Source organism: Mesorhizobium sp. RCAM 05104, assembly GCF_059683645.1.
Window position 1 is genome coordinate 6510949 of record NZ_CM185033.1, and the last position, 228191, is coordinate 6739139.

The 228191-nt window shown below is 63.0% G+C and carries 207 protein-coding genes, 6 tRNA genes, 4 pseudogenes and 1 riboswitch (2 of these 218 only partly in view); of the genes and pseudogenes, 115 read left to right on the top strand and 102 right to left on the bottom strand.

Going from position 1 to position 228191, the window contains the following annotated elements; translation table 11 throughout:
• The 3 genes from AC56QP_RS31840 to AC56QP_RS31850 form a co-directional block, all read left to right on the top strand.
• A protein-coding gene (locus AC56QP_RS31840; protein WP_489861917.1) for a vWA domain-containing protein crosses the window boundary here: on the top strand, window positions 1-189 show its 3' portion. It extends 1926 nt beyond the left edge of the window; only the last 189 of its 2115 coding nucleotides appear in the window; the start codon falls outside the window, past its left edge; it ends in the stop codon at window positions 187-189.
• A gap of 166 nt (window positions 190-355) precedes the next feature.
• Window positions 356-1051 (top strand): glutamine amidotransferase-related protein, encoded by a 696-nt coding sequence (locus tag AC56QP_RS31845; protein ID WP_489861916.1) that lies wholly within the window; start codon window positions 356-358, stop codon window positions 1049-1051.
• A 272-nt stretch (window positions 1052-1323) separates the two neighbouring features.
• A complete protein-coding gene (locus AC56QP_RS31850) occupies window positions 1324-1602 on the top strand; it encodes a hypothetical protein (RefSeq protein ID WP_489861915.1) in 279 nt (92 codons plus the stop codon).
• Window positions 1603-1620: 18 nt separating this feature from the next.
• Here the strand turns inward: AC56QP_RS31850 and bmt are convergent, their stop codons facing one another.
• Window positions 1621-2643 carry a betaine--homocysteine S-methyltransferase gene (bmt, locus tag AC56QP_RS31855; protein WP_489863467.1) on the bottom strand — a complete coding sequence of 341 codons (1023 nt, stop codon included), beginning with the start codon at window positions 2641-2643 and terminating at the stop codon, window positions 1621-1623.
• 110 nt (window positions 2644-2753) lie between these two features.
• Window positions 2754-3611, bottom strand: a complete 858-nt coding sequence (locus tag AC56QP_RS31860; RefSeq protein WP_489861914.1) for a helix-turn-helix domain-containing protein — start codon at window positions 3609-3611, stop codon at window positions 2754-2756.
• A gap of 228 nt (window positions 3612-3839) precedes the next feature.
• Here AC56QP_RS31860 and AC56QP_RS31865 point away from each other — a divergent pair, with 228 nt between their 5' ends.
• Both AC56QP_RS31865 and AC56QP_RS31870 read left to right on the top strand, forming a co-directional pair.
• A complete protein-coding gene (locus AC56QP_RS31865; protein WP_489861913.1) occupies window positions 3840-4850 on the top strand; it encodes a fatty acid desaturase in 1011 nt (336 codons plus the stop codon).
• 91 nt (window positions 4851-4941) lie between these two features.
• Complete coding sequence (locus AC56QP_RS31870; protein WP_489861912.1) at window positions 4942-5769, top strand: phosphate/phosphite/phosphonate ABC transporter substrate-binding protein; 828 nt, start codon at window positions 4942-4944, stop codon at window positions 5767-5769.
• Here AC56QP_RS31870 and AC56QP_RS31875 read toward each other — a convergent pair.
• The 4 genes from AC56QP_RS31875 to AC56QP_RS31890 all read right to left on the bottom strand — a co-directional run bounded on the left by AC56QP_RS31875 (window position 5734) and on the right by AC56QP_RS31890 (window position 11894).
• On the bottom strand, window positions 5734-7089 hold the full coding sequence (locus AC56QP_RS31875; RefSeq protein WP_489861911.1) for a M24 family metallopeptidase: 1356 nt from the start codon (window positions 7087-7089) through the stop codon (window positions 5734-5736). The genes AC56QP_RS31870 and AC56QP_RS31875 overlap by 36 nt on opposite strands.
• A 9-nt stretch (window positions 7090-7098) precedes the next feature.
• Entirely contained in the window at window positions 7099-9669 is a 2571-nt protein-coding gene (locus AC56QP_RS31880) for a GcvT family protein (RefSeq protein ID WP_497103827.1), read from the bottom strand.
• Window positions 9669-10151: an endonuclease domain-containing protein gene (locus AC56QP_RS31885; protein WP_489863466.1), complete on the bottom strand. Its 483-nt coding sequence runs from the start codon at window positions 10149-10151 to the stop codon at window positions 9669-9671. The genes AC56QP_RS31880 and AC56QP_RS31885 overlap by 1 nt, the downstream gene beginning before the upstream one ends.
• A gap of 165 nt (window positions 10152-10316) precedes the next feature.
• Window positions 10317-11894, bottom strand: a complete 1578-nt coding sequence (locus AC56QP_RS31890; protein ID WP_489861909.1) for a trimethylamine methyltransferase family protein — start codon at window positions 11892-11894, stop codon at window positions 10317-10319.
• A 260-nt stretch (window positions 11895-12154) separates the two neighbouring features.
• Here AC56QP_RS31890 and AC56QP_RS31895 point away from each other — a divergent pair, with 260 nt between their 5' ends.
• From AC56QP_RS31895 to AC56QP_RS31925, 7 genes are all read left to right on the top strand, one after another.
• Window positions 12155-14062, top strand: coding sequence for a phospholipase D-like domain-containing protein (locus AC56QP_RS31895; protein ID WP_489861908.1), 1908 nt, complete (start codon window positions 12155-12157; stop codon window positions 14060-14062).
• A 173-nt stretch (window positions 14063-14235) separates the two neighbouring features.
• Window positions 14236-15411, top strand: coding sequence for an MFS transporter (locus tag AC56QP_RS31900; RefSeq protein WP_489861907.1), 1176 nt, complete (start codon window positions 14236-14238; stop codon window positions 15409-15411).
• A gap of 92 nt (window positions 15412-15503) precedes the next feature.
• Window positions 15504-16664, top strand: coding sequence for an MFS transporter (locus tag AC56QP_RS31905; RefSeq protein WP_489861906.1), 1161 nt, complete (start codon window positions 15504-15506; stop codon window positions 16662-16664).
• Between the two features lie 85 nt (window positions 16665-16749).
• Window positions 16750-18813 carry a prolyl oligopeptidase family serine peptidase gene (locus tag AC56QP_RS31910; protein WP_489861905.1) on the top strand — a complete coding sequence of 688 codons (2064 nt, stop codon included), beginning with the start codon at window positions 16750-16752 and terminating at the stop codon, window positions 18811-18813.
• Between the two features lie 245 nt (window positions 18814-19058).
• Window positions 19059-20438, top strand: coding sequence for an aspartate aminotransferase family protein (locus AC56QP_RS31915; protein ID WP_489861904.1), 1380 nt, complete (start codon window positions 19059-19061; stop codon window positions 20436-20438).
• Between the two features lie 136 nt (window positions 20439-20574).
• Window positions 20575-20940 (top strand): hypothetical protein, encoded by a 366-nt coding sequence (locus AC56QP_RS31920; protein ID WP_489861903.1) that lies wholly within the window; start codon window positions 20575-20577, stop codon window positions 20938-20940.
• Between the two features lie 163 nt (window positions 20941-21103).
• A complete protein-coding gene (locus AC56QP_RS31925; protein ID WP_256750658.1) occupies window positions 21104-21748 on the top strand; it encodes a cytochrome c oxidase assembly factor Coa1 family protein in 645 nt (214 codons plus the stop codon).
• Between the two features lie 281 nt (window positions 21749-22029).
• Here AC56QP_RS31925 and mmsB read toward each other — a convergent pair whose 3' ends face one another.
• Together mmsB and AC56QP_RS31935 are read right to left on the bottom strand one after the other, a co-directional pair.
• Window positions 22030-22914: a 3-hydroxyisobutyrate dehydrogenase gene (gene mmsB, locus AC56QP_RS31930; RefSeq protein ID WP_497100926.1), complete on the bottom strand. Its 885-nt coding sequence runs from the start codon at window positions 22912-22914 to the stop codon at window positions 22030-22032.
• 26 nt (window positions 22915-22940) lie between these two features.
• Window positions 22941-24107 (bottom strand): isobutyryl-CoA dehydrogenase, encoded by a 1167-nt coding sequence (locus AC56QP_RS31935; protein WP_489861902.1) that lies wholly within the window; start codon window positions 24105-24107, stop codon window positions 22941-22943.
• Window positions 24108-24251: 144 nt separating this feature from the next.
• Here AC56QP_RS31935 and AC56QP_RS31940 point away from each other — a divergent pair, with 144 nt between their 5' ends.
• Together AC56QP_RS31940 and AC56QP_RS31945 are read left to right on the top strand one after the other, a co-directional pair.
• Window positions 24252-24866, top strand: a complete 615-nt coding sequence (locus tag AC56QP_RS31940) for a dimethylsulfonioproprionate lyase family protein (RefSeq protein WP_489861901.1) — start codon at window positions 24252-24254, stop codon at window positions 24864-24866.
• Window positions 24866-26341: a cobyric acid synthase gene (locus tag AC56QP_RS31945; RefSeq protein ID WP_489861900.1), complete on the top strand. Its 1476-nt coding sequence runs from the start codon at window positions 24866-24868 to the stop codon at window positions 26339-26341. Before AC56QP_RS31940 ends, AC56QP_RS31945 begins: the two co-directional genes overlap by 1 nt.
• Before the next feature lie 8 nt (window positions 26342-26349).
• Here AC56QP_RS31945 and AC56QP_RS31950 read toward each other — a convergent pair whose 3' ends face one another.
• The 4 genes from AC56QP_RS31950 to AC56QP_RS31965 form a co-directional block, all read right to left on the bottom strand.
• A complete protein-coding gene (locus AC56QP_RS31950) occupies window positions 26350-26769 on the bottom strand; it encodes a VOC family protein (protein WP_489861899.1) in 420 nt (139 codons plus the stop codon).
• Between the two features lie 72 nt (window positions 26770-26841).
• On the bottom strand, window positions 26842-27672 hold the full coding sequence (locus tag AC56QP_RS31955; RefSeq protein ID WP_489861898.1) for a helix-turn-helix domain-containing protein: 831 nt from the start codon (window positions 27670-27672) through the stop codon (window positions 26842-26844).
• 101 nt (window positions 27673-27773) lie between these two features.
• Window positions 27774-27944, bottom strand: a complete 171-nt coding sequence (locus tag AC56QP_RS31960) for a hypothetical protein (RefSeq protein ID WP_080511798.1) — start codon at window positions 27942-27944, stop codon at window positions 27774-27776.
• A gap of 53 nt (window positions 27945-27997) precedes the next feature.
• The gene (locus AC56QP_RS31965) at window positions 27998-28783 is read right to left on the bottom strand and encodes a TSUP family transporter (RefSeq protein WP_489861897.1); all 786 of its coding nucleotides are present in this window, start codon (window positions 28781-28783) and stop codon (window positions 27998-28000) included.
• Between the two features lie 217 nt (window positions 28784-29000).
• On the opposite strand from AC56QP_RS31965, the gene AC56QP_RS31970 reads away from it, so the two are divergent.
• Window positions 29001-29432, top strand: a complete 432-nt coding sequence (locus tag AC56QP_RS31970; protein WP_489863465.1) for a TerB family tellurite resistance protein — start codon at window positions 29001-29003, stop codon at window positions 29430-29432.
• A 35-nt stretch (window positions 29433-29467) separates the two neighbouring features.
• On the opposite strand, the gene AC56QP_RS31975 is transcribed toward AC56QP_RS31970, so the two are convergent.
• The 5 genes from AC56QP_RS31975 to AC56QP_RS31995 form a co-directional block, all read right to left on the bottom strand.
• Window positions 29468-31090, bottom strand: coding sequence for an ABC transporter ATP-binding protein (locus tag AC56QP_RS31975; RefSeq protein ID WP_489861896.1), 1623 nt, complete (start codon window positions 31088-31090; stop codon window positions 29468-29470).
• Window positions 31087-31956: an ABC transporter permease gene (locus AC56QP_RS31980; RefSeq protein ID WP_489861895.1), complete on the bottom strand. Its 870-nt coding sequence runs from the start codon at window positions 31954-31956 to the stop codon at window positions 31087-31089. The genes AC56QP_RS31975 and AC56QP_RS31980 overlap by 4 nt, the downstream gene beginning before the upstream one ends.
• Window positions 31953-32900, bottom strand: coding sequence for an ABC transporter permease (locus tag AC56QP_RS31985; protein ID WP_489861894.1), 948 nt, complete (start codon window positions 32898-32900; stop codon window positions 31953-31955). The genes AC56QP_RS31980 and AC56QP_RS31985 overlap by 4 nt, the downstream gene beginning before the upstream one ends.
• A gap of 253 nt (window positions 32901-33153) precedes the next feature.
• Window positions 33154-34632 (bottom strand): ABC transporter substrate-binding protein, encoded by a 1479-nt coding sequence (locus AC56QP_RS31990; protein WP_489861893.1) that lies wholly within the window; start codon window positions 34630-34632, stop codon window positions 33154-33156.
• A gap of 161 nt (window positions 34633-34793) precedes the next feature.
• Entirely contained in the window at window positions 34794-36074 is a 1281-nt protein-coding gene (locus AC56QP_RS31995; RefSeq protein WP_489861892.1) for an acetylornithine deacetylase/succinyl-diaminopimelate desuccinylase family protein, read from the bottom strand.
• Window positions 36075-36364: 290 nt separating this feature from the next.
• On the opposite strand from AC56QP_RS31995, the gene AC56QP_RS32000 reads away from it, so the two are divergent.
• The 3 genes from AC56QP_RS32000 (at window position 36365) to AC56QP_RS32010 (ending at window position 39564) form a co-directional block, all read left to right on the top strand.
• Window positions 36365-36793 (top strand): L,D-transpeptidase, encoded by a 429-nt coding sequence (locus AC56QP_RS32000; protein WP_091575413.1) that lies wholly within the window; start codon window positions 36365-36367, stop codon window positions 36791-36793.
• A gap of 165 nt (window positions 36794-36958) precedes the next feature.
• Window positions 36959-38167, top strand: a complete 1209-nt coding sequence (locus AC56QP_RS32005; RefSeq protein WP_489861891.1) for a carboxylate--amine ligase — start codon at window positions 36959-36961, stop codon at window positions 38165-38167.
• Between the two features lie 161 nt (window positions 38168-38328).
• Window positions 38329-39564 carry an NAD(P)-binding domain-containing protein gene (locus AC56QP_RS32010; protein ID WP_489861890.1) on the top strand — a complete coding sequence of 412 codons (1236 nt, stop codon included), beginning with the start codon at window positions 38329-38331 and terminating at the stop codon, window positions 39562-39564.
• On the opposite strand, the gene AC56QP_RS32015 is transcribed toward AC56QP_RS32010, so the two are convergent.
• The 11 genes from AC56QP_RS32015 to AC56QP_RS32065 all read right to left on the bottom strand — a co-directional run bounded on the left by AC56QP_RS32015 (window position 39531) and on the right by AC56QP_RS32065 (window position 51182).
• Window positions 39531-40364 carry a class I SAM-dependent methyltransferase gene (locus AC56QP_RS32015; protein ID WP_489861889.1) on the bottom strand — a complete coding sequence of 278 codons (834 nt, stop codon included), beginning with the start codon at window positions 40362-40364 and terminating at the stop codon, window positions 39531-39533. The two genes, AC56QP_RS32010 and AC56QP_RS32015, sit on opposite strands and share 34 nt — an antisense overlap.
• 142 nt (window positions 40365-40506) lie before the next feature.
• Window positions 40507-41493, bottom strand: a complete 987-nt coding sequence (locus AC56QP_RS32020) for a lipid A biosynthesis lauroyl acyltransferase (RefSeq protein ID WP_489863464.1) — start codon at window positions 41491-41493, stop codon at window positions 40507-40509.
• Between the two features lie 13 nt (window positions 41494-41506).
• Complete coding sequence (locus AC56QP_RS32025; RefSeq protein WP_489861888.1) at window positions 41507-42535, bottom strand: zinc-binding dehydrogenase; 1029 nt, start codon at window positions 42533-42535, stop codon at window positions 41507-41509.
• A 36-nt stretch (window positions 42536-42571) separates the two neighbouring features.
• A complete protein-coding gene (locus AC56QP_RS32030; protein ID WP_489861887.1) occupies window positions 42572-43849 on the bottom strand; it encodes a beta-ketoacyl-ACP synthase in 1278 nt (425 codons plus the stop codon).
• A gap of 50 nt (window positions 43850-43899) precedes the next feature.
• Entirely contained in the window at window positions 43900-45090 is a 1191-nt protein-coding gene (locus AC56QP_RS32035) for a beta-ketoacyl-ACP synthase (protein WP_489861886.1), read from the bottom strand.
• Window positions 45091-45144: 54 nt separating this feature from the next.
• Window positions 45145-45426 (bottom strand): acyl carrier protein, encoded by a 282-nt coding sequence (locus AC56QP_RS32040; RefSeq protein ID WP_006335407.1) that lies wholly within the window; start codon window positions 45424-45426, stop codon window positions 45145-45147.
• A 232-nt stretch (window positions 45427-45658) separates the two neighbouring features.
• Window positions 45659-46801: a slipin family protein gene (locus AC56QP_RS32045; protein WP_489861885.1), complete on the bottom strand. Its 1143-nt coding sequence runs from the start codon at window positions 46799-46801 to the stop codon at window positions 45659-45661.
• A 359-nt stretch (window positions 46802-47160) separates the two neighbouring features.
• Window positions 47161-47228 (bottom strand) — tRNA-Asn (locus tag AC56QP_RS32050).
• 2 nt (window positions 47229-47230) lie between these two features.
• Window positions 47231-47304, bottom strand: a tRNA-Lys gene (locus AC56QP_RS32055).
• A gap of 211 nt (window positions 47305-47515) precedes the next feature.
• Window positions 47516-48064 (bottom strand): histidine phosphatase family protein, encoded by a 549-nt coding sequence (locus tag AC56QP_RS32060; protein ID WP_489861884.1) that lies wholly within the window; start codon window positions 48062-48064, stop codon window positions 47516-47518.
• 97 nt (window positions 48065-48161) lie between these two features.
• Window positions 48162-51182, bottom strand: a complete 3021-nt coding sequence (locus AC56QP_RS32065) for a caspase family protein (protein WP_489861883.1) — start codon at window positions 51180-51182, stop codon at window positions 48162-48164.
• Window positions 51183-51327: 145 nt separating this feature from the next.
• Here AC56QP_RS32065 and AC56QP_RS32070 point away from each other — a divergent pair, with 145 nt between their 5' ends.
• The 3 genes from AC56QP_RS32070 (at window position 51328) to AC56QP_RS32080 (ending at window position 55180) form a co-directional block, all read left to right on the top strand.
• Window positions 51328-52278 (top strand): AEC family transporter, encoded by a 951-nt coding sequence (locus tag AC56QP_RS32070; RefSeq protein ID WP_256750635.1) that lies wholly within the window; start codon window positions 51328-51330, stop codon window positions 52276-52278.
• A gap of 329 nt (window positions 52279-52607) precedes the next feature.
• Complete coding sequence (locus tag AC56QP_RS32075) at window positions 52608-54065, top strand: NAD-dependent succinate-semialdehyde dehydrogenase (RefSeq protein ID WP_489861882.1); 1458 nt, start codon at window positions 52608-52610, stop codon at window positions 54063-54065.
• A gap of 92 nt (window positions 54066-54157) precedes the next feature.
• Window positions 54158-55180, top strand: coding sequence for an aldose epimerase family protein (locus AC56QP_RS32080; protein WP_489861881.1), 1023 nt, complete (start codon window positions 54158-54160; stop codon window positions 55178-55180).
• A 2-nt stretch (window positions 55181-55182) separates the two neighbouring features.
• Here the strand turns inward: AC56QP_RS32080 and AC56QP_RS32085 are convergent, their stop codons facing one another.
• The gene (locus AC56QP_RS32085; RefSeq protein ID WP_489861880.1) at window positions 55183-56103 is read right to left on the bottom strand and encodes a sugar kinase; all 921 of its coding nucleotides are present in this window, start codon (window positions 56101-56103) and stop codon (window positions 55183-55185) included.
• A gap of 151 nt (window positions 56104-56254) precedes the next feature.
• Between AC56QP_RS32085 and AC56QP_RS32090 the strand changes: the two genes are divergently transcribed.
• Both AC56QP_RS32090 and AC56QP_RS32095 read left to right on the top strand, forming a co-directional pair.
• Window positions 56255-56704: a FixH family protein gene (locus tag AC56QP_RS32090; RefSeq protein ID WP_489861879.1), complete on the top strand. Its 450-nt coding sequence runs from the start codon at window positions 56255-56257 to the stop codon at window positions 56702-56704.
• Window positions 56705-56711: 7 nt separating this feature from the next.
• Complete coding sequence (locus AC56QP_RS32095) at window positions 56712-57911, top strand: cytochrome-c peroxidase (protein ID WP_497100923.1); 1200 nt, start codon at window positions 56712-56714, stop codon at window positions 57909-57911.
• 102 nt (window positions 57912-58013) lie between these two features.
• Here the strand turns inward: AC56QP_RS32095 and AC56QP_RS32100 are convergent, their stop codons facing one another.
• A complete protein-coding gene (locus tag AC56QP_RS32100; RefSeq protein ID WP_091575388.1) occupies window positions 58014-58466 on the bottom strand; it encodes an Lrp/AsnC family transcriptional regulator in 453 nt (150 codons plus the stop codon).
• A 163-nt stretch (window positions 58467-58629) separates the two neighbouring features.
• Between AC56QP_RS32100 and putA the strand changes: the two genes are divergently transcribed.
• Window positions 58630-62241: a bifunctional proline dehydrogenase/L-glutamate gamma-semialdehyde dehydrogenase PutA gene (gene putA, locus AC56QP_RS32105; protein ID WP_489861878.1), complete on the top strand. Its 3612-nt coding sequence runs from the start codon at window positions 58630-58632 to the stop codon at window positions 62239-62241.
• 7 nt (window positions 62242-62248) lie between these two features.
• Here putA and hmuQ read toward each other — a convergent pair whose 3' ends face one another.
• The 4 genes from hmuQ to AC56QP_RS32125 form a co-directional block, all read right to left on the bottom strand.
• Window positions 62249-62563, bottom strand: coding sequence for a heme-degrading protein HmuQ (hmuQ, locus tag AC56QP_RS32110; RefSeq protein WP_091575385.1), 315 nt, complete (start codon window positions 62561-62563; stop codon window positions 62249-62251).
• Between the two features lie 67 nt (window positions 62564-62630).
• Window positions 62631-63644 (bottom strand): energy transducer TonB family protein, encoded by a 1014-nt coding sequence (locus AC56QP_RS32115; RefSeq protein ID WP_489861877.1) that lies wholly within the window; start codon window positions 63642-63644, stop codon window positions 62631-62633.
• A gap of 94 nt (window positions 63645-63738) precedes the next feature.
• The gene (locus tag AC56QP_RS32120) at window positions 63739-64182 is read right to left on the bottom strand and encodes a hypothetical protein (protein ID WP_489861876.1); all 444 of its coding nucleotides are present in this window, start codon (window positions 64180-64182) and stop codon (window positions 63739-63741) included.
• Between the two features lie 5 nt (window positions 64183-64187).
• A complete protein-coding gene (locus AC56QP_RS32125; protein ID WP_489861875.1) occupies window positions 64188-66407 on the bottom strand; it encodes a TonB-dependent hemoglobin/transferrin/lactoferrin family receptor in 2220 nt (739 codons plus the stop codon).
• 200 nt (window positions 66408-66607) lie between these two features.
• On the opposite strand from AC56QP_RS32125, the gene hemP reads away from it, so the two are divergent.
• The 5 genes from hemP to AC56QP_RS32150 are packed head-to-tail and all read left to right on the top strand — an operon-like array spanning window position 66608 to window position 70720.
• The gene (hemP, locus tag AC56QP_RS32130) at window positions 66608-66814 is read left to right on the top strand and encodes a hemin uptake protein HemP (RefSeq protein ID WP_023757683.1); all 207 of its coding nucleotides are present in this window, start codon (window positions 66608-66610) and stop codon (window positions 66812-66814) included.
• Window positions 66815-66836: 22 nt separating this feature from the next.
• A complete protein-coding gene (locus tag AC56QP_RS32135) occupies window positions 66837-67898 on the top strand; it encodes a hemin-degrading factor (protein WP_489861874.1) in 1062 nt (353 codons plus the stop codon).
• Window positions 67899-67909: 11 nt separating this feature from the next.
• Window positions 67910-68800 (top strand): heme/hemin ABC transporter substrate-binding protein, encoded by an 891-nt coding sequence (locus AC56QP_RS32140; protein ID WP_489861873.1) that lies wholly within the window; start codon window positions 67910-67912, stop codon window positions 68798-68800.
• Window positions 68801-68811: 11 nt separating this feature from the next.
• Window positions 68812-69915 (top strand): FecCD family ABC transporter permease, encoded by a 1104-nt coding sequence (locus AC56QP_RS32145; protein ID WP_489861872.1) that lies wholly within the window; start codon window positions 68812-68814, stop codon window positions 69913-69915.
• A 16-nt stretch (window positions 69916-69931) separates the two neighbouring features.
• On the top strand, window positions 69932-70720 hold the full coding sequence (locus AC56QP_RS32150) for a heme ABC transporter ATP-binding protein (protein ID WP_489861871.1): 789 nt from the start codon (window positions 69932-69934) through the stop codon (window positions 70718-70720).
• A 36-nt stretch (window positions 70721-70756) separates the two neighbouring features.
• On the opposite strand, the gene rirA is transcribed toward AC56QP_RS32150, so the two are convergent.
• Window positions 70757-71221, bottom strand: a complete 465-nt coding sequence (rirA, locus tag AC56QP_RS32155; RefSeq protein WP_091575374.1) for an iron-responsive transcriptional regulator RirA — start codon at window positions 71219-71221, stop codon at window positions 70757-70759.
• Window positions 71222-71498: 277 nt separating this feature from the next.
• Here rirA and AC56QP_RS32160 point away from each other — a divergent pair, with 277 nt between their 5' ends.
• Complete coding sequence (locus AC56QP_RS32160) at window positions 71499-72794, top strand: DUF445 domain-containing protein (RefSeq protein ID WP_489861870.1); 1296 nt, start codon at window positions 71499-71501, stop codon at window positions 72792-72794.
• A 57-nt stretch (window positions 72795-72851) separates the two neighbouring features.
• Here AC56QP_RS32160 and AC56QP_RS32165 read toward each other — a convergent pair whose 3' ends face one another.
• Window positions 72852-73292 (bottom strand): DUF4826 family protein, encoded by a 441-nt coding sequence (locus AC56QP_RS32165; RefSeq protein ID WP_489861869.1) that lies wholly within the window; start codon window positions 73290-73292, stop codon window positions 72852-72854.
• A 141-nt stretch (window positions 73293-73433) separates the two neighbouring features.
• On the opposite strand from AC56QP_RS32165, the gene AC56QP_RS32170 reads away from it, so the two are divergent.
• Entirely contained in the window at window positions 73434-73862 is a 429-nt protein-coding gene (locus AC56QP_RS32170; RefSeq protein WP_489861868.1) for a phasin family protein, read from the top strand.
• A 169-nt stretch (window positions 73863-74031) separates the two neighbouring features.
• A complete protein-coding gene (locus AC56QP_RS32175) occupies window positions 74032-74529 on the top strand; it encodes a MaoC family dehydratase (protein WP_489861867.1) in 498 nt (165 codons plus the stop codon).
• 49 nt (window positions 74530-74578) lie between these two features.
• Here the strand turns inward: AC56QP_RS32175 and AC56QP_RS32180 are convergent, their stop codons facing one another.
• The gene (locus AC56QP_RS32180; RefSeq protein ID WP_489861866.1) at window positions 74579-76039 is read right to left on the bottom strand and encodes an MFS transporter; all 1461 of its coding nucleotides are present in this window, start codon (window positions 76037-76039) and stop codon (window positions 74579-74581) included.
• 140 nt (window positions 76040-76179) lie between these two features.
• Here AC56QP_RS32180 and AC56QP_RS32185 point away from each other — a divergent pair, with 140 nt between their 5' ends.
• The gene (locus AC56QP_RS32185) at window positions 76180-77073 is read left to right on the top strand and encodes a LysR family transcriptional regulator (RefSeq protein ID WP_489861865.1); all 894 of its coding nucleotides are present in this window, start codon (window positions 76180-76182) and stop codon (window positions 77071-77073) included.
• 17 nt (window positions 77074-77090) lie between these two features.
• Here AC56QP_RS32185 and AC56QP_RS32190 read toward each other — a convergent pair whose 3' ends face one another.
• Window positions 77091-78494 carry an aminotransferase-like domain-containing protein gene (locus tag AC56QP_RS32190; protein WP_489861864.1) on the bottom strand — a complete coding sequence of 468 codons (1404 nt, stop codon included), beginning with the start codon at window positions 78492-78494 and terminating at the stop codon, window positions 77091-77093.
• Window positions 78495-78600: 106 nt separating this feature from the next.
• Here AC56QP_RS32190 and AC56QP_RS32195 point away from each other — a divergent pair, with 106 nt between their 5' ends.
• The gene (locus AC56QP_RS32195) at window positions 78601-79464 is read left to right on the top strand and encodes a DMT family transporter (protein ID WP_497100922.1); all 864 of its coding nucleotides are present in this window, start codon (window positions 78601-78603) and stop codon (window positions 79462-79464) included.
• Window positions 79465-79489: 25 nt separating this feature from the next.
• On the opposite strand, the gene AC56QP_RS32200 is transcribed toward AC56QP_RS32195, so the two are convergent.
• The 3 genes from AC56QP_RS32200 to AC56QP_RS32210 all read right to left on the bottom strand — a co-directional run bounded on the left by AC56QP_RS32200 (window position 79490) and on the right by AC56QP_RS32210 (window position 82007).
• A complete protein-coding gene (locus tag AC56QP_RS32200; protein ID WP_489861863.1) occupies window positions 79490-80533 on the bottom strand; it encodes a zinc-dependent alcohol dehydrogenase family protein in 1044 nt (347 codons plus the stop codon).
• Between the two features lie 123 nt (window positions 80534-80656).
• A complete protein-coding gene (gene maiA, locus AC56QP_RS32205; protein ID WP_489861862.1) occupies window positions 80657-81307 on the bottom strand; it encodes a maleylacetoacetate isomerase in 651 nt (216 codons plus the stop codon).
• 4 nt (window positions 81308-81311) lie between these two features.
• Window positions 81312-82007, bottom strand: coding sequence for a fumarylacetoacetate hydrolase family protein (locus AC56QP_RS32210; RefSeq protein WP_489861861.1), 696 nt, complete (start codon window positions 82005-82007; stop codon window positions 81312-81314).
• A gap of 174 nt (window positions 82008-82181) precedes the next feature.
• Here AC56QP_RS32210 and AC56QP_RS32215 point away from each other — a divergent pair, with 174 nt between their 5' ends.
• Window positions 82182-82865 (top strand): response regulator, encoded by a 684-nt coding sequence (locus AC56QP_RS32215; RefSeq protein WP_167364913.1) that lies wholly within the window; start codon window positions 82182-82184, stop codon window positions 82863-82865.
• Between the two features lie 47 nt (window positions 82866-82912).
• On the opposite strand, the gene AC56QP_RS32220 is transcribed toward AC56QP_RS32215, so the two are convergent.
• The gene (locus AC56QP_RS32220; RefSeq protein WP_269907957.1) at window positions 82913-84253 is read right to left on the bottom strand and encodes a hybrid sensor histidine kinase/response regulator; all 1341 of its coding nucleotides are present in this window, start codon (window positions 84251-84253) and stop codon (window positions 82913-82915) included.
• 1 nt (window position 84254) lies between these two features.
• Window positions 84255-85439 (bottom strand): FIST N-terminal domain-containing protein, encoded by a 1185-nt coding sequence (locus AC56QP_RS32225; RefSeq protein ID WP_497109005.1) that lies wholly within the window; start codon window positions 85437-85439, stop codon window positions 84255-84257.
• A 246-nt stretch (window positions 85440-85685) separates the two neighbouring features.
• Between AC56QP_RS32225 and AC56QP_RS32230 the strand changes: the two genes are divergently transcribed.
• From AC56QP_RS32230 to AC56QP_RS32245, 4 genes are all read left to right on the top strand, one after another.
• Window positions 85686-86186 carry a (2Fe-2S)-binding protein gene (locus AC56QP_RS32230; protein ID WP_489861859.1) on the top strand — a complete coding sequence of 167 codons (501 nt, stop codon included), beginning with the start codon at window positions 85686-85688 and terminating at the stop codon, window positions 86184-86186.
• A gap of 135 nt (window positions 86187-86321) precedes the next feature.
• A complete protein-coding gene (locus AC56QP_RS32235) occupies window positions 86322-88673 on the top strand; it encodes a xanthine dehydrogenase family protein molybdopterin-binding subunit (protein WP_489861858.1) in 2352 nt (783 codons plus the stop codon).
• A 12-nt stretch (window positions 88674-88685) separates the two neighbouring features.
• Window positions 88686-89483, top strand: coding sequence for an FAD binding domain-containing protein (locus AC56QP_RS32240; protein WP_489861857.1), 798 nt, complete (start codon window positions 88686-88688; stop codon window positions 89481-89483).
• 399 nt (window positions 89484-89882) lie between these two features.
• Window positions 89883-90905, top strand: a complete 1023-nt coding sequence (locus tag AC56QP_RS32245; protein WP_489861856.1) for an acyltransferase family protein — start codon at window positions 89883-89885, stop codon at window positions 90903-90905.
• A gap of 15 nt (window positions 90906-90920) precedes the next feature.
• Here AC56QP_RS32245 and AC56QP_RS32250 read toward each other — a convergent pair whose 3' ends face one another.
• The 3 genes from AC56QP_RS32250 to AC56QP_RS32260 all read right to left on the bottom strand — a co-directional run bounded on the left by AC56QP_RS32250 (window position 90921) and on the right by AC56QP_RS32260 (window position 92731).
• On the bottom strand, window positions 90921-91409 hold the full coding sequence (locus tag AC56QP_RS32250; RefSeq protein ID WP_489861855.1) for an SRPBCC family protein: 489 nt from the start codon (window positions 91407-91409) through the stop codon (window positions 90921-90923).
• A 69-nt stretch (window positions 91410-91478) separates the two neighbouring features.
• Entirely contained in the window at window positions 91479-91976 is a 498-nt protein-coding gene (locus AC56QP_RS32255) for a GNAT family N-acetyltransferase (RefSeq protein ID WP_489861854.1), read from the bottom strand.
• A complete protein-coding gene (locus AC56QP_RS32260) occupies window positions 91973-92731 on the bottom strand; it encodes a copper homeostasis protein CutC (protein ID WP_489861853.1) in 759 nt (252 codons plus the stop codon). The genes AC56QP_RS32255 and AC56QP_RS32260 overlap by 4 nt, the downstream gene beginning before the upstream one ends.
• Before the next feature lie 205 nt (window positions 92732-92936).
• Here AC56QP_RS32260 and AC56QP_RS32265 point away from each other — a divergent pair, with 205 nt between their 5' ends.
• Together AC56QP_RS32265 and AC56QP_RS32270 are read left to right on the top strand one after the other, a co-directional pair.
• Window positions 92937-93365, top strand: coding sequence for an SRPBCC family protein (locus AC56QP_RS32265; protein ID WP_489861852.1), 429 nt, complete (start codon window positions 92937-92939; stop codon window positions 93363-93365).
• A gap of 124 nt (window positions 93366-93489) precedes the next feature.
• Window positions 93490-93937 (top strand): annotated as a pseudogene (locus AC56QP_RS32270) (carboxymuconolactone decarboxylase family protein).
• 90 nt (window positions 93938-94027) lie between these two features.
• Here AC56QP_RS32270 and AC56QP_RS32275 read toward each other — a convergent pair.
• The 4 genes from AC56QP_RS32275 to AC56QP_RS32290 all read right to left on the bottom strand — a co-directional run bounded on the left by AC56QP_RS32275 (window position 94028) and on the right by AC56QP_RS32290 (window position 98002).
• Window positions 94028-94459, bottom strand: a complete 432-nt coding sequence (locus tag AC56QP_RS32275) for a cupin domain-containing protein (RefSeq protein WP_489861851.1) — start codon at window positions 94457-94459, stop codon at window positions 94028-94030.
• Between the two features lie 1331 nt (window positions 94460-95790).
• Window positions 95791-95985: a hypothetical protein gene (locus AC56QP_RS32280; protein WP_489861850.1), complete on the bottom strand. Its 195-nt coding sequence runs from the start codon at window positions 95983-95985 to the stop codon at window positions 95791-95793.
• Window positions 95986-97060: 1075 nt separating this feature from the next.
• On the bottom strand, window positions 97061-97339 hold the full coding sequence (locus tag AC56QP_RS32285) for a hypothetical protein (RefSeq protein WP_497100921.1): 279 nt from the start codon (window positions 97337-97339) through the stop codon (window positions 97061-97063).
• Window positions 97340-97927: 588 nt separating this feature from the next.
• Window positions 97928-98002, bottom strand: a tRNA-Asn gene (locus AC56QP_RS32290).
• 223 nt (window positions 98003-98225) lie between these two features.
• On the opposite strand from AC56QP_RS32290, the gene AC56QP_RS32295 reads away from it, so the two are divergent.
• The 10 genes and pseudogenes from AC56QP_RS32295 to AC56QP_RS32340 all read left to right on the top strand — a co-directional run bounded on the left by AC56QP_RS32295 (window position 98226) and on the right by AC56QP_RS32340 (window position 109791).
• Window positions 98226-98483, top strand: a complete 258-nt coding sequence (locus tag AC56QP_RS32295; protein WP_256750595.1) for a PGPGW domain-containing protein — start codon at window positions 98226-98228, stop codon at window positions 98481-98483.
• Between the two features lie 458 nt (window positions 98484-98941).
• A tRNA-Cys gene (locus AC56QP_RS32300) sits at window positions 98942-99015 on the top strand.
• Window positions 99016-99105: 90 nt separating this feature from the next.
• A pseudogene (locus tag AC56QP_RS32305) lies at window positions 99106-99773 on the top strand (protein-L-isoaspartate O-methyltransferase family protein).
• 183 nt (window positions 99774-99956) lie between these two features.
• Window positions 99957-101342 carry a TolC family outer membrane protein gene (locus tag AC56QP_RS32310; protein ID WP_489863463.1) on the top strand — a complete coding sequence of 462 codons (1386 nt, stop codon included), beginning with the start codon at window positions 99957-99959 and terminating at the stop codon, window positions 101340-101342.
• Between the two features lie 199 nt (window positions 101343-101541).
• Entirely contained in the window at window positions 101542-102396 is an 855-nt protein-coding gene (locus tag AC56QP_RS32315) for a PopZ family protein (RefSeq protein WP_489861847.1), read from the top strand.
• Window positions 102397-102601: 205 nt separating this feature from the next.
• Window positions 102602-105385 (top strand): valine--tRNA ligase, encoded by a 2784-nt coding sequence (locus tag AC56QP_RS32320; RefSeq protein ID WP_489861846.1) that lies wholly within the window; start codon window positions 102602-102604, stop codon window positions 105383-105385.
• Between the two features lie 126 nt (window positions 105386-105511).
• Complete coding sequence (locus AC56QP_RS32325) at window positions 105512-105676, top strand: hypothetical protein (protein WP_489861845.1); 165 nt, start codon at window positions 105512-105514, stop codon at window positions 105674-105676.
• A 68-nt stretch (window positions 105677-105744) separates the two neighbouring features.
• On the top strand, window positions 105745-106968 hold the full coding sequence (locus tag AC56QP_RS32330) for an outer membrane protein transport protein (RefSeq protein ID WP_497100920.1): 1224 nt from the start codon (window positions 105745-105747) through the stop codon (window positions 106966-106968).
• Window positions 106969-107252: 284 nt separating this feature from the next.
• Window positions 107253-108977, top strand: a complete 1725-nt coding sequence (ilvD, locus tag AC56QP_RS32335; RefSeq protein ID WP_256750589.1) for a dihydroxy-acid dehydratase — start codon at window positions 107253-107255, stop codon at window positions 108975-108977.
• A complete protein-coding gene (locus tag AC56QP_RS32340) occupies window positions 108964-109791 on the top strand; it encodes a tetratricopeptide repeat protein (protein ID WP_091575314.1) in 828 nt (275 codons plus the stop codon). Before ilvD ends, AC56QP_RS32340 begins: the two co-directional genes overlap by 14 nt.
• A gap of 52 nt (window positions 109792-109843) precedes the next feature.
• On the opposite strand, the gene AC56QP_RS32345 is transcribed toward AC56QP_RS32340, so the two are convergent.
• The 4 genes from AC56QP_RS32345 to erpA all read right to left on the bottom strand — a co-directional run bounded on the left by AC56QP_RS32345 (window position 109844) and on the right by erpA (window position 111831).
• A complete protein-coding gene (locus AC56QP_RS32345) occupies window positions 109844-110143 on the bottom strand; it encodes a hypothetical protein (protein WP_489861843.1) in 300 nt (99 codons plus the stop codon).
• 119 nt (window positions 110144-110262) lie between these two features.
• Entirely contained in the window at window positions 110263-111057 is a 795-nt protein-coding gene (xth, locus tag AC56QP_RS32350) for an exodeoxyribonuclease III (protein WP_489861842.1), read from the bottom strand.
• Window positions 111054-111473, bottom strand: a complete 420-nt coding sequence (locus AC56QP_RS32355; protein ID WP_489861841.1) for a VOC family protein — start codon at window positions 111471-111473, stop codon at window positions 111054-111056. The genes xth and AC56QP_RS32355 overlap by 4 nt, the downstream gene beginning before the upstream one ends.
• A gap of 10 nt (window positions 111474-111483) precedes the next feature.
• Complete coding sequence (gene erpA / locus AC56QP_RS32360) at window positions 111484-111831, bottom strand: iron-sulfur cluster insertion protein ErpA (RefSeq protein WP_111547384.1); 348 nt, start codon at window positions 111829-111831, stop codon at window positions 111484-111486.
• Window positions 111832-111907: 76 nt separating this feature from the next.
• On the opposite strand from erpA, the gene AC56QP_RS32365 reads away from it, so the two are divergent.
• From AC56QP_RS32365 to AC56QP_RS32425, 13 genes are all read left to right on the top strand, one after another.
• A complete protein-coding gene (locus tag AC56QP_RS32365) occupies window positions 111908-113122 on the top strand; it encodes a deoxyguanosinetriphosphate triphosphohydrolase (RefSeq protein WP_497100919.1) in 1215 nt (404 codons plus the stop codon).
• Window positions 113123-113197: 75 nt separating this feature from the next.
• Window positions 113198-114955 carry an arginine--tRNA ligase gene (argS, locus tag AC56QP_RS32370; protein ID WP_489861840.1) on the top strand — a complete coding sequence of 586 codons (1758 nt, stop codon included), beginning with the start codon at window positions 113198-113200 and terminating at the stop codon, window positions 114953-114955.
• A 103-nt stretch (window positions 114956-115058) separates the two neighbouring features.
• Window positions 115059-118376, top strand: coding sequence for an SPOR domain-containing protein (locus tag AC56QP_RS32375; RefSeq protein ID WP_489861839.1), 3318 nt, complete (start codon window positions 115059-115061; stop codon window positions 118374-118376).
• A 170-nt stretch (window positions 118377-118546) separates the two neighbouring features.
• Window positions 118547-119566, top strand: coding sequence for a beta-N-acetylhexosaminidase (gene nagZ, locus AC56QP_RS32380; RefSeq protein ID WP_489861838.1), 1020 nt, complete (start codon window positions 118547-118549; stop codon window positions 119564-119566).
• Window positions 119567-119626: 60 nt separating this feature from the next.
• Entirely contained in the window at window positions 119627-120427 is an 801-nt protein-coding gene (locus tag AC56QP_RS32385; protein WP_489863462.1) for a segregation and condensation protein A, read from the top strand.
• The gene (scpB, locus tag AC56QP_RS32390; protein ID WP_489861837.1) at window positions 120424-121188 is read left to right on the top strand and encodes an SMC-Scp complex subunit ScpB; all 765 of its coding nucleotides are present in this window, start codon (window positions 120424-120426) and stop codon (window positions 121186-121188) included. The genes AC56QP_RS32385 and scpB overlap by 4 nt, the downstream gene beginning before the upstream one ends.
• Before the next feature lie 169 nt (window positions 121189-121357).
• Window positions 121358-121579, top strand: a complete 222-nt coding sequence (locus AC56QP_RS32395) for a twin-arginine translocase TatA/TatE family subunit (protein WP_013895102.1) — start codon at window positions 121358-121360, stop codon at window positions 121577-121579.
• Between the two features lie 29 nt (window positions 121580-121608).
• Window positions 121609-122337 (top strand): Sec-independent protein translocase protein TatB, encoded by a 729-nt coding sequence (tatB, locus tag AC56QP_RS32400; protein ID WP_489861836.1) that lies wholly within the window; start codon window positions 121609-121611, stop codon window positions 122335-122337.
• The gene (tatC, locus tag AC56QP_RS32405; protein ID WP_489861835.1) at window positions 122334-123209 is read left to right on the top strand and encodes a twin-arginine translocase subunit TatC; all 876 of its coding nucleotides are present in this window, start codon (window positions 122334-122336) and stop codon (window positions 123207-123209) included. The genes tatB and tatC overlap by 4 nt, the downstream gene beginning before the upstream one ends.
• A 112-nt stretch (window positions 123210-123321) precedes the next feature.
• Window positions 123322-124626 carry a serine--tRNA ligase gene (serS, locus tag AC56QP_RS32410; protein ID WP_497103832.1) on the top strand — a complete coding sequence of 435 codons (1305 nt, stop codon included), beginning with the start codon at window positions 123322-123324 and terminating at the stop codon, window positions 124624-124626.
• Entirely contained in the window at window positions 124626-125384 is a 759-nt protein-coding gene (gene surE / locus AC56QP_RS32415; RefSeq protein ID WP_489863461.1) for a 5'/3'-nucleotidase SurE, read from the top strand. The genes serS and surE overlap by 1 nt, the downstream gene beginning before the upstream one ends.
• Window positions 125381-126040, top strand: coding sequence for a protein-L-isoaspartate(D-aspartate) O-methyltransferase (locus AC56QP_RS32420; protein ID WP_256750576.1), 660 nt, complete (start codon window positions 125381-125383; stop codon window positions 126038-126040). Before surE ends, AC56QP_RS32420 begins: the two co-directional genes overlap by 4 nt.
• A 244-nt stretch (window positions 126041-126284) precedes the next feature.
• Window positions 126285-127814 carry a peptidoglycan DD-metalloendopeptidase family protein gene (locus AC56QP_RS32425; protein ID WP_489861834.1) on the top strand — a complete coding sequence of 510 codons (1530 nt, stop codon included), beginning with the start codon at window positions 126285-126287 and terminating at the stop codon, window positions 127812-127814.
• 98 nt (window positions 127815-127912) lie between these two features.
• Here the strand turns inward: AC56QP_RS32425 and AC56QP_RS32430 are convergent, their stop codons facing one another.
• The gene (locus AC56QP_RS32430) at window positions 127913-128788 is read right to left on the bottom strand and encodes an ATP-binding protein (RefSeq protein WP_489861833.1); all 876 of its coding nucleotides are present in this window, start codon (window positions 128786-128788) and stop codon (window positions 127913-127915) included.
• Window positions 128789-129081: 293 nt separating this feature from the next.
• Here AC56QP_RS32430 and yajC point away from each other — a divergent pair, with 293 nt between their 5' ends.
• The 6 genes and pseudogenes from yajC (at window position 129082) to AC56QP_RS32460 (ending at window position 134767) form a co-directional block, all read left to right on the top strand.
• On the top strand, window positions 129082-129423 hold the full coding sequence (gene yajC / locus AC56QP_RS32435; protein ID WP_010909882.1) for a preprotein translocase subunit YajC: 342 nt from the start codon (window positions 129082-129084) through the stop codon (window positions 129421-129423).
• 51 nt (window positions 129424-129474) lie between these two features.
• Window positions 129475-132028: pseudogene (secDF, locus tag AC56QP_RS32440) on the top strand (protein translocase subunit SecDF).
• A 28-nt stretch (window positions 132029-132056) separates the two neighbouring features.
• The gene (locus AC56QP_RS32445; protein ID WP_489861831.1) at window positions 132057-132449 is read left to right on the top strand and encodes an Mth938-like domain-containing protein; all 393 of its coding nucleotides are present in this window, start codon (window positions 132057-132059) and stop codon (window positions 132447-132449) included.
• Between the two features lies 1 nt (window position 132450).
• Complete coding sequence (locus AC56QP_RS32450; protein ID WP_489861830.1) at window positions 132451-133299, top strand: phytoene/squalene synthase family protein; 849 nt, start codon at window positions 132451-132453, stop codon at window positions 133297-133299.
• Window positions 133300-133382: 83 nt separating this feature from the next.
• Window positions 133383-133817, top strand: a complete 435-nt coding sequence (locus AC56QP_RS32455; RefSeq protein WP_489861829.1) for a hypothetical protein — start codon at window positions 133383-133385, stop codon at window positions 133815-133817.
• Complete coding sequence (locus AC56QP_RS32460; RefSeq protein ID WP_489861828.1) at window positions 133817-134767, top strand: sterol desaturase family protein; 951 nt, start codon at window positions 133817-133819, stop codon at window positions 134765-134767. Before AC56QP_RS32455 ends, AC56QP_RS32460 begins: the two co-directional genes overlap by 1 nt.
• A gap of 6 nt (window positions 134768-134773) precedes the next feature.
• Here AC56QP_RS32460 and trmFO read toward each other — a convergent pair whose 3' ends face one another.
• The 3 genes from trmFO to AC56QP_RS32475 form a co-directional block, all read right to left on the bottom strand.
• On the bottom strand, window positions 134774-136186 hold the full coding sequence (gene trmFO / locus AC56QP_RS32465) for a methylenetetrahydrofolate--tRNA-(uracil(54)-C(5))-methyltransferase (FADH(2)-oxidizing) TrmFO (protein ID WP_489861827.1): 1413 nt from the start codon (window positions 136184-136186) through the stop codon (window positions 134774-134776).
• Window positions 136187-136561: 375 nt separating this feature from the next.
• Window positions 136562-136702, bottom strand: coding sequence for a DUF1127 domain-containing protein (locus tag AC56QP_RS32470; RefSeq protein ID WP_256750565.1), 141 nt, complete (start codon window positions 136700-136702; stop codon window positions 136562-136564).
• A gap of 50 nt (window positions 136703-136752) precedes the next feature.
• Window positions 136753-136893, bottom strand: a complete 141-nt coding sequence (locus tag AC56QP_RS32475) for a DUF1127 domain-containing protein (RefSeq protein WP_013531315.1) — start codon at window positions 136891-136893, stop codon at window positions 136753-136755.
• 237 nt (window positions 136894-137130) lie between these two features.
• Here AC56QP_RS32475 and AC56QP_RS32480 point away from each other — a divergent pair, with 237 nt between their 5' ends.
• From AC56QP_RS32480 to AC56QP_RS32490, 3 genes are read left to right on the top strand one after another with little or no spacing between them, the layout of a single operon-like run.
• Window positions 137131-138249 carry a DUF2157 domain-containing protein gene (locus AC56QP_RS32480; RefSeq protein WP_489861826.1) on the top strand — a complete coding sequence of 373 codons (1119 nt, stop codon included), beginning with the start codon at window positions 137131-137133 and terminating at the stop codon, window positions 138247-138249.
• Window positions 138246-138830, top strand: coding sequence for a GDYXXLXY domain-containing protein (locus AC56QP_RS32485; protein WP_489861825.1), 585 nt, complete (start codon window positions 138246-138248; stop codon window positions 138828-138830). The genes AC56QP_RS32480 and AC56QP_RS32485 overlap by 4 nt, the downstream gene beginning before the upstream one ends.
• A gap of 28 nt (window positions 138831-138858) precedes the next feature.
• On the top strand, window positions 138859-140307 hold the full coding sequence (locus AC56QP_RS32490; RefSeq protein WP_489861824.1) for an aromatic amino acid lyase: 1449 nt from the start codon (window positions 138859-138861) through the stop codon (window positions 140305-140307).
• Window positions 140308-140335: 28 nt separating this feature from the next.
• Here the strand turns inward: AC56QP_RS32490 and AC56QP_RS32495 are convergent.
• A tRNA-Leu gene (locus AC56QP_RS32495) sits at window positions 140336-140420 on the bottom strand.
• A 342-nt stretch (window positions 140421-140762) separates the two neighbouring features.
• Here AC56QP_RS32495 and tig point away from each other — a divergent pair.
• Together tig and AC56QP_RS32505 are read left to right on the top strand one after the other, a co-directional pair.
• Complete coding sequence (tig, locus tag AC56QP_RS32500) at window positions 140763-142238, top strand: trigger factor (protein ID WP_489861823.1); 1476 nt, start codon at window positions 140763-140765, stop codon at window positions 142236-142238.
• A gap of 163 nt (window positions 142239-142401) precedes the next feature.
• Window positions 142402-142926 (top strand): hypothetical protein, encoded by a 525-nt coding sequence (locus AC56QP_RS32505; protein ID WP_489861822.1) that lies wholly within the window; start codon window positions 142402-142404, stop codon window positions 142924-142926.
• A gap of 94 nt (window positions 142927-143020) precedes the next feature.
• On the opposite strand, the gene AC56QP_RS32510 is transcribed toward AC56QP_RS32505, so the two are convergent.
• The 7 genes from AC56QP_RS32510 to AC56QP_RS32540 all read right to left on the bottom strand — a co-directional run bounded on the left by AC56QP_RS32510 (window position 143021) and on the right by AC56QP_RS32540 (window position 150209).
• A complete protein-coding gene (locus AC56QP_RS32510; protein ID WP_489861821.1) occupies window positions 143021-144337 on the bottom strand; it encodes a M20 family metallopeptidase in 1317 nt (438 codons plus the stop codon).
• On the bottom strand, window positions 144337-145296 hold the full coding sequence (locus tag AC56QP_RS32515) for an ABC transporter permease (RefSeq protein ID WP_489861820.1): 960 nt from the start codon (window positions 145294-145296) through the stop codon (window positions 144337-144339). The genes AC56QP_RS32510 and AC56QP_RS32515 overlap by 1 nt, the downstream gene beginning before the upstream one ends.
• Window positions 145293-146279, bottom strand: a complete 987-nt coding sequence (locus AC56QP_RS32520; protein WP_497100918.1) for an ABC transporter permease — start codon at window positions 146277-146279, stop codon at window positions 145293-145295. Before AC56QP_RS32520 ends, AC56QP_RS32515 begins: the two co-directional genes overlap by 4 nt.
• Before the next feature lie 8 nt (window positions 146280-146287).
• Entirely contained in the window at window positions 146288-147274 is a 987-nt protein-coding gene (locus tag AC56QP_RS32525; RefSeq protein ID WP_489861818.1) for an autoinducer 2 ABC transporter substrate-binding protein, read from the bottom strand.
• Between the two features lie 34 nt (window positions 147275-147308).
• Window positions 147309-148079, bottom strand: coding sequence for an ATP-binding cassette domain-containing protein (locus AC56QP_RS32530; RefSeq protein WP_489861817.1), 771 nt, complete (start codon window positions 148077-148079; stop codon window positions 147309-147311).
• A 93-nt stretch (window positions 148080-148172) separates the two neighbouring features.
• Complete coding sequence (locus AC56QP_RS32535) at window positions 148173-148949, bottom strand: glutamine amidotransferase (RefSeq protein WP_489861816.1); 777 nt, start codon at window positions 148947-148949, stop codon at window positions 148173-148175.
• 72 nt (window positions 148950-149021) lie between these two features.
• Window positions 149022-150209: a carbohydrate kinase family protein gene (locus AC56QP_RS32540; protein WP_489861815.1), complete on the bottom strand. Its 1188-nt coding sequence runs from the start codon at window positions 150207-150209 to the stop codon at window positions 149022-149024.
• On the opposite strand from AC56QP_RS32540, the gene AC56QP_RS32545 reads away from it, so the two are divergent.
• Entirely contained in the window at window positions 150208-150429 is a 222-nt protein-coding gene (locus AC56QP_RS32545; RefSeq protein ID WP_489861814.1) for a hypothetical protein, read from the top strand. The two genes, AC56QP_RS32540 and AC56QP_RS32545, sit on opposite strands and share 2 nt — an antisense overlap.
• A gap of 389 nt (window positions 150430-150818) precedes the next feature.
• Here the strand turns inward: AC56QP_RS32545 and AC56QP_RS32550 are convergent, their stop codons facing one another.
• The 6 genes from AC56QP_RS32550 to AC56QP_RS32575 form a co-directional block, all read right to left on the bottom strand.
• Window positions 150819-151574, bottom strand: coding sequence for a hypothetical protein (locus tag AC56QP_RS32550; protein ID WP_489863460.1), 756 nt, complete (start codon window positions 151572-151574; stop codon window positions 150819-150821).
• A gap of 318 nt (window positions 151575-151892) precedes the next feature.
• The gene (locus tag AC56QP_RS32555) at window positions 151893-152900 is read right to left on the bottom strand and encodes an OmpA family protein (protein ID WP_489861813.1); all 1008 of its coding nucleotides are present in this window, start codon (window positions 152898-152900) and stop codon (window positions 151893-151895) included.
• A 116-nt stretch (window positions 152901-153016) separates the two neighbouring features.
• Window positions 153017-153868, bottom strand: a complete 852-nt coding sequence (locus tag AC56QP_RS32560; protein ID WP_497109006.1) for a dienelactone hydrolase family protein — start codon at window positions 153866-153868, stop codon at window positions 153017-153019.
• A gap of 128 nt (window positions 153869-153996) precedes the next feature.
• Window positions 153997-154575, bottom strand: a complete 579-nt coding sequence (locus AC56QP_RS32565) for a hypothetical protein (RefSeq protein WP_489861811.1) — start codon at window positions 154573-154575, stop codon at window positions 153997-153999.
• A gap of 68 nt (window positions 154576-154643) precedes the next feature.
• Window positions 154644-155063, bottom strand: a complete 420-nt coding sequence (locus AC56QP_RS32570; protein ID WP_497100917.1) for a hypothetical protein — start codon at window positions 155061-155063, stop codon at window positions 154644-154646.
• Window positions 155064-155105: 42 nt separating this feature from the next.
• The gene (locus AC56QP_RS32575) at window positions 155106-155915 is read right to left on the bottom strand and encodes a class I SAM-dependent methyltransferase (protein WP_497100916.1); all 810 of its coding nucleotides are present in this window, start codon (window positions 155913-155915) and stop codon (window positions 155106-155108) included.
• 147 nt (window positions 155916-156062) lie between these two features.
• Between AC56QP_RS32575 and AC56QP_RS32580 the strand changes: the two genes are divergently transcribed.
• Window positions 156063-156728, top strand: a complete 666-nt coding sequence (locus AC56QP_RS32580) for a TetR/AcrR family transcriptional regulator (RefSeq protein ID WP_489861808.1) — start codon at window positions 156063-156065, stop codon at window positions 156726-156728.
• A gap of 56 nt (window positions 156729-156784) precedes the next feature.
• On the opposite strand, the gene radC is transcribed toward AC56QP_RS32580, so the two are convergent.
• Window positions 156785-157543, bottom strand: coding sequence for a RadC family protein (gene radC, locus AC56QP_RS32585; protein ID WP_489861807.1), 759 nt, complete (start codon window positions 157541-157543; stop codon window positions 156785-156787).
• 46 nt (window positions 157544-157589) lie between these two features.
• Window positions 157590-158417, bottom strand: a complete 828-nt coding sequence (map, locus tag AC56QP_RS32590; protein ID WP_489861806.1) for a type I methionyl aminopeptidase — start codon at window positions 158415-158417, stop codon at window positions 157590-157592.
• Window positions 158418-158642: 225 nt separating this feature from the next.
• Here map and AC56QP_RS32595 point away from each other — a divergent pair, with 225 nt between their 5' ends.
• From AC56QP_RS32595 to AC56QP_RS32615, 5 genes are all read left to right on the top strand, one after another.
• Window positions 158643-159041, top strand: a complete 399-nt coding sequence (locus AC56QP_RS32595) for a hypothetical protein (protein ID WP_489861805.1) — start codon at window positions 158643-158645, stop codon at window positions 159039-159041.
• Window positions 159042-159152: 111 nt separating this feature from the next.
• The gene (locus tag AC56QP_RS32600; RefSeq protein WP_489861804.1) at window positions 159153-159389 is read left to right on the top strand and encodes a hypothetical protein; all 237 of its coding nucleotides are present in this window, start codon (window positions 159153-159155) and stop codon (window positions 159387-159389) included.
• Window positions 159390-159530: 141 nt separating this feature from the next.
• A complete protein-coding gene (locus AC56QP_RS32605; RefSeq protein WP_489861803.1) occupies window positions 159531-159827 on the top strand; it encodes a DUF982 domain-containing protein in 297 nt (98 codons plus the stop codon).
• 162 nt (window positions 159828-159989) lie between these two features.
• Complete coding sequence (locus AC56QP_RS32610) at window positions 159990-160286, top strand: DUF6074 family protein (RefSeq protein WP_269905353.1); 297 nt, start codon at window positions 159990-159992, stop codon at window positions 160284-160286.
• 523 nt (window positions 160287-160809) lie between these two features.
• Window positions 160810-161163, top strand: coding sequence for a hypothetical protein (locus AC56QP_RS32615; RefSeq protein ID WP_489861801.1), 354 nt, complete (start codon window positions 160810-160812; stop codon window positions 161161-161163).
• A gap of 310 nt (window positions 161164-161473) precedes the next feature.
• On the opposite strand, the gene AC56QP_RS32620 is transcribed toward AC56QP_RS32615, so the two are convergent.
• From AC56QP_RS32620 to AC56QP_RS32630, 3 genes are all read right to left on the bottom strand, one after another.
• Window positions 161474-161548: transfer RNA gene (locus AC56QP_RS32620), tRNA-Glu, on the bottom strand.
• A 240-nt stretch (window positions 161549-161788) separates the two neighbouring features.
• Complete coding sequence (locus tag AC56QP_RS32625) at window positions 161789-163039, bottom strand: D-Ala-D-Ala carboxypeptidase family metallohydrolase (RefSeq protein ID WP_489861800.1); 1251 nt, start codon at window positions 163037-163039, stop codon at window positions 161789-161791.
• Between the two features lie 214 nt (window positions 163040-163253).
• A complete protein-coding gene (locus tag AC56QP_RS32630; RefSeq protein ID WP_489861799.1) occupies window positions 163254-165089 on the bottom strand; it encodes a PHA/PHB synthase family protein in 1836 nt (611 codons plus the stop codon).
• A 98-nt stretch (window positions 165090-165187) separates the two neighbouring features.
• On the opposite strand from AC56QP_RS32630, the gene AC56QP_RS32635 reads away from it, so the two are divergent.
• From AC56QP_RS32635 to recJ, 8 genes are all read left to right on the top strand, one after another.
• Window positions 165188-165574, top strand: coding sequence for a hypothetical protein (locus AC56QP_RS32635; RefSeq protein ID WP_489861798.1), 387 nt, complete (start codon window positions 165188-165190; stop codon window positions 165572-165574).
• A 58-nt stretch (window positions 165575-165632) separates the two neighbouring features.
• Entirely contained in the window at window positions 165633-166850 is a 1218-nt protein-coding gene (locus AC56QP_RS32640; protein WP_489861797.1) for an LL-diaminopimelate aminotransferase, read from the top strand.
• A 46-nt stretch (window positions 166851-166896) separates the two neighbouring features.
• Window positions 166897-168210 carry a homoserine dehydrogenase gene (locus AC56QP_RS32645; RefSeq protein ID WP_489861796.1) on the top strand — a complete coding sequence of 438 codons (1314 nt, stop codon included), beginning with the start codon at window positions 166897-166899 and terminating at the stop codon, window positions 168208-168210.
• Between the two features lie 133 nt (window positions 168211-168343).
• Window positions 168344-168700, top strand: coding sequence for a hypothetical protein (locus AC56QP_RS32650; RefSeq protein WP_489861795.1), 357 nt, complete (start codon window positions 168344-168346; stop codon window positions 168698-168700).
• A gap of 71 nt (window positions 168701-168771) precedes the next feature.
• Window positions 168772-168939, top strand: coding sequence for a Thivi_2564 family membrane protein (locus tag AC56QP_RS32655; protein WP_081293949.1), 168 nt, complete (start codon window positions 168772-168774; stop codon window positions 168937-168939).
• Window positions 168940-169194: 255 nt separating this feature from the next.
• A complete protein-coding gene (glpX, locus tag AC56QP_RS32660) occupies window positions 169195-170178 on the top strand; it encodes a class II fructose-bisphosphatase (protein ID WP_489861794.1) in 984 nt (327 codons plus the stop codon).
• Between the two features lie 72 nt (window positions 170179-170250).
• Complete coding sequence (locus tag AC56QP_RS32665; RefSeq protein ID WP_489861793.1) at window positions 170251-170475, top strand: DUF6434 domain-containing protein; 225 nt, start codon at window positions 170251-170253, stop codon at window positions 170473-170475.
• Window positions 170476-170562: 87 nt separating this feature from the next.
• A complete protein-coding gene (gene recJ, locus AC56QP_RS32670) occupies window positions 170563-172347 on the top strand; it encodes a single-stranded-DNA-specific exonuclease RecJ (RefSeq protein WP_489861792.1) in 1785 nt (594 codons plus the stop codon).
• A 6-nt stretch (window positions 172348-172353) separates the two neighbouring features.
• Here the strand turns inward: recJ and AC56QP_RS32675 are convergent, their stop codons facing one another.
• The 3 genes from AC56QP_RS32675 to folE form a co-directional block, all read right to left on the bottom strand.
• A complete protein-coding gene (locus AC56QP_RS32675) occupies window positions 172354-173325 on the bottom strand; it encodes a patatin family protein (protein WP_489861791.1) in 972 nt (323 codons plus the stop codon).
• 84 nt (window positions 173326-173409) lie between these two features.
• Window positions 173410-173868 (bottom strand): phosphoribosyl-AMP cyclohydrolase, encoded by a 459-nt coding sequence (gene hisI, locus AC56QP_RS32680; protein WP_489863459.1) that lies wholly within the window; start codon window positions 173866-173868, stop codon window positions 173410-173412.
• A gap of 93 nt (window positions 173869-173961) precedes the next feature.
• Window positions 173962-174597, bottom strand: coding sequence for a GTP cyclohydrolase I FolE (gene folE, locus AC56QP_RS32685; protein WP_489861790.1), 636 nt, complete (start codon window positions 174595-174597; stop codon window positions 173962-173964).
• A 241-nt stretch (window positions 174598-174838) separates the two neighbouring features.
• On the opposite strand from folE, the gene AC56QP_RS32690 reads away from it, so the two are divergent.
• Window positions 174839-175285: an iron-sulfur cluster assembly scaffold protein gene (locus tag AC56QP_RS32690; RefSeq protein WP_489861789.1), complete on the top strand. Its 447-nt coding sequence runs from the start codon at window positions 174839-174841 to the stop codon at window positions 175283-175285.
• Here the strand turns inward: AC56QP_RS32690 and AC56QP_RS32695 are convergent.
• Entirely contained in the window at window positions 175282-176205 is a 924-nt protein-coding gene (locus AC56QP_RS32695) for a LysR substrate-binding domain-containing protein (protein WP_489861788.1), read from the bottom strand. The genes AC56QP_RS32690 and AC56QP_RS32695 overlap by 4 nt on opposite strands.
• A gap of 340 nt (window positions 176206-176545) precedes the next feature.
• Here AC56QP_RS32695 and yidD point away from each other — a divergent pair, with 340 nt between their 5' ends.
• Both yidD and AC56QP_RS32705 read left to right on the top strand, forming a co-directional pair.
• Window positions 176546-176920, top strand: coding sequence for a membrane protein insertion efficiency factor YidD (gene yidD / locus AC56QP_RS32700; RefSeq protein WP_489861787.1), 375 nt, complete (start codon window positions 176546-176548; stop codon window positions 176918-176920).
• A 148-nt stretch (window positions 176921-177068) separates the two neighbouring features.
• Window positions 177069-177242 (top strand): annotated as a pseudogene (locus tag AC56QP_RS32705) (class D beta-lactamase); the annotation flags it as partial.
• Here AC56QP_RS32705 and AC56QP_RS32710 read toward each other — a convergent pair.
• Entirely contained in the window at window positions 177239-178072 is an 834-nt protein-coding gene (locus tag AC56QP_RS32710; protein ID WP_489861786.1) for an SAM-dependent methyltransferase, read from the bottom strand. The pseudogene AC56QP_RS32705 and the gene AC56QP_RS32710 sit on opposite strands and share 4 nt — an antisense overlap.
• Before the next feature lie 205 nt (window positions 178073-178277).
• Here AC56QP_RS32710 and thrS point away from each other — a divergent pair, with 205 nt between their 5' ends.
• Window positions 178278-180254 carry a threonine--tRNA ligase gene (gene thrS, locus AC56QP_RS32715; protein ID WP_489861785.1) on the top strand — a complete coding sequence of 659 codons (1977 nt, stop codon included), beginning with the start codon at window positions 178278-178280 and terminating at the stop codon, window positions 180252-180254.
• A gap of 84 nt (window positions 180255-180338) precedes the next feature.
• Complete coding sequence (locus AC56QP_RS32720; RefSeq protein ID WP_489861784.1) at window positions 180339-181277, top strand: lysophospholipid acyltransferase family protein; 939 nt, start codon at window positions 180339-180341, stop codon at window positions 181275-181277.
• 71 nt (window positions 181278-181348) lie between these two features.
• Here AC56QP_RS32720 and AC56QP_RS32725 read toward each other — a convergent pair whose 3' ends face one another.
• Complete coding sequence (locus AC56QP_RS32725; protein WP_489861783.1) at window positions 181349-182311, bottom strand: RgsD C-terminal domain-containing protein; 963 nt, start codon at window positions 182309-182311, stop codon at window positions 181349-181351.
• 157 nt (window positions 182312-182468) lie between these two features.
• Here AC56QP_RS32725 and AC56QP_RS32730 point away from each other — a divergent pair, with 157 nt between their 5' ends.
• The 3 genes from AC56QP_RS32730 to AC56QP_RS32740 all read left to right on the top strand — a co-directional run bounded on the left by AC56QP_RS32730 (window position 182469) and on the right by AC56QP_RS32740 (window position 185751).
• Window positions 182469-183053 (top strand): nitroreductase family protein, encoded by a 585-nt coding sequence (locus tag AC56QP_RS32730; RefSeq protein ID WP_489861782.1) that lies wholly within the window; start codon window positions 182469-182471, stop codon window positions 183051-183053.
• A complete protein-coding gene (locus AC56QP_RS32735) occupies window positions 183054-183662 on the top strand; it encodes a flavin reductase family protein (RefSeq protein WP_489861781.1) in 609 nt (202 codons plus the stop codon).
• Window positions 183663-183849: 187 nt separating this feature from the next.
• Entirely contained in the window at window positions 183850-185751 is a 1902-nt protein-coding gene (locus AC56QP_RS32740) for a CASTOR/POLLUX-related putative ion channel (RefSeq protein WP_497100915.1), read from the top strand.
• A 2-nt stretch (window positions 185752-185753) separates the two neighbouring features.
• Here AC56QP_RS32740 and AC56QP_RS32745 read toward each other — a convergent pair whose 3' ends face one another.
• Window positions 185754-186635, bottom strand: a complete 882-nt coding sequence (locus AC56QP_RS32745; protein ID WP_489861779.1) for an HpcH/HpaI aldolase/citrate lyase family protein — start codon at window positions 186633-186635, stop codon at window positions 185754-185756.
• Window positions 186635-187087, bottom strand: a complete 453-nt coding sequence (locus AC56QP_RS32750) for a MaoC family dehydratase (protein ID WP_489861778.1) — start codon at window positions 187085-187087, stop codon at window positions 186635-186637. The genes AC56QP_RS32745 and AC56QP_RS32750 overlap by 1 nt, the downstream gene beginning before the upstream one ends.
• A 151-nt stretch (window positions 187088-187238) precedes the next feature.
• On the opposite strand from AC56QP_RS32750, the gene AC56QP_RS32755 reads away from it, so the two are divergent.
• Window positions 187239-188360: a DUF2336 domain-containing protein gene (locus AC56QP_RS32755; RefSeq protein WP_489861777.1), complete on the top strand. Its 1122-nt coding sequence runs from the start codon at window positions 187239-187241 to the stop codon at window positions 188358-188360.
• Here AC56QP_RS32755 and AC56QP_RS32760 read toward each other — a convergent pair.
• Both AC56QP_RS32760 and parE read right to left on the bottom strand, forming a co-directional pair.
• On the bottom strand, window positions 188357-190423 hold the full coding sequence (locus AC56QP_RS32760; protein ID WP_489861776.1) for an FUSC family protein: 2067 nt from the start codon (window positions 190421-190423) through the stop codon (window positions 188357-188359). The two genes, AC56QP_RS32755 and AC56QP_RS32760, sit on opposite strands and share 4 nt — an antisense overlap.
• A gap of 172 nt (window positions 190424-190595) precedes the next feature.
• Window positions 190596-192650: a DNA topoisomerase IV subunit B gene (gene parE, locus AC56QP_RS32765; protein ID WP_256750471.1), complete on the bottom strand. Its 2055-nt coding sequence runs from the start codon at window positions 192648-192650 to the stop codon at window positions 190596-190598.
• 235 nt (window positions 192651-192885) lie between these two features.
• Between parE and cpaB the strand changes: the two genes are divergently transcribed.
• The 9 genes from cpaB to AC56QP_RS32810 all read left to right on the top strand — a co-directional run bounded on the left by cpaB (window position 192886) and on the right by AC56QP_RS32810 (window position 202301).
• Window positions 192886-193812 carry a Flp pilus assembly protein CpaB gene (gene cpaB, locus AC56QP_RS32770; RefSeq protein WP_489861775.1) on the top strand — a complete coding sequence of 309 codons (927 nt, stop codon included), beginning with the start codon at window positions 192886-192888 and terminating at the stop codon, window positions 193810-193812.
• 59 nt (window positions 193813-193871) lie between these two features.
• Window positions 193872-195290 carry a type II and III secretion system protein family protein gene (locus tag AC56QP_RS32775; RefSeq protein ID WP_489863457.1) on the top strand — a complete coding sequence of 473 codons (1419 nt, stop codon included), beginning with the start codon at window positions 193872-193874 and terminating at the stop codon, window positions 195288-195290.
• A 4-nt stretch (window positions 195291-195294) separates the two neighbouring features.
• Window positions 195295-195564 (top strand): hypothetical protein, encoded by a 270-nt coding sequence (locus AC56QP_RS32780; protein ID WP_489861774.1) that lies wholly within the window; start codon window positions 195295-195297, stop codon window positions 195562-195564.
• Between the two features lie 34 nt (window positions 195565-195598).
• A complete protein-coding gene (locus AC56QP_RS32785; RefSeq protein WP_489861773.1) occupies window positions 195599-196813 on the top strand; it encodes a CpaE/TadZ family protein in 1215 nt (404 codons plus the stop codon).
• A complete protein-coding gene (locus AC56QP_RS32790) occupies window positions 196810-198231 on the top strand; it encodes a TadA family conjugal transfer-associated ATPase (RefSeq protein ID WP_489861772.1) in 1422 nt (473 codons plus the stop codon). The genes AC56QP_RS32785 and AC56QP_RS32790 overlap by 4 nt, the downstream gene beginning before the upstream one ends.
• Window positions 198232-198235: 4 nt before the next feature.
• Window positions 198236-199201, top strand: coding sequence for a type II secretion system F family protein (locus tag AC56QP_RS32795; protein ID WP_489861771.1), 966 nt, complete (start codon window positions 198236-198238; stop codon window positions 199199-199201).
• 1 nt (window position 199202) lies between these two features.
• The gene (locus AC56QP_RS32800) at window positions 199203-200165 is read left to right on the top strand and encodes a type II secretion system F family protein (RefSeq protein ID WP_489861770.1); all 963 of its coding nucleotides are present in this window, start codon (window positions 199203-199205) and stop codon (window positions 200163-200165) included.
• Between the two features lie 323 nt (window positions 200166-200488).
• Entirely contained in the window at window positions 200489-200959 is a 471-nt protein-coding gene (locus AC56QP_RS32805) for a tetratricopeptide repeat protein (RefSeq protein WP_489861769.1), read from the top strand.
• A gap of 166 nt (window positions 200960-201125) precedes the next feature.
• Window positions 201126-202301, top strand: coding sequence for a GGDEF domain-containing protein (locus AC56QP_RS32810; RefSeq protein WP_489861768.1), 1176 nt, complete (start codon window positions 201126-201128; stop codon window positions 202299-202301).
• Between the two features lies 1 nt (window position 202302).
• On the opposite strand, the gene gcvP is transcribed toward AC56QP_RS32810, so the two are convergent.
• The 3 genes from gcvP to gcvT are packed head-to-tail and all read right to left on the bottom strand — an operon-like array spanning window position 202303 to window position 206606.
• On the bottom strand, window positions 202303-205113 hold the full coding sequence (gene gcvP, locus AC56QP_RS32815; RefSeq protein WP_489861767.1) for an aminomethyl-transferring glycine dehydrogenase: 2811 nt from the start codon (window positions 205111-205113) through the stop codon (window positions 202303-202305).
• An 18-nt stretch (window positions 205114-205131) separates the two neighbouring features.
• Window positions 205132-205500 carry a glycine cleavage system protein GcvH gene (gene gcvH, locus AC56QP_RS32820; protein ID WP_489861766.1) on the bottom strand — a complete coding sequence of 123 codons (369 nt, stop codon included), beginning with the start codon at window positions 205498-205500 and terminating at the stop codon, window positions 205132-205134.
• Window positions 205501-205505: 5 nt separating this feature from the next.
• Window positions 205506-206606: a glycine cleavage system aminomethyltransferase GcvT gene (gene gcvT, locus AC56QP_RS32825; protein WP_489861765.1), complete on the bottom strand. Its 1101-nt coding sequence runs from the start codon at window positions 206604-206606 to the stop codon at window positions 205506-205508.
• 149 nt (window positions 206607-206755) lie between these two features.
• Window positions 206756-206842: riboswitch (glycine riboswitch) on the bottom strand.
• A gap of 279 nt (window positions 206843-207121) precedes the next feature.
• Here gcvT and AC56QP_RS32830 point away from each other — a divergent pair.
• On the top strand, window positions 207122-208123 hold the full coding sequence (locus tag AC56QP_RS32830) for a hypothetical protein (RefSeq protein WP_489861764.1): 1002 nt from the start codon (window positions 207122-207124) through the stop codon (window positions 208121-208123).
• 57 nt (window positions 208124-208180) lie between these two features.
• On the opposite strand, the gene AC56QP_RS32835 is transcribed toward AC56QP_RS32830, so the two are convergent.
• On the bottom strand, window positions 208181-208909 hold the full coding sequence (locus tag AC56QP_RS32835) for a GntR family transcriptional regulator (RefSeq protein WP_489861763.1): 729 nt from the start codon (window positions 208907-208909) through the stop codon (window positions 208181-208183).
• Between the two features lie 8 nt (window positions 208910-208917).
• Window positions 208918-210198: a D-amino acid dehydrogenase gene (locus tag AC56QP_RS32840; RefSeq protein ID WP_489861762.1), complete on the bottom strand. Its 1281-nt coding sequence runs from the start codon at window positions 210196-210198 to the stop codon at window positions 208918-208920.
• Between the two features lie 220 nt (window positions 210199-210418).
• Between AC56QP_RS32840 and AC56QP_RS32845 the strand changes: the two genes are divergently transcribed.
• Window positions 210419-211213, top strand: a complete 795-nt coding sequence (locus AC56QP_RS32845; protein WP_489861761.1) for a maleate cis-trans isomerase family protein — start codon at window positions 210419-210421, stop codon at window positions 211211-211213.
• A gap of 31 nt (window positions 211214-211244) precedes the next feature.
• On the opposite strand, the gene AC56QP_RS32850 is transcribed toward AC56QP_RS32845, so the two are convergent.
• Window positions 211245-212702 (bottom strand): helix-turn-helix transcriptional regulator, encoded by a 1458-nt coding sequence (locus AC56QP_RS32850; RefSeq protein WP_489861760.1) that lies wholly within the window; start codon window positions 212700-212702, stop codon window positions 211245-211247.
• On the opposite strand from AC56QP_RS32850, the gene AC56QP_RS32855 reads away from it, so the two are divergent.
• Window positions 212645-213073 carry a hypothetical protein gene (locus AC56QP_RS32855; protein ID WP_489861759.1) on the top strand — a complete coding sequence of 143 codons (429 nt, stop codon included), beginning with the start codon at window positions 212645-212647 and terminating at the stop codon, window positions 213071-213073. The two genes, AC56QP_RS32850 and AC56QP_RS32855, sit on opposite strands and share 58 nt — an antisense overlap.
• A gap of 83 nt (window positions 213074-213156) precedes the next feature.
• Here AC56QP_RS32855 and AC56QP_RS32860 read toward each other — a convergent pair whose 3' ends face one another.
• The 7 genes from AC56QP_RS32860 to AC56QP_RS32890 all read right to left on the bottom strand — a co-directional run bounded on the left by AC56QP_RS32860 (window position 213157) and on the right by AC56QP_RS32890 (window position 218743).
• Window positions 213157-213948: a molybdopterin-binding protein gene (locus AC56QP_RS32860; RefSeq protein ID WP_489861758.1), complete on the bottom strand. Its 792-nt coding sequence runs from the start codon at window positions 213946-213948 to the stop codon at window positions 213157-213159.
• Between the two features lies 1 nt (window position 213949).
• Window positions 213950-214831: a cytochrome b/b6 domain-containing protein gene (locus AC56QP_RS32865; protein ID WP_489861757.1), complete on the bottom strand. Its 882-nt coding sequence runs from the start codon at window positions 214829-214831 to the stop codon at window positions 213950-213952.
• A gap of 98 nt (window positions 214832-214929) precedes the next feature.
• Window positions 214930-215610 carry a DUF1345 domain-containing protein gene (locus AC56QP_RS32870; RefSeq protein ID WP_489861756.1) on the bottom strand — a complete coding sequence of 227 codons (681 nt, stop codon included), beginning with the start codon at window positions 215608-215610 and terminating at the stop codon, window positions 214930-214932.
• A 3-nt stretch (window positions 215611-215613) separates the two neighbouring features.
• Window positions 215614-216084 carry a YaiI/YqxD family protein gene (locus AC56QP_RS32875; RefSeq protein ID WP_256750448.1) on the bottom strand — a complete coding sequence of 157 codons (471 nt, stop codon included), beginning with the start codon at window positions 216082-216084 and terminating at the stop codon, window positions 215614-215616.
• Window positions 216081-216842, bottom strand: a complete 762-nt coding sequence (locus AC56QP_RS32880; protein WP_489861755.1) for a hypothetical protein — start codon at window positions 216840-216842, stop codon at window positions 216081-216083. Before AC56QP_RS32880 ends, AC56QP_RS32875 begins: the two co-directional genes overlap by 4 nt.
• 136 nt (window positions 216843-216978) lie before the next feature.
• The gene (gfa, locus tag AC56QP_RS32885) at window positions 216979-217548 is read right to left on the bottom strand and encodes an S-(hydroxymethyl)glutathione synthase (protein ID WP_489861754.1); all 570 of its coding nucleotides are present in this window, start codon (window positions 217546-217548) and stop codon (window positions 216979-216981) included.
• Between the two features lie 67 nt (window positions 217549-217615).
• A complete protein-coding gene (locus AC56QP_RS32890) occupies window positions 217616-218743 on the bottom strand; it encodes an S-(hydroxymethyl)glutathione dehydrogenase/class III alcohol dehydrogenase (protein WP_489861753.1) in 1128 nt (375 codons plus the stop codon).
• A 198-nt stretch (window positions 218744-218941) separates the two neighbouring features.
• On the opposite strand from AC56QP_RS32890, the gene AC56QP_RS32895 reads away from it, so the two are divergent.
• From AC56QP_RS32895 to AC56QP_RS32905, 3 genes are all read left to right on the top strand, one after another.
• Window positions 218942-220954 (top strand): acetyl-CoA carboxylase biotin carboxylase subunit, encoded by a 2013-nt coding sequence (locus AC56QP_RS32895; protein WP_489861752.1) that lies wholly within the window; start codon window positions 218942-218944, stop codon window positions 220952-220954.
• 120 nt (window positions 220955-221074) lie between these two features.
• On the top strand, window positions 221075-224602 hold the full coding sequence (gene dnaE / locus AC56QP_RS32900; RefSeq protein WP_489861751.1) for a DNA polymerase III subunit alpha: 3528 nt from the start codon (window positions 221075-221077) through the stop codon (window positions 224600-224602).
• A gap of 55 nt (window positions 224603-224657) precedes the next feature.
• Window positions 224658-225449, top strand: coding sequence for an ion channel (locus tag AC56QP_RS32905; RefSeq protein ID WP_489861750.1), 792 nt, complete (start codon window positions 224658-224660; stop codon window positions 225447-225449).
• A gap of 17 nt (window positions 225450-225466) precedes the next feature.
• Here the strand turns inward: AC56QP_RS32905 and AC56QP_RS32910 are convergent, their stop codons facing one another.
• Window positions 225467-226348: a DMT family transporter gene (locus AC56QP_RS32910; protein WP_489861749.1), complete on the bottom strand. Its 882-nt coding sequence runs from the start codon at window positions 226346-226348 to the stop codon at window positions 225467-225469.
• A gap of 183 nt (window positions 226349-226531) precedes the next feature.
• On the opposite strand from AC56QP_RS32910, the gene AC56QP_RS32915 reads away from it, so the two are divergent.
• Window positions 226532-227038 (top strand): hypothetical protein, encoded by a 507-nt coding sequence (locus AC56QP_RS32915; protein WP_489861748.1) that lies wholly within the window; start codon window positions 226532-226534, stop codon window positions 227036-227038.
• Window positions 227039-227044: 6 nt separating this feature from the next.
• On the opposite strand, the gene AC56QP_RS32920 is transcribed toward AC56QP_RS32915, so the two are convergent.
• Window positions 227045-228191, bottom strand: the 3' portion of a protein-coding gene (locus AC56QP_RS32920) for a DNA polymerase IV (protein ID WP_489861747.1). 182 nt of this gene lie beyond the right edge of the window; only the last 1147 of its 1329 coding nucleotides appear in the window; its start codon lies off the right edge, out of view; the stop codon is at window positions 227045-227047.

The window sequence follows — 228191 nt, forward strand, 5'->3', positions numbered from 1 at the left end:
GACCAGCGGTTCTCGGTTGCTGTCGCGGCCTTCGGCCAGAAGCTGCGCGACGAGGATGCGACCGCGAAGTTCGGTTACGACAAGATCATGGAGATCGCCACTGCCGCTCGAGGAGCCGACCCGTTTGGGTACAGGTCCGAGTTCCTCTCGCTTGTGCGCCTTGCCTCGGCGCTGGGCGGTAACCGGTAGTGGTGATGACGGCCGGTTTCTTTCAGATGGGATCGTTCTGATAGGGGAAACCGACCCACGGGCGGGTGAGGCAGGCCGGCGAGGGATTCATTCCCTTGCCGGCCTTTTTTTTCGTTGCAACGCGGCCTGCCGTCACTCATTCGTCGGCGAGATGAAAGGCAGAGCCATGACGAGACGTGTTATTCTGGTGCGGCACAGCGACGAGCCGGCGGACGACCGTGTTTTCGCCTATCTCCGGCAAAACGGCTATGAGCCGGTCTTGCGTCGGGCCTATGCCGGAGAGGCGCTGGATGCGGACGACGCTGTCGCGGGCGGCGTGGTCTATGGCGGCATGTACAATGTCTACGATACAGCGCTGCATCCATTCTTGCTGGACGAGTACCGGTTTATCGACTTCTGCATGAATTCCGATATTCCGTTGCTCGGTATCTGCCAAGGTGCGCAGCAGATTGCGTGGCATCGCGGTGCGCATGTTGGCCCGCCAGCGACCGGCATGCATGAATTCGGCTATTATCCACTCTATCCGGCCGCGGGCGCCGAAGATTTCCTGCCTGCGCCGATCCATGTGACCCAATCCCATTGGCATGGCTTTGAACTGCCGGAGGGCGCCGAGCACCTCGCATCGAGCGCCCTGTTCCCCAATCAGGCTTTCCGCATCGGCGACAAGATCTACGGACTGCAATTCCATGCGGAGGTCACGCCGACCGGTTTTGGGCGCGTGCAAAATCGTCCGGGCGCGAACTATGGCAAGCCGGGTGCACAGACGCGTGAGGAACAGGATCGGCTCATGAGCCTGCACGACGCCGCGCAAGCTGCCTGGTTCCACGGGTTCTTGCGGAAGCTTTTTCCACCGTTGATTTAGCCGTATCCATGCCGTTGCTCGCGGCGGATTGGCTGGTTTCGCTCGACGATCGCAGCCAGGGGTGGTGCATACGCCGAGTGTGCGCATCAAACGCCTTGCGCGACCGTTTTCCGAATCGAGGTCAGAAAAAATCGTTGCCGACGTTCGCTGACGCGGCCCCGTGGGTTCGGGGTTATGCGTGGGATCGTTAAATTGCACGGTTTTTCCGGAACTGGATCGCAATTCCTGCTTGCTATGCAGTAGCTCATGGTTTGGGCTTGAGGGGGCCGGAATTGCTGATCAGGAATGTTGCGAGCCCGGCGCCGAATACAAGGGGCATATCGGCTGCCTCGTCCGCGCCGTCCGAGGAAACCAGGCGTATCAGCGACGATGTCGCCGCTGCCCGTAACACCGCCATATCGGCACTGAACAACGACCGCTTTCGCGTCATGCTGGAGCAGATCACCGATCCGAGCGCTTCTGGCGCGCTGATGACGATGCGCAGCGATGCGGTCGGTGCGGGCACCGACTTCAAGTCGGCGCAGTCGAGCTACGCCGACAACAGCGAATAATCGAAGAGACGAATCGCGTCAGGCCCGGCCGCGGCGACGCTCGCGACGGGCCTCGCTGGTCTCGGCGGTGTTTTCCGTCGCCACCTTGTTGCGCATCGGACCGATGCGCTCGACAATCGCGGCGACAGTCGGGCGATCCGCCTTGGTGTGCGCGTCGAGCGCCTTGCGCATGGCGGCAAGGTGCTGGAACGAGGTGCCGCAGCAGCCGCCGACGATTTTCGCGCCGGCATCGACGGCAAGGCGCACATAGTCGGCCATCAGTTCCGGCGTGCCGGAATAATGGATCTCGGTGCCACGAAATTCGGGGATGCCGCAATTTCCCTTGACGATCACGGTCGCCTGCGGCCTCGCCTCGGTCATGTCGAGCAGCGAAGCGAGGATGTCGGACGCGCCGACACCGCAATTGGCGCCGACGCCAAGCGGCGCTTCGGAAAGGCCATCAACGACTCCGTGGATGTCCTTCGGCAACAGCCCCATCATGGTGCGGCCGGCGGTGTCGAAGGACCCGGTGTAGGTGTAGGGCAGGCCGACGCGTATGGCGGCTTCGGCGGCGGCACGGATCTCGTCGGGAGCCGACATGGTCTCGATCCAGGCGACTTCGGCGCCGCCGGCCTTGAGACCCTCGATCTGTTCGGCGAAGGCGTCGACCGCCTCGTCATAGGTCATGGCACCAAGCGGCACCAGCAACTCGCCGGTCGGGCCGACCGAGCCGGCGACGATCACCTTGCGGCCAGCCTTGTCGGCAACGGCGCGGGCGATTTCGGCGGCGCGCTTGTTGAGCGCGTGCACGCGATCCTGCGCATGATGCAGCTTCAGCCGGTGACGAGTGCCGCCGAAGGAATTGGTGAGGATGATGTCGGCGCCGGCATCGACGAAATTCTGATGCAGGCTGGTGATGGTGTCGGGCGCCGTCTCGTTCAGCAACTCGGGGGCCTCGCCGGCCTCCAGCCCCATGGCGAACAGGTTGGTGCCGGTGGCGCCATCGGCCAGCAGCACGCCCTTTTCAGCCAGCAGCGCATCGATCGGGTTGGTCGTCGTCATCGGATTGGCTTTCATGTTTCGAAGTCGGATAAGGATATAAAGAAGTCTTTATGTGTAGTCAATGAAATAGCGGGCGCGGCATTGCCGATGCGGACGCCCTCGCACCGAGCTCAGGCGGTGCCTGACGGGAACGACATGCCGGCTAGCCTCTGCGCGAAGCCGGCTGCCTCATGCGCGTTGATGTCGGCGGCGCGGATCAGATTGTCGAAGTGGCGGATCAGCGTCTGGATCGGCTGGGTGGCGTTGAGCACCAGATACATGTCGCCGACATAGATGGCGGCGCGATAGGGCCCGAATATGGTGTAGGGGATCGAATAGCGCATGCGTCCGTCGTAGAGGAACAGGCGGAAGGTCGGGTAGAGGTCGTCGAGCAGCGTGGCCATGTGCAGAAGCTGGGCGCGGCGGTCGGCTTCCGGAAAACGGTCCCACACACCCAGCCCGCGCGCGAAGATCTCCAGCGTGTGGCGCGGCATGCAGACTTCCATGTCGGTTTCCGGCCGCCGGTTGTAGTCGATGCGGTATTGCGTTTCGCCGGCCTGCGCCAGGCGGCTCTTGTTGGTGATGCCCGCCTCGTAGTCGACCAGTGCCTCGGTGCGCAGAAGATCCGGAATGCCGGCCGGCACGTAACGGATCTTGGTGCCGGCCGCCTCGGCGTGCCATTTGGCAAGCAACGTGCGGTCGAAGCCGTCGGGCGCCTCCTCGATCTCCAGGCTTTCGCGGATTTCGCCGGTCAGGCCCTCGTCCTGGCTGAGGCCGAGAAGCCAGTCGAGCGACACCTTGAACTCGGCGGCGATGTTGAGCAGCGTCTCGGCGCGGGGCAGGCGGGTCGAGGCGCCCGACAGCAGCTGCGAGAGCGCCGAGCGGTCGATGCCGACCGCGGTCGCGAAGGCCGACTGGTTGAGGTCGGACCGTGTCAAGAGCATTTTCAGGCGTTCGCGGAAGATGGTCGACAGGTCGCGCTTGTCCATCTCGGTGCTCCAGTCCGATTGAGGAAAAATTTGCGCCGAAGCCCCTCTGGAGCTGCCTCAGGCGTAAATGAATCCCTAAGTATGTTTACAATGTATAACATGTGCGGCTGAAAATGCGCAATCGCAACAGTTTGTGCGCGTTGTCGCGTTGCTGCAACCCAACACTCCTGACACAATGCTGTCAGGAATCACAGGGATTCCGGCGACTGAGGGGCGGTGGTCGATAGCATGACGAGCAAGAGCATCAGGCGGCGGAGCGTACCGGCCATCGAGTGGCCGACCGTGGTTCTCGCTTTCTTCTGTTACGGAACATGGCTCGCCACCGGCTTTCTGCTTTGGCCCTCTCATCCGATCCTGGCGCTCGCCATCCTGGCGGTTACCGCCGCGCTGCAATCCTCGCTCATGCACGAAGTGCTGCATGGCCATCCGACGCGCAACGCGCTGGCCAACGAAGCCTTTGTCTTCCTGCCGATCGGTCTCGTCTGGCCGTTCCGCCGCTTCAAGACCATTCATCTGCGCCACCATGCCGACGAGCGGCTGACCGATCCGCTGGACGATCCGGAAAGCTACTACCAGGCGCTCTGGCTGCATGAGGAACTGCCGCCGCTGATGAAATTCCTGCTCAAGATCAACAACACCATGGCTGGCCGTCTGGTGCTCGGCCCCTGGCTTTCCTGCATCGGCTTCTTCATCGACGACGCCAGGCAGGTGATGGCCGGGGACAAGGCGATCCGCAAGGCGTGGCTGCTGCACGCGATCGGGCTCGCCATCGTGGTGCCGATCGTTCAATTCGGCTTCGGCATCCCGCTGTGGCTCTATATCCTGGTCCCGGTCTGGCTCGGCCAGTCGCTGATTTCAATCCGCACCTTCGCGGAGCATCAATGGTCCGAGCATCCGGAGGGCCGCACGGTGATCGTCGAGCGCTCGCCGCTGTCGTTCCTGTTCCTCAACAACAATCTGCACCTCGTCCACCACAAGAGCCCGACAGTGGCCTGGTACCGGCTGCCAAAACTGTTTCGAGACCGCCGTGATGAATGGCTGCGACTGAACAATGGCTATGCCTATCCGAACTATTTCGCGCTGATCAAAGCCTATGCCTTCAAGGCGAAGGAGCCGGTCGTGCATCCGGTCCTGCGGCGCGCGCCGGAGCCGGGCCGGGCCTTCAAGCCGCGCGTCAGGGCCCGCAGCATCAACGGGCTTGGCAGCGCGCCGGTCCCGGCCGAGCCGCCGAAGGAGTAGTTCCGGCGTATCCGGGATCCGTGTCGGCCAATTCTGATTGGGCGCCGTGTTTTTGAGATCCTTTTTCCAGACATGGTGATTGAGTGTCGGCATGAGCGAATTGGTAGCGGCGTTGCCGATGTATGACTGGCCTGAAGTGCGCGACGAGGTCGACGCCCAATGGGCGCTGCTGCGCGATGCCTTCAGGCAGAAGGGTATCGACGCGCCGCAAACCATCGCACGCCGCAATGCCGACTTGCCGCCGGTTCCGGGCGGCATTCGTGATGCCCAGGGAGCATTGATCGCGCCCGATCCGGTGACATTGCCGCCCGACGAATTCGATTTCCACAGATCGTGGCTGCACCCGGCGTTGCTGTTCGCGCAGACTTGCTGGGGACCAATGGAGCTCGGCCTGTCCAGGCATGTGCAGGTGGTCGCCCAGCCAAGCTACGATGCCTATGAAGGCGGGCAGGGCGAGCTTTATTCGAGTGCGGTGGTGATGCGGACAGGCGAGGGGCCGGAGGCTCGATCGCCTGCGGACGGCGGCGCTCTCATCCCGCTGGATCTGATCCGCGGCAGGCGCTTCACCTTCAACAACCTCGATTCCATGTCGGGCCTCATCGGGCTGACGCGCGACCTGGAAGCCATGGGCGAAAGTCTTGATATCTTTTCGTCGCGCAGCGAAAGCGGCGGTCACCGAAGCTCGATTGTCGCCGTGGCCGAAGGCAAGGCGGATGTCGCGGCGATCGATTGCGAAAGCTGGGCGCTGGCGCAGCGTTTCGAGCCAGCGGCACAGAAGGTAGCAGTGGTCGGCTGGACCAGACGGCGCAAAGGCCTGCCATTCATCACCGCCAGGACAACGCCGGAAAAGACAGTCACGGCGCTCCGCGAGGCCCTTGCCAGGCTAGCCGAGCAGCCTCGCATCCAACGGGTAGGTTGAAAGCTTCTCGTTACCGCTCTCGGTGATGAGGATCTGCTCTTCGATCTTGACCCCCTCGCGGCCGCCAAGCCTGCCGATATAGCTTTCCACGCACAGCACCATGCCAGGTTCGAGCACACCATCGGGCGTGTCGGCGGTCCAGTCGCTGGCATGCGGAAGGGTCGGATATTCGTCGGCCAGACCGACGCCGTGATAGAGCACGCCGTAGCGGGTCGGGAAGCAATCGCCGGGCGGTACCACTGAGCGTTCGACCAGATCGCGGAACGAAATGCCGGGCCGCATCAATTGGGTGTTGTGTTCGATCTGGTCGGCGGCGATGCGGAACACATCACGTTGTGCATTGGTCGGTTTTGCGTCGCCGCACAGCCATGTACGCGACAGGTCGGCGCAGAAGCCGTAAGGGCCGATCAGGTCGGTGTCGAAGGCAACGAGATCGCCGGCCTCGATGATGCGCGACGAGCATTCCTGGAACCATGGATTGGTGCGCGGGCCTGACGCCAGCAGCCGCGTTTCTATCCATTCCCCGCCGCGCACGATGTTGCCGCGATGAAGTTCCGCCCACAATTCGTTCTCGGAAATCCCCGGCTTCAGCGCATGCTCCATTTCGCCCATCGCTGCCTCGCAGGCGACGATGGCGCGGCGCATGGCGAGGATTTCGTCCGGCGATTTGATCAGCCGCGCATTTTCCATCACCGCCTCGCCGTTGCCGATCGAAATACCGAGGCGGGCCAGTTCCTCGACGCCTTCCGGGTTGATGTGGTCAACCGCAATGCGGCCATTGCCGGCGCCATGTTCTTTCACCAGGTCGGCGATGCCGGCCGCCCAGCGGCGGACTTTCTGCTCCGTCAGCTCGCCGCCATAGAGATACATCCACGAGACGGCCGGCCGCACCTCGTCGACGACGCCGGAATGGTCGGACAGATGCTCGCAGGTAAAGTAATCGAACAGCACCACCGGTCCCTCGGTGGCGACGAAACAATGCCGTGTTGGATTGTGCGCCACCCACAGCTGCATGTTGGTGGAATCGGTCGCATAGCGGATGTTGACCGGGTCGTAGAGCAGGGCGCCGGCATAGCCGCGACGCCTCAGCTCGGCGCGGATGCGCTCCAGCCGGTATTTGCGCATCGCCGGAAGATCGGGGGCGGCAATGCCTGCCGCCACCCATTCTGCCTCAGCCTGCGCGCCATAGCCCAGAACATGCTGGTTGAGCGAAGCCGCCTTCCGGCGGGAGGCGTCGCGCAGAGCCTCGATCGAGCCTGGCTCGAACGGCATGATCTTGCGATGGCGGCCAAAGCTGCCCTTTGGCACCGCGCTGTCCATGGTCGTGCCTCAGGTCCGCATTTTCTCACCGCTTGGGTCGAACGGCGCTTCGACGTTGATACGGGCCGGCCGCCGGTGGCCGAGGATCTCGATCTCGAACAGCCCCGCACTTTCGTCCTCGGCAAGGGCCGCCGGTACATAGCCTTGCGCCATCGACTTCCGCACATAGTGGGCATAGCCGCCCGACGTGACCCAGCCGACCACGCGCCATTCGCCGTCGACGATGCCACGCACGGCGGAAGCGCCTTCGGCGGCTTTGGAGCCACGCACTTCCTTGCCCTTATTGTCGAAGCGCGGCGCGCCGTAGCCATGCGGCTTTTCCACCGTGCCGTAGTCCTTGCTGACCTTGGCCCAGATCGGCTCGTCGCCCATCACGTCGGCGTCGGCGGCATCGACGATGAAGGAGACGCGGCGCAGTTTCGGCCCTTCTGCGTGTTCCTTGGCGGCGGCCTCGCGGCCGATGAAGTCGTTCTTCTCAAGCTTGATGAAGCGGTCCATCGAGCCTTCGAACGGCCCGTAGATCGGCCGCAACTCGCGGAACCAGGTCGGGAAGTTCTTTTCCAGCCGCATCGACAGCAAAGCGCGCATGCCGAAATCGACGAGGCCGAACTCCTCGCCGGCATCCTTGATCGCCTTGTACACCAAGCGCTGGTAGGCCGGCGCCATCCAGATCTCGTAGCCGAGGTCGCCGGTGTAGGTAATGCGGTTGACCATGCAGGGCGCGCCGCCGACCGCAATCTCGCGGAAATCCATGAAGCGGAAGGCTTTTGTCGAGATGTCGACGTCGACCAGCTTCTGCAGCAAGTCGCGGGATTTCGGCCCGGCGATCGACAGGCCGACCAGCGTCTGGTCGAAGCGGTGGATGCGCACCGAACCGTCCTTCGGCAAATGCTTCTCGAACCAGCGCATGTGGTATTTCTGCGCGGCCGACGAGCCCCAGATCATGAACCGGTCTTCACCGGCCTTGGCGATGGTGAAATCGCCGATCAGCTTGCCGAATTCGTTGATCATCGGCGTCAGCACGATGCGGCCGGTTTTCGGCATGCGGTTGGTCATCAGCCGGTTGAGGAACTCTTCCGCCCCCGGTCCCGACACTTCGTATTTGGCGAAGTTGGCGATCTCGGTGACGCCGACGCGCTCGCGCGTGGCGCGCACTTCCTCGCCAATCGGACCAAAGTCGTTGGAGCGGTGGAAGGAGACGATGTCCTTTGGCTCCTTGCCCTTTGGAGCGAACCAGAGCGGGGTTTCGAGACCCCACGAGTCGCCCATGACGGCGTTGTTCGCCAGCATCGTGTCGTAGAGCGGCGTCGTCTGCGCCGGGCGTGCCGCCGGCAGTTCCTCGTTGGGGAAGCGGATGGAGAAGCGGCGCGAGTAGTTTTCGCGCACCTTGGCATTGGTGTAGCGCAGGCCGGCCCATTCGCCGAAGCGGGCGACATCCATGCCCCAGACGTCGAAGCCGGGATCGCCATGGACCATCCAGTTCGACAGCGCCAGGCCGACGCCACCGCCCTGGCTGAAGCCGGCCATGACGGCGCAGGCGCACCAGAAATTGGTCAGGCCCTGCACCGGGCCGACCAGCGGGTTGCCGTCGAGCGCGAAGGTGAAGGGGCCGTTGATGATCTGCTTGATGCCGGCCTTCTCGATGCCGGGGAAATGCTTGAAGCCGATCTCCAGCGATGGTGCGATGCGATCGAGGTCGGGCGGCAGCAACTCGTGGCCGAAATCCCACGGCGTGTTGACCGGCGACCACGGCTTGCAGGCTTTTTCATAGGTGCCGAGCAGGATGCCGTTGCGCTCCTGGCGGGTGTAGATCTCGCCCTTGAAGTCGAGCACGCCGATCATCTCGCGGCCGGTCGACTTGTTGAATTCCTCGACCTCCGGCATCGGCTCGGTCAGCAGATACATGTGCTCCATGGCCAGCACCGGCAGTTCGACACCGACCATGCGGCCGATCTCGCGCGCCCACAGGCCGCCGCAGTTGACGACATGCTCGGCCTTCACCGTGCCTTGCTCGGTGACGACGTTCCAGGTGCCGTCGACCTCTTGCGTCAGTTCGACGACACGGTTGCGCAGCACGATCTCGGCGCCCAGCTTCTTCGCCGCCTTGGAATAGGCGATCGTCGTACCGGACGGATCGAGATGGCCTTCGACCGGGTCCCACATGGCGCCGACGAAATTGGTCTCGTCCATCAGCGGGAACATCGCCTTGGCTTCGGACGGCGTGATCAGTTCGGTGTCCATGCCGAGATAGCGGCCCTTGGCGTGGGCGAGACGCAGGAAGTCCATGCGCTCGGGCGTATCGGCCATCATCACGCCGCCGGTCAGGTGCAGCGAGCAGGACTGGCCGGAAATCTCCTCGATCTCCTTGTAGAGCTGCACCGTATAGGCCTGAAGCTTAGCGACGTTGGGGTCGCCGTTCAGCGTGTGGAAGCCGCCGGCCGCATGCCAGGACGAGCCGGAGGTAAGCTCCGAGCGCTCGATCAGCATGATGTCGGTCCAGCCAGCCTTGGCCAGATGATAGAGAACCGAGCAGCCGACGACGCCGCCGCCGATGACAACCGCTTTTACGTGAGATTTCATCAAGATAGGTCCGTTTTTGAAGAGATTGAATCGGGTGAGTGAGGCGTGAAAACAAAGCGGAGGTCGGATACGGCGGTGTTTTCGGCGAGCCTGCTATCAAGCGCGGCAAGGATGGTTTCACAGACGGAAGTACGATGTTTCAGGACGTCGTGGCTCCAAAGACGCAGGATCGAATAGCCGTGAGCGCGCATGAAATCGTCGCGGCGGCGGTCATATGACCTGCCGGCGTGTTGGCGTCCGTCGACTTCAACGACAAGCCATTTCTCGCGGCAGGCGAAATCTGCAAAGAAAGGGCCGAGGGAGAACTGACGAGTAAAGCGATACCCACCGAGCTTGCGCGCCTTCAGTTCAAGCCAAAGCAATGCTTCCGCCTGGTTGCCCGCTTGCCTTAGGCTACGCGCTCGCTGTGTTGTGCCTGTTTTGCGGCGACTGCGGTTTTGACCAGCGGCTTCCCCCACTCCGTCGCTGCTTCGCAGCGCCACCTCTCCCCCTCCGGAGGGAGAGGAAAGGCGCCAACCGGAATCGTTTCGCGCCCTTCCTCTCCCCCGTCGATCGGGGGAGAGGTGTCGAGCGAAGCTCGACGGAGTGGGGGTCGACTGTTCATCAAATCCATACGAATGATCAGTTCATCAAACCAATACGGACGATCAAAAATCGGTCGGCGCGCCACCTTCGGACCGCCGCTTGGCGACGAAGGCATTGAGTTCCTCGCGGATGGCCGGATCCATGTAAGGTTCGTCATAGGAGGCCAGCCGCTCCTTCCACACCTTGTTGGCCTTTTCGAGCGCCGTCGGCGAACCGGCTTCCGCCCAGGTCTCGAAATTGCGCCAGTCGGAAAGGATCGGCGAATAGAAGGCCGTCTTGTAGCGGTCCTGGGTGTGCTGGGTGCCGAAGAAATGACCGCCTGGACCGACGGACTGGATGGCGTCGAAACCGAGCGCCTCTTCGGAGAGGTCGAGCGGGGTCAGGAATTCCGCCACCATCTGCAACAGGTCAATGTCGAGGATGGTCTTCTCGTAGGAGCAGCGCAGGCCGCCCTCGAGCCAGCCGGCCGCATGCATCATCAAATTGCCGCCACCCTGGATCGCGCCCCACAGCGAGAACACGCTCTCGTAGGCCGCCTGCGCGTCGACCGTGTTGGCGGCGCAGGTGTTGGAGGTGCGGTAGGGGATGTTGTAGCGGCGGGCAAGCTGGCCGCCGACGAGCTGCGCCTTCATGTATTCAGGCGTGCCGAAGGCCGGTGAACCGGACTTCATGTCGACATTGGAGGTGAATCCGCCATAGCCGACCGGCGCGCCCTTGCGCACCATCTGGGCAAAGGCGATGCCGGACAGCGCCTCGGCATTCTGCTGCACCAGCGCGCCGGCAATCGTCACCGGCGCCATCGCGCCCGACAGGGTGAAGGGCGTGACAATGACGACCTGGCCCTTGCTCGACATCTGGATGATGCCTTCCATCATCGGCACGTCGAGCTTCAGCGGCGAATTGGTGTTGATGATGGTGAAGACGGACGGTTCTGCGAGCAACTGCTCGTGGCTGATGCCGCGCGCGATGCGAGTGATCTCGATGCCGTCGACGTTGCGTTCCTTGCCGAGCGAATAGATGTGGAACACCTTGTCGGTCAGCGTGGCGAGGTCGCGGACGCACTCCAGATGCCGGACGGACGGGTGGATGTCGGTCGGCTCGACCGGATAGCCGCCCGTGCAGTTCAGGATGTTGTGCATCTGCGCGAGCTTGAGGAAGTTGCGGTAGTCCTGCTGGTTGCCGGGCCGGCGGCCGCGATCGAGGTCGGAACAGTTGGGCGCCGACGCCATCATCGAAAGGATCAGGTTGTTGCCGCCAAACTGCACGTTGTGCGCGGGGTTGCGGGCATGGATGGTGAATTCCGAAGGGCAGTGCGAGACCAGCTCGAGGATCATGTCGCTGTCGAAGCGCACCCGCTCGCTGCCATCGCGCACGTCGGCGCCATGCGCCTTCATGATGCGGCGGGCTTCGTCGTGCAGAACGTCGACGCCGATCTCCCTCAGCACGCGCAGGGAGGCGAGGTGGATCGATTCCAGCTCATCGTCGGAGATCAGCTTGGTCGGCATCATCGGGATTTTCAGCTGACGGAAGGGCGGTTGCTCGAACGCGGCCGAGCCGCCGGCGCGCTTTCCGGCGCGGCCGCCGCGACGGGCACGGTCGTTGGCCAATGCCGGTTCTGCAGGTTGTAGGGCGGCGGTCATGATGGTCCTCGTACGATGCGATAGCGGGCGGCATAATGGACCGGCGGCTGTCCAGCCATTGCGGAGGCGGCGACCACTAGGGCGAGGGAAGCGACATGCCGGGACGGCAGCCGCGCGGCCGCGACATCCCCTTGGCCACATCGGCCCGCCGGCGGGCGCCTGAGCGCGGCCGATCGGACGGATGCCAATGTAAAGCGCGTTACAGTACTGTCTTTTACTTCTGACATATTTGCGCGTTGAACTTTCGTGGAGGGACAGCCATGCCTGACGTCATCAAGGTGCGTGCCGCGACCAACAACGAAGTCGCGTTCCTTTCCTGGGATATTGACGGGATGATCCCGGGCTGCCTCGGTTTCGAGATCGTACGCCTCTACCCCGATACCGGCGAGGAACGCTGCCTGGCCTCCTGGGTGCCGTTCAAGGGGCAGCGCAATCCGAGATGGATTCCGCAGGACACCGGCGTCTGGCCGGTGCAGAAGACATTCTGGCGCGATCTGACCGTGCGGCGCCGGCGCGACAGCCTCGATGTCAGGCCGGAGGGCGAGATGATCGCCTACCGCGTGCGTCCGGTCGGCGACATGAAGCCTGGCCTCGATCAGGTGCCGGTGCGCCCCGATCAGGTCGTTGACGGTAAACCCGCCTATACCGGGCCGGCGCGCCCGCTCGGCTATCTCGGCCAGGGTGCCGTCAGCCCACCGATCTTCCTGGGGCAGATGTTCGGCAAGGCGCGCGTTGCGTTCACCAACGGCGTGCTGTCGACGCAATGGATGTCGCACGCGCTTCAGGAGGCCGGCATCAAGGTCGGCCAACGCGACAAGATCAGGGCGGTGCTGCAGGATCGGACCAGCAAGATACGCGCCTATCTGCATGGCGATGTGCCTGATGTGCTGACCAGCCTCCTGAAACGCGCCAAGACCGAAGGCGGCACCGTCAGGCTTGCCCTCTATGAGCTTGGTGACGACGAATTGTGCGACGCCATCATCGCCGCCAAGGATGTCGTCGAGGTCATCCTTTCCAATTCGGGCAGGGACGACCAGACCAAGGCCTGGGACGCAGGCAATGCACCTTACCGGAAGCGCCTGCACGATGCGGGCGTGGTGGTGACGGACCGCCTGTTCAACAACAACCATATCGGCCACAACAAGTTTGCCATCTACCGCGATGCCCAGGGCAAACCGCAAGCGGTGATGACCGGCAGCACCAACTGGACGTCGACGGGCATTTGCGGTCAGTCCAACAACGCCTTCATCCGCGACGATCCTGATATGGCAGAGGTGTTCGACGCCTATTGGCAGCGCATGAAGGCCGATGTGTTCCCACCGCCGGCTTCGGAGAGCGCTGCCGGTCATGTCGTGCAGACGCAGGGCGTGCCGTTCCGCAAGGAAAACCACCTGCCAAACCCGTTCAACGGCGCCTCGGTGGCGTTGGACGGCATGACGGTGTGGTTTTCGCCGAACGACCCGAACCGCAACAAGAAGGACATCTCGGTGCGTCCGGTCGACCTCGAGGATGTCTTCGCCCGCATCAAGGCGGCCAAGCGGGCGGTGCTGTTCCTGGTGTTCAACCCTTCGCTGCTCGGCGAAAACTCGATCGTCGACCAGGCCGTCGCGGCAGCGAAGGCCGATCCGAAGCTGATCGTGCAAGGCGCGATCAGCGACGAAACCGCGATGCCCAACTATGTCGCGCCGACCAAGGATCCGGTCACCCACAAGTCGAACAAGGACGGCAAGTCGCCCTTTGTCTATCCGGAGAAGGTCTGGGAGGCGCCCAATGTCTCGATCGTGCGGGCCGCAAACCTGACCGGCGCCACGATCGCCCGCGACTTCCAGGCGGAGGTGCTGACGGTCGGCCATGCGATCGTACACGACAAGATCGTCATCATCGATCCGATGGAGGACAACGCCACCGTCATCACCGGCAGCCATAACCTCGGCTACAAGGCTTCCTACGAAAACGACGAGAATCTGGTCATCGTGGAAGGCGACAAGACATTTGCAGCGGCCTATGCCGTGCACATGCTCGACGTCTTCGACCACTACAAGTTCCGCGCCTGGCGCAGGACGATCGGCAAGGGGCCTTCAGACGATGACGGGATTTCCATCGACGACAAGTGGCTGAAGCCCTATGCCGACGGCAAGAAGGGCGCGATCGCCCGCTATTTTCCATAGCGCCGCCGCGTTTTGCATCCGAGATTCGTTCAATCTGGACCGATCGGCTTCGGCCGGCCGGTCGATCCCGTTGGTGCAAACGGATCTCCGATCCGGGCCTTCCTTTCCTCTGGTCGAACCAGTAGCTAGTGAGGCTTGCCGGCCGGATGGCCAGCCCTCACATGGATGACAGCATGGTCGCGACCGGCTCGAGCGAAGGCGAAGCGGGGACGCAGTGGGCAGCGCTCGCCGGCGTTACCGCCGCACTTGCCATGTTCGGCGCGGCGCAAGGGCTGAGCTCGCCGCTGTTCACGCTTTTGATGCAGAAGCAAGGCATGTCACCTGGTTTGATCGGCCTGTCGGCGGCGATGATGCCGCTCGGGCTGATCCTGTCTGCCTCATTCGTGCCGGCGGCGGTGCGGCTGGTCGGTGCGCGAAACCTGGCGGTCGGCTGCTCGCTGATCGGTGCGCTTTGCTTTCTGGGGATCGGCTATCTGCAGAACTGGGTGGCCTGGTACGTCATCCGCTTCATCATCGGCGTGGTCATCAACCCGCTGTATATCCTTGGCGAGGTCTGGGCGTTGTCGCTGGCGCCGCCTTCGCGGCGCGGCCGGGTGATGGGCGTGTTCAACACGCTGATGGGCGCTGGCTACGCAGCGGGGCCCTTCACCCTGACTCTGGTCGGCACATCGGGCTGGGCGCCCTTCAGCGTCGGTGTCGGTGGCTTCATGCTCTGCGCCGTCATTCTGCGCCTTGTCTCCTCAAAGCTCACCGGGTTCGAGGATGACGGCCAGCCCTCCGGCAGCTTTGTCGGTTTCGCCCGGTTGGCGCCGGCGCTGCTGCTGGCCGTGCTGGTCTCGGCCGCGGTCCAGCAAAGCACCTATGCGCTGGTCCCGGTCTTCGGTGCCGGTTATGGCCTGCCGGAAGCCGTGCTCGCCGCGCTGGTGATGGCGCTGTCCCTGGGCAATATCTTGCTGCAGATCCCGCTCGGGCTGCTCGCCGAGCGGTTCGGCGGCCGCCCGATGATCCTGGCCTGCGCGATGGCGACGACCGCCTGCGCGCTTCTGCTGCCGCTGCTGATCTTGACACCACTGATCTGGGGCGTGTTGCTGGTGATGGGCGCGGTCGGCTACGGCGTCTATACGATGGCGCTGGTCGAACTCGGCAGCCGGTTCAAGGGCACGCTGCTCGTCACCGGCAACGCGGCCTTCGCCTTGCTGTGGGGCGTTGGTGGTATCGTCGGCCCGCCGGGCGCCGGCCTGCTCATGCAGGGCATCGGTCCGCTGGGGCTGCCCGTGGTGATCGCCGGTCTCGACGCGGTTCTGATCGCCTTCGCTTTGTACCGCTCCTCGCGACGTCGAGCCTCCTGACATGGATCTGGCTGGAGCAAGCGCTTTCCTCCGGCGGCGCCTACCGCGGTTTGATCAAACCGTTAATCCTGCCGCGCAGCAACGATAGGACCATGGCCGCGACGGATTCGGAAACTGACGAAGGAATACAATGGGCAGCGATCACCGGCGTGATCGCGACCGTGTCGGTGTTCGCCATCGCGCAGGGGCTGTCCTATCCGCTGCTGAGCTTCATCCTGCAGCGCCAGGGCGTCTCGCCGGCGATGATCGGCCTATCGGCGGCGATGACGCCAGTCGGGTTCATCCTGTCGTCGCCGCTGATCCCAGCGCTGGCGCGGCGGTTCGGGGCAGGGCGCACGGCGCTCACCTGTGCGGCTCTTTCGGCTGTTGTGCTGGCGCTAATCGGCTGGACGCAGAATGTCTATCTGTGGTTTCCGCTGCGCTTCCTGATCGGCGTCGTGACCAATCCGCTCTACGTGCTGAGCGAAATCTGGGTGATCGCGCTGGCGCCGCCGGCCCGGCGCGGCCGCGTCATGGGCGTCTATTCGACGATCATCTCGGCCGGCTTCGCGGCCGGGCCGCTCTGCCTGCTTGCCGTCGGCACGGAAGGCTGGCCGCCATTCCTCGTCGGCATTTCCGCCTTCGTGCTGTGCGGCGTCTGCCTGGCTTCCGTGCTGCCGCGCCTGCCGAAGGTGGACGAAGCCGGCCATCGGGTTTCCGTTCTGGGCTTTCTGCCGCTGGCCTGGCTGCTCTTGTTCGCCGTCGTGGTGGCTGCCGGCTTCGAACAAGCAGCACTGGCGCTGCTGCCGGTCTACGGGACCTACCACAGCATCGCTGAAGCCCGCATGTCAGCCCTGCTGTCGGTGATGATCGCCGGCAACATCGCCATGCAAGTGCCGCTGGGCTTGCTGGCGGAAAGGCTGACGGCGCGGTCTGTGCGGCTGGTCTGCATAGCCATCACGATACTTGGATGCATGCTGTTGCCGCTTCTCATCGAAACGTCGCTGATCTGGCCGATGATCTTCGTCTGGGGTGCCGTCTCCTACGGCATCTACACGATGTCGATCATCGAGCTCGGCGAGCGATTCACCGGATCCACCTTGATCGCCGGCAACGCCGCCTTCTCCTTGATGTGGGGCGTCGGCGGTATCTCCATGCCGCCGCTGGCCGGAAGCGCCATGGATGTCCTGGGCGCCGGCGGCCTGCCGATCACGCTCGGTCTGCTGTGCCTGGCGCTGGCGCTCGCCAGTGTCGTTGGTCGCGGGAAAGCCTGAATCCTTGGCCAAGGCGTCGCGGCTATTGAATATCGGACACGGCATGTCGATGTTGCATGCCGAAGCCTTGCCTATCGGAGATTCCATGACCAAGCCCCTCACGAAGCCAGAATCCGGCACCGAAGATCCCTTCCTGTGGCTGGAGGACAGGACAACCACCCAGTCGCTCGACTGGGTGCATCACCAGAACGAGATCACGGTCGGCGAATTGCAGGGCGACCCGTCCTATCAGGCGGCGTTCCAGACCGCGCTCGACCTGATGACGGCCGAGGACAATATCGCGGTCGGCTCCGCGCTCAAAGGCCATGTCTACAATTTCTGGCAGGACAAGACCAATGTGCTCGGCCTTTGGCGCCGCACCACGGTCGCTTCCTACAAGACCGAGAAACCCGACTGGGAAACGATCATCGACTTCGACCAGCTTGCGGCGAAGGAAGGGATCAAATGGGTGTTCAGTGGCGCCAGCCGGCTCTATCCGGACTTCAACCTATGCCTTGTCTCGATGTCGCCGGATGGCGGTGATGCCAGCGAGATGCGCGAATTCGACATAGAGACCAAGTCCTTTGTCGATGGCGGATTTCGTGCTCCCGCCTCGAAATCGGGTTTCGGCTGGCTGGACAAGGACACCGTCATGGTCTCGGCGGCCTTCGAGGAGGCGGACAAGACCGAATCGGGCTATCCGCGCGTGGTCAAGCTGTGGAAGCGCGGCGCCAAGCTGGAAGACGCGACACCGATCTTCGAGGCGCAGAAGGAAGATCTCGCCGTGGGTGCCGCTCTCGAGTTCGATGGCGACAGACGCTATCTGGTCCTGGCCAGGACGCTCGATTTCTTCGCCTCGCACATCTTCCTGCGGCTGCCTTCCGGCGAGAACAAACGCCTGCCGCTGCCTGATGACATGACCGACACCGCAATTTTCAAGGATCAGCTTGTCTTCGGCGTGCGCAGCCCGTGGACGGCGCCCGACGGCACGCTGTGCAAACCCGACGGCCTCTATTCGCTGGATCTGGCGCACTGGGTCGAGAGCGGCGCGCTCGGACCCGTGGAGACCTTGTTCGAGCCGGCGTATCGCGTGTCCATCGCCGGAATTGCCCGCACGCAGAACCGGCTGTTCATCAACCTGATGGACAATGTGCGCGGCAAGGTCGTCGTCTGCGAACGCAAGGAGGGCGGCTGGTCGCTGAAGCCGGTCGCGCTGCCCGAAAACGGCAATGTCGGCATCAGCCATGCCGAGCAGTTCGGATCGAGCGTATCTTTCTCCTTCACCGATTTCCTGACGCCGAGTTCGATCATCTGGTCGGATGACAATGGCGAGACGCTGGCCACCGTGAAGTCGCAGCCGGCGCGTTTCGATGCGTCGCCGCTGATTTCGGAACAGTTCGAGGCGCGCTCGAAGGACGGCACGATGATCCCCTATTTCGTCGTCAGGCGGCGCGACCAGAAGGGCCCGGTGCCGACGCTGCTCTATGGTTATGGCGGCTTCGAAGTGCCGCTGCTGCCGGGCTATGCCGGCGTGCGTGGCAGGCTGTGGCTGGAGAAGGGCAACGCCTATGTGCAAGCCTGCATCCGCGGCGGCGGCGAGTTTGGCCCGGCCTGGCATCAGGCGGCGCTGAAGGGCAACCGCCAGAATGGGTTCGACGACTTCGCCGCGGTCGCCCAGGACGTCGTCAAACGCGGCATCGCAACGGCTTCCTCGCTCGGCATCCAGGGCGGCTCGAATGGCGGCCTGCTGACCGGCGTTTCCTTGACCCAGCACCCCGAGCTGTTTGGCGCGGTCATCATCGAGGTGCCGTTGCTCGACATGCTGCGCTACACCGAATTGCCGCCCGGCGCTTCGTGGATGGCCGAATATGGCGATCCCTCAAAACCGGAAGACGCGGCGTGGCTTTCAGCCTATTCGCCCTACCAGCACGTCGACGCCGGCGCCGCCTATCCGCCGGTGCTGCTGACCACCTCGACGGCGGATGACCGGGTTCATCCCGGTCATGCGCGCAAGATGGCCGCCCGCCTGCAGGAGGCAGGCCATGCAAGGACGCTGTTCTTCGAGGAGACCGAAGGCGGACATGGTGGCCGCGGCGACCGCCGGCCGCAGGCGGCGCAGACGGCGATGAAGTACGTCTTCCTACAAAGGGCGCTGACCGCCAAGGCTTGAACTCATTCCCTGGGCACTCTTGCAAAGGGTGGTTCACCTCGACCGTCCTTTGCTCTAAGGTGCCGGCCATGGCTCACGTCAGGATATCGGCTCGCGCATTCCGGGTCGCGGTGACACCGTCACCGCGCACGTTGCGTGCCGAGCTTTTGCGGCTGTGCGCCCGCATCGGGTATTCGCCACCTGCCTTCCTCTGATGAATTCGCCCCCGGCACGGCCGGATAGAATCCAGAGGAAAGATCAGACCCATGACCTATCAGAACTATTCGCTGAAGCAGCTTCAGCAGATCGACGCCGCGCATCATCTCCACCCGTTCACCGACCACAAGGAACTGCGCGAGGTCGGCTCACGCATCATCACCCACGCCAACGGACCGTTCATCTACGATTCCGAAGGGGCCGAGATCCTCGACGGCATGGCCGGGCTGTGGTGCGTCAACATCGGCTATGGCCGCGACGAACTGGCCGAGGCCGCCTACACCCAGATGAAGGAATTGCCTTACTACAACTCCTTCTTCAAATGCTCGACGCCGACGCCGGTGCTGTTGTCCAGGAAGCTGGCCGAGATCGCGCCGAAGCACGTCAACCAGATTTTCTACGGCTCGTCCGGTTCGGAAGCCAACGACACGGCGCTGCGTCTCGTGCGCCATTACTGGGCGCTGGAAGGCAAGCCGGAGAAGAACCGCATCATCTCGCGCAAGATGGCCTATCACGGCTCGACCGTTGCCGGCACTTCGCTTGGCGGCATGGATGCCATGCACAAGCAACTCGGCGGCGCGGTGCCCAACATCGTCCATGTGATGATGCCTTATGCCTATGAGTTGGCGCTGCCCGGCGAGAGCGATCACGATTTCGGCCTGCGTGCGGCAAAGGCGGTCGAGGATGCGATCCTCGAAGCCGGCGCCGACAAGGTTGCCGCCTTCATTGGCGAGCCAGTGATGGGGGCGGGCGGCGTGAAAATACCTCCGGCCAGCTATTGGCCGGAAGTGCAGCGCATCTGCCGCAAATACGACGTGCTGCTGATGCTCGACGAGGTTATCACCGGCTATGGCCGCACCGGCGAATGGTTCGCCGCGCAGACCTTCGGCATCGAACCGGACACCATCACCACCGCCAAGGCGCTGACCTCAGGCTACCAGCCGCTGTCGGCGCTGCTGGTCGGCGATCGCATCGCGGCGACGCTGGTCGAGAAAGGCGGCGAGTTCTATCACGGCTACACCTATTCCGGTCATCCGGTGGCCTGTGCCGTGGCGCTGAAGAACCTCGAGATCATCGAGAATGAAGGGCTGGTCGATCGCGTCAGGAACGAAACCGGCCCTTATTTCGCCAAGGCCCTGCAGGAACGCATTGCCGGGCATGATCTGGTCGGCGAGGTGCGTTCGATCGGGTTGATGGGCGCGATCGAAATCGTCAAGGACAAGGCGACCAAGGAGCGGTTCCTGCCATCGGGAAGTGCGGCGGTCACCGTCCGCGACCACGCGATCGGGCAAGGCATGATGCTGCGCGCCACGGGCGACACGATGATCCTGTCGCCGCCGCTGATCTGGACCCGCGACACCATCGACATGGCTTGCGAGCGCATAGCCAAGGCGCTGGATCTGGCGCAAGCGGATCTGCGCAAGCGGTAGGTTCGAACCTCGACCGGGCGTTCTTCGACAGGAACGCCCGGTGAGAAACATGCTGTCGCGATGGGGAACGATTCCACCTTCGGCGCGTAGTGTGTCAGGCAGCAACCGATTCGGCTGCGACAAGGGGTTCGTTTTCATGAGAAAAACTGGCAAGAGCCGACGCGTGCAAGAAGCAACGAGCATCGGTGGCGACCTGATGCTGGCGCCGATGGTGGCGATGATGCGTCTGCCCTTGATGGCCATGGATGCCGGGAGCGGCCAGCCATGGAGCACGGAGACGGCCCGCGCGGTGAACGAGAAGACCGTTGCAATGGCCGAAGGCGCTTTTGCGGCGCATATGTCTATCCTGCAGTCGGTATCGCGGTTCTGGCCGGAAGTCTTTTCCGGCCGCACGCCGTCGCTGTTCAACGGCGTCGCGGCGGAACTGTCGATCGGCGCCGCGCTGAAGCCGGCCAGCCGCGCTGTGAAAGCGAACTTTCACCGGCTGTCCAACAAAGCCTGACCGAGGCGATCCATTAGACCCGTTTGACTATCGGCCAAACGAAAACCGATTACGGTTTTTGGGATGATGGTCTAGAACCCGCTGAGGCACATTTGCCTGAAGCGCGTTATGCATGTCCGTATCCCAAGCCGATTCTAGGGTGACATGCATCAAAGGGGGTATGATGGCAGGACAAGCGCTCAACGAGCCCGCTGAAATTCCGGCCGAACTTGATCGCTGGAACTGGGGCGCTTTCTTCCTCAACTGGATCTGGGGTATCGGCAACAGCACCTTCATCGCACTGCTGGCGCTGATCCCGTTCGTCAACATCATCATGATCATCGTGCTTGGCGCGCGCGGCAGCCGCTGGGCCTGGCGGAACCGGGCGTGGCGCGATGCCGAGCAGTTTCGCAAGACCCAGCGCAACTGGGCGATCGCCGGCCTTGTCGTCTGGGTGGTTGGGATCGGCGGCTGTGCGACGATGGTGGGCAGCATTCCCTACCTGCTGAAAGGCAGCGATGCCTATCACATGACCATGGACAAGCTTCGCGCCGACGATCGCGTCAAGGCCGCTCTCGGCGACGTCGTGACCGACAATTTCTGGGTCGGCGGCCATCTCAATGTCGACGCGAATGGATCGGGGGAGGCTCAGTTCAGCATTCCGGTCCATGGCGCCAAGGGCAAGGGCACTGCGTTCTCGACCGCTACCCGAACAGCCGGCACATGGAGCGTGCGTCTGCTGGTCGTCAAGGTGGAAGGGGTCGATGCACCGATCGTGCTGCTCAATGAGGATCATGTGCCAATTCCGAATGCGGCGATCGGAATATAAAGCGGGATCGTGTAGCCAGGTCGGCAAAACGCAAAAACCGCGCTCCATCGGGAACGCGGCTTTGCCAGATACGCATGGCGCTTCGCTACTCAAACACTTGGCGAAACTTACGGGCTCCGGTACGCGAGACCTGATCCGGAGCGCCGGGCGGATGCGATATGTCCGCCTCGCAATCCGTTTTATAGAGACATCGTTACCGCGGAGTTATCGAGAGCTTAAGCAAACCTAAATTTGGCGCGTTTGTCGCGAGGTCCGCGAAAAAATCCAATTATATTAGCGGCTTATGGATTGCTTCCGCGCAGAAAATTAATGATGCCGGAAAAATCGGCGCCGGCGTGCCCCTGGGCGTTGAACAGCGCGTAGAGCTGGGCCGCCTCGGCGCCCAGCGGTGTCACCGCGCCAGACCCAAGTGCTGCTTCCTGCGCCAGCTTCAGGTCCTTCAGCATCAGGGCAGCGGCAAAACCGGGCTTGTAGTCGCGGTTGGCAGGCGAGGTGGGCACCGGGCCGGGCACCGGACAGTAGGTGGTCAGCGCCCAGCACTGGCCGGACGAGGTCGAGGCGACGTCGAACAGCGCCTGATGCGACAGGCCCAGTTTTTCCGCCAGCACGAAGGCTTCGGCGACGCCGATCATCGAAATGCCGAGGATCATGTTGTTACAGATTTTTGCCGCCTGTCCGGCACCGTCGCCTCCGCAATGGACGATGCGGCCAGCCATCGGCTTCAGGATCGGCTCGGCGGCGGCGAAGGCATCGTTGGAGCCGCCGGCCATGAACGTCAGCGTGCCGGCCGCCGCACCGCCGGTGCCGCCCGAGACCGGCGCATCGATCGACAGCAGGCCGTGCTTTGCGGCGACGGCATGCGCCTTGCGCGCCGATTCGACGTCGATGGTCGAGGAATCGATGAACAGCGCGCCTTTCCTGGCCCTGGGGGCGATGTCCTCATAGACCGACAGTACATGCTTGCCGGCCGGCAGCATGGTGATCACCACGTCGGCGTCCTTCACCGCGGCCAGCGCGTTGGCCATGATGACGACGCCGTGGTCGCGGGCGACCGTGAGGTTCTCCGGCATCAGGTCGAAGCCATGTACGGCGTGCCCGGCCTTGACCAGATTGGCGGCCATCGGATTGCCCATGTTGCCGAGGCCGATGAAGGCGATCGTGGTCATTGTCTCTCTCCCGGTTTCTACTGGCTTCAGCGTCCGATCAGGGCGCGCGCGATGATGACGCGCATGATCTCGTTGGTGCCTTCGAGGATCTGGTGCACGCGAAGGTCCCGCACCAGCTTCTCGATGCCGTAGTCGTGCAGGTAGCCGTAACCGCCGAGCAGCTGCAGCGCATCGTTGGCGACGGTGAAGCCGGTGTCGGTGACGAAGCGCTTGGCCATCGCCGACCATTTGCCGGCATCTGGCGCTTTGCGGTCGAGCTTGGAGGCGGCGGCATAGAGGAAGATGCGTGCCGCCTGCAACTCGGTCTCCATATCGGCCAGCCTGAACTGCAGCGCCTGGAACTGGTTGATCTTCGAGCCGAAGGCCTTGCGGTCGGCGGTGTAGGACAGTGCCTTGTCGAGCGCCGACTGCGCGCCGCCCAGCGAGCAGGCGGCGATGTTCAGCCGGCCGCCATCGAGGCCGGCCATGGCGATGCCGAAGCCGGCGCCTTCGCCCGACAAAAGGTTTTCCGCAGGCACCTTGCAATCCTCGAAGATCACCTGGCGGGTCGACTGCATGTGCCAGCCCATCTTGTGCTCGTTGGCGCCGAAGGAAAGGCCGGGCGCATCCTTCGGCACGACGATGGTGGAAATGCCTTTCGGCCCCTCGGCGCCGGTGCGCACCATGACGGCATAGACATCGCTGTCGCCGGCGCCCGAGATGAACTGCTTGGCGCCGTTGAGGACATAGTCGCCGCCGCTCTTCACCGCACGGGTCTTCAGCGCCGCGGCGTCCGATCCCGAACCCGGTTCGGTCAGGCAATAGCTCGCCAGCCATTCCATTGAGGTGAGCTTCGGCAGGAAGCGCTGGCGCTGCTCGTCATTGCCGAAGCGGTCGATCATCGAGGCCACCATGTTGTGGATCGAGATGAACGACGAGAAGGCAGGATCGGCATGCGACAGCGCCTCGAAAATCAGCACCGCGTCGAGCCGGCCGAGCGCCGAACCGCCGACATCGTCGCGGACATAGATGCCGCCGAGGCCAAGCGGCCCGGTCTCGCGAATCACGTCGGCGGGGAAGTGTTTCCTTCGGTCCCAGTCGAGTGCATTCGGCGCGACGCGATCGGCGGCGAACGCCTGCGCCATCTCCTGGATGGCGCGCTGTTCCTCGTTGAGTTCGAACTGGCTGGTGCTCGCATCGACCGCGGCGTCCATGGCGTGCTCCCTATATGCTGGCCAACTAGCCCGCTGGCCTGTCGTTTTTGGCTTTGCGCGCGCACCAATCTAGACCAATGATGCCGCCGCGCAACCCGACCGTCCGCGGAGCGGCTGTGCATCAATGCATGTCCGGAGCGAGATGTGACGACAAAATTCGATGATCTGCTTGGACGGTTCCACGGCTATCTCGCTTCCGTGGATGACGCCCTGGTGCGCGACGCCGTGGCGCGCATAGGCTGGGCAATGCCGGCCCGTGCCCTCGAGCCGCATCCGCTCGGCTGCCTGCGTCATCTTGATCGCGCCGCCGAGCTGGCGCCGGCGGAAGCAAGGCCGCTGGTGCGGATGGTCGCGGACCGGCGCAACGATCTCCGCTGGGGGCAGACCTACAGCGAGGCGGATTTCGGAAAAGAGTTCATCGACAATTACGGCTGGCTCGAGGTGTTCGGGACGCGCGGCCATTTCGTCAACGACGAGGTCGCCGCCGGCCTGCTGATCCTTGGGCCCGATATCGTCTATCCAGACCACCACCACGTCGCCGAGGAAATTTACATTCCGCTGACCGGGGACACCGAGTGGCGGATGGGCGAGGGCGGCTTTCGCATGCGCGCGGCCGGCGAGGTGATCCACCACGCCTCGAATGTCGGCCATGCCATGCGAACGGCCGAGGAGCCTCTCCTGGCGCTCTATATCTGGCGTGGCGGGCCACTGGCGCAGAAATCGAACATCACCGGAACCGTCGCGCGGGGCAGGGACTGATGGCCAGGGCGATCATGCTGCAAGGCACCGGTTCGGATGTCGGCAAGACGGTGCTGGTCGCCGGCCTTTGCCGTGCGGCCAGGAACCGTGGGCTGAAGGTGCGGCCGTTCAAGCCGCAGAACATGTCGAACAATGCCGCCGTCGCCGATATCCCCGGCGACAACAATGCCGGTGGCGGCGAGATCGGCCGCGCGCAATGGCTGCAGGCGATCGCGTGCGGCGTAGCACCGAGCGTCCACATGAACCCGGTGCTGCTCAAGCCGCAGACCGATGTCGGCGCCCAGGTCATCGTGCAGGGCAAGGTGTTTGGCGAAGCGCGGGCGCGCGACTACCAGGCGCTGAAGGGCCGTCTGATGGATGCGGTGCTCGATTCCTGGGCGAAGGTCGGCGAGGGCGCCGACCTCGTCATTGTCGAGGGTGCCGGCTCGCCAGCCGAAATCAACCTGCGCAGCCGCGACATCGCCAATATGGGCTTTGCCACCCGTGCCGACGTGCCGGTGGTGCTGGTTGGCGATATCGATCGCGGCGGCGTCATCGCTTCGGTCGCCGGCACGCATCTGATCCTGCCGGAAGACGACCGGCGCATGATTGTCGGCTACCTCATCAACAAGTTCCGTGGCGACGTCTCGCTGTTCGATGACGGCCTGAAGGCGATCGGGAAATTCACGGGCTGGCGCTGCTTTGGCGTGGTGCCCTGGCTGAAGGCGGCGGCGCGGCTGCCCTCGGAGGATTCGGTGGTGCTGGAGCGGCTGGCATCAGGCGAGGCGCGTGCGCTGAAGGTAGCGGTGCCGATGCTTGGCCGCATCGCCAATTTCGACGATCTCGACCCGCTCAAGGCCGAACCGCAGGTGGAAGTGGTGTTCGTGCCCCCTGGAAAGCCGCTGCCGGCCGATGCCGGGCTGGTGGTCATTCCCGGCTCCAAGTCGACGATCGGCGATCTCCTGAAATTTCGAGAGAATGGCTGGGACCGGGATCTTGCCGCGCACCGCAAGCGCGGCGGCCATGTCGTCGGCATTTGCGGCGGCTTCCAGATGCTCGGCCGCACCGTGCGCGATCCCGACGGCATCGAAGGCAGCGTCACCGAGGCCGAAGGGCTCGGCCTGCTCGATATTGAAACGGTGATGGAGCCAGAGAAGACCGTGCGCAATGTCAGTGCCCGGTCGGTGCAATTCGACCTGCCGCTCGAGGGCTACGAAATCCATCTCGGCCGCACCACCGGGCCAGATACGCTGCGGCCGTCCGCCACCATAAACGGCGCCGATGACGGGGCGGTGTCGGCCGACGGCAAGGTGTTGGGCACCTATATGCATGGTCTGTTTGGCGCCGACGCGTTTCGCGGGAAATTCCTGGAAAGTCTTGGCATCAAGGGCGGTGGCATCGACTATCGCGCCGAGGTCGAGCGGGCGCTTGACGAGGTCGCTGCCGACCTGGAAACCCATCTCGACTGCGATGCGATTTTCGCCTTGGCGCGCTGAAGGCCAGTTCAGGCCTTTTCGCCCGCCTTCGGCCAGTAGGTGCCGAACGACCAGACATTGCCTTCCGGATCGCGGCAGATGAACTCACGGCTGCCATAGTCGCGGTCCGTCAGTTCCTGGATGATCGTCGCACCGGCTTTTTTCGCCTTTGCGTAGGCGGCGTCGGCATCGTCGACTGCGATATAGATCGACTTGCCGCCGCCCGAGCCGGGTTCGCCAACCATCTTGCCGTAGTCGTCGTCGCGCACCGTTCCCAGCATGATCATAGAAGAACCGAAGACCAGTTCGGCATGGTGCACGACATCGCCTTCGCCATAGCGGGCGCTGACGCTGAAGCCGAAGGCTTCGCCCAGCCAGTCGATCATTTTTGCTGCATTCTTGTAGCGCAGGGCTGGGTACAGGCGGGGCGCTTCTGTGGTGGTGGGCATGGGAAACTCCTTCATCCGAGTTGGCCGATGCCCCATCCTGGGCGAAGGCCGTTCCAGCGTCTTGAAGAAATGTTACCTGGCCGAAAGCGCCCCCGGCGTCTCGCCGGCAAGGTCGCGGAATTCGCGCACCAGATGCGCCTGGTCGGCGTAGCCGCAATCGGCGGCGATATCCGCCCAGTCGACGGTCTGCTGCCTCGCCAGGCCGAGCGCCCGGTTGAAGCGTACGATGCGTGACAGCGTCTTGGGACCGATGCCGATGGCGTTGGAGAAGCTGCCGGCGAGATGCTTGCGGCTCCAGCCCAGCCGTTCGGCAAGCGATGAGATGCGGGTCCGGCCACCAGACATGATGATGCGGTCATAGGCCCAGGCGATTTCGAGCGGCGTCTCAGTGGCATTGCTGAGGCGGGCGGCGACGAAGGTCTCGGCCATGTCGAAACGCGCCGTCCAGTCCGGCGCGTTGCCAAGCCTTTCGCGCAGTGCCATGCCTTCTGCGCCGAGCACGTCGTCGAGAACGACCATGCTGTCGGTCAGTTCGCTCATCGGTCGGCGGAAGAAGCGGCGAGCGCCAAGCGGCGTGAAATTGACCTGGATGCAGCAGGCGCAGCCGAAGGATTCGATTATCACTGGCCCGGCAAAGAGGCCGGCGGCGAAGCTGCCGAAGCGGTCATTGTCGCCCGGCGCCTTGCCAAGCCCGATGGCAAGGGGCTCGGCGAAGCTGATGACCAGCGGCACGGTCAGCGACGCATATTCGATGGTGCGGAGATGGCCGGACGCGGTTTCGCGGTAGCCGCAGATGTCGGTGACGATGCTTTCAAGTCCAGGATTGGGAAGGCGCCGCCGCATCTCGAACCGCCCGGCGACCGAGCGATCCTGGTCCTGCTGGCGTTGCATCTCGACTGGCATCGGCCATCCTTCCGCGGGAAAACCTAGCAGACCCTGGCTCAGAATCAAAAGCGCCCGGCTTTTGGCCGGGCGCTCCGTGTCCCCACTTCAAGGGAAACGTATCAGGCGCCGCGCATCAAACAACCGGCGGCAAGCACGATGTAGGCGATAAGCACGATCCACACCGATGCGAGTGGAATGAACGCAAGAACGCCAAGCGCGGCGAGAATGCCGATGATGGCGATAACAAGGGATATGATGAAAACGATCTGGGTAGGTGCGCTGAGATTCATGCGTGGCTCCTCCGACATGATTCTGAACACCGGCATTCTATCAGGACGTGTGATCACACACCAATCATGACCCGCAAGGGGTTCGCCGGGTCGGCCAGCAGCTTCACCGCCAGCGCCACGCAGACAAGCACCAGCAGCGGCTTGATCAGTTTTGCGCCGATGCGCATGGCCAGGTTGGCGCCGAGGCGAGCGCCGAGGAACTGGGCAACGCCCATCATCAGGCCGATCTTCCAGTAGATGACACCGACAGCGGCGAAGACGATGAAGCCGCCGATGTTGGAGGCGAAGTTGAGCAATTTGGTGTGCGCCGTCGCCTTGAGCACGCCGTATCCGGCAAGTGCCACGAAGGCCAGCATGTAGAAGGAGCCGGCGCCCGGTCCGAACAGGCCATCGTAGAAGCCGATTGCCGGCACCAGGGTCAGGCCGAACAGGAACGGCGACAAACGCTCGGCCCGGTCGACGTCGTTCATGTTGGGCTTGAGCGCGAAATAGAACGCAATGGCGATCAAAACCAGGGGCAGGAGGGCGCGCAGGAGATCGCCCGGCACGATCGTGGCCAGCAGCGCGCCGGCAGCGCTTCCCGCAAGTGCCAGCAGCGCCGAGGGCAATTGGCGGCGCAGGTCGACATGACCCTTCGAGGCATAGTGGATGGTCGCCGACCCGGAGCCGAACATGCCCTGCAGCTTGTTGGTTCCAAGCGCCTCGACCGGCGAGAAACCGGCAAGCAGCAGCGCCGGAATCGTGATCAGCCCGCCGCCGCCGGCGATGGAATCGACAAAGCCCGCGGCAAAGCCGGCGAACGCCAGCATGGCGACTGTCTGGATGCTGAGGTCGATCATCGAATGCGTGGAGAAATCCGGTCGGGTAGGATACCGGGCGTTCGACCACGGCCGACCTGTTTGCGCAAGGCCGATTTCGCGCTACCTCTATCCAGGCGCGCCGCGCTTGGACAGAATCACACGACGCGCTTGGTTTTTTTGATGTGCATGTCGTTATGCCAAAACCGCTGCGCAGTTTTGGGCTACATGCACTGGACGAGATCGGAAAGGGACCATGATGGCGTTCGCATTGCTGGACCAGATACGCTCGATCTTCGACGGCGACCCGGGCGTGCGCAAGGTGGCGGACGATCCTGTCCTGTCGGCGGAGCTTCTGATGCTGTTCCGCATGATCCTGGCCGACGGATCGGTCAGCGAGAGCGAGATGGTTGCCTTCCGGCGTATCTGCAAGGAAGCCTTTGGCATTCCGGAAACCAGCATCGACAGCGTCATCGAGTATCTCAACGAGTTCGGCTACGAGACCAACGGCTCGCAGGCCGTTGCGCTGTTTCGCGATCTCGACATCGAGCGGCGCACGCAACTGGCTCGCCATATGGCCGAGATCGCCAAGGCGGATCTGCAACTGGCCGAGAGCGAAGTGCGCCTGTTGCGCCGCACGCTCGACCTGCTCGACATCAGCCCGGTCGATGTGGTGAAGTCGGAAGAATAGGCTCCATCCGAGTTCGACGGCAGCCCGGCTGCTGCTCACCCCTGTTCCTGCATCCGGCGTGCAATCGCCCGATGCAGGTCCGGCGCAGCAGTGACCAGGGCCTGCGCCGCCTCGGACCGAGGATGATCGAACACCTCGTTCGTCTTGCCGCGCTCGACGATCTTGCCGTCCTGCATGACCAACACCTCGTCCGTGATGGCGCGGGCGACGGTCAGATCGTGGGTGATGAAGAGATAGGCGATGCCGAGCTTCTGGTTGAGCTCGGCGAACAGGTCGAGAATCTGCGCACGGATCGAGACGTCGAGCGCCGAGACCGGCTCGTCGGCGACGACCAGCTTGGGGCGGGTGATGATGGCGCGGGCGATCGACAGCCGCTGGCGTTGGCCGCCCGAGAACTCGTGCGGGTATTTGTCCATGTCGCGCTGGTCGAGGCCGACTTCGTGCAGCGCATGCGCCACCATCTCGCGGCGCTCGGCGCGCGTTGGTTTCTTGTCCAGTACATGCAGGGGTTCGGCGACCAGTTTTTCGACCTTCTGGCGCGGATCGAACGAGCCGTAAGGATCCTGAAAGACAACCTGCATGTCGCGCCTGGCAGGCTTCAGTTCGGCTTCGCTCTTGCCGGTGATGGTCTCGCCGCGAAACCGGATCGTGCCAGAGCTCGGCCGGTCCAGCGCCAGGATCATGCGGGCGAGCGTTGACTTGCCGCAGCCGGAGCGGCCGACCAGCGCTATCGACTGGCCCGGCGCTATCGACAGGGAGACATCGTCGACGGCGCGGACATCAGGCGCGCGCCACAACAGCGAGCTGCGGCGGCCGGGATAGTCTCGGGTCACGCTCTCGACCTGAAGCAAGGCTTGGCCCGACGCGGCGCCATGCGGCCTGGCGCGCGCCGGAACATGCATCGAGGCCTGCGCCAACTGACGCGTGTAGGGGTGGGACTGTTCGGACAGTGTGCGCGCCGTATCGCCGGCCTCCATCACCTCGCCGCGTCGCAGGATGGTGATACGATCCGCCATCTCGGTCACCACGGCGAGGTCGTGCGAGATCAACAGCAGTCCCATGCGGCTTTCCGTGACGAGATCGCGCAACAGGTCGAGGATCTGTGCCTGCAGCACGACGTCGAGCGCCGTCGTTGGCTCGTCGGCGATCAGCAGTTTTGGCTTCAATGCGCAGGCGATGGCGATGACGACGCGCTGGCGCTGGCCACCGGACAGTTCGTGCGGATAGCGCGACAGCGGGAATTTTGCCGAGGGAAGGCCGACGCGGTCGAGCATTTTTCGCGCCCGTTCCTCGGCGTCCGCGCGGCTCGCCCTGGTGTGCCAGCGTATGCCTTCGGCCACCTGTTCGCCGATGGTCTTGACCGGGTTGAGCGCCGTCATCGGCTCCTGGAACACCATGCCGATGTCGTCGCCGCGTAGCGCGCACATCTGGTCCTCCGTTGCCGCGAGGATGTCGATGCCGTCGAACGAGACGCGCCCGGTGGCTCGCGCGGCATGCGGCAGAAGCCGCATCACCGTCAGCGCGGTCATCGATTTGCCTGAGCCGGATTCGCCGACCAGCCCCATGACCTCGCCGGGCGCGACGGAAAGCTCCACGTCCTTGAGGATCGGCGTGTCGCCGATGGTCAGAGACAGGTTGTCGATTTCCAGCAGGCTCATCGCTGCCGTCGCGATTTCGGGTCGAGGATGTCGGCGATGCCGTCGCCCAGGAGGTTCAGCCCGAGCACGGTGACGACGATGGCCATGCCGGGAAAGATCGCCATCCACGGCGCCACCACCATACGGGTCTGTGCGTCGAACAGCATGCGGCCCCAGCTCGGCATTGGCGGCTGCGCGCCCAGGCCCAGATAGGAAAGCCCGGCCTCGGCCAGGATACCCAGCGCGAACTGGATGGTGCCTTGCACCAGGAGCAGCGTGGCAATGTTGGGCAACACATGTTCGACGGTGATCTGCGTGCTGCTCTTGCCGGCGGCGCGCGCGGCGAGAATGAACTCGCGCGGCCAGATCGCCAGCGCGCCCGCGCGGGCGACCCGCGCGAACACCGGAATGTTGAAGATGCCGATGGCGATGATGGCGTTGACGGCGCCCGGCCCGAAGATGGCGGTGATCATGATGGCCGACAGCAGCGCAGGGAAGGCGAAGACGAGATCGTTGAGGCGCATCAGCGCTTCGTCGACGAGCCCACCACGCGCCGCGGCAAACGCGCCGAGCGGCACGCCGACACCCATGCCGATGCCGACCGCGACCAGCGCCACGGCAATCGAGTTGCGGGCGCCGACCATGACCATCGACAGGATGTCGCGTCCGAAATGGTCGGTGCCGAACCAATGCGCCAGCGAGGGTGCCTGCGTCTTGTCCGATATGACCAGCCTGGTGACGTCGTAAGGCGTCCAGACGTAGGAGGCGATCGCCATCGCCAGGATCAACAAGGTGATGACGAAACCGGCAACGAAGGCGCTGTTCCTGAACGCCTTGGCCATGATGCCGCTGAACGTCTCCTCGGGGATGTCGATGTGCAGCGTCATTGGCGGCTTCTCAGGCGCGGATCGACAACCGCGTAGGAAAGGTCGACGACGAGGTTGACGGCAATGACGGCGGCGACCAAGAGCATGACGACGCTCTCGACGACGATCAGGTCGCGCTGGGTGATCGCCTGGAACACCAGCCGGCCGAGGCCGGGCAGGTAAAAGACATTCTCGATGATGATGGTGCCGGCAAGCAGGAAGGCGAACTGCAGGCCGAGGATGGTCAGCACCGGGATCATGGCGTTGCGCAGCGCGTGCCGCCACAAGACGGCGCGATAGGGCAGGCCCTTGGCGCGGGCGGTGCGGATATAGTCCTCGTTCAGCACCTCGATCAACGCCGAGCGGGTGACGCGCGCCAGGATCGCCGCCTGCGGCAAGGCAAGCGCCACCGCCGGCAGCAGCAGCGATTTCAGCGCCGGCCAGACGCCGGCGCCCCAGCCGGGAAAGCCACCGGCCGGCACCAGCCGCAGCCAGACGGCGAAGACATAGATCAGCATCAGCGCGAACCAGAAATTGGGCACGGCGACGCCAAGCTGCGCGGCGCCCATCGCCACGGTGTCACCGGCCCGGCCGCGCCGGCTGGCGGAAAACAGGCCGACGGGAATCGCGATGATGGTGGACAGCGCGAGCGCGATCAGCGCCAGCGGCAGCGAGACGGCAAGCCGTTCGCGCACGAGATCGATGACCGGCACCGAATAGGTGTAGGAGCGGCCGAAATCGAGGCTGAGCAAACCACCGGCCCAGCGCAGATAGCGCAAGGCAAGTGGCGCGTTGAGACCCATCTGGTTGCGCAGCAGTTCGACCTGGTCGGCGCTGGCGTTCATGCCCAGCATCAGGCGGGCCGGGTCGCCGGGGAGAACCTCCAGCACGGCGAACACCACCATCGAAGCCAGCACCAGCGTGGCGAGGGCGATGGCCAGGCGCTTGAGCAGATAGGCGGTCATGGAAGCTCGACGCCAGCGTCGTCATCCTGGGGCGAAGCAGGAGCGAAGCGACGTCGCGAAGACCCCAGGATCCATGCCGTGACGGAGTTCGAAGAGCGCGACGGTCCAAAGCTCGCGTCGCCTCTTTCTATCTTCACTGCTGCGTCTCCCAGATTCTGCACCGTAGGGGCGTTCGCAAGTCACGGAATGGATCCCAGGGTCCGCGCTGTTCGCTGCGCTCACAGCTTCGCCCTAGGATGACGAAATCCAGAGTTCAATCCGACCACTTCACCTTGGTCAGGTCATTGGCCTGGATCGGCGCGTTTTCCCACAAGCCCTGCAGCTTGGCGTCCCAGACACCAACCTTGGGCAGTTCGAAGAGGAAGCCGACCACGGCATCGTCGGCCAGGATCTTTTGCGCCTGCCCCAGAAGCTCCTTGCGCTTGGCTTCGTCGGAGGTGAGGTTCAGGTCGGCTATGATCTTGTCGAAAGCCGGATTGTCATAGTTGAAATAGTAGTCCTTGCGCGAATAGATATCGATGTCATTGGGCTCGGTGTGCGAGACGATGGTCAGGTCGTAGTCTTTCTTGGTGAACACCTGGTCCAGCCACTGCGCCCATTCGACCGGAATGATTTCGAGGTCGATGCCCACGTCGCGAAGCTCCGAGGCGATGATCTCGCCGCCGAGCCGCGCATAGGCGGGCGGCGGCAGTTTCAACGTCGCCTTGAAGCCATTTTCCAGCCCGGCTTCCTTCAACAGTTCCTTGGCCTTGGCGACGTCATGCGGGTAGCGGCCGGTGAGGTCGACATAGTCCTTGTTGGCCGGCGACATGTGCGAACCGATCGGCTGGCCGAGGCCCGCCGAGGCGCCGTCGATGATCGCCTTGCGGTCGAGGGCGTAGGAGATCGCTTGCCTGACCTGCAGCTTGTCGAAGGGCGGCTTCCTGTTGTTGATCGACAGGATGGTTTCACCTTCGGTCGAACCAATCACCACCTTGAAACGCGGGTCGTCCTTGACCTGGGCGACGCTGTCGGCATCGAAGAACGGAAAAGCCTGGATGTCGCCGGAGAGCAGCGCCGGCACGTAGGCGGCGGCATCCGGCACGATGCGGAACTCGGCCTTGTCGAGGGACGCCGGCGTGCCCCAGTAATTGTCCGATTTGACCAGGGTGATCGACGATCCCTTGGCCCAGCTCTGGAATTTGAACGGACCGGTGCCGATCGGTTTTTCTTTGTTGGTGTCGGCTGTCTCCGGCGCCACGATCACCGCGTCGCCCCAGCCCATATTGTAGAGGAAGGACCCTTGCGGGTTCTTCAGCGTGACCTTGACCGTCGCCGGATCGATCACATCGACCTTGTCGATGGCGGCGAACAGGCCCTTTTGCGCATTGACCGAATTGTCGGCGCGGGCCCGGTCGAGCGAGAATTTCACGTCGTTGGCGTCGAAGTCGGTGCCGTCATGGAATTTCACCCCGGTGTGCAGCTTGAAGGTGTAGGTCTTGCCGTCGTCGGAGATGGTCCAGCTTTCGGCCAGATCCGGCAGCACCTCGCCCTTTGGCCCGATGCGGGTCAGGCCCTCGAACACATTGGCGTAGAGCACTTCATCGATCGCCGCTGCGGCGCCGGCGGTTGGATCGAGGTGCGGCGGTTCAAGCGGAATGCCGATGACCAGGTCGGTTCGCGCGGCAAATGCAGAGGTGCCAGTGGCCAGTGCCAGGACGGTCGCGGCCAGAATGGTTTTCCACAATTTCATCGTGCAACTCCCCATTTGTTAAACACGTGCTCAAACCCGGGCGATAGAAGCGTGATTTTGCGGTGGAGTAAATTGCGTTTCGTACTGTCCGGCGGCGTGGCTGGAAATGTTTTTGTCCTGACAGCCCGATTGCCAGGTCGAAGTCTTTCGCCATGCAGGGATCATCCCGCGACCGTGCCCCGCAGCAGTACGTTGAGGCCGATCGCCATCACCTTGGCCGATTCCACCATGTCCGATATCCCGACCCATTCGTCCGGTCGGTGGGCGAGGTCGAGAATGCCCGGACCATAGGCGATGCAATCATAGATGTGACCGATGCGGGCTATGTGCTTCTGGTCGTAAGTGCCTGGCGAAATGACATAGTCGGGTTCGCGGTCGAAGATCGCCATGATGCCTTGCGCCACCGCCTTGACCACCGGCGCGTCGCGCTCGGTCATCAGCGGCAGCACTTCCATCAGGTCACGGATCTCATAGTCGAACTTCTTGCGCTCGCGTTTCAGCCGGTCGAGAATGCCTGTCACTTCGCCTTTGACCGTGTCGAGATCCTCCTCGAGCAGGAAGCGGCGATCGATTGTCAGCCGGCAGGAATCGGGCACGTTGGGCGAGGGCAGGCCGGGCCGGAAATCCTCGGTCTGTCCGCCATGGATGGAGTTGATGTTCATGGTCGAGCGCTTGGCGCCTTCCGGCACCACCGGCATGCGCGTCATCTTGCGATCGAGGGCCGGAAACAGCTCGTCCTCGAAAGCCTGCAGCACGGCGCCCATGTGGCGTACCGCATTGTCGCCCAGAAACGGCATCGAGCCGTGCGCGATCTCGCCCTTGGTCTCGATCTCCGCCCACCAGACGCCGCGATGGCCAAGGCAGATACGGTCCTTGTTCAAGGGCTCGGGGATGATGACGTGGTCGACCCTGGGTTTCGAGAAATAGCCGAGGCTGGCCAGATGGGCGACGCCACCGAAGCCGCCGGACTCCTCGTCGACGGTGCCGGATATCTCGATCGCACCGGGAAAGTCGGGAAAGACCTCCATGAAGGCTTCGGCGGCGATGATCGAAGCGGCCAGGCCGCCCTTCATGTCGCAGGCGCCTCGCCCGTAGACCTTGCCGTCCCTGACGACACCAGCGAACGGATCTACGGTCCAGCCGTCGCCAGCTTCGACTACGTCGATATGCGAGTTGAAGTGGACGCAGGCGCCGGGCGACCTTCCGTCGAAACGGGCGACGACGTTGACGCGCGGGTAGCGATCGGTGTCACCGGGGGTGCCCTCGGCGCGGATGAATTCGGTTTCGAAGCCGCGTTTCCTCAGCCGCGCGCCGATGTACTCGGCACAGGGCCGGTAGGCCTCGCCGGGCGGGTTGATGGTCGGAAAACGGATCAGGTCGGCGGTCAGCGCGACAACATCGTCGCGCCGGTCATCGATTGCCTGGAGGAGTCGTTCGTTCATCGGCAGAGTTGAGCAGCGAACGGCGTGGCATTGCAAGCCTGTTTGCGCCACCGCCAGCGTGGCGGGTTTGGAGCCGCTGGCGCCCTGGCAGCTTCAGCGGCCGGCAACGTCAGTCCACATCAAAGTGCGACGTGTCGTTGTGGCAACTATCGCGGGAAATCATTCAAATTCGCTGCTTTGGATTGGCGAATTGGTCAAGGACTGTGTGGTATCTCATTCACCTGCCATTAAAAAGATGAAAAACAACGTGATGGCAGGCAGGCAAGGGGCAATCAAAGGGGTTTGATCGCATGAAAAAGACAGTTCTCATGGCAGCAGTGTTTGTCGCGATGCTGTTCGGTGCTTCGGGGCAGGGCTGGGCAGCCAGTCTCGTTGCAAACATAGACGTGTCGTCGCAGACGATGACGGTAAGATATGGCCTGTCGGTTTACCGGTGGAGCGTGTCCACCGCGCGTCCAGGCTATTTCACACCGCGCGGCACCTATCGGCCGCAGCGCACGGCTCGGATTTGGTATTCGCGCAAATATCATATGTCGCCAATGCCCTATTCGGTTTTCTTCCATGGCGGCTATGCCATCCATGGAACCGGCGCAGTCAGGCAGCTCGGCCGGCCGGCATCGCATGGTTGCGTGCGGCTGCACACCGCCAACGCCGCGACCTTCTATTCGATGGTGCGGGAAGTGGGTTTCGGCAACACGCGGATTGTGGTGACGAACTAGGTCTGTCGCGCATCGTCCAGGCCGCGGCTCAGTCGTGACTTATGCTAGATCGGTTCGGTGTCGATAGGGCCACTGAACCGCTTTGGCTGTTGGTTTTTATGCGCTTGCATTTTCAGGCCAGTCAATCGGTGCGCCGGGAAACTTGCCGTTTGCCGGAATAGACAGATGCTTTCCCAGCCTGAAATCGACGATCGTGTTTCAAGTCGACCCGCCGGAGTGGTCATTCTCGGTGGCGCGCATGGGACGCTGGCGTTGGCCAGGAGCCTTGGCGCACAGAAAGTGCCTGTCTGGTTGGTGAGCGCCGATACACCTTTGCCGCGTTTCTCGCGTTATGCTCATCGACAGATGACGTGGCCCGGCCCCGATGATGGCGGCGCGGTTGCTTTCCTGCTCGATCTGGCCGCGACCCAGGGACTGGACGGCTTTCTCCTGATCCCTGGCGGTGATCCTGAAGTGCGGCTGGTGTCGCAATCCATCGACCAACTGTCTGATGTCTTCGACGTGATGCTGCCGCCATGGGAGCAACTGAAATGGGTTTGTGAAAAACCGCTTCTGTATCGCCGGGCCCAGGAACTGGCAGTCGCCATTCCGTTGACGCACGAGTTCGCTTCGCTTCAGCAGGCAACGGCCGCCGAGCTTCGCTTTCCTGTCGTCCTGAAGCCGAATATGGGCGGGAGCAGCCGTTTTGCGCGCGCGAAAGCCATTCTCGCCAACGACCAGGCGTCGTTTTTGACAGCCTACGGACGGGCTGCCGAAGAGATCGGCATTGAGAATGTTGTCGTTCAGGAAATGATACCGGGGGGAGGAGAAAGTCAGTTCTCCTATGCGGCGCTGTGGAGCCGGGGAGCGCCGGTGGCGGAATTTACCGCCCGCCGGACACGGCAATATCCGGTCGACTTCGGCTATACCAGCACGTTCGTGGAGGTCGTCGACGAACCGCAACTGATCGACGCCGCGCGCCGGCTGCTTGGGTCGATCGCGCATCACGGATTGGTGGAGGTCGAATTCAAACGCGACCCCCGCGATGGCTCGATGAAGGTGCTCGACGTCAATCCGCGGCCCTGGACATGGTTCGGGCTCGCCACCGCCGCCGGCGTCGATCTCGGCGCCATGCTTTGGGCGATCAAGTCGGGCCACAAGATCGAGGCAGCCTCGGCGCGGCCAAATACGTCCTGGATGTATCTGGTTCGGGACATGGTCGCGGCCGGCAAGTTGATCTCACGTGGTCGGCTGACAAGGCGAGCTTATTTGCGCTCATTCGCCTCGGTGCGAGCATGGGCGACATTCGCGGCAAGCGATCCCATGCCCGGCCTTATCGACATACCACTGACTGTCTGGAGAGTGCTGACGAGGCGGATACTTCGTAAGCTGTGAAAACAATTAACTGATAGGGCCAGTTAATCTGCCGGCCCCTGCGGCAGGACCCGTTCTATTTCCGCATTCTTAACCTGGGAATGTTTAGGACGGTGACGCGCCGGAGTGAACTCCCGGTTGAGATCAGGCCACCAGAAAACAGATCCGCGAGACAAACTGACATGACCGCTTCCATGCCCAGGACTGATTGCGAGGTGGCTGTGATCGGCGCTGGACCCTTCGGGCTGTCCGTTGCCGCCGCCCTCAAGGCTGCGCGCGTCGAAACGCTTGCGCTTGGCGGCGCAATGTCCTTCTGGCGCGACCATATGCCAAGGGGCATGAGGCTGCGCTCGCCCTGGCACGCGACCTATATCGGCCACACGAACGGTCCGCTCTCGCTCGACTCCTATGCAGGAATCCTTGGCATCTCGCCGCGCGAACCGCTTTTGCTCGAGAACTTCGTCGACTATGGACTGTGGATACAGGCCCAGACAATTCCGGATCTGGATACGCGGATGGTAAGTCGCGTCGAGGCGGCGAACGGAGGATTTCGTCTCGCCCTGGCCGATGGAGATGCCGTCCACGCGCGTCGCGTCGTCATCGCCACCGGTCTGATGAACCAGCAGATGATACCCGCCGTCTTCAATGGATTGCCCGGCGAACTGGTCAGCCATGCCAGCGAGCATGCCGGCTACGAGGCTTTTCGCGGCAAGCGCGTCGCTGTCGTCGGTCGCGGGCAAAGTGCGTGCGAATCCGCTGTGTTGCTCAAGCGAAGCGGGGCGGATGTCGAACTTGTCTGCCATGGCGACATCCATTGGCTGGGCTATCGAGCGCTGTCGGGAAAGCAAGGATGGAGTTTGCGCGATTTCGCTTCGGAGCGTCTTGCGTCTCCCTCCAGGGTTGGCCCGTTCCCGCTGTCCTGGCTGGTCGAAGTTCCAGGCTTTGTGCACCGCTTTCCGGAGGCAGCCCGGGCCGGGCTCAACAAGCGCAGTCTTGGTGCCGGCGCGTCAGGCTGGCTGAAGCCGGACTTCGACGGAATAAAGGTCAATGCCGGCAGCAGGATTGTCGGCGCCGCCGCCAAGGGGCACGCCATTGAACTGCGGTTCGAGAAGGATGCCGCCACCTTCGATCACGTCCTGCTCGGCACCGGCTACCAGATCGATATTGCCAGGCTCGGTTTGTTCGCGCCCGCTATGCTTGCCACGATTGCGCGCCGGGAAGGGGCTCCCGTGCTCTCGGCAGGGTTCGAGTCGAGCGTTCCGGGCCTGCATTTCGTCGGCGCGAGCGCGGTCGGTAGTTTCGGCCCGCTGATGCGTTTCACCGCCGGTACGCCATACGCGGCCCGGAACGTCACGCGTTTCGTCCGGAAGGCCGGAAGCAGGGGTTATGCCGCGAGCCGAAATCGAAAGACCGCATAGTCGACGGTTCGGATAGCATCGAGGAAGTGAGGCATCGGCGGCACGGGAAGTTCCGCGAAAATGCCGGCCTCGCGGATCGCGGGCCTCGCCCAATCGATGGCGCGGTGGCTTGAGCTTCCGTAGACGATAAAACAGTCCCGCGGCCGCCGTTCGAGCGACGACACGAGATTGTTCAGCACGATGTCGAAAACATCCTTTGAAAAAGGATTGTAGAAATAGACCACCAGGGGTGCCTCGGGAAATTCGTAAGCTGCCGCATCCGCCTGGACGACACTGAGCGCCCGGCATTTCTGCGACGGATCCGTGAAGCGCTCGATGTTGCTTCTGGCGATTTCCACGAGTTCGCGGGCGAACTCGACGCCGATGATGCTCGCGAATGGATATCGCGACGCCAGCAGCAGTGTTCGCGACTTTCCAGAGCCGATGTCGATGAATGTGTGATCCTGGAGATCGCGGGGCAGCGACCGCATGATGAAGTCAAAGGTTCTGGGCGAGGTGCAGACGGCTTCATTGCCCTTGCCGCGATGCGGCCCGACGACATCCAGTGCGCCGAGCTGGATCGAGCCGGCGGTGTCGACGCCGTGCTGGCGATCCCATTTTCGCGCGAGAAGGTCGGCGAGGATATAACGGAGATTTCGCAAGACAAAGCCAACGCTTGCGCCAGCGCCATGCCGGCGGACGAGCCTGATCGGCTCCAGCAAGCCCCGCTGACGGATATAGGACCATGCCCTGCCGAAACGGCCATACGAACGATCTTCGAGGCCATCCCGATCCAGGCGACGCGTCTCGAGATTTGCCATGCAACGGGCTCCATCCCAGCCGATGAACATCGTTCAGGATACTTGCACCGTGGTCCTTTAAGATTCCCTGACCAGTGAAGCTACGAATGTCAGTACCGGATCATCGGGGTGGTGCATGGCTGGCATACCCTGATGATCGATCTCAGGCATCCGCGACCGGCGCTTTTGCCTGCGGGGGACGCTTTCCGCGCCTGCCGCTGATCTCCCACCTCTTGTGGAACCACATCCACTGACCTGGGTCTTCGCGCACCCAGCGTTCGACCACGTCGTTGAGAAGCTGGGTGGTGGCGTGGACGTCGACGCTGCCGTCGGCGGTGCGCGGCAATGCCAGTTTGTCCTCGATCTCCAGCCGGAAGCGGTTGCCTGGCAGCCTGACGCAGCGTGCCGGATAGACGTCGCAGTCGTAGTGACGGGCGAGGGTGCCCAGCACCCGGTTGGTCTGGCAGGGACGGCCGAAGAATGTCGTGTCCAGGCCATTGGAGAATTTTTGGTCGACAAGGACGCCGATATTGCCGCCGTTTTCCAGCACCCCCGCCAACGCAAACGAAGCGCCGGCCATCGACGGCAGCAGCGCTCCCATGGTCGAGCGGCGCGTCGACAGGATATAGTCGGCAAGGTAAGGGTTGTTGGGCGGGCGAAACAGTGCCGTGATGTTCATGCCGAAGGTCGCCGCCGCCACCGGCAGCAGTTCGAAATTGCCGAGATGGCCGGTGAAGACGATATGCGGCTGCTTTTCGGCCGCGATCTCGGTGAAGTGCTCTACTCCCTTGACCTCGACGCGGCCGGGCTTGGTGGCGGCCGGGTCATAGTCGAACAGGGCATCGAGGAAGATATACTCGGCGGCGAGCCGGGCCATGTTGCCCCACATGTCGGAGGCGATGGCCTGGATCTCGTCTTCGCTCTTTTCCGGATAAGCCTTGCGCAGATTGTCGACGGCGACCTGATGACGCCCCACCTTGGGGCCGATAAGGCGCGCCACGCGATCGGCGAAATTCAGCGCACTGTCGGCCGGCAGCAGGCGCAGTATCGAGATGATCAGCATCGCCGCGCGTGCAACCAGCCAGTAATTCAACTGGCGCAACTGCCTGCCGTAACGATATCTCAAGTCCCGGCGAAGCTTCTTGAGCAAAGAGGTCAAGGCTTTAGCCGACGCGCAGGATGATCTTGCCGAACACGTCCCGGCCTTCCATGCGCTTCAGCGCGGCGTCGATGTCGTCGAAGCCGACTTCGGTGTCGATGACCGGTGCGACCTGTCCCGCCGCCATTTTCTGCATGGCGTTGGCCATGTTCTCCATGCGGCAGCCGAAGGATCCGAGCAGCTTCAATTGCTGCTGGAAGAGCTGCATCAGGTTGATCTGCGTCGACACGCCCGAGGTTGAGCCGCAGGTAACCAAGCGGCCACCGCGCTTCAGGCACAGCATCGAGGCGGCAAAGGTGTCGGCGCCGACATGTTCGAAGACGACATCGACACCCTTCTTCTTGGTCAGCTTGCGCACGACGCCTTCGAAACGGTCTTCCCGATAGTTGATCACATGGTCGGCGCCGAGCGCCTTGGCCTTGTCGATCTTGTCGTTCGAGCCGACAGTGGTGATGATGGTGCAGCCCATCCGCTTCGCCAGCTGGATGGCCGCCGAGCCGATGCCGGATCCGCCGGCATGGACAAGGATCGTCTCGCCGGGCTGAAGCCTTGCATTGTCAAACAGCATGTGCTCGACCGTGCCGAAGGTGACGGGCGCCACCGCGGCGCCGATATCGGTCACGCCGGGCGGCGCGGGGACGAGCAGGCGCGCCGGCAGGTTGATCTTTTCCTGCGCGAAGCCGTCGAGATGGAAGCCGTGAACGCCCGAAACATGTTCGCACAGATTGTCGCGGCCTTCGCGACAGGCCCGGCAAAGGCCACAGGTGCGGGCGCCATAGATCGACACCAATTGCCCGGGCAGGAGGCCGGAAACGCCAGGACCGACCGCCTCGACCTCACCGGAGGCCTCGGCGCCGATGACCAGCGGCAGCTTGCGCTTGGCGAAAGCCATGCCGCGCCAGCCCCAGACATCGATGTGGTTCAGCGCCACCGCCTTGATGCGCAGCGTGACTTCGCCGAGTGCGGGCGGTGGCGGGGGCGGCAGGTCCACCGTTTCAAGGCGGCGGTCCTCGATGAGTTGCAGTGCGCGCATGGAGCCCGTCGGTTCTGTTGAGCGGAAAGCGCTCGCTTAGACCGGTTCCCGCGCCATGACAAGGCAAGTGTTCTGGCCGCCAAAGCCGAAGGAGTTCGACAGGACTGTGCGAACCTCGGCGTTGCGCTTCTTGTTCGGCACCACGTCGAGCACGATCGCCGGGTCCGGATTGTCGTAGTTGATGGTCGGCGGAATGACGCTTTCGCGCATGGTCATCAGCGAGAATGCGGCCTCGACAGCTCCGGCCGCCGACAGCGTGTGGCCGATCATCGACTTGTTCGACGACACCGGCATGGAGCTGATGCGCTCGCCGAACACGGTCGACAGCGCCAGATGTTCCATCTTGTCGTTCTCCGGTGTCGACGTGCCGTGGGCGTTGACATAGTCGATCTCGTCTTCACCCAGGCCGGCATCGGCGAGGGCGGCGCGAACCGCGGCGATGGCCGGCGAAGCGTCTGGCTTCGAGCGGGTGCGGTGGAAGTCGTCGGCCTTCTCGCCGCAACCGCCCAGGATGCCGAGGACAGTCGCGCCGCGAGCCAATGCCGCCTCGAGCGATTCCAACACCAGCGCCCCGGATCCCTCGGCCAACACGAAGCCGTCGCGATCCCTGGAGAAAGGCTTCGATGCCTTTTCGGGGATGTCGTTGTGCGTGGACAGCGCCGAAAGCAATGAGAAACGGATCAATGCCTCGGCGGTCGCGGAACCGTCGGCGCCGATCGACAGCGCACGGTCGCATTCGCCGCGTCGGATCGCCTCGACACCGAGCTGGATCGCGGTGGCACCCGAAGCGCAAGCCGTCGACAGCGTGATCGGCAGACCGCGTGTGCCGAGGCGGTCGGCAAGGCGGTCGGCGATCGAACCGAACTGGGTGGTCTCGAAAATATCCAGCTCTTTCAGGCTGCGCGCCACCCGAAGCAGTCTTTCGGCGGCGGTGTCATCCTTGTCCTTGTCGGAATTGTAGAGCGAGAAGCGCTCGGCCCAGTCGAGTTCGACCGGCGGCGATGCGAGGAAGAGCGGCCCGCCGAAATCGCTGGAATCAAGACCGGCTTCGGCCACCGCTTCCAGGCCCGCGAGCTCGGCCAGCTCGTAGGTGAGTGGGCTGGCACCTTTCGAACTCGACGCCAGGAAATCGACCATGCCGGAGATGCGGGTGTTCAGTTGATCGATGGGAAAGCGGGTGATCGGGTGAATGCCCGACTTGCCCGAAGTCAGCGCCGCCCAATTGTCGGTTTTGCCGACACCAAGGGAGGTCACCACGCCGATGCCGGTGACGGCGACGATCGGCCTGCCCATGTGATCGTTCAGTTTGGCCATCCGGTAGCCCTCGAGCGTTATCGTTGCAGCATGGTGCGTGGAGCGCCGCCTTAGGCGGCGGTGACCAGCGCCATGCCCTCGAATTGGTGATAGCCGATCGCCGTTGCAAGGACGGTTGCGGGAATGCCTTCGAACGGCTTCTCGGCAGTGGCATCAAAAACAGGGTAAGCGGCCTTGCGGTCGACAGCCAGTGCAGCCAGCGCCACGGCGAAAGGAAACTGCGCTTCCTTCATATGTCCGGTCAGCGTCGAGAAGCCGCGCACGGCGATCGCCGGATTGGCATCGAGCGCTGTTTTTTCCGCGGTGGTTGCCGCATGAGCGCCCGACGCGCCTGAGATGGCAAGCAGTTTGCCGTTCGGCAATGCCACCTGCTTGAGCAACGCGGCGATCTCGGCGTCAAGTTCTCCCTGCCGCCGTCTGGCGCGGCCGGAGACGATCGGCCCGAGTTCGGCATAGATCTTGCGCCCCCGGCTTGTCGCGTGTTCCCGCTGTTCGAGAACCAGGAAGGCACCGCCCGATCCGGTGACGACGCCGCCACCCTCAGCACCCTGTCTTTGCCATACTGGTTTCCAGGGGCCGCGATGCAGGTAGCCGGCGAGCTCGTAGCCGAGCAGCATGTCGGAATGTTCGGTCTGGAAGGCGCCGCCGACCAGGATGTGCGTCGACTGGCCGGAGCGGATGCGCGCGGCGGCCGTCTCGACGGCGGCAACGCCTGCACCTTCTTCGCCCATGAAGGTCCGCGACGACCCCGTCACCTTGTGGACGATGGAGATATTGCCGGCCAGCAGGTTGGAGAGCTGGGCCAGGAACAGCGTCGGCCGCAGTTCGGTGGTCAGCTTCTCGTTGAGCAGCTCGTCGCGGTCGTTGCGGCTTTCCGAAGCGGCGAGAATGGCGGCATCGACCGCCTCGTCACGCTCGCCACCGCCGGCGGCCACCACCATGTCCATGGTCGCGCAGAGCTCGTCATTGCCCTTGATGCCGGCATCGTCCAGCGCAAGTCCTGCAGCATAGGTGCCGAGCCTCTGCCATGTTTCCATCTGGCGCTGGTCGCCGCGCTTGGCGATCTGCAGGTTCCAGTCGATCTCGGGCAGCGGATGGACGGTGTAGGGAGCGAACCGCGCGGCTTCGAGCACCGGCTCCAGGCCCGATTGCGCGAGCTTGTGCCAGTGCGCATCCGAGCCCTCTCCCAGCGAGGAGACAAGGCCAATGCCTGATATGACGACGTCGTGGGGGCTGCTCATGGGCGGCTTTGTGGGTCAGGCGGTGGAGCGCGTCAAGATCGCGCTCAACTGACGTCAAGCGTTCTTGGCGGCGACCAGCGCGTCGATCTTGGCGCACAGGTTCTTCATGACGAAGTAGTCGTCGGTCGAAGCCTTGCCGTCATTGACCTCCTGCGTCCACTTTTCCAGCGGTACCTTGATGCCGAATTCCTTGTCGATCGCGAAGACGATATCGAGGAAATCGAGGCTATCGATACCGAGATCGTCGATCGTGTGGCTCTCGGGGGTGATGGTGTCGATATCGATCTCGCTGGTGTCGGCAATGATCTTGGCGACTTTGTCGAACGTGGTGGACAAGGGCTTTTCCTTCTTTGCGGGCGGAATCTGTCCGCATCTTGTTTGGGCGCTGTCTAATCGGTTTTTCCCGGCAGGAAAAGGCCTGATGCGCCGGGCGCAGATGAGAAGCCTGCTCTGCCAAGGCAAGAAGGGCCGCCGGCTGATCCGGCGGCCCTTTCGATTGACGTCGCGTCAGTCTTTACTTTGATCATGTCGTTTTCCGAAAACCGGAACCACTTTTGGGCGACATCCATCAGCTGTCGCGGAGCTTGACGAGGTCGTTCAGCAGTCCGCCCGTTCCATTGTGGACGGTCAGCCGCTCGACCTTGCCGGCGATGGTCTCCAGAGCCTCGAGCTCCTTCAGGCGCAGCATCACCGGGTTCTCCGCCATCACCCTGGCCGTGTTGAGCAGGGAACGCGTGGCGTTCGTCTCCTCGCGGCGGCGGATGATGTTGGCCTCGGCCTGCTTTTCGGCCGACACCACCTGGTTGAGGATCTCGCGCATCTCGCCCGGCAGGATGACATCCTTGAGCGCGATATCGCTGACCTCGACCCCGATCTCGGCCATGTCGGAGCGGACCTTGCGCGCGGCCTCCTCGTCGATCGTCACCTTCTTTTCAAGGATCTGGTCGAGCGTCAGCGCGCCCAGCGTCTTGCGAAAGGCGTACTGCAGGGCGCGGTAGAGGGCTTCGGAGAAGTCCTTCACGGCGCTCACCGCCTTGACCGGGTCGACGACCCGGTATTCGGCGGCAATGTTGACACGGATGGTGACGCGATCCTTGGTCAGCACTTCCTGCCCGGCGACGTCGAGCGACTGGCGCTTGAGGTCGACGACCTTGATCTGCACCATGCGTCCGACGTTCCAGAAGCCATGCACGCCCGCGGCAAGCGTCCGCACGAGGACACCGTCGATGAAGAGCAGCCCGGCCTGACCGTCAACGACCGGATGGACGGACATCAACTCCGTCTTCCGGGCCTGGCCGAGCCGACGCATGACCGCCGGATCGATGGCGAGATCGGCCGACGTGTCGACCGTCGTCACTTTCCACGGCCCGGCATCCGTCCACAACACTAGCTTGCGGTCCGGCGCCAGCACGGCATGCAGGTTGCCGTCCCGTTCGACGACGGCGACGTCCGTGCGCCCGGTGCGGACGACGGTGAAATGACGCGCGGCCACATCGGGGAGCTTGTCGAACAACGCCTTCTCGTACGCCGAAACGAATTCCGGGTTCTTCAGATCGTGCCGGGACACTTCAAGGCTCCCGCGCCGGTTGGCGAGCCAATGTTCGCCCGGCATCAGGACGGCCTTGATCTCACCCTTGTAGAGGGTGAGGGCACGTTCGTTTTCCCTTACGAGGACGCGCTCGCGTCCAAGAACCTTATCGAGAACAGTCATTGTCTTACTCCTGTCGGGCATGGCCCCATGCGAGGCGTCAAGTCATGCGTCGATCTTCCCTTTCGTTTCTCGTTCATGTCGTCATGGTCCGGGCACGAATGATCCGGGGACTGGTGGCATCAATCCGTGGCGGACCTTCGGGAGCGGATCACGAGGCAGCGAAGCGGGCGCCGAAGGCCTTGGCCTCCCTTGCCGGCGACTCTGCGCCTTGATCGTCACCGCGGGCCTGGCCGCGAGCCGATGGCGTCAGACTTTCAGGACTGTCCGCGCCCGAGGGCTTGGGCTGTCCGTCAGGTCTTTCGCATTCCAGTCCCCGGACCGTTTTCAGGTAACACCTGGCAGGGTGCTGGCTTATCAGGCCAATGGAGAAGGACTCGAACCTTCGACAGTCAGATTAACAATCTGATGCTCTCCCAACTGAGCTATCCGTGGTGCAGACGACGGGACTCGAACCCACAACCTCCGGATAAAATCCGGTGCTCTCCCAGTTGAGCTACATCCGCGATCCCAATCCCCAAAGCGGCGCCGTATACAGGGCGGCAATGCCGTCTGCACGGGCGGAGACGAAAGCTCCAGCCGTTGTGCTCGCTTCGGTTCTCGTGACCGGGAGCGCGCCTATAGCCCCTGCGACGGGTTGTCGCAAGCGGCATTGTCGTGGCCAAATCTCGGCTTCATTCAGAGGTGGCAATTCGGCAACACTGGCGATGTCGGCCTTCAGAATGTCACGCGGCCGAGTACGCGCAGGCCATCGCCTTGCGGCTCGACGATCACCGCTTCGCCCTCGCGCGGCGCGACGCCGGTCAGCGCCACGATATTTTCGAGATGAGTGACCATGACCAGATTGTCGGAGCCGGAATACCCGCGGATCTCCGTCATGATGGCCGTGATCTGGGCGGCTTTCTCCTTCTCGTCGGTTTTCAGGAGATCAAGCGGCGCGAACGGCTTCGGTTCGGCCTCGAAGGCGATGCGGGCAGTGTCGAGGCACCGGCAATAGCGACTGGACAACACGCGATCGATGGGCGCTGCACGGGCGGCAAACAAGGCGCCGATCTTACTCGCCTGCTGCTTGCCGCGTGCCGACAGGTTGACCTGGGTGGCGCAGCTGCCGATGTCGAAATTGGCCGGATCGGTGGTGCCGGTGACCATGGCGTGGCGAAGCAGCACGACATGGCCGCCGTCACGCAGCAGAGCCCAGCCGGCATCCGTCGCACTGGCTGCCGTGGGCACGGCGAGCAGAAGCAAAGCCAGCACAAATCGAATCATCGGCTATCCTTCTGCGGTTCCCGGCAATGGGTTCCGGTGGCAGGACATATAGGGACGGCAAAGCCGGACGAAAGACAAGGCGCGGTCGGCGGGAGCCCTACTTCTTGGCCATCTGCTTCTTCACCAGATCGATCTTCTGGTCGGTGAGCGGGATGGGAATCGTGTAGCCGGCTTCGGTGAAACCCTGCTTGGCGCTCTCGAAGAACTCGATCGCCTTCTGATATTCGGCCTTGCCGCCGCCATAGCTGGCGCGGTTCCAGTGGATGTCGCCGAGATTGTTCTGTTCGAAGGCCCACTGCATGGGCTGGCTTTCCCTAGTGAAAACCTTCAGCGCCGCCGTGAAGGCGGCCTCGGCATCGCCAAGATATTTGTCGGTCCGTTCGAGATTGCCAAGATTGAGCAGGCTCATGCCGATGCCGTTCTGGGCGTTGGCCCAGTCTATGGGCGCAGCCTCAAGGGTCAGCACTTCAAGCGCCGCCCGACGCGCCGCGACGGAATCGGCCAGGGTCTTGGGATCGGCATTGCTCATGCTCAGCCAGTGCAGCGCGGAGCCGAGGCCCGCCTCGCACAGCGCCCATTGCCGCGGGTTCGTCTCTCGCTTGTATTCACGCAAGGCATCGCGATAGGCGGTGGCCGCCTCGCTGTAACGTTCCGGTTTGTCCGTCAGGCCGCCAAGAAGCTGCAGCGTGTTGCCGAGATTGTAGTGGCTCATTGCCCAGTCGAGGGGGAATGCCCTTCTGGTGTAAACCCGGCGGGCCGCCTGAAATGCGGCTACCGACTCTTCGAGCCTGGCCGGGTCGCGGGTGCGCTGGCCCAGCGTCTGGTAGATCGAACCGAGATTGTTCTGGGCCGACGCCCAGTCCATCGGAAAACGCTGCCGGGTGAACACCGTCAATGCGTCGCCATAGGCAACCGCGGCCTCCTCGAGCGCTCCGGTGCCCATGTCGAAGCGGGCGACACCGCCGAGCGCATTGCCGAGGTTGAGCCGGCTGGTCGCCCACGACACCGGGAAGGTTTCCCTGGTTCGCACCTGAAGCGCGGCGCGGAAGGCGTCGGCCGCCTCGTTGATCTTCGCCTTGTCGTTGAGCTGAATGCCGAGCGACACAAGCGTGTTGCCGAGATTGTTCTCGACCATCGCCCACTCCACCGGCGCCTTTTCGCGCGTGTATTCCTCAAGCGCCAGCCGGTAGGCCGCCTCCGCTTGTGTCAGATGCTCGCCGGCGGGCTCACGCTCGGAAAGCGCGTACAGCGCGATACCGAGATTCATCTGCGATGCCGCCCAGTCGAGTGGCACCTTGTCGCGGGGCCGCTTCTCCAGCGTGGCCCGCATTGCCGTCACCGCTTCATTCAATCGCTTCGGGTCGCTCTGCCGTTCGCCGAGCTTCAACAGCACATTGGCCAGATTGTTCTGTGCGGCGGCCCAGTTGAGGTCGTCCTTCTCGCGCTCGAAGACGACTAGCGAATCTCGAAAGATCCGAGCCGCTTCTTCGAGGTGCGCCGTTTCGGTCTCGCGCTCGCCGATCGTCTGCAGCACCACCGCCATGTTGTTGCGGGTGATCGCCCAGTCGCGGTTCTGTTCGCCATTGGGGATGAAGTTCAGGATGATGCGGTAGGCGTCGATGGAACGCTGCAGCGCATCGAGGTCGCCGGTCGCATAGCCATAAGCGTTCAGCGCCTCGGCTTCCTGGTTCTTGTAGTTCCAGCGCAGCTTGTCATCCCACTTCTCGACCAGCGAAAACGCCTTGGCGTAGTCATTTGCGGCGGCTTGGTAGTCGAAGGCCAGTGCCGAGGCATCCGCCCGCCTGGCGTAGATCGCGGCATCGGCAAGGCGCTTTTGCTTGACCAATTCCTCGGCCTCGTCGACCGCGTTGCCGGTCTGCTCGACCCGGCCGACGGCCTCATCGAGGAATTTGTGCGCCGTCGCGATCGCGCCCTGGCCGATGGCTTTGTCGGCGGAGGCAACCAGGCGCTTGATCTCCGGATCGTCGGTGCGCAGCGCGGCGCGCTCGGACATCATCTTCTTCAAGCGCTCGGCCTGGGCGTCCAGCAGCTTTTGCAGATCGGTCGGATCCTCCGGCATCTTCTCAGTACCGAGCGCCTTGAGCACGCCATAGAGTGCGTCGAGCGGCACGCCGTCCTGCAGCGAGGCCAGCTCCACCTGCGCCCGTTTCGGGCCGGGCAGGTCGGAAATGGTCAACAGCAGCTGCCGCCTTTCGCCGGTGATCAGCCCGTCGTCGCCTGTCGGTTCGGGTGGCGCGATGCCGAAATAGAGCAGCCGGCGCAGGCTCTCATTAACCCAAGGACGCTGCTTTGCCTTGGTGTCGAGATAGACTTCCTCCGTCACCATGCGCATGACCGAGCCGAATTCCGTGCCCTTCATCGCCGCGAGATGGCGCAGCAGCGCCGCCGCGTAGGGGCTGTTCTCGCCGGCGGCGCCATCGAGCGCCGGGCGTCCCGGCTCCGCGGCAAAGCCGACCACGGTGCCAAGGCTTTCGTCCGTCGCCGGCGTGTTGCCGAGGGCCTTGGCGCCGCGCACCGGCTCCAGTCCGCCTGCACCAATGGGCGAAGCCGAAGCGGTCGGTGCGCGCCGTACCTGGGCATCCGGCGGAAACGGATTGGTGCGGCAGGCATCGAGCAGCACGATCGTCACCGGCACGGTCTTTTTCAATGCGTCCATGACGATGGAAATCGGCACCAGCGCCTGGTCGGCGTCCTTCAGCGATGAAACGTCGGCATCGACCGGCACCAGATAGTTCTCGCCGCCGGCCTCGATGCCGTGGCCGGAATAATAGATGAAGGCGACATCGGCGCCTTCGGCATCCTCCGTGAAACGTTCCAGGTCGCGCTTCAGCTTCGCGGCATCTCGATCGGTGACGCTGCGGGCGTCGAAGCCGAGATCGGTCAGCATCTTGGCCATGTCGCGGGCGTCGTTGGCCGGGTTGGGAAGGGCGGCGATGTGTTCGTATTTCGACTGGCCGATGATCAGCGCCACGCCTTTGAGGTTCTTCGTTTCGGCGGCCTGAAGCGTCGTCGCGGCAAGGCAAAACAGCACGGCGACGAAAGCTGTCAGGCACGTCCGTTGGAAAAGATGCTGTTTTGAGGTTTCGACAAAAGTCATTTGTCGTTTCGTGTCCGCCCTGAAGATCGCAAGCCCTCTATAACGCTGCCAGTCTACCATGATCAAATTCGGGCATGATCAAATTCGGGCGCGAACAAATTCGGGCGCGATTGCGCCGCGACCGTGGCTCGCCTATCCCTGAAAAATGTCTCCGCTCACCGAAACCGTCCTCTTTGTCTTCAGCCTTGTGGCGCTCGGCTATCTCGCCGGGTTTACCGGCTATCTGAAGCCGGCGAGCGGCGAGGGGATAGCCGATTTCGCGGTCAGCGTGGCGATGCCGCTGCTCTTGTTCCAGACGATGGTGACGTCCGATTTCCACGGCGTGGCGCCGTGGCCCCTGTGGGGTGCCTATTTCACGGCAGTGGCCATCACCTGGGCCGCCGGCCATTTCGTCACCACGAGGATATTCGGACGGGATGCACGCGCCGGCGTCGTCGGTGGCGTATCGTCGGCCTACTCCAATGTCGTCCTGCTGGGTGCTCCCTTCATTCTTGGCATATTCGGCCCGAGCGGCTTCGAAGTGCTGTCGCTGCTGGTCTCCGTGCACCTGCCGATCATGATGATGGCCTCGATTGTCCTGTTCGAGATGTTCGGCCGGGGCGGTGGCGAACCAGTGCATCCGCTGCGCATCATCCGGAGTTTCCTGAGGCGGCTGTTCATCAATCCGCTGATCATCGGCATTCTGGCGGGGCTCGCATGGCGCCTCGGTGGCGCGCCGCTGCCGGACCTGGTCATGCGGCTCGTCAATGCGCTGGCCGATACAGCCGGGCCGGTGGCGCTGTTCGCCATGGGGCTCAGCCTGCGTCGCTTCGGCGTTTCCGGCAATGTCCGGCCTGCGCTGGCACTTTCGGCGCTGAAGCTGTTCCTGATGCCGGCGCTGGTCCTCGCGCTTGTCTGGTTACTCGGCCTGCCGCCGTTGACGGCCAAGGTGGCCGTCGTGGTTGCAGCACTGCCGTCGGGCGTCAATTCGTATCTCATCGCCGTCCAGTTCAACACCGGGCAGGCGCTGGCGTCGAACCAGATGACCATCGCCACGGCCTGCGCCGTCGTCACCACAGCCTTCTGGCTGACGGTGGTCGTGCACGTCTTCGGCTAGGGTATGTCGATATTCAGGTGATGCCGGCCCGCGAACGGCGGGCGCCTTGCGCTTCCGGAACTCACGTACCCAAAGGTAAGCTCCGTTCCGGTTCTCGGGCCCCACCATTCTCGGCTCGGCCTGACCTGAATCTCAACATACCCTTGAGCGAAGCAGGCAGCCTGCTCTCGTCTCGCGCTGGCCCAACCCCTATATGCCATCTTGCGATTGCTTGCGGGCCTTGCCCTAGGTAAAGAGCAGTGGCTCCAGCGTGCCGGCTTCCATGGCCCAGCGCACGCCCAGCGCAGAATTCACAGACCGGCCCTTCAGCGCCGAACGGAGGATAGACCATGCTTCAGAAAACCAGCCATTTCATGCGGCAGGCCAATCTCATCAACGGCGAATGGGTGCAGGCCGACAGTGGCCAGACGGTCGACGTCAACAACCCGGCCACCGGGCTCAAGATCGGCACCGTGCCGAAGTCGGGCAAGGCCGAGACCCGCCGTGCCATCGAGGCGGCCGAAGCCGCCTTCAAGTCATGGCGCAAGACGACCGCGCTCGAGCGCTCGAAGCTGCTGCGCAAGCTGCATGACGCGATGATGGACAATCAGGACGTGCTGGCAGAACTCTTGACCATCGAGCAGGGCAAGTCGCTGTTCGAATCCAAGGGCGAGATCGGCTCGGCCGCGGCCTACATCCTGTGGTTCGCCGAGGAAGGCCGCCGCACCTACGGTGACGTCGTACCCTCGCCATGGGCGGACCGCCGCATCCTTGTGACCAAGGAGCCGGTCGGCGTCATTGCCGCCATCACGCCGTGGAACTTCCCGTCCTCGATGCTGGCCCGCAAGCTCGGGCCGGCTCTCGCCGCCGGCTGCACCGCCGTGGTCAAGCCGGCCTCGCAGACGCCGTACTCGGGTCTCGCCTGGGGCGCGCTCGCCGAGGAAGTCGGTTTCCCCAAGGGTGTCATCAACATCCTGACCGGTGCCGCCGGCGAGATCGGCGACGAGATCTGCGCCAACCCACTGGTCAAGAAGATCACCTTCACCGGGTCGACCGAGGTCGGCAAGATCCTGATCCAAAAGTCTTCCGTCACCGTCAAGAAGGTCTCGATGGAGCTCGGTGGCAACGCGCCGTTCATCGTCTTCGATGACGCCGACCTCGAGCGCGCCATCGCTGGTGCGATCACCGCCAAATACCGCAACTCAGGCCAGACCTGCGTCTGCACCAACCGCTTCCTGGTTCAGGCCGGCGTCTATGACAAATTCGTCGAAGGGCTCGCAGCGGCCAGCAACGGGCTGAAGGTCGGTTCAGGCCTCGAGGATGGCGTCCAGCAGGGACCGCTGATCGACGTGAAGGCGGTCGAGAAGGTCGAGGAACTGATCGCCGACGCCACCGCCAAGGGCGGCAAGGTCGTCGCCGGCGGCAAGCGCCACGCGCTTGGCGGTTCGTTCTTCCAGCCGACGGTCATCGCCAACGCGACGCCCAAGATGCGCTTCATGAAGGAAGAGATCTTTGGCCCGGTCGCGCCTGTATTCAAGTTCGAGACGGAAGAGGAAGCCATCGCGCTCGCCAACGACACCGAATTCGGCCTCGCCTGTTATTTCTACACTGGCGATCTCGGCCGCGCCTTCCGCGTCATGGAGGGGCTGAAATACGGCATGGTCGGCGTCAATGAAGGCCTCATCACCACGCCCGAAGCGCCGTTCGGCGGCGTCAAGGAATCCGGCCTCGGCAAGGAAGGCGGACATCAGGGCATCGAGGACTACCTCGACACCAAATATGTCTGCATCGGCGGCCTCGGCCTCTGATAGACTATCGCTGAGGCGGGCAGGCCTACGACCTGCCTGCCCAGGATCTGAAAACCAGCCGAAATCCTCTGGATCAACTGACGTTTGCGGGCATGGCGATGAAGGACGGCGAGGTTTTCGGCACGACGCAGGCAGGCGAGCCGGTGCGTCGCTTCACGATCAGGGGCGGCGGTCTCACCGCCAACATCATCGGGCTCGGCGCGATCATCCAGGATCTGCGCCTGACCGGGCACGATGCACCGCTGGTGCTCGGCTATGACCGCCTGGAGGCGTATGAGACGGATACGGCCTTCTTCGGAGCGGTCGTCGGCCGCTATGCCAATCGCATTCGCGACGGCCGCTTCACCATCGCAGGCAAGCGCTACCAGACCGAACGAAATTTCCTCGACAAGCACACGCTGCATGGCGGCTCGCAAGGCTATTTCCACCGGCCGTGGACAGTTTCGCTACATGGCAGGGATTTCGTCACGCTGACCCTGCACGATCCCGACGGCACGATGGGTTTTCCCGCCGCGCTCGACGTCACCTGCACCTACCGGCTGAAGATCCCCGGCACGCTGAGCGTCGAACTGACCGCCACCTGCGAGGAGCCGACGCTGTGCAATCTCACCCAGCATTCCTATTTCAACCTCGATGATGGCGGCGCCGGCGACATTCTCGATCACAGGATGATGCTGAATGCCGGTGCCTATCTGCCGGTTGACGGCGACATGATCCCGACCGGCGTGGTCAAGCCGGTTGACGGCACGCCCTTCGATTTCCGCCAGGCACGGCCGCTGCGCATGGAGACCGAGGGCGAGCAACTGCCTTACGACCAGAATTTCTGCCTTGCCTCGACGCGCGGACCGCTTCGGCAGGCCGCGTGGGTGCAAGCAGCGAACTCCGTTGTCGAGATGGAGGTCTGGACCACGGAGCCCGGCATCCAGCTCTATACCGGCCAGTACGTGACACCGCGCGCGGGGTTGGAAGGGCGGGCCTACAAGGCTTTTTGCGGCTTCTGCCTGGAGCCGCAGGTATGGCCGGATGCACCGAACCGGCCGTATTTTCCGCAGGCGACACTGTGGCCCGGCGAGGCCTATCACCACGTGACCGAATATCGTTTCCGGCTGCCTTGATCTTAGCCCTCGAACGCCGCCCGCAGCGTCTCAAACGGCGCCAGCGCGCCGCGAACCTGCACCACGGCGGCGGCGACGCGATGGGCGCGGCGTGCGGCTTCCAACGGGTCATGGCCGGCAAGACGAGCGGCAAGATAGCCGCCATTGAAAGAATCGCCGGCGCCCGTCGTATCGACGGGAGCGGCGACATGGATTGCGGGGACTTCGCGCAGCGTCCCGTTTGCGGTGATCAGCGCCGGCGCTTCGCCATTCTTGACGACGACTTCACCGACCAGTTTCCCGATCCGGTCAGCGGTCGTCCGCGGCGCCTTGTCATCAAACAGCATCTGCTCGTCGGGAAAGGTCGGCAATGCGATGTCGGTGACGGCAAGCGCTTCGACGATCGCCGCTTGCGCATCCTCGCGCCCGCGCCAGAGCCGTGGCCTATAGTTCGGATCGAAGGCGACAGTCGAGCCCGCCGCCCGCGCCTTGGCCACGGCCGCCAGCAATGCGGCGCGCGCGGCATCGTCCAGAATTGCCAAGGTGATTCCAGAAAAGTAGACAAGCGATTGATTTTCAAGGTTTTTTGATAGTGCTGCCGGATCAGAGGCGAGCTGCCGGGCGGCGGCATCGCCGCGCCAGTAGGTAAAGGAGCGCTCGGCACCGTTCAGCGTGATCGCGTAGAGGCCGGGCCGTGCCCCCGGTATGACCGGGCTGGAGCCGATACCGATGCCGTTTTCGGCGAAGAAGGCGATCTGGCCTTGCGAGAAGGGATCATCGCCGAAGGCCGAGACATAGGTTGCCGGCCGATCGCCACTCAACGCATGCAGCGCCCACAGCGTGTTGAAGGTGTCGCCGGCAAAACCCATGCGCCAGTTCGGGCCCGTCTGACCCGACAGTTCGAGCATGCATTCGCCGATCGAGGCAACGCCGTTTCCCGCCATGCACAGTCCTCCAGTGACTCCGGTGCTGTAGCTTTTTGCCACCGGCAGCGCCATGCTTGGCAAGCGGGCATTTTTCCGCCACAGCGTTTTCCCACAGGCTGGCGGGATGTGATCTGCCTAGCAGAACGTTGTCTGCAGAAGAGGAACCGGTTTGGCATCATTATGGCGTTATCTTCTGGCAGGTCTGGGTCTGGCTGCTTTGCTGGCTTGCATTCTCGCCGTGGTCTACCTGACGGCGCCGCGATCGTCGCGGCCTGCCGGTCCGGATGTCTCGCGGACGAAGCCGACCGACAACGGGCTGTTCGTGGCAAGCTTCGCGCCGGAGCGGGGCGTTGTGCGACTGGGCGAACTGGAATCCTGGCTGCTGACCCTGAAGACAAAGGCCGGAGCGCCGGTGGAAGGCGCGGCGATCGCGATCTCCGGTGGCATGCCGCAGCACAATCACGGCCTGCCCACCAGCCCACAGGCGACCGACTATCTTGGCGACGGGCGCTATCGGATCGAGGGGCTGAAATTCACGATGAGCGGCTGGTGGCAGCTGCACTTCGCCATCTCGGCCACCGCCGGTTCCGACACGGTGCTGTTCAACGTGGTGCTGTGAGCGGCCAATGAAGCGCCTTTCATGTTTTCTGGCGCTGATGGTGGCCGTCATGCTTGCCGGCTGCGGCAAGCCGGATTTTTCCGACGCCGAGAAGCAGACCATCGCCTCGCTGGCGTTGTCGAGGCTGCCGCCGCTCAAACCCGACACCACCAACCGTTTCGCGGATGTGCCGGCGGCCGCGGCACTTGGCTCGACGCTGTTTTTCGACCTGGGGATGAGCCGCGACGGCACCGTGTCGTGCTCGACCTGCCACAAGATCGACCGCCAGTTCCAGGACGACCTGCCGCAAGCGGTGGGCGTCGGCCACACCAACCGGCGCACCATGCCGCTGGCCGGCGTGGCGCGCGATCCGTGGTTCTTCTGGGATGGCCGCCGCGACAGCCTGTGGGCGCAAGCGCTGACGCCACTCGAAAACCCGCTTGAACAGGCCGGAAACCGGGCCGCCTACGCGCACTACATCAAGGCGCGCTTCGGCGAGCGCTATGAGCGCATCTTCGGGCCGCTGCCGGATCTTTCCGGCATGCCATTGAATGCCAGCCCGCTTGGAACCGATGCCGAGAAGGCTACCTGGAACGCGATGAGCGGAGCGCAACGCGACGCGATCAACGGCGTCTATGCCAATATCGGCAAGGCGATCGCCGCTTTCGAACGCTCGATCGAACCGACGCCGACGCGCTTCGACCGCTTTGCGCTGGACCTTGGCACCGGCGCCGAACCGAGAGGCGATGCCGTCTTTTCCAAGGATGAAGTCCTTGGGCTGAAACTGTTCATCGGCAAGGCTAATTGCGTGAGCTGTCACAACGGTCCGCGCTTCACCGACAACGGGTTCCACAACACCGGCGTGCCCCCCGTCGCCAATCTGCCGCCGGATCGCGGACGCATCGATGCGGTACGCCAGGTCGAGGCCGACCCGTTCAACTGCTTCGGCGCCTTTCGTGACGGCGATGTCAGTGCCTGCGGTGAGTTGCGCTTCGTGGTCAAGTCCGCACCGGAGCTCATCCGTGCTTACAAGACGCCCTCGTTGCGCGGCGCCGCAACGCGGCCGCCCTACATGCATGCCGGGCAGTTTTCCTCGCTCGACGAGGTGGTGGCGCACTACGCCAAGGCTGCACCGAGCGTCGAAGGCGTGTCGGAGGTCCATCCGCTGGAGCTTTCAGACCGTGAGCGCGCGGCGCTGGTGGCCTTCCTGAAGACGTTGTCCGAGTAATCCAGAGCCTGATCCATCCCGATGTGTCGGGATGGGGCTCTTTTTCTTTTTGTTTGACCATGGTCTATTCCGAAAACCGGCTTCCGCTTTTCGGGATCATGGTCATCGGTCCTTGACCGTCTCCATCGCCACGAAAGTCGAGGTCTGGGCGACATGGGGCAGGGCAGAGATGCGCTCGCCCAGCACGCGCCGATAGGCGGCGATGTCCCTGGTGCGGACTTTCAGTAGGTAGTCGAAGCTCGATGCCATCATATGGCACTGCTCGATCTCCGGTACGGCCTGCACGGACCGATTGAAGGCGTCGAGCGCTGCGGAACGGGTATCGGACAATTTCACCTGGACGAAGGCGACATGGCCTTCGCCCATGCGCTCACGGTCGATGATCGCCTGGTAGCCCCTGATGAAGCCGTCCTTCTCCAGCCGCTTCACCCGCGCCTGCACCGGCGTCTTCGACAGCCCGACCTTTGCCGACAGTTCGGACATCGAAAGCCGGCCGTCGCTTGCCAATGCCGACAGGATATTCCTGTCGATGCGGTCCAATTGGTCTTCCATCATCGAAATCGCAGTCCATTCTCCGACTTTTGAACGTTATGATAGATAAAATGACCTGCCATGTCGATTTCTTTGGACCGGCTGAAATTTCGGAGCTGTGCTAGCTTGCGCCATTCGGTCCGGCGACCGCCGGCCCGATCCCCTTTGCTCGATCCACGGGACAGCCATGCCAGCGCTCGATGCCATCCGCCAGCAGATCCGCGCCAACTATTTGCCCGACGAAGACGAGGCCGTGAAGCGGCTGGCCGAGGCCACAGAGCTATCGGCGAAGGACCGCAAGGCGATCTCGACCCGTGCCGCCGACCTGGTGCGTGCGGTGCGCGGCTCTTCTGATCCTCGGCTGATGGAAGTGTTCCTATCCGCCTACGGCCTTTCCACCAAGGAAGGCGTGGCGCTGATGTGCCTGGCCGAGGCGCTGTTGCGCGTCCCCGACACTGAGACGATGGACGATCTCATCGCCGACAAGATCGCGCCGCACGACTGGTCGGCGCATTCCGGCGGTTCGAGCTCGATCTTCGTCAACGCCTCGACCTGGGCGCTGATGCTGACCGGGCGTGTCCTGGATGAAGGCGAGGGCGGCATCGAAGGCACGCTGCGTTCGATGGTGCGGCGGTTGGGCGAGCCGGTCATCCGCAAGGCGGTGGCCGCCGCCATGCGCGAGATGGGCGAACAGTTCGTGCTCGGCCGCACCATCGCGGAAGCCGTCAAGCGCGGCCGGCCGATGACGCAGAAGGGTTATCTCTATTCCTTCGACATGCTGGGCGAGGCGGCCCGCACCGAGGCCGACGCGCTTCGCTATCACAAGGCCTATGCCGACGCCATTTCCTCGCTTGATGCCGGCTCCAACGGCCCGGACATCCGCCAGAACCACGGCATCTCGGTCAAGCTTTCCGCGCTGCATCCGCGCTACGAGGTGGCGCAGAAGGAGGAGATGCTGCCGGTCATGGCCGAGCGGCTGCTGTCGCTAGCACTCGCAGCTAGACATTCGCGCATGGGCCTCAATATCGACGCCGAGGAGGCCGACCGCCTCGATCTGTCGCTCGACGTCATCGAGCGGGTGCTGGCCGAGCCGGAACTGGCCGGATGGAATGGTTTTGGTGTTGTCGTTCAGGCCTATGGGCCGCGCGCGGCCTTTGCCATCGACTGGCTCTACGCGCTGGCCAAGAAGTATGACCGCAACATCATGGTGCGGCTGGTCAAGGGCGCCTATTGGGATACCGAGATCAAGCGCGCGCAGACACTTGGGCTCACCGGCTATCCCGTCTTCACCCGCAAGGCCAACACCGACGTTTCCTACATAGCCTGCGCGAAGAAGCTGCTGTCGATGACCGACCGCATCTATCCGCAATTCGCCACCCACAACGCCCACACGGTCGCCGCCATTCTGTCGATGGCCGGTAATCGCGACTCCTTCGAGTTCCAGCGCCTGCATGGCATGGGCGAAGCGCTGCACGAGACGGTGCGGCAGGCAGAAGGCACACGCTGCCGCATCTATGCCCCGGTCGGCGCGCATTCGGACCTGCTTGCCTATCTGGTCCGCCGGCTGCTGGAAAACGGCGCCAATTCCTCCTTCGTGCATCAGCTGACTGACGAAGACGTCGAGCCGGAGGATATCGCCCGCGATCCGCTCGAGACGGTCGAGAGCCAGGGTCCGGCCGCCAATCCGGCGATTGCCCGGCCTTCCCAGATCTTCGGCACCGGCCGTCGCAACTCGAAGGGTTTTGACATCACCGACACGGTGACGCTGGCGGCGATCGACAAGGCCAAGGCGGCGTTCGCTGGCCCCGATCGCTGGCATGCCAAGCCGATCACGCGGGCGGCCGGCTACGGCAAGCAGCGCCCGATCGTCAATCCGGCAAAGCCTGACGAAGTGGTCGGCACGGTCAGCGAGGCCGCCGCCAAGCAGGTGGCGACAGCCGTGCGCTTCGCCGTGGAAGCGCAGCCGGCCTGGGCAAAACGCCCGGTTTCCGAGCGCGCTGCCATCCTCAACCGCGCCGCCGATCTTTATGAGGCGAATGCCGTCGAGTTTTTCGCGCTCGCCACCCGCGAGGCCGGAAAATCGCTGGCCGACGGCGTCGCCGAGGTGCGCGAGGCGGTGGACTTCCTGCGCTACTACGCCACCGAGGCGGCCAATGCCGAGACGGGCACGGAAGCGCGCGGCGCCATCGTCTGCATTTCGCCGTGGAATTTCCCGCTCGCCATCTTCACCGGCCAGGTCGCGGCGGCGCTCGTCACCGGCAATTCGGTCATCGCCAAGCCGGCCGAGCAGACGCCGCTGATTGCCTTCCGCGCCGTCGAACTGCTGCGCGAGGCCGGCGTGCCGGAAGACGTCATCCAGCTTCTGCCCGGCGATGGCCCGTCGGTCGGTGCGCCGCTCACCGCCGATCCGCGCATTGCCGGCGTCTGCTTCACCGGTTCGACTGAGGTCGCCAAGCTGATCGAAAAGCAACTGGCGGAAACCGCTGCGCCCGATGCCATGCTGATCGCCGAGACCGGTGGATTGAATGCGATGATCGTCGATTCCACCGCGCTGCCTGAGCAAGCGGTGCGCGACATCCTCGCCTCGGCCTTCCAGAGCGCCGGCCAGCGCTGCTCGGCGCTACGCGTGCTCTATGTGCAAAAGGATGTCGAGAAGAAGATGCTGGAGATGCTGAAGGGCGCCATGGAAGCGCTCAGCATCGGCGATCCCTGGCATATCTCAACCGATGTCGGCCCGGTCATCGATGACGAGGCGCAAAGCTCGATCCGCGACTACTGCACCAAAATGGGGCTGCAGGGCCGGCTGATCGCCAAGCTGGAAGCACCGAAGGATGGGCGCTTCGTCGCGCCGCATGTCTTCCGGGTCAAGGGCATCGAGGAAATGGAGCGCGAGGTGTTCGGGCCGGTGCTGCATGTCGCGACGTTCGATGCCGACCAGATCGACGCGGTGATCGCCGCCATCAACCGCAAGGGCTATGGCCTGACCTTCGGCCTGCACACCCGCATCGAGGGCCGCGTGCAGCATTTCGTCGACGGCATCCATGCCGGCAACATCTATGTCAACCGCAACCAGATCGGCGCCGTCGTCGGTTCGCAGCCGTTTGGCGGCGAGGGGCTGTCCGGCACCGGGCCGAAGGCCGGTGGCCCGCACTATCTCCGTCGCTTCCGAAAAGGGCCGGAGGCCGGCACGCATCTTGCCGAAGGCCACAAGGTGACGGCGACGGAACTCGCCGACAATCTGCCCGATCCCGCGCTTGGCGGCTGGTCGACGCGGCCCGACCGGGTCGCCATCCTGAGGAAGCATCTGCGTGGCAAGGGTGCGGCGGCCATCGGTGCCGCCGCCGGCATCGATTTCGGCCAGGTCGACCTGCCCGGGCCAACCGGCGAGGCCAACACTTTGTCGCTGTCGCCGCGCGGACGGGTGCTGTGTCTCGGTCCCGATGCCGACACGCTGCTGGCGCAGACCATCCAGGCGCTCGCCGCCGGCAATGCGGTGCTTGCGGTGGCGCCAGGCGCAGCGGCGGCACTCTCCGCATTGACCGGCAAGGGCCTGCCCCTGGCCGCCATCGACGGCCGCCCGGATCCGGTCGAAGCGCGCTCGCTGCGTGTCGATGTTGTTGCTTTCTCGGGCACGCCCGAGGCAGCACGCATCGTGCGCAAGGTGATTGCCGATCGCGCGGGACCGATCGTGCCGCTGGTCAGCGAGGTGCTCAATCCCGCCGCCTATGCGCATGAACGCGCCGTGTGCGTCGACACCACGGCAGCCGGCGGCAATGCGAGCCTGCTGGCGAGCGCTTGACCTTGGTCTAAGCGCCCTCGACGACGGAAAAACCCTCGAACTGCGGGTGGCCGAGATAGTGGACCTTTGTCGTGCCGACATTTCTGTGGGCGGCGCGGAAATTCTCCGACCTGGTCCAGGCGATAAAATCGTCTTGGCTCGCCCACACAGTGTGCGAAGCAAACAGCGTGTAGCCTTCGGCTTCGTTGACCGGACCGCGCAGCAGATGGAATTCCCGGAACCCCTTCATCTCCGAAAGGCTGGAATCACGGTTCTTCCATACGGTCTCGAAATCGGCTTCCGAGCCGTTCTGCACCTTGAAGCGGTTCATGGCGATGTACATTGGGTCCCTTTCAACATTGGTGGATTGCAACGATTGGTGGATGGTTGAGACGGCGAGGCGGAGGCTCTCAAAACGGACCGATTGCCCCGGTGAAGACCAAACTGTTGCCGACTTTCGGCGGGATGGGCGGGAAGGGCGCTGCCTTGCGGATGATGCCGAGCACGACCTTGTCGAAGTTTTCCGATCCGGAGCTTTGCAGGATTCGCAGGTCATCGATGCCGCCACGGCTGCCGATGACGAAGGTCACAACGGCATTGTTGCGGGCGGTCAGTTGCACCGAAGGCGGCACAGCACGATTGACGCGGCTCAGCTTTCTGATGACGTCGCCGCGGTAGCTGTCTTCCGTGGCACTGCCTGCCTCTTTGTGTTTCTTGCCCTTGCTGGCTGCCTGCGCCAGCCGGTCCTGGCCATCCGCCGTGCCCCGCTTTGCATCCGCTGTCTTTGAAGAGGTAGCCGCCGGACTCGGTCTGGCGCTGGGGATCGGCGGTTGTTCTGGAACCGGGGCAGGCGCCTCGGTGTCTTCGGCCTGAACAGTCGGCTGTACCGGTGTCTCGGTCTTGGGAGCCACGCTCTGGTTGTCGGAACGTGGGGCGCCAGCCACCAATATGTCAGGCGTGGCCGTCGGCTGTTTGGCGGGTTCCGGCAAAGGTTTGGGCGGCTGCTTCGTTGCTTCCTGCACGGGCTGTGAAGGTTCTGTTGGCGGCGCCGGCCTGGCAGGCTTTGCTGGCTGTGGTTTGGTTGGTTGCGGGTTCGGCACCAGCGCAACATTTATTGCCGCCGGGTCCTTGTCCAGCGCGCTGCCGACCACATTGGCGCCCGCCTGATCTGTGCCTTCCGACTGCATCGTGTCCCTGGAATCGAATGTCCCTGGAGGCGAGATCAGAAAAGCCGCCGCCACGGCGGCATGGAGCAGGCAGGAGATGACGATCGCCGCCCCCCACTTGCCGTTCCAGGCCGCTGGCCGGGCCTGCGCAAGCGGCTCGGTTGGCTTGATCGCCAGCTCGGCGCTGGCTTCGGGGAGAGGACTGATTACACGCATGTCGCGGGAAAAGACCTGCAGCGAGCCGTGCGGAATTGTCAAATCAAGATCGCTTGGTCGAAACGACAAAGCATGGGAGCCGGCCAGCGGCCATGCCACGGTATTCTGCGCGAATGCCGGGTGCAGTCCCACTGCTTCAGACGCCGAAAGCGATACCGGTCCTGGTATCCGTCTTCAGCTTGCGCATGCAGGCGTTCGGTTCGACGCCGGTGCCGGCGCATTCGGTGGCGCTGTTGATCAGCACGCGGCTGACCTTGGCACAGTCGGCGCCGGCCAGATCGAAGCGCGTCACCTTGGTCTTGCCGACAGGCAGGTCCTTGAAGTCGAGCACGGTCAGCCGGTCGACGACGCCGGCTTCATTGAAAAGTGCGATCTCGAACGCGGCCTTGGAAAGGTCGGCGCCAAGATTGTTGTTGACCACGAAGGTCAGGCGGCAACCCTTTTCGGAAGGTTGTGCGCCATTGAGTTCAAGCGTCAGCGCCGGGACCGGCGCGGACTCTTGTGCCCGCGCCGGAACCATCGCAAGCGACATCGCCAGCGTCGAGGTCAGCAGCCGAAGCGATGCCGTCAAGCCCGTCATGGCCGTCAGCCTCCAAAACGCATGGTCGCCGCCAGCTTCAACGTTATGCCCGGTTCATAGACCGCGACTGTCGTGCTGCCGTTCAAGGGGTTGGCGTATTTGACATCGAACAGATTGTCGGCGCGGAAATCGACCTTCAGATTGTCGGTCGCCTGATAGCTGGCGAAGGCATTGACCAGCGTGTAGTCCCTGGCCACCGCATTGCCCTTCGGTTTGCCGTTGTACTGCACCTCGCCGCCGACGGTCAGCCTGTCTTCGAGGAAGCGCAGTCCGAGCTGCGCCGTAACCTGCGAGGATGGGATGGTGGCGAGGTCTGCTCGAACGCCCTCGTAGGAAATGGTGTGGCCGTTGGTGATCGAGGCCGAGAGGCCGGCATAGCCCCATCCGGCGTCATAAACCCCTTCCAGTTCAAAGCCGTTGATCTTGGCCTTGGCGAAGTTCTGGTATTGGTAGCAGATCGGGATGTATCCTGGGTTGTTCATCAGTTGATCCCAATCGACCGGGCAGGCGCTTGTCGGGTCGCTGAACGAAGCGCCGAAGGATGTACCCTCGATGTAGTCGTCCACATCGTTGTTGAAATAAGCCGCCTTGATGCGGAGCGCATCGCCCGCTTCGAGGATGTCGTTCTGCTTGTAGTTGACACCGAATTCGACTGTCTTGCCGGTCTCGGGCCTCAGGTTGGGATTGGGCAGGAACGGGAAAGTGACGCCGGCCGGATGGTTGCCGCTGATCAGCGTTTCCGTCAGCGAAGGCGAGCGGTAGCCTTCCGCATAGGTGCCATAGAATTGCAGTCCCGACAGGCTTGGGGTGTCGAAAGGCGTGACCCCGACGGTGATCCGTGGCGAAAGCCGGTCACCTGATGTCTCGTGGGTGCTGTCCTTGAGGCTATAGCTGTCATAACGCAGCCCGGCGATGATTTCGAGCCAGTCCCAGGTGAGCTTGTCCTGGACATAGGCGCCGGACACGTTGCGCTTGCCCGAAGGGGTGTAGAAACTGTCGCCGCCCGCGGTGCCGCCAGTCTTGACGTCATCATTCACCCAGTCGCCGCCATAGGTCAGTTCGTGCGCGACGCCGCCAGTTTCGAATCTCGACGTGTTCCAGATATCGATCGCTGCCGTACCGACGTCGAAGGTCGATGTCGAACCCGCCGGGACGACTATGGAATCACCGGTGGTCGGATCGAACCGGTTGAGCGGGACGAGGCTGGTCAGGCCGAGATTGGTCTTGTTGTAGGAGGTGTTGATGTGGAGATCGAGCCAGCTCTTGTCTTCGTCAGTGATGTTGTAGCGGGCGGTGAAGGTGTTCGACTTCAGGTCTGCATCATTGATCGGAACACCACTGCTGATCTCGCTCCAGCCGTCGCTTGAACCGACCCAGCCGAGCTTCAACTCACTGTTGTCGGTCGGGCGGATGGTGGTCTTGAGCAGGCCGCTCAGCACGTCGAAGCCGGTGCCCTTGACCGTGTCGCCACCGCCATCCTTGTAGTCGTTAAAGTCGCGGTAGACGATGTTGCCCAACACATCCCAGTTCTCATTGAAGCGGTAGGCGCCGGATGCGCTGGTGGTCCAGCCCTTGCCGTTGCTTTCGTATCGTCCAGTTACCGAAGCGCCCCATGTTTCTTCCGGCTTCAGGAAGTCCTCGGCGTCCTTTGTATCGAAGAAGACAACGCCGCCGATGGCGCCCGAACCATAGGTGTTGGCGACGGGACCCCGGATCACGTCCACGGATTTGACGAGCTCGGGATCGATATAGAAGGTCGACTGCGTGCCGTGGTCGGAGCGCTGGAAGTCCTGGCGCGCGCCGTCGACGATGACCGCGACGCGACCGAAATCCTGCAAGCCGCGAATGTTGATGCTGGTGCTGACGCGCCTGGCGTCGGCTTGCGCGGCGACACCGGGCACGCCCAGCAGCATCTCATTGGGCGTCGTCGCCATGCGGCGGTCGAGTTGTTCCTGGCCGACATGGCTGGCCGAGGCCAGCGATTCGATCGCCGTTTCGCCGGTACGGCTGAGTACCAGGATCTTGTCGAGCAGGGTGGCTCCGGCAGACGCTGCTTTTTCCTGGTCAGCCTTCTTCGATTGATCCGTCTGCTCGCCCGCCGGCTGCGTTGCCTGTTGGGCGTGGGCTGATGGCGCGGACAAGGCGATCGCCGCCACGCTTGCCAACAAGGCCCCTATACCGTTCGCCGCCGACCGGCCGCGCCATTCCCAATTCGCCAACCCCATGCCCCAACTCCAAAATCCAGGTTCGATGCTGGCTGGCCCGGGGCTGGCTGGCATTTTTCATCGTGTCCGGCGTCTTAAATGTTGACTCATTTGCTCCGGTATTGCACTGACTAGTAAACATGATTATTCGAGTCAAGAAATGAATCGGAATTTATGCAGCGCCTAGCCAGATGCCCGGCACAGGAAAGGGATCGACCCAGATGAACACGCACAATCCCAATGACTTTCGCTATCGCGTCCGCCGTTCCGACGATGCCTCCGCCCGTTTTGATCGGGTTCCGCTGGCGGTGCGAACGCTCTCCAGCAACACCCTGTTCCAGGGCGAGCACGAGATCGGCATCGAACATCACGGCGCGCTCTACCGGCTGAAGATCACCCGCCAGGGCAAGCTCATTCTCAACAAGTAAGGCAAGGCAGTAGGGACGAGACATGGACCAGCGCGCAAAACCCGCCCCGCATGAAATCCGGCGGGCACGGACTGAGAATCCGAAGGCGCGCGAGCGTGACCTGGCAGCGCAACTCGGTATTTCGGAGGCCGAACTGGTCGCCGCGCATTGCGGCGACGGCGTCGTCCGCATCGAGCCGCGTGTCAACGATCTGCTGACCGGCCTCGAGGCGGTCGGCGAGGTCATGGCGCTGACCCGCAACGAAAGCGCGGTGCACGAGAAGATCGGCGTCTACGACAAGGTCGTCACCGGTAACCACAATGCCATGGTGCTTGGCGAGAACATCGACCTGCGCATCTTCCCGAAAGTCTGGGCGCATGGTTTTGCCGTGGAAAAGCGCGATGGCGACGAGATCCGCCGCAGCCTGCAGTTCTTCGACGCGGCCGGCGAGGCCGTGCACAAGGTGCATCTGCGGCCGGCTTCCAGCCTCTATGCCTATCAGAAACTGGTGGCGGCGCTCGAATCGTCGAACCAGGAGCCGGCGGTCGGCATTTCAGGGCCAACCTCCGACGACGAGATCCATGGTGGCGAAACGGCCGCCAATCTCAACGATCTGCGCGATCGCTGGAGCCGGTTGACCGACGTGCACCAGTTCTTCGGCATGCTGAAGACGCTGAAGCTCAGCCGTCGCCAGGCAGTGCGCATGGTCGGCCAGGATTATGCCTGGCTGCTCGACAATGATGCCGTCAGGGCCATGTTCCATCATGCCGCCGGGGCCGAAATGCCGATCATGTGCTTTGTCGGCAATCGCGGCTGCATCCAGATCCATTCCGGCCCGGTCAAATCCATCAAGCCGATGGGGCCATGGATCAACGTGCTGGACGAGACTTTCCACCTGCATCTGCGCACCGACCACATCCAAGAGGTGTGGGCGGTGCGCAAGCCGACCAAGGACGGTCACGTCACTTCGCTCGAAGTCTATGCCGCCGACGGCAAGATGATCATCCAGTTCTTCGGCAAACGTCACGAGGGCGAAAGCGAGCGCGACGACTGGCGGTTCCTGGCGGAGAACCTGCCGCGCATCCCAAGTCCGACCGCGGCCTGAGGAGAACGACAATGGGTTGCTTTTCCAGGATCGTGGTCGGGCCGGCGATCGGCCTTTCCCTGGCTTTTGCCGCGTTGCTGCCATCCAATGCCAGCGAAGGCACGGCCGTGTTTGCAGACCCCGCGAGGATCGCGGCCATCGGCGGCTCGATCACCGAGATCGTCTATGCGCTCGGCGAGGAGAAACATCTGGTGGCTCGCGATTCCACCAGCAATTATCCGAAGGCCGCGCTCGACCTGCCTGACGTCGGCTACATGCGCCAACTGTCGCCGGAGGGTGTCCTGTCGGTCAACCCGACCGGCATCCTGGCGCTGCACGGCAGTGGCCCCAGGGAAGCCGTCGATGTGCTGAAGAAGACGAGCATCCCGTTCATCGAAGTGCCCGAGCACTATAGCCACGAAGGTATCCTCGAGAAGGTCCGCATCGTCGGCAAGGCGCTCGGCGTCGATGCCAAGGCTGAAGTCCTGGCCAAGGCGCTTGATGCCAAGCTCAGCGCCGCCGAACAGAAGACGGCCTCGATCAAGGAGCGCAAGCGCATCCTGTTCGTGCTGTCGATGCAGGGCGGCAAGATCCTGGCCGCCGGCAGGGAGACCGCAGCCGACGGCATCATCAAGCTGGCGGGTGGCGTCAATGCCGTCGAGGGTTTTTCCGGCTACAAGCAGATGTCCGACGAGGCGATCATCACCGCCGGTCCGGACGTAATCCTGATGATGAGCAATGCCGGGCCCCCGGTATCGGACGACGAACTGTTCGCCAATCCGTCCATCGCCTCGACGCCGGCGGGTGCCACACACAAGCTGATCCGCATGGATGGTGCCTATCTGCTCGGCTTCGGGCCGCGCACGGCCGACGCCATCCACGACCTCGCCGTCTCGCTCTATGGCGGGCAGGTCACGGACTGAGCGCGCAGATCATGGCCGATCAATCGATCGCCGACCCGGTGAAGGCGATGACGAGTGCATCCGAAGGCGACCGCTCGGCGCGCGCCCGCATCGTCATCCTGCTTTTGTGGCTGGGGCTCGTCATTGCCGCTTTGCTGTCGCTGACGTCTGGAGCGTCGGACGCGTCGGCGGTCGATGTTATCAGGGACGGGCTGTTCGGCGCGACGCCGGGCGATGCCGCGTTGAGCGCCCGCGACAGCCTGATCGTCTACGACATCCGCCTGCCGCGCGTCATTCTCGGCATGCTGGTCGGGGCAGCGCTTGCGGTTTCCGGCGCCGTCATGCAGGGACTTTTCCGCAATCCGCTCGCCGATCCTGGCCTGGTCGGCGTGTCGGCTGGTTCGAGCCTTGGCGCCGTTGCCGTCATCGTGCTTGGTGGGACAATGCTGGCACCGCTGACGGCCTTGCTCGGAACACTCGCGCTGCCTCTGGCGGCTTTTTGCGGCGGCCTAGCCACGACATTGGTGCTTTATCAGGTTGCCACGCGGCAGGGCCGCACCTCGGTCGCCACCATGCTGCTTGCCGGCATCGCGCTGGCGGCGCTCGCCATGGCGCTGACCGGCATCCTGATCTTCCTGGCGGACGACCGCCAATTGCGCGACCTGACCTTCTGGCAACTTGGATCGCTCAGTGGCGCGACTTGGGCGAAGATCGCTTCGGTCGGACCGGTCATCGTGCTGGCGCTGGCGGCGATGCCATTCCTGGCGCGCGGGCTCAACGCGCTGGCGTTGGGCGAGGCGACCGCCGGTCATCTCGGCATTCCGGTGCAGCGGCTGAAATACACCGCGATCATCGGCGTTTCGGCGGCGGTCGGTGCCTCGGTCGCCGTCAGCGGCGGCATCGGCTTCGTCGGCATCGTGGTGCCGCATCTGCTGCGCCTGCTGATCGGTCCGGACAATCGCTATTTGCTGCCGGCGTCGGCGCTGCTCGGCGCCTCGCTGCTGCTCTTGGCCGATGCCGTCGCCCGCACCATCGTGGCGCCGGCCGAACTGCCGATCGGCATCGTCACCGCGATATCAGGTGCACCGTTCTTCCTGTGGATCCTGCTGCGCAAGCGCGGCGTGGTTGATTTGTGAGACTTGGGAGGACTGGATGATCGAGGCAAGGGATGTTTCGGTGGATATCGCCGGCAAGCGTATCGTTGGCGGTGTCGACTTCGATGCGCGGCCCGGCGAAGTGGCGGCAATCGTCGGCCCCAACGGCTCCGGCAAGACGACCTTCCTCAAGGCGTTGTCCGGCGAACTCGCCTATACAGGGCGCGTCGCCCTCAACGGTCGCGATCTCTCGGCGATGAAGCCGGTCGAGATCGCCGTCCAGCGGGCAGTGCTGCCGCAGGCGACGACGCTGTCGTTCCCGTTCACGGTGCGCGAGGTTGTCAAGCTCGGCCTTGTCGGCGGCCGCTCGGGTGTCTTGCCCGGCGAGGATGCACGGTTGCCGGAGCGGGCGCTGGCTCGCGTCGATCTCGACGGTTTTGCCGGGCGTTTCTACCAGGAGCTTTCGGGTGGCGAGCAACAGCGCGTCCAGCTTGCGCGCGTGCTGTGCCAAGTCTGGGCGCCGCTGCTCGACGGCCAGCCGCGCTATCTGTTCCTCGACGAGCCGGTTTCCAGCCTCGACATCAAGCACCAGCTGATCATCATGAACATCGCCCGTGACTTCGCCAGAAGGGGCGGCGGCGTGGTCGCCATCCTGCACGACCTCAACCTGACGGCCATGTATGCCGACCGGATCTTCGTCATGCATCGCGGCAGGCTGGCCGCCACCGGGTCGCCGCAGGAGGTGCTGAGCGATGATCTGATCGAGAAAGTGTTCGACTGCCGGCTCAAGGTCGGTGTGCTGCCGGCCGGCAATATGCCGTTCGTGCTGCCGCAATCTGTCGCTTAGGCCTCAACAGACCAGCCCACCCATGATGTGGCTGGGTTAGGCGGCCGGGGCGCGGCGCTCCACCAGCATGTCGATGCCGAGCAGGTTGCGCACATTTGGCCGTGCCGCAACGAGATCGGCGATCGTATGGCGCGACAGCACCGCGAAGAATGCGTTCAGCGCCTCGCGCAACGCCGAATTCAGCGCGCAACTGTCGACCAGCGGGCACTCGGCGGCATCGTTCTCGAAGCACTCGGCCATGGCGAAGCTTTCCTCGGTCACGCGCACGACGTCGAACAGGCTGATCGCTTCGGCGGCGCGACCCAGCCTGACGCCGCCATTCCTGCCGCGTACAGTCTCGACCAGGCCGTGCTCGACCAGCGGCTGCAGGATCTTGAACAGGAAAAGCTCCGAAACCGAATAGGCGGCTGCGATCTCCGGAATGCGGCTCAACCGGTCATTGTTGGCCGCACAATACATCAGGATGCGCATGGCATAGTTGGTCTGGCGGGTAAGCCGCATCTTGTCCTCACAAGGCGCTGGTGCGATGCAACAACGCCAGATTTCAAAACTCTGCTGGCGCGGCTTTGATCCGAGATTTTTCGGATTCGCCACGCTGGCCTGGGCGGAATATGGCCTATACCTTGGAACAATTCCAGACTAGCTGGGCATAATAGATGAATATCCTCGTCAACTTTGTGTGCGCGACCGGACAAGATACGGGCGAAGTCCACTGTCGCGCGCATTTCGTCAGGCGAAACACTAAATAGGCCTGAGATCGACGAGGAGCGGCTCATCCATGTCTCAATCGGCCTCTTCCCTGGCGCCCGCGCGTTTCGATGCCGACGCGGATGCCAAACTTTCCGCGCTGCGGTGGACAAAATTCATCGCCACCGCCGCACTGGCGCTTTGCGTGGCGGTGTTTGCGCTCGCCAAGTCGTTCGAGAGCACCTATCCGTGGCTGGGGTTCGTCGCTGCTTTTGCCGAGGCGGCGACCATCGGTGGCCTCGCCGACTGGTACGCGGTGGTGGCATTGTTCAGGCGGCCGCTCGGACTGCCGATCCCGCACACCGCAATCATCCCCGAGAACCAGAACCGCATCGCCGACAATCTCGGTCGGTTCATCGAGGTCAATTTCCTGGCGCCGGAACCGGTGCGCGAAAAGCTTGCCGAGGTCGATTTTGCAGCACTCGTCGCCGACTGGCTGGCCGACGCCGAACGCGCCGCCGGCCTGTCGCGCTTCGTCGTGCGGCTGGTGCCGCAGACCCTTGCCGCCGTCGAGCAATCCGGCCTGCGTGGCTTCGTCACCAACCGTATGCTCGAGCAGATCGAAAAGGTGCCCTTGGCGCCGTTGGCAGCTGAACTCTTGTCGGCACTCACCGATGACCGCCGCCACCAGAAACTTTTCGACGAGTTCATCAAGGTGATCGGCCGGTTCCTCAACGATGAACAGGCCTTGGCGACGATGCGCGAGAAGATTCGCGAGGAGCTGCCGTCGCTGTTCAACCTGTTTCGCGCCGACGCCTATCTGTTGAAGAAGATCGTCGCCTCGGCCGGCTCGCTGCTCGACGAGGTACGGACCGATCCGGACCACCCGATGCGTGCCGAATTCGATCGCTTCGCCGAAAGCTTCGTCGAGCGGCTGCGCACGTCCAAGCAATACGCCAAGCGTGCCGAGAAGATGAAGCGCGACTTTCTCGCCAGACCCGAAGTCAGGGCGCTGGCCGGCGACATGTGGGCAAGCCTCAGCCAGTTCATCGAACAGGACGCCAAGGCGCCGAATTCGGTGATCCGCGCGCATCTTGCCAACATGTTCGTCGAGGTGGGGCGGCATCTCGCAGGCGATGCGCAGATCCGGGCCGACATGAACCAGGGGTTCGTGGTGGCTCTCTCGTCGTTCGTTGAGAGCCAGAAGAGCAGCGTGTCGAAGTTCATCGCCGACCAGGTCAAGCGCTGGGACCTTGCCCAACTGACGCGGCTGATCGAGATGAACATCGGCAGGGACCTGCAATATATCCGCTTCAACGGCATGATCATTGGCGGGCTTGCAGGCGTCGTGCTGTACGTGGCCGAGCGGCTGTTCCTCGCCGGCTGACGAGCAGTATATGATAGCCCCGCCGTTCCAGCGGTATTCGCTAGCAGGTGGAAGCAGTCATAAATCAGCCCAGACGCTTGGATCGTCGGCCCAACCCAGGAGTATTTCTGCCCTTGAAGCGAGGAGAGGAATTAACGCGGGTCGATGCCGAAGATCGCTACCAATAGTAAAGCCTTCAACCTCCCTGCCATGAGACCATTCCGCTGCAACCGTTTGCCAGCGGGTTCCTATGTCTTTCAAGGCTCCACGCGGTGTGCGATCGGTTCCGCAAGGGACATAGTTGGTGGGAAGGTCGCCGGAAATTACCCACCATCCCACCCAATTCGGGCGCGCAATGCTCTCAATTGCCCAAACGGCGACATGCGGATGGACGTGCCAAGCGGGCCATTCTCCAACACGGCCATGCACTAGACCTTCATTCCGCAAATAGTCGATTACTTGATGGCGCTCGCTCAAGCACCACTGGTCTTCTTCAGCTTCTTCATCTGGCTTTTCCATATTACCAATATCTCATGGCAAAAGTCGGACAGCAATGTTCGAGAGGGTTCTTGGCAGACCTGACCGAATGGACTCATGGCACGCGAGTGCTATTCTCCCAATGAGGGTACCCGCATCCGCGGTGACAGGGGAGAAGACATCATGGCAAAACAACCGGAATCCGATTCCTTCATGGACATGTTCGGCAGGTTCGGCCGCGACCTGAAGGTGCCCAATGTCGATATCGAGGCGATCCTTGCCCATCACCGCAAGAACCTCGAAGCGCTGGAGAAATCGGCGCGAGCCAGTGCCGCCGGCGCATCCTCGCTGTTTTCCAGGCAACGCGAAATGCTGCAGGACACGCTGCGTGAGATCGTCGACATGGCGCAGGACTACAAAGTGCCGGGCAATCCGCAGGAACTGATGGCCAAACAGACGGAATTCGCCCGCAAATCCTTCGAGGTTGCGTTGAAGAACGCCGGCGAAGCGGCTGAGCTGGTCAAGAAATCCGGCACCGAATCGGTCGACATCCTGCGCACGCGCATCAAGGAGGCGATGGAGGAAATCCGCGCCGGCTACGAGAAGAAGTAGCGTTCTCTGACAGTCTTGAAAGCCAAGGATTCCCGATTTGACCTGCCGTTGTGCCGGGAGGCATGAGACGGTTGCGGCCGGATTCGGCGGAACGGATTCATGCAGGACGAATTGACAGAGGCCGCCAGTTCGTGGTCCGGAGGCGGGGCAAGCGATCGGGAAAGCAGGAATGACCGAAGTACGGCCTAAAACGCCGCCGACCTACGAACAGTTGAGGACGATGGCCGGGCAGGAGCTAGGCGTATCGGAATGGACGACGGTCGATCAGAACCGTATCGACCAGTTCGCCGAATGCACCGGCGACCACCAATGGATCCATGTCGATCCTGAAAGGGCGCGGCGGCAAAGCCCATTCCGCACGACGATCGCGCATGGCTACCTGACGCTGTCGATCATTGGCGCGCTGGCGCTGGGCATGGGGATCGTGCCGGAGAACACCCAGGCCGCTTTCAACTATGGCTTTGACAAGGTGCGGTTCCTGGCGCCGGTCAAGGTCGGCGCGCGCATCAGGTTGCGCATCACCCTGCTTTCCATGGAGGACAGGGGTCCCGGCCAATATCTGATGAAGGCTGCCAACACGGTGGAGATCGAAGGCGAGGAAAGGCCCGCTCTGATGGCTGAAACGCTGGTCATGCTCTACGAGCGCCGCAAGCGGGCAGGGGCCTGAGCGTTCGACGATATCCGCTTCGATGGCCTGCCGCCAGACAGGTCGCGCGTCACGAAACTCCGGGTTCCAAGATGCTCGCGGCGCGAGCCGAGAGCAGCGCGAGGAACAGCGCGACCAGCGCCAGGGCCGTTGCCGTCTGGAAGGTGACCTGCATCCCATGGGCGGCTGCCCCTGAACTCAGGATATCCTGGCCAATTCCTGGCTGCCCGCCGGCCGATGCGACGGCGAATATGGCGCCCATCAACGACGCGCCGGTGATGAGGCCGAGATTGCGCGAAAGATTGAGCAGGCCGGAGACGACGCCACGCTCGCCGGCGCCGACACCGCTCATGACGGCCGCATTGTTGGACGTCTGGAACAGAGCGTAGCCGAAGCAGGTGACGGTGATCGGGACGACATAGCTGGCAATGCCGAGTTTGGTCATGGCCAGCGACAGCAGGAATGTGCCGGTGGCGAGGCCGAGCAGGCCGATGACCATCGTCCTGTGGGCTCCGAAGCGATCGGCAAGGCGACCGGCCGCCAGCGCCGAGAGGGTAGAAACCAGAGGGCCGGTAGAAAGCAAGAGGCCGACCGTCGCGGCATCCAGACCGAGGCCGCGGGACAGGTAGAACGGGGCAACCACCAGGGTCGCCATCATCACGGTGGCGACGATGAGGCTCATGACCAGGCTGGCGCTCAGCTGGAGGTCACGGAAGCTGGCAAGCTGGATCAACGGGGTTTTCACTTTCGTCTGCACCCTGGCGAACAGAAGAACGCCGACGCCGGCCGCGACCAGCAGGCCGATGTTGAGGGCGCCGAAATTGCCTCTGCCAAGTGTCATGGCCAGCGCATAGGCGGCCAGCGTCAGGGCCAGCAGGGCGGTACCGGTCGCATCGAACTTGCCCCGGTCGGCCTGGGCTTTCTTGCCGCGGGCCAGCAAGGCGCGATAGGCGAGAGCGAAGGTCAGCACGCCCAAAGGGACATTGACGAGGAAAATCGCGCGCCAGCCGAGACCGGCGATCAAAAGACCGCCGAGCGAGGGGCCAAGCGTTGTGCCGATCGCCGACATGGCGCCGAGCAGGCCCATGGCGCTGCCGGTCTTGGCCTTGGTCACGGTTTCGGCCACAAAGGCCAGCGTCAGCGCCATCATCAACGCCGCGCCAAGCCCTTGTATGGCGCGCGCGGCGATCAGCAACCACAGCGTCGGCGCCAGGCCGCAGAGCACCGAAGCCGATGTGAACAGCGCGATGCCGCCAAGCAGCAACGGCCGGCGCCCGAACATATCGGCCAACCGTCCGGCGCTGACGATCAACGTGGTGATGGCGAGCAGATAGGCGAGAACAACCCATTGCACGGACTGGAACGACGCCCCGAATGTCTGCATCAGCGAGGGAAGGCCGACACTGGCAATGCTGGTTCCCAGCGACGACAGCAGCGTGGCGAGCGACAGGCTTGCCAGCGCCCAGCCGGTGGATTGGGTCTGTTGCGGCGCCGATACGCGCCCGTCCAGATTTTGCTCAACGATTGCCACGGCGATCTCCTTTCCATCGGCCCCGGAACCGGAGCTGTCGGAGATCTAGTTCCTTGGCGGATATGGCGGAAGGCGCAGCCTTTGCATCTTATTCATGCATGAAACGCCACATCATGATGGATCCATGCTACGATCCTGTCATGTCTTCACCTGATCTCAATCTGCTAGTCGCCCTGGATGTCCTGCTGACGGAAGGCAGCGTGGCGCGCGCCGCCAATCGCCTTCGCCTCAGCCCATCGGCGATGAGCCGGACGCTTGCACGGCTGCGTGAAACGACTGGCGATCCGCTGCTGGTCCGCGCCGGTCGCGGCCTTGTTCCGACACCGCGCGCACAGGAATTGCGGCAGCAGGCCGGTCGTGTCGTTCAGGATGCGGAAGCACTCCTGCGTCCTGCCAAGCTTCTCAATCTCTCAAGCCTCGACAGGACTTTCACGCTGCGCACCAATGAGAGCTTTGTCGAGGAGTTCGCGCCGCGTCTTGTTGCCCGCATCGAAACCGAGGCGCCTTTCGTGCGGCTGCGTTTCGCGCCGAAGTTCGACAAGGATGTCACGTCGTTGCGCGAGGCGGCGATTGACCTGGAAATCGGCGTCGCCGGTGAAACCGGACCGGAGATGCGCATTCAGGCGCTGTTTCGCGACCGCTTCATCGGTGCCGTTCGATCTGGCCATCCCCTGAGCGAGGGCATTGTGACGCCGGAGCGCTACGCGGCCGGCCGCCACATCAGTGTTTCGCGGCGTGGCCGCGAAAAAGGGCCGATCGATGAAGCCCTGGAGCGGCTTGGACTCCGGCGGACAATCGTGTGCATGGTTTCGGGCTTTTCGGCCACGCTTGCCATGGCGCGCGCATCCGACCTGATCGCCAGCGTGCCCGAGCGGCACACTGAAGGCGCGCGCGCCGGCATGCACAGCTTTCCGCTGCCGGTCGCCACGGTCGAGGTCACCATCTCCATGCTCTGGCACCCACGCCTCGATGCCGATCCGGCGCAACGTTGGCTACGCGACTGCGTGCGGGAGGTTTGTGCGGCTTCTCGCTGACTGACGACCGTACGAAATCAACGCACCATTGCCGCCTCGAGCACCTTGAAAATCCGATCGTCTTCACATTGGGCAACGTTGAAGCGCAGGAAGCGGCTGGCCGTCCGGGACAGGCTGAACGCGTTGCCGGGCGCCAGCACGATGTTGTCGGCGAGAGCGTGGCGGGCCACTTCGGCCGCATCCACGCCATCCGGCAGGCTGCACCACAGGAACAGGCCGGCCGGCTGGTCGATCCAGGGCGTAATGCCGATCGCCTTCAGGCGAGTGCTGGTCTCGCCCATGGCGCGCGAGAGCTTCGCGCGCAGCAAATCCATGTGCTTGCGGTAGCTGCCGTCCTTCAAGAGAGTCAGCACCAGTTCGGCGGCAAGCCGCCCGCCGCCGAACGTCGTGGCAATCTTGAGATCGGTCAGGCGCTCGATCCAGTCGCGCGGTGCGGCGATGAAGCCGCAGCGCACCGACGCCGACAACGTCTTGGAGAAGCTGCCGATGTGAACAACGCGGCTCAGGCCATCGAACGCCGCCAGCCTGGGAGCGGGGACATGTTCGAAATCGGCGAAGATGTCGTCCTCGATGATGGTCAGCTCCGATTGGTCGGCGAGTTTCAGCAGCCGATGCGCGGTGACCGGTGACAGGATCGCGCCGGTCGGATTGTGGATGGCGGAATTGGTGATGTAGAGGCGCGGCCGGTGTTCGGCCAGCGCCTGTGCGAACAGCTCGATATCCGGCCCCGACGGCGTGTAGGGAACGCTGACGACCTTGGCCCGGTGCGCGCGCAACAGAGCGTGGAAGTTGAAATAGCAGGGGTCGTCGACCAGCACCGTATCGCCGGGCTCGATCAGAAACCGGCACAGGAGGTCGATGGCCTGCGTGCCCGATTCCGTCAGTATGATCTGTTCAGGCGAGGCTTCGATGCCACGCCCGGCCATGCGCCGTGCCAGAAGTTGGCGCAGCGGCGGCAGACCAAGCGGCGTGCCGTAGTCCGCCAGGGCCACGTCGTCGGCACGCGCCGCCGTACGCAGCGCCCGGCGGAGTCCTGCCTGCGGCATCCAGGAAGCCGGCAGCCAGCCGCAGCCGGGTTTCAACATATCGTCGCCGGCGTCGAGCGACTGTCGCGAGATCCAGAGCGGATCGACGGCGCGGTCGAGCCGGGGGCCGATCTCGGCCAGCGATAGCGGCGCCAGCGATCCGGCGGCATAAAAGCCCGAGCCGGGCCGGGAGCGGATCGCGCCTTCCGCCGCGAGCCTTTCATAGGCTTCGACCACGGTGGATTTGGACACCTGCATGGATTTGGCGAAGGCTCGGATCGAGGGCAATCGCGCTCCCGGCGTCAGGCTGCGCGCGGCGATCCGCTGACGGATAGTCGCCATCACACCCTCGACAAGGGTTCGCACGCCGTCGGTTTCCAAAGCGAAGTCCGTCATCCGTACTGCTCGATATGCCATTACAGTTTTGTGAAATTGTACCCCATTGTCTCTGGCTAGACCATATGCGCCGGCCCGATAGAGGGCGAAAGAAATGGAGCCTGGAATGGACAAGACCGCGAGCGGCTGGGTGAACGGATTCGTCGGCGTGCTGATCTTCAGCGGCTCGCTGCCGGCGACGCGCGTGGCGGTCATGGATTTCGACCCGACCTTCGTGACATCGGCCCGGGCCGCGATTGCCGGACTGCTTGGCCTGGCAATGCTGCTCCTGTTCCGGCAGAAGCGCCCGGAGCGGGGGGATCTGTTGTCGTTGGTGATCGTGGCGCTGGGCGTGGTGGTCGGCTTTCCCTTGCTGACCGCTCTGGCACTCAAGCACGTCACCTCGGCCCACTCGATCATCTTCATCGGTCTGCTGCCGCTGGCGACCGCGATCTTCGGCGTGCTGCGTGGCGGTGATCGTCCTCGTCCGGCGTTCTGGCTGTTTTCGTGCGTGGGCAGCGCGCTCGTCGCGGGCTTTGCCCTGACGCAGGGCGTCACCGCCTCGCCGGTGGGTGACGGTCTGATGCTTGCGGCCATCGTCGTCTGCGGCCTGGGCTATGCCGAGGGAGCGGCGCTGTCACGTAGGCTCGGCGGCTGGCAGGTGATCTGCTGGGCGCTGGTGCTGTCGCTGCCGGTCATGCTGGTGCTGACATTCGCAACGCTACCGCCGTCCTTCGCCGCCGTCGGCTCCAACGCCTGGATCGGTCTTGCCTATGTCTCGCTGTTCAGCATGCTGATCGGCTTCGTGTTCTGGTATCGCGGCCTGGCGCAGGGCGGCATCGCCGCCGTGGGGCAATTGCAGCTGCTGCAGCCCTTCTTTGGCCTGGCGCTGGCGGCGACGCTGCTGCATGAACAGGTCAGTTCGTTGATGGTTGTCGTCACGCTCGGTGTGGTGCTGTGCGTGTTCGGCGCGAAGAAGTTTGCGAGATAAGTGGCTTCGCGGGAGGGGGCTCCCGCTACTGGAACTTCGTCACCACACCGATGCCGATGCCCTCGAAGCCACCCATCGCCATCAATGCGGCCGGCGCTTCGTCGAGGCTGATCTTCTTGCCGACCAGCAGTTCGGGCTTGAGCTTGCCGTGGCGGATCATTTCCATCATCGCTGGGTAGCGATAGGCCTGAATGCCATGGCTGCCGAGAATCTCGAGTTCGAAGGCGATCACCTTGTCCATCGGCACCTGCGGGCGGGCGTGCTCGCCCAGCATCAGGCCGACCTGCACATGGCGACCGCGCCGGCGCAGGTTCGCAATCGAGTTGAACGAGGTGGTGGGGTGGCCGAGCGCGTCCATCGACATATGCGCGCCGCCATTGGTGATCTGCTTGACCGCCTTGACCACGTTCGGCGTCGTGGACGCATTGATGGTCGCCACCGCACCGATCTTCTTGGCGAACTCCAGCTTCTCGTCGGTGAGGTCGATGGCGATGACATTGGCGCCCATGGCGCTGGCGATCATGATCGCCGACAGGCCGACGCCGCCGCAGCCATGCACCGCCACCCATTCGCCCGGTGTCACCCGGCCCTGGTCGACGATGGCGCGGAAAGAAGTGACGAAGCGGCAGCCGAGGCTGGCGGCGGTGGCGAATTCCATTTCGTCAGGCAAGCGCACGAGATTGGTGTCGGCATGCTCGATGCCGACATATTCGGCGAAGGAGCCCCAGGCGTTGAAGCCGGGCTGGGACTGGTGTTCGCAGACCTGATGGTTGCCCGAGGTGCATTCGAAGCAGCGGCCGCAGCCGACGGCGAAGGGCACGGTGACACGCTCGCCGGCCTTCCAGCGGGTCACTTGCTTGCCTGCGGCAACCACGATGCCGGCCAGTTCATGACCCGGCACGTGCGGCAGCGTGATATCGGCGTCATGACCCATCCAGCCATGCCAGTCGCTGCGGCACAGGCCGGTCGCCTCGACCTTGATGACGACGCCATCGGCAGCCGGCTTCGGATCGGGAACGGTCTGGATCGTCGGCGCTTCGCCGAATTTCTCGAAGACGACGGCTCTCATTGGTCACTCCACCCTTCACGCGGCCCTCAGGAAACGATAGCCGATTCCCTGTCCGGTCAAGCGGAAATCGATTCCGCCAGACATGCTGCTCTGGATGCTGATGCTACGTGGACCAATGAAGTCCTATTCGGCATCGACCTGGTTCTGGGGTGCGGCCTTCTGGAAGGCCGGCAGTGTCATGCAGGCGGCGTTGATGCGGGCGATCGTTGGGTAAGGCGTCATGTCGACGCCGAAGCGGGCGTTGTTGGTGACCTGCGCGGCCAGGCAGATGTCGGCCAGCCCCGGCGTGTCGCCATGGCAGAACTTTCCGGTCTCTTGCGACGACGCGAGGATCTTTTCGAGCGGCTGAAAACCCTCGTTCACCCAGTGACGGAACCAGTTGGTGATGTCCTGGTCGCCGGCACCGAACAGTGTGCGCAGCGAGGTCAGCACGCGCAGATTGTTCACCGGATGGATGTCGCAGGCGATCATCTGCGCCAGCATCCTGACATGGGCCCGGCCGATCGCGTCCTTGGGAAGCAGCGGCGGTTCGGGATTGGTCTCGTCAAGAAATTCGATGATCGCCAGCGACTGGGTCAGCAGCGTGCCGTTGCTCAACACAAGGGCCGGCACCAATCCTTGCGGATTGACGGCGAGATAGGCGGGCTCCAGATGCTCGCCATGCCGCAGATGATGAGGGATGTAGTCGTAGGTCAGATCCTTCATCTCCAGCGCGATCCGCACCCGATAGGAGGTGGAGGAGCGATAGTAGTTGTGGAGGACGATATCGCTCATGCGTTCACTTCGGCTGGCCGACCGTTATTTCGATGGTGCCGATGCCGTCGACGCCGCCGGTCATTGTCCCGCCTGGCCTGACCGCGCCGACGCCGGCCGGCGTGCCGGTGAAAATCAGGTCGCCGGGCTGCAATTCCATGGCCTCGCTGCAGATCGACACGATATCTGATATCGGCCAGATCAGCTCGGTGAGGTCGGCGTCCTGCCTGACCTTGCCGTCGACGGCAAGCCAGATGCGGCCCTTTTGCGGGTGGCCGGATTTTGCCGCGGGGATGAGCGGGCCGCAGGGGGCGGAACGGTCAAAGGCTTTCGACCAGTCCCAGGGTCGCGCCATCTTCTTGGCTTCGTCCTGCAGGTCGCGGCGGGTGAGGTCGATGCCGACGCCGTAACCCCAGACATGATCCAGCGCCTGCTCGCGGGCGATGCGGAAGCCCGGCTTGCCGATCGCGGCAACGAGTTCGATCTCGTGGTGCAAATTGCCGGTCAAGGGCGGGTAGGGGATCGTCGCCCCGGAATCGACCACCGCGTCGGCCGGCTTTGTGAAGAAGAAGGGCGGATCGCGCTCGTCATTGCCGAACTCGCGGGCATGCGCCGCATAGTTGCGGCCGACGCAGAAGATGCGCCGCACCGCGAAACGTTCCGGCGAACCCGCAATGGCCACCGATGCGATTGCTGGCGGGGGAAGGACGAACTCTGTCATGTAGGTCTCTGCTTGGTTGCTGGAACATTCGACCGATTTGGATGGCCGGGCAAGGCGATTGTCATCGGAAACGCCGGGCCCGGCTCTTTCCAAGAGATGGCGATATACTATTTGGCAATAATCTGGCCATGCTGGCGAGATTATTCTAATCGCCTCTGAACTGAAATGAACCCCATGACCGCAGTCCACGATCGCGCCCGGTTCCTGATCATCGACGACCACCCGCTGTTTCGCGAGGCGCTGCACAGCGCGGTGCAGATGGCCTATCCGGAAGTCGACACGGTGGAGGCGCGCTCGATCACCGAGGCGCTTGAGCTTCTGGCCGGCGCCAAGCCGTTCGATCTTGCGCTGCTAGACCTCAGCATGCCCGACGTGCACGGATTTGATGGCCTGCTGCAACTCAGGACCCGTTATCCGCGCCTGCCGGTGGTCATCGTCTCGGGCTATGAGGAGCCGAAGATCATTTCCGAGGCGCTGTCTTACGGCGCGGCCGGCTTCATTCCGAAATCGGCGCGCAAGAGCGACCTGGCTGCCGCCATCCGCTCGGTGATGGAAGGCGCGATCTACGTGCCGGAAACCTATGAAGGCCGTACACCGGACGCCGATAGCGTCGACCGTGCCGACATGGTGCAGCGCCTGTCCACGCTGACGCCGCAACAGTTGCGGGTGCTGCAGATGCTGCGCCAGGGCCTGCTCAACAAGCAGATCGCCTATGAGCTGCAGGTCGGCGAAACCACGGTCAAGGCGCATGTCTCCGAAATCCTGCGCAAGCTCAATGTCTATAGCCGCACCCAGGCTGTCATCGAGGTCTCGAAGCTGGACAATGCGGAGCTGTTTCGGGACCAGGGCGGATTTTGATCTTTTATCCGCCCGACGTTGCGCGCATATCCAACAGGGTGGAAGGTCTAAGCCAGCAGATGCGCCAGCAGCGCGCGCAGTTGCGCCGGCTTCACCGGCTTGCGCATCAGTTCGATGCCACCCGCACGCGCTGCCTTGGCAACCGCTTCGGAACTGTCGGCGGTGACGATCAGCGCCGGCACGGCGCGGCCGAGATAGTCGCGGACCTCGGCGATGGTGGCGGTGCCGAGATCGCCGCCGTCGAGATGCTGGTCGGCAATGACGATGTCGGGCACCCAGTCGGTGTCGCCAAGCAGGTCGAGCGCATCGTCGGTCGAGGTCGCGGCCCTCACCAGGCATTGCCAGCGTTCGAGCAGGAAGGTCATGGCCTGCAGCACCTCGGCATCGTTCTCGACCAGCAGCACCTTGGTGCCGAACAGGCCGTAGCCGCGCGGCCGCTCCATGTCGGCGAGATTGGCGATGGCGTCGGCGGGGGCGCCGATGCCGACCGGAACATCGATGTGGAAGATGGTGCCGCGCCCGACCTTTGATGAAAAGGTCACGGGATGGCCGAGCGCGCTGGCCATGCGGCGCACGATGGCGAGCCCGAGCCCAAGACCACCGCCATCCAGTTCGGCATTGGCCGGCGAGGTGCCGCGGTGGAATTCCTCGAAAACCGCCTCGCGCTGGTCGTCGGGAATTCCGCAACCGGTATCGGCGACGTCGATGCGGATGGTGTCGCCGCGATGCCTGGTGCCGACAAGCACGCCGCCCGAGCGCGTATAGCCCAGCGCGTTGGAAAGAATGTTCTGCAGGATGCGGCGCAGCAACGTCCGGTCGGAGCGGACCACCGCATTGACCGGCCGGAACTTCAGCGACAGCCCCTTCAGTTCCGCGACCGGCTGGAAATCCGAGCGCAGCGACGAGAACAGCGCCTCCAGGCTGACGTCGCCGATGTCGGGTTGCACCACGCCGGCGTCGAGCTTGGAGATGTCGAGCAGTGTGCGCAGCAGGTCCTCCATCGTCTCCAGCGAGCGCTCGACCTGCCGTACCAGCTTCCTGCCCTCGTCACTGGTCTGCACTTCGGCGAGCGCCGAGACGGAGAGGTGGGCGGCGTTCAGCGGCTGCAGCACGTCGTGGCTGGCGGCGGCGAGGAAGCGGGTCTTGGACAGGTTCGCCAGTTCGGCGTTTTCCTTGGCGGCGCTGAGATCGATGTTGGATTGTTCCAGCCTGCGCAGCGTCGAGTGCAACTCCTCGGTGCGCGTACGCACTCGATTTTCCAGCGAAATCGCGGTCTGGAACAGTGAGAAGGCGTTGCCTTGCTGGTCCATCGATCGCTCGACGCGGCTGACCAGCGCCGCGTTGATCTTCTTCAGCCTCTCGAGGTCGTTGATGTCCCTGAGCGGCATCTTATTCCGCCGCCTGGCGTTCGCCAAAGGCGATGCCGGTGAAAGTCTGGTTCAAATGCATGGACCGGTACTGTTCGCCATAGGTGCCGAAGCCGATGACATTATTGACCCGGTAGAGCTCCGAAATGTCTCGGAAGACCTGACGGTTGCGCGCGTCGAGCCGGCGCAGCACGCAGTCGAAGCCGAGGATCATGTCGATGCCGCCAAGCCTCTCCTCGACATCCCGCAGCGCGGCGCGCGTCGATCCGACCATGTCCATCGGCTGGGCGATCGACAGCACGACGCCGTCGTCGATGGCGCAGAAGAACGACAGCGAGCCGTCCGGGTGCATCTTCTGGATGGAGCGGCAATAGTATTCGCCGCCCACCTTCACCACCACTGGATGCGAGGCAAAGCTCAGCGGCGTCAATGTCTGCGGGAGGATACCGACAGAGGCGGCATATTCCTCCGCCGCGTTGGTGGCGTTGAACTCGCGCACGATGCGGTGATCGGGATCGGATGACGTCACCACCAGCTTTTCGTCGGTGGGAACGAAGTTGTCGGTCTTGAAGACATGGAAGGGAATTTCCGTGGCGATCAGCACGATGATGGCGCTGTCGGAGGTGACCCTGCCATTCGAGATCAGCCGTGTCGTCTCGAATTTCAGGTCATCGCCAGCCGAGCCGCCGAGCAGCGGTATGTCGTCGAGACCCCAGTGGATGGCCGAACTAACCGCCTCCTCGGCATAGGAGAGCCCATCGATGAAGCAAAGCGCGAACGTGTTCCTGGTCTGCTCATGGCCGACGCGCCCACGCAACGCGCGCCTCAGCGCCTCGACCTCACCGGTGATCCTGTCCATGCCCGAGGAGGACAGATCGTCGACCATCGTGCTGACCGCGGTGAATGACGCCGAGGGAAGCAGCATGGCGAGCACATGGCCGTCCTCGAGGCCTTGCGGCGTAATCTCGCCGGCGGTCGAGCAACCGGCGTGGTGGAGCGCCGGCGCATGGGTCTTGAGTGCCCGGGAAAGGGCGCTGGCCTCGACCAGGCTTTGGGAGAAGAACAGCAGGGCAAAGCCGGCATCGATGGCGGCGGCCTCAGTGGCCACCGCACGTGCAAAAGCGTTCGGGTCGGGCTCGTCCGAGGTGAGCACCGACAGACCGCATGCATAGCGGGTCCGTGAACTGGCCAGCGGCGTCCTCCGCATTTCCTCCGACGCTGTTTTTATGCGCGTCGGGCGCGCGGGCGTCGCATGGCATTGTTGTCTCCAATCGGCGTTTTGGCAATGGGGAGACCGGATTGTACGTTTTGCCCGGCCATGACCGAAAGTACAATGAGCCGAGTTTTCGACGTGCTGTTTTTTGTACGTTATGCAGTGTACGAATAACGCATGCCCGAAGCGCCAACACCGCGTCGGCAGCGTGATGACCAAGGTTATACCCAGGGAGGATTCATGTCGGACGTTTCGTTGATGGTGAACGGAAAGCGGGTCAGCGGCGTTGCCGAGGACCGAACGCTGCTGGTTCATTTCTTGCGGGAGAATCTCGGCCTTACCGGCACGCATGTCGGTTGTGACACCTCGCAATGCGGTACCTGCGTCGTGCATGTCGACGGCAAGGCGGTCAAGTCGTGCACGATGCTCGCGGTACAGGCTTCCGGCTCGACCATCGTGACGATCGAAGGCCTGGCCAATGGCGCCGACCTGCATCCGGTGCAGGCCGCGTTCAAGGAGCATCATGGGCTCCAGTGCGGCTTCTGCACGCCGGGAATGATCATGACGGCGACCGACATGATCAACCGCCACCCCGAAGGCCTCGACGAGGCGACGGTGCGCGCCGAACTCGAAGGCAATATCTGCCGCTGCACCGGCTACCACAACATCGTGAAGGCGATCCTCGCCGCATCGAAGACGATGTCCAAGGCGTCGAAGGGCAAAGCCAGGCAGGCTGCCTAGGGAAAACGCGAATAGGGAATGGCGAACAGGGATCAGCGCGGTCAGTTCCTCTGACTAGGCGCCAACTCATCCCAACCGCCCCTTGCTATTCGCTACTCACTATTCGCTATTTCGGCAATTCGGGAGGAATTTCTGATGGGTATTGAAGGTGTTGGCGCTCGTGTGGCGCGCAAGGAAGACAAAAGGTTCATCACCGGTGCCGGCCGCTATGTCGACGATATGGTGGTCCCCGGCATGAAGCATGCGGCCTTCGTGCGCAGCCCGCACGCGCATGCGCAGATCAAGAAGATCGACGTCAAAAAGGCTCAAGCCATGCCCGGCGTCATTGGCGTGCTGACCGGCAAGGAGCTCAAGGCCGACGGTATCGGCAACCTCATCTGCGGCTGGATGATCCACTCCAAGGATGGCTCGCCGATGAAGATGGGGGCGTGGTCGCCGCTGGCCTTCGACAAGGTGCGGTATGTCGGCGATGCCGTCGTCATCGTCGTCGCCGAGACCAAGGGGCAGGCGCGTGACGCGGCCGAGGCGGTCGAGATCACCTACAAGGAGCTGAAGGCCGTCGTCGACGCCTCGAAGGCGATGGACAAGGACGCGCCGCAGATCCATCCCGAGGCCGACAACAACCTGATCTTCGACTGGGACATCGGCAACGCCGACGATACGGCGGCGGCCTTCCAGAAGGCGGCCCATGTCGTCAAGATGGACATCATCAACAATCGCCTGGTGCCCAACGCCATGGAGCCGCGCGCCGCCCTTGGTCATTACGACAAGGCGGAGGACCACTACACCTGCTGGACGACGTCGCAGAACCCGCATGTCGCGCGGCTGGTGATGAGCGCCTTCTACAATGTCGCGCCGGAAAACAAGCTGCGCGTCATAGCACCGGATGTCGGCGGCGGCTTCGGCTCGAAGATCTACATCTATCCGGAAGAGATCGTCTGTCTTTGGGCGTCGAAGAAGACCGGCGTGCCGGTCAAATGGGTGGCCGACCGCACCGAGAGCTTCCTCACCGACGCGCATGGCCGCGACCATCACACCCACGCTGAAATGGCTTTCGACAAGGACCACAAGATTCTTGGCCTGAAGGTCGAGACCAAGGCCAATCTCGGCGCCTACATGTCGCTGTTCTCGTCAGCGACGCCGACCTATCTCTACGCGACGCTGCTGTCGGGCCAGTACAACATCCCGGCCATCCACGCCAATGTGAAGGCGATCTACACCAACACCGCGCCGGTCGACGCCTATCGCGGGGCGGGGCGGCCGGAAGCGACCTTCGTTATGGAGCGCATGATGGAGACCGCGGCGCGCCAGTTCGGCGTTTCGCCGGCGGAGCTGCGGCGCAAGAACTTCATCACCTCGTTCCCGCACCAGACGCCGGTCATCATGTGCTATGACGCCGGCGACTATGCGGCCTCTCTCGATGCCGCGATGAAGGCGTCGGACTATGCCGGCTTTGCCAAGCGCAAGGCCGCCGCCGCCAAGAAGGGGCTGCTGCGCGGCATCGGCATGAGCTGCTACATCGAGGCCTGCGGTATCGCGCCGTCGGCGGCGGTCGGCAGCCTCGGGGCCGGTGTCGGCCTTTGGGAAAGTGCCGAGGTTCGCGTCAACGCGGTCGGCACGATCGAGGTTCTGACCGGTTCGCACAGCCACGGCCAGGGCCATGAAACGACCTTCGCGCAGCTGGTCAACGAGCGCTTTGGCGTGCCGCTCGATTCGGTCTCGATCATTCACGGCGACACCGACAAGGTGCAGATGGGCATGGGCACCTATGGGTCACGCTCGGGCGCGGTCGGCATGTCGGCGATCGTCAAGGCGCTCGACAAGGTCGAGGCCAAGGCCAAGAAGATTGCCGCCCACCTGCTCGAGGCCGATGAGGGCGACATCGTCATCGAGAACGGCGCGCTGAAGGTGGCCGGCACCGACAAGAACGTGCCGTGGTTCCAGATGGCGCTCGCCGCCTATACCGCCCACAATCTGCCGGGCGGGATGGAGCCCGGGTTGAAGGAGACGGCGTTCTACGATCCGTCGAACTTCACCTTCCCGGCCGGCTGCTACATTTGCGAGGTCGAGGTCGACCCGGAAACCGGTACCACCGAGATCATCCAGTTCGTCGCAGCCGACGATTTCGGCAACATCATCAACCCGATGATCGTCGAAGGCCAGGTGCATGGCGGACTAGCGCAAGGCATCGGCCAGGCTCTGCTCGAGGGTGCCCACTATGACAATAGCGGCCAGCTTTTGACCGCGAGCTACATGGACTACACCATGCCGCGCGCCGGCGACCTGCCGTCGTTCAAGGTCTCGACCTCGAACACGCCGTGCCCGGGCAATCCGCTCGGCATCAAGGGTTGTGGCGAGGCCGGCGCCATCGGCTCGCCGCCGGCGGTGATCAACGCCATCACCGACGCCATCGGCAGCAACGATCTCGCCATGCCGGCTTCGCCGTCCACCGTGTGGGCAGCGATCCGCGCGACGACGAAACACTGAGGAGGAAGAAGCATGTATTCGGTCAACTATCACCGCGCCGCCTCGGTCACGGATGCCGCTAAGCTCGTCAAGACCGGCGACGCCAAGCTGCTGTCGGGCGGCATGACGCTGATCCCGGCCATGAAGACGCGGCTCGCGGCACCTTCCGATCTTGTCGACCTGTCGCGGATCAAGGACCTGCAAGGCGTCAAGGTGTCGGGCAAGACCGTCACCATCGGCGCCGCCACCACGCACTACGACGTCGCCCGGGACGAGAAGCTGAAGAAGGCGTGTCCGGCGCTTGCCCATCTCGCGTCGCTGATCGGCGATCCGGCGGTGCGCCACCGGGGGACGATCGGGGGCTCGATCGCCAACAACGATCCGGCGGCCGACTATCCGGCGGCGCTGCTGGCGCTGGGCGCCACCATCGTCACCAATAAGCGCCAGATCGCCGCCGACAAGTTCTTCAAGGGCCTGTTCGAGACGTCTTTGAAGGACGGCGAGATCGTCACCGCCATCACCTTCACGGCGCCAGCCAAGGCGGCCTATGAGAAGTTCCGCAACCCGGCATCGCGCTACGCGATCGTCGGCGTGTTCGTGGCCAAGGGCAAGGACGGCGTCAGCGTTGCCGTCACCGGCGCCGGCGATGACGGCGTCTTCCGCTCGAAGGAGATCGAGGCAGCGCTCGCCAAGAATTTCGCGGCCGCCGCGCTCGACGGCGTCAAGGTGCCGGCGAAGAATTTGATGACCGACATCCACGCCTCGGCCGACTACCGCGCAAATCTGATCGCGGTGATGGCCAAGCGCGCGGTGGCGGCAGCCAACGCCTGACGACAAAGCGGTTCATCGTTCACGAAAACGCCGAACCGCTCCCTCTCTTTGTCTTGAGGCAATTCCCAGGGGAAAGCGCTATGCGCTTTTCCCGGGAAAACCGTCTCACACTTTCCCCTGGAATCGCTTGGCAGTTGCCGACATGGAAAGGGGCCTTCGCGGCCCCTTTTTCGTATGTGGCGGGCCGTAGTCGTCCAGTTCCTGAAAGAATCGTTGCCGCACCAACCTCCTTTGCTTCAAGCAGTTCCGGCCGCTTGCTGCCCTGAAACTGCCGTGGCAGCAATCTCGCACTTGCACAAATTGATATTGCACTGCAATATGACCTGGGGCGGGAATGCGAACCGGGTTCGGACAGCGTACCGCCGTACCCTTTCGCATGACCAATGCGAAAGGATCGGAATGTCCGACATTTCCGCAACCCATATGGTTCGGTCTCTAACCGTCACCGACAGATCGGCCAGGACAAGATTGGCCTATCTCGACGGCTGGCGCGGCCTGTCGATAGCCCTGGTGCTGATCGGCCATTTTTTCCCTGTTCCCGGAATCAATCTCGGGGTGCTGGGCGTCGAGTTCTTCTTCGTGCTCAGCGGCCGGCTGATGGCCGAGATCCTTTTCATCGAACGCTACCCGCTGAAGAAATTCTTCAAGCGTCGCTTCTCGCGCATCTATCCGGCTCTGCTGGTGTTCGTCATCGTTGCCATGATTGCGCTCTCCGGCACATTCATCGCCTTCAAATGGAAGGCGGCGCTGACGGCGCTGACATTCACCTACAATTATGCCGGCATTCTCGTTACCCGGGCCGGGGCGCTAGACCATATCTGGTCGCTTTGCGTCGAGGAGCACGCCTATATCATCCTGGCGCTGATCAGCGCGCTCGTCTTCAGCCGCAACCGCGTGATCCCACTGCTGGTGACACTGGCCCTGCTTGCCATGGCGAACGGCGCGATCTCGTACTGGGTGTTCGATCTGGACTACGAGACCACCTACTGGCGCACCGACGTGCACATCGCGTCGATCCTGCTGTCGGCATCGATCTGCCTGCTCAAGGCCGAGGGCAGGCTGCCGGCGGTGTTCAGGGGCACGCACGTGGCGCTGGCGGCAACGGTCGGCGCGATTGTGCTTTTCCTCGATCCGGTGCCGACGCCGATCCACTATCTCGTGGCGGTGCCGCTGCTGGCGCTCGCCGTCAACGCGCTCGATTTCAACACCGGCTATCTGACCGGATTGCTGTCCTCATCGCCGATGACGATGCTGGGGCTGTGGTCGTATTCGCTGTATCTGTGGCAGCAGCCGTTCTACAAATTCGTCTATGAGCAAGGCAGCAACCCATGGCCGATGCTGGCCGGGGTCTTTGCCTGCGCGCTCTGCAGCTACTACGTCGTCGAGCGGCCGGCACGCGAATGGCTCAACCGCAATTGGTGAAGACCGCCGGCATCGTCAGGCCGAGGCGCTGTTTTTCCGCGCCCTAAGATAGCGCCGCAGGCCGGCTTCGCCGCGCGGCGTCGTCCAGCGGTGGTTCCAGGCGAAGGCCGGCCGCAGCAGCGGTGCGAGGAATTTGAGGATGGGTCTCTCGACCGTGACCTGCCAGATCAGCTGGACATGGGTGCCGGTGCCCGACGGCGACAATTCGGCCCGCCACAGCCCGTCGAAATCGCCATGGGTCTTAACCACCACCAGCCGGCCTGGTTCGAGCTCCGCGGCCTCGATGATGAAATTCAGCTCATAGGGCAGGGCGCCGCGAGCCCGCGCCCTTGCGCGCGAACCGATGATCGCCTTGCCTCTCCTGTCCAGCGGCACCACTTCCTTGTAGACGTCACCCCACCAGAGCGGCAGCAGTTCGGCATCCGAGAGCACCTCCCACACTTCCAGTGGCGTGCCCTCGGGGATGTGCCAGCTTTCGTCGAAACGGAAGACATTGCTTGGCATGGCGCTTCCTCCGGTTGGCGGAAACATCCATATTAGCTGCGGCTTTTTTATGTGGCCAGCGCCAGCGGATCAGGCGGGGATCTGCCTGACATAGTAGCGCACCGCCTTCTTGCCGCCATGGATGACGGCGTCGCCGACTTCGGCGAAGCCCAGGGCGGCGTGAAAGGCATCGGAAGCCGGGTTGGGCGGATCGATATTGACCTCGCAGGTGACCAGCGTGTGGCCGGCGGCCGCGACATGATCGAACAGGTCCTGGTAAAGCCGGCGGGCATGGCCGCGGCCGCGCGCTTGCGCCGCGACGACGACACGGTCGACATAGACGAAGCACGGGTAGCGTTCGCAAAACCACAGAAAATTGGGACTGTCGTAACCGGCGTCCTGATCGAAGGTCATGATGAAGGCTTCGAGGTCGCCAATGCGGCGCGCATAGAAGGCCTCGCCGAGCAGGAAGGACAGCCGCTCTGGCTCCAGCCAAGACAGTTCGGCTGCGTGCTCGTTGTTGAGCGCCAGGATCGCCGCTTCGTCTTCGGGCGCTACAGGGCTGATCGCGGCAGGGGTCGCGGTCATGCCTTGGCCGCCGCGATCGTCGCCGCCACCAGCGGTGTGTCGGTCAGAGTGTTGCGATACTCACGGTCGAGGTCGGAGCCGCCCATGCCGACGTGGGGATTGCGGTAATGCATGGCGCTTGGCACCTCTCTGAGGGCGGCGAAATGCATTTCGGCCAGTCCCGTTTTCCTCAGCACTTCGGCGATGTTGCCAAGGTCGAGCCCGCCACAGCCGAGGATAACGATGCGGTCGCCGGCCTGCCGCACCAGATCCGCCAACAGCGAGATGCCTTCGATGGCGGTATCGCGCTGGCCGCTGGTCAGTACGCGGCCGACCTTGCAGCGGATCAGCACTTCCAGCGCCTCGGCCGGATCGCGCGTCATGTCGAAGGCACGGTGGCAGGTGACGTTCAGAGGCCCGGCGGCCTTCGTCAACTCGCTCATGCGCTCTTCGTCGATGGTGCCATCGGCGTTCAGGCAGCCAAATACGACGCCGGGCACGCCGAGGTCGCGCAGCGCGGCGACATCGGCAAGCATCGAGCGATATTCGGCGTCGCTGTAGAGAAAATCGCCGCCGCGCGGCCGCACCATGACGTGAAACGGCACGGTCGCCTGGTCGAGGGCGGCGCGCACCGTGCCGAGGCTCGGCGTGATGCCGCCTTCTACCAAGCTGGCGCACAGTTCGACCCGGTCGGCGCCGGCAGCCTGCGCTGCCAAAAGGCCATCGATGCCCTCGACACAGATTTCGATCAGCGGCAGGCGAGGTTGTTTGGTCAAGGGGCGATCCAGTCGATGATGTCGGCGTCAGCCCTAGCATCGGGCAGCTTGGCGCGAAAGCGCGAACAGCGCGCCGCCACTTGGGCCAGGCTGCATTTCCCGGCTTGACAGTCTTATAACCGTTGAGTTATTGATCAACCTATAGCCAACGGGTTATTGATCGTGTGGGCAGCGCAGCGTCGTTCTCGATCGACAAGGAGTGGACATGACTGAAACCAAATCGATTGTCGTCGAACGTCTGATCCCGCACGCTGCCGAAAAGATATGGCGCGCATTGACCGTGCCTCATCTCGTTGCCGAATGGCTGATGCAGAATGACTTCGTGGCGGAAGAGGGACATCGCTTCACCTTCCGGGCAACGCCGGTGCCAGGCTGGTCCGGCGTGACGAATTGCGTGGTGCTGAGGGTCGATGCGCCGCGCCTGCTTGCCTATAGCTGGGGCGACGGGACGGAATCGGACAGCGGGCTGCAGACCATGGTGACATGGTCGCTCACTCCCGAGGGCGCGGCGACCCGGGTGCGAATGGAGCAGTCGGGATTCCGGCCCGCCGACGAACGCGGATATGCCGGCATGGGGGGCGGGTGGCCGCGTATCCTCGAGCGGCTCGAACAGGTGGCCGCCAGGCAGAGCTGACACCGGGCTTTTTCTCAAACAAACCAGTCGGCGGAACTGGCGATCGCAACAATTCAACCCGGATGCTCGGCTTCCGGGTCTGGCAAAACACGCCCCGACGAAACGCTTCAAGAAGGAGACGGACATGCAAGCGAGGATCAAAAATCCGGTGATGCTCATTCCCGGCGCCCTGCAGGCGCTGCTGGCGCTGGACAAGTCGACCGAGGCGGCCGAGGTGCCTTATGTGACACGCAAGCTCATGCATCTGCGCGCCAGCCAGATCAACAGCTGCAGCGCCTGTGTCGACATGCATGCGCGTGAACTGAAAAAGGCCGGCGAAAAGGACGAGCGCATCTTTGCCCTTGCGGCATGGCGGGAGACGCCTTACTTCACCGATGCCGAACGGGCGGCCCTGGCGCTCGCCGAGGCCGGCACAAGGCTCGCCGACCGGCCGGACGCGGTGCCGGACGATGTCTGGGACGAAGCCGCCGGGCACTAAGGCGCTGGCCGCCCTGGTCATCCAGATCGCGCTGATCAACGCCTTCAACCGGCTGAACGCCACGACACGACAGATGGTCGGCGCCTGGGGCTGAGCCCTCGGGTACAGGGCGGTCGTTCGAGACGATGCGGCTCACTCGCCGCGCATTGCCGCTTGGGTTTGCCCGAGCGGCAGTTGCGTCAGGCTACTGGCGCAACTCCGTATTCTTGGCGCCTTCCTCGACCTGATCGATAACCAGCAGCTTGACCGGTCCGTCGCCTATATTGGTGGCCTGGTGCCACTGTCCAATCACCTCGATGATGAAATCGCCCGTCTTGTAGGTGTTGCTGTTGCCGCTCTCGACATTGGTGACCTTCAGCGTCCCGGCTTCGACATAGGCGTAGCGGGGGAAGGGATGCCTGTGCACCGGCAAGGTCGCGCCCGGCGCGATGTCATAGGTCGAAACCAGGACCTGCACGTTTTTCCGCGGCAGCGTGATCGGCTGGCTGGAAGCGGTTGTCGTGCGTGACGCAAGCGGCGTGACGACGACCGGTGTGCCGCTGCTGTCCAGTGCCCAAACCGGGTTTGCGGAAAAGACCGCCGCGAGCAGCAGCCCAGACATCAGAATTTTTCGCATGATTCGCTCCAGCGCAGTGTCAGCATCGCGCGGCGGCCCTCCGCGTGCAAGGTAGGGTCTTTGGCGAGAAGCCTGCCGGCCCGCGTCCTTCGTCCGGCCGCGCCGGGGGGCCGGGTTGTTCCGTGATTGCCGCTGTCCGATCGTGGGCTATGCCGCGGCACTGAGCCTGGGTTCTGCGAGCGTCCCCAGGCCGGCACATCCAGAACAGGCGAGCGTCTCTCCTGGGCAACCGGTCTGATGGGTGCCTTGCGGGCAGCAATGCCCCTTTGACGCATACCATCTGGAGCAGTCGAAAACCCTGCCGCTGCCATGACAGTGCGGGCATTCCGCATTCACTAAAGCCGTTGCCAATTTTTCTTACCCAAGCCAAACGCACTAACCCCACGCCGCAAGTAACAGAGATCGCTGCGCTTTCAAGCACGGCGCGCTGACTTAAATTGGGTGGGTCGATGACAGGGGTAGGTGGCCGGTGCCGGCCGCGCGACGAACGGAGTGGCGTTTTTTGCCCCGCTGCAGGAAGCCGCGGTAGGCCGGCGCCGCGTCTTGGAGAGACAACGTGACACCGGCCAGACGAACCGTCAGGTCCGCCGCCCCGCACACATGGCCTATTCGGACGGTCGGGGTTATGGCGTGATCGCGGAAGCAGGAGGCTGCTGGAGGCTGCTGGTCGGAACTGTCGCCATCCGTTGGGGCAAAGCAAACCGCGCGCCGCAAGGCATCTCGATCAGAACAGCAGGAGCAAACGAGCTCACTCGAAAGAACATGCCAGGCTAGCCGATTGAGGTATCCGAGCATCGTCACTCTCCTTGTGAAAGGCAGATATAATTCCGGCGTTCCCGACGCCGGATAGGCCGGTTTCGGCGAACAGGAGGGTAAGATGCTACGTGCAATATCTAGGGTTCTGGCTATCGTCGTCCTCTGCTCCACCGCCGTCGGAATCACGACAAGTCTGACCATGGCTGACACGCGCGATGCGGGCCACAAGCCGGGTGATAGGGGACACTAGGTCCACCGCCCAATGCCGACGCGCGATCGGTCAATTTGTCACTGCCGAAGTTGATGGCCCGTTGCTCGCGCAGCGGGCCTATCTTTCGCCCGAGGCAGCAAGACCGCCTGGAAAGTGACAAGTAAGCTTGGGGAACGAACCGACAGTTCGAATCTTGGCAAATCTTGCAAAGGTGGCCGAGGAAACAGCGCTGATTGGAAGGCAGCACCTTGTGTTCTGCCGGATCAATATGCGCCTTAACCAATACAATAACAGGCCCGGTCGGACGGGCGCGGAAAGCATCGCCAAGGCGAGCTTCGCCTCAGCAGGCGCGCTTGAACGAATGTCAGTAGCGACGTCGCCGCAACGAAAGGATCAGCCCGACCACCAAGCCGAGAACGAACCCGAGTGGCCCGGTAATAAAGATGCCGAGCAGCGGTCCCTGGTTGGCCTCGGGCGTGAAGATGAGCGGTCCAACGAACCCGCCGACAAAGCCGATGACGCCCAGGACCACGCCCCAGCGGAACATCGTAGCGATCATGTATCCCCCAAACCTCGTCCCGACTTGCTTACGAATCCGTAAGTCGCGCATCTGAGCCTAGTCCCATAGGCTGACCGGGAGCAGCGAATTCATTCAGCCCTTCGCTGCTCCCTGGGTTCCCACACCCGACAGCCCGCTGCCACCCCCCAAAAGTCCCGGCAGCGGGCTGGTCCCACGCTGGTCCTGAACGCAAGACCACCGACGGATCAAGTCGTCAAGTTGGCGATACGACCCGCTGCCTCGATGTCGGCCTCTTGGCCGGGAACAAAAGGGCTGCGATCCGGTTTCGAGGGATGGGAGGAAATAGATATGCCAAGCCAAGTCAAGGATCCGCCACCGAAGCCCGACCACGAGAAGGCACCCGTCCGTCGTCGTGACAAGGAAGCACCGCCAGAGCCTAAACATGTCGATCCGCCACCGCGAGATGTGCGAGAGGCGCCGGTTCCAAATCCAAACGGCGAGAAGAATCGTTAAGCGCCGGCCGCATGCGGCGCGTCGATGAGTGGCGGGCAGCTGTACGTTTTAGCCAGTGCACCTCCGGCACGATAATTGCTTCCACATCCCTGAGGGGGAAATGGCTGGGCTAATGCATCGAAGTAATGAAGAACTGTGCAATTGGGCGGGCGCAAGGGGGATTACGATCTACCAACGATCAAAGACTGTCTGGATTGCGGCAGGAACGTATCGGGGCCGTGAATATGAGGTGAAGGGTCGTACTCCTGCCCTTGCGCTCGCATTGTGGATGGAGGCCGCACGGTACCGAGGTTCGGGAATATAGGGCTGACCCGCTTCCGCCCAGCAGGGTGCGGCCGACGCCCTCGGGTCAGGGTGGCTCCATCGAGCGCCGGCCTTGGCAGGGTTGGGGTCCTGCCACCGAATAAAATTAGCTGATTCTAAAATATCGAGGAATAGTTCGATTGCGGAAAGGTGCCGCTTCGATCGTCGCCTTCGCCGAACTCGTCTCTGTCGATGGGGCGGGACTCCGCTGCCCCCGTTGTCAATGAAGGGCGAGGCGCTCGGTACGCATTGCAAAATGGCAGGGGAGGCGCGGACGCCTCCCGCGTCTCCCGGCATCTTAGAATCGATCGTTCACCGCCGTGAACCGGTCATGTGTGAATAGGAGCGATGGGTTGCGCTCCAGCCGCACGACCGTCGGGGGCTTGATGTGATTCCTCTGGCTTTCCGCGAATGCCAGGGCGAATGATTTCAGCGCAAAAGCGTAGGTGCGCTCTTCGTCGTGCTCGACAACACGCACGAACCACTCGCCGTCGGCCTCAAACACTTCCACGCGGGTTCCCGAGAGCCCGCCGTAGCTGGTCAGATAACCGTCGATGTCGCGTTGGGGACGAGCCACCGCTTTCCTCCCATGTAGCAAGATATGCAACTACGCTAATGAAGATACCCTGCAACAGACTATGACATAGCTCACATAGCTTTCGGCCACCCGCGCAAGGCCCCATCGTTCTATTTGCAAAAGCGACGCCAAATGCGGCGAGAAGGGATCACGCCGAAGGTGAAGCGCCAAACGTTGCGGTCGGCGCCACGCCTTGGAGAGATAACGAGGCACAGGTCTAGCCAGAGCCGCATCAGGTCCGCCGCGGTCGCACCATGGGCGGGTCGGTAGGGTGCGATCGCGGAAGCTCGCGTGCAGCCGCCCATCGTCACAACTTGTAGCTAACACCAAACTTAATGGCTTGCGCTGTCAGACTGCGGTCGAAGCCAGGGATTTCGCCTGGGCTCCCGACGTATTTCATTGGTTTGGCAGCCAGGTTGATCTGGTTCGAAGCCGTTTCCTTGCGTGTCATTCGCAAGAGTTTGCCGAGGGCGGGGCGCTCGTTGACGATATGTCGAAGCGCGCGGGGTGTAGCCCGCGATATAGCCCGGCGAGATGCCAGCCAACTTGGCGAAGGCTTCGGACGTCAGCTAAACTATTGAAAAGATTTGGCTCCCCGGGCCGGATTCGAACCAGCGACCAACCGGTTAACAGCCGGTTGCTCTACCACTGAGCTACCGGGGAACGGAGGCTCTGATGTGAGTGGCGCAGCCTATAGCTGCCCTTTTCGGCTTTGCAAAGAAGCATTTCGCATTTTTCCGAGGCTTTTTCGCACGATGGTTTCTGGCAATCGTCCATGGAGGCCCTCATATAAGCCGTCATACGAGGGATAGGGAACCAAAAAGCGCGGCGCGGCTTTGGTTCAATGACGCTCCTGAACGGTCAAACGGGTCAATCTTTCGAGACGATGACAGCACAAGACAGCCAGATGCCAGCGCGTAAAATTTCGGTTTTGGGACGCGAGTTCAAAATGCCGCGCTCGCGCGGCCTCAGAATCGCGATCGGCATGCTGCTGACCGTCGGCGGCATCCTCGGTTTTCTGCCGATCCTCGGCTTCTGGATGGTGCCGCTCGGATTGCTGGTGCTGTCTTATGAATTCGCCATGGTTCGCCGCCACCGTCGACGCTTCGTCGTCTGGTGGGAACGGCGCCGCCGACCGGATTAGGTCGATAGGGCAAGATGGCACGCCTCAGCGGCCCTGCGTGCTCCTTCATTGCCTCGCGGATCTGCCTGAGAATCGCCACGGCTAAGGCGAGCTTCGCCCGGTCTAGGCGCGACAGGCTGCTGGCACCGCCGATACACGGGCCGTCAAAGGCGTAGCGCAAGAGCTCTTCGCATCGCGGCAGCGAGAGGCGGCTGGGGCGTTCTTGTCTTTTGCTGCCATTGCCCGGCGCATGACTGGCGCCTCCTGTCCTGCTCAACACCTGGGTGGCGCGTCGGTTTATTCCGGCGGCGGGTCATGCTAAACAAATCGCTAATATATCGCTGCGATTCCCGGAGCTTGAGGATTTGACACATGCTGCCCGGATTGGCGCCGAGGAAACCGTTCGGAATGCACGGTGGCCGCTTGACGGCATTTTCGCCGCAACCTATTGGAACCGGGTGGAACGCCGGGAGCAACGAGGCCTCGTGGCGGAGTGGTTACGCAGAGGACTGCAAATCCTTGCACCCCGGTTCGATTCCGGGCGAGGCCTCCAATGCCCGAGCTCCCGCGCATCCGCGCCGGAGCTTGAAGTTCGGGTCGAAATGAACCGCGCTTCTGGCGCGGCAAGCGGATTGGTTGGGACATGAGCGCTGATTTTTCCGAACGTCGCGTCAAGATGGTCGATGGTCAGGTTCGAACCACCGATGTGACCAGCGCGCCATTGCTGGAAGCAATGCTTGTCGTGCCACGAGAGGTCTTTGTCGGGGCCGGCCAGCGCGATCTCGCCTATATCGACGAGGACATCCGCATTGCCGATGGCGCCGATGGCGCGCGCTACCTCATGGAACCTTCGCCGTTGGCCAAGCTGTTGCAACTGGCTGAAATAAACCCGACCGATTCGGTGCTCGATGTCGGCTGCGGCACCGGCTACGCCGCGGCCATCCTGTCGCGACTGGCCGGATCCGTGGTGGCGCTTGAGAGCGATTCGGCGCTGGCCGAGACCGCCAGATCGACGCTTTCATCGCTTGGCTGCGGCAATGTGACCGTGGTGCAGGGGGCCTTGTCGCAAGGTCATGCCGCCAAGGCGCCTTATGACGTCATTTTCATCGGCGGCAGCGTCGAGGACGTGCCGACACCGCTGCTCGACCAGCTTGCCGAAGGCGGCCGCCTTGTCGCTGTTGAAGGGCAAGGCAATTCAGGTGTGGCCCGTCTTTTTTTCAAAGAAGGGGGGTTGTAACCGGAAGACGCGCGTTTAATGCGGCAATTAAGCCACTACCGGGGTTCGAACGTGCGCATGCCTTCGAATTCTGAGTGATTTTGCCTTGCAGGAGAGGCCTTGTCATGGTCGCTTGTGTTTGAACAATCGTTGCTGATCCGCAAACTGGGGGCGCTTTGGGGCTGAGCAGCAGGGAACACTAAACACGCGGCGCCGGTTGCTCACAAGGAGAGGCTGGCGTGGCGCGGTTCCCATGGAAAACGAATGAGGGATACACCGTGCTGTCTGTACGCAAGAGCCTTTTTGCCGCCGTCCTCGTTTCCGCGACCGCGCTTTCTCCATTCTCGGCCTCTGCGGAAACCATCCTTGGCGCGCTTGCAAAGGCCTATCAGAACAATTCCCAGCTCAATTCCGCCCGCGCAGGCGTCCGTGTCACCGATGAAGGCGTCGCCATTGCCAAGTCAGGCTGGCGGCCGACAGTCACAGGCTCGGCAAATATCGATTACTCCAGCAGTCACCTCAACGGCACGAATCAGAGCGTGCGTCTGACCACCGGCAATTTTGGCGTGCAGATCGATCAGACGCTGTTCGACGGCTTTCAGACCAAGAACAATGTGGCGGCCGCCGAATCGCAGGTCCGCGCGTCGGTTGAAAGCCTGCGCAACACCGAAGAGAACATCCTGTTCAGCGCGGCCCAAGCGTATATGAACGTGATTCGCGACCGGCAGGTGGCCGTGTTGACCGAACAGAACCTGCAATTCCTGACCGAAACGGCGCGTGCGGCGCGTTCGCGCTTCGATGTTGGCGAAGGCACGCGTACCGACGTGGCGCAGGCCGACGCTTCGCGGGCCGCCGCCGTGGCATCGCTGAGCGCCGCCCGGGCGCAGGCGCTGGCAAGTGCCGCGCTCTATCGTCAGATCGTCGGCGACGAGCCGGGCAAACTCAAAGCCGCTTCGCCGGTGGCAAAGCTGTTGCCGTCGAGCCTCGCCGCCGCCGTCGGTGTAGCCTCGAATGAGCACCCGGCCATCCTTGCCACCCAGCATCTGGTCGACGCCGCTGCCTTTTCGGTGAAGTCGGCCGAAGGCGCCCTGCTGCCGCAGCTGTCTGCTTCCGCCGGTGTCTCGAGCGCCTATCGCAATACCTTGCCGGGCGTCTCGGCACAGGATGGCACGACAAATTCGGCCAGCGTCGGGGCCACGCTGACCATCCCGATCTATTCGGGCGGCCGCACGTCAGCGATCGTGCGCCGGGACAAGGAATCGCTCAGCCAGGCCCGCATCGAGGTCGACGTCAGCCGCGACCAGGTGCGCCAGGCCGTCACCGCCGCCTGGACCGAGTACACCGCCGCGCAGCAAAGCCTCGCGGCCAATAGGCAAGTGATCGAGGCCGCGAAGCTGGCGCTCAACGGTGTCATCGAAGAACGCAATGTCGGCCAGCGCACCACGCTCGACGTCCTCAACGCGCAGGCGACGGTCATCACCGCCGAGATCAACCAGGCCGGCTATGAGCACGACGTGGTGGTGGCGAGTTACGCCATCCTGCAGGCGACCGGCCGCCTGTCGGTCGATCGCCTTGGCTTGCAGGTGACGAAATACAGACCCGAAGAGCATTACAACGCGGTCAAGGACAAGTGGTTCGGCCTGCGCACGCCGGATGGCCGCTGAGGGCGTTCGGTTCGGATTCCGCAGTCTTCCTGTTCGGTTCCCGCTTTCTGGAATCATGCTCTAATCTGTTGAAATCCCACAAGTCCCCAGATTGGGGATTCTCGTGCGGCGATCCGTCGGTTACGCTGTCGCCATGATCTCGATCCGGCTTTGCCGGAGCGGAAATCTGCAATGGGTCACAAGGGCGGCGGATGTGACGATGGCAACGGCAAGCAGCGCACAGCGCGAACCTTCGATGGAAGAGATACTGGCTTCCATCAGGAGGATCATCGAAGACAGCGATACCGGCCGCAAGCAGCCGGGCGAGGCCGATGAGCCGCGCCAGGATCTGGAGCCGGCGTCGAGCGCCGATCCAGTCCCCGACGTCGAGGCATTCCGTGCCGACCTGCATGCCGCGCCGGAGGTCAAGCCGGTCAAGCTGACGGAAGTGCAGGCGCTGGTGACGACGGCCGAGCCAGTGATCGGGCGGATGGAAGCACCGGTGCGTTCCGAACCCACCCCGGCAAAGCCATCGATGACACTTGCCGAGGTCAGCGCCCGGGTCGCCGCCGAACCGACCCCGCCGGCCGCTGCCGAGGCGCCGGCGGCGCGTCCTGTCGCCGCCCCCGACGCCACCGTTGCCGATTGGCGGCGCGAGATCGCCACGGTCGGCGAGCAGGCCAAGATGGAGCAGGACAGGGGCGAGGCCCGCAAGCCGGTTGCCGAGCCGGAGGTGGACAACCCCGGGGACGAGCCGACCCCCAGGGACGAGCCGACCATGAACCGGGCCTTCGAGCAGTCTAGTCCGAGTGGAAGCCCGGCGCGGCCGGCGGTGGCCAGCGACGCGCCGTCAGTTCGTCCGGCAATCGTGTCCGAGCACACGGGCCGGCAGGTTGCCGCTGCCTTTGGCGAGCTTTCCGATGCGTTTGCCAGCCGCAGCAAGAAGACATTCGACGAGATGGCCGAGGAGATGCTGAGGCCGATGCTGCAGGATTGGCTGGACAACAATCTGCCGACCCTTGTCGAGCGGCTGGTGCGCGAGGAGATCGAGCGCGTGGCGCGTGGAGCGCAGTAATCGCCATCCAGATCACCGATGAAACGCCGCCCCAGAGGCGGCGTTTCTGTTCGTGCGGTCCGCTGGCGCGATGGCCTTCCTTGACCTGATCCCGGCCGTGTCTATTTGACGTCGAGAGCCCGAGGCTGCCCTTGCGGTTGACTTGGTCAAGACCTTCCGATTTACACCGGGCCAGCAAAAATCCCGATAGCGCGGACCATTTCCCATGCTTGAAAAGACCTACGACGCAAAAACCGTCGAGCCGAAGATCGCCAAAGTCTGGGAAGAGGCCGACGCATTTCGCGCTGGCGCCGGCGCTGACGAGGGGGCCGAGGCCTTCACAATCGTCATTCCGCCGCCGAACGTTACCGGCTCGCTGCATATGGGTCACGCGCTCAACAACACGTTGCAGGACATATTGGTGCGCTTCGAGCGCATGCGCGGCAAGAACGTGTTGTGGCAGCCGGGCATGGACCATGCCGGCATCGCCACGCAGATGGTGGTCGAGCGGCAGCTGATGGAGAAGCAGATCCATCGCCGCGACCTGACGCGCGAGCAGTTCATCGAGAAAGTGTGGGAGTGGAAGGCCGAATCCGGCGGCGCGATCTTTAACCAGCTGAAGCGGCTCGGCGCCTCGGCGGATTGGTCACGCGAACGCTTCACCATGGACGAAGGCCTGTCCAAGGCCGTGCTCGAAGTGTTCGTCACCCTCTACAAGGAAGGGCTGATCTATAAGGACAAGCGCCTTGTGAACTGGGATCCGAAGCTGTTGACCGCGATCTCCGATCTCGAGGTCGAGCAGCAAGAGGTCAACGGCAATCTCTGGCACTTCCGTTATCCCATAGAGGGTGAGGTCTTCGATCCGGAGAATCCAAAGACCTTCATCACGGTGGCGACGACTCGCCCCGAGACCATGCTCGGCGACACGGCAGTCGCCGTGCATCCTGACGACGAACGGTTCCGGCACCTGGTCGGCAAGAACATCGTGCTGCCGATCGTCGGCCGCAAGATACCGGTGGTGGCGGATGAATATTCCGACCCCGAGAAGGGCTCTGGCGCGGTCAAGATCACGCCGGCACACGACTTCAACGACTTCGAGGTCGGCAAGCGCCACAAGCTGCCGGCGATCAACATCCTCACCATCGAGGCCGCGGTCAGTCTGAGGGACAACGAGGATTTTCTCGCTGGGCTCGAGGTGACGCCGGAGCGCCAGGCGGTCTGGGACGAACTCAACGGCCTCGACCGCTTTATCGCGCGCAAGAAAATCGTCGAACTGATGGAAGCCGGCGGCTTCCTCGAAAAGGTCGAACCGCATCGCCATGCCGTTCCGCATGGCGACCGCGGCGGCGTGCCGATCGAGCCGTTCCTGACCGAGCAGTGGTACGCCAATGCCGCCGAACTCGCCAAGCCGGCGATCGCCTCGGTGCGCGAGGGCCGCACCAACTTCGTGCCTAAGAACTGGGAAAAGACCTATTTCGACTGGATGGAAAACATCCAGCCCTGGTGCATATCGCGCCAGCTGTGGTGGGGCCACCAGATACCGGCCTGGTACGGGCCGGATGGGCGCGTCTTCGTCGAGAAGACCGAGGAAGAGGCGCTGGGTGCCGCGATCGAATATTATCTGGCGCTGGAAGGCCCATGGAAGGCCTGGGTCGAGGACAAACTCGAGAACTTCAAGCCGGGCGAGATCCTTACCCGCGACGAGGACGTGCTCGACACCTGGTTCTCATCGGCGCTGTGGCCATTCTCGACGCTCGGCTGGCCGGACCAGACGCCCGAACTGAAGACCTACTACCAGACCGACGTGCTGGTGACTGGCTTCGACATCATCTTCTTCTGGGTTGCCCGCATGATGATGATGGGCCTGCACTTCATGGACGAAGAGCCGTTCCACACCGTCTATGTCCACGCGTTGGTGCGCGACAAGAACGGGCAGAAGATGTCGAAGTCGAAAGGCAACGTCATCGATCCGCTCGATCTCATCGACGAATACGGCGCCGACGCCTTGCGCTTCACCTTGACGGTGATGGCGGCGCAAGGCCGCGACGTGAAGCTCGACCCGGCGCGCATCGCCGGTTATCGCAATTTCGGCACCAAGCTGTGGAACGCGACACGTTTCGCCGAAATGAACGAAGTCGCGCGCAACGACGATTTCTGGCTGAACGATGCCAAGCTGGCGGTCAACCGCTGGATCCTCACCGAACTGACGCGCGCCGCGCGGGAGATAACGGACGGCATCACCTCATACCGCTTCAACGAGGCGGCGGGTGCCGCCTACCGCTTCGTCTGGAACCTGTTCTGCGACTGGTACCTGGAACTGCTGAAGCCGGTGTTCATGGGCACGGACGAGGCGGCCAAGGCCGAAAGCCGCGCCTGCGTCGCCTTCGTGCTCGACGAGATCTACAAGCTGCTCCACCCGATGATGCCGTTCATGACCGAGGAGTTGTGGGCGCAGACAGCCGGCGAGGGCAGGGAACGCGCCTCGCTGCTGTGTCATGCCGCGTGGCCGTCGCCGGATTTCGAAGACGCGGATGCGGCCGCCGACATCAACTGGCTGGTCGACCTCGTCTCCGGTATCCGCTCGGTGCGCTCCGAGATGAACGTGCCGCCGGCAGCCATTGCGCCGCTCGTGGTGGTTGGCGCCAACAACGTAACGCGCGAAAGGCTCGCTCGTGAGGATTCGGCGATCAAGCGACTGGCGCGGGTCGGTGACATCTCGCTGGCCGATACTGCCCCGAAGGGGTCGGCACAGATCGTTCTCAACGAGGCGACGATCTGCCTGCCGCTTGGCAGCCTGATCGATCTCGCCGCTGAGGCCGCGCGGCTGCAGAAGGAACTGGCCAAGTTGACCGAGGAAATCGCCCGCCTGCACAAGAAGTTGTCCAACGACAGGTTCGTCGCCAGTGCGCCGGCCGAGATCGTCGAGGCCGAGCGCGAAAAGCTCGCCGAATACCGCGATGCGCAGGACAAGCTTTCGGTGGCATTGACCAGGGTTCGCGACGCTGGCTGAAGCGCAGATTCGCGATGTTTCGACTTGCCCCGAAAGAGGGTCTTTTTGCCTCGAAAACAGGCATTCCGTTGCGTTAATTTTGACGTAAACGGAAAGTTTTCGCCCCATTGTTGCCATAATGTAACAATGGGAGCAGACACCCCAGAAAACGCTGTTTTGGAGCCTTTCTTAGCTGGATTTTCCAATTTTTTCTGGCCGATGCGTCGCAAATGGCCGTTTTTCAGCCTTGCGGCACTGGCCGGCATTTTGTCGAAAATGCGTTCGGCGGACATGTACATGTACGCCTCTTGAATTCGTTGTTGCAGCGTTAACCTGAATTGGTTCTAGCTTGAGCCACTAGTTATTCGGGGAGGACAGTCATGAACAATTTGCGTCTGAGAGCACTGCTGGGGGCAGGGTGCTTTTCGCTTGCTTTGATCGGGACGGCGATGCATCCGGCGCATGCCGGTGGCCTGGAACGCGGCGGCTACGACATCGACCTCTTATTTGACCCAGCGCCGTTCGCTACGGAAGCGGAATCGACCTTTGTGATGCCGGATCGCAAGTACAAGAATGCGCTCGGACCAGGGGGGGCCAATCTCGGCTTGAGCAGCACCGCCGACGGAGCCGAAGGCTATTGGGTCCCGCGCATTGGAGCCAAGGTCCAGGTTGTGCAAGGCGTGGACTGCATGGTCGACTATTCGCAGCCCTGGGGTGCGCATACCGCGCCGGGTAGTACGTGGAACGGCGCGTTTTCTAACATAGAAACCGATATCAAGAGCAACAATTACGCAGGGACCTGTTCCTATAAGATGGATGCTGGCAAGGGCCAGATCCGCTTTATCGGAGGGTTGTTCTATCAGGATATCTCGGGGTTCAAGGAAAGCTTGGTGAACCTCACTCCGGCATTGTCAGGTCGTGTCGATCTGAAGGCCAGCGGATGGGGCTGGCGCGCCGGCATTGCTTACGAAATCCCTGATATCGCGTTGCGCGCGAGCCTTGTTTACAATTCCAAGGTCAAGCTCGACAATATCGACGGCACGCTGGACTTGACGAGTGTCGGCAAAGGTCTCATCCCGATCTACGGCGCAACGGAGTACATGCCTGACTCTGTGGAACTGAAACTGCAGTCGGGTATCGCTCCCGGCTGGCTCGCTTTCGGTTCTATCAAGTGGGTCAACTGGAGCCTGCTGCAAAGCGTTCCGATCTGTCCCCAGGGTACGCCCTCGTCATTCTGCGTAACGAATGGTCTGGGCCAGGTGACGTCACTGGATCTGATGTATCGTGACGGGTGGACCGTTACTGGTGGCATTGGTCACAAGTTCAACGACGCATGGAGTGCTGCCGGCCAGCTTTCCTGGGACCGTGGCACTTCACACGGCTATGGGGCGCAGTCCGATACGTGGACGCTCGGCGGCGGCGTCGCCTATACACCGAAGCCGAATATCGAAGTTCGCTTGGCCGGTGCGATTGGCGTCATGACCAGTGGTCACTCCGGCACGCTCGCTGGCGAAAACGGTTATGTGGCCGGCGTCGACGCCAGCTACGACTTCGGCAACGATCTCGTGACGGCGATTTCCGGCGGTCTCAAGATAAAGTTCTAAACCGCTGAAATTTTTAGCAAAAAGGCCGGGCGACGCTCGGCCTTTTTTATTTGGGCGGGCGGGGCTCCCGGTATCCAAGCTGCGTTGCATATAAGTCGCACAGCTTTCGCTCGTGCGATTGTTGCGTTTTGGCAACACTTTTTGAACAACCCCTGCGCTAAAAGTCAGGCCGAGGGAATTGCCTATTTCCCGCCATAAACCCGGCGCACCTCGATCTTGCCTCGGGACACGCGCCAAAAGGCTCGGCGATGGGGCAGGCCGCACCGCCCGCGGCAAGGAAGAGTATGGACGCCAGAGTCATTTCCAAGGCCAAGCTGCCCAGCCGCCATGTGACCGTCGGTCCGGCGCGTGCGCCGCACCGTTCCTATCTCTATGCGATGGGGTTGTCGGCGGCGGAGATCGCGCAGCCGCTGGTCGGTGTCGCCTCCTGCTGGAACGAGGCGGCCCCCTGCAACATCTCGCTGATGCGCCAGGCGCAGGTGGTCAAGAAGGGCGTCGCGGCCGCCAGCGGCACGCCGCGTGAATTCTGCACCATCACCGTCACCGACGGCATCGCCATGGGCCACCAGGGCATGAAGTCATCGCTGGTGTCGCGCGAGGTCATCGCCGATTCAGTCGAACTCACCATGCGCGGCCATTGCTACGATGCGCTTGTCGGCCTCGCCGGCTGCGACAAGTCGCTGCCCGGCATGATGATGGCCATGGTGCGTCTCAACGTGCCGTCGATCTTCATCTATGGCGGCTCGATCCTGCCCGGCAGCTATCGCGGCCGCCAGATCACCGTGCAGGATGTGTTCGAGGCGGTCGGCCAGCATTCGGTCGGCACGGTCAGCGATTCCGAGCTGCTTGAAATCGAGCAGGCGGCCTGTCCGTCGGCCGGCTCCTGCGGCGCGCAGTTCACCGCCAACACCATGGCCACGGTCGCCGAGGCGATCGGTCTGGCGCTGCCCTATTCCTGCGGCGCGCCGGCGCCCTACGAGATGCGCGACCGTTTCAATTTCGCCTCGGGCGAAAAGATCATGGAGCTGATCGCGAAAAATATTAGGCCGCGCGACATCGTCACGCTGAAGGCGCTGGAAAATGCCGCGACGGTTGTCTCCGCCACCGGCGGTTCGACCAACGCAGCGTTGCATCTGCCGGCGATCGCACACGAGGCAGGCATCAAGTTCGACCTTTTCGATGTGGCGAAGATCTTCGAGAAGACGCCTTACATCGCCGACCTCAAGCCCGGCGGAAAATACGTCGCCAAGGACATGTTCGAGGCCGGCGGCATTCCGCTGCTGATGAAGACGTTGCTCGACCACGGCTACCTGCATGGCGATTGCCTGACCGTGACTGGCCGCACTTTGGCCGAAAATATGGAGCACGTTGCCTGGAATGAACATCAGGACGTTGTCCGCCCGGCCAACAGACCCATTACTCAAACCGGCGGCGTTGTGGGCTTGAAGGGAAACCTTGCCCCCGAAGGCGCGATCGTCAAGGTCGCGGGCATGTCGGAGTTGAAGTTCTCCGGTCCGGCGCGCTGTTTCGATTCGGAGGAGGAATGTTTCGAGGCGGTGACGCATCGCAACTACAGGGAAGGCGAGGTTCTCGTCATCCGTTACGAAGGGCCGCGCGGCGGCCCCGGCATGCGTGAGATGCTGTCGACGACGGCGGCCCTCTACGGCCAGGGCATGGGCGGCAAGGTGGCGTTGATCACCGATGGGCGCTTCTCGGGCGCGACGCGCGGTTTCTGCATCGGCCATGTCGGGCCGGAAGCGGCCGTCGGCGGCCCGATCGGGCTGCTTAGGGATGGCGACGTGATTTCGATCGATGCGGTGAATGGCACGATCGACGTGGCGTTGTCGGCAACCGAACTGACGGAGAGGGCAAAGACTTGGAAGGCGCGCACGACCGATTATCAATCGGGTGCAATTTGGAAATATGCACAGACGGTAGGGCCGGCGCGTGATGGCGCGGTCACCCATCCGGGTGGTGCGAAAGAAACACACTGCTATGCGGACATCTGAGTTGCTGAGGTCGTCTGTCTTTTCGGCACTGGTCGCTGTCGCGATCTTTGGCGCCGTGGGCCAGGCCATGGCCTTCGACGACAAGGTGTTCGATGACAAGACCGGGGTGAAGCCGCAGTCCAGCCCGTGGGCGGTGTTCCAGTTCGGCTTCTCCGCTTACAAGAACGGCCACAAGGAACAGGCCGCCGAGGCCTACAAATACGCCGCCGAAAACGGCCAGATCGGCGCCACCTGGAAACTTGCGCGCATGTATGCCGAGGGCGACGGCGTGGCGCGCGACGACTATGAGGCATTCAAGTTCTTCTCGGAGATCGTCGACCAGGATGTCGAGCCCGGCTCGCCCGAGGAAAGCTATGTCTCCGACGCGCTGGTGGCGCTTGGCGACTATCTGCGCAAGGGTATTCCCGGCAGCCCGATCACCGAGAACGAGGTGGCGGCCCAGGAATATTACATGCGCGCCGCCGCCAATTATCGCAATCCGAACGCGCAGTTCGAGATGGGGCAAATGTTCCTGAAGGGCGAGGGCGGCGTGAAGGCCAGCGTTAAGCAGGCCGGGCGTTGGTTCCAGCTCGCCGCCGAGAAGGGCCATGCCGGCGCGCAGGCGACATTGGGCCACCTGTTGTTCCAGAGCGGCAAGATCGTTCGCGGCTTGGCGATGATGACCGCGGCGCTCGAACGCGCTTCGCCGGCCGATCAGCCCTGGATCCGCGGCATGCAGGAAGAGGCATTTGCCACCGCCGGCGAAGCCGACCGCCGCACCGCGATCTCGCTGGCGGATGACATCCTCACCAAGGGCGGCAACGCCGACCAGTAGGGACGCGGCCACGCAGGCCTCACCGACCGCGGCACTCAATTCTCGATCTTGATCAGTTCTCGGTCGGTTCCGTCGGCACCATGCTGGGAGCCGGTGTCGAGATCGGCGTGACATGCGGGTGCGGCGCCAGCGTGTTTTCAGGACAGCTGTCCTGAATCTTCGTCCAGGACGTGTTGTTGAGCACCATCTCGCAGCGGGCAAGATGGCTTTTGTCGGCGACCGTCAGGCATACGACCTGGCCAAGTGGGTACGATTTTCCATTGGCCAGGCATTCCTGGGCGGCAAGTGCCGCTGCAGGCGCGACCATGGCAAATGCCAGGCCGATCGGACAAAGAGCAAATCGTATGGTCATGGAAACCCAGCCGCCACGCTGATCCCGAGTCAACGGCGCGATTGTGGCGATATGAGGGTTGCGGCCGGTATCAGCGCACGAGGCGGGCGGTATTTACCACACTCCGCGGTAGAAGGCCGTCAGGCCGGCTGTAGCGCGAGATCGATCGCCACCGGCACGTGATCGGACGGCTTTTCCCAGGCGCGTACATGCTTCTCGATCGAGGCGGATGAAAACCGGTTGGCGGCTTCCGGCGACAGCAGTAAATGGTCGATGCGGATGCCGTTGTTCTTCTGCCAGGCGCCGGCCTGATAGTCCCAGAACGTATAGGTGTCGGGTGCGTCGGTGACGGCGCGCACCGCCTCGGTGAAACCCAGATTGAGCAGCCGGCGGAAGGCCTGTCGTGTCTGCGGCTGGAACAGCGCGTCGCCCAGCCAGTTTTCCGGAAACCGCGCATCGATCGGCTCGGGAATGACGTTGTAGTCGCCGGCAAGCACGAGGGCCTCCTCCAACTTGAGCCGATCCTCGGCCCAGCGTTCCAGGCGTGCCATCCACGACAGCTTGAAGGGGAACTTCTTCTCGTCATCGATCGGGTTGCCGTTCGGCAGATAGAGCGAGACGACGCGCAACGCGCCCTTGTCGGTCGAGAAAACGCCTTCGATGAAACGCGCCTGCTCGTCGGCATCGTCGCCGGGCAGGCCTCTGGTGACTTCGTCGAAGCGCAGCTTCGACAGGATGGCGACACCGTTGAAGCCCTTCTGGCCATGGGTTTCGACATTGTAGCCAAGCGCCTCGATCTCGGCGCGCGGGAACTGCTCGTCGACTGTCTTGATCTCCTGCAGGCAGACGATGTCGGGTGCGCTTTCGGTCAGCCAATGGGTGAGGTTGCCGATGCGCGCGCGGACGCCGTTGATGTTCCAGGTGACGATTTTCATGACGGTCTCATTGTTCTTGCGGCGGATGGTTCTTGCGGCGGATGGCGTTCGACTAAGCCGATCGTATTGCCGGCCGGGTCCTTTAGGAAGGCCATCCATTCGCTTTCCCCTGCCGGACCGAACTGGCCTTCGGTGTCGCGGTGGACGAGCGTCGGCGGCGCGGTGAACGGCACACCCGCGGTTTTCGCCTGGGCATGGAACTCGTCGAGGCCTGATATGTCGAGATAGACGGTGCCAGCCGGTATGCCGTCAGTGAACAGCAAGCGCACATCGCCGGCCATGATGAAGGCAATGCCCGGCGGATCGAAGCGCGCATGCAGGTTCATGCCGAGCACATCGCGCCAGAAGGCCAATGTCGCGTCGAGGTCGCGTCCGGCCGACAGCGCGATCTGACGGACCGCGCCGATGGCAGGCATCGCACTATCGCTAGATGGAGAAGCTGGTGCCGCAGCCGCAGGAGGCGACCGCGTTCGGATTGCGAATCTGGAAGGACTGGCCCATCAGGTCGTCGACGAAGTCGATCACCGAGCCGCCCATATAGACCAGTGACAGGTCGTCGATCAGCACCGTGGCGCCATCCTTCTCGATGGCGACGTCATCGTCGTTGCGGGTGTCGACCAGATCGAACTTGTAGGAGAAGCCGGAGCAACCGCCGCCTTCGACCGAAACGCGCAACGCCGTCTTGCCGGCTTGCCCCGAGACAATCTTGGCGATCCGCTTGGCGGCGGCCTCGGTCATATCGACTTTCATGGCAGTCTTGGCATCCGCGCCCATGGGCGTCACCTTGCTTTCGGTTTCACATGATAGGTATGAAGCGCGACGGGGCAAGTCAACTGCGGCGGCATCAGCCATGACAAATGAGCTTGGCGACATCGGATTCGGCTATCGGCCGCGCGCGGCCTATGCCTGCGACCCGGCAAAGTCGCGCGGACGGCTTTTCGACGAGGTCGAAAGCCCGACCCGCACGCCGTTCCAGCGCGATCGTGACCGCATCATCCATTCAACGGCATTCCGGCGGCTGAAGCACAAGACTCAAGTCTTCATTGCCCATGAAGGCGACCATTATCGCACCCGGCTGACCCATTCGATCGAAGTGGCGCAGATCGCCCGCGCGCTGGCGCGAGCGTTGCGCGGCGACGAGGATCTCGCCGAGGCGGTGGCGCTGGTGCATGATTTCGGCCACACGCCCTTTGGCCACACCGGCGAGGACGCGCTGAACGAGAAAATGGTAGAATGGGGCGGCTTCGACCACAACGCGCAATCGCTGCGCATTGTGACAAGGCTGGAGGCGCGCTACGCCGAATTCGACGGGCTGAACCTGACCTGGGAGACGCTCGAAGGCTTGGTCAAGCACAACGGGCCGATGACGGACGCCAACGGCAAGGGCCTGAAAGGGCCGGTGCCGCAAGCGATCCGTGATTACTCGCAACTGCACGACCTCGAGCTGGACCGGTTTGCCGGCATCGAGGCGCAGTGCGCGGCGATCGCCGACGATATCGCTTACAACACGCACGATATCGACGACGGCCTGAGGGCGGGGCTGCTGACGCTGGACATGCTGGAGACCGTCTCGCTACCGGGAACGATCCTGCGCGGCGTGCGTGCACGCTATCCAGTGCTCGATGCCGTGCGCACTGGCCACGAGCTGATGCGCCGGCAGATCACCGCCATGGTCGAGGATGTGATCAAGTCGACGACCGCCAATCTGGAGCGCATCAGGCCGCAGAGCGCCGACGCGGTGAGGGGGGCAGGCGAGACCATGGTCACCTTCTCGACTGCGATGGCTGCGGCCGAGAAGGAACTGAAGGCTTTTCTCTACAAGCATCTCTATCGGCACCAGGAAGTCATGCGGGTGCGCGCCGACGCCGAGCAGATCGTCAGGGACCTGTTCGACGTCTACTTCGCCGACCCTCGCGCCATGCCGGACGGCTGGCGCGAGGGTCTGGATCGGGCCGACGACCGCATCAAGGCGCGCAGCGTCGCCGATTTCCTGGCCGGCATGACCGACACCTACGCGCTCAAGGAGCACCGGCGTTTGTTTGACCATACGCCGGATTTGAGCTAGGGCGGGCTCGATTTTGCCGGCCAACGAGCCGGATTCCCTGTAAAGCCGCCAGCGCCAGACCCCAGAGTCAGACCAATGAACATTTTCGCCGATTTCACCGCGCGAATCATAAAAGCCGTCGAAGCGCTTGATTTGAAAGACAATGACGGCGTTTCGCCCGACCTGTCGCGCATTGCCGTCGAGCCACCACGCGACGCCAGCCACGGCGACCTGGCGACCAATGCGGCAATGGTGCTGGCCAAGCCGACGGGCCAGAATCCGCGCGTCCTGGCCGAAAGGCTGGCGCAAGCGCTGCGGGACGAAAAGGATGTCGCCGCCGCCGAAGTGGCCGGGCCTGGTTTCGTCAATCTCCGGCTGAAGGACGGTTTCTGGCAGGCGCATCTTACCGCACTGCTTGGCGAAGGCCGCAATTATGGCCGCTCGACTGTCGGTGGTGGCAGGAAAACCAATGTCGAATATGTCTCGGCCAATCCGACGGGTCCGATGCATGTCGGCCATTGCCGGGGCGCCGTGGTTGGCGACGCGCTCGCCAATCTGATGGCCTTCGCCGGCTACGACGTGACCAAAGAATATATCATCAACGATGCCGGCTCGCAGATCGATGTGCTCGGCCGTTCGGTTGTGCTGCGCTACCGCGAGGCACTTGGCGAGGATATCGGTGAGATCCCGGCCGGGCTTTACCCTGGCGATTACCTGTTCCCTGTCGGCCAGGCGCTGGCCAAGGAATTTGGCCACTCCTTGATGCAGATGCCGGATGACGAGGCTCTCGCCATCGTCAAGGATCGCACCATCGATGCGATGATGGCCATGATCCGCGAGGATCTGGCGCTGCTCAACGTGCATCACGACGTGTTCTTTTCCGAGCGCACGCTGCACGCCGACAATGCGAGGAAGATCCGCTCGGCGATCAACGACCTGACGCTGAAAGGCCATATCTACAAGGGCAAGCTGCCGCCACCCAAGGGCGAGAAGCCCGACGATTGGGAGGATCGCGAGCAGACCCTGTTCCGCTCGACGGCCGTCGGCGACGACATGGACCGGGCGCTGGTCAAGTCCGATGGCTCTTTCACCTATTTCGCCGCCGACGTCGCCTATCTCAAGGACAAGGTCGATCGCGGCTTCGTCGACCTGATCTATGTGCTTGGCGCCGACCATGGCGGCTACGTCAAACGTCTCGAAGCCCTGGCGCGGGCGATTGCCGGCGACAAAGTGAAACTCACGGTGCTGCTGTGCCAACTGGTGAAACTGTTTCGCGACGGCGAACCGGTGCGCATGTCGAAGCGCTCCGGCGACTTCGTCACCCTGCGCGAAGTGGTGGAGGAGGTTGGCCGCGACGCGATCCGCTTCATGATGCTCTATCGCAAGAACGATGCGCCGCTCGATTTCGACTTCGCCAAGGTGACCGAGCAGTCCAAGGACAACCCGGTGTTCTACGTGCAGTACGCCTCGGCGCGCTGCCATTCGGTGTTCCGGCAGGCGAGTGAGCAGTTGGGCGAGGCAAACTTCGACCGCGCCAGCCTTGCCGCCGCCGTGACATTGCTGACCGACGAGGGCGAGATCGGCCTGATCCGCAAGCTTGCCGAATATCCACGACTGATCGAGTCCGCGGCACTTGCGCTCGAGCCGCATCGACTGGCATTTTATCTCTACGATCTGGCTTCCAGTTTCCATGGACACTGGAACCGCGGTACCGATAATCCGGACTTACGTTTTGTTAAGGTTAACGACCGACAATTGACGCATGCCAGACTAGGGCTGGTGCAGGCTGTTTCGGACGTTCTGACGTCCGGCCTGACGTTGATCGGAGCCGCCGCGCCCACCGAAATGCGTTAGGTTTGACTAAAAAACCTGTCACCTTTTGCCCACATTGCGCTGGTAAGGGCCAACCCTACGCGACGTCCATGGCGTCCGAATGAGTGCGAGTTCGGGAACAATAATGGCAGACAGAACCCAGCTGAGAGCAGCCGACCACAACGACATCGCCGCCGATGATCCGTTTGCGGAACTGACAAGGATCATGGGATTCGACCCGCGCCAGCCGGTCAGGCCGCAAGCGGCTGCCCAGCCGAGAGCTGCCGTCGCCGATCAGCTGGCGGAAGAGGGCGATTTCGACATCGACCTCGAAAAGGAGTTGATGGGCGAGTTCGGCGCTGATGACAGTGACGCCGCTCCGGTTGTAGAGGCTCCTGAGCCGGCGTTCGAAACGGCTGCCGTCAGTGCGGCGGAAGACGATCTTGCTGTGTCGCTTGACGACGATTTCCATCTGGACATGGCGGATTTCGACGATCATGCGGCCGTCGCCGACCATGCTGATCTCGGCGCTGCCGAAACCGCGCCATCCGTCGAGGCGGCATTCGGTTCCGGTTTCGACTATGCCGTCGCCAGTTCGCTCGAAGACGTTTCGCCCTTCGAAGACGATCAGCCGATGGAAGACGAGCTCGCGGCGTCGCTCGATCAGGATTTCCAGATCGATGACGAAGCCGACGAAGCCCAGCACGTTGTTGCCGCTGCCGACATGCATGCCTCTGTCGAGCCGGCCTACGATCCTGAATTCGACGATGCGGTTGCGAATTCGCTCGAGGACGAGCTGATGCTGGACGACCATTCGTTCGCGGAGCAGTCCTACACGGCGGTGGATGCCGTCGCGTACCCCGTGCCTGCCGAGGCAACCGCGAGTGACACCCAGGCAATCTCCGACGGCGAGTTCGCCGATCACGCGGACGATGCCATGGCCGATGTCGATATGGATTTCGATCTTGCCGCGGATCGACCCGTCGCTTTCGATGCGCCGGAAACGCATGACTTGCTCGCTCATGATTTGCTCCCTGATGAAGTGGGCGCGGAGGGCGAAAGCCAGAGCCCCGAAAAGCCGTCGGACGATGTTTTCGACCTGAACTTCGACGATGCGCTTGTCGACGCGGCCGAAGAGCCGGTTGCCGAGGTTGCTGCCGTTCAGCCGGTAGCGCCGGCGGCCGCTGTGGCCGAGCCGGTGCATGCCCCCATCGCGGATGAACGAAGCCTGGAAGACGAGTTGAACGCGCTGCTGGGCGCCATGACCGCGCGCACGGCGCCGGTGGCGAGCGAGGCCGTCATGGTTCAGCCAGTCGTTGCCGCCCAGCCGGCCGTTACCGCGGCAACAAGCGCTGATGAACCGACTGACCTCGCTGGCGACCTCGACTGGGATCTTGACGAGACCACGCCCGATGAGCCGCAACACCTTGGCGCCGCCCAGGCCGCCAAAGCGGATCTCGACGATCTTCTGCTTGATGAACTTCAAGGCCAGGATCTGGGCTCGAATGTCGCCGGACAAGCTGATGTCGATTTCGACAATGATGCGTTCGACGCGGCGCTGGCCAAAAGCCTCGATCCGCGTGACGTGGCCGCTCCCCGGCAAGATCAGGCTGATTCTCTCGATTGGCTGGCTGAGCGTTCCACACCGGCAGAACCTGCCCGCTCGTGGAGCCGCGTGACACCGGTTCCGCAACAGCCGGCATTTGCCGCTCAACCGACGGCTTCGGTGGCATCCATGGCCGCGACGGCGGCAGTGGCTGCCGTGCCGTCCTACCGTTCGGCCGAGCCGGTTGAGACTGTCGCTCCTGCAGCCCCTGTATCCGTGCCGCAGTCGCGACAGCCCGCGCGGTACGAAGAAATGCCTGATGTCGAGACAGTCGATGTGCCGGAACGTGTCGTGGCGCTGGCGGATGATCTCGACATTCCGGAACTGCACTTCGAGGAAGACGAGCCGGCCGCATCTGGCTATGACGATCTTGATGCCGAGTTCGCCAGTCTTCTCACCGACATGAACACGGTGGATGTCGCTGCCGCTCCGGCGGCCAAAGCACCCAGCGCGTCCTATGACGATGAATCCTACAATGCCGGTTTCAAGCCGGGCTATGATCAAGTCAAGCCGGGCTATGAGGGGCTCAAGCCGGCCTATCAACCGGAAGCGCGGACCTATGTCGCGCGGCCTATGGAAATGCCTGCCCGCGCGGCGGCGTCCATGGGCTATGCGGATGCCGCTGACGGCTTCAATCTCGACAACCTGCCCGGCAGCCAGCCGGTTTCACAGGCGGAAGATTTCACCGTCGACGAGCTCGACTACGATCCCGAACTGGACGAGGCGATGTCTGTTCCGGGGCTCGGCGAGCGGGAGGCCGCAAAATCCTCACGTGGGCGTGGCATGTTCATTGCCGCGATTATCGGTGCCGTGGCGGTCGCTGGCGGCCTCGGTGCCTTTGCGCTGTCATTCGGTGGCAAGGGCGGCAGCGAGGCGCCGGCGATCGTCAAGGCCGACAATACACCGATCAAGGTCAAGCCGGAAAATCCGGGCGGCGCAGTGGTGCCCAACCAGGACAACAAGGTCTACGACGCGGTGGCCAAGGGGGCGAGGCCCGCCGAGCCGGTCCAGGAAAAGCTGGTCACCAACACCGAAGAGCCAGTGGATGTGCAGGCGAAGGACCCGGCTCGTGCCATCGATCTTTCGCCGGGTACGGCCGATGATGCCACCGCCGCCGTTGATGGAGCGGATACGGCCGGCAATGCCGTCGCGGCCGCTCCGGCGCCGAAATCCGAGGATCGCATCGCTCAGGTGCTGCAGGATGCCGACAAGGGCACGAACGCCGATGTCGTCGCGGTTGCGCCACGCAAGGTGAGGACCATGGTGGTCAAATCAGACGGTTCGCTGGTGCCGCGCGAGGACCCGGCGCCCGCCGCACCGCAGGTGGCCGCCACCGAGCCGGTCGATCCGGCGCCGCAGCATGTTGCCCCGTCGGCGCAGGCCGATGTGGACCAGACTGGCACCGTGGCGCCCGCCGCCGCCCAGGCGGATGACGAGCCGGCGCTCAAGCCGGCAGCCAAGCCCAAGGCTGAGGCCAAGGCCCAGTCGGCCAACACGCCGGCCAAGGTTCCGGTCGCACCGCAGCGCCCGTCCGACCAGCCGGTTGATGTCGTCGGCGAGGTCAAGCCCGATCAGGTTGCGTCCATCGATCCGTCGTCAACCGCGACCGGCGGGGGTTCATGGTCGATGCAGATCGCTTCGCAGCCGACGGTCGAAAGCGCCCAGTCCAGCTATCAGGACCTGCAGCGCCGCTACGGTAGCGTGCTTGCCGGCCGCACCGCCAACATCGTCAAGGCCGAGATCGCCGGCAAGGGTACGTTCTACCGTGTCCGCGTGCCCGCGCAGTCGCGCAACGATGCGATCAACCTGTGCACCAGCTACAAGGCTGCCGGCGGCAATTGCTTCGTGTCGCGTTAGGAGCTGACCAACCAATCAAAGCCGGCGTGACCCAAGGGCCACGCCGGCTTTTTCATGTGCCCCGACTTGTTCATGTGCTGCGACCTGTTCATGTGGAGCCAGATCGGACGTTTGACCGCATGTGGTCCGGGACGATTCCCTTTGATCGCGCGAAGCCTTAGACTCCTGATATGACCGAATCAAAATCCATGATCCTCGGCTGTGCCGGGAAATCGCTCACCCGCGAAGAAATCAATTTCTATCGCAATGAATGCCCTTGGGCTTTCATCCTGTTTGCGCGCAACATTGGCGAGACCGAGCAGATCCGCGATCTGGTCGCCGAGATGCGCGACTGCATCGGACGCCCGGACGCGCTGGTGTTCATCGACCAGGAGGGCGGCCGGGTCCAGCGCCTGCGCCCCCCGCTGGCGCCGAACTATCCGGCCGGCGGCGCGCTTGGCGCCTTGTGGCGCAACGATCACGACGCCGGCGCGCGTGCGGCGTGGCTGCTGGCGCGGCTGCATGCTTTCGATCTCTTGCGCTACGGCATCACGGCGGATTGCCTGCCGGTGCTCGACGTGCCGATCGATGGCGCCAGCGACGTCATCGGCGCGCGTGCTTACGGCAAGGAGCCGCGCCCCGTCATCGAACTGGGCCGGGCCGCGGCTGAAGGCCTGATGGCGGGCGGGGTGTTGCCGGTCATGAAGCACATTCCGGGCCACGGCAGGGCTTTTGCCGACACGCATTTCGAATTGCCGATAGTCAATGCCTCGCTGAGCGATCTGCAGCGGCATGATTTTGCGCCGTTCAGGGAGCTCAACCATCTGCCGATGGCGATGACGGCGCATGTCGTCTACAGCGCGATCGATCCCAACAACCCGGCGACCACCTCCGGCAAGGTCATCGATGAGATCATTCGTCGCGAGATCGGTTTCGACGGGCTGCTGATGAGCGACGACACCTCGATGAAGGCACTTTCTGGGGATTTCCCGACAAAGGCGGCCTCGATCCTTGCGGCGGGCTGCGATCTGGTCCTTCACTGTAACGGTGTTTTCGAGGAGATGGCGGGCATCGCATCGCGCACCACAGGGCTTGAAGGCACGTCGCTTGAGCGCGCCAAGCGGGCGCTGACCTATATTAGTAAACACGACGCGGCTGAAGAAGCCGAGATTCGTGCGGAATTTGCCACCTATTTCGACGCGGTGGCCTGACAAAGGAAGCGAGACGAAGTGGCGGAGACATTGGAAAGCAAGGCCGCGAAGGCCGCACCGATGGACCGTCTGTGGGCCGAGAACGACGATTCACGCGTCACTGGCGATCCGTCGCTGGTCGTCGATGTGGCCGGCTTCGAAGGTCCGCTTGATCTGCTCCTGCATCTCGCCCGCACGCAGAAGGTCGATTTGGCGCGGATTTCGATCCTGGCGCTGGTTGAACAATATCTGACCTTCGTCGAGACGGCGAGGGCGCTGCGGCTCGAGCTTGCCGCTGACTATCTGGTGATGGCGGCGTGGCTGGCCTTCCTCAAGTCGAAGCTTCTCATTCCCAAGCAGCCGGGCGACGACGGCGAAAGCGGCGAGGAACTCGCGGCGGTGCTGCAGTTCCGGCTGAAGCGCCTGGAAGCCATGCGCGATGCCTCGGCGCGGCTGGTCAACCGCAACCGGCTCGGCCGCGACGTGTTTGCGCGCGGCATGCCGGAAATGGTCATCGTCGACAGGCGCAACGCCTATTCGGCGTCGCTCTACGATCTCTTGACCGCTTACGCCCAGCAGCGGCAGAAGCAGGCGATCAACAATGTGACGATCGCCAGGCGCGGTGTCTGGTCGCTCAAGGATGCGCGCGATATCCTGACCCGGCTGGTCGGGGCCCTGCATGACTGGGCGACGCTGGAAAGTTTTCTGATCGAGTACATGACCAGCCCCGAGGAGCGGCGCACGGCGATCGCCAGCTCCTTCGCGGCCACGCTGGAACTGGTGCGCGAAGGCAAGATGGATGTGCGGCAGGACGAAGTGTTCGCGCCGATCTATCTGCGCGGCCGTGTGCAGGCAATCAAGGCAGTCGAGGTGGCATCATGAGCGAACGCGCCAACGCTTCGGTTATCCCGTTCAAGGTTGGTGACCAACCGGAAGAGGCGCTGTTTTCCGAGGAGCCGGCCGAGCAGGTACAGAACCCCGCCGAGCGGCTGCATCTGGCGGAAGCCGTGCGCATGGCCGAGGCGATCGTGTTCGCCAGCGCCGAACCGGTCAGCGAAAAGCAGCTTGCGGCGCGCCTGCCTGACGGCATCAATGTCGCCGTTGCCATGGCTGAACTGCAGCAGATCTATGCACGGCGCGGCGTCAATCTGGTGCGCGTCGGCGAGGCCTGGGCATTTCGCACCGCCGGCGATCTGGCCTTCCTGATGAGCCGCGACACGGTGCAACAGCGCAAGCTGTCGCGCGCCGCGCTCGAAGTGCTGGCGATCATCGCCTATCACCAGCCGGTGACGCGCGCCGAGATCGAGGACATCCGTGGTGTCGAAACCTCGAAAGGCACGCTCGACACGCTGCTGGAAACGGAATGGGTGCGCATGCGTGGCCGGCGCCGGACGCCCGGCCGTCCCGTCACCTATGGTACGACCGACACGTTCCTCGACCATTTCGCGCTGGAGGAAATCCGGGATCTTCCGGGCATGGAGGAGCTGAAGGGCGCCGGGCTGCTTTCAGGCCGCATGCCGTCGAATTTCTCCATTCCGCAGCCGCCGGCCGATCCCGACGCGCTGACCGACGACGAGGATGCGCTGACCGACATCGATCTCGAGGAACTCGGCCTGCTGACGCCGCGCGTCACGGAAGATTGACTGGCAATTGCAGCCCATTTGTCGAGGATGCGCGGATTCGTAGCGGGCCATGGCGTCGAAAATGCGTGACATCCGCCACCCTTTCATAAACTCTGTCGCAGTTGTGTTTGAATCCCAACGCGAAAACGCATAGATCATCGCCAGGGAAAACATTCGAGAGAGATTTGCTATGGGTTCATTTTCGATTTGGCATTGGATGATCGTGCTGGTGATCGTGCTTTTGGTGTTCGGCCGCGGCAAGATTCCCGAGTTGATGGGCGACATGGCCAAGGGCATCAAGAGCTTCAAGAAGGGCATGGCCGACGACGACGTTGCCGAAGACAAGCGCACCGTCGAACACCGTGCCGACGAGACCGTCTCGGCCGTGAAGGAAAAAGCCAGCAAGAGCTGAGCCACAGGTTCTAGTCGGAACAGATAGCCATGTTTGAAGTCGGCTGGACCGAAATGCTGGTGATTGCGATCGTCATGATCGTGGTCGTCGGGCCCAAGGATTTGCCCAATATGCTGCGCACCTTCGGCCGCACGACGGCCAAGCTGCGCGCCATGGCGGCCGATTTTCAGAAACAGTTCAACGAAGCGCTGAAGGAAGCCGAGCTCGACGACGTCAAGAAGTCGGTCGACGAGCTCAGGAACCTCAGTCCGGCCGCCGAGATCCGCAAACAGCTCAATCCATTCGAGCAGGCGGCAGCCGATGTGCGTTCGGGCGTCGACGCGGCGATGAAGCCGAAGCCGGCCGCCGATCCGGCGGCGCCTGCCGCTTCGACCCTGCAGGCAGCCGAGCCGCTTAAGAACGGCGCAACGACGATGCCTGGCGTCAACGGACCGGAAGCCGCGCCAGCTGCTCCGATTTTCCCGGCAATGACCGATGAATCGGTGGTGACATCGTCCGCGCCAACCGAACCGGTCGTGACGCCGAAGGCATCCGCGAAGAAAGTGGTCACGGCTCCACCGGCAAAGGCGACGCCGGCTGCAAAAGCGGCGGCCAAGGCACCGGCGAAGGTGGTGACGACGTCAAAGCCTGAAATGCCCAAGACAGCGAAGCCGGCCGCGGCCAAGGCAGTCGTGACCAAAACCGTGGCGAAAGCCGAGCCGAAACCGGTTGCGGCGAAGAAGCCGGTGGCCAAGAAGACGGCTGGAGCCGCCAAGTGAGCGTTTCGGACAAGGAAAAGGACGAGATCGAAAAATCGTCGGCGCCGCTGATGGAGCATCTCATCGAGTTGCGCCGGCGTCTGATCTGGTCGCTCGGTGGCTTCTTCGTCGCCTTCCTGGTCTGCTTCTTCTTCGCCAAGAAGCTGTTCAATCTCTTGGTCGTTCCATTCAAATGGGCGACGAAGTGGGCCGGGCTCGATCCGCACAAGGTCGAGCTGATCTACACCGCGCCTCAGGAATTCTTCTTCACCCAGGTCAAGCTCGCCATGTTCGGCGGCATGGTCATCGCCTTTCCGCTGATCGCCACGCAGATCTACAAATTCATCGCGCCCGGCCTCTACAAGAACGAGCGCAACGCCTTCCTGCCGTTCCTGATCGCGTCGCCTATCCTGTTCCTGATGGGCGCCTCGCTGGTCTATTTCTTTTTCACGCCGATGGTGATGTGGTTCTTCCTCGCCATGCAGCAGGCCGGCACCGACGACCAGGTGCAGATTTCGCTGCTGCCGAAAGTATCGGAATATCTCAGCCTGATCATGACGCTGATCTTCTCCTTCGGCCTGGTGTTCCAGCTGCCGGTGGTGACCAGCCTGATGACGCGCGTCGGCATGCTGTCGTCCAAGGGGCTGGCCGAGAAACGCAAATGGGCGATCGTCATTGCGTTCATCGTCGCGGCGGTGCTGACGCCGCCCGATCCGATGAGCCAGATCGGCCTGGCCCTTCCGACCATCCTGCTCTACGAGGTTTCGATCTGGGCCGCGCGGTGGATCGAGCGCGACCAGGAAAGGCAGCGGATGGCGCGCGAGAAGCAGGACGCCGCGGAAGCCGTGCCGGGCAAAGCGCCGGACGAGCCACCGGCGCCGGCAGCCTCGTAAAGTAACAGGCCCGTACTCGCGGCGGAAAACGACAACCGCCCCCCAGCCTCATCTTGCATCGATCAAGGATGCGGTTTACGCCCCTCTAGCCTAGCTTGAGGACGAGAAAACCATGCTTGATATCAAATGGATTCGCGACAACCCGAAGGCCCTTGTCGAGGCGCTGGTGAAGCGCTCCTGGTCGGCCGATGTCGCGCAATCCACGGTCGATGGGCTGATCGCCTCGGACGAGGCGCGGCGCGAGCACGTCACCGAGTTGCAGATGAAGCAGGAGCGTCGCAACGCCGCCTCGAAGGAGATCGGCAATGCCATGCGCTCCGGCGATGCGGCACTTGCCGAAAAATTGAAAACCGAAGTCGGCGAGATCAAGACCTTCATCCAGAATGGCGAGGCGCGAGAACGCGAACTCGACAAGGCGCTGAACGATGCGCTTGCGGTGCTGCCCAATGTCCCGCTCGACGATGTACCGGTCGGCAAGGACGAGCACGACAATGTGGTCAAGCACATCGTCGGCAAGATACCGACGCGTCCGAACTGGGTGAAGGAGCATTTCGAGGTCGGCGAAGCGCTTGGCATGATGGATTTCGAGCGGGCGGCGAAACTGTCGGGATCGCGCTTCACCGTGCTGAAGAGCGGGTTGGCGCGGATGGAACGCGCGCTTGGCCAGTTCATGCTCGACCTGCACACGACCGAGCATGGCTATGAGGAAGTCATCCCGCCATTGATGGTCAAGGACGACGTTCTTTTCGGCACCAACCAGCTGCCGAAGTTCGAGGAAGATCTGTTTTTCACGTCGCACGGGGAGGGCAGGCTTGGCCTGATCCCGACCGCCGAGGTGCCGCTCACCAATCTGGTGCGCGAGGAGATCACAGCGCATGAAAAACTGCCGCTGCGCTTCACAGCGCTGACACCATGCTTCCGTTCGGAAGCGGGTTCGGCCGGACGCGACACGCGCGGCATGCTTCGCCAGCACCAGTTCTACAAGGTCGAACTGGTGTCGATCACCGACCAGGAATCGTCGCTCGCCGAGCATGAGCGGATGACGCAATGCGCCGAGGAAGTGCTGAAGCGGCTCGGCCTGCCGTTCCGCACCATGACGCTGTGCACCGGCGACATGGGCTTTGGCGCGCGCAAGACCTACGACATCGAGGTCTGGCTACCCGGCCAGAACGCCTATCGCGAAATCTCGTCCTGCTCGGTGTGCGGTGATTTCCAGGCGCGCCGCATGGACGCCCGCTACAAGGACAAGGACGGCAAGGGCAACCGCTTCGTCCATACGCTGAACGGCTCGGGCACCGCGGTTGGCCGCGCGCTCATAGCTGTCATCGAAAACTACCAGAATGAGGATGGCAGCGTAACCATTCCTGAAGTGCTGCGGCCTTACATGGGCGGTCTGGAAAAGATCGAATCGAAATGATGCGTATTCTCCTGACCAATGACGACGGCATTCACGCCGAGGGCTTGGCGTCGCTCGAACGCGTCGCGCGCACCCTGTCCGACGATGTCTGGGTGGTGGCGCCGGAGCAGGACCAGTCCGGCTATGCGCATTCGCTGTCGATCTCGGAGCCGCTGCGGCTGCGCAAGATCGGCGAGAAGCATTTTGCCGTGCGCGGCACGCCGACCGATTGCGTCATCATGGGCGTCAAGAAGATCCTGCCGGGGGCACCGGACCTGATCCTGTCCGGCATCAATTCCGGCGCCAACATCGCCGACGACGTCACCTATTCGGGAACCGTCGCTGGCGCCATGGAAGGCGCGCTGCTCGGCATCCGCTCGATCGCGCTCAGCCAGGGCTACAGCTATGTCGGCGAGGATCGTGTCGTCCCTTACGAGACGACCGAGGCGCTGGCGCCGGCGCTGCTGAAGAAGCTTGTCGCGACGCCGTTGCCGGACGGCGTGCTGCTCAACGTCAATTTTCCAAACTGCCTTCCCGAGGACGTCGCCGGTACGGTGGTCACCTCGCAGGGCAAGCTTGTGCACAGCCTGTGGGTCGACGAGCGCCGCGACGGGCGCGGGCTGCCCTACTACTGGCTGCGCTTCGGCCGCGAGCCGGTCGAAGGCAAGCGTGGCACCGACCTCTACGCCTTGCACAACAGGCTGGTGTCGGTGACGCCGCTGCATCTCGACCTCACCGCGCATGAAATCCGTGACCAACTGAGCAAGGCGCTTGCATGAATCAGGGGCTTCCAATCGATGATCGCGAAGGCTTCGCCGCCTTTCTGTTGCGCTTGCGCGGCCGGGGAACGGTGCCGAAGGCGCTGATCGCTGCTTTCGAGGCGACACCGCGGCGTGGTTTTCTTGGTGCCCAGTTCCATCAGATCGCCTGGTCGGACCGCATGCTGCCGATTGAATGCGGCGAGGCGATCGAAGGCGCCGACATGCAGGCGGCGGTGATCGCGGCGCTCACCATCGAGCAGGGCAACCGCGTGCTCGAGATCGGGACCGGCTCGGGTTACACGGCAGCGGTGATGTCGCGGCTGGCGGCGCGGGTCGTCACCACGGATCGCTACAAGACGCTTGTCGAGCAGGCCAGGCAGCGTTTCGAGGCGCTTGGCATCGGCAATGTTATCGTGCGCCAGGCGGATGGTTCCGGCGGGCTGCCGAACGAAGGACCGTTTGATCGTATCGTCGCCTGGGCCGCCTTCGACAGCCTGCCGCGCTTCCTGCTCGACCAATTGTCGAGCGGCGGCATTGTCATCGCCCCGATCGGTCCCGAAGAGGGCGAACAGGTGCTGGCGAAGCTGACCAAGGTCGGCAGCCGGTTCGAACGCGAGGACATCGGCCTTGTTCGCCTGCAGCCGATCCTGCGCAGCGTGGCCGCCGTCATCTAGCTTGTTGTTCAGGCGATGCCGCCTGCGCACCGCGGGTCATGATCTCATGACAGCACGGCGCGATCCACTTGCGCTCGTTTAGGGAGACCGCTTGCAAGCTCGCCTGAGCAGGTCTCGCTCGCTTCTCCAAGCAGGCTCAAATATTTTAAGAAAATTTGCGTCTGATTTTAAGGGGTTAACCGACCAGTAACATTAACGCGCTTTAATCATGCCCAGTTGGTAAGCGTATGTGCGGGTTATTGCGATGCAACTCAGTGTTTTGAAGGCAAACGGGCGCAATCTGGCGCGAGGCTGCGCCGTCCTCATGATTGCAGGCGCTGCGGCCGGGTGCAGTTCCCAGGCCTCTCGGTTCAACAGCGTCGACGACGTCTTCACGTCCTCGACCAACAATCAGCGCGCCATCATCAACAAGCAGGATGCCGTACAGCCCTATCCGGGCGATGTCGCGGCCGCTCCGCTCGACGGCAGCCATACGCAGTCGGTCAGCCGCTCCAGCCTCGAGCCGGTTTCGTCTCGGCCGCTGCCGCCGCCGGTTGCCCAGGCGCAGCCGGCTCCCACGCTTGCGCCTGCCGCAAACCCGGTCCGCGTCGCATCGGCGCCGGCCTTGGTGCGTCCGGCTCCTCACGTCGACAGGACCACGACCGGCACTGTTGCTCCCGCGGCATCACCTTTCAAGGTCGCACAGCCTGACGCTCCGCGCGTGGCCACCGCCGGTACGCCACATGCCACCGAGATCGTCGTCAGGGATGGCGAAACGATTGGCGGCCTGGCGCACCGCTACAAGGTGCCCGCCGACGTCATCATGAAGGTCAATGGGCTGAGTGCGACCAAGGGACTGAAGACCGGCCAGAAGCTGATCATCCCGGCCTATGCTTATTCGAGCAAGGCCGAAGCGAAAGTTGCCGACGCCAAGCCAGCAAACGGCGGCAAGCGCGACCTGCCGGCCACCGCACCGGACAAGGTTGCGGTGCTGCCACAGCAGCCGAAGCTCAAGGAGGGCAAGTCCGCCGCTCAGGTCGATGCTTCGGCCGCCGCAAGCCAGCCCAAGGAGCCCAAGCCCGTGCAGGTCGCCAAGGCGACCGGCGCCGCCGGCACCTATACGGTCCAGTCGGGGGACACGATGTCCTCGATTTCCAGGAAGACCGGCGTCGGCGTCGTCGCGCTTAAGCAGGCCAACGGCATGAAGGATGGCTTGCTCAAGATCGGCCAGACCCTGAAGGTGCCGGCCGGTGGAACGGCGACGGTTGCCAGCGCCAAGCCGGCCAAAGTCGATCCGGTGACCACGGCAACGACACAGCCGGCTGCGAAGACGACGCCGTCGGAAACGCTGGCGTCCTACACGCCGCCGAAGAAAGATTCGAAGGTCATTCAGCAGGCCGAGGACGACGACGCTGTCGCGCCCGACGCCACCGGCATCGGCAAGATGCGCTGGCCGGTGCGCGGCCGCGTGATCTCCGGTTTCGGATCCGGCAAGGACGGCGTCGATATCGCGGTGCCGACTGGCACGCCTGTCAAGGCAGCCGAGAATGGCGTCGTCATCTATGCCGGCGATGGGCTCAAGGAGTTCGGCAATACGGTGCTGGTGCGCCATGAGAATGGCCTGGTCACCGTCTATGGCCATGCCAGTTCGATCGAGGTTCAGCGCGGCCAGAAGGTCAAGCGCGGCCAGGAAATCGCACTGTCAGGCATGAGCGGCACGACGGACTCGCCGAAGCTTCACTTCGAAGTGCGCAAGAACTCGGCTCCGGTCGATCCGTCGGGCTATCTCGAATAGAACAAAAAAAGCGATTTGCAGGCCGTCTGACCTCCAGTCCGGCCCGCCGGCTCAGCCCGCTCCGCAAGGAGCGGGCTTTTTCAGTTGGTTTGGACAGGTTAATCCTTCAGCGGCTTGCCAAGCCGACCGGCCAGATCCTGGGTGAACTGCCAAGCGACGCGGCCAGAGCGGCTGCCGCGTGTTGTCGCCCACTCCAGTGCCTCGGCGCGTAATGTCTCGGGATCGATGGCCAGGCCATGATGGCGGACATAGCCGTCGATCATGTCGAGATACTCGTCCTGCGAACATTTATGGAAGCCGAGCCACAGGCCGAAACGGTCGGACAGCGAGACCTTTTCCTCGACCGCCTCGGACGGGTTGATGGCGGTCGAGCGCTCATTGTCGATCATGTCGCGCGGCAACAGATGGCGGCGGTTCGAGGTGGCGTAGAAGATGACATTGGCCGGGCGTCCCTCGACGCCGCCCTCGAGTGCTGCCTTCAGCGATTTGTAGGACGTATCGTCGTGGTCGAAGGAGAGGTCGTCGCAAAACAGGATGAAGCGAAAGGGAGCCGCCTTGAGCAGGCCCATCAGTTTCGGCAGCGTGTCGATGTCCTCACGGTGGATCTCGATCAGCTTCAGCGGCAGGTCGGACCTGGCCTTGGCATTGATGTCCGCGTGCACGGCCTTGACCAGCGACGATTTGCCCATGCCGCGCGCGCCCCACAACAGCACGTTGTTGGCGGCATAGCCGGCGGCGAAGCGTTCGGTGTTGTCGACAAGGATGTCACGAACGCGGTCGACACCACGGATCAGGCCGATGTCGACGCGATTGACCTTGCGTACCGGCTCCAGAAAACCAGGGTCGGCCTGCCAGACGAAGCAATCGGCCTCGCCGAGATCGGTTCGAGGCACCGGTTGCGGGGCGAGGCGGCTGACCGCCTCGATCAGGCGGTCGAGCTTCTGGTTCAGGGCGTCAATGCTGCTGTCGGTCATGTCTGGCTTTTGTTTTTTCGCGGTTTTGAAGTGTGGGAGCGTGGACCTGTCCGATTCCGTCGGGTTCGAAACCGGTTGCAACCTTTTGTTCGAGCGTGATCTTTTCCGAAAACCGGCTCGCGCTTTTCCCGGTCATGCTCTAACACGGCTGAACAGGCCGGAAAAGCAGCCGATTTGCCCAGCCGCGCAGTTGCATTGACAACTTTACCGACTATATTCCGGCCAAATTTCAAGGGGCCGCCAGACTCCGCAGGACGGTTGGCGGCTGTTTTCAAAATTCAGGAGTACTCTCGATGTTCGTGACACCGGCATACGCCCAAGGCATCGGCGGCGCCTCTCCAGATATGTTCATCAGCATTTTGCCGTTTGTCCTGATTTTTGTGATCATGTATTTTCTGATCATCCGGCCGCAGCGCACGCAGCTGAAGAAGCGCGGTGAGATGCTGGCGGCGGTTCGTCGCGGCGACACGGTCGTCACCGGCGGCGGCTTTGTCGGCAAGGTGACCAAGGTGATCGACGACAACGAGCTCGAGATCGACCTCGGCGGTGGCACCAAGGTGACCGCGCTGCGCTCGACGATCGCCGACGTGCGCGTCAAGGGTGAGCCGGTGGCCAACCAGAACGCCAAGAAATAACCTAATTTCAGGCGGAGCGATCCGCGGACACGCTCTGACGGACGACGCCATATGCTGTATTTTTCGCGCTTCAAGATGATCCTGATCTGGGTGGCCGTGGCCATCACAGTGATCCTCGCCGCGCCCAACCTGTTCTCCGCCAGTACGCTGGCCCAACTGCCCAACTGGGTGCCGAAGCGGCAGATGACGCTCGGCCTCGATCTGCAGGGCGGCTCGCACATCCTGCTCAGGATGGATCCCAACGATCTGATCAAGGATCGGCTGGAAACGACGCGGGACGAGATCAGGACGCTGCTTCGCGATGCCAAGGTCGGCTATACCGGCCTTGCCGGATCGGGCCGCACCGTGCAGGTCCGCATCACCGATCTCGCCCAGGTCGATGCCGCCAAGAAGGCGCTGAAGACATTGACCGATCCGGTCGCCGCCGGCCTGTTCAGCGGCGGCTCCATCCAGGAAATGACGCTGGATGATTCCGAGCCCGGCCTGCTCAAGTTCACCGTCACCGACGCCGGCATCAAATACCGCACCTCGACGGCGCTGACGCAATCGATCGAAGTCGTCGGCCGCCGCGTCAATGAACTCGGCACCACCGAGCCGATCGTGCAGCGCCAGGGCGATGACCGTATCCTGGTCCAGGTGCCGGGCCTGCAGGATCCGCAGCGGCTGAAGGAAATCCTCGGCCAGACCGCCAAGCTGACCTTCCAGATGGTCGACCAGTCGATGCCGGTGCAGGATGCGCTCAACGGCCGCCCGCCCGCCGGCTCCTCGGTGCTCTACTCGCAGGACGATCCGCCGGTTCCCTACCTGATCGAAAACCGCGTCATCGTTTCGGGTGAGAACCTCGTCGATGCGCAGGCGACATACAACTCGCAGAACAACGAGCCGGTGGTTTCGTTCCGCTTCGATCTCGAAGGGCGCGGCGCGTTTCGGCCAGGCCACCTCGCAGAATGTCGGCAAGCTGTTCGCCATCGTGCTCGACAATCAGGTGATCTCGGCACCGCAGATCCGTGAGCCGATCCTCGGCGGCACTGGCCAGATCTCCGGCAATTTCACCGCCCAGAGCGCCAACGATCTAGCCGTGCTACTGCGCGCCGGTGCGCTGCCGGCAACACTGACGGTGATCGAAGAACGCACCGTGGGCCCAGGCCTTGGCCAGGATCCGATCCATGCCGGCAAGGTCGCGGGCATCATCGGCTCGATCCTCGTCGTTGCCTTCATGTTCGTCGCCTACGGCTTCCTCGGCTTCCTCGCCAATATCGCGCTTGCGGTGCACGTGGCGATGATCGTCGGGCTGTTGTCACTGCTTGGCGCGACGCTGACCTTGCCCGGTATCGCCGGTATCGTGCTGACCATCGGCATGGCGGTGGATTCCAACGTGCTGATCTACGAACGTATTCGCGAGGAGCGACGTAACGGCCGCTCCGTGATCCAGGCGATCGACACCGGCTTCTCGAAGGCGCTGGCGACCATCGTCGATTCCAACGTCACCTCGCTGATCGCCACCGTGGTGCTGTTCTATCTCGGCACCGGTCCGGTGAAGGGCTTTGCCATCACCTACGCCATCGGTATCCTGACCACCGTTTTCACCGCTTTCACCTTCACCCGGCTGCTGGTCTCGATCTGGCTGCGCCGTGCCCGTCCGAAGGAATTGCCGAAGGCGCCGGTGACCTTCATTCCGCCGGGCACGAAGATTCCGTTCATGGGCATCCGCCGCTGGACCTTCGCGCTGTCGAGCTTCCTGTCGGTGCTGTCGGTCGTGCTGTTCATGACCGTCGACATCAATTACGGCATCGACTTCAAGGGCGGTTCACTGATCGAGGTGAAGGCCAAGAGCGGCACCGCCGATCTCGCCGATATCAGAGGCAGATTGACGGAACTCAACATTGGCGAAGTGCAGGTCCAGCAGTTCGGCGAGCCGAACGACGTGCTGATCCGTGTCGGGACGCAGGATGGCGGCGAGAATGCCGAGCAGACGGTCATCGACAAGGTGCGCGGCGAGCTGCAAGACCAGTATGATTTCCGCCGCGTCGAAGTGGTGGGACCGACGGTTTCCGGCGAGTTGGCCAAGCAAGGCACGATCGCCATGCTGGTCGCGCTGCTCGGCATCCTGGTCTATGTCTGGTTCCGCTTCGAATGGCAGTTCGCTGTCGGCGCCATCGTGGCGACCGTGCACGATGTTGTCATGACGCTCGGCTTCTTCGTCATCACCGGGCTTGAGTTCAACCAGTCATCGCTGGCGGCGATCCTGACCATCATCGGCTATTCGCTGAACGACACCATCGTGGTCTATGACCGTGTTCGCGAGGATCTGCGAAAATACAAGCGAATGCCGCTGCCGCAGTTGTTGAACAACGCCATCAACGAGACGCTGTCGCGAACGACGCTGACCTCGGTGACGACGATCCTCGCCTTGCTGGCGCTGGTGCTGTTCGGTGGCGAGGTGATCCGCTCCTTCACCATGGCCATGCTGTTCGGCGTCGTGTTCGGCACCTATTCGTCGATCTTCATCGCGGCACCGCTGCTGATCCTGTTCAAGTTGCGGCCGCAGGCTACAGCCTCCGACGAGGAGAAGCCGGTCGGTGGCGGCAAGGCTGTCGCGACCTGACGCGCGGCCGCGAAGGGGTGACACAACGGTGACCGGCAAAGGCATCGTCATCCGCGAGGCGCATTTTCCTGGCCGCGCGCCGATTGAGGCCTACGGCAATGGGGGGTTCCGCTTTGCCGACATGTCGCATCGCGGCTCACTGCTGTGCCTGCCGTCCGGCATCCATGGCTGGGAGCCGTCGGATGCCGCAGCGCTGACAGCGGCTGATTTCGACAGGCTGCTGGCCGAGGCCGACAAGGTCGAGATCCTGCTGGTCGGCATGGGCAGGGAACTCAGGCCATTGCCAGCGGCGCTGCGCGCGGCGCTGAAGGCTGCAGGCATTGCGTCCGACCCGATGTCGACCGGCGCCGCGGTGCGGACCTACAATGTCCTTCTGGCGGAAGACCGCGCCGTGGCCGCCGCCCTCATCGCCGTCGATTGACATGTCCCAAAATGCCCAAATCGTCATGGACGCGGTGCGCGCCGCCGACCATGACCGCTATCTAACCGCGCTCTACGCGCCGTCCGATAAGCGCGACGCGCTGTTTTCGCTCTATGCCTTCAATGCCGAGATCGCAGGCATTCGCGACCGCATCCACGAGGCTCTGCCGGGCGAGGTCCGTCTGCAATGGTGGCGCGACATCATTATTGCCGCCGAGGCTGACGGCACAGCCATCGGCCATCCGGTCGCCGATGCCCTGAAGGCGACGATTTCCGCTCACCGCCTGCCGAAACCGGCCTTCGACAACATGCTCGAGGCGCGCATTTTCGACCTCTATGACGATCCGATGCCGTCGCGCACCGATCTGGAAGGCTATTGCGGCGAGACTGCAGCCGCGCTCATCCAGCTTGCGGCCATGATTCTCGACCCCGTCGAGGCACCGCGCTTTGCCGAGCTGGCGGGCAGGGCCGGCTGCGCCCAGGCGATAACCGGCCTCTTGCTCCTGCTGCCGCTGCACCGCAAACGTGGGCAGTGTTTTGTCCCGACCGATATCCTGGCGGCGGCGGGCTCTTCGCCGGAGGAGTTTGTTGCCGGTGACGGCGGCCCCGGCGCCAAGCGCGCGGTGGCGGCGATGATTGCGCTGGGGCGGGATCATCTTTCCGCCTTCGAGCAAGGGGCGTCGGCGCTACCGGTCTCGCTGCGTCCGGCATTTCTGCCGCTGGCCCTGTCGCGCGCCTACCTGACGAAAATGGAAAGTAGCTCGCCGATCGACGGCGTGGCGCGGCTGTCAGCCCTGCGCCGGCATTGGCTTCTGCTGCGTCGAGCAGGCAAGGGTTGGCCGGCACTTTGACGTAAACGTCAATCGTGTTAAGGAATCCCGAGCTGAGAACTGTTGCCGCAGACGACAGACCGGCCCGGAGGAGATACCCATCCATGAGCTTGCCCGTGCTGGTCGCGATCGTCGCCCTTGGCATTGCGCTGTCGGTCGCCGCGGTGCATTTCACCGGCGGCAGCAAGACAGCGGCGCTGGCCGGCCCGGATCAAGCGCTGGGCCATTTCGCCGAGGATTTTCCCGATGACGTTGCTACGCGGGTTCGCCTGACGGCGGATGCCAGGACAGCGTTTCTGGATATCGGGCAAGGGCGCATCGGAATCGTGCACAGCATCGGCGACTGCTTTTTGACGCGCATCGTCACGTCCGCGGATGTCACGGATCTGACCGCCAGCGATGCAAACACGGTTTCGTTCCAGCTTGCCGATTTCACCTGGAAGGGCGGTCGCTTCAGCTTTGCCGACGCCGTTGATGCGCAGGACTTGCTGAACGCCCTCGGGTCGCAACACCGCAATTCCACCAAGGAGGCCGCGTGATGGACAGTTACGATTTCCCGCAGGTCACCCAACTGGCCATTCCGTTCTTCGTCGCCGCGATCCTGATCGAGCTTTGGCTGGTGCGCACGGGCCGCGCCAAGGGTTCGTTCGAGACGCGCGACACGCTGACCAGCCTGATGATGGGCACCGGCAATGTCGTCGCCGGGTTGCTGCTTGGCGTCGTGTCCTATTGGGCACTGCTGTGGCTGTGGCAATTCCGGATCTTCAATCTCGGGCTGTCGTTCTGGGTGTTCCTGACCGCCTTCCTGCTCGACGATTTGCGCTACTATGTCTATCACCGCATCGCGCACCGGGTGCGCTGGGTTTGGGCCGAGCACGTCAACCATCATTCCAGCCAGCACTACAATCTGTCGACGGCGTTGAGACAAAGCTGGACCGGGCTGTTCACCTTCATGTTCGTGCTGCAGGCACCGCTGGTGCTGCTCGGCTTCCATCCGGCGGTGATTGCCTTCACCTTCGGCTTCAACCTGGTTTGGCAGTTCTGGATCCACACCGAGACCATCGGCAAGATGTGGGGCTGGTTCGAGTACATCTTCAACACGCCCTCGCACCACCGCGTCCACCACGCCACCAATCCGCGCTATCTCGACGCCAATTATGCCGGCACGCTGATCATCTGGGACCGAATGTTCGGCACCTTCGTCGAGGAATTGGAAGAGGACCAACCGCGCTACGGCATCGTCAAGAATCTGGGCACGTTCAATCCGCTGAAAGTGGCGTTCCACGAATGGATCGGCATGTTCGGGGATGCCTTTGCGCCAGGGCTTTCGCTCAGCGATCGTCTCAACTACCTGATCAAGCCGCCCGGCTGGAGCCATGACGGCTCGCGCGAAACCTCGGAGAGCCTGAAGGCCGCCTATGTCAGGCGGAATCCCAGCGAGGCAGGCAAGCCGGGGCTGCCGATGGCGGGCACCGAGGCTGCAGAATAGAAGGCTCTATTCCGCTGCTTGCGCCGTCGGCGCCGGCAAGCCCAGCCATTGCCGGCAGTCGGCCTGGGCGCGCGACGTGATCGCATGGCGCTTGGCGACCGTCTTGTCCTTGCCGCGCATACGTTTGCCCTCGGTTTTCGGGGCTTCGACGGGCGGAAACAGGCCGAAATTGACGTTCATCGGCTGGAAGGACCGCTTGCCCGGCTCGTCATCCGAGACGATGTGGCCCCCGGTGATGTGGTTGAGCAGGGCGCCGAAGGCTGTTGTGAGCGGCGGCAGCGAGGGCGCATGGCCGAGCCTTTCGGCGGCGGCGAAACGTCCGGCGAGCAGGCCGATTGCGGCGCTCTCGACATAGCCCTCGCAGCCGGTGATCTGGCCGGCGAAACGCAGGCCGGGGCGCGATTTCAGCTGCAGCGAAGCATCGAGCAGGGTCGGCGAGTTGATGTAGGTGTTGCGGTGCAGGCCGCCGAGGCGGGCGAAGTCGGCGTTTTCGAGGCCCGGGATGGTGCGGAACACGCGCACCTGTTCGGCATGCTTCAGCTTGGTCTGGAAGCCGACCATGTTGTAGAGCGTGCCCAGCGCATTGTCCTGCCGCAGCTGCACGACGGCATAGGCTTTCACCGTCGGATTGTGGGCATTGGTTAGCCCCATCGGCTTCATCGGCCCATAGCGCAGCGTCTCGACGCCGCGTTCGGCCATGATCTCGATCGGCAGGCAGCCGTCGAAATAGGGCGTGCCTTCCCATTGCTTGAATTCGGTTTTCTGGCCGTCGACCAGCGCCTGTACGAAGGCAAGGTACTGGTCTTTGTCCAGGGGACAGTTGATGTAGTCCTTGCCGGTGCCGCCGGGCCCGACCTTGTCGTAGCGCGACTGGAACCAGCAGGTGTCCATGTCGATCGTATCGAAATGGACGATCGGCGCGATGGCGTCGAAGAAGGCGAGCGCGTCGGCGCCGGTCGCCTCGGCGATCGACTGGGCGAGCGATGGGGCGGTCAACGGGCCCGTGGCGATGATTGCCTGATCCCAATCCGCAGGTGGCAGGCCCGGCACTTCCTCGCGCTGGATGGTGATCAGCGGGTGCGCTTCGAGCTTTTTCGTCACGGCCTCGGAGAATCCGTCGCGGTCGACGGCTAGCGCGCCGCCCGCCGGCACCTGGTTGGCGTCGCCGGCGCTCATGATCAAGGAGCCGGCCAGCCGCATTTCCGCGTGCAGCAGGCCGACGGCGTTGTTTTCGGCGTCATCGGAGCGGAAAGAATTGGAACAGACAAGCTCGGCCAGACCATCGGTCTTGTGCGCATCGGTGCCGCGAACGGGCCGCATTTCATGCAGGACAACCGGCACGCCCGCTTGCGCCGCCTGCCAGGCGGCTTCGGAGCCAGCGAGGCCGCCGCCAATGATGTGAATAGGATTTTTGCTCATGAGCGCCGGAATAATCGCTTGATGCGGCGATTGCAATTGCCGTGCGTGATGCCGGGCAAAACAGCTCCCGGAGGAACCAGCCTCTGAAAACAACTACACCCGCCGGGGGAGGAGGTCCGGCGGGTGTCGTTTTGGGGGTCGACCCTCGGGAGGAGGTGAAGGCCGACCGTATTCGTCATCGCCGGGGAGGAGGTCGGCTTTGACGAAATCTCTTTCGCTAGTTTTGAAAGGGGCGAAACCCTTTTTGGGAAACAGCGCCCGCCGCGGGAGGAGGTGCGGCGGGCGCCGTTTTGGTGGTCAACCCTTGGGAGGAGGTAAGGGGTGACCGTATTCGTCAGGGTCGGGGAGGAGGTCGACCCTGGCGAAATTCCTGGATTAGATCGCCCGGCGGGCGACGCTCTTGATTTCGTCGCGGACGATACCAAGATCATGCAGCTGGCGGTTCGAAAGGCGACCCAGCTCGGAAACCGTCTCGCGATAAACGCGCCAGTTACGATAGTTGCGGATCAGGTTCATTGTCGTTCTCTTTTTCAAAACTGGTTCGGACCATTTGCGGTCCGAAGAATTTAGACCGCCTTGCGAGCGACGTAAGGAATGTCGCTGCGGCTGATGCCGAGGTCGGTCAGTTCACGGTTGCTCAGGCGGCTCAGCTCGGAGACAGTGTCCCGGTAGCGGCGCCAGTTGCGGTAGTTGCGGATCAGGTTCATGGTATTTCTCGTTTCGTCTTTCTTCCGGATCATTCCGTCTTTGTGTACGAAGCATAAATAGGCGGACCCATATCGATTTAAAAGCGCTATGGCTGCATGGCAGCAATGCAAATTGTGCAATGCAACATTAACGCGCGTTCACGGACCTGACACAAAGAAACCCGAATCGGAAAATGCCGTTGCGTCAACGGTTTGACCGGATCGGCTAAAAAAAGACCAAACGGGGGAAGGGGCAACATGGCGAGCTATTCGTCGCGGATCAGGTCCGATATCGCGCGCTGGCAACAGACCGGCCTGATCGACGCGGCGACCGCCGATTCCCTTGCGCGCGATGTCGAGGCCAACGAGCGCAAATCACTCAACTTCGGTTCGATCCTGGCGATGATGGCCGCCTTGCTGTTCGGCGCCGCCATCCTGATTTTCGTCGCCGCCAACTGGGACGCGATCCCGCGGCTGGCACGCGTAGCGGCACTGTTTGCCGTCATCCTTGGCGGCTATGTCGGCGGCGCGGTGCTGAAGACGCGCGACCATGCGGCGATCGGCGAGGCGCTGTGGATCGTGGCGGCCGCGGCTTTCGGCGGTTCGATCGCGCTGATAGGCCAGATGTATCATCTGTCCGGCGACGAGGCGTCTGCTTTGGTCACCTGGGGTGCTGGTACGGCATTGGCGGCGATCGCGCTGCGTTCGAACCCGCTGACCGTCGCATCGGTCGGCATCGCCGATGCATGGCTGTTCCTGAAAGGGTTCGACTATTTCAATCGCAGCGAATTTCCGCATGCCTTCGTCGTTATGGCGATCGTGCTGTTTGTCGTCTCGTTCTGGACCCGCAGCCAGCCGGCGCGGCACCTCATTATCCTGTCGCTGCTCTTCTACCTCGTCCTGTTCGCCATGGATCACGCGACGCTGCAGGTGGCGATCCCCTTGGTCATCGTGTCGGTGCTGCTGTTCGCGGCCTCAGTCTTCGCGCCGGATCCGGTCGACAAGATCGTCCAGCTCGGCGGTCGCTTGCCCTTGCACGCGCTGCTCGGCTTCCTCACCGGCCTGGCGATGATCCAGTTCGAACTGGCCGATGAAAGCACCTACAATAGCGGTTTTGCCATCGCCTCGGTCGTCGCGCTGGCCGGTATCGTCGCGGCGATCGTGCTGGCGGGCCGGGAGAGCCGCGGGCTGCGCTGGCTCGCCTATCTCGGCTTCGCCTTCGAACTCGCCATCATCTATGTCGTGACCTTGCAATCGATGCTCGACACGGCTGGCTTCTTCCTTGCGGCCGCGGTGCTGCTCGGCATCCTTGCGCTCGTCATCATCCGCGTGGAGAAGCGCATGAAAGGTCCAGCAACCGGGGGAGCCACGGCATGATGACCGGAAAGCGGCTGATCATCTCGGCGCTGGTGCTGGCGCTCGTCCAGATAGGCTTCCTGAGCTGGATCATCGCCGGCCGGGCGGCAATCCTGCGCAACGGCAAGGAGGTGCTGCTGAAGATCGAACCCGTCGATCCACGCGATCTCCTGCGCGGCGACTACATCATCCTCGGCTACGAGATTTCGCGGATACCGGTGAAAATGATCGCCAACATTCCGGCCGACAAACTCTCCAGCGACGACACGTCGATCGTCGTCCGCCTGAAGAAGGGCGCCGAGGGCTACTGGACGCCGACCACCGCCTGGTTCGGCAAGGCACCGACGCCGGCCGCCGCCGACGAGGCCGATATATCAGGCCATGTCGCCGAAGGCTGGGATCTTCGTGGCGAGGGAATGACCATCGCGCCGGATTATGGCATCGAACGCTTCTACCTGCCGGAAGGCGAGGGGATGGCGATCCAGAACGACATGCGGGTGCGCCCGTTCGGGATACGCCTCGCGCTCTCCGGCGATGGCACCGCCCAGATCAAGGCGCTGGTGGATGGCGACAAGACGCTGTTCGAGGAGCCGCTTTACTAGAATGTCCGTGCCTGCCGTGGTGTGAAGCATGCCAGTCATCCTGACGACACGTGAAGATATCAACCTCGACACCGTTTTGCGCGTCGCCTGGAAAAAGGACACGGTGGAGATCGGCGAGACAGCCTTGCGGCGCATCGCCGACTGCCGCGCCTCGTTCCTGAAGCTGATTGAAACCGATCCGCCACCGGTTATCTATGGTGTCACCACCGCCATGGGGGAACTGGCGAGCCAACGGCTCGCGCATGACGAGCGGGACCGCCATGCGCGCATCAAGGCGTTCGCCGCCGCGACTTCGTTCGGTGAGCCTTTGCCTGATCGCGTGGTCAGGGCGATCGTGCTTGCCCGGCTGACGAACTTCATCGAGGGCAACGCCGCCACCACGCCGCGCATCGCGCTCGCCGTTGCCGCGATGCTCGACGGCGGCCCGATGCCAATGGTGCCGGCCGCAGGTCAGGGCGGCGCCGGCGAAATCCTGGCGCTCTATCCGCTGTTTGCCGAGCTTTCGACGCGTTTCGACCTGGAGGTCAAGGAACGGGGCTCGCTGATCAACGGCTCGCCCTGTGCTGCCGCTCTGGTGGCCGACGCAGCGCTCGCGGCACGCCGCCGTATCCGGATCGCGCACAAGGTGTTCGCGCTGTCGATCGAAGCGTTTCGCGCCCCGCTCGAACACTACGACGCGGCGCTCGAGACACTCTGGGGCGATGAGCACGAGGCGGCGGCCCTCCAGGGGCTGCGGCAATTTCTGGTCGATGCTGGAGATGGCAGGCGCAACTATCAGGCGCCGGTCAGCTACCGCATCGTGCCGCGTGTTCTCGGCCAGGCGCATCGCGCACTCTCGTCGGCCGAGCGGGCGGCAGATGTCTCGCTGGCCTCGATATCGGACAATCCAGTGTACATCCCGCCCGATGAGGCGCATCCGTTCGGGCGCTGCATCAGCACGGGGGGCTATCACAACGCCATGGCGACGCCGGCGTTGGACGACCTCGCGGCGATATGGGCCGATATCTGCCTGCTCTGCGACCGTCACGCCTCCAAGCTTCTGAATGGCAAGGTGTCGCTGCTGCCCGATCTCCTGATGACTGGACGGCATTGGGCCGACAGCGATGGCCACGGCAATGTCGGCTATGTGCCGATGGCGATCACCGGCTATCTCGAGCAGGCCAAGCTTGCCGCCCAGCGCACCTTCATTCCGGGGACGGAATCGGCCGGCGCCGGGCAGGATGATGTCGCCACCACGGCGTTCTTCGCATGGACCAAGGAGGCGACCGCCGGCCGCTGCGTCGACGCGGCGATGGCGATGCTGGCGATGATGGCCTCGCAGGCGTTGCACGTCACCGAACGCACGGCTCCGCCGGCCCTGCGGTCATTCGTCGACGAAATCAGAGGCGTCGTGCCGCCTGTCGGCGAGGATCGCGTGCTGGGGCCGGAGCTTGCAAAGCTGGCCGAGTGGTTCACAGGCAGAGCGTTCGAGGCCTAGACACCGATGCCAGGAATGGCAGGCGGCTTGGTGCGGATGAAGGGACTCGAACCCCCACGCCTTTCGGCACTGGAACCTAAATCCAGGGCGTCTACCAGTTCCGCCACATCCGCATGAACCGGCAATCTCATGTGGCCATCATTCTGTCAATGTCAGGGCCAAAATGATGGTTATTCGCCGAAATGCGAAGATGGTTGAAAATTAGGCTCGCCTGTGACAAAAGGCGTGTCGAATGTGACGGGACGCGACGATCCGCTTCTACAAAATGTGATAAGAAGTAGGAAAAACAAAGACTTATTCACATTTTGGAACGCAGTTTGGGAGAATTTGAGCCGTATTTTCGGTCAAATCGCCAGGTTCCGTGCCAAAAGCCATTCCCGGCAAGAATATACCGGCAGGCTGTAAACGGCAGAAAGCCGTTTGGCAGCCTCATTGGTGAAAACAAAGGTTTTACGATGCAGGTCACCGAAACACTCAACTCCGGTCTCAAGCGCGAGATCAAGATCACCGTGCCGGCCGGTGACATGGAAGCCAAGCTGATGGCGCGGCTTTCGGACGCCAGGAACAAGGTCCGCATCAACGGCTTCCGTCCCGGCAAGGTGCCGGTTCAGCACCTGCGCAAGGTGTACGGCAAGTCGTTCATGGCCGAAGTGGTCAATGAGATCCTCAACGATTCGACCCGTTCGATCATTTCGGGCCGCGGCGAAAAGGCCGCCATGCAGCCCGAGGTCATCATGACCGAGGACGAGAAGGAAGCCGAGAAGATCTTGGCTGGCGGCGCCGACTTCGAATTCCGCCTCAACTACGAAATCATTCCGGCGATCGAGATCAAGGATTTCTCCGACATCAAGGTGACGCGTCAGGTGTTCGACGTGCCTGACACCGAGATCGACGAGCAGGTCCAGCGCGTTGCCGAATCGGCACGCAGCTACGAGCCGAAGACCGGCAAGGCCGCCAATGGCGACCGCGTGACGATCGACTATGTCGGCAAGATCGACGGCGAGGCCTTCGCTGGCGGCGCCGGCACCGATCAGCCGCTGGTGCTGGGCTCCAAGGAGTTCATCCCGGGTTTCGAGGATCAGCTGGTCGGCGCCAAGGCCGGTGACGAAAAGCAGGTCACCGTGACCTTCCCGGAGAATTACCAGGCGGCGAACCTGGCCGGCAAGGAAGCGACCTTCGACGTCACCGTCAAGGAAGTCTCCCAGCCCGGCGCGCTGGAAATCAACGACGAGACCGCCAAGAACCTCGGTCTGGAGTCGCTGGAGCGCCTGCGTGACGTGGTGCGTGGCCAGATCGAGAACCAGTTCGGTGCCATGACGCGCCAGAAGGTCAAGCGCCAGCTGCTCGACCAGCTCGACGCGTCCTACTCGTTCGAGGCACCGTCGAAGCTCGTCGACGCCGAGTTCAACAACATCTGGGCGCAGGTCAATCGTGACCTGGAAGCGGCCGGACGCACCTTCGCCGACGAAGAGACGACGGAAGAAGAGGCACGCGCCGAATATCTGCGTCTCGCCGAGCGCCGCGTGCGTCTCGGCCTGGTGCTGGCTGAAATCGGCGAGAAGGCCGGCGTCACCGTGTCGGATGAAGAGTTGCAGCGCGGTCTGTTCGAGCAGGTGCGTCGCTATCCGGCCAACCAGCAGCAGGAAGTCTTCGAGTTCTATCGCAGCAATCCGGAAGCGCTGAACACGCTGCGCGCGCCAATGTTCGAGGAGAAAGTGGTCGACCATCTACTCGGCCAGATCTCCGTCACCGACGTCAAGGTCAGCAAGGAAGAGCTGATGGCCGACGATGAGGAGGCCGAAACCACGACCAAGGCGAAGCCGGCGAAGAAGGCCGCCGCCAAGAAGGCCGACGACAAGAAGGCCGACGAGGCGGAAGAGCCCAAGAAGAAGGCAGCGCCGAAGAAGAAGGCCACCAAGGACGCCGAATAATTCGAGAATTTCGTTGAAACAGGAAAGGCCGCCCTCGAGGCGGCCTTTTTTGTTGCGAAACTGCCACAGCGGGAACGCTTCTCGAGCGACGGCCTGTAGCGATACCAAGCTTTGATTCTTATCTGCGCTTGTATTGCAAGCCGCTTGGCTGTTGGAGGGCGTGTTGAGGCTGTTGGTTGAAGTGGGACACGCTGCGGCAATCGCGCTGGTTCTTGTCTCGGTCTGTGGCATTGCCCAAGCCGATACGGTTCTTGATAATTGGCGGTTCGGCACGGGCGAAGACGGTCTCGTCACGGCATCGCTTTATGCAACCAACAAGCTGATCACCGGCGGTGGCGCCCTGAGCTACAGCCCGATCCTGACGATTGCCTGCCGGGCAAACAGCGAACCGCGATGGACTGAATGGCTGCAGCTGAATGACGCCGTCTCAGCCAGCCGCAGGATCACCATGTCTGTCACGGTCGACCAGGGCAGCAAGTTCGCGGAGAGTTGGTCGGTCGGGCCGCGCGGCAGGATGCTGGTTCGCGACGGTGCCGACGGCATCAGACGCCTTGTTTCCGCCAGCCGACTGCTGCTTTCCTGGCGGTTCGGGCTGCTGTCGGGGCGCGGCGAGGCCGATTTCGATCTCGCCGGGCTCGGCAAAGCCGTCGACCAGATTGCCGGCAGCTGCAACACCGATCCGCCGTAATCGCAGCGCGAGGCCAGGGCAGGACAGGCGCGACGTCTTTGGGCGGCCTCATCCCGCTATTGGCATCGCTGAAGAAGGCGACCTTGTCGTCGCGTCAGCGGCACCATTTCTCGATGGCGATTGCAATCGCCTTTGTGCAATCGACGAGATCGCGCACTGAAACGCGCTCGTTCGGCTGATGCGCCTGTGCCGGGTCGCCAGGGCCGAAGTTGACGGTCGGGGTGTTGCCAAGGCCGGTCGGCAGGCCGATGTCGCTGTGTGCGCCAAACCCGCTCAGGACCGGCGACAGCTTGGCTTCCCTGACGGCCTCCTGGAAGACGCCGACGAACGGATTGTCCGACGGAATCTCGGCGCAATCCGCGTCGAGGATCCATTCGACACGGGCAGGATGCTTCCGCAGATAGGGATCAGCCTGGCAGACATTGGCGATGTGCTCTTCGATTTCGCGCTTGACGTTGCCGCCCAGCTTGAACGCGTCATGTTCGCTCGGCAGATACTGCGCGTCGATGATGATTTCGCCGCGACCTGCCATGGAGGAGGGGTGTTCGCCAGCACTCATCTGGGTGACGATGATCTGGTTCGGCAGGTCCATCAGCGGATGGTTCTTCTTCGGATCGAACATCCAACGCCGGTTGAGGATGTCTATGCCGTCGAGGATCTGCCGGCAAAGCTGGACGGCATCGACCGGGCCGCTCGAGTACCAGGCATTCGGCGTCAGTTCCGCATGGCCGCCTATACCGTCGATGATGATCTTTCCCCACAAAATGCCGTGACAGAGCGGCGCGATCTTGTTCGCCGTCGGTTCGGTCATGATGCCGGCGTCGGCGTGAAAGCCGCGATCGACCATGGCGAGCGAACCCATGCCACCGATTTCCTCGTCAACGACGGTCGTGAAGACGACGTCTCCGGACAGGGGAATGTTGAGCTCCTTCAGGATTTCGATGGCCATCAGCATGCAGGCAACGCCGCCCTTCATGTCGACGGTGCCGCGACCATGCAGAAATCCGTCCTTGAGAACGGGCTGGAACGGGTCGGTCGTCCAATGTCCGGCGGCGCCCGGTGGGACGACGTCGATGTGGCCGGTCAGCATGATGGAACGCCCGCCGCCCGTGCCCTTCAGGACGCCGCCCAGATTGGGTCTACCCTCGAACGTCCTGCCCTTGTTGGCGCCGGCGCGGCCCTTGTATTTTTCATAGAGCGCCGGGCCGTCCGGGTCCCAGAGGTCGGTCGAGAAGCCAAGCGCCTCGATGCGTTTTTGCAGATATAGCTGACAATCACGCTCACCGGGGCCGGCGTCCTTCGGATTGGATTTCACAATCGAGGGGAAAGCGACGAGATCGCTCAGCGTCGCGACGATGCGGTCGGCGGTTGCCTCGACGCGCGCGGCAATGATCTCTTCAATGGACGGCATTATGATCTCCAACGTTGGGAAAGTCGGTCGACGAGAAGGACGAAAACCAGTAGGGCGCCGACAATTCCCACCTGCCAGACCGTGTTGATATTCAGTTGCAGAAGACCGGTCTTCAGCGTGACCAGAAGCAGGACGGCCGCGAACACGCCGCCGACGCCGCCACGTCCGCCGGTGATGGCGATGCCCCCAAGCATGGCGGCAGTCAGCGATTCGAGCTCGAGGTTCTGACCGATATTGGGCCTGCCGCTGCCGAGCCAGGCGAGCGAGACGAGACCCGCGGCACCGGCGAGCGCGCCACTCAAGGAATAGAGGATGAAGCGAACGCGGTCGACCGGAATGCCGACCAGTTTGGCCGAGCGTTCATTGAAGCCCATCGCGTAGATCCAGCGCCCCCACGCCGTCGAGAGCAGCACCAGGCCGGCCAGGGCAAAGCAGGGGATGGCAAGCGTGAGGAAGGGCACGGGAATGCCCATGACGACGCCGCGTCCCCACAGGAGCAGCCAGGAGGGTACGCCTGCCTGGGCCGCGCCGCCGGTGACGGCGAGTGCCGCGCCGGAATAGACGAAGAATGTGCCCAGTGTCGCGATGAAGGGAAGAAGCGCGAGCCCGTTCACCAGCCATCCGTTCAAGGCACCGAGCATCGCGCCCGCCAGAATGCAGACGACAGGCAGCAGAACGGGAGGCAATCCCAGCTTGACGCAAAGCATTCCGACGATGGCGGAGAGTGATACCGCGCCGCCGACCGACAGGTCTATGCCGGCGCCGCCGGCCATGATGACCAGCCCTTGCCCAAGGCCGACCAGGGCCAGGATCGTCGAGAACTGAAGAATGGTGGTGACTGTGCCGAGATTATAGACTGAAGGCTTGAGCGCCAGCAGGCCGACAATCACGATCAGCCAAAGCCCGCACAGCAAACTCAGGGTGAGGGCCGGGCCCTGCAGATTCCGGAGCGTCCTCATGCGCGGGCTCGCAGGAGCTGGACCACAGGGAAGCGGTTGGAGATGGCTTCGAAGCCAAGCACGCCGATGATGAGAACGCCGGTGACGACAGGCTGCCAGAGAGAGGGGACACCGATCAAAAGCAGTCCGTTCTGAAGAATTCTCAGCAGAAGCACGCCGAGCACCGTGCCGATCAGGCTACATCTGCCGCCCAATATGCTTGTGCCGCCAAGAATGACCGCGGCAATGGCATCGAGCGCCAGCGTGCTGCCGATCGTCATTTCCACATTGCGGTAGGTGGCGACATAGAAGGTGGCGGCAATGCCGGTCAGGACCCCGCTGATGACGAAGGTCATGAAGCGGGTCTTGATGACCGGGATGCCCGACAGTCGCGCCTTTTCCTCCGAATTGCCGATCGCCAGCAAGTGCAGCCCATAGGGGGTTCGCCGCAACGCCAGCCAGACGACCAGATAGGCAACGGCAATCACCAGGGCAGGGACGGGGACGCCGAGCACGGTGGTTGCAAGCAGATTGGTGAGGCTCGCGGGCAAGCCGGAAAGCCATTGCCCGCCAAGAAGGACAAAGACAGCCGTGCGGTAGACGCCGAGCAGGCCGAGCGTTCCGACGATCGCCGGAACGCGGCCGAGGACGACGACAGTGGCGGTGACGCATCCCAGCAGCGCGCCCACCACAGGGCCTGCGACGAGCGCCAGCAGCGGATTGCCGTCGGCACCGAGCACGCGACCGATTGCGATGGCCGCCAGACCCATGACGATGCCGATCGACACATCGATGCCGCCCATGGCCAGCAACAATGTCATGCCAAGGCCGATCAGCAACAGTTCGACGCTATTGCGCAAGACCGTGGCTGCATTGCCTGACGTCGCGTAGTGGGGCGATGCGACAGAAAAGATGATGACCGCCAGCAAACAGGCGACAAGCAGAGACCACTCCCGCCCGTTCATGGAGAAGACACCGTTTCCAAACTGCCGCACCGCGTTCATGCCAGGGCTCAGAAGTTGAACTTGTCGACATTGTCCTTGGTGAAGACGGCCGGCGGCCCGAGCAGCAGAATGCCTTTCGCGGCGTCATAGGTGACGGGCTTGTCGAGGCCGGAAATCTTGTTTTCCGCCTCGAAGGTCTTGCCGTCGATCAGCTGCTTACCGGCCCAGACCGTGAGGTAGCCGAGCTGCTCGGGGTCCCACAGCACGGTGAAGCCGAAGGCGCCGCTCTTCAGGTAGGACCGTGCCGTGTTCGGGCTGCAATAGCCGGCGCCGATGACAGAGCCGATCTTGCCGGCGGTTTCGATGGCCTGGGCAACGCCCGGGCATGTCGAGGAGGCAACGGCGATGATGGCCTTGATATCGGGGTTGGCGGCCATCAGGTCGCCGGAGATTTGCGCGGCGCGTTCAGCGGTGCCACCGGCGAATTGCGGCGAGAGCAGCTTCAGCTTCGGATATTTCGCGGCGGCTTCTTTCTGCATGAAGCCGATCCAGGCGTTGAGGTTGGACGCCGTTGCTTCGCCGGACACGATGCCGATCGTTGCATCCTCGCCAACGCGCTTGACGAGTTCGTCGACGATCGTCGTGCCGAGGCCTTCGTCGGTCGCCTGGGCCACATAGACCGCGCGGCCGCTGTCGGGCGCATCGCTGTCGCTGGTGAACAGCTTGATGCCCTTCGCCTTGGCGCTCTCGACCACGGGAGCGATGCTGGAGGCATCGAGAACGCTGACCGAGACCGCCTCGACGCCCTGGTCAATCAGGTTCTGGACGATCTGCAACTGGTCGACCGGATTGGTGTCGACGGGACCCGAATAGATGAAATCGACGCCCAGGTCCTTGGCGGCGCGATTGCCGCCGGCCTCCATGGCGTTGAAGTAGGGGATACCGATCAGCTGCGGGACGAAGGCGACCTTGTGTTTGTCGGCGGCATGCGCCGCGGTTGCGACAACCAGTGACAGCACGGAGACCGCGAGCGCTTTTTTGAACTGTGAAAGCATTGTGGTTTGATCCTCTCTGGAAATGACGTGCGTTTCAGTTTGTTTTTTCGAGCGCCCGCACGTCGGGATGAGCGCCTGTTATGAGCGAAACGACTTCCTCGTGACTGGTCTCGGCTGCCAGCCGCTCAGCCACCTTGCGGCCACGCCGGAACACCACGATGCGGTCGGCGACTTCGAAGACTTCGGAAATGTTGTGGCTGATAAGGACGACGGCGCAGCCGCGCGCGGCAAGCCGCCGCGTCAGTGCCAGGACCTTGCGGGTCTCGGCAACGGCAAGGGCCGCCGTCGGCTCATCCATGATGACCAGCCTGGCGTTCAGATTGAGCGCCCGGCAGATGGCGACGGCCTGGCGTTGACCGCCCGACAGGCTGCCGACGGGGGCTTCCGGGTCGGAGATATGAGCGTCGAGTTCCTGCAGAAGGTCGTCGACGCGCTGGCGCATTTCCTTGCGCTTCAGAAACGGAATGCCAAAAATGGAGCGTTTCAATTCGCGGCCCAGAAAGACGTTTTCGGCGATCGAAAGGTTTTCCGAAAGCGCCAGTTCCTGGAAGATCGTCGCGATCCCCGATGACGCGGCATCCTTGGGCGAGGAAAAGGCCACCGGATTGCCTTCGATGACGAGTTCGCCATCGCTGGGCGGATGGGCGCCGGCAAGAATCTTGATGAAGGTCGATTTGCCGGCGCCATTGTCGCCGAGAAGCGCCAGCACTTCGCCGGAGCGGATCTCCAGGTCGACATCTACAAGCGCGGTCAGCGCGCCGAAGCGTTTGGCGATGTTCCTGGCCACTAGAAACGGTTCTGTCATGGCGGTTCCCCAGCGGTTGCTGATTGGCCTTAAATCCTTGTTTTCATGCAAGTCGTTGTCCCAAAACCGCTGCGCACTTTTGGGCGACATGCATTAGACGGCCTTGCTGACCCAGCGCAGCACATTGGTCCACAGGCGCGCGTAGCCGGGCCATTCGACAAAGCTGTTCGGCAGCCAGTGCGGGCCGATATCCGATGTCCACGCCAGGGTGCGCCCCTCGCCATGACGTCCGGTGACCAGCAGGGGATGCCCGCCCTGGTCCTGCGGCAACCGCGCCAAAACCTCGACATCATCCCGATCGCGGGCAATGACCTCGTTGGCGCCGAGCAGCAGCGGCCAGTCGCCTTCGATGCCGGCAAAAATCGGATGATCACTGGGGCCGGTGATCGAGGGCCGAAAGCCTTCGGGGATTTCAAGCCGGTCATCGTTGGGAAGGCAGGTCACCGGCAAGGCGTCCTCGACCACCGTGCGATGCCAGCGGGCCTTGCCGTCTATGCCCTGGAAGCTGAAATAGCCGCCGATCATGATCAGGCCGCCACCGGCCAGCGTCCAGTCGCGCAGAAGCTTGAGCCGGTTGGGTACCGTCTTGCCGTGCAGCCAGACATCGGGGTGGAGCAGGAGCGAGTTCGCGCCAATATCGGAAAGGATGATTGCCTTGTATTGCGACAGGCCCTCCATGGTGAAAGGCAGCTTCTCGACAGCCTCGTGAGCCGGCATGTAATCAAGATCGAATTCGCTGTCCTTCAGGGCATCAACCAGAGGCGTTGCGCCCAGATGAAAGGTAACGCTGCCGAACTGATCGAACCCCTTGTAGTGGGTCGCCGAACTCACCCAGCTCTCGCCGACCAGAAGCACTTTTGTTTTCGCCATGGTCATGTTCTCCTGATTTCGCCAGATGGGACGGCTGTCTGCTGTTGGTTGCAAAGTCGATAAGCCATTGATCTAGCTTGCCATCATGGCGCTGTTCGCCAAGACGGCAGCCTTCAATGTCGCAAAGTCGGCGATATGGCCCTGCGCGCCTTCGACGGTCGTCGTCAGGCTCGCGCCAATCGCCGCATGGCGGGCGGCGTCTTCCAGCGACGCGCCGTGCAGCCAGAGGCTGAGGAAGATCCCGGCAAAGCTATCGCCGGCGCCGGTCGCGTCGACGCGGTTGACCGGCAGCGCCGGCACCTCGATCTGCGGGCCGCCACTCGCCGGAAAGACGACCGCGCCGAATTCGCCGAGGGTGAGCACGACCGTTCCGCGCGGCTTGATGCGTGACAGCATCAGCCGCACCTCTTCGATCATCGTCGCCATCCGGGAGCGGAAGTCGAAAATCTCCCGCATCATCACGTCGTTGATGAAGGTCAGGTCGATCTGTTTGACCATCTGCGTGAAGATTTCCGGGGTGCGCGCGCTTTTGGGCAGGCCGGCCGAATGCAGGCTCACCTTCCAGCCGGCCTGATGAAAGCGCGCTATGGATGCGGTCATCGTTTCATAGTGAAAGCCTTCGATGTGAAGACAGGCCGGGCGCTGCTCGGGCTGGATGTCGAGGTTGGCGGTCAGGTCGACCTCGCCAAGCTCAAACGGTTCGCTGATGATCGTGCGGCTGCCGTTGCGCTCGATGATCACGATCGCCTGCGAGAGGCGGTTGTTGGGCGTGCTGCGGATCGGCAAGGCGTGGACGCCCAGTTTCGAAAGCTCCCCCAGCGCCCAGTCGCTCTCGGGATCCTCGCCGACCGCCGTCGCCAGTTCCACGTCAAGAGCGTAGGGGGCGCCGACGCCGGCGGCGGCAACCGCGAGATTGGCAGCCGGCCCGCCCAGTGCCTTTTCGATATGGCTGGCGGTGATCCGGTCGTCGCGATGCGGCAACACGTCGACGCGGCAAAGGAAGTCGACACTCACCCGGCCGGCGACCAGAAGCCTCGGCAGATGATCGAGGTTCTTTGGCCTGCGCGGCGCGCGGCCGGGGAGCGAGCGTGCAAACGAGCTGGGCCGGTACATCAACGCAGCAACCGCCTTTTCTATGCGGTCGCGCGTGCCTTCCTTGAGGCTGGCGGTTCCATTGATGAAGTTCGATACCGTGCCGATGGAGACACCGGCGGTTCGAGCGACATCCGCTATGGTCGGGCGCTTGCGTTGCAATTGCATGGTTCCAATTGAAGCGTTTCAAACGGTAACAGTGGAAATGCCGCGCCTCAATGAAATGATCTTCCAAAAAGTAGGCCGTCTCCCGTTTGATTTGGGAAATTTTCCCGCCTCATGGTCGGCGCTGGAACTGATCTTTCCAAGATTGAACGATTTTCAATTTTCCAGCAAAAAAGATTGTGCAGGCGAATTTTCTGCATTTTATTCGATCGATGAGGTGTGATCGGGGTTCGGCATGATTCATCGCCTGGAGGGCCACGGCAGCCGTCCGCGCGGAGGCTGGATGGAGTTGGTGGGCGAACCGTGGAGGTAGCGCGCTACAATCGGGACAGGGTGACTTTTCCGAGATCTTTAGAAGCAGTCCGGCGCGTTACGGCTTCCGCCGCAGCTTTCGCGCATGATCAGTCTCGGCATGGCGAATTCCATTCCGGATTTGACTTCGATGTTGCCCTCGACCAGACCGATGAGGCGTCTGGCCGCTCTGCTGCCCAACTCTTCGGTTGGTTCGCGACGGCCCGGTTTCTTTTCAATGGCCAGGAAACAGCGATGCCGCCGGGGTAAAGCCCGGCGGCATCTTGCTTGACTGGTTCCTGCCGTTTCGGTCGCGATGTCCTACGGTGTCGCCCCCGCTTGCATCGTGGCGGCCATCTGGTCGATCTTGTCGGCGAGGACGCCTTCGGCCCAAGCTGTGACCTGGGCGTCGACGGGCTTGTTGGCCATATCCGAAAGAGCTGCTTCGAGCGACGCCTGATCGGTGCCGACGGTGGCCGCGGCAGCGTCCGCCTGGGCCTGGGTGGCGGCCGCGTTGTCGGCGTCGACAACGGACTGCTGAGCAGTGATCTGGTCTTGCAGGGCCTGGATCTGTGCAGCCGCGGCGGACGGGTCCGCCTGCAGCGCGGTCAGCTGCGCATTCAGGGCATCCAATTGAGCCTGGGCGGCGGCGGCTGTGGCGGCTGCCGCATCGGCCGCGGCCTGGGCGTTCTTGGCAGTCGCCGACTGCGTGACAAACGCCTGAATGGCAGCGAACTTCTTGCTCTTGGAATGCATATAGGCGTTGATGTTGCGCTGCAGCGAGTTCAGCCGGCCAAGCTTGGCATGGATGTTCTTGTTGTTGGGCACGGACGCGACCTGCGTCGTGTCGACCGTGGTCTCCGTTTCCGCCTTGGCCACCTGGCCTGGGGCCGACGCGGACTTGCCATGCGAGGCGCCGCTGTTGCCATTGCCGCCAGCATTGCCACCGCCATTGCCGCCAGCATTGCCGCCGCCGTTGCCGCCGCCGTGCCCGTTACCACCGGCTCCGGCGAGCGCGGGAGACGCCACAAGCGCCAACGCGGCAAGCGCCGCAAACAGTGTTTTTCGGTTTGTCATGGTGTCTCCTCGGGGAATCGCCACCCTCCGCCCAATCGCTATAGCAGCGTCATATGAGGAATCGCTAATTGCACAGGGTAAACTTTAGACAAATGCGGTTTCGATGCGCGACGCTGGCAACTCGCAGGCGCCATGGACCTGATTGCCAACCGGTGGCACGCTAACGGTCGTCGAGTGGTTTATCGGAAAGGCGTTGGAGCAAGGGAAGTCGATGACGAAAGCATAAGTCACGGTCAGATGCGCGATGCGGAAGCCACCGCTTGGCGGATCGATGATAATCGTGGCGGTAGACCAAGGGCGCTCAGCCCCATTTTGGCGTCACTGCGGCACCATCTCGACGCGACGGTTCCTGGCTCGGCCTTCCTCTGTTGCGTTTGAAGCGACAGGCGCCTGGAGACCAACGCCGCTCGACATCATTCGGCTGGTCTCAAGATGGTAAGTTCGGGAAAGATCGTCGACGACAGCGGCTGCTCGAGCCTTGGAAAGTTGCATATTGAAATCAAAACCGCCGACACTGTCGGTATGCCCGATCAAATATACTTTCTGAGCGGGATTCTGCTGGAGGAACTTGGCGATCTCATCCAGTGCGGGTCGAGATTCCGGCTTGATCGTCGCTTTGTCGAAATCGAAGAGAATACCGTACAGGGCAGCCTTGCCGTCAGCCTCGAAATCCTTCGAGATATCGGCAGCCGAAGCCGGGACCATACGGTCTTCGAGCGCCCCAACTTGTACCGCATCGAGGCGAACCATGGCCTGGCCCTTCTGTGGACTGAAATTGGGGTCGTAACCGTCCTGAGATTCGATGACGTAGAGGGCAATGTACGTCTTGGCGCCGCCTTCTTCCTTCACGGCCGCGATATAGCGCGCCTGATCGGGGCTATAGCCCCAGATCTGTGTGCCAGGCCCCGTGGTTTCAAAAAAGGAACCAAGATGGGGACCCGTGGCATCCCGCTCAGCCTGAAACAGAATCCGGTATCCATTCGCTGCCAGATCCGCCTTGTAGTTACGAAAGACATCGACCGAGGAAACAGCAGGAGGGATGGCATAGACGTTCTCAACCAGGCGACCCTCGATATTCATCGAGGATTCAAATTCTGCCTTGTTTGAATCGAAATCGAAGCCGGTGTTCTTCCCGGTTGGAAGAGTATAAGTATCAAAATCGTGCCGCTCGCACATGACGATAGAGGAATCAATAAACCTTTTTAGGCCGCCAACATCAGAGCAGCCGGCAATGTCGTTTGCTGAAGCAGAAGGATTGGATAAGCAGATGAAGGTGATGGTGTAAACAAGTTTTGTGATCATGCTCACTCGATTGACTTGTTTCATTTTAATACCTTTTAATACCTTCTTACTGTTGGATCTGAGGGCGGCAAGCGCCCTGCTGTGCGCATCTGCCTGGCAGTGCGCCCCGTGTCGGTGGGATACGAGGTGTGGCGACGCCATCAGTTCGCCAGGAAAGCGGGTACCCGTCGAATTGCATCGGCGCGAGCCGCCGGGCTGGTGCCCGTATGTGCCGAGCCGCTGCCGTCGGCCGTGAAGGCAAGGTCGGCCGTTTCATGAACCGTCAGGTTCGGATGGTCGAAGTCGTGATAGGCATCGGGGTAGACGACAATGGATACCGGCTCGCCGACTGCTTGCGCCCGTGTCGCCAAGTCTTTGCAAGGCTTGGCTGGCGTCCAGTCGTCGGCCGCACCGATCAAGATCAGCAGCGGGACCCGGGCGTGCCAATCGCCATGCGCGAGAGGGAGGCGACAACCGGGATAGAAGGCAATCGCCTTTGCGAAATCAGGTCCCCCATCCTGAGCGGGTCGCTTCTGCCCTACGGTATAAAGGACCGTTGAACCACCGTTGGACCAGCCGAGGAGGGATATGGCCCCGGGGTCGACGTCCGCGCGACCCTGCAGATAGGCCTTGGCCGCGAAAGCATCGTCCCGACGCTCCTTTGCCGGTCGTGTTATCCGATCCCCGACCTTGCACTGAGGCCCGGTACCCCGGGACCCGAAACTGTCGGGAAAGAGCACGACATGGCCCTCGGCGACCAGCCGCTTGGCCCAATCGGCGTGGCGCGGCGCCAGATCATCATGCCGCCCATATAGGCCGGCGCAACCATGCAGGGCTATGACGGCCGGAAACCGACCCGGGCCGTCTGGTCGAAAGAGTTCGCCATGCAGCATCAACCCTTGCCCGGCGAAGGTCACCGGCTCTGCCGTTGCTGAGAGATTTGAAAGAAGGAAAGCGCAAACGCAAAAGGCAAGATCGCGGCATCGTGCGGAAGCGAAGACGAGTTTCTTCATAGTTGACCTACGAGCCCAAGATGACTGAAATCCAAAGTTTGCAACCTACTCGTTTTGTCCGGGCAACGATGTCAGGCGCTCTCTAAATTGCATTCCATTGACGAGGAGGAACCGGAGTCCCTTGGCCGTCAAGCCGTGGTATTTTGTTGAAAATGCTGGTCCAACCTTTGGAATTGGATCACGTCAGCATAGCCGGCAGCCATTTGCTCCGTGACAACCTCGAGCATGAACCAGTTCTCGATCCATAGCTCGATGACGTGGAAGACAGGTGCCCGGCCAGGTGCCCCGCGCCCTATGTATTTGGTGAGCCATCCTTCTCTCGCGCCGATCCGCTCGATCTCCTCCCGCTCACGCGGAACCGACAGAAGGGCATGAAACGCCGTGAGATCTGGCGGACTACCGATGCCCGATTCAACTGTGTCGACAAAGGCCGGGCCGTCACCGCCCTTGCCCGGCCTGAGCACCATGGCGCGCGGATAGACTTCGATCATCGTTCCGCGCGGGTCGCCGCTGACAGCCATGAAAGCACCAGAGACGGGTCCGGGGAAGGGATAGCAGCGCCCGTCCATGAGCTCGGCGAGAACGTCCGCGACGTGGCGAGGTTCGGAGGCCGGGATGGATATGTGATGGATCATTGTCTTCAGGACCTTTCGTGCTTTGCGGGTATGATGAGCCGGCTGGAACGGCGGTATCGGTGAGACGGCCATGCGGGACTTTGCGACGCCGCCGCATTTCAAACGTCGTTTCTGGGGCGGAGGCGCCAGCGCAAAGGAGGTCAACCGGGTTCGGGACCCCGCCGCACCAGGCCAATGCACATGGTCAGGAACAGGAGGGCTCCGGCGAGCCAAATCAAAGCGCCAGCGATTGCGAGCGCGGACGTGACCTGCGCAACGGCAAGTGCAATGCCGGGCAAAAACATGATTGCTCCCAGGTTCGCCATCGCGAATTGCCAAGGCGCCAGCTTCGATGCCTGCAATTCGGGGAATGCCCGCACCACGAGCCCGTACAAACACAGCGAAGCCCAACCAACCAGGTTGATGTGAGCGTGAACTGCAACGTACTGAAAGTTCTCAGTGATCCCCATGCCGATTCCGAGACACAGGCCGGAAACAAGATAGGTGGCAGCTGCAACGATGTAATAGCGGTCAATGCGGACCATGGATCTTCCCTTGATCTTTTGCTGAGTGCCCAACATGGGCGCGTCTTCGGCGACGGGAGGCGCGCGCGGTTCGTCCGACTATTTCCGGCGTCCCGTCGCCAACAGCGTCAGGCCCGGAAAGTCCAGACCAGTGGATGTCGTGAAGGGCCCCGCCGCCTCACGCAGACGGACCTGCAGAGCTTGCCTTGCGGCCTCGGGCATTGAAGCAAGCAATGCCGCGAGCGGCCCGGCCAGCGCGGTCGTTCTCGCCATCCATTCCTCGAAGGAACTGGCTTGGGTGGATACGGCCAACTCACTGACCGAGACATCAGCGAGTCCGGCGCCGAGGAGGATATCCGCCAGCTTGGCCTTGTCCTGGAGCGAGAAGGGCCCCGGCCTGCCCGGCGGCGGCGCCTGCTTTCCGGTCTGTGCGCTCACCCCATCGAGGATGAGCTTGAGCCAGGGATTGCGTTCGCGCGGTCCCCACACTGCCAGCGCCACCCGGCCGCCCGGCCGCAACACGCGAAAGATCTCACGCGCCGCCTTGGCGGGATCGAAGGCGAACATCAGTCCCTCGCGGCAGAGAACGACATCGTAGGAGCAATCCGGCTCGTCGATGCTCTCGAGATCGAGTTCTCGCGTCCGCACATTGTGGACGCCAAGAGCTGCGGCGCGAGAGGCGGCGATCGCCGTCATGCTTGCGACGACGTCCGACAGGACAACCTCGCCGCCAGGCGTAACCAGTCTTGCCGCCGCGAGGCCCACCCCTCCTGCACCGCAAGCCAGTTCGAGCACGCGTTCGCCCGGACGGGGTGACGACAGGTCGAGCAGTTTGCTCGTGATCCCCGCAGCGCGCGTGTCGATGTAGTCCGCGTGCTCGGCCCATGCCTCCGCGACGGCGTCCCACATACCGTGAAGATGCGCGCGGGCTTCGGAGATTCCCCTGCCGGGCCCGGCGATTCAATCGTCTGGCCGATGATTTTTCTGGCGTCCATGAGACGTATCCTGCTATTGATTACTCGCAAAGAGTATTAACTACAGTGAGACTGTATCCAAATGAAAGCACCGGTCAAGCCCAAGCGCAGCTACAACTCATCACGTCGTCGTGATCAGGCGGCTGAAACGCGGAAGGTGATCCTCGAAGCGGCCCAAAGGCTGTTCGAAGGGCAGGGCTATGGGGCGACCACGATGAACGCGATCGCGGCCGCGGCGAGCGTCTCCTTCAAGACGGTCTATCTTGCGTTCGAGACCAAGGGCGGCGTGCTGAACGCGCTGTGGGATCTGCTTTTGCGCGGCGCCGAGGACGCAGCGCCGGTCGGCGCCCTGCCATGGTATCGCGAGGTAATGGAGGAGCCGGATCCGCAGCGACAGCTTCGCCTCAACGCTCGCAACTCGCGGATGGTCAAACAGCGGATTGGCGCGATCACAGGCGTGATCCGCAGCGCGGCACCTCTGGACCCGGACATCGACAAGCTGTGGCGGCGCATCCAAGTGTCGTTCTATGACAACCAGCGCGCCATCGTCACGACGATCGCCGCCAAGAATGCGCTGCGACCTGATCTCGACGTCACGCGCGCCGCCGACATTCTATGGACGCTCAATCATCCGGATCTCTGGCTGCTGCTTGTGGGTGAGCGTGGCTGGACGCCCGAGGCATATGAGCAATGGTTCGGCGACATTGCCTGCAGCCAATTGCTGAGGGCGAACAGTCAAGGAAAGTAGTGCCGGAAAATGACGGAGCGATGCCGCCCGGCTTCGTCGGCACATTGGTTGTCGCCCTAGATCAGCAACAGGCCCTTCATGCTGGAATAGCCTTTCCGCCCGATGATGATGTGATCATGCACGGCGATGCCCAGCCGTTTGGCCGCGTCGATGATCTCCTTGGTCATCTCGATATCGGCGCGCGACGGCGTCGGGTCGCCCGATGGATGATTGTGCACCAGAATGATCGCGGTCGCCGAGAGTTCGAGGGCGCGCTTGACCACTTCGCGCGGATAGACAGGCGTGTGGTCGACGGTGCCGACCTGCTGCACCTCATCGGCGATCAGCGCGTTCTTCTTGTCGAGGAACAGAATGCGGAACTGCTCGCGCTCCTCGAATGCCATGGCCGAGCGGCAATAGTCGAGAAGCTGCTGCCATGACGAGAGGACTTCGCGGCCGCGAACCTCGCCGCGCGCCATGCGCTGCGCGGTCGCCGCGACGACTTTCAGGTCGAGCGCTACCGCCGGACCGATGCCCTTGACCTCCTGCAGCAGGCCGACCGGCGCGCCCAGCACTTCGGCCAGCGTGCCGAAGCGCGCCAGCAGCGCCTTGGCGACCGGCTTGGTGTCGGCGCGAGGGATCAGGCGAAACAGCAGGAGCTCCAGCAGCTCGTAATCGGGCAGGGCGTCCGGACCGGCAGCGGCAAAGCGCTCGCGCAAGCGGTCGCGATGGCCGAGATAATGTGGCTTTTCGTCGAACGTCACGGGTTTCGCCGCAGGCCGGATCGGCGCCTCGGAGAAGAAACTCCGCTCGTCGTCGTCGCTTCCTGTCCCCACAAGCCGCTCCGCATTTTCCTGGCCGGAAAGACCCGGCGGAACAAGATTAGGCCGGCAGGCCGGGGCGGTCGAGCTTTTTGGGCGACAGCGTGAAGATCTCGCAGCCGGTATCGGTCACGCCGATCGTGTGCTCGTACTGCGCCGACAGCGAACGATCGCGCGTCACCGCCGTCCAGCCATCGGACAGGACCTTCACATGCGGCCGGCCGAGATTGATCATAGGCTCGACGGTGAAGATCATTCCGGGCCGCATCTCGACGCCCTCGTTGACATTGCCATAGTGCAGGATGTTCGGCGCATCGTGGAAGAGCTGGCCGACACCGTGGCCGCAGAAATCGCGTACCACCGAGCAACGCTCGCCCTCGGCATAGGTCTGGATAGCAGCGCCGATGGCACCGGTGCGGGCGCCGGGCCTGATCGCCGCGATGCCGCGCATCAGGCATTCATAGGTGACTTCAAGCAAGCGTTCAGCCGCACGCTTGATGGTGCCGACAGGATACATGCGTGAGGAATCGCCGTGCCAACCATCGAGGATGTAGGTGACGTCGATGTTGACGATGTCGCCATCCTTCAACGGCTTGTTGTCGGGAATGCCATGGCAGACGACATGGTTGATCGAGGTGCAGGACGATTTCGTGTAGCCGCGATAGTTGAGCGTCGCCGGCAGCGCGCCGTGGTCCATGCCGAACTCGAAGACGAAGCGGTCTATTGCCTCCGTGGTAACGCCGGGCTCGACCATCGGCACCAGCTCGTCGAGGCAGCGCGCCGTGAGATCGCATGCCCTGCGCATGCCGGCAAAGCCTTCCTCGCCATAGAGACGGATCTGGCCGGTATTTCTGAGCGGTGCCGTGGCGGCGTCGAGATAGGTGATCATTTTGTCCGTATTGCCGGTAGGGGGCCTTTGAAAGAGCCAGCGTGAAATCCCGACAGATTTGGCACTTGGGGGCGAAAGGTTCAAGGAAGAACTGCCAGGCACGGCCGGGCAGCCGGGATATCTGCATCGTCAGGGCCGATGTCTTGCCGGTTTGTGCCCGGCTTGCTTTCCTTTCTTGCCACCTTGCGCTAGGGCGGGGGAGGTTTTGGGAGATCGCAACCTTTCATGACGGCCAAGCGTGGCAGATTGCTAGAAGCGCCGCTGGCGGCGGCATGCTCATGTCTGATGGGCATGGTGCTGCTGGCGATGCTGTGCCTTGGCCGGCCGGAGATGCCAGCCTTCGCGGAAGCTGCATCGGGCGGTGCCGGCGTCGGCGTGGAAAGGTCTGGCGAGGTGGCGGCACTGCTGCGTGTCACCGGCAAGGCGCAAGCGCTGGAGGTTCGCGCTGTCCGGCCGGTGCTGGCCAAGTTCGCCAGCGGCCATCCCGCCTTGCCGGTTCCCGAAGCTGTTTTCCTTCGGTTTGAACGGACTTCGCCGGACGCGGTCGCTTCCGGACACGGACCGGCCTCGGGTCGCAAGACGAGCGCCAACCAGCCGCGCGCACCGCCCTCCGTCCCGGCCTGAGCGGTCCAGAACCGCACTTTTCACCGCATACCTATCCCTGTTCGCGTCGTGACCGTGCGGCGGCTGTCGGCCGCGCATGGTCGCGCGGCGCGTCATTTCCGGACTATTTCAATGCAACGCATCAAGACATTCAAAACCCTGTCGCGCGCGGTCTCTGCGGCTTCGTTCCTCTCCGTCCAGGCGCTCATCTGCATCGGAACCGTCTATTGGGCGGTCGCGGAGACACTCGGCCTGTCGGGAACGGGGGCAATTATCCTTGCCGTCATTTTCGCGGTGCCATCGGCCTTCGTTCTGGTCACGGTGGTCCGCATGGCTTTTGACTCCGAGACCGACCCGGCGAACCAGTAAGGCTGACGGCTCCTGGCGCAGTCGCTGTCACGCATCGGTTCGCGACCCCAGTGACGACACATTTCTGGGCCAGAAGCCGGTCAGAGCAACTTTTGACGACGAATGGCGTTGCTTGCGTGACGCCAGTTCGGGAGACAGGAAATGGACAGACTGCAATTCGAGGTGCCGGTGCGCATCGCACCCGCGCCCGACCTGCCAGTCGAGGAGATTTACGGCGTCGAACAGGCGCTCGATTTTCTTCAGGACTGGCCCGCGCGACGCCAGGGCCCGATCTATCAGAAGGCCTTCAATGCCTGCTTTGGCGCCACGGTGGACGTGGTCAAGACCGAGGATGCCTGCCGCGCATTCATGGCGTTTTGTCGTGCGAGCGGACTGATGGCGAGGGACATGATGACGCCGCGCAAGCGCGGTGGCGAGGCGACGTCGCTGCAGGCCTGACGGCCATCGCCCGTTCCGGCTGTCCGCTCGAAATGCCAAGGGCCGCGTTTGAACGCAGATGACGTGTCGCGATGATCGCCTGGCTTTGTCCTGGACGACTGCCTGAAGACGCGCCAACGCCAGCGCCGTTAAGGTTCCATTTCCATCTTCGAGGTTACGCCATTGCTTGTTCAGCAATGGTTGATTCGTTGCGTCAGTCCCATGGTTCGGAAGATGTCCTCAGCAAACGTGCGTGCGTTCCCGATTGATCGTCAGGTTTTCCTCGTTCGGGAGGTTGCCGCCAAGCTGGGGACCCTGCATGGCGACAAGGCGACTTCCTTCTGGAAGGCCAAGGCTTCCGAGCTTCTCGATCACATTGTCGGTTCGGGCAAGGACAGGACTTCGGCCAGCGACGAGGTTCGCCGTTTCTTCTTTGCAGTCCAGCAAGAGATGCACATGCTGGCCGCCGACGCCGGCTGACCTGGATTTTTTCGCGGAACCGGCGGCGTCAAGCTGAGCTGGGGCAGGGCTGCAACTGTCCCCTCACTTGCTCGCTGGCCACTCTGAGTCGATCCCTATGTTGGGTTGATTTCTGGCGACTTCAGAACCTGCCCATCGCCCATGGCGGCGAGCCATTTAAGCGATGGCTTGACAACCTTCGGCATCCCGACGCCATTGTGACGCAGAGGGCGGACAGGGGGATTCCTATGAAGAAAACATACGAACAGCCGACACTCATCAAGAAAGATCGACTGTCCAGCGTGACGGCTGGCCCGGTTGCCTCAACTACGCCGCCACCGCCTTGATGGTGCGACAACAAAAGCGCCCGCCTCGGCTCACGCTGGGGCGGGCGTTGCATTTCAGGCACCGATCCTGCTCTAGCTGAATTTCCGCCGTTACCTTGCCTTTGGAACGGTCGATGAAACGAGTATCGTTTCGCTGACGCCCGTTGACGCGACCGGGCAGGTTGCAACACTATCGTTGTGGGATAGGGGACCATGCGATGAAAGCCGCAGTTGCCGTGACCTTGATGGCCTGCATGACGGTGACGCCGTGCCTGGCCGCCACCAAAGCCGATAAAGTAAGGAAGCAGATTTCGGAGGCGATGGAAGGGCTGAAGGACTGCCCGACGCTGTCTGTCAATCTTCCGAGGCTGCAGATGCTGCAGACGGAACTGGACAATCAAGGCAACATCACCGCCGCGCTGAAATCTAACGGCGACATGGCCATGGCCTTCGCCGGCACGCCGGGACCTGGCGGCCCCAAACCGGAACCGCTTTCGCCGGTCTGCCAGAAGCTGGTCGACGACTACGGATACGAAGGCAAGAAGATCAAGCGGCTGATCAACGAGCCGTGAGGGCGGTGGGGAGATCGGCGACAAGGTGTGGGTCGAAACGATCACGCCGAAGCCGAAGCGCTGAGATTTTAGCCCCGTGTATGCTGCAAGCTCCCTCAACAGGCGCTTTGATTTGCTGGCCAGCACATCAGCGGGCGCATCTAGCCCCCTGACGGCCGCGTGATAGCCCCGCGTCGTATGGACCAGCCGATAGTCGCAGGAACGCCTTGGAAATCAAAATGGCGCTCACCCCGAGTCTGCCCAGCCCGAAAGGAAATTGGCCAAACGTTGGACAGCGAGAAGAGTTTTCAGCTAAGTGCTTGAAAAGTCCTGGTACGCCCAAGGGGAATCGAACCCCTGTTACCGCCGTGAAAGGGCGGTGTCCTAACCGCTAGACGATGGGCGCGCTCAGACGAAGCGGCTTATACTGGCGTTGCGCGCAACCGGCAACCCGTCAGGTGCCACCTTGGGCAACTTTTTTGTGGCCTGTCGAATCATGGATTTCGCCACCATCACCGCATGGCTTGATTCACTAACGAGACGCTTATCGCTTCGTCATTCTAGGGCGAAGCAAGGAGCGAAGCGACGCGGCGCAGACCCTAGAATCCATGCCGCGACCTCAAGGCCTTGCCGCGGCGCAATGCTGCTAGCCGTCGCCACCGCCGCTGCGCCGGCGGCAACGCCAGTTCCAGTCGCGCTCGGGGCCGACATCGACGTGCACGGATTCGGTGTGGCAGTAGGTGCCGACGCCGCCGCGGCCGGGCATGCTTCTGATATAGCTTGCCAGCTCCCATTTCGAAACGCCGGGGACCTGGATGTCGGCGGCGGCGCAATACATGTGCAGCGAATTCTTGGCGCCGTTGGCACGCCGGTTGCGGGCCGGGTCGCGATAGCCTGACGTCACCGTCATCTTGCGGCCGTAGTGGCCTTCGATCGTCTTCAGCACCCGAACCAGCGAGGGCTTCAGGCACGCCACGTCGACGCTCTCGTTCTGCTTGAGCAATCCGTTGGGCGCCAGCCGGGCCATGCCGGCGGCGGATGCGACCCGATAGGCCCCGGCGCCTGTGCCCTCGTCTTCATTGAGGTCGACGTCGCTTTCGTCATCGAGGCCGGATTTGCGCTTGATTTCGAACAGGGCCGTCTGGCGCACGCCGGGCAGGGCATCGCTGCCAGTGATGTGGCCGGTCTCGCCGCCGATCGAGGCCAGCTGCACCGGTTTTGCCGTGGAATTGGCCGAGGCTAGCGTGATGATCGGCTTTGCCGTTGCTGACGCCGGCTTGGCCTGCACTGCGGGCGGCTCAGCCGACCTGGTGTTGATGAGCGGCGTCGCCGAGGCGGGCGTGGCGCCAAACATCGAGGCCAGGAAGCCTTTTTTCTTGGGTGCCTCGGCCTGCGGCGATTGTGGCATCTCGCCAGCCGTCACGTAGACCGGATTGTTCATCGCCGGCGCGGCCGTCGGCTTTGGCGCGGTCACGGCTGCATCGGCGGCTGCAATCTGTTGAGCAACCGCGTCGTTCTCCCGCGCCGTCTGTGCCGGCTGCTGCAACGACTGCGGCGTGTTTCCCGCGATGGTTTCGGCGCCCGCCGGAGTGGTCAGCGGAAAGGCGGCCTGGGGGTTCGCTATTGGCACATAGGCGACCGTCTCGGGAAGCGCCGTATCGCTTGCCGTCATCACGGTCGTCTGCTCGGTGGTGATCTGCGACGAATCGGTGACGGTGGCCGCCTTGGCGCTCGAGGCCGCGCTTATGTCCGATGCGGTAGCGTAACCCGGCATTCCAACCGACATTGTCGGGTCGCCGGCCGAGGTGCAGGATGCCAGAAGCACGGAGCAGAGCGCTGCCACGATGGCGCGGCGTTCTCCCTTTGCGAGGCTCCATCCTGCTGATTTCAAAGCCAAATTCCCCCTCGATGTCCGGTCGGCATATCCTTGGCGCGGCCCTGAAACGTCGCGACGAAGTACCTTTGTCTCCGATCCGGAAACGAGACCTGTGTCAAATCCGCAAGCTTGGAAGTATTTTTGTCGTGATTGCCGAATTGTGGCCGCTTGAAGGTTGACGACACCATTTCGCCCGCTTTTGCCGGCTCGTCAACTCACCAGACATTACAGTCCGTTACACACGCACCTTCACATAGGTACCGGGAGCATCCCCCAAGGTTTTCATATGCTTGCCGGGTTTGCGAGCCGGCACGCGGGTGTTGTCCTTGGTCTCGATCCAGTCTTGCCAGTGCGGCCACCAGGATCCTGGATGTTCGGTGGCCGCGGCAATCCACTGGCCGAAGTCGCCCGTCGGCGTCCCTCCGGTCCAGTACTGATACTTCTTGGATGCCGGCGGATTGACGACGCCTGCGATATGGCCCGACCCGGCCATGACGTAGTCGACCTTGCCGCCGAAATATTTCGAGCCGAGGAAAACGGAGAGCGCCGGCGCGATGTGATCTTCCTTGGAGGCGAGGTTGTAGACCGGAATGGTGATGTCGGCGAGTGAGACCGTGTGGCCCGCCAGTTCCATCGTGCCGCGCGAAAGGTTGTTCTCGAGATAGCAGTTGCGCAGATAAAAAGAGTGGTTGGCCGCGCCCATGCGGGTCGAATCGGCATTCCAGTAGAGCAGGTCGAAGGGCAGGGGATCCTTGCCGCGCATGTAGTTGTTGACGACATAGGGCCAGATCAGGTCGCCCGAACGCAGCATGTTGAAAGCGGTCGCCATCTTGGTGCCGTCGAGGTAGCCCTTCTCGCTCATCGACTTTTCCACCGCCGCGACCTGTTCCTCGTCGACGAAGACTTTCAGGTCGCCGGCATGGGTGAAGTCGACCTGCGTGGTGAAGAAGGTGGCCGACTTGATGCGGTCGTCGCCTTCCTGTGCCATCAGCGCCAGTGCCGCCGCCAGCAGCGTGCCGCCGACGCAATAGCCGATCGCGTTGACGTCCCTTTCGCCGGTGGCCTTCTCGATCGTGTCGAGGCCATATTTCAGCCCTTCGCGTATATAGGCTTCCCAGCTCTTGGTGCCGTGGCGCTCGTCCGGGTTGATCCAGGAGATGACGAAGACGGTGTGGCCCTGCTCAACCGCCCAGCGGATGAAGGACTTCTGCGGATTGAGATCGAGGATGTAGAACTTGTTGATCCATGGCGGGCAGATCAGCAGCGGCCGCTTGAGCACCATCTCGGTCGCGGGATCGTACTGGATGATCTCGGCGACATCGCTGCGGCCAACCACCTTGCCGGGAGTGGTGGCGATGTTCTTGCCGATCTCGAAGGGCGAATAGTCGGCCTGTCGCAGCTTCAGATCGCCCTTGCCGGCGGCAATGTCCTCGGCCAACATCTTCATGCCGCGCACCAGGTTTTCGCCGTTCGAGGCGACGGTTTCGCGAAACAATTCTGGGTTGGTCAGGATGAAATTCGACGGCGAGATGGCGTTGGACACCTGCTTGACGTAGAAGCCGGCCTTGTGACGGGTGTGCTCGTCCAGGCCATCGGCGTGCTCAACCAGGTCGGCCGCCCAGCGCGAGGTGACGAGATAGGCCTGCTTGAGAAAATCGAAGAAGGCGTTGCGGCCCCATTCGGGGTCGAGGAAGCGCTTGTCGCCGCGTTCCGGCTTGACGGCGTCTTCAGTGCCTTCGGCCGCGTTGCTGGTGCGCTGAATGGCGTTGGCCCAGACAGTCATGTAGCCGGAGAACAGCCGCGTCTGCGCTTCCAGCGCGCGCTGCGGATCGGAAAGCCAGTATTCGCTGAGCTTGGAGAAGGTCTTCACCATGTCGACAACCGGCTCCGCGACGCTGTCGCGCACCTCGCCTTTTTCGCGCGGCTCGGCCCACGCGGAAGCCGCCTTGCCGGCCTGCTCGATCATGCGCGCCATGTTCAGGGCGAAGCGTTCCGGGTCCTTCACCAGATATTGCTCGACGGTCGAAGGCTCGTCATCTTCCGCTTTGCCCGAATCGGGTGTCTTGGACATGGTTCGCGGGGTTCCTCCCGAAGCGTTTTCTTGACATATTAACATGGGACATCCGACCGGGTCCAATCTCGCTCTACCTCGGCTGCCAAGGAAACCATATGACGATTAATATTGGCGAGACTGTTTTTTTCGGCGCTGGACATTTTTTGCGCATCGGCGCGGCAATCATCCTTCTGGGGATCGCCGGGTGTTCGAGCACCAACGGCCCGGAGCCCGTCGCGGCGGGCATTGGGCCGAAGGACACCGGCACCTTTCCAAACCTGAACATCAAGCCGCAAGTGGCGGCGCCGCAGTTCACCGAAGCCGAGAGGAACGCCAAGCTTGCGCAATTGAAGGCCGATGAGAACGCGCAGGCGGCGAAAGGCGGCGGTCCCAAGGTCACCGACCAGGCGGCGCTCAAGGATCTGGCCAAAAAACATGGCGGCGAAACGCTGAAGCAGATCGAAGGCAAATGCGACCCCGCCCTCGACCCTACCTGCAAATGAGTATATAGGGCGCGCGCAAACGCGCCCTCCCAAACGCCAAGTGATGTCTGGAACTGCCATGGAAGAGTTTCACAAGGTCCGCCGGCTTCCGCCTTACGTCTTCGAGCAGGTCAATCGGCTCAAGGCCAGCGCCCGTTCGCGCGGCGCCGACATCATCGACCTCGGCATGGGCAATCCGGACCTGCCGACGCCCAAGGCGATCGTCGACAAACTGTGCGAGGTCGTGCGCGATCCGCGCACCCATCGTTACTCCTCTTCGCGCGGCATTCCTGGCCTGCGCCGCGCCCAGGCCAACTACTATGCCCGCCGCTTCGGCGTGAAGCTCAATCCGGACACGCAAGTGGTGGCGACGCTGGGGTCGAAAGAGGGCTTCGCCAACATGGCGCAGGCGATCACCGCCCCGGGCGACGTGATCCTGTGCCCCAATCCGACCTATCCGATCCACGCTTTCGGATTCATCATGTCGGGTGGCGTCATCCGTTCGCTGCAGGTGGAGCCTGATGACGGCTTCATCCCGGCGCTCGAGCGCGGCGTGCGGCACTCGATCCCGAAGCCGCTGGCGCTGATCCTCAACTATCCGTCGAACCCGACGGCGCTGGTCGCTTCGCTCGACTTCTACAAGGACGTGGTGGCGTTCGCGAAGAAGAACGACATCATCATCCTTTCCGACCTTGCCTATTCGGAGATCTATTTTGACGGCAATCCGCCGCCCTCGGTGCTGCAGGTGCCGGGCGCGATTGACGTCTGCGTCGAGTTCACCTCGATGTCGAAGACCTTTTCCATGCCTGGCTGGCGCATGGGTTTTGCCGTTGGCAACGAGCGGCTAATCTCGGCGCTGACGCGGGTGAAATCCTATCTCGACTACGGCGCCTTCACGCCGATCCAGGTGGCGGCCGCGCATGCGCTCAACGGCGACGGCGCCGACATCGCCGAGGTGCGTGACATCTACCACAAGCGTCGCGACGTGATGGTCGATGCCTTCGGCCGGGCCGGCTGGGCCGTTCCCGCGCCTGCGGCCTCGATGTTCGCCTGGGCGCCGATTCCGGAGCCGTTCCGTCATCTCGGCTCGCTCGAATTCTCCAAGCTGCTCATCGAGCACGCCGACGTGGCGGTGGCCCCCGGTGTCGGCTTTGGCGAGCATGGCGACGATCACGTGCGCATCGCGCTGGTCGAGAACGAGCACCGGATCCGGCAGGCGGCGCGCAACATCAAGCGCTTCCTGTCGACCAGCGCCAAGCAACCCAACAACGTGGTGCCGCTTTCCGCACACCGGTAGGCTTGCCGCACACAATTTCGATCTGACCTGAAGGACGTCGCCGGCTATGGCTGAAGCACTGCGTGTTGGAATTGCCGGTCTTGGCACGGTGGGCGCTTCGGTGGCGCGTGTGCTGCGCGACAAGGCGGCGGAACTGACTCGGCAGTGCGGGCGCGATATCATCGTCACCGCGGTCTCGGCGCGCGACAAGAAACGCGATCGCGGCGTTGATCTCGGTTCGGCGAAATGGTTCGACGATCCGGTCAAGATGGCGCAGGCCGCCGATATCGATGTTTTCGTCGAACTGATCGGCGGCGACGAAGGGCCGGCGCGCGCCGCGGTGAAGGCGGCGCTCGAAGCCGGCCACCATGTCGTCACCGCCAACAAGGCGCTGCTCGCCAAGCATGGTGTTGCGCTGGCCGAGATCGCCGAGAAGCGCGGCGTGCTGCTGAACTACGAGGCGGCGGTGGCGGGCGGTATTCCGGTCATCAAGACGATGCGCGAGGCGATGGCTGGTAACTCGGTTACCCGCGTGTTCGGCATTCTCAACGGCACCTGCAACTATATCCTCACCCGCATGGAGGCCGAGGGCATCTCGTTCGATGCTTGCCTGAAGGACGCGCAACGGCTGGGCTATGCCGAGGCCGACCCGACCTTCGACATCGAGGGCCACGACACCGCGCACAAGCTGTCGATCCTGACCAGCCTTGCCTTCGGCACGAGGATCGCCGCCAACGACATCTATATGGAAGGCATTTCCAACATCACCCAGGCGGATATCCGCGCGGCCGGCGATCTCGGCTACCGGATCAAGCTGCTCGGCGTCGCGCAGCGTACCGAAAGCGGCATCGAGCAGCGCGTGCACCCGACCATGGTGCCAACGGCCTCGGTCATCGCGCAGGTGCATGGCGTCACCAATGCGGTGGCGATCGAGACCGATATACTGGGCGAACTGCTGCTCTCCGGCCCCGGCGCCGGCGGAAACGCCACAGCCTCGGCCGTCATCGGCGACATCGCCGACATCGCCAAGAGCCGGCCCGGCTTCCAGCATGGCCCGGTCTTCGGCCGGCCGGCGAAGGAACTGAAACCCTACAAGAAAGCGCAGATGCGCAGCCATGCCGGCGGCTACTTCATCCGGTTGACCGTGCACGACCGCATCGGCGTGTTCGCGGCGATCGCCAAGCGCATGGCCGACAACGACATCTCGCTGGAATCGATCGTCCAGCACGCGGTCAGCGAGGAGGCGGCGGCGCAGAAGACGGTGATCCTCGTCACGCACGAGACGACCGAGGCCGCCGTGCGCAAGGCCGTCGACGGCATCACCAAGGATGGTCACCTGACCGACAAGCCGCAGGTCATCCGCATCGAGCGGGCAGGGTAGCATCCAGTCGGGTCGCAGCACGGGCAAGATCGCGCCGGTATTGCCCCTCGGTGCCAAGGCAAACAACCGCGATATGCCGGAACGAATTCGGCTCGGAGCCGTTCTCTTGGTCAGCAACCAAAGGAACCGCTTCATGGCCGATACCAACAAGTCCGACACCCCCCATATCGACGACATCCAGAAGGCGCTGGAAAAGCAGATTGCCGAACTGCGCAAGGAAATCACCAAGATCAACAAGAGCATTGCGGCGCGCGGCGCGGAAATGCTGGACGACGCGAGCGAGCAGGCTTCCGATTTCTACGAGACGGCGGCGAGCCGCGCGTCGCGAACCGCGCAGCAGCTGCGCACTCAGGCCCAGGCAGTGTCGGAAGTCGCGCGCGAGAATCCCGGCACGACGACCGCCGTGGTCGGTGTGATTGGCCTGCTCGGCTTTCTGGCCGGGCTCGCGATTGGCCAGTCGATGAACGACACGCCGCGCCGCTGGTATTGATGGCGTCCCGATAGAGCCGGCTTTGCCGGCTCATTTCCTCGTTTTCGGCAAATCCTTTCCAGGAGGGCATTATGGCTTCATCGATGTTGATAGGAATCCTGATCACGTTCCTCGTGATCATTCTCGTTCTCTATCTGGTTCAGCGTCTGCCGCTCGATGCCAGGATGAGGCAGATCGTCCAGATCATCGTCATCATCATTGGCATCATTTCGCTGCTCAAATATCTCGCGGTCTTCTAGGCGAGCGAGCGCGCCAATGCGTCGCGGCTGGCTGTGATGGGATCAGGCAGCCGACCGGCAACCCATGATTTTCACTTTTTCAGTCCGGCCCGGTTCTTCTCGACCGGGCCGGCCGCATTTCAAAAATGTGGTTTAATCGATTGATATTGCTGGTTATTCGATAAAACTCTCGGCAGGTCTTGCCGTTGTCATGCTCGTTTGACAAAAGAGACGCGCCTCCGGCGGGAGGCGGCGTACAAGCGAGGATTTGCCGAAATGAATGTGGCCCAGAACATCGTCGCCGGACTTGACCGGATACTCACCATGGAGCTGGTGCGCGTCACCGAACGGGCCGCTGTCGCCGCCGCGAGGTTGCGCGGTCGCGGCGATGAGAAGGCGGCCGACCAGGCCGCCGTGGACGCCATGCGCCAGGAGCTCAACCGGCTTGCCATCAAGGGCACGGTGGTGATCGGCGAGGGCGAGCGGGACGAGGCGCCGATGCTCTACATCGGCGAGGCAGTCGGCTCCGGCAAAGGTCCCGCCGTCGACATCGCGCTCGACCCGCTCGAGGGCACGACGATCTGCGCCAAGAACCTGCCCAACGCGCTCGCCGTCATCGCGATCGCCGAGAAGGGCAGTCTGCTGTTCGCGCCCGACGTCTACATGGACAAGATCGCCATCGGACCCGGCTATGCCGATGGCGTCATCGACATCGATGCCTCGCCGGCCGAGAACATCGCAAGCCTCGCCCGGGCCAAGGGCGTCGCGGTGTCGGACATCACCGCCTGCATCCTCGACCGGCCACGCCATGCCAAGCTGATCGACGCCGTGCGCGCCACGGGCGCCGCGATCCGGCTGATCGGCGACGGCGATGTCGCCGGCGTCATCCACACCACCGATCCCGAGGAAACCGGCATCGACATCTATCTCGGCACCGGCGGCGCGCCAGAAGGGGTGCTGGCCGCGGCGGCGCTGCGGTGCACCGGTGGCCAGATGCAGGGCCGGCTGATCCTCGATACGCCTGAGAAGATCGCGCGCGCCGCGAAAATGGGTATTTCCGATCCGAAGCGGGTCTATCGTGCGCAAGACATGGCGCGGGGCGACGTGCTGTTCGCGGCCACTGGTGTCACCGACGGCAACATGCTGGCGGGGGTCAAGTTCGGCCGCACCTACATCACCACCCACACGATCGTGTTGCGCTCGTCCTCGCGGACCGTGCGCGAGATCAAGGCCCGGCACCAGGATCTGGATAAGTTCTAGACCGGCTTGCGAAGCCACGTCGCAGTCGTTAGCCATCTGGTTGCATCCGATGCTGGCTGTAAGGACCTGGCGATGAAATCGTTCGACTGGCACGCCGACCCGATCTCGCGTGCCACGGCCATCACCAAATCCTATCGCAACACCCAGAACGTGCGCCGCTTTTTCACCCGCGAATGCGGCAATGGGTTCAGGTTCGATCGACCTTTCATGGCCTGGCTCAAGGACGGTGTTCAAAAGACAATGGGGGATGCCGCCGACGAATGGCTTCGGCGCCAGGCTGAAAAGCGGAAAGCGTAGTTTTCTTGAGGTCTCCCATCACCGCGAACCGCTTGGCTTTGCCTGCCTTTGGCCTATCCTGCGGCCACACATGAGTTGGCAAACCGCATGACCGGCGAACGGCGACTCTTCCTCGACGTCAGGCAGTCGGCTACCGGCATCTCCTGGGAGCACCGGCTGACCGAGCGGCAGGACATGGTTGCGCTTGCCATCGCGCAAGGCCATGGCGTGCCCGACATTGTCGCGCGCGTGCTTGCCGGCCGCGGCGTCACCGCCGAGCAGACCGAGCGATTTCTCGATCCGACGATCCGCGACCTGCTGCCGGATCCGGCATCGCTGACCGACATGGACAGGGCGGCGGCCCGCATCGCCGCCGCGGTGATAGCCAGGGAGAAGGTGGCGATCTTCGGCGACTATGACGTCGACGGCGCCGCCTCGTCGGCCTTGCTGAAGCGTTTTCTCGGGCATTTCTCGGTGCCGTCGGAAATCTACATACCGGATCGCATTTTCGAGGGTTATGGTCCCAATCCGGACGCCATGCGCGAACTCGTTTCGCGCGGCGCGACACTGATCGTCACTGTCGATTGCGGCACCAACAGCGCCGCTTCCATCGATGCCGCCAATGCGGCGGGCGCCGATGTCGTCGTGCTCGATCACCATCAAGTTGGCGGTCCGTTGCCGGCGGCAATCGCTGTCGTCAATCCCAACCGCGACGACGACCTCTCCGGACAGGGCCATCTGTGCGCCGCCGGCGTCGTCTTCCTGGCCCTCGTGCAGACGGCGAAGATCCTGCGTGGCCTTATGGCCGACGCTGAGCCGCCGGACCTGCTTTCGCTGCTCGATCTGGTGGCACTTGCGACCGTCTGCGACGTGGTGCCGCTCATCGGCGTCAACCGCGCCTTCGTGGTCAAGGGGCTGCAAATGGCGCGCCAGCAAAGGAACGAAGGGCTGGCGGCACTCGCCCGGGTTTCGCGTATCGGCGAGCCGATCAGCACCTTCCACCTGGCCTATCTCATCGGCCCGCGCATCAATGCCGGCGGGCGCATTGGCGATGCGGCACTTGGCAGCCGCCTGCTTGCCACAGACGATCCGGTCGAGGCTCGCACCATCGCCGAAACGCTCGACCGGCTCAATCAGGAACGGCAGCTGATGGAGCAGGAGATGCTGGCGGCGGCGCGCGCCGAGGCCGATGCCGAGCTTGCCGGAGGCAATGGCCCGGCGATCGTCGTCACCGCCAGCAACAACTGGCATCCAGGCATTGTTGGCCTGCTCGCCTCACGGCTGAAGGATCACGCGCGGCGGCCGGCCTTCGCCATCGCCTTCAATGCCAACGGCCTCGGCACCGGGTCGGGTCGCTCGGTATCGGGTTTCGACCTCGGCCGATTGGTGCGAGAGGCCGCCGATGCCGGGTTGATCGTCAAGGGCGGCGGCCATGGCATGGCGGCTGGCATTACGGTGGAGCGCGCGCGACTTGGCGAGCTCAGGGCGTTTTTCGAAGAGCGGGCGGCGGCCGATGTGTTCCGGCTGCAGGGCGAGGAACGCCTGGCGATCGATGGCGCGCTGGCCGCCGAAGGCGCGACGGTTGGTTTGCTTGACGCGCTCGAGAAGGCGGGACCATTCGGTGCCGGGCATGCAGCACCCGTCTTTGTGCTGCCGCGTCATCGGCTGGCCGACGCCAGGCCGGTCGGCACCAACCACATTCGCGTCGACTTGCAGTCGGAAAGTGGCGGCCGTATCCAGGCGATCGCCTTCCGTGCCGTCGACACGGCACTTGGCGAGTTCCTGTTCAAGAACCGGAGCAAGACGGTGCATGTCGCCGGCTCGCTGTCAGGCAATTACTGGAATGGCAACCGCACGGTGCAATTTCGCATTGTCGACGCGGCCCGAGCGTAGGGTTGATCAGGCGAGAACGGTCTGCAGCCGCGTCAGTTCGCCGATCTGCGCCATAGTTGCCTCATAGCCGAGGCGGATCGCCTCGTCGGCGCGATGGAATTCGGTCAGGCCGATATGGCTGAGCTTCGGCTGCAGCGACATGTCAGGCGGATCGCCGGCAAGCCTGGCGCGCGAAATGCGGTCCTGGATGATGTTGAAGGCTTCGACCATGACGCCGGTAATGCCGAGCCGTGTCTCGCGGGACTGGCGTTCCGTGTCGACCTGGCCGGGCCTCGGCGCGTCCTTTTCGACGACCAGCTCGCCGGCGCTGTGCTTGATGACGGCGGCGCGGCCGAACAGATCGTAGTGAAGGTTGACCGCAACAACGAGCGGCTGCTCATAGGCGCGGCAGACCGAAACCGGAACCGGGTTGACCAGTGCACCGTCGACCAGCACGCGGCCGTTGCAGTTCACCGGCTCGAACACGCCAGGCAGTGCATAGGAAGCGCGCATGGCGGTGATCAGCGAGCCGCTCGACAGCCAGATTTCATGGCCGGTGCGGATCTCGGACGTCACTGCGACGAAGGGCTTGGGCAGATCCTCGAAACGAACACCGGCCACATGTTCACGCAGGCGGGCGTCCAGCTTCATGCCGCCGAACAGGCCGCTGCCGCGCAGATTGAGGTCGAGCAGGCCGAAAATGCGCCGCCTGGTCAGGCTGCGGGCGAAGTCTTCCAGCTCATCCAGTTTGCCGGCGAGGTAACAGCCGCCGACCAGCGCGCCGATCGAAGTGCCGGCGATCATCGAGAGCTCGATACCGGCTTCATCGAGCGCGCGCAGCACGCCGATATGGGCCCAGCCCCTGGCACAACCGCCACCCAAGGCGAGAGAAATGCCTGTTTTCTTTGCAGGTTTTGGTTCGGACGCGCCGCCCGACGAAGAGAGGCCATTGGCTTCCCGAACGTCTGGTCTGCTACGCAATGACGCCCACTCGAGCACCATAATCTCCCTTGTCCCACTCCCTTTCTACAGGAAGTCCGTTTGAGAATAGTGAATATGAGTGGTTTGTGAATATTGAATGGTTCACAAAGGCTTCCGATACGTGTTTTCCGCATCGAACAGCGGCTTGCTGCCGTCGCCGGCAAGCGTCGCCTTGCCTTCGATCAACCCTACCGTCCGATAAAAGCATGAACGCCGACCGGTGTGACAGGTTGCGTCGTGGCCCAACACTTTGACGCGCAGCCACAATGCATCCTGATCGCAGTCGGTGCGCATCTCGACGACATGCTGGAAATTGCCCGAGGTTTCGCCCTTCTTCCAAAGTGCGTTGCGCGAGCGCGACCAGTAGTGGGCGATGCCGGTTTCCAGCGTCAGCCCCAGCGCCTGCGCATTCATGTGCGCCACCATCAACAGCATGCCATCTTCGGCATCGGTGACGACCACCGTGACGAGGCCGGCGGCATCAAAGCGCGGCGAGAGGACAGTGCCTTCCTCCAGCGCTTTCTTGTCTGATGGAGCTTTCGGAAATTCCAGTGCCGACATCGCCGGTTCATTTTCTTGTCTGACCATGATCTTTTCCGAAAACCGGTCTCCACTTTTCGGGATCATGGTCTGGCGACGCCGGCGGGGAACCGGTCAGCTTCCGCCGCCGCGCACCATGGTGACGAACCGAACCTGCTCATCGGGAGTGTCCTTGAAGACGCCGGTGAAGGTCGAGGTGAGGGTGGTGGAACCCTGCTTACGGATGCCGCGCATGGCCATGCACATGTGCTCGGCCTCGATCATGACGGCGACGCCACGGGGATTGAGCACATCCTGGATGACGCCAGCGATCTGCGCGGTCAGCGCTTCCTGCGTCTGCAGGCGATGGGCGAAGATATCGACGACGCGCGCGATCTTGGACAGGCCAACGACCTTGCCGTCCGGCAGATAGCCGACATGCGCCTTGCCGATGATCGGCACCATGTGGTGCTCGCAATGCGAATGGAAACTTATGTCCTTGACGATGACCAGGTCGTCGTAGCCGGCGACCTCCTCGAAGGTGCGGCCGAGTTCCTCGGCCGGGCACATGTCATAGCCGCCAAACATTTCGCGATAGGCCTTGGCCACGCGTTTCGGCGTGTCGACGAGCCCCTCACGGTCCGGATTGTCGCCGGTCCAGCGCAAAAGCGTGCGCACGGCAGCCTCGACCTCGGCTTCGCTCGGTCGGTCGGTGACCGGCTTTTCCATATAGGCGGACTGGGGCATGAGTTTCTTGATGACGGCATCCATAAAAGGCGTCTCCCGTAGTTCCTCTCTCAAGGAGGAACGAGTTGAACGGACCACGACCTTTCGGTGTCGGAAACTCGCCCCGTTTCCAGCCCCGTAAGCGGCGTGAACTTTCCGGCGAGGACGCTGGCTTTCGCTGCCTTGTCGATACCGGACTGCCAGCATTATATATGGTCATGACGAGCGAAAGGAAGACACGGCAGCGGCAATCGCTGTTCGCTTGGCGGCGACGGATTGGAAAATAATGATCAACGACGTCTACAATGCGAAAATTCTCGGTTTTGCCGGAAACATCGCGCGCATCGGCCGGCTCGACCATCCCGACGCGACCGCGAAGGCGCATTCCAAGCTGTGCGGTTCGACCGTGACCGTCGACCTCAAGATGGCGGATGGCGTGGTCACCGACTTCGCCCATGACGTGAAGGCCTGCGCGCTCGGCCAGGCGTCATCCTCGATCATGGCGCAGCATGTCGTCGGCGCGAGCGCCGAAGAATTGCGCGCGGTGCGCGACACCATGCTGAAGATGCTGAAGGAAAATGGCGCCCCGCCTGACGGCCGCTTCGCCGACCTGAAGTATCTGGAGCCGGTTCGCGACTACAAGGCGCGCCATGCCTCGACCATGCTGACCTTCGACGCCGTGGTCGACGCGATCGGCCAGATCGAGAAGAAGCGCGCCGAAGAAGCGGCCTAGGCCGGATCCCCCAGATTCCGCGCGCGCCTGCTTTCGGCAAATTCGCCGCGGACCCAGTCGGCGAAAGCCGCGGCCGGCTCCGACAGATCCTTCAAATTCTTCGCCACCAGCCAATAGGAGCCGGAGGCGACGTCGATGTCGAACGGCTTGATCAAGGCGCCGGATGCGATTTCCTCGCCGATCTGCAAGAGATCGCCCAGCGCCACGCCATGCCCGAGCAGGGCGGCCTGCTTTGAAAGTGACGCATCCGCCAGCATGGGACCGCGCGCGGGCACGGCATCGGCGGGCACGCCGGCTGCTTCGAACCAGCGCGCCCAGCCCTGCCGGTTTTCCTCGTGCAAAAGCGTGTAGCGACCAAGGTCGATCGGCTTCTCGAGGGCAGGACCCGAGGCGAGCAGTGCCGGCGACAGAACCGGTGAATCGACTGTCGAGGCAAGTCGCTCGGCCTCGCTGTGCGGCCACGAGGCGGCATGCGCGCTGAAGCGCAAGGCCAGTTCGGGCTGATCGCCGCGGAACTCGATCAGCCTTGGATCGACTTCGAGGGAAACGTCGATATCGGGTCGCAATTCGCGAAATCGATTGAGCCGTGGCACGAGCCACACGGATGCAAGTGAGGGTTCGACGCTGACGCGAACCACGGACTGCGCCGGGACCGCGACCAATTCCGAAAGCAGTCTGTCGATGTCGTCAAAACTCCGGACCAATTGGGCGAGCAGACGCCGGCCCGCATCGGTCAGTTCGACGCGGCGGTGGTGACGTTCGAACAGGGGCTGGCGCAGGAAGATTTCGAGCTCGCGGATCTGCCGACTGATCGCCGCCTGCGAGACAAAAAGCTCCTCGGCCGCCCTGCTGAAGCTCAGATGCCGGCCGGCCGCCTCGAAGCTCCTCAATGCCGTCAGCGGCAATCGACCGCGCTTCATTCGCATAACCTCAGATTATCCGTAGTGGAAATTATACTCGTTTGAAGGCGAGAGCCAGTGGCGCTCTAATCGCGTCAAAGGAGACACGGTCATGATCCAGTTCCTGAGCATCCTTGGCGACGTCATGCGGGTCGCAACGTTTCAATGGCCTGACCAACAGCAGCATGCAAAGCGCCGTGAGGAGCCGGCCAGTCCTGGCCGCTGGGCGCCATCGGCCGGGCGACATCCCTATCGTCGTTCGAGACCCTGAAGCGGACGACACGGCAACGGGTGGACGGGGATTGCGTTCTCCGGCCGAAGTCCACATCTATCCGTTGGGAAACGCGATACGGAGAATGCGGTGCGCGACCAACATGGGCATGCGCATATCGCCGGACGACCGAGGCGCGGGCGCAACTGGCCAGGCCCATGGCGCAAGACGCCGGGGCGTCTCCTTGGCACATCGCTCGTGCGCCTTTACCAGCTGACGCTGTCGGGCTTTATCGGCAATTCCTGCCGGCATCTACCGACCTGTTCCGAATACGCGCATGAAGCAATCGCCCGCCATGGCCTGTGGGCCGGCGGCTGGATGGGTTTTTTCCGGGTGCTTCGCTGCGGGCCGTTCGGCACGCATGGCATCGACCTTGTGCCGGAGGCGCTCGCGGATCGTTTCGTCTGGTTCATGCCCTGGCGATATTGGGGGATCGGAAGAAAGCGTGGCGATCCGCCAGGCTGATCGCGCCGATCAAGGTCGCGCGGGGGCGCACGATTTAACCATCTGGTAGGGTTAACGACAACCTGCACAAAGACTGCGCATTTGAGACAAAATCGAGACAAGAGACCTCGCTAAGCCGCTCGCGAACCCCTGCTGGAGCGAGCATCACATGCGCAACGTCGACCGCCTTCCCTTCATCCTTGCCGGCATCCTGTTCCTGCTCGCCTGGCTGCTGGGATTTCCGATGCGCGCGCAATCGGCGCCGCTTGGGCAGGTGCGGTGCACGCTGACCGCTGATGCCGCAAGCGGCACGACGCTCTACCGGGGCGGGACCTGCGATCAGCTTCGGCGTGCACGGATGATGTGACCACCAGCGTTGCTCGCCGCTCCCTTCGGTGCGTGGGAAAAGCGGGCGGCGATATCGCCACTCTCGAGATCTTCGATTTCGTCGAAGCCTAGGTCAGTTAGCGATTTCGCCAGCTCGCCCGGAACAAAGAAGCTGATCCATGGCTCCCCGATAGACGCGACGCGCGCCGCATGGAAGGCGAGAGCAGCCTTTCCCGCAGCGTCGCGGCTCTCAGCCGGTTCGTTATAGTCGAACACCACCTCAGAGCCACGAACACCGGCTATCCAGGACAGCGTGTTGAAGATCGCTTCCTTCGTCAAATAGGGGACGACGCCCAGCCAGATGAAGAAGCTCGGTTCGGTCGACCGCAAGCCGGCCGCGGCCAATTCTGCGGACAGGCTTTGCCGCTCGAAGTCGACCGGCACGAATCTGGTGGCGGGTGGCTCGGCAAGACCGCTGTCGGCAATGCATTTGCGTTTCCAGGCTTGCGTCGCCGGGTGGTCGACTTCGAACACGCCGAGACCCGCATATGGATTGCGCAGCGAAAACGTATCAAGGCCAGCGCCAAGCACGACGAGCTGCCGGATGCCGCGACGCACCGCCACCGCCAGCCAGTCCTCGGCGAACCGGGCGCGCGCGGTCACGAACAGGCGCATGCGCCTGCGGCGCTCGTCTTCCTGCTCAAGCTCCTGTGCCGCGGGAGCCGCTTCACCCAGAATCGCGATCGCGTAGGGATCGCGAAACAGCCCTGCCTGCGGCGAAAACTGATGCAGGGCCCTCATGCGTGCGACGCCAAGGGCGGTTCGGCTGTGTGTGGCGTCATCCATGCTGGTGATTCCAGTTCACGTCGTGCATTTTCGCAAGCCTCTGCGACTGGTCCGCGACATCCGTGGTGACATTTCCTGACGGCTGCGCCAATTGCCGCTCTTTACCTGACGCAACGCTGCCTCTAAAACCTCGCCCGCTGCCGGACGCCTCCGGCTTTTCCCACGACCACCCGCGCTCGTTTGCGGGACTGGATAGGAGATACAAATGCTGAATTCCGTTTCCCTGACATTTCCCGATGGCTCCGTCCGCGATTACGACGCGGCGATGACCGGTGCTGGTCTTGCCGAATCGATCTCGAAGTCGCTGGCCAAGAAGGCCGTCGCCTACAGCATCGACGGCACGGTGCGCGACCTCTCCGACCCGCTCGGCAAGTCCGGCAAGGTCGAGATCATCACCCGCGACGATGCGCGCGCTCTTGAGCTGATCCGCCACGACACCGCCCACGTGCTGGCGGAGGCCGTGCAGGAATTGTGGCCGGGTACGCAGGTGACCATCGGGCCGGTGATCGAGAACGGGTTCTATTATGACTTCGCCCGCAACGAGCCGTTCACGCCAGACGATTTCCCGGTGATCGAGAAGAAGATGCGCGAGATCATCGCGCGCAACAAGCCGTTCACCAAGGAAGTCTGGTCGCGTGACAAGGCGAAGAAGGTCTTCGCCGACAAGGGCGAGCGCTACAAGCTTGAACTGATCGACGCCATTGCCGAGGATCAGGATCTCAAGATCTATGCCCAGGGCGACTGGTTCGACCTTTGCCGTGGCCCGCACATGGCCTCGACCGGCCAGATCGGCAATGCCTTCAAGCTGATGAAGGTGGCCGGCGCTTATTGGCGTGGCGATTCGAACAACCCGATGCTGACGCGCATCTACGGCACGGCCTGGGCCGACCAGGCGCAACTCGACGCCTACCAGACGATGCTGGAGGAGGCCGAGAAGCGCGACCACCGGAAGCTCGGCCGCGAGATGGACCTGTTCCATTTCCAGGAAGAGGGGCCGGGCGTCGTCTTCTGGCACGCCAAGGGCTGGAGAATGTTCCAGAACCTGGTCAACTACATGCGCCGCCGCCTCGACGAGCAGGGCTATCAGGAGGTCAACGCGCCGCAGGTGCTCGACAAGAGCCTGTGGGAGACGTCAGGCCACTGGGGCTGGTATCGCGACGCCATGTTCAAGGTGACCGTCGCCGGCGACGATACCGACGATGACCGCGTCTTCGCGCTGAAGCCGATGAACTGTCCGGGTCATGTGCAGATTTTCAAGCATGGGTTGAAGTCTTATCGCGATCTGCCCGTAAAACTTGCGGAGTTCGGCAATGTCCATCGCTATGAGCCGTCGGGCGCGCTGCACGGGCTGATGCGCGTGCGCGGTTTCACGCAGGACGATGCGCATATCTTCTGCACCGAGGAGCAGCTGGCGTCGGAGTGCCTGCGTATCAACGACCTGATCCTGTCGACCTATGCCGATTTCGGTTTTGACGAAATCAGCGTCAAGCTGTCGACGCGACCGGACAAGCGCGTCGGCACCGACGAGGCGTGGGACCACGCCGAAGCGATCATGGGCAGTGTGCTGGAGACGATCAGGACGAGGTCCGGCAATCGGATCAAGACCTCGATCAATCCGGGCGAGGGCGCCTTCTACGGACCGAAATTCGAATATGTGCTGAAGGACGCCATCGGCCGCGAATGGCAGTGCGGCACGACGCAGGTCGACTTCAACCTGCCGGAGCGCTTTGGCGCTTTCTACATCGGCTCGGATTCCGAGAAGAAGCAGCCGGTGATGGTGCATCGCGCCATCTGCGGTTCGATGGAGCGCTTCCTCGGCATCCTGATCGAGAACTATTCCGGTCACTTCCCGCTGTGGTTCGCGCCGCTGCAGGTGGTGGTGGCGACTATCACGTCGGACGCCGACGACTACGCGACCGAGGTGGTGGCAAAACTAAAGGCCGCCGGGCTGCTGGCCGAAGCCGATCTGCGCAACGAGAAGATCAACTACAAGGTCCGCGAACACTCACTGGCCAAGGTTCCGGTCATCCTCGTCTGCGGCAAGCGCGAGGCGGAGGAGCAGACGGTCAACATGCGCCGGCTGGGATCGCGCGACCAGGAATCGCTTGGTCTTTCCCAAGCGATCGCACAATTGACCGAAGAAGCGATCACCCCCGACCGCCGGCGCAAACGCGCTGCCTGATCCGCACAGTATCGACGAAATGGCGGTGGAGCGATCCACCGCCATTTTCATATCCCTGTCACGCCAACCTTGTAACGAGCCCTCATGCTCAAACTGAAGACGCGCGAAAAACCGTTTCCCGAGCTTTCCTATGCCAATCCGCGCCAGCCGGCGCTGACGCGCTGGGTCATCCATTCCATCGAAGGCCTGTCGGGACGCGATCGCTATACGGCGCTCTATGATTTCTGGCGCCGCCAGGTCGTGCCGACCGGCGAGCGCGTGTTCAGCCGCATGCTCGAGTTGATCGACGTGCGGATACGGACCGCCGATCAATGGCCGCCCGCGCAATTGCCGGATACGCCGCTGGTGATCGTCGCCAACCATCCGTTCGGCATCGGCGACGGCATTGCCGTGCTGTCGCTGGCCGAGCAACTGGGGCGGCCGTTCCGGGTGATGATCCACAAGGACCTGCTCAAGATCCGCGAGATGGAACCCTATTCGCTCCCGATCGACTTTTCCGAGACCAAGGACGCGCTGAAAAACAACATGGCCGTGCGCCACGAGGCGGTGCGGCTACTCAAGGAAGGCGTCACCATCGTGGTGTTTCCGGCCGGGGGCGTTGCCACCGCGCCGAAAGGCTTTGGCCGGGCGCGCGACCTGCCATGGAAGATGTTTCCGGCACGTCTCGTCCAGGACGCCAGGGCGTCCGTCATTCCGATGCATTTTTCCGGGCAGAACGGCCGGCTTTTCCATCTGGTCAGCGGCCCGATGAACATGGCCGAGCGCGACGGCCGGGTGGCGAAATTCGTCGGCAAGGCCTCGCTGACGCTACGCATTTCGCTGCTCATTCACGAATTCGCGCGGCTGTCGGGCAAGGCGATCGACGTGCGCGTCGGCGATGTGCTGAGCTGGAGCGAGCTGGAACCATTGCGTGACCGCAAGGCATTGCTCGATCGCCTTCATCGCGGGGTGTTCGATCTGGCGCCAATCACAGCGCGTCGCAAGATTCCGTTTCTGCCGGCGCGGACCAAGCTAGCAGCCTGAAATCAGCATCCACGTACGGTGCTGACTTAAGGTCAAAGAAACGGGCATTTTCCGAAGCGTCCGCCAGAAGGCTAATCCGCGCCTTCCTCGGGGTCCATCGCCGCTGCCTCGGTGGCCAGAACCTCGATTTCCTGGTTCTGTCCGGCCACGACCGTAAAATCCTTCTGGTAGATGCGGTCGCGGTTCTTGGCGATGATGGTGTAGTCGCCCTCGGCAAGCACCATGGAGGCGAAGGCGCCGACGGTTTCCTTGATCGGATCGCCGGATTCGTTGAGCAGCGACCAGGAGGTGTCGGCGATTGCCTCGCCACCGGTTTCGCGCACCAGCTTCATCGTGATCTCGGCCGCGTGGTGCTCGACCGTGGCTTCCGTCAGCTTGCCTGCTTCGACGCGGATGTCGGAGCGGATGACCGCGTTGACCGCGCCATAGGTGGAGACGACGTGGTAGATGCCGGCGTTGAGCCGAACGACAGTGTTGGGTTCGACGTCGGGGATGATCAGCGCGCGGTCGCCATTGGGCTCGGCGTGGCTTTCGTAGATCGAGAAGCGCAGATTCTTGGGCGGGATGCGCACTCCGCCGGACAGTACGGCGTCAAGTTTGAGCCCGCCGGCGTCGAGCACCAGGTTTTCGCGCTTGGTGTCCTTGCCGACGGTGATGCGCTTGGTGGCGCCGGCCCGGCCATAGGAGGCATGAACCAGATAGCTGCCGGGTTCGAGCTGGAAGACGGCGGTGCCGCCATGCGCGGAAGCGACCATTGGCAATTTGCCGTTGACGGCTTCGGGCTTGAAGACGCGCCAGACGATGCCGCGGGTGATGTCGGAACCCTTGTCGGTCAGCTGGGCGGACAGCGTGATGGCGCCGCCGCCACCGAGCGCGAGCGGTGTTTCGCTTTTCGGCGTCGCATAGCTCGAAATGCCGGGCAGCTTCAGGTCGCTGATGCCGTCCTTTTGCTGCGCAGCAGCCATCGAAACCGGCGCGATGAACAGCGCGGCACAGAGCCAGATCAGGAAAAGACGCAGTGTCCCCTCAAACATGCCTTGCGTTGAAGCCCATGGCGGTGGCAATTTCAAGGCTTAAGAGTCCGATCGACAGGACTCTTCCGTCCGGCGCCGCCCGCGCCAATGTCCGAGCCGCCCCTGTTCCCGATGGCGCGCTTCAGCTCAAAACAAGAGTTCTAGGAGACTTGCGCCCATGGCGTCGCCGATCATCGACTTTCTGCTTACCCGAAATTCAGCGCCGATCCCGGACCTCAAGGAGCCGGCGCCGAATGACGCGGACATCGCGACTATGATCGCCGCCGCCTCACGTGTGCCCGACCACGGCCGGCTCGAACCCTGGCGTTTCATCCTCTACCGTGGCGATGCGCGCGTCGAGATCGGCAGACAACTGGCTGCCCTCGCCGAACAGCGGGAAGGACCTTTGCCGGAGGGCCGCCGCAACCAGGAATTGGCGCGGTTCTCGCGCGCACCGCTGGTCATCGGCGTCGTGTCGATCCCGAGGGAGAATCCCAAGATCCCGCAATGGGAGATGTTCCTGTCCGGCGGCATGGCGGCGATGAACCTGATGATCGCGGCCAACGCGCTGGGTTATGGCACCAACATGATCAGCAACTGGTATTCCGACGTGCCGGAGGGCAGGGCGCTGCTGGGGCTGGCGCCGCAGGAGCGCGTCATTGGCTTTGTCCATATCGGCTCCTATGCGGGCCCGGCACCGGAGCGGCCACGGCCAGATCCGGCAAAGCTTTACGGCGACTATTCGGGGCCGTGGGTGGGCTGAATGTTCTACGAGCCGTCAAAGGGCCACGGGCTGCCGCACGACCCATCGAAGGCGATCGTGGCGCCGCGCCCGATCGGCTGGATTTCGACGCTGAACGCGGCCGGCGAGATCAATCTCGCGCCATATTCCTTCTTCAACGCCGTTTCGACCCGGCCTTTCATCGTCTGGTTCTCCTCCGAAGGCGAGAAGGACAGCGCTACCTTCGCCCAGGAAACCGGCGAGTTCGTCGCCAATCTCGTCAGTCGCGATCTCGTGGAGAAGATGAACCGCACCTCGGTCAGCGCACCGCGCGGCGTCAACGAGTTCGTCTATGCCGACCTTGCCATGGCGCCGTCGCGCCTCGTCGCGCCGCCACGCGTGGCGGCAGCACCGGCGGCGCTCGAATGCCAGGTGACGGAGGTCTTTCGGCCAAGGGGGCTCGATGGAACGCCGACGAGCGCTGTCGTCGTCGCAGGCGAAGTGGTCGGCGTGCACATCGACGATGCCTTCCTGAAGGACGGCCTGTTCGACATCACCAAGGCCGGCAACGTCGCTCGTCTCGGCTACATGGATTATGCCAGCGTCGACGAGGTGTTTTCGATGCGCCGGCCGCGCTGGGGCACGGACTGACCCGCCGATTCGGCCCGTCCGCAATCCCAATGCTTCAGTCGGGAAGGCCGGTATGCGGCCCTGAGCGATCGGCCGTGAAAAGGCGAAAGCGATTTCCCCTTTGTTAGAACACACGCTAAGAGAGCGGCTTCGGCGGTGCGTTGGGGTTGGCGCATCGACCTTGGGGATAGTGCGGGGCGCAGGCTACATGAAGAAGCGAGACTCGCTGGGAACCCGGCTGCGCTACGGCTTTGACAAGAGCATGGCCGCCGGCCCGATCGCGCTGATCGGCTGGCTCGCCGTCGTTTCCCTGCTGATCATCATCGCCGCCGCGGGTTTCCTTGCGGTGACCCGCATCGCGCCGGAAGGCGGCGAGCCGCTGAACTTTGTCGAAGCGTTCTGGGAAGCGCTGATGCGCACGCTCGATTCCGGCACGATGGGCGGCGACACTGGCTGGGCGTTCCGTCTCGTCATGTTGTTGGTCACGCTGGCCGGCATCTTCGTCGTCTCGGCTCTCATCGGCGTGCTCAGCGCCGGCGTCGACGGCAAGCTCGATGAATTGCGCAAGGGCCGTTCGCGGGTGCTGGAGACCGACCACACCATCATCCTCAACTGGTCGCCGTCGATCTTCGACGTCATCTCCGAACTCGTCATTGCCAATGCCAGCCGCCGCCATCCGCGCATCGTCGTCATGGCCAATATGGACAAGGTCGAGATGGAGGACGAGATCGCGGCCAAGGTCGGCAAACTGGGCAACACGCGCATCATCTGCCGCAGCGGCGACCCGACCGATCTCTACGACCTGGCCATCGTCAATCCCCAGACCTCGCGCTCGGTCATCGTTCTGTCGCCCGACGGCGACGATCCGGATTCGCAGGTCATCAAGACGGTGCTGGCGCTGGTCAACGACCCGAACCGGCGCGCCGACCCCTACAACATCGCGGCCGAGATCCGCGATGGCAAGAACGCCGAGGTCGCCCGCGTCGTCGGCGGAGCCGAGGTGCAGCTCGTGCTGGCCGACCAGCTGATCTCGCGCATCGTCGTGCATTCGAGCCGGCAATCGGGTCTGAGCGGCGTCTATTCGGAGCTGCTCGATTTCGACGGCTGCGAAATCTACACGATCGAGCAACCGGATCTCACCGGCAAGATCTTCGGCGAGGCGGTGATGGCGTTTGAGCACTGCACACTGATCGGGCTTTGCGACGCCAAGGGGCGCGTCAGTCTCAACCCGCCGTCGGATCTTGTGATCGCCAAGGACATGCGCGCCATTATCATCGCCGAGGACGATGCCGCGATAAAGCCGGGAACCGCTGGGATCAAGATCGACGCGGCGGCGCTCCGCGGCCAGCGGCCCGTCGAGGCGAAGCCTGAGCGCATGCTGATCCTTGGTTGGAACCGGCGCGGCCCGATCATCACCTACGAACTGTCGCGCTACGTCGCGCCTGGTTCGATCCTGACCATCGCCGCCGATACGCCCGGCCTCCAGCAGGAAGTTGCCGAACTGCCGGTCGCCGGCGACAATCTGACGGTCAATTGCCGCGTCACCGATACGTCGAGCAGCACCGCGCTGGCAGGCCTGGATGTGCCTTCCTACGACCACGTGCTCGTCCTCGGCTACAGCGAAACCATGGCAGCGCAGCCGGCCGATACGCGCACGCTGGTGACGCTGCTGCATCTGCGCAAGATCGCCGATGATGCCGGCCTGCACATCAGCATCGTCAGCGAGATGATCGATGTGCGCAACCGGGAGCTTGCGGCGGTGACCAAGGCCGATGACTTCGTCGTCAGCAACAGGCTGGTCAGCCTGATGCTGGCGCAGGCGTCCGAGAACCAACACCTCGCCGCGATCTTCGATGACCTGCTCGACGAGAAGGGTTCTGAAATCTACATGCGTCCGGTCGCCGACTATGTCGCCATCGACCGACCTTTGACCTTCTGGACGATCGCGGAATCGGCGCGGCTGCGCGGCGAGATCGCCATAGGTCACCGACGCATCCGCGCCGGAGACACCGACCAGCGGGCGCTGGGCGGGGTGACCGTCAACCCGCTGAAGTCGGAAGCGCTGGCCTATCTGCCGGAGGACCGGATCATCGTGCTGGCGCGAGACTGAGACTAAGCGGAAATCCCGGCTGCCCTGGCCCGAGCCAGAAGCCGTTCGGCCAGCCGCAGATGCGGTCGGTCGACCATCTTGCCGTCGATGCCGACGACGCCGGGGTTTCCCGCCGCGTGGAACGCCGCGACGATTGCCGCCGATTGTCTCACCGCCTCGGGCGAAGGCGTGAAAGCGGCGTTGATGACGGGTACCTGATCGGGGTGGATCGCCATCTTGCCGGTGAAGCCGTCGCGCTCCGCCTCGGCACATTCCGCTTCGAAGGCGGCCATGTCGCGAAAATTCGGAAAGACGGTGTCGATCGCCGCGACTTCCGCAGCAGCTGCCGCAAGGATGGTCGTCAGGCGCGCGTGGCGGAACACATCGGTGTAGCGGCCTCGCTCGTCGCGCGCCGCGCGCGCGCCGAGCGCCGCGGACAGGTCCTCTGCCCCCCAAGTAAGGCCGGCAAGTCGCGCGCTTGCCCCGGCATAGGTCGCCGCCGCCAGCACGCCCGCCGGTGTTTCGGTGATGATCGGCAGGATCTTGATCGCGCCGTCGGCCAAGCCGTTTTCGGCCTCGCGAACCCTGAGCTTTGCCGAGAGATGCTGCACATCCTGGCCGCTGTTCGACTTCGGCAGCATGATGCCGTCTGGCCTGGCTGAAACGAGCGCCGCCAGATCGTCATCGGTCTGCCCGGTCGAAAGGTCGTTGACCCTGACATAGATCGCGGAGCCGGTTTGCGTCCTGTGGCTGGCGACGAAACGTGCCGCGATCTCGCGCGCCAGCGCCTTGTTTTGAGGCGCCACGGAATCCTCGAGGTCGACGATGACCACGTCGGCGCCGGCGCCAAAGCCCTTCTCCAGCTTCCTCTCCGAATCACCGGGGACGAACAGCAGCGAACGCATCAGGCCGCCTTCTTCAGCATCATGGCCTGCCTGGTGCATTTGGCAACAAGGTCGCCATGCTGGTTGTAGGCGCGGTGCTCGAATTCGACGATGCCGCGATCAGGCTTCGATTTTGATTCACGCACCGAAATCACCGTTGTTTCGACGCGGACGGTATCGCCATGGAAAACCGGATGCGGAAACACGGTTTCCTTCATGCCGAGATTGGCGACCGTGGTGCCAACGGTGATGTCATTGACCGAAATGCCGATCATCAGGCCGAGCGTGAACAGCGAGTTGACCAGCGGCTTGCCCCATTCGCTTTTGGCGGCGAAGTCGAAGTCGATATGCAGCGGCTGCGGGTTCAGCGTCATCACCGAAAACAGCATGTTGTCGCTCTCGGTGACGGTCTTGCGCAGTGTGTGCTGGAAGACATGGCCGACGACGAACTCCTGGAGATAAAGCCCGGCCATTTTCCTTCTCCTCCGCTGCTTGACGGTTGATAGGCGCTGCAAACCACGCTCGCAAGCCAGTTAATGAACATGGTGAACCGTTCGTAAACCATTTCTGCCTACCGTCTCCGCGGGGCCAGAAGCATTCTGGTGAGGGGCATAGGCAGGCGGCATGGTCGTTTCGCATTTTTTGAGGTGGATTTGCACAGCCAGGGTCTCGGAGCGCGCCGCCGCGGCCAACGCGCTGGCTCGAGCCTATGTCAATTCCGACCTGCCTTTCGAGGATCGCTGCGCCGCCGAGGCGGCGCTGACGCTGCTGCTCGACGACGCCTCGTCAAAGGTGCGGCTGGCGATGGCCGACGCGCTGTCCATGAGCCACCACGCGCCGCTGCAGATCATCAGCGCGCTGGCCTCCGACCAGCCGGAAGTCGCCGGCGTGGTGCTGGCGCGCTCGCCGCTGCTCACCGACGCCGATTTGATCAACCGCGTGGCCAGCAGTCCGAAAGTGACGCAAAAATTGATCGCCGATCGGCCGCTCGTCTCGATGGCGCTATCGGCGGCCATCGCCGAGATCGGCGAGGCGGAAGCCTGTGCCGTGTTGCTCGCCAACGGCGGCGCCGAGATCGCCTCGCTCAGCTTTCGCCGCATGGCCGAACGCCATGGGCACCTGCCTTTGGTGCGCGAGGCGCTGATATCAGACGCCCGCCTGCCTGCCGACTGCCGGCATATGCTGCTCGTCAAGCTCGGTGAAATGCTCAAGACGTCGCCGCTGGTCATGGCGTTGATGGGCGCCGCCCGGGCTGACCGGGTCATGCGCGACGCTTGCATCAAGGCCTCGGTGACGCTGATCGAGGGCACGCGTCAGGAAGAACATTCGGCGCTGATCGAACATCTGCGCCTGCGCGGCGATCTTACCGCCAGCTTCCTCATCCGCACCATCGCGCACGGCAAGGTCGATTTCTTCGGCTCGGCGCTGGTCGCGCTCAGCCAGCAGTCCGAACAAAGGGTCAGGGCGTTGCTGGCCGGCGGGCACGATGTGGCTCTGCAGGCGCTGTTTCGCAGCGCTGGCCTCGCCGCCGCCACGCATGCCGTCATCCTGCGGGCGCTGAAGATCTGGCGCGAGGTCGCCAACGGCAAGCGCGTCGCTGGAGTGCAGGAGGTCAGCTGGCTGATGCTCAAGGAAGTGGGCGGACAGTCGGCGGAAGGCGATCTCGCCGCCTTGGTCAAATCGATCCATCTCGATGCTCTGCGTGAGAATGCGCGCGGCCATGCGCTGGCGATCGCGGCGGCTTAACCTTTATTCTTCGCGAAAAAGTCCGGGAAATCGTCCATCGCGGCGGCGATGATGCGCAGCGATGCCGCGATCTGCAGCAATTCACCGGTGTCGTTTCGCCGGGCGATGGACGCCGCATATTTGCGAGCGACGGCGACGGTCGCTGTCTGCGGATCGCCCGGAGCGCGGAAGAGCAGCTCGCGCGCCAGCCCCTTCAGGAAGTTGGCGATCGAAAGCGCGGTCTCGGACGGGATGGCATGGCCTTGGCTTGCGCTACGCAGCCGCAGGATTTCGAGGCCGACCGTGACGGCGGCGACACCGCCGCCCAGAACCGCATCGCCTTTCCTGCCGGCATTCTGCACCAGCGGCATCAACTGGTTGATGCGGTCATAGGCGAGGCTCTCGAACGCCGAACGCCTCGCCACGCGCTCATGCAGGCAAAGCCGCGCCAGATCCTCGCGCATGGCGCGCACGATGCGGTTGGCCGCCAGCCACGGATTGGCAGGCAGCACGACGATGAAGACACCGATTGCCAGCAGGATGCCGACCAGGATCGAGGCCGATCCCGCGAGGAACGGGCCAGGATCATAGGTCATCGCCTGATGCGGACTGAGGAAGGCGAGGAAGTTGATGGCGAAGGCCGTCGCCACGCCAACAAAGCGCGGATTGGCCATGGCCAGGGCCGTTGGCACCAGGATAGGCACCACAAACAGCATGAACCAGCCGAAGCCGGGCAGGGCGGGCAACGCGATCTGGCCGACGAGAAAGGCAAAGGGCAAAGCGAGCAGCGTTCCCTTGAAGAAGCCCCAGGACACCTGGACCGGGTCCGGCCGCGCGGCAAACAGGCTCGATACGACGGCAACGAGGATGACGGTGCCGGCGGCTTCCGTCCATTTGGTCGTCAGCCAGAAAGCCGCGACCAGCAGCGTCGCGAGGGCGGCGCGTACGGCGTTGCGCGATGCGCCGGGGTAATCGCGGTGCACCACCAGAGCGGGCTGCCTGCTGCCCCGGACCGAGCGCACGGCAGGCGCGCGCAGGGCGTCGAGGCCGCGCAGGACCTGCTTGAGGGCCTCGGCGAAATCGGCGGCGATGATGAGGCGGGTGACGGTGCCGACCCTGTCATCACCCTGGTCGAGCGATGCATCGGGCATCTGCCGTGCCTTGGTCGAGATCGCGTCGAGCCGTTCCACCCAGGGCGCCGTGTCGTCGAGCGCGCCCGGCCTGGCCGCCAGCTCGGTGACAAGGGCCTGCAGCTCTGAGCGCACCGGTATGAGTGCCGCGTTCTTCGGAGCGGCGTGGGAATGCAGCGTGCGAGCCGCCGACAGGGCGGAGAGCAGTTGTCCGATGGTGCGCCGGACCGGATGGGCGCGCGGCGCGAAGCTCGGCGCTTCGAGCCTGGCATAGGCGCGCATCTCGCCGAGCGTCTGGGTGTCGGCGACCAGCTTTCGATGCAGGCCGGAGAGCGTTGCCGCATCGCCTCCGGAGAACGCGCCGCCGGCATAGGTGGCGAGATCGAGAATGCAGCGTTTCAGCCGCGAGATGATGGCGTCGCTGGCCAGTTTTGGCAGGATCAGCCGGCTGGTCAGGCCAGCGCAGACGATACCGAGCACGATCTCGGCACAACGCGCGACCGTGAGATCGACAACGAGGTGGGGCTGTCCGAAGGAGGGCAAGCCTATGATCATCGCGGTGTAGCCGGCAAGGGCGGCACCGTAAGCTTCGGGATTGCGCAGCAGCGACGAGACGAAGGTGCAGATGCCGATCCAGACGGCAAGCACGGTCACCAGCACCCAGGGGTTGGCGCCAAAGACCGTGATAATGCCGATCGCGGCGACGCCGCCGGCAAGCGTGCCGAGCAACCGGTAGAAGCCTTTCGCAAGCACCATGCCGGCAACGGGTTGGGCGACGATGAACACCGTCATCATTGCCCATTGCGGGTGGTCGAGCTTGAGGGCGTAGGCGACCAGAAGCGCCATCAAGCCGGCCGAAACGGTGCGGAGGGCGAAAATCCAGTCCGAGCGTGTCGGCTGGGTCAGGGCGGCAAACCTCGCCACAAAACCGCTGCGCAGCCGGTCCCAGGTCAATCGCTCATCTCCGCACTCGACGCCAACAAGCTAGAGCAATCCCAGGAAAAGTGTGAAACGGTTTTCCCGGGAAGAGCGCACAGCGCTTTCCCTTGGGAATTGCGTCAAAACAAAGAGATAGGGTGGCTCGGCGTTTCCGTGAAACGATGAACCGCTCTGGAGCAGACGATGTTCAGATATCGAGCACTTCCGTCTCGGCGAATTCGGCGCGTTCCTGGATGAAGCGGAAGCGGGCTTCCGGCTTGGTGCCCATCAGTGCGTCGACCGCATCCTTGGTTGCCGCCTCGGCGTCGATCACGTCGATCCGAAGCAGCGTGCGCTTCCTCGGATCCATGGTGGTTTCCTTGAGCTGCGCGGCCATCATCTCGCCCAACCCCTTGAAGCGGCCAAGCTCGACCTTGCCGCGCCCGGTGAATTCGGTGCGCAGAAGCTCGTCCTTGTGCGCATCGTCACGGGCATAGGCGACCTTGCCGCCTTGCCTGATCGAGTAGAGCGGCGGTACCGCCAGGAAGAGGTGGCCACCGCGCACCAGGGCCGGCATTTCCTGATAGAAAAAGGTAATCAGCAGCGAGGCGATGTGGGCGCCGTCGACGTCGGCGTCGGTCATGATGATAACGCGGTCGTAGCGCAAATCCTCATCACGGTATTTCGACCGTGTGCCGCAGCCGAGCGCCTGGATCAGGTCTGAAATCTGCTGGTTGCCGGCAAGCTTGTCGTTGCCGGCGCTGGCGACATTGAGGATTTTTCCGCGCAGCGGCAGCACCGCCTGGCTGGCGCGATCACGCGCCTGCTTGGCCGAGCCGCCAGCCGAATCACCTTCGACGATGAAGAGTTCGGCGCCGGCGGCGGCATTCTGCGTGCAGTCGGCGAGCTTGCCCGGCAGCCGCAGTTTGCGCACCGCGCTTTTGCGCGACACTTCCTTTTCCTGGCGGCGACGCACCCGCTCGTCGGCGCGGGCGATCACCCATTCGAGCAGCTTCGAGGCCTCTTGCGGATTGTCGGCCAGCCAATGGTCGAACGGATCGCGGATCGCGCTCTCGACAATGCGGATCGCCTCGATCGTCGCCAGCCGGTCCTTGGTCTGGCCGACGAATTCGGGCTCGCGGATGAACACCGACAGCATGCCGGCCGCCGAGATCATGACATCTTCCGAGGTGACGATCGAGGCGCGCTTGTTACCGACGAGATCGGCATAGGCGCGCAGGCCCCGAGTCAGCACATTGCGGAAGCCGGCCTCGTGGGTGCCACCTTCACCGGTCGGGATGGTGTTGCAGTAGGAATTGATGAAACCATCGCCGCCGAACCAGGTTACCGCCCATTCGAGCGAGCCATGGCCGCCTTGCTTGTCGCTCTTGCCGGCGAAGATTTCGCGCGTCACCTGGAAGTCGTCGCCGAGCGATGCCTTTAGATAATCCTTCAGGCCGCCGGGAAAATGGAATTCCGCCTTGGCCGGCGTCTGGTCCTTTTCCTTGATCAGGGACGGATCACAGGTCCAGCGGATTTCGACGCCGCCGAACAGATAGGCTTTTGAGCGCGTCATGCGGTAGAGCCGCGCCGGTTCGAACGCGGCGCCCTTGCCGAAAATCTGCTCGTCGGGATGGAACCGTATTTTTGTGCCGCGCCGGTTATGAACCTCACCGAGTTGCTCCAGGCCGGTCACTGGAACACCACGCGAGAATTTTTGCCGATAAAGCTGCCGTCCCCGCGCGACCTCGACCTCGAGATGGTCCGACAGCGCGTTGACCACGGAAACGCCGACGCCATGCAGGCCGCCCGAGGTCTCGTAGACCTTCGAGTCGAACTTGCCGCCCGAGTGAAGCGTCGTCATGATCACTTCGAGCGCGGGTTTCTTGAATTTCGGATGCGGATCGACCGGGATGCCGCGGCCATTGTCGGTGACGGCGAGATAGCCGTCGGCGGAAAGTTCGACATCGATGAAGGTTGCGTGGCCAGCGACGGCCTCGTCCATCGAGTTGTCGATCACCTCGGCAAACAGATGGTGCATCGCCTTGTCGTCGGTGCCACCGATATACATGCCTGGCCGGCGACGCACCGGCTCCAGCCCTTCCAGCACTTCGATGTCGGCGGCACTATAGCCCTCGCTGCCATCCTTGGTCGCGGCGGGACGCTTGGTGGCCTGCACCAGCGGGTCCGCCGGGCGCGCCGGTGTGCGAACCGGTTGCGGCTGCTTGTCCAGATTGCCGAAGAGATCGTTGTTGTCGTCCATGCCTGCCATAGGGTCCGTGCTGCGAATCACCCCGTGATACTGCCACGCTTTTCAGCGCCGAGCGACCGAGGTTCCTGTTCCGTTCGGGGATCTGCCTGTCTTAACCCAAAACCATTCGATAACCAAGCTGGCGGAAATAGGTCCGATGCCACGTGCCAAGATTCCTGATTCTTTAACAATGCCGCCTAGCGTGAGCCCAACAAAACAAGAAACTGCGGGCATCAGGGGTTTCGGCGTGAGGGGCAAGGCCATAACGATGATCGGCATCGCTGCCGTTTTCGGCGCGATCTCGATTTTTGCCGCGGATTTCTGGGTCAAGAGCCAGGCCAAGGCCGATTCCGAGGAGAAGACGGCGTCGATCGCCCCTCCCGCGGCACCCAGGATCGAGTTCAAGACCATCGTGGTGGCGAGTGCCCCATTGCGTTATGGCATGGAACTCGACCGCGCGAAGCTCAGCGAAATCCCCTGGCCGCAGGATTCCTTGCCGCAAGGCGCCTTCGCCACCATCGACGGGTTGCTTGGCGAAGGCAGTCGCGTGGTGCTGTCGCCGATCGAGGTCAACGAACCGGTGCTGCTCACCAAGCTGTCGGGGGCAAATGGCCGCGCGACGCTTTCCAACATGCTGACGCCCGGAATGCGGGCGGTGACCATCCGCACCGACGAGATTGCAGGTGTCGGCGGCTTCGTCACCCCGGGCGACCGCGTCGATGTCGTGCTGACGCGCGACGCCGGCGAAATCCAGGAGGTGGCCAAGAATGCGCAAGGGGCGGCCGGTTCGACGATTACCTCCGAGATCGTCGTCGCCGACGCCAAGGTGCTGAGTGTCGGGCAGGGCGCGGACGTGCGCCAGACGACGCCGCAGATTGCCAATTCGGTGACCATCGAGGTGACGACCGACGGCGCGCAGAAAGTGGCGCTTGCCCGCACCGTCGGCACGCTGTCGCTGTCGCTTCGCTCGGCCAGCGAAGGCGGCGACGGCAACAACGGCGTCACCACCATCTCATCCTTCGGCGGGTCGGTGGCATCCAACGTCAAGGCGACGGCAGGATCGCTGTTCGATGCCATGCCGAAGGAGCCGGAGAAGCCAAAGTTCAAGACGATTATCGTAACGCGCGGCACGAAGGCCGAGGAATATCAGGTTCCTTCACGGGACCAGAAATAGAAGCCAGTGGGGACTGGGTGAGGGACGGGACAATGCTCGGGCTGATCACGTATCGGACTATGGGAAGGTTGCGCGTTTTGCGTAGCCTGGCTGTCGCGGCTTCGCTGGCCGCTGCCGCGACGCTGGCTTTCGGCGCCCCGGCCAGGGCCGACAACGACATCGTCTATGTGTCGTCGACCAAGAATGCGTCGATAAAGGTGGCGAAGGGCAAGCCGAAGACGATCATGACGAGTGCTGCCTTCTACCAGATCGTCATCGGCGATCCGGAGATCGCCAACGTCAATCCGCTGACCGACAAGTCCTTCTATGTGCTCGGCAACAACCTTGGCACCACCGGCGTTGCTCTGTTCGATCAGAACAAGCAGCTTGTCGGCACCATCGACATCGAGGTGACGCTCGACACCGACCAGTTGGCGAGCACCATCCGCGCCAGCGTGCCGGACGCCAGGATCAAGGTCGGCTCGGCCAATGGCCGTGTCGTGCTGTCGGGCGAGGCGGATGACGCGGTCGCCGCCGAAAAGGCGAACAAGATCGCGACGCGATTTTCCGGCAACGAGGAAGTGATCAACTCGGTCAACATCTCGTCATCGCAGCAGGTCCAGCTCAATGTCCGCTTCGTCGAGATCAATCGCCAGGCGGGCCAGGATCTGGGTGCCAAATACAGCGCCAATTTCGCCTACGGCATTGGCGGGCGCGACGTCACGCTCGATCCGGGTTCGGTACCGGCCGCCGGCACCGGTGAGATCATCGGCCGGCTTTTGTCGAACGGCGTATCGATCGATATTGCCATCAAGGCGCTGGAGGAGCGCGGCCTGGCCCGGCGGCTGGCCGAGCCGAACCTTATCGCCCGCTCCGGCGAAACGGCCAGCTTCCTCGCCGGCGGCGAATTCCCGATCCCGGTCTCCGAGGACAATGGCAAGATTTCCGTCAGCTACAAGAAATACGGCGTCAGCCTGGATTTCACGCCGACGGTGCTCAAGGATGGGCTGGTCAGCCTGGACATCGCGCCGGAAGTCTCCTCGATCGACGCTTCGGCCTCCTACAACATCGGCAGCATTTCGGTGCCCGGCTTCATCGTGCGGCGCGCCAAGACGTCGGTCGACCTGAAGAACGGCCAGAGCTTCATGATCGCCGGATTGCTGCAGTCGCAAAACGACATCACCACGTCGCGCATTCCCGGCCTCGGCAAGATGCCGGTGCTTGGAGCCCTGTTTTCGTCGAAATCCTATCAGCGGCGCGAGACCGATCTGGTCATCATCGTCACGCCGTACCTGGTCAAACCGGTTGACCCGTCGAAGAAGCTCGTCGAACCGACCGACGGCACGCAGCCGGCCAGCAACGTCGATTATTTCCTCAACAACACCGAGGAAGTGAAGGGCTCCGATCCCGGCCGCACTGTCGCGTTGGCCGATGGCCGCGTCATGCAACCCGCGGCGGCCACCACGGCCGGCCATTTTCTCGACCTGCCAAAGGATTGAAGTCATGCGTCTGGTTCGAGGATTGTGCTTCACCCTGTTGCTTGCCGGCTTCGCCGCCGGCTGCACCAGCGACGACTATGTACGCAGCGAAGGGGTGACGACGGACGCCGGCAACGCACAGGCCGCGAACACCGTCATGCAGATGGTCGATCCGTGGAAATACGGCGTCCAGAACACCAAGCTCCTGGTGCCCGCCCAGCGCGACAGCGCGCCGGCCGTCACCCCCGATCAGGCGGCCAGTGCGAAGGCGTCACAGAATACCACAACCAACTGATCCAATGGTCGACTGACCTGACAGGCTGACAAGAATGGCAAACGGCACCAAGACCAGGAAGATCCTGCTCATATCGACCGACAGGACGTTTGTGCAGGATACGCGGACCGCATTCGCCTCCTCCGAGATCATCCAACTCGCGACCGTGGAAAAGAATGTCAGCGAACTGCGCGGCGAGATCCAGGAGGCCGATTTCGGCGTGATCATCGTCGACATGGACGCGGCAAAACTGGAGGAGGTCGAGTCGCTGCAGCGCATCATGCGCCGGCTGGAGGGCAAGGTGCCTGTCGTCGTCGTCACCCAGGAATTCAACGCGGCCGCGGTGCGCATCCTCGTGCAGCTCAAGGTCGCGGATTTCCTGGTCAAGCCGATCGGCACCGCCGACCTCGTGCGTTCCGTCGTCCGTGCGCTGCAAGGGCCTGGGCGCGAGGAAAACACCGAGTCGCAGATCTACACCTTCATGCCGGCCGCGGGCGGCGTCGGAACCACGACGCTGGCGTTGCAGACTGCTTTCCAGCTGCATCACTCGGTAACGCGCGGCGCCTCTACCTGCGTGGTCGACCTCAATTTCCAGCAGGGCGCCTGTGCCGAATATCTCGACCTCGAGCCGCGCTTCGACATCACCGAGATCGAGAACCAGCCCGAGCGCCTCGACCGGCAACTGCTCGACGTGATGCTGTCCAAGCATGCCAGCGGGCTTTGCGTGCTGGCGGCGCCGACGCATCCCGCCGAGATGCGCTCGTTCAAGACCGATGTCGTGGTGCGTATGCTGGATCTTGTCTCGGCGTATTTCGACAATGTCGTCATCGACATGCCACGCACCTGGTTTCCGTGGACGGAGACCGTGCTGCTCGGTTCCAACAAGCTCTACATCGTCGCCGAAATGACGGTGCCGTGCCTGCGCCACACGCAGCGGCTGATCCAGGCGGTCTATGAGACCGTGGGCAAGGAAGTGAAGCCGAACGTCATCGTCAACCGTTTCGAGCAGAAGATGTTCGACAATGGCATCAAGCAAGCCGACGTCCAGGAGATCCTTGGCGAGCATTTCGTCGGCGGCATTTCGAACAACTACCGTCTGGTGCGTGAGGCGGTCGACCGTGGCGTGCCGCTGCACGAGATCGATCCGAACGCCAATGTCATCAACGACCTGAAGAAGATCATCCTGCCAGAGGAAGCGGTCCCAACCCGGACGAAATCGCGTTCGCTGTTTGGCATGGGCAGGGAATTGCTGAAGAGGAAAGCAGGATGAGCAGCCGCTTCTCCACCCTGCAGAACCGCGATGCGCGTCCGCAGCGCGCTGCCGAGCCAACGCCGGTCGCGCATAATGCCGTCGTCATCCCGACGAGCCGAAAGGCCTTGCCGGCAAAGCCGGAAGCAGCGCCTGCGAAGAATGCCAACAAGGTGCTCGATGCTCGCGTGCGCATCCACCGGCTGCTGCTCGAGGAGATCAATCTTGTCGCGTTGGAGCGTCTGCCCAAGGATGAGATGCGCCGCCAGGTGCATGATTTCGTGTCGGAAAAAACCAAGCAGGAGCGGATGGCGATCAACACCGCCGAGCTTGGCGCGCTGGTCGACGACATTGTCGACGAGATGGTTGGTCTCGGCCCGCTGGAGCCGCTGCTCAAGGATCCCGACATCAATGACATCCTGATCAACGGCCATCAGAACTGCTTTGTCGAAAAGAAGGGCAAGCTGCAGCAGGTTCACATTCCGTTCAAGGACGAGGCGCATCTCTTGCGCATCATCAACAAAATCGTTGCAGCTGTCGGCCGCCGCGTCGATGAATCCCAGCCGATGGTCGACGCGCGCATGCTGGACGGCTCGCGTTTCAACGCCGCCATCCGGCCGGTCGCCGTCGACGGGCCGTTGGTGTCGATCCGCAAGTTCTCCAAGAACAAGCTCGGCCTGCACAAGCTGGTCGAATTCGGCGCCATCACCCAGAACATGGCCGAAGTGCTGGCCGCGGCGGTCCACGCCCGCAAGACGACGATCATTTCGGGTGGTACCGGCACCGGCAAGACGACCATGCTCAACGCGCTGTCGGCCTTTATTCCCGAAGACGAGCGGCTGATCACCATCGAGGACGCGGCCGAGTTGCAGTTGCAGCAGCCGCATGTCGCGCGCATGGAGACGCGCCCGGCCAACATCGAAGGCCATGGCGAACTGAAGCAGCGCGATCTCGTCAAGAACGCACTGCGCATGCGTCCCGACCGCGTCATTCTCGGGGAGTGCCGCGGCGAAGAAGCCTTCGACATGCTGCAGGCGATGAATACAGGCCACGAAGGATCGATGGCGACCATCCATGCCAACACGCCGCGCGACGCCATTTCGCGCCTTGAGCAGATGCTTGGCATGACCGGCATGCCGATGACGGTGCAATCGATCCGCAGTCAGATCGCCAGCGCACTCGACCTTATCGTCCAGCTGACACGCCTGTCCGACGGCAAGCGCAAGGTGACCAGCGTCGCCGAGGTGACCGGCATGGAAGGCGACGTCATCCAGATGCAGGAGATCTTCCGCTTCGTGCGCACCGGCATGGAGGCCGACGGCAAGATCCTCGGTTACTACGAGGCGACCGGCATCCGGCCGCGTTTCCTCGAGGATCTGCGCGCCATGGGCATCGAATTCCCCGGGCGATACTTCGAACCCGGCCGGCCGCAGGAGTAGCCAAGTGTTCGACGGGTTCAGCGCGATCTATGTCATCTATGCTGCAGCCGCGCTTACCGGCGTCCTCATCGCCGAGGCCTGCTATCTGCTTTACGCCGGCCGCAGCGACAAGCGGAGTGCCATCAACCGGCGCATGAAGCTGCAGGGAAACAAGATCAGCCAGGAGCAGGTGCTGATCCAGCTGCGCAAGGAGCGCGGCCTCGATGCGGGGACATCGGTGTTCTCGCCGGACCGGTTTCGTGCGCTGCGCACCCAGTCTGGCATGATCATGCCGCAGCCGAAATTCCTGATGATCACCTCCGGCGTGGCATTCGCCGCCGCTCTGGTCGCCATCTGGTACGGCTTGCCGCTATTGATGGGGCTCGTGCTGTTTGTCGTGCTGGTGCCGGTGGTGCCGGTGATGACGATGCGTTCCATGCGCAAGCGCCGGCTGAAGCGGTTCGGCGTGCAACTGCCGGAGGCACTGGAACTGATCACGCGCGGCCTGAAGGCCGGCCATCCGGTGCCGGTGGCGATCGCCATGGTGTCGCGTGAGATGCCCGACCCGATCGGCACCGAGTTCGGCGTCATCGCCGACGAAGTGACCTATGGATCCGATCTGGTTTCGGCGTTGAACTCGCTGTTCGACCGGGTTGGCCATGAGGACCTGCCGCTGTTCGTCACCGCCGTCTCGATCCAGACCAGTTCGGGCGGCAATCTGCGCGAGATCCTCGATGGCCTGTCGGCGACGATCCGCGAGCGCGGCAAGCTGCGCCGCAAGGTGCGGGCCATTTCGACCGAAGGCCGCATGTCGGCTTATATTCTGACGGCAATACCGGCACTGCTGTTTGCCGCCATCATGGCGCTGATGCCTGAGTTTTATCGCGACGTCTGGGGTGTGCCGAAAACCTGGTACCTGATCGGCGGGTCGATCACCTGGCTGATGCTGGGCAATCTGATGATGTTCAAGATGTCGAATTTCCGGTTCTGACATGCAGGGCTTCGTCGAATTCCTCGCCTCGCTCGCACCGACCTCGCTGATGCCGGTGGCCATCATGCTGCTGGCCGCCGGCGCTATCGCTGTCGCTTGGCCGATGGTGGCGGCGAAGGGCGACCGTAACGAAGTCAAGCGCCGGCTCAAGGTCGACGACGGTCCCGTGGCCGCGAAGCCCGAGCCGGTGCAGAAGAAGAATGCCGGCGTGGTGCGCGAGAAGGCAGTCAAGAAGGCACAGGAATTCTATGCCAGGAGCGACCCGGAAAATGTCGCCCGGCTGCGCATGAAGCTCATCCAGGCGGGTTACATGGAACCGCGCGCCGTCGGCATGTTTTTCCTTGTCCGGTTCACGGCGATGATCGGCACGGCGATCGGTGTCTTCGGGCTCAACCAGTGGATGGCCAGTCCGGACGCGACAATGGCCAGCCGTTGGACATTCGTCATCCTGTCAGGCGCGGCCGGCTATTTCCTGCCGGGCCTGGTGCTGAGCCAGAAGGTGCGGGAAAAGAGGCGCGAATACCGCAACGGCTTTCCCGATTTCATGGACCTGATGATCGTCTGCTCGGATGCGGGCATGAGCATGGAGGCCGGCATCGAGCGCGTCTCGAGGGAACTCGCCAAGACTTATCCGGCGCTCAGCCAGAACCTGCAGCTGGTGTCGCTGGAGCTGAGGGCAGGGCGCAGCCTCGATGATGCGCTGAAGGCGCTTGGTGACCGTCTCAGCTTGGACGAGGTTCGCTCCTTCGCCACGTTGTTGCAGCAGTCGAAGGAGCTCGGCACCAGCCTGTCGGGGGCGCTGCGCGTCTTTTCCGACGAAATGCGCCACAAGCGCATGTCGCTGGCCGAGGAAAAGGCGCATGCCTTGCCAGCCAAGATGTCGGTGCCGGTGACGTTGTGCATCCTGCCGGTGGTGCTGATGATCGCGATCATCCCGATCATCGTCAGGATGACCTCGCATTAGGATGTATTGGATTTCAGATGAGGCCGGCCTGCAAGGGCTGCGGTACGTCGGGATTTGCAAAGCCGGCAAATGAGCGCTGAGAAATGCGGCTGCTCCATGACGGCAGCGGCGCTCAAGATCCTAGGATCGTGAGAACTCCGCTCGCGCCTTTGCCGCAATGGTTCCTCTGGGAACAGGAAAGCCTTGCGGCCTGTGCCTGGTGGTTAATGGCTGGTGTGCGGGAAACCAAATCTTAGGTGCATTTCGGCACCGAAGTTTAATCGCTCTTCTGTATCGTAATTCCTGAAGAAACGACCCGGCAAATCGGGCGACGGGGCAGGGGCATGCGTCATACAACTTTCACGGCGGCGGCCGCGATGGCGGCCATTCTTATGGTTACCGGCTGTTCGACCAGCACTATCGACAAGACCAAGACCACGGCTATTCAGCCGGCGGCAAAGGACGTCGACACCTCCGATCTGGCGCAAGGCAAGGCGCAGTTTCGCGACGCCAATTACGGTCTTGCCGAACAGCACTTCCGCAAGGCCGTCGAGCTGAAGGCCGACAACGCAGAGGCTTGGATGGGGCTAGCCGCGTCCTATGACGAGCTCGGCCGCTTCGACTTCGCCGACCGCGCCTACAGCCAGCTTTTGAAAGTCGCCGGCCGCAAGCCGCAGATCGTCAACAACATGGGCTATTCGCAACTGCTGCGCGGCAACAAGAAGAAGGCCAAGGTGCTGCTGCTCGAAGCGAAGGCCGGCATGGCTGATCCCACGGTCGTCAACGCCAACCTTGCTCTGCTGAACAAGGGTTGATCTGGTGCGTCCCGGCAGCCGGTCCGGTTTCGGGACACATGGCATCGACACTTTGTAAACCCTCTCCGCAGGTCGGGTCGAAAGATCAGCTGAAAACCATATCTGAGGGCCGTCGCTGACCTAGAATGCAGCGCAACCGCCGACGCTCAAGGGGCCCTCTCCAAACATGCTGGACTTCAGTTCGCTCCTGCTCGCAGCCGCGCTGTCGGGCACCTGCCTCAGCATCACCATGTTTGCGATCTGGTTCGCCGCGCCCAAGGCAGGCTTCGTCCTGACGGTGGCGTGCGGCATTCTGGTGCTCGTCGCGCATGTGATCCTGTTCTGGCGGTACGCCAGGGAACCTGATCCGCTGCTTTGCCAGATCGCGCTTGCGCTGCTCAGTCTGGGGTTCCTGATCCTGTGCCTGTCGGCCATGCAGTATCTCGGCGTGCCCGGCTACCGGCGTGCCGTCGCGCCGACGCTTGCCGCCATGGCCGTTTGTGCGGTCGTGACCTTCTTCGGCCTTGATGGCGTCGGCTTCATCATCACCTACACGACGGTGACCGCGCTGCTGGCGACGATCGGGGCCATGTTCTGGATCAACGGCAGCCATGATCGGCGGATCCTGCTGGTGGTTTCGTTTCTGAGCGGCACCTGTGCGGTATCGTTTGCCCTTTGCGGTCTTGTTCTGCTGACCAGCGGGCAGTGGACGCTCGGGGCCGCGCCCGACAACTGGGCCGAACGACTGAATACCGTCGTGGCGGTGGCCTGCATGACCGGTCTCGGCGCATTGACGCTGTCCCTCCACCATCTGCAGGCGCAGATCGAGCTGAAGGCCGAGACCATGACCGATCCGTTGACGGGACTGATGAACCGTCGCGGGTTGAAGTCACTCTATGGCGAGCGGACTTTCGGTCCGTTCATGTCCATCGTCATGTTTGACCTCGACCATTTCAAGAGGACGAACGATGTCTATGGCCACCCGGTGGGGGACCAGGTCCTGTGCCGCTTTGCCGCTGTCATCAAGAAGTATGCCAGGACCGGCGTCGACGCCTTTCGCCTGGGCGGCGAGGAATTCGCCATCGTCATGTCGCGGATGACCGAAGAGAGGGCGTATGATCTCGCCAGCAAGATCGGCGTTGCCTTCGGCACCGAAATCGTCGCCACCCAGAACGGTCCTTTGCGCAGCACGGTCAGCGGCGGGATCGGCTTTGGCGAGGCAAGCGGCAGCAGCCTCGATGAAGTACTGGCCGAGGCCGACGCGGCGCTCTATGCCGCCAAGCGCGCCGGGCGAAATTGTGTCATCAGCCAAAAAAGGACGGGCAAGGCCGAACCGATCAAGCCGGCCTTGCGCTCCGCGTGAATTACTCCGCGGCTCCCAGATAGTCCGACAGCGGCGGGCAGGAGCAGACCAGGTTGCGGTCGCCGGCGACATTGTCGATGCGCGACACCGGCGGCCAGTACTTTGCGGCGGTATCGGCATCGCCGGCGGGATAGGCTGCTTCCAGGCGCGAATAGGGGTGGGTCCACTGGCCGGCCAGGGCCTCGGCGGCGGTGTGCGGTGCGTTGACCAGCGGGTTGTCGGCCAAAGGCCATTCGCCCCTGGCGACCTTTGCCGCTTCGCCTGATATGGCGATCATTGCCTCGCAGAAGCGATCGAGTTCACGCTTCGGCTCGGACTCGGTCGGTTCCACCATCAGCGTGCCGGGAACGGGGAACGACATGGTCGGCGCATGGAAACCATAGTCGATCAGGCGCTTGGCCACGTCGTCGACGCTGATGCCGGCACTGTCCTTGAGCACGCGGGTGTCGAGAATGCACTCATGCGCGACGCGTCCCTGCCTCCCCTTGTAGAGCACGGGGAAATGCGCGCCGAGCCGCGTTGCCACATAGTTGGCGGACAGGATCGCCGTTTCAGTCGCCTGCTTGAGGCCAGACGCGCCCATCATGCGGATGTACATCCAGGTGATCGGCAGGATCGAGGCGCTGCCGAACGGAGCCGCCGACACGGCATGGGCCGAGCCTTCGGTGACATGGCCGGGCAGATAGGGCTTCAGATGCGCCTTGACGCCGATCGGGCCGATGCCGGGACCGCCGCCGCCATGCGGGATGCAGAAGGTCTTGTGCAGGTTCATGTGGCAGACATCGGCGCCGATGTCGCCGGGCCGCGCCAGGCCGACGAGGGCGTTGAGGTTGGCGCCGTCGAAATAAACCTGCCCGCCATGCTCATGGATCAGCGCGCAGAGGTCGCGCGCGCCTTCCTCGAACACGCCATGCGTCGAAGGATAGGTGAACATCAGCGCGGCGAGATTGTGCGCATGTTCGGCCGCCTTGGCCTTCATGTCGTCCATGTCGATGTTGCCGTCGTCGGTGCAGCGCACGACGACGACGCTCATGCCGGCCATGGCGGCACTCGCCGGGTTGGTGCCATGCGCCGAGGACGGGATCAGGCAGACGGTGCGGTGATTGTCGCCGCGCGAGCGGTGGTAGCCGCGGATGGCGAGCAGGCCGGCATATTCGCCTTGGCTGCCGGCATTGGGCTGCAAGGTGACGGCGTCGAAGCCGGTGATCTCCGACAACCAGCCCTCCAACTCGCCGATCATGGCGCGATAGCCGGCCGAATGCGCGGCCGGCGCGAAGGGATGCAGGTTGGCGATGCTCGGCCAACTCACCGGCATCATCTCGGCGGCGGCGTTGAGCTTCATGGTGCAGGATCCCAGCGGGATCATGGCGCGGTCGAGCGCCAGGTCCTTGTCGGCGAGCCGGCGCAGGAAGCGCATCATGTCGGTTTCCGACTTGTTTTCATGGAAGACAGGCTGGGTCAGGAACTCCTTGCCGCGCGGTTTGCCAGGCATCGTGCTGCCGGCCGAGGGACCAGCCTTGGCGCCGAACAACGCCGCGATCGCGTCGAGATCGGCATCGGTCGAGGTTTCGTCGAAGCTGATGCCGACATGGTCGGCGTCGATGACGCGCAGCAGCCGGCCGGTCTTTTCGGCGGCCGTCGCGATCTGCGCGGCCTTGCCCTTCGCTTCCACCGTCACCGTGTCGAAACGGCCGGCGCCCAGCACCGACACGCCTGCCGCCTCGAGGCCGCTAGCCAGACGGTTGGCGAGCGCGTGTATGCGCCCGGCAATCGCCTGCAGGCCGGCGGGGCCGTGCCAGATGGCGTAAGCGGTCGCCATGTTGGCGAGCAGCGCCTGCGCGGTGCAGATGTTGGAGGTCGCCTTGTCGCGGCGGATATGCTGCTCGCGCGTCTGCAGGGCAAGCCGATAGCCGGGACGGCCCTTGCTGTCGGTGGATTGGCCGACCAGGCGGCCGGGCATCAGTCGCGTCAGCTTGTCGGAAACGGCGCAATAGGCGGCGTGCGGGCCGCCAAAGCCCATCGGCACGCCAAAGCGCTGCATCGGGCCGACAGCAATGTCAGCGCCGAGTTTTGCTGGGGCGTCGGTCAGCGTCAGGCCGAGTGGGTCGGCGATGAACACGACCAGCGCGCCGGTCGCACGGGCCTTTTCGATCGCGGCCTTGTGATCGCCATAGACGCCAAACGTGTCCGGCCAGGAGACGAGCAGAGCGGCGGTGTTGTCGTCGATCGTCTCGCCGTCGATCTCGATGCCGAGCGGCTCGGCGCGGGTGCGCACCACGTCCAGAGTCTGCGGATGCGGCGTGCCGGCAAGCGCTATCTTGGTGCGCTTGTCGCGATGGTGGCGCAACGCGATGCCGACGGCTTCCGCGACCGCTGTGGCTTCATCAAGCAGCGAGGCCGACGCCACCGGCAGGCCGGTCAGCTCGGCCACCAGCGTCTGGAAGTTGAACAGCATTTCGAGCCGACCCTGGCTGATCTCGGCCTGGTAGGGCGTGTAGGCCGTGTACCAGGCCGGGTTCTCGAACAGGTTGCGCTGGATGACCGGCGGGACGTGGACGCCGTGATAGCCGGCGCCGATGAAGCTCTTCAGCACCGTATTCCTGGCCATCGTCGCCGAAAGCTCGGCCAGCGCTTCCGCCTCGCTCGCCGGTGCGGGCAAGGCAAGCGGCCGGTCGAGCCGGATCGACTTCGGCACGGACTGGCTGATCAGCGTCTCGACCGAGGGAACGCCGATGGCGGCGAGCATCGCTCTGGTGTCATTGAGGCCCGGGCCGATGTGGCGGGCCGAGAAGGGGTAGGGTGCTGCGGTCATCTTGTCCAAGTCCTGATATCAGCCGATATGGGCTTTGTAGGCGGCCTCATCCATGAGGCCCGCGAGCTGGCTTTCGTCGGCAAGCTTCATCTTCCACAGCCAGCCGGCGCCGGTCGCCGCCGAGTTGACCAGTGACGGATCCGAGGACAGCTTGCCATTGGCCTCGGTGATTTCGCCATCGACCGGCGCGTAGACGTCGGAGGCCGCCTTGACGGATTCGACCACGACGGCGGTGTCGCCCTTGGACAGCTTCCTTCCCGTTTCCGGAAGTTCGACGAAGACGAGGTCGCCGAGCTGTTCCTGCGCGTAGTCGGTGATGCCGACGGTGGCGACGCCGCCCTCGACGCGGAGCCATTCGTGATCTTCGGTGAAATAGATCGTTGCCATGAAGATTATCCTTTGCGGTAGCGATGCGGTGTGAAGGGCAGGGAGCTGATATCGACAGGGATTTTCGTGCCGCGCACGTCGGCGAAAACCCGTGTTCCGGGCTTTGCCAGTGGTGTCGCGACATAACCCATGGCGACCGGATGGCCGGCCGACGGGCCGAAGCCGCCTGAGGTGACATGGCCGGCGGGCTTGCCGTCGCCATCGAAGAGCGCAGCACCGGCGCGCACCGGCTGGCGGCCTTCCGGCTTCAAGCCAACGCGCTTTTGCGCCGGGCCGCGCTCCACGGCGGCGCGCAGCGCGTCGGCGCCGATGAAAGCGCCGGAAGCGCGGATATCCTTCGGGATCGCCCACATCAGCGCGGCAGCGACCGGGTCGGTCTCCGGCGTGATGTCCTGGCCATGCAGGCAGAGTCCGGCTTCCAGCCGCAGGCTGTCGCGAGCGGCAAGGCCGATCCACAGCACCCGCTCATCTGCAAGGAGTTTCGCGACAAGGCCGCGCGCATCGGCCTCTGGCAGGCCGATCTCGAAACCGTCCTCGCCGGTATAGCCTGACCGGCTCATAAACCAGTTCTTTCGTGGTTCGACACCGTGCATGAACAGCAGCGACCCGGTCTCGATGCCGGCACGGGAAAGGGCTGCCCAGGCTTCCGGTCCCTGGATGGCCAGGAAGACGCGGTCGATGGGCTCGACCCTGGCGTCGAAACCCTTGGCAAGCTCACGCAGATGCTTTTCGTCCGCGACGGCATTGCCGGCATTGGCAACCACCATGAAGCGCTCGTCGCCGAGCCTGGTCACGATCAGATCGTCGAGAATGCCGCCTGCTTCATTGAGGAAAAATGTCAGTTTGGACTGGGAGATTTCCAGCGCGCCGGCATCCAGCGGGCAGGCGCGGTTGAGGAGCGAAGCCGCTCCCGGCCCGCTGACCTCGAACAGCCTCATATGCGAGATGTCGAACAGGCCGGCATGTTCGCGGGTGTGAAGATGCTCCTTCATGACGCCGGCCGGATAGGTCAGGGGCATCGACCAGCCGGCAAAGGCGCCAAAGCGCGCACCAGCGGCCACATGGATATCTTCGAGGGGAAGGTGTTTGGTGTCGTCGCCCGTCATGTCGTCTCCAGAGTCGCACGCAATCGGCCGCTGATGGCGACCAGTCCGTGCCCCTCTGTCTGAAGCCTGAGAGACTCGCGCAGCCGGAACTCTGTCAGCGGCGCTTACACCTTCGGCGCGGGGGCAAGCCCCGACTTTCCAGAGTGTCTTTCCCGTCTACGGTTCTTTTGCCTGAGAGATTTCGGGCGATTTCCCCTTCGGCGACAGCTCTCGCTGCTCTCTCCCGCAAACAGGTAGGACTCAAAACCTGAGCCCTCGACGCGCCATCCATAGCCCGTCGGCGACACCTTGTCACCTCCCAGCGACATCTAAAGCGCATCGCGCTGAAACGGATTCACTTAGCTCTTTGATTTTTGCGCGTGTCGTTCTCCGAAACCGCTGCACATTCTTGGGCAACATGCATTGGCGGGCAAGTCTTCGCTAACCACGCCGTTTGCCGGTTTTTCAAGACACTCCTGATATACCGGCAAAAATGACGCTTTGGGCCGGTTTCTGCTGGTAGCTGGGGACGACAAATGGGCGAATTGATCATGAGCGCGCCGGTGGCGGGGCTGACCTCGAAAAGCCGCATCGCCGCTGAAGACGTGGCCATGTTGCGCCACGAAGTGTTCGGCGACGGCGTGGTTACGCGCGGCGAGGCCGAGGCGCTGTTCGCTCTCGACGCCACGGCGCGGGAGAAATGCCCGGAATGGCCGCCGTTCTTCGTCGAGGCGGTTACCGACTACATCGTTCACCAGGAAAAGCCTTCCGGCTACATCTCGCAGGACAATGCCGACTGGCTGATCCGCACGATCTCGCGTGACGGCATGGTCGACAGCCGGACCGAACTCGAATTGCTGGTGCATGTGCTGGAAAAAGCGCGGTCGTCGCCGGGCCGGCTTTGCGTCTATGCGCTGGAGCAGGTCGCCCACGCGGTCATCGATGGCAAGGGGCCGCTGATGCTCGGTGGTACGTTGGTTCCCGGACTGATCGCCAAGGCGGAGGTCGAGCTGCTGCGCCGCATCCTCCATGCCCATGGCGGCGACGGCAACATTGCCATCACCCGCGCCGAGGCCGAGGTGCTGTTCAGGATCAACGAACAGACCGCCCAGGCCAACAACGATCCGTCCTGGAACGACCTGTTCGTCAAGGCGATCGCCAATTTTGTCATGTGCTCGGCCGGCTATGAAGCACCGACACGCGATGTGGCGCTGCGCCAAGAATCCTTCCTGGAACAGGCCGATCCGCAAATCGGCAGCTTCTTCAGCCGCATGATGTCGGGTGGATTTGCCGGCCTCATGGAGGCCTACCGGTCCCCGGACGACATCGAGGCCGAATGGGAGGCCAAGAACAGGGCGGCCGAGGCATTGGCCCGTCGTGCCGAGACGATCGATGCCGGCGAAGCCGGATGGCTGATCGAGCATATCGGCGTCGACAGGCCCTTGTACGAGAACGAACGCGCACTGCTGACGCTGATCAAGCACGCCACGCCGGAGATTCATCCGGCGCTGAAGCCGCTGCTCGACAAGGTCGCCTGACAAATATTGGGTCGCCTGACCAGTATTGGCTTGCCTGGCCAGTCCTGGGCTACCTGATCAGGTCTGGTCGACGTCTATGTAGATCCGGGCTAGGCCTTCCCTGACGGTCGACATGGCATCGGCGACACTGATGCTGATGTGGTCATGCATGAGCCTGGCGGCCCTGTCGGCATCGCGGGCGACCATGGCGCGGGCGATGTCGCGGTGTTCAGTGTAGGTCGTCGACAGCCGCCGGTGCTTTTCGACTTCGATCTTGCGCACGAAATGGATGCGCGTGTTGATGCCTTCGAGCATGCGCGCCAGTTCGGAATTGCCTGACAGCCTGGCGATGCGGATATGGAATTCTTCGTCCCTGGCTGTCAGTTCGGCGCTGGAAAACGCGTCCGCGCGCGCCATGGTGTTTGCCCACCAGTCGATGAGCGCGGCGAGATCCTCATCCGTGGCACGCTGGATTGCCAGCCTGACGGAACGCTCCTCGAGCACGATGCGCACGTCGGAAAGATTGACGACCTCCTCGACATCGAAGCCGCGGCAAAAGAAGCCGCGATTGGTCTGGAAGGTGATGAGCCCCTCCGTGACAAGCCGCTGCAGGGCCTCGCGGATCGGGCTGCGGCTGACATTCAGCCTGGCGGCAAGCTCTACTTCGTTGATGCGTTCGTTCGGCTTGAAGCGATAGTCCATCGCCATCCGGCGGATCTCCGCATAGACCCGCGGGCCGGTCTTGATCGGCTTGGATGCCAGCGCCGCGCTGTGGTCCTGGCTGCTTTGCCTGTTGGATCGGAGCATGGCGTCGGTCAAGCCTTTGCGGCGCTCGGCGCGGCGAACCGCACTTGTGCGGGGAGTATGCCGTCGAGGGCTATTGGCGCGGCGCGCCCGGCGATCAGATCGGCGACGATGCGGGCCGATCCATGCGCCATGGTCCAGCCGATATGACCATGGCCGGTGTTCAGCCAAAGGTTCCTGATGCCCCGCTGGCCAAGGACCGGCAGATTGTCGGGCGTCATCGGTCTGAGGCACGCCCGCATCTCGGCGCGATCATAGTCGATGCCGCGCGGGAACAGCTCCTGCGCGACGCGTTTCATGAAGGCGAAATCCGAAGGCTTGTGGCTGCGATCATAGCCGGCGAATTCCGCGGTGGCGGTAACGCGGATGCGATCGCCCATCGGCGTGATGGCAACGAGATTGTGCTCGTCGATAACGGGAAGCTTTGGGGCCAGGGCCTGGTCGACGATGGGAATGGTCAGCGAATATCCCTTGATCGGATAGATCGGCAGGCCAAGGCCGATCTTGCGGGCGAGGATCGGGCTCTCCGCGCCCAGACACAGGACGTAGCCGTCGGCCAAAACCTCACCCTTGTCGGTGGTCACCCGAGTGATCGCACCGTTGCTGCGTTCGATGCCGAGGATCCTGGTTCCCGTCAGGATCTTGCCACCCCGCGACTCGACAATGGCCGCCAGGGCGCGCGTGAACTTGGCGGCGTCGCCGGTTTCGTCGGTTGGACACAAAATTCCACCGGCAATGCTGTCGCGCGACGAGGCAAGTGCCGGCTCGCGGTCAACGATTTGCTGCGCGTCGACAATGCGGATCTCCTGGCCGTCGGCTTCCAGCAGGCGCATGTTGGCGACGCCCTTGTCGAGCGCCTGACGGCTGCGATGGAAGTAAAGGATGCCGGCCGACGTCCTGTCATATTCCAGGCCTTCATCCCTGACGACCGCCTGAAGGACCGATTGGGAATGAACCGCCAGGCGATGCTTGAGGAGGGTGTTGCGGCGCGCCTTGGCGGCCGTGCATTGCATGAGGAAGCGCAGCGACCAGGTGTAGAGATGCGGGTCGGCGGAGAGTCTGAAGCGAAGCGCCTGGTCTTTCAGGAACAGCGATTTCAAAAGGATTTTTGGCGCGGCAGGCGATGACCAGACGAAGGAATGGCCGGGCGCGATCATGCCGGCATTGGCCCAGCTCGCCCCCTCGGCCACCTGCGGTGCCTGATCGAGAACGGTGACCGCGTGGCCATCCTTTTGCAGCTGATAGGCGGTGGTTATCCCGACAACGCCCCCGCCCAAGATCACTACGTGCATCGCCGCCCCGAATGGCTGTCGTTTCACTGTCGACAATTCAATAGGAAGACGTCGATCGTTGTCAACGGCGCATGCATTGGCGACCGGGAAGTGGTTCGTTCAGACCGAAATTCCGACGTTTTTTGACCCTTCAAGCCTCGGGTGCCTCTTGACACCTTCGACATTGTCGCCGTTTTCTATTGTCGACAATTCGGATTGGCATCTGGAAAGGGGACTGCATTTGGACACCCCGGTTACACGCGCCGAAGACACTCTCGTCCTCGACAAGGAACACATTCCATTCAAGACGGATGACGGTATCGGCACCCGCGCCAATCTCGGTCTGCTGGTCCTGCGAACCGATCAGACCATCGAGGACGAATTCCGCTACGCACTGCCCGCGCGCGACGTCGCGCTCTACGAGGCCCGGCTTTACAGCGATGTCGAGATCACGCCGGAGAACCTGATGAAGATGTCGGCGGTGATCCCCGGCACGGTCGGCCTTTTGCCCGACGTCAAATTCGATGTGATCGGCTTTGCCTGCACGTCGGGAGCGCTTGTCATCGGCGAGGACAAGGTCGCCGCGCGGGTGCACGAGGTGCTGCCCGGCGTACAGGTGACCAACCCGGTGACGGCGGCGCGCGCCGCGCTGAAGGCCCTGGGCGTCTCGCGGATCGCGCTGCTGACGCCCTACCTTGCAAAAATCAATCATTCGCTGCGCGCATCGCTGATGGCGCGGGGGATGGACATCCCGGTCATGGGCTCTTTCAACGAAGCGGACGACAATGTCGTGGCACGCATCACGCCGGCATCGGTCAAGCAGGCCATTCTCGAGATCGGCGCGTCCAGCGAATGCGAAGCGGTGTTCGTTTCGTGCACCAGCATGCGTGTTGCCCGGATCATCGAGGAGGTCGAGACGGAGCTGAAGAAACCGGTCACCTCGAGCAACCATGCACTTGCCTGGCACATGCTGCGGCTCGGCGGCGTCGCCGAACAGATCGCCGGAAAGGGCGAGTTGTTTCGCCGCCCGCTGTAGGCCCTGTCGTGCTGGTGCCTAGAGGCGAGATCTAGGCGCTGCTGTCGCTGTGGTCGGAAAGATCCCGCATGGCGGCGGTAACCAACCTCACCAGCTCCGATTGCCGGCGCACGCCGGTTCGGCTGTAGGCAGCCTTGAGATGATAGCGAACCGTGTTCATCGAGATGCCGGCGCGATCGGCATAGGTTTGCAGGTCTTCGTTGGCGGCGATGGCCGCGACGAGTTGCGCCGTGCCTCTTGGCAGGCCGAAAAGCGCACTGATCGTCTGTGCGTCCGACCGCGCCTTGAGCAGCGGGTCGTGGATTATGAACATGACGCCGCGCGGCCTCGAACTTGTGGTGCCGACGCCATGATCGAGGAAGAACGGGGCAACCATGACGCCATAAGGTGGTCTACCGGCAGCCCGGGCAGCTCGCACGACGCCGCCGGCGCCGCCTGAGCGGACATCGTTTTCGAGTTCCGCGAGCTTGTTGTTGGCGGCTCGGCTCAAGGCTAAAAGCCGGCCGCCACGGCCAATCGACAGACCGTCACCGGCATCGGCGATCCGGCGAGCCGCGGCGTTGACGAACAGGCTGCGCCCGTACTCGTCGAGCGCCACGACACCAGCGGCGAGCCGGTCGCACATTTCGGACATGGCGCCTGCCGCGCCTTCGAGTTCTAGAAAACTGCGGCGAAGCTGCAATGCCCGTGCAAGGTGGGGCATGAGCGCTTCGAGCCTGGCGATATCGTCGTCGTCGAAGGGCTTGCGGTCACGCGGCCGCTGCAGGCCGACCATGGCGAAACGGCCCTTTGTCGACGCGAGCGTCCCGCCAAGGCATTCTTCCAGCCCCAGGGGCCGGAAGAACTCGTTGAAGAAAATGCCGGGTTTTCGGGTCTCTTCAGGAAGCAGCCGATAAGTGGGCATGGCGGTGCCTGCAGGCAAGGCCATGAACGCCCTTGGTGCCGGGTCCAGTGCGGTGAAATCGCGCTGATAGCGATCCAGCACCTCGCCTTTGAAAAGGCCGACGGAAGCCTGCGCCGACACCTCCGGCCGCGCCGCATCGAAATCCAGCAATATGGCCGTGGCGACGTCGAACAGGCCGCCGAGGAGGTCAAGCGAGGCGTCAAATTCCGCCCTGTCGCGCACCCCAAGATAGAGCGCGTCGAGAAACTGCGTCTCGCGCTTCTGCACCAAGGTCAAGCCCGCCCCCGGTTTCCGGCAGCGGCGCACCCCATAATCGGAGCACGCAGCATGCCCGAAAAGAAGTTCTGTCTGAGTTACCCCGGCCGCATCGTCCCCAACTGGAGGCAGGTTGTCAAACGGTGCCTTGGTGGAAGCCAGGATCAGCGGCTGAATGAAAAGGACCTCGCCGCCTACCCGTTTGGGTAGGGTTCTCCAGTCGTGAAACTGCTCTTCTACCCGGAGGGACGTCCACTCAGGGAGAACAACACATGACCATATTGCGTAAAGTGCTTGCTCTTGCATTTGCTGCCGGCCTTGGCTCGACAACGCTGGCCTTCGCCGGCGGGATGACGCCGGAACAACAGGCCGATGCGCGCACGAAGGTCGAAACCGCCGTGGCGCTAGCCAATATCGCCAAGGCCGACAAGGACGGCGAAGCAATGCTTGTCGCCGCCAGAATGCTGGCCGAGGCCGGGCCGGTGGCTGAGCAGGGCGCCAAGATGAAGGACGGCAAGCCGGTCCTCATGGACACAGGCAAGATGGCCAAGATGGCCAAGGAAATGGGCGCCGATGCCAAGAAGGCCGATGCCGTTGCCAGCAAGGCCACGTCCAGCGGTGAAACGGCGCGCAGCGATGGCTACTGGTACTACAGCTGCGATTCCTACAACAATTGTCAGTGGATTTACGCCGGCTATTGAGCGGGGCCGGGGGGCTCATGCAAAGCCAAGCGTAACTGATCGGCCCGTGGCCTCCGCGGGCCGATCATCCTTTTGTCGGTGGGTCAAATCCCGCCATACCAGTCGTAGCCATTGTCTTCCCAATAGCCACCGCGACCACCGCCGATATTGGCGAAGCCATCGACCAGTTCGATCTTGTAGAGATATTTCGGCATCTTGTAGCCGAGCTGGCGTTCGACACGGGCACGCAACGGCGCGCCGTTCTCGACCGGCAGCGGCTTGCCATTCAGGCCATAGGCAAGGATCGTCTGCGGGTGGCGTGCATCGATCAGGTCGATGGTGCCGTAATATTTGATGTCGCCGGACAGGCTGCGATCGATCGTGTCGAGGCAATGGAACATGACGTAGCGCGCCTGCGGCTTGACCACCGCCTGGTCCAGCACCAGAGACAGCGGTGTGCCGGTCCATTTGGCGATGCAGCTCCAGCCTTCGACGCAGTCGTGGCGGGTGATCTGGGTGCGGCTCGGCATGTTCATCAATTGCTCGCGGCTCAGCGACAACGGCTTTTCGACAAGGCCTGATACCTCAAGCCTCCAGTCGGCGAAGTTGTTGGCGAGCAGACCCTTGTAGACATCGTCGTCCGGCGCCGTGACGCCGTTCGGCCGCTGCGGCTGACGGATGTCGGCCTCGGTGAATTCCGGCGCCAGCGCGTCGCGGCCGGCGAGCAGGCGTTGCGCGCGGTATGTCAGGCCATTGGCGTTTTCGAGGAAACTGCGCAGGCCGCCGCCGATGCTTAGTTGGCTGTCGAAGGCGTCGCATCCCGACAGCATCATGCCTGAAGCGCCGAGGCTGGCCGCGGTCAGGAACTTTCGGCGGCTGATCTGAAATTTCGCCATGTCACGCACTCCTCTGCTCGGTTTCGTCCTCATGTACCGGAGGGTCGGTGCGGTACCAGCCGGTTATGATGGAGCGCAGTTCGTTGATCGGGCCGGCGGCGAGGATCATCAGCATGTGAATGACGAAGAAGGCGACCAGCAGCACCATGACGGTGAAATGGATGGTGCGTGCGGTTTGTCTGCCACCGAGCAGATCGTTGAGGAACGGCAGCACCGAATTCATGCTTGGCGACATGGCCAGACCGGTGATGATCATCAGCGGCAACAGCACGAACAGCACACCGCCATAGGCCATCTTCTGCAGCGTGTTGTATTCGCGCGTGTGGTGGAACCTGAGCTTCGCATGGTCAACGATGTCCCGCGGCAACCGCTTGAGATCATCAAGGCGCGGGGCGAGGTCGCGACGCAGATGGCCGTTGATCAGGCTTGCAACCAGCCAGACGAGCAAGGTCGTGGTCAGTATCCAGGCAAAGAAGAAATGCACGACACGCGCGGTGCCGAGATCGTAGTAGGACGGGATCGTCGCCCAGGACGGAAAGCCGCGCGCCGTCTCGTTGCCCGCCGGACCCGACCAGCCGAGCACCCCGGTGGTGTCGAAGCGCTTGCCGAAGACCTCGGTGTAGCCGCGCGGCCCGGCGTCGGTATTCTCGGCGCCGATGGCGAAGACGGTATTGTTGTACTCGAAGCCCGACTGCTTGCCGATATAGAGCTGCGGCCGGGCGTTGAAGATCTGCAGGCCGGAAAGCAGCATGAAGAACAGCGAGATGGCCCAGAGCCAATGCGTCAGCCGCGTCCAGCGCGATTGCCGGTAGATCAGCGTTTTGTCGCTCGAAGCGGGAGCGCCCGGTCCTGCGGTGGATTGGCTTCTGGCAACGGATTCCATGTTTGTCTCGTCTCCCGGCCTCGCGGCGTGGCCTGCGCGTTCATTGTCCTCCTGATACGTAGCGATCCAAACCGATGTTTCACCCGATCACGGATTTATTACGAGTTGCCGAGGCTGACGGCGAGGTTGACGACGGCAGCGACGATGACCGTGTTGAAGAAGAACGACAGGATCGAATGGACAAGGACGACGCGGCGCATATGCGAGGTCGTTATGGCAGTGTCGGCGGTCTGCGCGGTCATGCCGATGACCGTCGCGAAATAAAGGAAATCCCAACCTTCAGGCCGTTTGCCGCCAGGAAAATCGAGGCCGCCGACCGGGATTTTCTTCTTGGTTTCGGCATCGATCGCATCGCCGTCCATCCAGTAGACATGGGCATAGTGGAGCGCTGCCATGGCATGAATGGTGAACCAGCCGAGCGGGATCGACAACAGCGCAAAGCTGAGTTCGATGGGGTCGCGACCCTTGTGATTGATAAGCTGGAACAGCAGGACCGTGGCAACGGCGACAACACCAAGCGTGACGGCAAAGATGCCGAGAACCGGCAGGTCGATCTCACGCGCATTCTTGCTCAGATAGCGGCCGGTGAGCAGCGGCATCTGGGCAATGACCAACACGACAAAGGCGGCGAAGAATATATTGGCGCCGATCAAAATCGAGTAGGCTAGCGGCACGCCCGAGATGAGCGCGATCACGAATGCCGGTATGCCGACGCAGGCAGACATCGCGAACTGCATGTGCCGGTGCACTGGCGTCTTGATCGGCGTATCGATCGTCATGGCTCAGCCCGGTGTGGCGGATTTGAGCGCCCGCCGCAAGATGCGGTCGAGTTCGCCAAGGAACCGCGAGCGATCCTGCGGCGCGAAGCTGGCATTGTAGCCCTTGCTTTCGCCGGTCTCGCGCAGATGCTGCTTGAGGTCGCGCATCGCCACTGCCATGCCGATCGTTTCCGGGGTGAAGGGGCGCCCGGTGGGTCCGAGCACATGTGCGCCGAGCGCCACCGCGCGCGCCGCAAGTGGAATGTCGGCCGTCACCACGATGTCATTGGCGCGCGCATTGTCGACGATCCAGTCGTCGGCGGCGTCGGCTCCCTTGGAGACGACGACATTGCGGATCATCGGATCGCGCGATGGCCGCAAGCCGCCATTGGAGACGTAGGTTACCACAACGCCATGGCGCTCGGCGACCTTCTCGACCTCGGCTTTGACCGGGCAGGCGTCGGCATCGACGAGGATTTGGGGGCTGGAAGTCACTGGGCGGGCACAAGTCCAAGAAGCAGCTGCGTTACAATCGGGTCACGATCCACTAGCCCTTTTGGCTTGCGATCGGAAGTCACCGCAACCAACCTTGGCGTGTTCAGTTCTTGCATCCTTTGCAAGGCGGCCACGTTGTTGGCCGTTTCGGGAATTGACTGATCAGAGAAGCCGTAGAGCGAGCGAACCGGCGCTGGGTCGGTCCCGTGTATGGCATCGATGAATGGTTTTGCATTGAACAGTGGCACAGGCGACTGTTCGTAGTCATCCTTGTCTGTCAGTTGCGAGAGGATCACATCCGCCCTGGCCGACGCAATGTAGGCCCCTCCGGAATCAGTTATGATAATCAACAGGTTGGGGTCGTAGTGAACGAGAACCGAGATGTATTTCGCTATGATGTCTGCCTTGTAGTAGTCACCTCTGCCCAACTGCAGCGACACGGCTATCGGTTGACCGACCCCAAGGTTGCCAACGATGCGCTTAAGGTCGTCCAGCCCGCCTTTGCCGTAAAGATCGCCCGAGACTTTGATGTGTCCCACCGGGACGATTGTCTTTTCCGCTTCTTGCCTGAATTTCGCGCCCCAGCCGCCGGGTCCCGCCAATTCGCTGATTTTTCCCGAGCCGATCCCGTAAGCAAGCAGCGGAATGATCATCAGCGCGATCAGCGTCGTGCTGTCGCCAAACGAAAATCGTTTGATGCTGTACGCGAGGCCTGTTCCTACGATCAAAACACCGGCGGCAAAGAGGATCGGCAGCATCGTCTCCCCCAACTGCTTTAAAGCATGTCTGGGGAATTCATATCACATCTTGTCTTGTCGGTCCGTTCGGCCTTGGACCCTTCGGCGAAGTTGGAAAAGACCAAGGCGGGCGGGTGCAACCACCCGCCCGCCCGTTTCACGCCGGCAAGACGCCGGACTTCTTCGCCGTCCATGTGGCGATGTAGTCCATCAGACCGGGATTGAGGCAGTCGTAGGGTTCGAGCCCGATTGTCCTCAGCTGTGCACGGATGCCGTCCATCCGCTTCGGGTCGACACCGGATTCGATGATCGAGGACACGAAAGCGGCAAAGCCCGGCGGCGACCAGCCGTCCTCCACGAAGCGTTCGGGGTGGATGAAGGACAGGCCCTTGAACGCATGGTCGCGCTCGACCGGCCCGTGCATGTGGACGCCGCAGCCGGTGCAGGCATGACGCTGGATCAGCGCCGCGGGATCGACCACTTTCAGCTTGTCGCCGTTCTCGGTGACCGTGACGTCGCCCGTGCCCGCCACGGCGACGACCGAGAAGATCGCGCCTTCGGGCTTCCAGCACTTGGTGCAGCCGCAGGCATGATTGTGGGCGATCTGTCCCTTGACCTTCACCTTTACCGGCTTGCTGGTGCAAGCACAGACCAGCGTGCCGCCGGCGAAGCTGGCGCTTTCCTTGGGCAGGCCATTGTCGATTTTCGGATGCAGTTTCTCCGCCATTCTTTTCTCCTCCCAGTTTTGAACCACAGAGGTCGCAGGCCGGTTGGTCGGCGGCTTGTGGTCTTCCTCAGTAAATCACCACGCTCCGGATCGATTTGCCCTCATGCATGAGGTCGAAGCCCTTGTTGATGTCCTCGAGCTTCAGCGTGTGGGTGATCATCGGGTCGATCTGGATCTTGCCGTCCATGTACCAGTCGACGATCTTCGGCACATCTGTGCGGCCGCGCGCGCCGCCAAAGGCGGTGCCCATCCAGGTGCGGCCGGTGACCAGCTGGAACGGCCGCGTCGAGATTTCCTGGCCAGCACCGGCAACGCCGATGACGACCGACTTGCCCCAGCCGCGATGTGACGATTCCAGCGCCTGGCGCATCACCTTGGTGTTGCCGGTGCAGTCGAAGGTGTAGTCGGCGCCGCCGATCTGGTCGGCGCCGCGCTTGGTCATGTTGACGAGGTGGGGCACGATATCGCCATCGATTTCCTTCGGATTGACGAAATGCGTCATGCCGAATTTCTCGCCCCAGGCCTTCTTGTCGTTGTTGAGGTCGACGCCGATGATCATGTCGGCTCCGGCAAGGCGGAGCCCCTGAATGACGTTGAGGCCGATGCCGCCGAGGCCAAAGACCACGGCCGTCGCGCCGATCTCGACCTTGGCCGTGTTGATGACAGCACCGATGCCGGTGGTGACGCCGCAGCCGATGTAGCAGATCTTGTCGAAGGGCGCGTCCGGGTTGACCTTGGCCAGCGCGATTTCCGGCAGCACGGTAAAGTTGGAGAAGGTCGAGCAGCCCATGTAGTGGAAAATCTTGTCCTTGCCGATCGTGAAGCGCGACGAACCGTCCGGCATCAGGCCCTGGCCCTGCGTGGCGCGGATGGCGGTGCACAGATTGGTCTTGCGCGACAGGCAGGAGGGGCACTGCCGGCATTCGGGCGTATAGAGCGGGATGACGTGGTCGCCCTTCTTGACCGAGGTGACACCCTTGCCGACATCGACCACCACGCCGGCACCCTCATGGCCCAGGATCGCGGGAAACAGGCCTTCCGGGTCGGCGCCGGACAGCGTGAACTCGTCGGTGTGGCAGATGCCGGTCGCCTTGATCTCGACCAGCACTTCGCCCTCGCGCGGACCGTCGAGGTCGACCTCCATGATCTCCAGCGGCTTTCCGGCGGCGACAGCGACAGCGGCGCGGGTTTTCATCAGACAATCCTCCCAAGGCGATTTTACGCTCAAGCTTTCAGGTTTTGGCGACGCGATCAACTGGAAGCTGGTGCCGAAACTGGGCCACAGCGGCGAATTGGAATCGCAAATCGATTGAAAGGCAGTGATTTGCATGGTCGGCTTGACCCTGCAAGCACAGGCCATAAAAGGAACGGCCGACCTAGGGATGCTATCCGCATGTTCACCAAGATCCTGATTGCCAATCGTGGCGAGATTGCCTGCCGCGTCATCAAGACGGCGCGCAAGATGGGCATCGCCACCGTCGCCGTCTATTCCGATGCCGATCGCGACGCCGTGCATGTCGAGATGGCCGACGAGGCGGTTCATATCGGACCTTCGCCCGCCGCGCAGAGTTATTTGCTGCCTGAAAACATCATTGCCGCCTGCAAGGCGACGGGCGCGCAGGCCGTGCATCCGGGCTATGGCTTCCTGTCGGAACGGGCTGCCTTCTGTGAGGCACTGGAAGCGGAAGGCATCGTCTTCATCGGCCCGAAACCCAAGGCCATCAAGGCGATGGGCGACAAGATCGAATCAAAGAAGTTCGCCAATGCAGCGAAGGTTTCGACGGTGCCGGGCTGGCTCGGTGTCATCGAAAATGCCGACCATGCCGAGAAGATCGCCGGCGAGATCGGCTATCCCGTGATGATCAAGGCCTCGGCCGGCGGCGGCGGCAAGGGCATGCGCATCGCCTGGAACCAGTCGGAAGTGCGCGACGGTTTCGACCGGGCACGCTCGGAAGCCAAGAGCTCGTTCGGCGATGACCGCGTCTTCATCGAGAAGTTCGTCGTCGATCCGCGTCACATCGAGATCCAGGTGCTGGCCGACGCGCATGGCAATGCGCTCTACCTTGGCGAGCGCGAATGCTCGATCCAGCGCCGCAACCAGAAGGTGGTCGAGGAGGCGCCGTCGCCGTTCCTCGACGCCAAGACACGCAAGGCCATGGGCGAGCAGTCGGTGGCGCTGGCCAAGGCGGTCGACTATCAGAGCGCCGGCACGGTCGAGTTCATCGTCGACAAGGACAAGAACTTCTATTTCCTTGAAATGAATACACGATTGCAGGTCGAGCACCCTGTGACGGAGCTGGTCACCGGCATCGATCTGGTCGAGCAGATGATCCGCGTGGCTGCCGGTGAAAAGCTTGCCTTGAAGCAGAGTGATGTGAAGCTGAACGGCTGGGCGGTGGAAAGCCGACTCTACGCCGAGGACCCGTACCGCAATTTCCTGCCATCGATCGGCCGGCTGACGCGCTACCGTCCTCCGGAAGAAGGACAATTCGGCGATATCGTCATCCGCAACGACACCGGGGTCACCGAAGGCTCGGAGATCTCGATGTTCTATGATCCGATGCTCGCCAAGCTGTGCACTTGGGCGCCGACGCGCATCGAGGCCATCCACGCCATGTCGGAGGCGCTCGACAGCTTCATCGTCGACGGCATCGAGCACAACATCCCGTTTCTGGCGGCGCTGATGCAGCATCCGCGCTGGCGGGAAGGGCGGATATCGACGGCCTTCATCGCCGAGGAATATCCCGACGGCTTTGCGCCGATTGTACCCAACAGCGAGGAAAAGGCCGTTCTGGCGTCGATCGCCACAGCGGTGGAACTGCTGCGCCGTGATCGACTCGACCGGCTGGGCGGGCGCCTTGCGCCACATTCGGGCGTGCTCAAACGCGACTGGGTGGTGAAGATCGGTGAGGGCTATTTGTCGGCGTCCATCCTCGAAGGCATGATTTCCATTCCGATAGAGATCGATCTGTCGATCGAGGGTGGCAAGGTGCTGACCGTTTCATCCGACTGGCGGCCGGGCGACCTGATCTGGCGCGGCACGGTCGGCCAGCGCAAGGTTGCCGCTCAGATCAGGCCGGTTGCCAATGGTTTTCGCATCGCCTGGAAGGGCATGTCAGTGACCGCGTGCGCCATGCTGCCGCGCATCGCCGAACTTGAAAAGCTGATGCCGGAAAAAGTGGCGCCGGACACGTCGAACCTGCTGCTGTGCCCGATGCCCGGCCTCGTCGTGTCGATTGCCGTTGCCGAGGGCCAGGAGGTCAAGGCCGGCGAGACGCTGGCCGTGGTCGAGGCGATGAAGATGGAAAACGTGCTGCGCGCCGAACGCGACCTTGTCGTCTCGAAACTCAACGCCAAGCCGGGCGACAGCCTGGCCGTCGACGCGGTGATCATGGAATTCGCCTGAGATTGAACCGGGCAGGGCGCGGCAAGCCTGTGGTCAGAGGTCGTTTGTGCTGGACTGGCATCGCCCCGTCCCGGACAATACATCTCCATCGACTCAAGTCCTTCAGGCAGTACGAAAACCATGGCGGATGACAGACTTCCACGCGATCCCCTGAAACGCGAAGCCGCAATAGCGGCCGCGCGGCCGGAGGCGCCGGCGCGGCCCTTCATCCATCTGCGCGTGCATTCGGCCTATTCGCTGCTGGAAGGTGCCTTGCAGATTGGCAAGGTGGTGGCTCACGCGGTCAAGGACGAGGCCCCGGCGATTGCCGTCACCGACACCAACAATCTGTTCGGCGCGCTGGAGTTCGCGCAGAAGGCTGTGAAGGACGGTATCCAGCCGATCATCGGCTGCCAGGTTGCGCTCGCCTTTTCCGGCGAGAACATCGACGGACAGCGCGACCGCAGACGGCAAGGTCCGGAGATGCGGCCGGTGGTCCTGATCGCCGCGACCGAGACCGGCTACTCCAATCTGGTCAGGCTGGTCAGCCGGGTTTACCTCGAAACACCACCCGGCGAGGCGGTGCACCTGACCACTGAAATGATGGAAGGCTATTGTGACGGGCTGATCTGCCTCAGCGGGGGGCCGCGCGGCCCTGTCGGAATCGCGCTCAAGGAAGATCGCCGCGATCTTGCCGAGGCACGGCTTTTGACCCTCAAGGCGATGTTCGGCGATCGGCTCTATGTCGAATTAGATCGGGTTTCGGGTTACGATCGAATGATCGAGAAATCCTCGATCGATCTGGCTTATGCCCACGAATTGCCGCTTGTCGCCACCAACGAGGCGTTTTTCTCGGCGCGCGACGACTACGAGGCGCATGACGCGCTGATCGCCATCGCCGAAGGATCGGTCGTCGCCGCCGACAACCGCCGCCGGCTGTCGCCGGACAATTTCCTGCGCAGCCAGGCCGATATGGCCAGGCTGTTCGCCGACCTGCCGGAAGCGATCGACAACACGGTCGAGATCGCGCTGCGCTGTTCCTATTATCCGAAGAACCGCAATCCGATCCTGCCGCGCTTCGCCGGCGGTGATGTCGCCGATGCCGATGCCGCGGTGAAGGCGGAAGCCGACGAACTGGCCCGCCAGGCGCATGAAGGGCTGGAAGCACGGCTCGCCGCGCATGGTCCCACCCCGGGATATACGATCGAACAGTATCGCGAGAGGCTGAATTTCGAGCTCGGCATCATCGAGAAGATGAAATTCCCCGGCTACTTCCTGATCGTCGCCGACTTCATCAAGTGGGCCAAGGCGCAGGGGATCCCGGTCGGACCCGGCCGCGGCTCGGGTGCGGGGTCGCTGGTCGCCTATTCGACGACCATCACCGATATCGATCCGCTGCGCTTCTCCCTGCTGTTCGAACGTTTTCTCAATCCGGACCGCGTGTCGATGCCCGACTTCGACATCGACTTCTGCCAGGATCGCCGGGAAGAGGTGATCCGCTACGTCCAGCAGAAGTATGGTCGCGACCAGGTCGGCCAGATCATCACCTTTGGTACGCTGCAGGCCCGCGCGGTGCTGCGCGACGTCGGCCGCGTCCTGCAGATGCCCTATGGCCAGGTCGACAAGCTCTCCAAGATGGTGCCGCAGAACCCGGCCAATCCGGTCAAGCTCGCCGACGCCATCGCCAACGAACCGCGTTTCGCCGAAGAGGCCGAGAAGGAGCCGATCGTCCAGACGCTGCTCGACATGGCGCAGAAGCTCGAAGGGCTCTATCGCCACGCTTCGACACACGCCGCCGGCATCGTCATTGGCGACCGGCCGCTGTCGGAACTGGTGCCGATGTACCGCGATCCGCGCTCGGACATGCCGGTCACCCAGTTCAACATGAAATATGTCGAGCAGGCAGGGCTGGTGAAGTTCGACTTCCTCGGCCTGAAGACGCTGACCGTGCTGGAGACAGCGGTCAAATTGATCCGCCGCCGCGGCATCGAGATCGATCTGGCGACGATACCGCTCGACGACCCCGAAACCTACGCCATGCTGTCGCGCGGCGAGGTGGTCGGTGTGTTCCAGGTGGAAAGTGCCGGCATGCGCAAGGCGCTGATCGGCATGCGGCCCGACTGCATCGAGGACATCATCGCGCTGGTGGCACTGTACCGTCCGGGGCCGATGGAGAACATCCCGACCTACAACGCCAGAAAGCATGGCGAGGAGGAGATGGCGTCGATCCATCCCAAGATCGACCATCTGGTGAAGGAGACGCAGGGCGTCATCGTCTACCAGGAACAAGTGATGCAGATCGCGCAGGAGCTTTCCGGCTATTCACTCGGCGAAGCCGACCTTCTGCGCCGCGCCATGGGCAAGAAGATCCGCGCCGAGATGGACAAGCAGCGCGAGCGCTTCGTTTCGGGCGCGGTCGAGCGCGGCGTCGGCAAGCCGCAAGCCGACTTCATTTTCGACCTGCTGGCCAAGTTCGCCGACTATGGTTTCAACAAGTCGCACGCCGCCGCCTACGCGGTGGTCTCGTACCAGACTGCCTACCTCAAGGCGCACTATCCGGTCGAGTTCCTGGCGGCGTCGATGACGCTCGACATGGGCAACACCGACAAGCTCGCCGATTTTCGCCAGGACGCGCTGCGCCTCGGCATCGAGGTTCTGGCACCGTCGGTGATGACGAGCTTCCGTGCTTTCGAGGTGGGCGAGAACCGCATCTACTATTCGCTGGCGGCACTCAAGGGCGTCGGCGATGCGGCGGTCGAGCACATCGTTGCCCAGCGTGGCGAAAAACCGTTCAAGAACCTTGCCGATTTCTGCGAGCGGGTCGATCCCAAGATCGTCGGCAAGCGTGTCTTTGAAAGCCTGATCATGGCCGGCGCGCTCGACTGCTTCGGCCACGACCGCGCTTCCATGATGGCAGGCGTCGAGCGCATGATGGGGCTGGCATCGCTGGCGCAGCAGAACGCGGTGTCCGGCCAGCATGACATCTTTGGCGCCTCGCTCGGCGCCCAGTCGCAGGCGCTCAATCTGCCGCCGACGGACCCGTGGCTCGCCGCCGACCGGCTACACCGCGAATTCCAGGTGGTCGGCTTCTACCTGTCCGCCCACCCGCTCGACGAATACAAGGCGGCGCTGCAGAAGATGCGGGTGCAGAACTGGGCGGAATTCTCGGCCGCCGTCAAGCGGGGCGCCGCCGCCGGCCGTCTGGCCGGCACCGTCACCACCAAGCAGGAGCGCAAGACGCGCACCGGCAACAAGATGGGCGTCGTGGCCTTTTCCGATACGTCCGGCCAGTATGAAGCCGTGCTGTTTTCCGAAGGGTTGGCGCAATATCGCGACCTGCTCGAGCCCGGCCGCTCCGTCGTCATCACCGTTGCAGCCGAAGACAGACCGGAAGGCGTCAACCTGCGCATCCAGACCGTCCAGTCGCTGGAGGACGAGGCAAGCCGTATACAGAAGGCGTTGCGCATTTTCGTGCGCAGCGCGGCGCCGATCAACACGCTGGCTGGCCAGCTTGCCGTCAGGGGCGAAGGCCAGGTGAGCTTCGTGCTGATCAAGGAAGAAGGCGAGGGGGAAATCGAGATCGAACTGCCGAACCGCTACCGGATTTCGCCGCAGATCGCCTCGGCGATGCGCGCGGTGCCTGGCGTGGTCGAAGTGGAGCTGGTGTGATCACCAGTCTTTCCGGCAAACGGAAATTCACCGGGCGGCTCTTGCCGCACTCGCCATGAAGACGACCGACAGGGATGGATCAGTGACGGCGCGCCTGCGCGACACGCTACGCAAGCTCTATCACGGGCGTACGCCCGGCGCTTTTCGGTTCCAGCTGGTGGCCATCATCATCGATGTTGCCATCATCGCTTTCTTCATCGCGACGCCCGTCATCCAGCAATCCACCTCGTTTCTCTGGTTTGACTATGCGGTCGCCGCCCTCGTCGCCGCCGACATGATTGCCAGGCTGCTTGCCTCCAACGACATGCTGCGGCTGATGAAACAGCCGACGTCATGGGTCGATGTCTTCATTCTCCTGACCCTGCTGATGCCGACGGCTCTCGCCAATCTCGGCTTTCTGCGCATCCTGCGGCTGTGGTCGCTGTCGCGCAGCGGTTCGCTTTGGCGGCATTTCGAGATGCGCGGCCTGAGACCCTGGCGCGAGGCAAGTCACGCGGTCATCAACCTGTTGACCTTCCTGTTCGTCATCACCGGCTTCGTTTACACCTTCTTCTTCCGCGCCGGCGCCGGCCTCGAAAACTATATCGACGCGCTCTATTTCACGGTCGCCACGGTGACGACGACCGGCTTTGGCGACATCGTGCTGCCGGGCATGGCCGGCAAGCTGACCGCGATCGTCACCATGATCATCGGCATATCGCTGTTCGTCAGGCTGGCGCAGGCGATCTTCCGTCCGGCCAAGGTGTTCTTTCCCTGTCCGCAGTGCGGGTTGCAACGGCACGAGCCGGACGCCGTGCACTGCAAGGCCTGCGGGCATGTTCTCAACATACCCGACGACGGAAGCTGACCGACGGCGGCTCTGGTCTAGGATGCCGCTATTTCGGCTGGTTTTGTGGATTTCCGCTGCAGATTGAGCAGGTTGCCCATCAGGATCAGCAATGCGCCGGCGGCGGTGAAGGCGTCGATCCGTTCCTGATAGAGGAGCCAGCCGATCAGCGCCGACAGCGGCACGCGCAGGAAATCCATCGGCGAAATGACGGTGGCGTCGGCATAGCCAAGCGCGCGGGCCATGCAGAAATGCGAGGACATGCCGCTGAAGGCGATCAGCAGGATCCATGGCCACAGCTCCAGCGGCGGGTCGCGCCACGCATACAGCGCCGGCACGAGGCCGACCACCGACTGGATGATCAGCATCCAGAAGATGATGCGCACGACGCTGTCCGTCCGCGTCAGCGATTTGACCATGACCACCGAGATGCCGAAGCAGACCGCGGCGCCGAGCACGACGAGATGTCCCGGATCGACCGAACCGACACCGGGGCGAACGATGATCACCACGCCGATCAGCCCCAGTACGATCGCCGCAAGCTTTGGGCGAGAGAGCCTTTCACCAAGGAAGCTGACCGCCAGGAGGGCCGTCCAGATCGGCGTTGTGAACTCGATCGAGATCAGCACGGCCAGCGGGATCAGCGTCAGGGCGTAAAGCCAGGCCGCCTGGCCGGTATAGTGGATGACGTTGCGGGCAATATGGGCGACGGGGCGTTGCGTGCGCATTGCCGCAAAGCCGCCGCTCATCATCACCAGCGGCAGAAGGATGAAAAAGCCGATCACCGAGCGCAGTTCCAGCACCTGGAAGACGTTGAGCTCGGCTGTCGTGGCGCGGCCGGCGACCGACATCGCCAGGAACGAGGCGATCGACAGCGCCATCCAGAACGCGGCCTTGGGGATGGAGGGGGTGGGTGCCATGCCCGCTATGTCGCAGGCCGGAGCTCTTGCCGCAATCGCTAGCCGTTGCATTCTTCTGGGCCAGCCAGCGTTGCGAAACAGTCATGTCGCTGACGGAACCCGATACGGCAAAGGGCGTTGAGTCCCGATATTCGCCAGTGCTTCGCGGAACAATTCCGACAAGGAGAGTTTTGAGAGTTTTCCATGAGACCATTCGCGCAATTCGCGCTTGCGGGCTGCCTGCTGGTTGCCGCAGGCGCGGCTCATGCCGATGAGGCCAAATTTCTCCAGTCGTTCAAGGGCAGTTTCGCCGGCGAGGGCACAGTCCAGGTGACCACCGACGTGCCGAACGTTGGTGTCACATGCAGCTTCAAGTCGAACGCGACCTCAACCTCGCTCTCGCTGGATGGCAGTTGCCGGGGTCTCGTCGTGTTGACGCGGGCCATCAGCGCCAATTTGAAGATCACCGATGCGAAATACAGCGGCGTCTATGTCGGGTCTCGTACCGGGCCGGCACAACTGAACGGTAGCCGCTCGGGCAATGCGATCAATCTCGGCATCCGCTGGGCCAAGGAGGTCAATGGTGATCGCAAGGCAAGGATGACGGTCGAGAAGCGAGGCGAGAACGGCATCCGGCTGACGGTAACCGACACCGACCCGAAAACCGGCAAGAGCGTCGTGACGAGCCGGATAGACCTGCAGCGCACCTGACGAGGTTCACTCCTCAAGTGGCTCCGGCGGATGGGCGTCGCGGCCCTTGCCGAACGTATAGCCGGTTTCCACCGCCTTGCGGCCGAACTTGTCGCGCAAGGCATCGATGGCGCCTTCGGCCATGGCGCGTTTGCGCGCCTGGACGTCGACCAGGTCGGGCGGATCGGCCTTGTCGTCGTCGGAGAGGTCGCTGACGCCGATGCCGAGCAGCCGAAATCTCGTGCCATCCGTTTCCTTGCGCAGAAGCTCCACCCCGGTCTGAAAGATGCGGTCGGCAAGCCGGGTCGGGTCGCCAAGCTGGCGGTTGCGTGTGCGCAGCTTGAAATCCTGGGTCTTCAGCTTCAGCACCACGGTGCGCCCGGCAATGCCGGATTTCTTCAGCCGCGCCGAGACTTTCTCCGAAAGCCCCCTCAGCACAGCGACAAGCTCATCCAATGAAGCGATGTCGGTGTCGAAGGTGGTTTCGGCCGATACGCTCTTGGCGTCCTGGTCGGGATCGACGCGGCGGACGTCCTCGCCACGCGAAAGGCGATAGAGCCGGTCGCCCATCGTGCCGTAGCGGCGCATCAGGTCGGCACGATCCATCTGCTGCAACTGGCCGATGGTGCGGATACCGTCACGCTCCAGCGTGGCGTTGAACGCCTTGCCGACCCCCCAGATCATGGTCACCGGCTGCGTTGCCAGGAAGCCGACCGCCTCTGCCTCGCCGATGATCGAGAAGCCGCGCGGCTTGCGGAAGTCCGACGCTATCTTGGCGAGGAACTTGCAATAGGACAGGCCGGCCGAAACGGTGATGCCGATCTCCTTCTCGACAGCCAGCGCGAACCGCGCCAGCACCACCGCCGGCGGCAGTCCGTGCAGCCGTTCGGTGCCGGCGAGGTCGAGAAACGCCTCATCGATCGACAGCGGCTCGACCAGCGGCGTCAGCGCTTGCATCATGGCGCGCACCTCGCGGCCGACGCGCACGTATTTTTCCATGTTCGGGCTGATCACGACCGCCTCGGGACAGGCTTCGAGCGCCTTGAACATCGGCATTGCCGAGCGGACGCCCTGGATGCGGGCGATGTAGCAAGCGGTGGAGACGACACCACGCTTGCCGCCGCCGATGATCAGCGGCTTGTCCTTCAGCGCCGGGTTATCGCGCTTTTCGATC

Bases quoted from the DNA above. Each gene is read 5' to 3' on its own strand.
- AC56QP_RS31845 (WP_489861916.1), top strand. From the start codon at position 356: ATGACGAGACGTGTTATTCTGGTGCGGCACAGCGACGAGCCGGCGGAC.
- bmt (WP_489863467.1), bottom strand. From the start codon at position 2,643: ATGACGACGACCAACCCGATCGATGCGCTGCTGGCTGAAAAGGGCGTG.
- AC56QP_RS31860 (WP_489861914.1), bottom strand. From the start codon at position 3,611: ATGGACAAGCGCGACCTGTCGACCATCTTCCGCGAACGCCTGAAAATG.
- AC56QP_RS31865 (WP_489861913.1), top strand. From the start codon at position 3,840: ATGACGAGCAAGAGCATCAGGCGGCGGAGCGTACCGGCCATCGAGTGG.
- AC56QP_RS31870 (WP_489861912.1), top strand. From the start codon at position 4,942: ATGAGCGAATTGGTAGCGGCGTTGCCGATGTATGACTGGCCTGAAGTG.
- AC56QP_RS31875 (WP_489861911.1), bottom strand. From the start codon at position 7,089: ATGGACAGCGCGGTGCCAAAGGGCAGCTTTGGCCGCCATCGCAAGATC.
- AC56QP_RS31880 (WP_497103827.1), bottom strand. From the start codon at position 9,669: ATGAAATCTCACGTAAAAGCGGTTGTCATCGGCGGCGGCGTCGTCGGC.
- AC56QP_RS31890 (WP_489861909.1), bottom strand. From the start codon at position 11,894: ATGACCGCCGCCCTACAACCTGCAGAACCGGCATTGGCCAACGACCGT.
- AC56QP_RS31895 (WP_489861908.1), top strand. From the start codon at position 12,155: ATGCCTGACGTCATCAAGGTGCGTGCCGCGACCAACAACGAAGTCGCG.
- AC56QP_RS31900 (WP_489861907.1), top strand. From the start codon at position 14,236: ATGGTCGCGACCGGCTCGAGCGAAGGCGAAGCGGGGACGCAGTGGGCA.
- AC56QP_RS31905 (WP_489861906.1), top strand. From the start codon at position 15,504: ATGGCCGCGACGGATTCGGAAACTGACGAAGGAATACAATGGGCAGCG.
- AC56QP_RS31910 (WP_489861905.1), top strand. From the start codon at position 16,750: ATGACCAAGCCCCTCACGAAGCCAGAATCCGGCACCGAAGATCCCTTC.
- AC56QP_RS31915 (WP_489861904.1), top strand. From the start codon at position 19,059: ATGACCTATCAGAACTATTCGCTGAAGCAGCTTCAGCAGATCGACGCC.
- AC56QP_RS31920 (WP_489861903.1), top strand. From the start codon at position 20,575: ATGAGAAAAACTGGCAAGAGCCGACGCGTGCAAGAAGCAACGAGCATC.
- AC56QP_RS31925 (WP_256750658.1), top strand. From the start codon at position 21,104: ATGGCAGGACAAGCGCTCAACGAGCCCGCTGAAATTCCGGCCGAACTT.
- mmsB (WP_497100926.1), bottom strand. From the start codon at position 22,914: ATGACCACGATCGCCTTCATCGGCCTCGGCAACATGGGCAATCCGATG.
- AC56QP_RS31935 (WP_489861902.1), bottom strand. From the start codon at position 24,107: ATGGACGCCGCGGTCGATGCGAGCACCAGCCAGTTCGAACTCAACGAG.
- AC56QP_RS31945 (WP_489861900.1), top strand. From the start codon at position 24,866: ATGGCCAGGGCGATCATGCTGCAAGGCACCGGTTCGGATGTCGGCAAG.
- AC56QP_RS31950 (WP_489861899.1), bottom strand. From the start codon at position 26,769: ATGCCCACCACCACAGAAGCGCCCCGCCTGTACCCAGCCCTGCGCTAC.
- AC56QP_RS31955 (WP_489861898.1), bottom strand. From the start codon at position 27,672: ATGCCAGTCGAGATGCAACGCCAGCAGGACCAGGATCGCTCGGTCGCC.
- AC56QP_RS31960 (WP_080511798.1), bottom strand. From the start codon at position 27,944: ATGAATCTCAGCGCACCTACCCAGATCGTTTTCATCATATCCCTTGTT.
- AC56QP_RS31965 (WP_489861897.1), bottom strand. From the start codon at position 28,783: ATGATCGACCTCAGCATCCAGACAGTCGCCATGCTGGCGTTCGCCGGC.
- AC56QP_RS31970 (WP_489863465.1), top strand. From the start codon at position 29,001: ATGGCGTTCGCATTGCTGGACCAGATACGCTCGATCTTCGACGGCGAC.
- AC56QP_RS31975 (WP_489861896.1), bottom strand. From the start codon at position 31,090: ATGAGCCTGCTGGAAATCGACAACCTGTCTCTGACCATCGGCGACACG.
- AC56QP_RS31980 (WP_489861895.1), bottom strand. From the start codon at position 31,956: ATGACGCTGCACATCGACATCCCCGAGGAGACGTTCAGCGGCATCATG.
- AC56QP_RS31985 (WP_489861894.1), bottom strand. From the start codon at position 32,900: ATGACCGCCTATCTGCTCAAGCGCCTGGCCATCGCCCTCGCCACGCTG.
- AC56QP_RS31990 (WP_489861893.1), bottom strand. From the start codon at position 34,632: ATGAAATTGTGGAAAACCATTCTGGCCGCGACCGTCCTGGCACTGGCC.
- AC56QP_RS31995 (WP_489861892.1), bottom strand. From the start codon at position 36,074: ATGAACGAACGACTCCTCCAGGCAATCGATGACCGGCGCGACGATGTT.
- AC56QP_RS32000 (WP_091575413.1), top strand. From the start codon at position 36,365: ATGAAAAAGACAGTTCTCATGGCAGCAGTGTTTGTCGCGATGCTGTTC.
- AC56QP_RS32005 (WP_489861891.1), top strand. From the start codon at position 36,959: ATGCTTTCCCAGCCTGAAATCGACGATCGTGTTTCAAGTCGACCCGCC.
- AC56QP_RS32010 (WP_489861890.1), top strand. From the start codon at position 38,329: ATGACCGCTTCCATGCCCAGGACTGATTGCGAGGTGGCTGTGATCGGC.
- AC56QP_RS32015 (WP_489861889.1), bottom strand. From the start codon at position 40,364: ATGGCAAATCTCGAGACGCGTCGCCTGGATCGGGATGGCCTCGAAGAT.
- AC56QP_RS32025 (WP_489861888.1), bottom strand. From the start codon at position 42,535: ATGCGCGCACTGCAACTCATCGAGGACCGCCGCCTTGAAACGGTGGAC.
- AC56QP_RS32030 (WP_489861887.1), bottom strand. From the start codon at position 43,849: ATGGCCAAACTGAACGATCACATGGGCAGGCCGATCGTCGCCGTCACC.
- AC56QP_RS32035 (WP_489861886.1), bottom strand. From the start codon at position 45,090: ATGAGCAGCCCCCACGACGTCGTCATATCAGGCATTGGCCTTGTCTCC.
- AC56QP_RS32045 (WP_489861885.1), bottom strand. From the start codon at position 46,801: ATGACTGTTCTCGATAAGGTTCTTGGACGCGAGCGCGTCCTCGTAAGG.
- AC56QP_RS32060 (WP_489861884.1), bottom strand. From the start codon at position 48,064: ATGATTCGATTTGTGCTGGCTTTGCTTCTGCTCGCCGTGCCCACGGCA.
- AC56QP_RS32065 (WP_489861883.1), bottom strand. From the start codon at position 51,182: ATGACTTTTGTCGAAACCTCAAAACAGCATCTTTTCCAACGGACGTGC.
- AC56QP_RS32070 (WP_256750635.1), top strand. From the start codon at position 51,328: ATGTCTCCGCTCACCGAAACCGTCCTCTTTGTCTTCAGCCTTGTGGCG.
- AC56QP_RS32075 (WP_489861882.1), top strand. From the start codon at position 52,608: ATGCTTCAGAAAACCAGCCATTTCATGCGGCAGGCCAATCTCATCAAC.
- AC56QP_RS32080 (WP_489861881.1), top strand. From the start codon at position 54,158: ATGGCGATGAAGGACGGCGAGGTTTTCGGCACGACGCAGGCAGGCGAG.
- AC56QP_RS32085 (WP_489861880.1), bottom strand. From the start codon at position 56,103: ATGGCGGGAAACGGCGTTGCCTCGATCGGCGAATGCATGCTCGAACTG.
- AC56QP_RS32095 (WP_497100923.1), top strand. From the start codon at position 56,712: ATGAAGCGCCTTTCATGTTTTCTGGCGCTGATGGTGGCCGTCATGCTT.
- AC56QP_RS32100 (WP_091575388.1), bottom strand. From the start codon at position 58,466: ATGATGGAAGACCAATTGGACCGCATCGACAGGAATATCCTGTCGGCA.
- putA (WP_489861878.1), top strand. From the start codon at position 58,630: ATGCCAGCGCTCGATGCCATCCGCCAGCAGATCCGCGCCAACTATTTG.
- hmuQ (WP_091575385.1), bottom strand. From the start codon at position 62,563: ATGTACATCGCCATGAACCGCTTCAAGGTGCAGAACGGCTCGGAAGCC.
- AC56QP_RS32120 (WP_489861876.1), bottom strand. From the start codon at position 64,182: ATGACGGGCTTGACGGCATCGCTTCGGCTGCTGACCTCGACGCTGGCG.
- AC56QP_RS32125 (WP_489861875.1), bottom strand. From the start codon at position 66,407: ATGGGGTTGGCGAATTGGGAATGGCGCGGCCGGTCGGCGGCGAACGGT.
- hemP (WP_023757683.1), top strand. From the start codon at position 66,608: ATGAACACGCACAATCCCAATGACTTTCGCTATCGCGTCCGCCGTTCC.
- AC56QP_RS32135 (WP_489861874.1), top strand. From the start codon at position 66,837: ATGGACCAGCGCGCAAAACCCGCCCCGCATGAAATCCGGCGGGCACGG.
- AC56QP_RS32140 (WP_489861873.1), top strand. From the start codon at position 67,910: ATGGGTTGCTTTTCCAGGATCGTGGTCGGGCCGGCGATCGGCCTTTCC.
- AC56QP_RS32145 (WP_489861872.1), top strand. From the start codon at position 68,812: ATGGCCGATCAATCGATCGCCGACCCGGTGAAGGCGATGACGAGTGCA.
- AC56QP_RS32150 (WP_489861871.1), top strand. From the start codon at position 69,932: ATGATCGAGGCAAGGGATGTTTCGGTGGATATCGCCGGCAAGCGTATC.
- rirA (WP_091575374.1), bottom strand. From the start codon at position 71,221: ATGCGGCTTACCCGCCAGACCAACTATGCCATGCGCATCCTGATGTAT.
- AC56QP_RS32160 (WP_489861870.1), top strand. From the start codon at position 71,499: ATGTCTCAATCGGCCTCTTCCCTGGCGCCCGCGCGTTTCGATGCCGAC.
- AC56QP_RS32165 (WP_489861869.1), bottom strand. From the start codon at position 73,292: ATGGAAAAGCCAGATGAAGAAGCTGAAGAAGACCAGTGGTGCTTGAGC.
- AC56QP_RS32170 (WP_489861868.1), top strand. From the start codon at position 73,434: ATGGCAAAACAACCGGAATCCGATTCCTTCATGGACATGTTCGGCAGG.
- AC56QP_RS32175 (WP_489861867.1), top strand. From the start codon at position 74,032: ATGACCGAAGTACGGCCTAAAACGCCGCCGACCTACGAACAGTTGAGG.
- AC56QP_RS32185 (WP_489861865.1), top strand. From the start codon at position 76,180: ATGTCTTCACCTGATCTCAATCTGCTAGTCGCCCTGGATGTCCTGCTG.
- AC56QP_RS32190 (WP_489861864.1), bottom strand. From the start codon at position 78,494: ATGACGGACTTCGCTTTGGAAACCGACGGCGTGCGAACCCTTGTCGAG.
- AC56QP_RS32195 (WP_497100922.1), top strand. From the start codon at position 78,601: ATGGACAAGACCGCGAGCGGCTGGGTGAACGGATTCGTCGGCGTGCTG.
- AC56QP_RS32200 (WP_489861863.1), bottom strand. From the start codon at position 80,533: ATGAGAGCCGTCGTCTTCGAGAAATTCGGCGAAGCGCCGACGATCCAG.
- maiA (WP_489861862.1), bottom strand. From the start codon at position 81,307: ATGAGCGATATCGTCCTCCACAACTACTATCGCTCCTCCACCTCCTAT.
- AC56QP_RS32210 (WP_489861861.1), bottom strand. From the start codon at position 82,007: ATGACAGAGTTCGTCCTTCCCCCGCCAGCAATCGCATCGGTGGCCATT.
- AC56QP_RS32215 (WP_167364913.1), top strand. From the start codon at position 82,182: ATGACCGCAGTCCACGATCGCGCCCGGTTCCTGATCATCGACGACCAC.
- AC56QP_RS32220 (WP_269907957.1), bottom strand. From the start codon at position 84,253: ATGCCGCTCAGGGACATCAACGACCTCGAGAGGCTGAAGAAGATCAAC.
- AC56QP_RS32225 (WP_497109005.1), bottom strand. From the start codon at position 85,439: ATGCGGAGGACGCCGCTGGCCAGTTCACGGACCCGCTATGCATGCGGT.
- AC56QP_RS32230 (WP_489861859.1), top strand. From the start codon at position 85,686: ATGTCGGACGTTTCGTTGATGGTGAACGGAAAGCGGGTCAGCGGCGTT.
- AC56QP_RS32235 (WP_489861858.1), top strand. From the start codon at position 86,322: ATGGGTATTGAAGGTGTTGGCGCTCGTGTGGCGCGCAAGGAAGACAAA.
- AC56QP_RS32240 (WP_489861857.1), top strand. From the start codon at position 88,686: ATGTATTCGGTCAACTATCACCGCGCCGCCTCGGTCACGGATGCCGCT.
- AC56QP_RS32245 (WP_489861856.1), top strand. From the start codon at position 89,883: ATGTCCGACATTTCCGCAACCCATATGGTTCGGTCTCTAACCGTCACC.
- AC56QP_RS32250 (WP_489861855.1), bottom strand. From the start codon at position 91,409: ATGCCAAGCAATGTCTTCCGTTTCGACGAAAGCTGGCACATCCCCGAG.
- AC56QP_RS32255 (WP_489861854.1), bottom strand. From the start codon at position 91,976: ATGACCGCGACCCCTGCCGCGATCAGCCCTGTAGCGCCCGAAGACGAA.
- AC56QP_RS32265 (WP_489861852.1), top strand. From the start codon at position 92,937: ATGACTGAAACCAAATCGATTGTCGTCGAACGTCTGATCCCGCACGCT.
- AC56QP_RS32275 (WP_489861851.1), bottom strand. From the start codon at position 94,459: ATGCGAAAAATTCTGATGTCTGGGCTGCTGCTCGCGGCGGTCTTTTCC.
- AC56QP_RS32280 (WP_489861850.1), bottom strand. From the start codon at position 95,985: ATGATCGCTACGATGTTCCGCTGGGGCGTGGTCCTGGGCGTCATCGGC.
- AC56QP_RS32295 (WP_256750595.1), top strand. From the start codon at position 98,226: ATGACAGCACAAGACAGCCAGATGCCAGCGCGTAAAATTTCGGTTTTG.
- AC56QP_RS32315 (WP_489861847.1), top strand. From the start codon at position 101,542: ATGGCAACGGCAAGCAGCGCACAGCGCGAACCTTCGATGGAAGAGATA.
- AC56QP_RS32320 (WP_489861846.1), top strand. From the start codon at position 102,602: ATGCTTGAAAAGACCTACGACGCAAAAACCGTCGAGCCGAAGATCGCC.
- AC56QP_RS32325 (WP_489861845.1), top strand. From the start codon at position 105,512: ATGGGAGCAGACACCCCAGAAAACGCTGTTTTGGAGCCTTTCTTAGCT.
- AC56QP_RS32330 (WP_497100920.1), top strand. From the start codon at position 105,745: ATGAACAATTTGCGTCTGAGAGCACTGCTGGGGGCAGGGTGCTTTTCG.
- ilvD (WP_256750589.1), top strand. From the start codon at position 107,253: ATGGACGCCAGAGTCATTTCCAAGGCCAAGCTGCCCAGCCGCCATGTG.
- AC56QP_RS32340 (WP_091575314.1), top strand. From the start codon at position 108,964: ATGCGGACATCTGAGTTGCTGAGGTCGTCTGTCTTTTCGGCACTGGTC.
- AC56QP_RS32345 (WP_489861843.1), bottom strand. From the start codon at position 110,143: ATGACCATACGATTTGCTCTTTGTCCGATCGGCCTGGCATTTGCCATG.
- xth (WP_489861842.1), bottom strand. From the start codon at position 111,057: ATGAAAATCGTCACCTGGAACATCAACGGCGTCCGCGCGCGCATCGGC.
- AC56QP_RS32355 (WP_489861841.1), bottom strand. From the start codon at position 111,473: ATGCCTGCCATCGGCGCGGTCCGTCAGATCGCGCTGTCGGCCGGACGC.
- erpA (WP_111547384.1), bottom strand. From the start codon at position 111,831: ATGGGCGCGGATGCCAAGACTGCCATGAAAGTCGATATGACCGAGGCC.
- AC56QP_RS32365 (WP_497100919.1), top strand. From the start codon at position 111,908: ATGACAAATGAGCTTGGCGACATCGGATTCGGCTATCGGCCGCGCGCG.
- argS (WP_489861840.1), top strand. From the start codon at position 113,198: ATGAACATTTTCGCCGATTTCACCGCGCGAATCATAAAAGCCGTCGAA.
- AC56QP_RS32375 (WP_489861839.1), top strand. From the start codon at position 115,059: ATGGCAGACAGAACCCAGCTGAGAGCAGCCGACCACAACGACATCGCC.
- nagZ (WP_489861838.1), top strand. From the start codon at position 118,547: ATGACCGAATCAAAATCCATGATCCTCGGCTGTGCCGGGAAATCGCTC.
- AC56QP_RS32385 (WP_489863462.1), top strand. From the start codon at position 119,627: ATGGACCGTCTGTGGGCCGAGAACGACGATTCACGCGTCACTGGCGAT.
- scpB (WP_489861837.1), top strand. From the start codon at position 120,424: ATGAGCGAACGCGCCAACGCTTCGGTTATCCCGTTCAAGGTTGGTGAC.
- AC56QP_RS32395 (WP_013895102.1), top strand. From the start codon at position 121,358: ATGGGTTCATTTTCGATTTGGCATTGGATGATCGTGCTGGTGATCGTG.
- tatB (WP_489861836.1), top strand. From the start codon at position 121,609: ATGTTTGAAGTCGGCTGGACCGAAATGCTGGTGATTGCGATCGTCATG.
- serS (WP_497103832.1), top strand. From the start codon at position 123,322: ATGCTTGATATCAAATGGATTCGCGACAACCCGAAGGCCCTTGTCGAG.
- surE (WP_489863461.1), top strand. From the start codon at position 124,626: ATGCGTATTCTCCTGACCAATGACGACGGCATTCACGCCGAGGGCTTG.
- AC56QP_RS32420 (WP_256750576.1), top strand. From the start codon at position 125,381: ATGAATCAGGGGCTTCCAATCGATGATCGCGAAGGCTTCGCCGCCTTT.
- AC56QP_RS32425 (WP_489861834.1), top strand. From the start codon at position 126,285: ATGCAACTCAGTGTTTTGAAGGCAAACGGGCGCAATCTGGCGCGAGGC.
- AC56QP_RS32430 (WP_489861833.1), bottom strand. From the start codon at position 128,788: ATGACCGACAGCAGCATTGACGCCCTGAACCAGAAGCTCGACCGCCTG.
- yajC (WP_010909882.1), top strand. From the start codon at position 129,082: ATGTTCGTGACACCGGCATACGCCCAAGGCATCGGCGGCGCCTCTCCA.
- AC56QP_RS32450 (WP_489861830.1), top strand. From the start codon at position 132,451: ATGTCCCAAAATGCCCAAATCGTCATGGACGCGGTGCGCGCCGCCGAC.
- AC56QP_RS32455 (WP_489861829.1), top strand. From the start codon at position 133,383: ATGAGCTTGCCCGTGCTGGTCGCGATCGTCGCCCTTGGCATTGCGCTG.
- AC56QP_RS32460 (WP_489861828.1), top strand. From the start codon at position 133,817: ATGGACAGTTACGATTTCCCGCAGGTCACCCAACTGGCCATTCCGTTC.
- trmFO (WP_489861827.1), bottom strand. From the start codon at position 136,186: ATGAGCAAAAATCCTATTCACATCATTGGCGGCGGCCTCGCTGGCTCC.
- AC56QP_RS32470 (WP_256750565.1), bottom strand. From the start codon at position 136,702: ATGAACCTGATCCGCAACTATCGTAACTGGCGCGTTTATCGCGAGACG.
- AC56QP_RS32475 (WP_013531315.1), bottom strand. From the start codon at position 136,893: ATGAACCTGATCCGCAACTACCGCAACTGGCGCCGCTACCGGGACACT.
- AC56QP_RS32480 (WP_489861826.1), top strand. From the start codon at position 137,131: ATGGCGAGCTATTCGTCGCGGATCAGGTCCGATATCGCGCGCTGGCAA.
- AC56QP_RS32485 (WP_489861825.1), top strand. From the start codon at position 138,246: ATGATGACCGGAAAGCGGCTGATCATCTCGGCGCTGGTGCTGGCGCTC.
- AC56QP_RS32490 (WP_489861824.1), top strand. From the start codon at position 138,859: ATGCCAGTCATCCTGACGACACGTGAAGATATCAACCTCGACACCGTT.
- tig (WP_489861823.1), top strand. From the start codon at position 140,763: ATGCAGGTCACCGAAACACTCAACTCCGGTCTCAAGCGCGAGATCAAG.
- AC56QP_RS32510 (WP_489861821.1), bottom strand. From the start codon at position 144,337: ATGCCGTCCATTGAAGAGATCATTGCCGCGCGCGTCGAGGCAACCGCC.
- AC56QP_RS32515 (WP_489861820.1), bottom strand. From the start codon at position 145,296: ATGAGGACGCTCCGGAATCTGCAGGGCCCGGCCCTCACCCTGAGTTTG.
- AC56QP_RS32520 (WP_497100918.1), bottom strand. From the start codon at position 146,279: ATGAACGCGGTGCGGCAGTTTGGAAACGGTGTCTTCTCCATGAACGGG.
- AC56QP_RS32525 (WP_489861818.1), bottom strand. From the start codon at position 147,274: ATGCTTTCACAGTTCAAAAAAGCGCTCGCGGTCTCCGTGCTGTCACTG.
- AC56QP_RS32530 (WP_489861817.1), bottom strand. From the start codon at position 148,079: ATGACAGAACCGTTTCTAGTGGCCAGGAACATCGCCAAACGCTTCGGC.
- AC56QP_RS32535 (WP_489861816.1), bottom strand. From the start codon at position 148,949: ATGGCGAAAACAAAAGTGCTTCTGGTCGGCGAGAGCTGGGTGAGTTCG.
- AC56QP_RS32545 (WP_489861814.1), top strand. From the start codon at position 150,208: ATGGTTCCAATTGAAGCGTTTCAAACGGTAACAGTGGAAATGCCGCGC.
- AC56QP_RS32540 (WP_489861815.1), bottom strand. From the start codon at position 150,209: ATGCAATTGCAACGCAAGCGCCCGACCATAGCGGATGTCGCTCGAACC.
- AC56QP_RS32550 (WP_489863460.1), bottom strand. From the start codon at position 151,574: ATGACAAACCGAAAAACACTGTTTGCGGCGCTTGCCGCGTTGGCGCTT.
- AC56QP_RS32555 (WP_489861813.1), bottom strand. From the start codon at position 152,900: ATGAAACAAGTCAATCGAGTGAGCATGATCACAAAACTTGTTTACACC.
- AC56QP_RS32560 (WP_497109006.1), bottom strand. From the start codon at position 153,868: ATGAAGAAACTCGTCTTCGCTTCCGCACGATGCCGCGATCTTGCCTTT.
- AC56QP_RS32565 (WP_489861811.1), bottom strand. From the start codon at position 154,575: ATGGCCGTCTCACCGATACCGCCGTTCCAGCCGGCTCATCATACCCGC.
- AC56QP_RS32570 (WP_497100917.1), bottom strand. From the start codon at position 155,063: ATGTTGGGCACTCAGCAAAAGATCAAGGGAAGATCCATGGTCCGCATT.
- AC56QP_RS32575 (WP_497100916.1), bottom strand. From the start codon at position 155,915: ATGTGGGACGCCGTCGCGGAGGCATGGGCCGAGCACGCGGACTACATC.
- AC56QP_RS32580 (WP_489861808.1), top strand. From the start codon at position 156,063: ATGAAAGCACCGGTCAAGCCCAAGCGCAGCTACAACTCATCACGTCGT.
- map (WP_489861806.1), bottom strand. From the start codon at position 158,417: ATGATCACCTATCTCGACGCCGCCACGGCACCGCTCAGAAATACCGGC.
- AC56QP_RS32595 (WP_489861805.1), top strand. From the start codon at position 158,643: ATGACGGCCAAGCGTGGCAGATTGCTAGAAGCGCCGCTGGCGGCGGCA.
- AC56QP_RS32600 (WP_489861804.1), top strand. From the start codon at position 159,153: ATGCAACGCATCAAGACATTCAAAACCCTGTCGCGCGCGGTCTCTGCG.
- AC56QP_RS32605 (WP_489861803.1), top strand. From the start codon at position 159,531: ATGGACAGACTGCAATTCGAGGTGCCGGTGCGCATCGCACCCGCGCCC.
- AC56QP_RS32615 (WP_489861801.1), top strand. From the start codon at position 160,810: ATGAAAGCCGCAGTTGCCGTGACCTTGATGGCCTGCATGACGGTGACG.
- AC56QP_RS32630 (WP_489861799.1), bottom strand. From the start codon at position 165,089: ATGTCCAAGACACCCGATTCGGGCAAAGCGGAAGATGACGAGCCTTCG.
- AC56QP_RS32635 (WP_489861798.1), top strand. From the start codon at position 165,188: ATGACGATTAATATTGGCGAGACTGTTTTTTTCGGCGCTGGACATTTT.
- AC56QP_RS32640 (WP_489861797.1), top strand. From the start codon at position 165,633: ATGGAAGAGTTTCACAAGGTCCGCCGGCTTCCGCCTTACGTCTTCGAG.
- AC56QP_RS32645 (WP_489861796.1), top strand. From the start codon at position 166,897: ATGGCTGAAGCACTGCGTGTTGGAATTGCCGGTCTTGGCACGGTGGGC.
- AC56QP_RS32650 (WP_489861795.1), top strand. From the start codon at position 168,344: ATGGCCGATACCAACAAGTCCGACACCCCCCATATCGACGACATCCAG.
- AC56QP_RS32655 (WP_081293949.1), top strand. From the start codon at position 168,772: ATGGCTTCATCGATGTTGATAGGAATCCTGATCACGTTCCTCGTGATC.
- glpX (WP_489861794.1), top strand. From the start codon at position 169,195: ATGAATGTGGCCCAGAACATCGTCGCCGGACTTGACCGGATACTCACC.
- AC56QP_RS32665 (WP_489861793.1), top strand. From the start codon at position 170,251: ATGAAATCGTTCGACTGGCACGCCGACCCGATCTCGCGTGCCACGGCC.
- recJ (WP_489861792.1), top strand. From the start codon at position 170,563: ATGACCGGCGAACGGCGACTCTTCCTCGACGTCAGGCAGTCGGCTACC.
- hisI (WP_489863459.1), bottom strand. From the start codon at position 173,868: ATGTCGGCACTGGAATTTCCGAAAGCTCCATCAGACAAGAAAGCGCTG.
- folE (WP_489861790.1), bottom strand. From the start codon at position 174,597: ATGGATGCCGTCATCAAGAAACTCATGCCCCAGTCCGCCTATATGGAA.
- AC56QP_RS32690 (WP_489861789.1), top strand. From the start codon at position 174,839: ATGATCAACGACGTCTACAATGCGAAAATTCTCGGTTTTGCCGGAAAC.
- AC56QP_RS32695 (WP_489861788.1), bottom strand. From the start codon at position 176,205: ATGAAGCGCGGTCGATTGCCGCTGACGGCATTGAGGAGCTTCGAGGCG.
- AC56QP_RS32710 (WP_489861786.1), bottom strand. From the start codon at position 178,072: ATGGATGACGCCACACACAGCCGAACCGCCCTTGGCGTCGCACGCATG.
- thrS (WP_489861785.1), top strand. From the start codon at position 178,278: ATGCTGAATTCCGTTTCCCTGACATTTCCCGATGGCTCCGTCCGCGAT.
- AC56QP_RS32720 (WP_489861784.1), top strand. From the start codon at position 180,339: ATGCTCAAACTGAAGACGCGCGAAAAACCGTTTCCCGAGCTTTCCTAT.
- AC56QP_RS32725 (WP_489861783.1), bottom strand. From the start codon at position 182,311: ATGTTTGAGGGGACACTGCGTCTTTTCCTGATCTGGCTCTGTGCCGCG.
- AC56QP_RS32730 (WP_489861782.1), top strand. From the start codon at position 182,469: ATGGCGTCGCCGATCATCGACTTTCTGCTTACCCGAAATTCAGCGCCG.
- AC56QP_RS32735 (WP_489861781.1), top strand. From the start codon at position 183,054: ATGTTCTACGAGCCGTCAAAGGGCCACGGGCTGCCGCACGACCCATCG.
- AC56QP_RS32740 (WP_497100915.1), top strand. From the start codon at position 183,850: ATGAAGAAGCGAGACTCGCTGGGAACCCGGCTGCGCTACGGCTTTGAC.
- AC56QP_RS32745 (WP_489861779.1), bottom strand. From the start codon at position 186,635: ATGCGTTCGCTGCTGTTCGTCCCCGGTGATTCGGAGAGGAAGCTGGAG.
- AC56QP_RS32750 (WP_489861778.1), bottom strand. From the start codon at position 187,087: ATGGCCGGGCTTTATCTCCAGGAGTTCGTCGTCGGCCATGTCTTCCAG.
- AC56QP_RS32755 (WP_489861777.1), top strand. From the start codon at position 187,239: ATGGTCGTTTCGCATTTTTTGAGGTGGATTTGCACAGCCAGGGTCTCG.
- parE (WP_256750471.1), bottom strand. From the start codon at position 192,650: ATGGACGACAACAACGATCTCTTCGGCAATCTGGACAAGCAGCCGCAA.
- AC56QP_RS32775 (WP_489863457.1), top strand. From the start codon at position 193,872: ATGGGAAGGTTGCGCGTTTTGCGTAGCCTGGCTGTCGCGGCTTCGCTG.
- AC56QP_RS32780 (WP_489861774.1), top strand. From the start codon at position 195,295: ATGCGTCTGGTTCGAGGATTGTGCTTCACCCTGTTGCTTGCCGGCTTC.
- AC56QP_RS32785 (WP_489861773.1), top strand. From the start codon at position 195,599: ATGGCAAACGGCACCAAGACCAGGAAGATCCTGCTCATATCGACCGAC.
- AC56QP_RS32790 (WP_489861772.1), top strand. From the start codon at position 196,810: ATGAGCAGCCGCTTCTCCACCCTGCAGAACCGCGATGCGCGTCCGCAG.
- AC56QP_RS32800 (WP_489861770.1), top strand. From the start codon at position 199,203: ATGCAGGGCTTCGTCGAATTCCTCGCCTCGCTCGCACCGACCTCGCTG.
- AC56QP_RS32805 (WP_489861769.1), top strand. From the start codon at position 200,489: ATGCGTCATACAACTTTCACGGCGGCGGCCGCGATGGCGGCCATTCTT.
- AC56QP_RS32810 (WP_489861768.1), top strand. From the start codon at position 201,126: ATGCTGGACTTCAGTTCGCTCCTGCTCGCAGCCGCGCTGTCGGGCACC.
- gcvP (WP_489861767.1), bottom strand. From the start codon at position 205,113: ATGACCGCAGCACCCTACCCCTTCTCGGCCCGCCACATCGGCCCGGGC.
- gcvH (WP_489861766.1), bottom strand. From the start codon at position 205,500: ATGGCAACGATCTATTTCACCGAAGATCACGAATGGCTCCGCGTCGAG.
- gcvT (WP_489861765.1), bottom strand. From the start codon at position 206,606: ATGACGGGCGACGACACCAAACACCTTCCCCTCGAAGATATCCATGTG.
- AC56QP_RS32830 (WP_489861764.1), top strand. From the start codon at position 207,122: ATGGGCGAATTGATCATGAGCGCGCCGGTGGCGGGGCTGACCTCGAAA.
- AC56QP_RS32835 (WP_489861763.1), bottom strand. From the start codon at position 208,909: ATGCTCCGATCCAACAGGCAAAGCAGCCAGGACCACAGCGCGGCGCTG.
- AC56QP_RS32840 (WP_489861762.1), bottom strand. From the start codon at position 210,198: ATGCACGTAGTGATCTTGGGCGGGGGCGTTGTCGGGATAACCACCGCC.
- AC56QP_RS32855 (WP_489861759.1), top strand. From the start codon at position 212,645: ATGACCATATTGCGTAAAGTGCTTGCTCTTGCATTTGCTGCCGGCCTT.
- AC56QP_RS32860 (WP_489861758.1), bottom strand. From the start codon at position 213,948: ATGGCGAAATTTCAGATCAGCCGCCGAAAGTTCCTGACCGCGGCCAGC.
- AC56QP_RS32865 (WP_489861757.1), bottom strand. From the start codon at position 214,831: ATGGAATCCGTTGCCAGAAGCCAATCCACCGCAGGACCGGGCGCTCCC.
- AC56QP_RS32870 (WP_489861756.1), bottom strand. From the start codon at position 215,610: ATGACGATCGATACGCCGATCAAGACGCCAGTGCACCGGCACATGCAG.
- AC56QP_RS32880 (WP_489861755.1), bottom strand. From the start codon at position 216,842: ATGCTGCCGATCCTCTTTGCCGCCGGTGTTTTGATCGTAGGAACAGGC.
- gfa (WP_489861754.1), bottom strand. From the start codon at position 217,548: ATGGCGGAGAAACTGCATCCGAAAATCGACAATGGCCTGCCCAAGGAA.
- AC56QP_RS32890 (WP_489861753.1), bottom strand. From the start codon at position 218,743: ATGAAAACCCGCGCCGCTGTCGCTGTCGCCGCCGGAAAGCCGCTGGAG.
- AC56QP_RS32895 (WP_489861752.1), top strand. From the start codon at position 218,942: ATGTTCACCAAGATCCTGATTGCCAATCGTGGCGAGATTGCCTGCCGC.
- dnaE (WP_489861751.1), top strand. From the start codon at position 221,075: ATGGCGGATGACAGACTTCCACGCGATCCCCTGAAACGCGAAGCCGCA.
- AC56QP_RS32905 (WP_489861750.1), top strand. From the start codon at position 224,658: ATGAAGACGACCGACAGGGATGGATCAGTGACGGCGCGCCTGCGCGAC.
- AC56QP_RS32910 (WP_489861749.1), bottom strand. From the start codon at position 226,348: ATGGCACCCACCCCCTCCATCCCCAAGGCCGCGTTCTGGATGGCGCTG.
- AC56QP_RS32915 (WP_489861748.1), top strand. From the start codon at position 226,532: ATGAGACCATTCGCGCAATTCGCGCTTGCGGGCTGCCTGCTGGTTGCC.